Source organism: Sphingomonas bacterium, assembly GCF_903642285.1.
Taxonomy (GTDB): Bacteria; Pseudomonadota; Alphaproteobacteria; order Sphingomonadales; family Sphingomonadaceae; genus Sphingomonas.
The window spans coordinates 1-161,667 of the sequence record NZ_CAHJWJ010000004.1 but is presented as its reverse complement, the minus strand read 5'-3'; the positions used below and the strand labels follow the sequence as shown (position 1 = coordinate 161,667).

Annotated in this window: 142 protein-coding genes, 1 tRNA gene, 2 pseudogenes and 1 riboswitch; of the genes and pseudogenes, 87 read left to right on the top strand and 58 right to left on the bottom strand. The window is 66.3% G+C overall.

What is annotated here, in order from left to right; translation table 11 throughout:
• The 7 genes from groL to HUU99_RS03705 form a co-directional block, all read left to right on the top strand.
• The coding region (groL, locus tag HUU99_RS03735) for a chaperonin GroEL (RefSeq protein WP_174285227.1) at positions 1-1,191 on the top strand (1,191 nt) is incomplete at its 5' end.
• 241 nt (positions 1,192-1,432) lie between these two features.
• Complete coding sequence (locus HUU99_RS03730; protein WP_174285226.1) at positions 1,433-2,137, top strand: SIMPL domain-containing protein; 705 nt, start codon at positions 1,433-1,435, stop codon at positions 2,135-2,137.
• Positions 2,138-2,288: 151 nt separating this feature from the next.
• Entirely contained in the window at positions 2,289-2,867 is a 579-nt protein-coding gene (locus tag HUU99_RS03725) for a DUF2589 domain-containing protein (RefSeq protein ID WP_174285225.1), read from the top strand.
• Between the two features lie 16 nt (positions 2,868-2,883).
• Positions 2,884-3,669 carry a DUF2589 domain-containing protein gene (locus tag HUU99_RS03720; protein ID WP_217430754.1) on the top strand — a complete coding sequence of 262 codons (786 nt, stop codon included), beginning with the start codon at positions 2,884-2,886 and terminating at the stop codon, positions 3,667-3,669.
• A 16-nt stretch (positions 3,670-3,685) separates the two neighbouring features.
• A complete protein-coding gene (locus HUU99_RS03715) occupies positions 3,686-3,958 on the top strand; it encodes a hypothetical protein (protein ID WP_217430753.1) in 273 nt (90 codons plus the stop codon).
• Positions 3,946-4,302: a hypothetical protein gene (locus HUU99_RS03710; RefSeq protein WP_174285224.1), complete on the top strand. Its 357-nt coding sequence runs from the start codon at positions 3,946-3,948 to the stop codon at positions 4,300-4,302. The genes HUU99_RS03715 and HUU99_RS03710 overlap by 13 nt, the downstream gene beginning before the upstream one ends.
• On the top strand, positions 4,299-5,408 hold the full coding sequence (locus HUU99_RS03705; protein WP_174285223.1) for a peptidase M12: 1,110 nt from the start codon (positions 4,299-4,301) through the stop codon (positions 5,406-5,408). Before HUU99_RS03710 ends, HUU99_RS03705 begins: the two co-directional genes overlap by 4 nt.
• Here the strand turns inward: HUU99_RS03705 and HUU99_RS03700 are convergent.
• The gene (locus tag HUU99_RS03700) at positions 5,405-6,457 is read right to left on the bottom strand and encodes a mannose-1-phosphate guanylyltransferase/mannose-6-phosphate isomerase (protein ID WP_174285222.1); all 1,053 of its coding nucleotides are present in this window, start codon (positions 6,455-6,457) and stop codon (positions 5,405-5,407) included. The two genes, HUU99_RS03705 and HUU99_RS03700, sit on opposite strands and share 4 nt — an antisense overlap.
• A gap of 194 nt (positions 6,458-6,651) precedes the next feature.
• Between HUU99_RS03700 and HUU99_RS03695 the strand changes: the two genes are divergently transcribed.
• The 5 genes from HUU99_RS03695 to HUU99_RS03675 are packed head-to-tail and all read left to right on the top strand — an operon-like array spanning position 6,652 to position 14,271.
• A complete protein-coding gene (locus HUU99_RS03695) occupies positions 6,652-8,040 on the top strand; it encodes a TIGR03013 family XrtA/PEP-CTERM system glycosyltransferase (protein ID WP_174285221.1) in 1,389 nt (462 codons plus the stop codon).
• Positions 8,037-10,094: an XrtA/PEP-CTERM system histidine kinase PrsK gene (gene prsK, locus HUU99_RS03690; RefSeq protein ID WP_254602901.1), complete on the top strand. Its 2,058-nt coding sequence runs from the start codon at positions 8,037-8,039 to the stop codon at positions 10,092-10,094. Before HUU99_RS03695 ends, prsK begins: the two co-directional genes overlap by 4 nt.
• On the top strand, positions 10,091-11,455 hold the full coding sequence (gene prsR, locus HUU99_RS03685; protein ID WP_174285220.1) for a PEP-CTERM-box response regulator transcription factor: 1,365 nt from the start codon (positions 10,091-10,093) through the stop codon (positions 11,453-11,455). The genes prsK and prsR overlap by 4 nt, the downstream gene beginning before the upstream one ends.
• A complete protein-coding gene (locus HUU99_RS03680; RefSeq protein WP_174285219.1) occupies positions 11,448-13,436 on the top strand; it encodes a tetratricopeptide repeat protein in 1,989 nt (662 codons plus the stop codon). Before prsR ends, HUU99_RS03680 begins: the two co-directional genes overlap by 8 nt.
• Positions 13,437-13,467: 31 nt before the next feature.
• Entirely contained in the window at positions 13,468-14,271 is an 804-nt protein-coding gene (locus HUU99_RS03675; protein ID WP_174285218.1) for a DUF815 domain-containing protein, read from the top strand.
• Between the two features lie 117 nt (positions 14,272-14,388).
• On the opposite strand, the gene HUU99_RS03670 is transcribed toward HUU99_RS03675, so the two are convergent.
• The 6 genes from HUU99_RS03670 to HUU99_RS03645 all read right to left on the bottom strand — a co-directional run bounded on the left by HUU99_RS03670 (position 14,389) and on the right by HUU99_RS03645 (position 22,039).
• Positions 14,389-15,183, bottom strand: coding sequence for an ABC transporter permease (locus HUU99_RS03670; RefSeq protein WP_174285217.1), 795 nt, complete (start codon positions 15,181-15,183; stop codon positions 14,389-14,391).
• On the bottom strand, positions 15,180-15,980 hold the full coding sequence (locus HUU99_RS03665; RefSeq protein WP_254602900.1) for a GIY-YIG nuclease family protein: 801 nt from the start codon (positions 15,978-15,980) through the stop codon (positions 15,180-15,182). The genes HUU99_RS03670 and HUU99_RS03665 overlap by 4 nt, the downstream gene beginning before the upstream one ends.
• 98 nt (positions 15,981-16,078) lie before the next feature.
• The gene (locus tag HUU99_RS03660; RefSeq protein WP_174285215.1) at positions 16,079-17,014 is read right to left on the bottom strand and encodes an ABC transporter ATP-binding protein; all 936 of its coding nucleotides are present in this window, start codon (positions 17,012-17,014) and stop codon (positions 16,079-16,081) included.
• 3 nt (positions 17,015-17,017) lie between these two features.
• A complete protein-coding gene (locus HUU99_RS03655) occupies positions 17,018-17,740 on the bottom strand; it encodes a DsbA family protein (protein WP_174285214.1) in 723 nt (240 codons plus the stop codon).
• A complete protein-coding gene (locus HUU99_RS03650) occupies positions 17,737-19,080 on the bottom strand; it encodes a M48 family metalloprotease (RefSeq protein ID WP_174285213.1) in 1,344 nt (447 codons plus the stop codon). The genes HUU99_RS03655 and HUU99_RS03650 overlap by 4 nt, the downstream gene beginning before the upstream one ends.
• 259 nt (positions 19,081-19,339) lie before the next feature.
• Positions 19,340-22,039 (bottom strand): Rne/Rng family ribonuclease, encoded by a 2,700-nt coding sequence (locus tag HUU99_RS03645; RefSeq protein ID WP_174285242.1) that lies wholly within the window; start codon positions 22,037-22,039, stop codon positions 19,340-19,342.
• 479 nt (positions 22,040-22,518) lie between these two features.
• On the opposite strand from HUU99_RS03645, the gene HUU99_RS03640 reads away from it, so the two are divergent.
• The 5 genes from HUU99_RS03640 to HUU99_RS03620 all read left to right on the top strand — a co-directional run bounded on the left by HUU99_RS03640 (position 22,519) and on the right by HUU99_RS03620 (position 28,702).
• On the top strand, positions 22,519-23,769 hold the full coding sequence (locus HUU99_RS03640) for an N-acetylmuramoyl-L-alanine amidase family protein (protein WP_174285212.1): 1,251 nt from the start codon (positions 22,519-22,521) through the stop codon (positions 23,767-23,769).
• Positions 23,770-23,916: 147 nt separating this feature from the next.
• Positions 23,917-26,400: a penicillin-binding protein 1A gene (locus HUU99_RS03635; RefSeq protein WP_174285211.1), complete on the top strand. Its 2,484-nt coding sequence runs from the start codon at positions 23,917-23,919 to the stop codon at positions 26,398-26,400.
• Between the two features lie 167 nt (positions 26,401-26,567).
• Positions 26,568-27,695, top strand: a complete 1,128-nt coding sequence (prfB, locus tag HUU99_RS03630) for a peptide chain release factor 2 (protein ID WP_174285210.1) — start codon at positions 26,568-26,570, stop codon at positions 27,693-27,695.
• A 9-nt stretch (positions 27,696-27,704) separates the two neighbouring features.
• Complete coding sequence (locus tag HUU99_RS03625) at positions 27,705-28,430, top strand: class I SAM-dependent methyltransferase (protein WP_174285209.1); 726 nt, start codon at positions 27,705-27,707, stop codon at positions 28,428-28,430.
• Positions 28,431-28,558: 128 nt separating this feature from the next.
• The gene (locus HUU99_RS03620; protein WP_174285208.1) at positions 28,559-28,702 is read left to right on the top strand and encodes a lmo0937 family membrane protein; all 144 of its coding nucleotides are present in this window, start codon (positions 28,559-28,561) and stop codon (positions 28,700-28,702) included.
• 82 nt (positions 28,703-28,784) lie between these two features.
• Here HUU99_RS03620 and HUU99_RS03615 read toward each other — a convergent pair whose 3' ends face one another.
• Positions 28,785-29,381, bottom strand: a complete 597-nt coding sequence (locus HUU99_RS03615; RefSeq protein WP_174285207.1) for a L,D-transpeptidase family protein — start codon at positions 29,379-29,381, stop codon at positions 28,785-28,787.
• Between the two features lie 198 nt (positions 29,382-29,579).
• Between HUU99_RS03615 and HUU99_RS03610 the strand changes: the two genes are divergently transcribed.
• Complete coding sequence (locus tag HUU99_RS03610; RefSeq protein ID WP_174285206.1) at positions 29,580-30,281, top strand: murein L,D-transpeptidase catalytic domain family protein; 702 nt, start codon at positions 29,580-29,582, stop codon at positions 30,279-30,281.
• On the opposite strand, the gene HUU99_RS03605 is transcribed toward HUU99_RS03610, so the two are convergent.
• The 4 genes from HUU99_RS03605 to HUU99_RS03590 form a co-directional block, all read right to left on the bottom strand.
• Positions 30,227-31,351, bottom strand: coding sequence for a glycosyltransferase family 2 protein (locus tag HUU99_RS03605; protein ID WP_174285205.1), 1,125 nt, complete (start codon positions 31,349-31,351; stop codon positions 30,227-30,229). The two genes, HUU99_RS03610 and HUU99_RS03605, sit on opposite strands and share 55 nt — an antisense overlap.
• Positions 31,348-33,858: a DegT/DnrJ/EryC1/StrS family aminotransferase gene (locus tag HUU99_RS03600; RefSeq protein ID WP_174285241.1), complete on the bottom strand. Its 2,511-nt coding sequence runs from the start codon at positions 33,856-33,858 to the stop codon at positions 31,348-31,350. The genes HUU99_RS03605 and HUU99_RS03600 overlap by 4 nt, the downstream gene beginning before the upstream one ends.
• Positions 33,859-33,927: 69 nt before the next feature.
• Positions 33,928-34,638 carry a phosphatase PAP2 family protein gene (locus HUU99_RS15465; RefSeq protein WP_254602899.1) on the bottom strand — a complete coding sequence of 237 codons (711 nt, stop codon included), beginning with the start codon at positions 34,636-34,638 and terminating at the stop codon, positions 33,928-33,930.
• Positions 34,638-37,046, bottom strand: coding sequence for a TonB-dependent receptor (locus HUU99_RS03590; protein ID WP_254602898.1), 2,409 nt, complete (start codon positions 37,044-37,046; stop codon positions 34,638-34,640). The genes HUU99_RS15465 and HUU99_RS03590 overlap by 1 nt, the downstream gene beginning before the upstream one ends.
• 292 nt (positions 37,047-37,338) lie before the next feature.
• Between HUU99_RS03590 and HUU99_RS03585 the strand changes: the two genes are divergently transcribed.
• The 6 genes and pseudogenes from HUU99_RS03585 to HUU99_RS03560 all read left to right on the top strand — a co-directional run.
• Positions 37,339-38,679: a TolC family protein gene (locus tag HUU99_RS03585; RefSeq protein WP_174285204.1), complete on the top strand. Its 1,341-nt coding sequence runs from the start codon at positions 37,339-37,341 to the stop codon at positions 38,677-38,679.
• Positions 38,676-39,701, top strand: a complete 1,026-nt coding sequence (locus HUU99_RS03580; protein WP_174285203.1) for an efflux RND transporter periplasmic adaptor subunit — start codon at positions 38,676-38,678, stop codon at positions 39,699-39,701. The genes HUU99_RS03585 and HUU99_RS03580 overlap by 4 nt, the downstream gene beginning before the upstream one ends.
• The gene (locus HUU99_RS03575; protein ID WP_174285202.1) at positions 39,698-42,766 is read left to right on the top strand and encodes an efflux RND transporter permease subunit; all 3,069 of its coding nucleotides are present in this window, start codon (positions 39,698-39,700) and stop codon (positions 42,764-42,766) included. The genes HUU99_RS03580 and HUU99_RS03575 overlap by 4 nt, the downstream gene beginning before the upstream one ends.
• 186 nt (positions 42,767-42,952) lie before the next feature.
• Positions 42,953-43,972, top strand: a complete 1,020-nt coding sequence (locus HUU99_RS03570; protein WP_174285201.1) for a YncE family protein — start codon at positions 42,953-42,955, stop codon at positions 43,970-43,972.
• Positions 43,973-44,073: 101 nt separating this feature from the next.
• Positions 44,074-44,301, top strand: a pseudogene (locus HUU99_RS03565) (helix-turn-helix domain-containing protein); the annotation flags it as partial.
• Positions 44,302-44,390: 89 nt separating this feature from the next.
• Positions 44,391-44,630 (top strand): annotated as a pseudogene (locus HUU99_RS03560) (DUF2891 family protein); the annotation flags it as partial.
• A 66-nt stretch (positions 44,631-44,696) separates the two neighbouring features.
• Here HUU99_RS03560 and HUU99_RS03555 read toward each other — a convergent pair.
• The gene (locus tag HUU99_RS03555) at positions 44,697-45,809 is read right to left on the bottom strand and encodes an S-(hydroxymethyl)glutathione dehydrogenase/class III alcohol dehydrogenase (RefSeq protein ID WP_174285200.1); all 1,113 of its coding nucleotides are present in this window, start codon (positions 45,807-45,809) and stop codon (positions 44,697-44,699) included.
• Between the two features lie 200 nt (positions 45,810-46,009).
• On the opposite strand from HUU99_RS03555, the gene HUU99_RS03550 reads away from it, so the two are divergent.
• Positions 46,010-46,384 (top strand): YnfA family protein, encoded by a 375-nt coding sequence (locus tag HUU99_RS03550; protein WP_174285199.1) that lies wholly within the window; start codon positions 46,010-46,012, stop codon positions 46,382-46,384.
• Positions 46,385-46,455: 71 nt separating this feature from the next.
• Here the strand turns inward: HUU99_RS03550 and HUU99_RS03545 are convergent, their stop codons facing one another.
• Positions 46,456-48,195 carry an outer membrane beta-barrel protein gene (locus HUU99_RS03545; protein WP_217430751.1) on the bottom strand — a complete coding sequence of 580 codons (1,740 nt, stop codon included), beginning with the start codon at positions 48,193-48,195 and terminating at the stop codon, positions 46,456-46,458.
• Between the two features lie 402 nt (positions 48,196-48,597).
• Here HUU99_RS03545 and HUU99_RS03540 point away from each other — a divergent pair, with 402 nt between their 5' ends.
• Positions 48,598-51,051 carry a TonB-dependent receptor gene (locus HUU99_RS03540; RefSeq protein ID WP_174285198.1) on the top strand — a complete coding sequence of 818 codons (2,454 nt, stop codon included), beginning with the start codon at positions 48,598-48,600 and terminating at the stop codon, positions 51,049-51,051.
• Positions 51,052-51,175: 124 nt separating this feature from the next.
• Here HUU99_RS03540 and HUU99_RS03535 read toward each other — a convergent pair whose 3' ends face one another.
• The 5 genes from HUU99_RS03535 to HUU99_RS03515 all read right to left on the bottom strand — a co-directional run bounded on the left by HUU99_RS03535 (position 51,176) and on the right by HUU99_RS03515 (position 56,532).
• Positions 51,176-51,913: a response regulator gene (locus HUU99_RS03535; RefSeq protein WP_174285197.1), complete on the bottom strand. Its 738-nt coding sequence runs from the start codon at positions 51,911-51,913 to the stop codon at positions 51,176-51,178.
• Between the two features lie 74 nt (positions 51,914-51,987).
• Positions 51,988-52,572, bottom strand: coding sequence for a potassium-transporting ATPase subunit KdpC (kdpC, locus tag HUU99_RS03530; RefSeq protein WP_174285196.1), 585 nt, complete (start codon positions 52,570-52,572; stop codon positions 51,988-51,990).
• A gap of 10 nt (positions 52,573-52,582) precedes the next feature.
• The gene (gene kdpB / locus HUU99_RS03525; RefSeq protein ID WP_174285195.1) at positions 52,583-54,613 is read right to left on the bottom strand and encodes a potassium-transporting ATPase subunit KdpB; all 2,031 of its coding nucleotides are present in this window, start codon (positions 54,611-54,613) and stop codon (positions 52,583-52,585) included.
• Between the two features lie 13 nt (positions 54,614-54,626).
• On the bottom strand, positions 54,627-56,330 hold the full coding sequence (kdpA, locus tag HUU99_RS03520) for a potassium-transporting ATPase subunit KdpA (RefSeq protein WP_174285194.1): 1,704 nt from the start codon (positions 56,328-56,330) through the stop codon (positions 54,627-54,629).
• A 112-nt stretch (positions 56,331-56,442) separates the two neighbouring features.
• Complete coding sequence (locus HUU99_RS03515; RefSeq protein WP_174285193.1) at positions 56,443-56,532, bottom strand: potassium-transporting ATPase subunit F; 90 nt, start codon at positions 56,530-56,532, stop codon at positions 56,443-56,445.
• 568 nt (positions 56,533-57,100) lie between these two features.
• Here HUU99_RS03515 and HUU99_RS03510 point away from each other — a divergent pair.
• Positions 57,101-58,393 (top strand): family 1 glycosylhydrolase, encoded by a 1,293-nt coding sequence (locus HUU99_RS03510; protein WP_174285192.1) that lies wholly within the window; start codon positions 57,101-57,103, stop codon positions 58,391-58,393.
• Between the two features lie 21 nt (positions 58,394-58,414).
• Here the strand turns inward: HUU99_RS03510 and HUU99_RS03505 are convergent, their stop codons facing one another.
• A complete protein-coding gene (locus HUU99_RS03505; RefSeq protein WP_217430749.1) occupies positions 58,415-59,104 on the bottom strand; it encodes an HAD family hydrolase in 690 nt (229 codons plus the stop codon).
• 257 nt (positions 59,105-59,361) lie between these two features.
• On the bottom strand, positions 59,362-62,337 hold the full coding sequence (locus HUU99_RS03500; RefSeq protein WP_254602897.1) for a TonB-dependent receptor plug domain-containing protein: 2,976 nt from the start codon (positions 62,335-62,337) through the stop codon (positions 59,362-59,364).
• 227 nt (positions 62,338-62,564) lie between these two features.
• Between HUU99_RS03500 and HUU99_RS03495 the strand changes: the two genes are divergently transcribed.
• From HUU99_RS03495 to HUU99_RS03485, 3 genes are read left to right on the top strand one after another with little or no spacing between them, the layout of a single operon-like run.
• A complete protein-coding gene (locus tag HUU99_RS03495) occupies positions 62,565-63,809 on the top strand; it encodes an extracellular solute-binding protein (protein ID WP_254602896.1) in 1,245 nt (414 codons plus the stop codon).
• A complete protein-coding gene (locus tag HUU99_RS03490; protein WP_174285190.1) occupies positions 63,806-64,687 on the top strand; it encodes a carbohydrate ABC transporter permease in 882 nt (293 codons plus the stop codon). Before HUU99_RS03495 ends, HUU99_RS03490 begins: the two co-directional genes overlap by 4 nt.
• Positions 64,678-65,520 carry a carbohydrate ABC transporter permease gene (locus HUU99_RS03485; RefSeq protein ID WP_174285189.1) on the top strand — a complete coding sequence of 281 codons (843 nt, stop codon included), beginning with the start codon at positions 64,678-64,680 and terminating at the stop codon, positions 65,518-65,520. The genes HUU99_RS03490 and HUU99_RS03485 overlap by 10 nt, the downstream gene beginning before the upstream one ends.
• On the opposite strand, the gene HUU99_RS03480 is transcribed toward HUU99_RS03485, so the two are convergent.
• On the bottom strand, positions 65,510-66,601 hold the full coding sequence (locus HUU99_RS03480; protein ID WP_174285188.1) for an ABC transporter ATP-binding protein: 1,092 nt from the start codon (positions 66,599-66,601) through the stop codon (positions 65,510-65,512). The two genes, HUU99_RS03485 and HUU99_RS03480, sit on opposite strands and share 11 nt — an antisense overlap.
• Positions 66,602-66,759: 158 nt before the next feature.
• On the opposite strand from HUU99_RS03480, the gene HUU99_RS03475 reads away from it, so the two are divergent.
• The 7 genes from HUU99_RS03475 to HUU99_RS03445 all read left to right on the top strand — a co-directional run bounded on the left by HUU99_RS03475 (position 66,760) and on the right by HUU99_RS03445 (position 75,343).
• Complete coding sequence (locus HUU99_RS03475; protein ID WP_375380064.1) at positions 66,760-67,896, top strand: aldose epimerase family protein; 1,137 nt, start codon at positions 66,760-66,762, stop codon at positions 67,894-67,896.
• Between the two features lie 76 nt (positions 67,897-67,972).
• Positions 67,973-68,971: an SDR family oxidoreductase gene (locus HUU99_RS03470; RefSeq protein WP_174285186.1), complete on the top strand. Its 999-nt coding sequence runs from the start codon at positions 67,973-67,975 to the stop codon at positions 68,969-68,971.
• A gap of 169 nt (positions 68,972-69,140) precedes the next feature.
• A complete protein-coding gene (locus HUU99_RS03465; protein WP_302479968.1) occupies positions 69,141-70,652 on the top strand; it encodes an ATPase domain-containing protein in 1,512 nt (503 codons plus the stop codon).
• Between the two features lies 1 nt (position 70,653).
• Positions 70,654-72,633, top strand: a complete 1,980-nt coding sequence (locus tag HUU99_RS03460; protein ID WP_174285184.1) for a PAS domain-containing hybrid sensor histidine kinase/response regulator — start codon at positions 70,654-70,656, stop codon at positions 72,631-72,633.
• 139 nt (positions 72,634-72,772) lie between these two features.
• Positions 72,773-73,396, top strand: coding sequence for a LuxR C-terminal-related transcriptional regulator (locus tag HUU99_RS03455; RefSeq protein ID WP_174285183.1), 624 nt, complete (start codon positions 72,773-72,775; stop codon positions 73,394-73,396).
• Between the two features lie 254 nt (positions 73,397-73,650).
• Positions 73,651-74,409: a bacteriorhodopsin gene (locus tag HUU99_RS03450; protein ID WP_174285182.1), complete on the top strand. Its 759-nt coding sequence runs from the start codon at positions 73,651-73,653 to the stop codon at positions 74,407-74,409.
• Between the two features lie 4 nt (positions 74,410-74,413).
• On the top strand, positions 74,414-75,343 hold the full coding sequence (locus HUU99_RS03445) for a Brp/Blh family beta-carotene 15,15'-dioxygenase (RefSeq protein WP_174285181.1): 930 nt from the start codon (positions 74,414-74,416) through the stop codon (positions 75,341-75,343).
• A gap of 14 nt (positions 75,344-75,357) precedes the next feature.
• Here the strand turns inward: HUU99_RS03445 and HUU99_RS03440 are convergent, their stop codons facing one another.
• The 4 genes from HUU99_RS03440 to HUU99_RS03425 form a co-directional block, all read right to left on the bottom strand.
• Positions 75,358-76,404: an SPL family radical SAM protein gene (locus HUU99_RS03440; protein WP_174285180.1), complete on the bottom strand. Its 1,047-nt coding sequence runs from the start codon at positions 76,402-76,404 to the stop codon at positions 75,358-75,360.
• A gap of 12 nt (positions 76,405-76,416) precedes the next feature.
• Positions 76,417-77,916 (bottom strand): S10 family peptidase, encoded by a 1,500-nt coding sequence (locus HUU99_RS03435; RefSeq protein ID WP_174285179.1) that lies wholly within the window; start codon positions 77,914-77,916, stop codon positions 76,417-76,419.
• A complete protein-coding gene (locus HUU99_RS03430) occupies positions 77,916-79,745 on the bottom strand; it encodes a DUF885 domain-containing protein (RefSeq protein WP_174285178.1) in 1,830 nt (609 codons plus the stop codon). The genes HUU99_RS03435 and HUU99_RS03430 overlap by 1 nt, the downstream gene beginning before the upstream one ends.
• An 81-nt stretch (positions 79,746-79,826) precedes the next feature.
• Entirely contained in the window at positions 79,827-80,669 is an 843-nt protein-coding gene (locus tag HUU99_RS03425) for a formate/nitrite transporter family protein (RefSeq protein WP_254602895.1), read from the bottom strand.
• Positions 80,670-80,824: 155 nt separating this feature from the next.
• Here HUU99_RS03425 and HUU99_RS03420 point away from each other — a divergent pair, with 155 nt between their 5' ends.
• From HUU99_RS03420 to ada, 6 genes are all read left to right on the top strand, one after another.
• On the top strand, positions 80,825-81,739 hold the full coding sequence (locus tag HUU99_RS03420) for an ATP-grasp domain-containing protein (protein ID WP_254602894.1): 915 nt from the start codon (positions 80,825-80,827) through the stop codon (positions 81,737-81,739).
• Positions 81,739-82,755 carry an LLM class flavin-dependent oxidoreductase gene (locus tag HUU99_RS03415; RefSeq protein ID WP_174285175.1) on the top strand — a complete coding sequence of 339 codons (1,017 nt, stop codon included), beginning with the start codon at positions 81,739-81,741 and terminating at the stop codon, positions 82,753-82,755. Before HUU99_RS03420 ends, HUU99_RS03415 begins: the two co-directional genes overlap by 1 nt.
• Positions 82,752-83,486, top strand: coding sequence for a methionine ABC transporter ATP-binding protein (locus tag HUU99_RS03410; RefSeq protein WP_174285174.1), 735 nt, complete (start codon positions 82,752-82,754; stop codon positions 83,484-83,486). Before HUU99_RS03415 ends, HUU99_RS03410 begins: the two co-directional genes overlap by 4 nt.
• Positions 83,483-84,148: a methionine ABC transporter permease gene (locus tag HUU99_RS03405; RefSeq protein WP_254602893.1), complete on the top strand. Its 666-nt coding sequence runs from the start codon at positions 83,483-83,485 to the stop codon at positions 84,146-84,148. Before HUU99_RS03410 ends, HUU99_RS03405 begins: the two co-directional genes overlap by 4 nt.
• Positions 84,149-84,157: 9 nt before the next feature.
• Entirely contained in the window at positions 84,158-84,946 is a 789-nt protein-coding gene (locus tag HUU99_RS03400; RefSeq protein WP_174285173.1) for a MetQ/NlpA family ABC transporter substrate-binding protein, read from the top strand.
• Positions 84,947-85,036: 90 nt separating this feature from the next.
• The gene (gene ada, locus HUU99_RS03395) at positions 85,037-86,095 is read left to right on the top strand and encodes a bifunctional DNA-binding transcriptional regulator/O6-methylguanine-DNA methyltransferase Ada (protein ID WP_254602892.1); all 1,059 of its coding nucleotides are present in this window, start codon (positions 85,037-85,039) and stop codon (positions 86,093-86,095) included.
• A gap of 5 nt (positions 86,096-86,100) precedes the next feature.
• Here ada and HUU99_RS03390 read toward each other — a convergent pair whose 3' ends face one another.
• A complete protein-coding gene (locus tag HUU99_RS03390) occupies positions 86,101-86,499 on the bottom strand; it encodes a hypothetical protein (RefSeq protein WP_174285172.1) in 399 nt (132 codons plus the stop codon).
• Between the two features lie 327 nt (positions 86,500-86,826).
• Between HUU99_RS03390 and HUU99_RS03385 the strand changes: the two genes are divergently transcribed.
• Positions 86,827-87,558, top strand: a complete 732-nt coding sequence (locus HUU99_RS03385; RefSeq protein WP_174285171.1) for an RBBP9/YdeN family alpha/beta hydrolase — start codon at positions 86,827-86,829, stop codon at positions 87,556-87,558.
• 13 nt (positions 87,559-87,571) lie between these two features.
• On the opposite strand, the gene HUU99_RS03380 is transcribed toward HUU99_RS03385, so the two are convergent.
• From HUU99_RS03380 to HUU99_RS03365, 4 genes are read right to left on the bottom strand one after another with little or no spacing between them, the layout of a single operon-like run.
• The gene (locus HUU99_RS03380) at positions 87,572-88,606 is read right to left on the bottom strand and encodes a sulfate/molybdate ABC transporter ATP-binding protein (protein ID WP_174285170.1); all 1,035 of its coding nucleotides are present in this window, start codon (positions 88,604-88,606) and stop codon (positions 87,572-87,574) included.
• A complete protein-coding gene (cysW, locus tag HUU99_RS03375) occupies positions 88,603-89,430 on the bottom strand; it encodes a sulfate ABC transporter permease subunit CysW (RefSeq protein ID WP_174285169.1) in 828 nt (275 codons plus the stop codon). The genes HUU99_RS03380 and cysW overlap by 4 nt, the downstream gene beginning before the upstream one ends.
• Positions 89,427-90,290, bottom strand: coding sequence for a sulfate ABC transporter permease subunit CysT (gene cysT / locus HUU99_RS03370; RefSeq protein WP_174285168.1), 864 nt, complete (start codon positions 90,288-90,290; stop codon positions 89,427-89,429). The genes cysW and cysT overlap by 4 nt, the downstream gene beginning before the upstream one ends.
• Before the next feature lie 20 nt (positions 90,291-90,310).
• A complete protein-coding gene (locus tag HUU99_RS03365) occupies positions 90,311-91,369 on the bottom strand; it encodes a sulfate ABC transporter substrate-binding protein (RefSeq protein ID WP_254602891.1) in 1,059 nt (352 codons plus the stop codon).
• 205 nt (positions 91,370-91,574) lie between these two features.
• On the opposite strand from HUU99_RS03365, the gene HUU99_RS03360 reads away from it, so the two are divergent.
• The 4 genes from HUU99_RS03360 to HUU99_RS03345 all read left to right on the top strand — a co-directional run bounded on the left by HUU99_RS03360 (position 91,575) and on the right by HUU99_RS03345 (position 97,050).
• On the top strand, positions 91,575-92,060 hold the full coding sequence (locus tag HUU99_RS03360; protein WP_174285167.1) for a hypothetical protein: 486 nt from the start codon (positions 91,575-91,577) through the stop codon (positions 92,058-92,060).
• Between the two features lie 80 nt (positions 92,061-92,140).
• Complete coding sequence (locus tag HUU99_RS03355; RefSeq protein WP_174285166.1) at positions 92,141-94,186, top strand: alpha/beta hydrolase family protein; 2,046 nt, start codon at positions 92,141-92,143, stop codon at positions 94,184-94,186.
• 106 nt (positions 94,187-94,292) lie between these two features.
• Positions 94,293-95,792, top strand: a complete 1,500-nt coding sequence (locus HUU99_RS03350) for a DUF1800 domain-containing protein (protein ID WP_174285165.1) — start codon at positions 94,293-94,295, stop codon at positions 95,790-95,792.
• A gap of 34 nt (positions 95,793-95,826) precedes the next feature.
• Positions 95,827-97,050 carry a DUF1501 domain-containing protein gene (locus HUU99_RS03345; protein WP_174285164.1) on the top strand — a complete coding sequence of 408 codons (1,224 nt, stop codon included), beginning with the start codon at positions 95,827-95,829 and terminating at the stop codon, positions 97,048-97,050.
• A 9-nt stretch (positions 97,051-97,059) separates the two neighbouring features.
• Here HUU99_RS03345 and HUU99_RS03340 read toward each other — a convergent pair whose 3' ends face one another.
• Together HUU99_RS03340 and HUU99_RS03335 are read right to left on the bottom strand one after the other, a co-directional pair.
• Complete coding sequence (locus HUU99_RS03340; RefSeq protein WP_174285163.1) at positions 97,060-97,209, bottom strand: hypothetical protein; 150 nt, start codon at positions 97,207-97,209, stop codon at positions 97,060-97,062.
• A gap of 242 nt (positions 97,210-97,451) precedes the next feature.
• The gene (locus HUU99_RS03335) at positions 97,452-98,219 is read right to left on the bottom strand and encodes a hypothetical protein (RefSeq protein WP_174285162.1); all 768 of its coding nucleotides are present in this window, start codon (positions 98,217-98,219) and stop codon (positions 97,452-97,454) included.
• 156 nt (positions 98,220-98,375) lie between these two features.
• Here HUU99_RS03335 and HUU99_RS03330 point away from each other — a divergent pair, with 156 nt between their 5' ends.
• From HUU99_RS03330 to HUU99_RS03310, 5 genes are read left to right on the top strand one after another with little or no spacing between them, the layout of a single operon-like run.
• A complete protein-coding gene (locus HUU99_RS03330; protein ID WP_174285161.1) occupies positions 98,376-98,840 on the top strand; it encodes a dihydrofolate reductase in 465 nt (154 codons plus the stop codon).
• Positions 98,841-98,879: 39 nt separating this feature from the next.
• Entirely contained in the window at positions 98,880-99,815 is a 936-nt protein-coding gene (locus tag HUU99_RS03325; protein WP_174285160.1) for a bifunctional riboflavin kinase/FAD synthetase, read from the top strand.
• Entirely contained in the window at positions 99,812-102,973 is a 3,162-nt protein-coding gene (locus tag HUU99_RS03320; RefSeq protein WP_174285159.1) for an isoleucine--tRNA ligase, read from the top strand. Before HUU99_RS03325 ends, HUU99_RS03320 begins: the two co-directional genes overlap by 4 nt.
• Positions 102,966-103,472, top strand: a complete 507-nt coding sequence (gene lspA, locus HUU99_RS03315) for a signal peptidase II (RefSeq protein WP_174285158.1) — start codon at positions 102,966-102,968, stop codon at positions 103,470-103,472. The genes HUU99_RS03320 and lspA overlap by 8 nt, the downstream gene beginning before the upstream one ends.
• The gene (locus HUU99_RS03310; protein ID WP_174285157.1) at positions 103,465-103,884 is read left to right on the top strand and encodes a DUF3035 domain-containing protein; all 420 of its coding nucleotides are present in this window, start codon (positions 103,465-103,467) and stop codon (positions 103,882-103,884) included. Before lspA ends, HUU99_RS03310 begins: the two co-directional genes overlap by 8 nt.
• A gap of 30 nt (positions 103,885-103,914) precedes the next feature.
• On the opposite strand, the gene HUU99_RS03305 is transcribed toward HUU99_RS03310, so the two are convergent.
• The 4 genes from HUU99_RS03305 to HUU99_RS03290 form a co-directional block, all read right to left on the bottom strand.
• Positions 103,915-104,691 carry a TorF family putative porin gene (locus tag HUU99_RS03305; protein WP_174285156.1) on the bottom strand — a complete coding sequence of 259 codons (777 nt, stop codon included), beginning with the start codon at positions 104,689-104,691 and terminating at the stop codon, positions 103,915-103,917.
• 1 nt (position 104,692) lies between these two features.
• The gene (metC, locus tag HUU99_RS03300; RefSeq protein WP_174285155.1) at positions 104,693-105,895 is read right to left on the bottom strand and encodes a cystathionine beta-lyase; all 1,203 of its coding nucleotides are present in this window, start codon (positions 105,893-105,895) and stop codon (positions 104,693-104,695) included.
• A gap of 75 nt (positions 105,896-105,970) precedes the next feature.
• On the bottom strand, positions 105,971-106,798 hold the full coding sequence (locus HUU99_RS03295; protein ID WP_174285154.1) for a sulfurtransferase: 828 nt from the start codon (positions 106,796-106,798) through the stop codon (positions 105,971-105,973).
• 264 nt (positions 106,799-107,062) lie between these two features.
• Complete coding sequence (locus tag HUU99_RS03290; RefSeq protein ID WP_174285153.1) at positions 107,063-108,607, bottom strand: cryptochrome/photolyase family protein; 1,545 nt, start codon at positions 108,605-108,607, stop codon at positions 107,063-107,065.
• 19 nt (positions 108,608-108,626) lie between these two features.
• Between HUU99_RS03290 and queF the strand changes: the two genes are divergently transcribed.
• From queF to HUU99_RS03275, 3 genes are all read left to right on the top strand, one after another.
• Positions 108,627-109,073 carry a preQ(1) synthase gene (gene queF / locus HUU99_RS03285; RefSeq protein WP_174285152.1) on the top strand — a complete coding sequence of 149 codons (447 nt, stop codon included), beginning with the start codon at positions 108,627-108,629 and terminating at the stop codon, positions 109,071-109,073.
• Between the two features lie 134 nt (positions 109,074-109,207).
• A complete protein-coding gene (locus HUU99_RS03280) occupies positions 109,208-111,466 on the top strand; it encodes a glycosyltransferase family 4 protein (RefSeq protein WP_254602890.1) in 2,259 nt (752 codons plus the stop codon).
• Positions 111,467-111,515: 49 nt separating this feature from the next.
• Complete coding sequence (locus HUU99_RS03275) at positions 111,516-112,796, top strand: glycoside hydrolase family 130 protein (RefSeq protein ID WP_174285150.1); 1,281 nt, start codon at positions 111,516-111,518, stop codon at positions 112,794-112,796.
• 36 nt (positions 112,797-112,832) lie between these two features.
• Here HUU99_RS03275 and HUU99_RS03270 read toward each other — a convergent pair whose 3' ends face one another.
• The 4 genes from HUU99_RS03270 to HUU99_RS03255 form a co-directional block, all read right to left on the bottom strand.
• Positions 112,833-113,225, bottom strand: a complete 393-nt coding sequence (locus tag HUU99_RS03270; RefSeq protein WP_174285149.1) for a hypothetical protein — start codon at positions 113,223-113,225, stop codon at positions 112,833-112,835.
• Positions 113,226-113,251: 26 nt separating this feature from the next.
• Positions 113,252-115,204, bottom strand: a complete 1,953-nt coding sequence (locus tag HUU99_RS03265) for an OPT family oligopeptide transporter (protein ID WP_174285148.1) — start codon at positions 115,202-115,204, stop codon at positions 113,252-113,254.
• Positions 115,205-115,259: 55 nt separating this feature from the next.
• Entirely contained in the window at positions 115,260-115,799 is a 540-nt protein-coding gene (locus HUU99_RS03260; protein ID WP_174285147.1) for an SgcJ/EcaC family oxidoreductase, read from the bottom strand.
• 83 nt (positions 115,800-115,882) lie between these two features.
• Entirely contained in the window at positions 115,883-116,674 is a 792-nt protein-coding gene (locus tag HUU99_RS03255) for a helix-turn-helix domain-containing protein (RefSeq protein ID WP_174285146.1), read from the bottom strand.
• 605 nt (positions 116,675-117,279) lie between these two features.
• On the opposite strand from HUU99_RS03255, the gene HUU99_RS03250 reads away from it, so the two are divergent.
• From HUU99_RS03250 to phaR, 3 genes are all read left to right on the top strand, one after another.
• Positions 117,280-118,875, top strand: coding sequence for an MFS transporter (locus HUU99_RS03250; RefSeq protein ID WP_174285145.1), 1,596 nt, complete (start codon positions 117,280-117,282; stop codon positions 118,873-118,875).
• Between the two features lie 4 nt (positions 118,876-118,879).
• Entirely contained in the window at positions 118,880-119,917 is a 1,038-nt protein-coding gene (gene alr, locus HUU99_RS03245) for an alanine racemase (protein WP_174285144.1), read from the top strand.
• An 88-nt stretch (positions 119,918-120,005) separates the two neighbouring features.
• Entirely contained in the window at positions 120,006-120,563 is a 558-nt protein-coding gene (phaR, locus tag HUU99_RS03240; RefSeq protein ID WP_174285143.1) for a polyhydroxyalkanoate synthesis repressor PhaR, read from the top strand.
• A gap of 16 nt (positions 120,564-120,579) precedes the next feature.
• Here the strand turns inward: phaR and HUU99_RS03235 are convergent, their stop codons facing one another.
• Positions 120,580-122,154, bottom strand: a complete 1,575-nt coding sequence (locus HUU99_RS03235) for a DUF6311 domain-containing protein (protein ID WP_174285142.1) — start codon at positions 122,152-122,154, stop codon at positions 120,580-120,582.
• Positions 122,155-122,213: 59 nt separating this feature from the next.
• Positions 122,214-123,749 carry a CpaF family protein gene (locus HUU99_RS03230; protein ID WP_174285141.1) on the bottom strand — a complete coding sequence of 512 codons (1,536 nt, stop codon included), beginning with the start codon at positions 123,747-123,749 and terminating at the stop codon, positions 122,214-122,216.
• Positions 123,750-123,959: 210 nt separating this feature from the next.
• Between HUU99_RS03230 and HUU99_RS03225 the strand changes: the two genes are divergently transcribed.
• From HUU99_RS03225 to HUU99_RS03195, 7 genes are all read left to right on the top strand, one after another.
• The gene (locus tag HUU99_RS03225; protein ID WP_174285140.1) at positions 123,960-124,520 is read left to right on the top strand and encodes a F0F1 ATP synthase subunit delta; all 561 of its coding nucleotides are present in this window, start codon (positions 123,960-123,962) and stop codon (positions 124,518-124,520) included.
• Positions 124,521-124,551: 31 nt separating this feature from the next.
• Positions 124,552-126,081 (top strand): F0F1 ATP synthase subunit alpha, encoded by a 1,530-nt coding sequence (gene atpA, locus HUU99_RS03220; protein WP_174285139.1) that lies wholly within the window; start codon positions 124,552-124,554, stop codon positions 126,079-126,081.
• A 115-nt stretch (positions 126,082-126,196) separates the two neighbouring features.
• Positions 126,197-127,087 carry a F0F1 ATP synthase subunit gamma gene (locus HUU99_RS03215; RefSeq protein ID WP_174285138.1) on the top strand — a complete coding sequence of 297 codons (891 nt, stop codon included), beginning with the start codon at positions 126,197-126,199 and terminating at the stop codon, positions 127,085-127,087.
• A 95-nt stretch (positions 127,088-127,182) separates the two neighbouring features.
• Positions 127,183-127,425 (top strand): DUF2442 domain-containing protein, encoded by a 243-nt coding sequence (locus HUU99_RS03210; RefSeq protein ID WP_174285137.1) that lies wholly within the window; start codon positions 127,183-127,185, stop codon positions 127,423-127,425.
• Between the two features lie 309 nt (positions 127,426-127,734).
• Entirely contained in the window at positions 127,735-129,216 is a 1,482-nt protein-coding gene (atpD, locus tag HUU99_RS03205; RefSeq protein ID WP_254602889.1) for a F0F1 ATP synthase subunit beta, read from the top strand.
• Positions 129,213-129,764, top strand: a complete 552-nt coding sequence (locus HUU99_RS03200; RefSeq protein WP_174285136.1) for a hypothetical protein — start codon at positions 129,213-129,215, stop codon at positions 129,762-129,764. The genes atpD and HUU99_RS03200 overlap by 4 nt, the downstream gene beginning before the upstream one ends.
• A gap of 8 nt (positions 129,765-129,772) precedes the next feature.
• Positions 129,773-130,027, top strand: a complete 255-nt coding sequence (locus HUU99_RS03195; RefSeq protein ID WP_174285135.1) for an ATP synthase F1 subunit epsilon — start codon at positions 129,773-129,775, stop codon at positions 130,025-130,027.
• Positions 130,028-130,059: 32 nt separating this feature from the next.
• On the opposite strand, the gene HUU99_RS03190 is transcribed toward HUU99_RS03195, so the two are convergent.
• Positions 130,060-131,619, bottom strand: a complete 1,560-nt coding sequence (locus HUU99_RS03190; protein ID WP_174285134.1) for a hypothetical protein — start codon at positions 131,617-131,619, stop codon at positions 130,060-130,062.
• Between the two features lie 53 nt (positions 131,620-131,672).
• The gene (locus HUU99_RS03185; RefSeq protein WP_174285133.1) at positions 131,673-133,841 is read right to left on the bottom strand and encodes a primosomal protein N'; all 2,169 of its coding nucleotides are present in this window, start codon (positions 133,839-133,841) and stop codon (positions 131,673-131,675) included.
• A gap of 180 nt (positions 133,842-134,021) precedes the next feature.
• Here HUU99_RS03185 and HUU99_RS03180 point away from each other — a divergent pair, with 180 nt between their 5' ends.
• Both HUU99_RS03180 and HUU99_RS03175 read left to right on the top strand, forming a co-directional pair.
• Positions 134,022-134,927: a tyrosine recombinase XerC gene (locus tag HUU99_RS03180; RefSeq protein ID WP_174285132.1), complete on the top strand. Its 906-nt coding sequence runs from the start codon at positions 134,022-134,024 to the stop codon at positions 134,925-134,927.
• Positions 134,928-135,269: 342 nt separating this feature from the next.
• Positions 135,270-135,737 (top strand): hypothetical protein, encoded by a 468-nt coding sequence (locus HUU99_RS03175; protein ID WP_174285131.1) that lies wholly within the window; start codon positions 135,270-135,272, stop codon positions 135,735-135,737.
• A gap of 65 nt (positions 135,738-135,802) precedes the next feature.
• Here the strand turns inward: HUU99_RS03175 and rdgB are convergent, their stop codons facing one another.
• Together rdgB and rph are read right to left on the bottom strand one after the other, a co-directional pair.
• A complete protein-coding gene (gene rdgB / locus HUU99_RS03170; protein ID WP_174285130.1) occupies positions 135,803-136,438 on the bottom strand; it encodes an RdgB/HAM1 family non-canonical purine NTP pyrophosphatase in 636 nt (211 codons plus the stop codon).
• Positions 136,435-137,148, bottom strand: coding sequence for a ribonuclease PH (rph, locus tag HUU99_RS03165; RefSeq protein WP_174285129.1), 714 nt, complete (start codon positions 137,146-137,148; stop codon positions 136,435-136,437). The genes rdgB and rph overlap by 4 nt, the downstream gene beginning before the upstream one ends.
• Between rph and HUU99_RS03160 the strand changes: the two genes are divergently transcribed.
• Genes HUU99_RS03160 through grpE form a run of 3 tightly spaced genes read left to right on the top strand, consistent with a single transcriptional unit; the run spans position 137,108 to position 139,359 of the window.
• On the top strand, positions 137,108-137,731 hold the full coding sequence (locus HUU99_RS03160) for a hypothetical protein (RefSeq protein ID WP_217430756.1): 624 nt from the start codon (positions 137,108-137,110) through the stop codon (positions 137,729-137,731). The two genes, rph and HUU99_RS03160, sit on opposite strands and share 41 nt — an antisense overlap.
• A gap of 31 nt (positions 137,732-137,762) precedes the next feature.
• Entirely contained in the window at positions 137,763-138,806 is a 1,044-nt protein-coding gene (hrcA, locus tag HUU99_RS03155; protein ID WP_174285127.1) for a heat-inducible transcriptional repressor HrcA, read from the top strand.
• A 25-nt stretch (positions 138,807-138,831) separates the two neighbouring features.
• Entirely contained in the window at positions 138,832-139,359 is a 528-nt protein-coding gene (gene grpE, locus HUU99_RS03150) for a nucleotide exchange factor GrpE (protein WP_174285126.1), read from the top strand.
• A 1-nt stretch (position 139,360) separates the two neighbouring features.
• On the opposite strand, the gene HUU99_RS03145 is transcribed toward grpE, so the two are convergent.
• Both HUU99_RS03145 and HUU99_RS03140 read right to left on the bottom strand, forming a co-directional pair.
• Entirely contained in the window at positions 139,361-139,612 is a 252-nt protein-coding gene (locus HUU99_RS03145; protein ID WP_174285125.1) for a BrnA antitoxin family protein, read from the bottom strand.
• Positions 139,563-139,847 carry a BrnT family toxin gene (locus HUU99_RS03140; protein WP_174285124.1) on the bottom strand — a complete coding sequence of 95 codons (285 nt, stop codon included), beginning with the start codon at positions 139,845-139,847 and terminating at the stop codon, positions 139,563-139,565. Before HUU99_RS03140 ends, HUU99_RS03145 begins: the two co-directional genes overlap by 50 nt.
• Positions 139,848-139,925: 78 nt before the next feature.
• Here HUU99_RS03140 and HUU99_RS03135 point away from each other — a divergent pair, with 78 nt between their 5' ends.
• Positions 139,926-141,152 (top strand): threonine synthase, encoded by a 1,227-nt coding sequence (locus tag HUU99_RS03135; RefSeq protein WP_174285123.1) that lies wholly within the window; start codon positions 139,926-139,928, stop codon positions 141,150-141,152.
• A 129-nt stretch (positions 141,153-141,281) separates the two neighbouring features.
• On the opposite strand, the gene HUU99_RS03130 is transcribed toward HUU99_RS03135, so the two are convergent.
• From HUU99_RS03130 to cobU, 3 genes are read right to left on the bottom strand one after another with little or no spacing between them, the layout of a single operon-like run.
• Positions 141,282-141,752: a vgr related protein gene (locus tag HUU99_RS03130; RefSeq protein ID WP_174285122.1), complete on the bottom strand. Its 471-nt coding sequence runs from the start codon at positions 141,750-141,752 to the stop codon at positions 141,282-141,284.
• Positions 141,749-142,381, bottom strand: a complete 633-nt coding sequence (bluB, locus tag HUU99_RS03125; protein WP_174285230.1) for a 5,6-dimethylbenzimidazole synthase — start codon at positions 142,379-142,381, stop codon at positions 141,749-141,751. Before bluB ends, HUU99_RS03130 begins: the two co-directional genes overlap by 4 nt.
• 2 nt (positions 142,382-142,383) lie before the next feature.
• Positions 142,384-142,887, bottom strand: a complete 504-nt coding sequence (gene cobU, locus HUU99_RS03120) for a bifunctional adenosylcobinamide kinase/adenosylcobinamide-phosphate guanylyltransferase (protein WP_174285121.1) — start codon at positions 142,885-142,887, stop codon at positions 142,384-142,386.
• Positions 142,888-142,912: 25 nt separating this feature from the next.
• Positions 142,913-143,118: riboswitch (cobalamin riboswitch) on the top strand.
• A 135-nt stretch (positions 143,119-143,253) separates the two neighbouring features.
• Here cobU and HUU99_RS03115 point away from each other — a divergent pair.
• From HUU99_RS03115 to HUU99_RS03080, 8 genes are read left to right on the top strand one after another with little or no spacing between them, the layout of a single operon-like run.
• Positions 143,254-145,212: a TonB-dependent receptor plug domain-containing protein gene (locus HUU99_RS03115; RefSeq protein WP_174285120.1), complete on the top strand. Its 1,959-nt coding sequence runs from the start codon at positions 143,254-143,256 to the stop codon at positions 145,210-145,212.
• Positions 145,213-145,259: 47 nt separating this feature from the next.
• Positions 145,260-145,886 carry a cob(I)yrinic acid a,c-diamide adenosyltransferase gene (cobO, locus tag HUU99_RS03110; RefSeq protein WP_174285119.1) on the top strand — a complete coding sequence of 209 codons (627 nt, stop codon included), beginning with the start codon at positions 145,260-145,262 and terminating at the stop codon, positions 145,884-145,886.
• Positions 145,883-146,707 (top strand): ABC transporter substrate-binding protein, encoded by an 825-nt coding sequence (locus tag HUU99_RS03105; protein ID WP_254602888.1) that lies wholly within the window; start codon positions 145,883-145,885, stop codon positions 146,705-146,707. The genes cobO and HUU99_RS03105 overlap by 4 nt, the downstream gene beginning before the upstream one ends.
• On the top strand, positions 146,704-147,666 hold the full coding sequence (locus tag HUU99_RS03100; protein ID WP_174285118.1) for a FecCD family ABC transporter permease: 963 nt from the start codon (positions 146,704-146,706) through the stop codon (positions 147,664-147,666). Before HUU99_RS03105 ends, HUU99_RS03100 begins: the two co-directional genes overlap by 4 nt.
• The gene (locus HUU99_RS03095; protein ID WP_174285117.1) at positions 147,663-148,436 is read left to right on the top strand and encodes an ABC transporter ATP-binding protein; all 774 of its coding nucleotides are present in this window, start codon (positions 147,663-147,665) and stop codon (positions 148,434-148,436) included. Before HUU99_RS03100 ends, HUU99_RS03095 begins: the two co-directional genes overlap by 4 nt.
• Before the next feature lie 16 nt (positions 148,437-148,452).
• A complete protein-coding gene (gene cobT, locus HUU99_RS03090) occupies positions 148,453-149,460 on the top strand; it encodes a nicotinate-nucleotide--dimethylbenzimidazole phosphoribosyltransferase (protein ID WP_174285116.1) in 1,008 nt (335 codons plus the stop codon).
• Position 149,461: 1 nt separating this feature from the next.
• Positions 149,462-150,226, top strand: coding sequence for an adenosylcobinamide-GDP ribazoletransferase (locus HUU99_RS03085; RefSeq protein WP_254602887.1), 765 nt, complete (start codon positions 149,462-149,464; stop codon positions 150,224-150,226).
• Positions 150,223-150,774 (top strand): histidine phosphatase family protein, encoded by a 552-nt coding sequence (locus HUU99_RS03080; protein WP_174285114.1) that lies wholly within the window; start codon positions 150,223-150,225, stop codon positions 150,772-150,774. Before HUU99_RS03085 ends, HUU99_RS03080 begins: the two co-directional genes overlap by 4 nt.
• Here the strand turns inward: HUU99_RS03080 and recN are convergent.
• Both recN and HUU99_RS03070 read right to left on the bottom strand, forming a co-directional pair.
• Positions 150,771-152,429 (bottom strand): DNA repair protein RecN, encoded by a 1,659-nt coding sequence (recN, locus tag HUU99_RS03075; RefSeq protein ID WP_174285113.1) that lies wholly within the window; start codon positions 152,427-152,429, stop codon positions 150,771-150,773. The two genes, HUU99_RS03080 and recN, sit on opposite strands and share 4 nt — an antisense overlap.
• A 163-nt stretch (positions 152,430-152,592) precedes the next feature.
• Positions 152,593-153,627 carry an outer membrane protein assembly factor BamD gene (locus HUU99_RS03070; protein ID WP_174285112.1) on the bottom strand — a complete coding sequence of 345 codons (1,035 nt, stop codon included), beginning with the start codon at positions 153,625-153,627 and terminating at the stop codon, positions 152,593-152,595.
• 116 nt (positions 153,628-153,743) lie between these two features.
• On the opposite strand from HUU99_RS03070, the gene HUU99_RS03065 reads away from it, so the two are divergent.
• Both HUU99_RS03065 and HUU99_RS03060 read left to right on the top strand, forming a co-directional pair.
• Positions 153,744-154,568, top strand: coding sequence for a class I mannose-6-phosphate isomerase (locus HUU99_RS03065; RefSeq protein WP_174285111.1), 825 nt, complete (start codon positions 153,744-153,746; stop codon positions 154,566-154,568).
• A 58-nt stretch (positions 154,569-154,626) separates the two neighbouring features.
• Positions 154,627-155,796, top strand: a complete 1,170-nt coding sequence (locus HUU99_RS03060; protein ID WP_174285110.1) for a glycosyltransferase — start codon at positions 154,627-154,629, stop codon at positions 155,794-155,796.
• On the opposite strand, the gene HUU99_RS03055 is transcribed toward HUU99_RS03060, so the two are convergent.
• The 4 genes from HUU99_RS03055 to yajC are packed head-to-tail and all read right to left on the bottom strand — an operon-like array spanning position 155,778 to position 159,062.
• Positions 155,778-156,143, bottom strand: a complete 366-nt coding sequence (locus HUU99_RS03055) for an MTH938/NDUFAF3 family protein (protein ID WP_174285228.1) — start codon at positions 156,141-156,143, stop codon at positions 155,778-155,780. The two genes, HUU99_RS03060 and HUU99_RS03055, sit on opposite strands and share 19 nt — an antisense overlap.
• A gap of 21 nt (positions 156,144-156,164) precedes the next feature.
• Positions 156,165-157,136, bottom strand: a complete 972-nt coding sequence (secF, locus tag HUU99_RS03050; protein ID WP_174285109.1) for a protein translocase subunit SecF — start codon at positions 157,134-157,136, stop codon at positions 156,165-156,167.
• Complete coding sequence (gene secD / locus HUU99_RS03045; protein WP_174285108.1) at positions 157,133-158,719, bottom strand: protein translocase subunit SecD; 1,587 nt, start codon at positions 158,717-158,719, stop codon at positions 157,133-157,135. The genes secF and secD overlap by 4 nt, the downstream gene beginning before the upstream one ends.
• A gap of 4 nt (positions 158,720-158,723) precedes the next feature.
• Complete coding sequence (gene yajC / locus HUU99_RS03040; protein ID WP_174285107.1) at positions 158,724-159,062, bottom strand: preprotein translocase subunit YajC; 339 nt, start codon at positions 159,060-159,062, stop codon at positions 158,724-158,726.
• Positions 159,063-159,202: 140 nt separating this feature from the next.
• On the opposite strand from yajC, the gene HUU99_RS03035 reads away from it, so the two are divergent.
• The 5 genes from HUU99_RS03035 to HUU99_RS03015 all read left to right on the top strand — a co-directional run.
• A complete protein-coding gene (locus HUU99_RS03035; RefSeq protein ID WP_174285106.1) occupies positions 159,203-159,511 on the top strand; it encodes a putative quinol monooxygenase in 309 nt (102 codons plus the stop codon).
• Between the two features lie 166 nt (positions 159,512-159,677).
• Positions 159,678-159,754, top strand: a tRNA-Pro gene (locus tag HUU99_RS03030).
• Between the two features lie 140 nt (positions 159,755-159,894).
• On the top strand, positions 159,895-160,485 hold the full coding sequence (locus tag HUU99_RS03025) for a DUF6338 family protein (protein WP_174285105.1): 591 nt from the start codon (positions 159,895-159,897) through the stop codon (positions 160,483-160,485).
• A 12-nt stretch (positions 160,486-160,497) separates the two neighbouring features.
• Entirely contained in the window at positions 160,498-160,680 is a 183-nt protein-coding gene (locus tag HUU99_RS03020; RefSeq protein WP_174285104.1) for a hypothetical protein, read from the top strand.
• Between the two features lie 289 nt (positions 160,681-160,969).
• Positions 160,970-161,667, top strand: a 698-nt coding sequence (locus HUU99_RS03015) for a 1-deoxy-D-xylulose-5-phosphate synthase N-terminal domain-containing protein (protein ID WP_254602886.1), incomplete at its 3' end; no start/stop codon positions are given.

Below are 161,667 nucleotides of genomic sequence, written 5' to 3'. Positions count from 1 at the left end.
AACGGCGACACCGTCGTCGGCGAGAAGATCGCCGAAGCGATGGAGAAGGTCGGCAAGGAAGGCGTGATCACCGTCGAGGAAGCGAAGGGTCTCGAATTCGAGCTCGACGTCGTCGAGGGCATGCAGTTCGACCGCGGCTATCTGTCGCCATACTTCATCACCAACCCGGAGAAGATGACGGTCGAACTGAACGATCCGTACATCCTGATCCATGAGAAGAAGCTGTCGAACCTGCAGGCGATGCTCCCGATCCTGGAAGCCGTCGTCCAGTCGGGCCGTCCGCTGCTCATCATCGCCGAGGACATCGAGGGCGAGGCTCTGGCCACGCTCGTGGTGAACAAGCTGCGCGGCGGCCTGAAGGTCGCGGCGGTCAAGGCACCGGGCTTCGGCGATCGCCGCAAGGCGATGCTGGAAGACATCGCGATCCTGACCAAGGGCGAGATGATCTCGGAAGATCTCGGCATCAAGCTGGAGACGGTGACGCTCGGCATGCTCGGCACCGCCAAGCGCGTCCAGATCGACAAGGACAACACCACCATCGTCGATGGTGCGGGCGACCATGACGCGATCAAGGGTCGTACCGAAGCGATCCGCCAGCAGATCGAGAACACGTCGAGCGATTACGACAAGGAGAAGCTCCAGGAGCGTCTCGCGAAGCTCGCCGGCGGTGTCGCGGTCATCAAGGTCGGTGGTTCGACCGAGGTCGAGGTCAAGGAGCGCAAGGACCGCGTCGACGACGCGCTGCACGCCACGCGCGCAGCCGTCGAAGAAGGCATCGTCCCCGGTGGCGGCACCGCGTTGCTGTACGCAACCAAGTGCCTCGAGGGCATGAAGGGCGCGAACGACGACCAGACCCGCGGTATCGATATCGTCCGCAAGGCGCTGTACGCGCCGGTCCGCCAGATCGCGCAGAATGCGGGGCATGACGGTGCGGTGATCTCGGGCAAGTTGCTGGAAGGCAACGACCCGTCGATGGGCTTCAACGCGCAGACCGACGTGTACGAGAACCTGGTGACCGCCGGCGTGATCGATCCGACCAAGGTCGTGCGTACGGCACTGCAGGACGCGGCATCTGTCGCTGGCCTGCTCATCACGACCGAAGCGGCCGTGAGCGAGATGCCCGACGACAAGCCCGCCATGCCGATGGGCGGCGGCGGCGGTATGGGCGGCATGGGCGGCATGGACTTCTGATTTCGGACGGGGCGAGCAATGCTCGCCCCGACACGAAATCAGAACGGCCGGCGAGCCGGCGGTCAAGCCGCCGGTCTCGTCCGACGAAGAGTACCCGCTTCGTCCTGCTCGGACCACCCAGCCAACTCCCGCGAAGGGGCCGGCGAATTATTTTCGCCGGCCCCTTTTGCGTGTCCCCAACTCAAGCTAATACTCAACTCGTCGATAATACAGCACGTTTCGTCGACGAATGGAGGCAGTCATGGCAGGCAATATGGCGCTGCGGGTGGTTCCCGCGGCGTTGGTGGCACTCGGCCTCGTAGCCGGCGGCTGGGCGATGGGCAACGGGCTGGTCCGAGCGAAGGCGGCGGGTCGCGAAGTGACGGTCCGCGGGCTGGCGGAACGCGACGTCGTCGCCGATCTGGCGACGTGGACGCTCGACTATTCGGCGACCGGCGGCGACCTGACGACGGTGCAGGCGCAGATCGACCACGACACGCAGGCGATCCAGGCCCTGCTGACCGCCAACGGCTTTACCGCGGACGAGGCGTCGGTCGCCGGCACGACGGTGAACCAGTTCCGCAACAACCAGGGCGTGCTGACCATCACGATCCGCCAGAAGCTGCAACTGCGCACGACCAAGGTCATGCAGGCCCGGCGCACCTTCGCGCAGCAGACCGCGCTGGTCCGCCAGGGCGTCGCGCTGCAGGACAGCAGCGGCATCGTCTACAGCTTTACCAAGCTGAACGCGTTGAAGCCCGCGATGATCGGCGAGGCGACCCGCGACGCCCGCGCTGGCGCGCAGCAGTTCGCGCATGATTCAGGTGCCGGCGTCGGCGCGATCCGCCATGCGACGCAGGGCTATTTCACGGTCGGTGCCCGCGACGGCGAGGGGGAAGGATCCGGACAGGCGTCGCCGTTCCAGAAGGTCCGGGTGGTCACCACGGTGGATTTCCTGCTCGACTGACCGACCGACGATACCGCCACAGGGGATGAATCAGGCATAGCAGCGGGGCCGATCGCCGCCGAAATGGTGGCGTCGGTTATATCCGGCGACGACGAAACGACGCACGATACACTTCGACCGGACCGTTCCGGCAGGGGGATACGCGCGCACCGTGGCAGACAATGTCGGCCTTCACGACCTGATCGGGTCGCTCGCGGCGTCGATCGTCGATGCGCAGGGCGTGGTCGAACGGCATTTCATCGCGCTGGTCGGCCGCTATTTCGCCGATGACGGCCGCGCCCACAGTTTGCATCTGCAATTGCCCGACACGTCGACCGGTGCCGCGCAGGGCAGCTTCGTCCACATGGCGGTGCCGCTGCTGTCGCTCGTCGAAAGCAGCATGCTGGCGATCAAGGAAATGCAGATCGACCTGGAGGTCGAACTGGGCGGCATCAGCGATATCGCATCGGGCACGCCGGACGCACCGCTCGGTGCGCCGATCGACCTGCCGGGGATGCTCGGCGACGACAGCCAGCCGAGTGCCGGACCCGTCGGCCCCGCCGGGCCGGTCGCGGCGCACGATATCGGGTCTGCGGGATCCGGCGCGCCGCCGGCCAAGTCGCTGACCGTCGGCATCGGATCGCGAAGCGACAGCGGCGGTCCGATGGCGAAGCTGAGCATCAAGGTCGAGGCGCGTGCGCCGACCGAAGGGATGCTGCGGCTCATCACGCAATTGAACAAGGTCGTCTGACAAGAGGAGAATTCGAATGCCGATCAATATGGGTGACCAGTTCCGCGGATTGCCGATGGGCGATCTCATCGGCGGCCCGCTGATGGCGGCCTGCGACGCGCAGGTCCGGCTGGCCAACGCCACCGCGCAATTCATCCAGGTGGTGGGCTTCGTGCCGAAGGCGAACGCGCAGCCGCAGCCGGACGGATCGATCGCGCCGGCCGACCTTCAGGTGCGCACGGTCGATTTCCAGTTCGAACGGCCGCAGGACGGTGCCACGGCGGTCAACGGGATCATGCCGACGGAGACCGTGTCGCTGACCGTCCCGCTGCTCGCGATCGTGAAGGTGCCCGCGCTCGCCATCGACACGGTCGACATCACCTTCGACATGGAGGTGAAGAACAGCGAGTCGGAGAAATCGTCCGAGGACAAGGAGGGCAAATTCTCCGCCGACGCCAGCGTCAATTACGGCATCTTCAGCCTGAAGGTCCATGTCGAGGGTTCGGTCGCGACGCATAAGGAAAATACCCGCTCGACCGATCAGAGCGCGAAATACCATGTCGAGGTGCATGCCGCGGACAAGGGCATGCCCGAAGGGCTGGCCCGCGTCCTCGACATCATGAACACCGCGATCGCGCCCAAATCGATCGTCGCCAAGGCTGCACCCGACGCGCCCGACGCGCAGCATGATCTGGCGAGCGGCCCCGCCGCGGCGCACGGTCTGGTCGCGGAGCACGCGACCGTCGACAGCACCGCGCATAAGGACGGGGGAACCACCCACACGCTGGTGACGAACGACAAGGGCAAGCTGGTGGAAGTCTGATCGGAGCGATCGAACGATGCTCGCCAACACCCGTATGTTCGACCTGACCGATGTCGGCTATGTCAAACGCATCACGCTCGGCAGTCGCCATCCGGAGAATTTCGAGACGGACGACCAGCTGGATGCGGCGAACGACCTGCTCAACCGCTGTCTCGGCGACTATCCGCGCGGGCGGTTGATCGGGATCGAAAAGTCGTTCCGGTTGCTCGGCTACGGCGAGAATATCGTCGTGCTGCAATGGACCTGCTACCATGTCGGCTTCCCGTGGAAACCGACATGGCTCGAATGATCGCGATGCGCGACCTCGCACAGGCTTTGGCGCATGCGGGTAGGACACCCGTTCGCGACGGCGCTACCGTCGCGTCGATCGAACTCGAGATCGCGGCGCTGGCGGCGGCGACGCCGAACGGCGACGCGTTCTGGGCGATGCGTCTGCGCTATCCTGATCCGCCGCGCCTCCTTTCGTCGCGCCTCGCCCTGTTCGCGCGCTGGCGCCGCGCGCGCCGTCGACGTGCCGGCGTCGGTGTCGCGCACGTCCTGCTGCGCTGGACGCCCGCCCGTCTCGACGCGCTCCTCGACGGCCGGCCAGTGGCATTTTTCGAACTAACCCCGTCAGGAGCATCGCCGCGATGAGCACGCCGCCCACCACCCATCATGACGCACATTCCACGGCGGGCCACGAACCGCTGATAGCATGTTCGCCCCGGCACCTGCCCGACGATCTGCTGATCGCTTCCGGACGCGTTGCGCGGCGGGAAAATCCGCGCAACCACCCGATCGCGATCAACCGGCTGAAGACGCTGGACCCCAGTTTCCAGATCACCGCCGAACATATCGCGGTGCTGGCCACGAAATTCTGGCGCACCAAAGGGTTGCGGCTGACGGTCGGTTTCATCGACACGCCGGACAAGGGGCTCCCCGAACGGATCCTCGGCCATATGAATGCGTGGAGCGATACCGCCGACGTCACCTTCGTCCTCTACACCGCGGACGAACAGGCACGGCAAAGGGCGGCGGGAACCGACACCGGCGAAGCGCAGGTCCGGATCGCGCTGAAGAAAGGCGACGGGCATTGGTCCTATCTCGGCACCGACATCCTGCTGGCGCAGCCCGGGCAACCGACCATGAATCTCGACGGTTTTTCGATGACGACGGCGGAGTCGGAATTCTTCCGTGTCGTCCGGCACGAGACCGGCCATACGCTTGGCTGCCCGCACGAACATATGCGCAAGGACCTGATCGACGATATCGATCCGGCCAAGGCGATCCCGTTCTACGAACAGTCGCAGGGTTGGACGAGGGACCAGGTCGTCCAGCAGATCCTGACACCGATCAGCGAAGGGTCGCTATGGGGCACCGGTGCGGCCGATGGGCATTCGATCATGTGCTATCAGATCCCGGGCAGCTTGACGCTCAGCGGCAATCCCATTCCGGGCGGCACCGATATCGACGCCAGCGACCGGGCATTTATCGCGCTGGTCTATCCCAAGGGTGCAGGCAACGTCGCGAATCCGCCGGCTACCACCGCGGTCACGGCGGTGACGGCGGCGCACGATACCACCGCCGCACCGGAGCGGGCGTCGGCACCGGTCGATCCGATCGCGAACGCCGACGCGGCACATCGAAGCCAGCACCGCGATTGCGTGGAGGTCGAACTGAAGGGGGGCGTTCGTCTCAACGTCCAGCCGGGAGCCACCGGCGATCAGATCAAACGAGTCGTCGATGCGCTTGGGGTCTAGCTTCTCTTCATCGCGGCGATCAGCTTCTTGACTTCCTGGCTGCGACCGCGCGGCAGGATCAGGACATCGTTGCCGCTGGCGACCACGATCAGGTCGGACACGCCGACCATCGCGATCCGGATACCGTCGCTGCGAGCCAGACAATCCCTGGTGTCGATCGCCAGGATATTGCCGCGATGGGCGTTGCCGTCCGCGTCGGTCTCGCTGATCGCGTGCAGCGCGTCCCAGCTGCCGACGTCGTTCCAGCCCATCGCGACGGGGACGACGGCGACGCGGTCGGCCTTTTCCATCACCGCATAATCGATAGAATCGTCGGGCGATGCGGCGAACGCGTCCGCATCCGGGTGGATGCGGATCCCGTCATGCGTGGCGGCGGCCATCGCCCTTCGCGTCGCATCCAGCATTAGCGGGGCGTGCGTCGCCAACGCGGTCAGATAGACGTCCGCGCGGAACAGGAAGATACCGCCGTTCCAGGCATGCCCGCCCTCGGCGACCATCGTCGCTGCGACATCGGCGGGCGGTTTCTCGATAAAGCATTCGACCCGGTGGACGCCGTCCGCCAGCGTTTCGCCGATCTTGATATAGCCATATCCCGTTTCGGGCGCGTCGGGTTCGATGCCGAACGTCACCAGCCATCCCTGCTCGACCAGCGGCAGCGCAGCGTGGATCGCGGCGTGGAACGCATCGATATCGGCGATGACGTGATCCGACGGCATGACGAGCAGCGGCGACGTGGCATCGTGTACCGCCAGCGCGGCCAGCGCGATCGCGGGCGCGGTATTGCGGCCGGACGGCTCCAGGATGATCGCTTGCGTCCGCGTGCCGCCGTCGCGCAGCTGTTCCTCGACCAGATCGGCATGGCGTGCATTGGCGACGACGATCGCGGGCGCGAACCGCTCGCCGACCGCGCGGCCGGCGGTCAGTTGCAGCATCGTCTCGTCCGCGGTCAGCGCCAGCATCTGCTTGGGCATTTCCGGCCGCGACATCGGCCACAGCCGCGTCCCCGATCCACCGGAGAGAATGACCGGGATGATGGTCGAAGCAGGCATCGGACTGGGCATCGTTCCTCCCCAAGGGTTCAAACCCATGTCGGCGCGGTTTACGCGGGCCCGCACGAAGCGCAAGGAGAACGCGTCGATCCGCTTCGTTCAACCTTTCTTCGCTATTTCCTGCGACATGCCGCTGACGTGTCGGATATCCTTACACCGCGCGGTGGCAGGCGACGATCGGGAACGCGACGATCATGTTCAGGATGTTCAAGCATTACATACCGCATGCGGTCCTGTTGCTCGGGATCGTCGACGCGCTGTTGCTGTTCGCTTCAGCCGAGATTGGCTGGGTCGTGCGTGCGCACCAGATCGATATGACCGTGGGACCGATTACCACGCGATTGCCCCAGCTTCTCATTTTCGTTTTCACCTTGCAGATCGCGCTCGTCGCGGTCGGCGCGTACGGTGCCGCGTCCTTCCTCTCGTTGCGCTTTGCGGCGGCCCGGCTGGCGGTCGCGATTTCGCTGGGGGTAATCCTTCAGGCCTTGCTGTTCTTCCTGGTGCCGAGCTTGATGTTCTGGCGGTCGAACCTGTTCTATTCGATGATCCTCGCGAGCATCCTGCTGGTCGTGGTACGCGCGCTTCTGGGACGGACATTGGGCGGCGAGACGTTCAAACGGCGTGTCGTGATCCTGGGTGCCGGCCAGCGTGCCGCGCGGATCCTGGAACTTGCGGATCAGCCCGGCGTAAACTTCATCGCGGCCGGTTTCGTGGCGATGGGCGAGGCGTCGCCCACCGTCGCATCGGCCATCCACCGCGACGCAATCCCCAATCTGGCAGCCTATGTCGTCGAACGGCGCGCCACCGAGATCGTTCTCGCTCTGGAGGAGCGGCGCAATGCGCTGCCCGTCAAGGATCTGCTGCGAGTCAAGACCACCGGCGTGACGGTCACGGAAATCTCGAGCTTTCTGGAGCGTGAGACGGGGCGTATCGATCTGAACAGCGTCAATCCGTCCTGGCTGATCTTTTCCGACGGTTTCGCGTCGAGCCGGATGCTGTCCAGCGCGTTCAAGCGCGCGTTCGACATCATCGCCAGCCTGTCGTTGCTGGTTTTCACCCTGCCGATCGTCGTTTTCACCGCCATCGCTATCAAGCTGGAATCGCGCGGGCCCGCGCTTTACCGGCAACGTCGCATCGGGCTGTACAATCAGCCGTTCGATATCGTGAAGCTGCGATCGATGCGGCAGGATGCCGAGGTCGCGGGGCAGGCGGTATGGGCGGCGGAACGCGATCCGCGCATCACCCGCATCGGCCGCTTCATCCGCAAGGTGCGGATCGACGAACTGCCGCAAACCTGGGCCGTGCTGAAGGGGGAGATGAGCTTCGTCGGGCCGCGCCCCGAACGCCCCCAATTCGTCGATGAGCTGGAACGGCACCTGCCTTATTATGCCGAACGCCATATGGTGAAGCCGGGCATCACCGGCTGGGCACAGATCAATTATCCCTACGGCGCGTCGATCGAGGATTCGCGGCACAAGCTGGAATACGACCTGTATTACGCGAAGAATTATTCGCCCTTCCTCGATTTGCTGATCCTGCTCCAGACGTTGCGTGTGGTGCTCTGGCCGACAGGCGCGCGATGACGATGGCGACGGATGGTCCGCTGGTCCTGTGGAGCTATGCTCTGACGGCGTTGCTGTTCGGCGCGCTTGCGCTCGATGAAGCCAGACGTCCCACCGGCGGCTGGACGGGGCGCATGTTCGTCGCAGCCTTGGTGCTCACCGTCCTTTGGGCATTGGCGATCGCCGGCATCGGCGACCGCGACGTCAGCGCCGGGGTCGCCGAGGCGCTCCGCAATATCGGCTGGCTGATCTTCATGTTCCTCCTGGTCCGTAGAGACCGCTCCGGCAATGCCGCGCTGGCGAGCGTTTATGTGGTCGTCATCGCCCTTGCCGGACTTGGCGGAATATGTGCGATGGTCGAGGCGGTGCCGCTTGGCCGCCAGACGCTGCTTGCGATCGATGCCGCGCGGTTGGTGTTCCGGATGATGACCGCTGTCAGTGCGCTGGTCCTCGTCCAGCATCTACAACAGGGTGCCCGATCCGCCGGGCGGCTGCATGCGCGGCTCGTGGCGTTGGCGCTGGCGGTCATGTGGGGCGCGGATCTGCTGCTCAACCTCGCCGCCTGGGCCAGTGGGGGCTGGCCAGCGTCGTTGGTCGTGACGCGCGGCGCGGCGATGGTTGGGGCCGCGCTGGCATTGTGGATCGCGTCTCGACACCGCGGCGACGGCGCGCTCGGTCTGTCGCGAACGATCGCCATCCGGTCGCTCGCCGCGGTCGCGGTCATCGTCTATGCCGGCAGCACGGTGCTGCTGACGATGTTGGCCGACTATCTTGCGGGGGGCTACGCCCGCGCGTCGCAGGCGGCGATCGTGGTCGGCGCTACCGCCGCCTTGCTCGCGTTGTTCTCGACGCCGTGGGTGCGCGCGTGGACGCGGGTAAAGGTCGCCAAGCATCTCTTTCGTCATCGCTACGATTACCGGGTCGAATGGCAGCGTTTCGCCGATACGCTTGGCCGGCAGGGCGAAGGAGCCGCGCCGCTCGACGCGCGGATCGTAAAGGCGATCGCCGACATCGTTCACGCGCCGGCCGGGCTGATGCTCGTGCCGGACGGTGCCGGGCTCGGCTGCGGCGCGGGCTGGCATTGGTCCGGCGATCCGGACGGCGGCGCGGGCGAGGCGCTGGTGCGGCATCTTGTCACAACCCAGCGGATCGTCGAGTTCGGCCCGATCCGCGCGGGCGATGCGCCGAAGGAGGATGCCGACGCGATCCCCGAATGGATGATCGCGGTGCCCGGTGCCTGGGCGCTGGTTCCGCTGATCCACGGCGAGACATTGGTCGCGGCGATCCTGCTCGTTGAGCCGCCGGTCGGCCGCGCGCTGGATTGGGAGGATTTCGACTTGCTTCGTGTCGCCGGGCGACAAGCCGCAAGCTATCTGGCGGAGGAGCGCGCGCATCTGGCGTTGGCCGATGCCAGGCGGTTCGACGAATTCAACCGGCGTTTCGCCTTCATCATGCATGACATCAAGAACCTGGCGAGCCAGTTGACGCTGGTGGCGCGCAACGTGGAACGGCATGCGAACAATCCCGATTTTCGCGCCGACATGGTCGCGACGCTGAACGAATCGGCGGAGCGGATGACGATGCTGCTCGCGCGACTGTCGCAGCATAGCGGGCAGCGTGCCGAACCGCTCCAGCCGGTGGACCTCAACGCGCTGCTGGTCCGCATCGCCAACACCAGGCGGATGCAACATCCGATTGCGCTCGCGCTTGGCGTCGTGCCGCCGGCGTCGGCGCAGGCGGGCAAGCTGGAGCAGGTCATCGGCCATCTGGTTCAGAACGCGATCGAGGCGAGCATCCCCGACGCCGCGGTGACGCTCGCGACGGGAATGTCGGCCGATCGTATCGCGATCGAGGTGGCGGATCGCGGTTGCGGGATGTCGCCGGCCTTCATACGCGACCAGCTGTTTCGGCCCTTTGTCTCGTCCAAACCCGGCGGTTTCGGGATCGGCGCGTTCGAGGCGCGGCAGCTCGTTCACGCGATGGGCGGCACGATCGCGGTAACCAGCCGTGAAGGCGAGGGGACCCGCTTCACGATCCTGCTTCCCGTCGCCGCGGCGTTGGAGCAGGCGGCGTGACCGACAAACCCGTATCGCTGCCCACGCTCCTGATCGTCGAGGACGATCCCGGTCTCCAGCGGCAATTGCGCTGGGCGTACGAAGGGTATGACGTCCTGACCGCCGCAACGCGCAGCGAGGCCATCGACGCGATGCGCGCGCACTGCCCTGCCGTCGTCACGCTCGATCTCGGACTTCCCCCCGATCCCGACGGCACGACCGAGGGGTTTCTGGCGCTCGGCGAAATCCTGCGGTTCGCGCCCGAGACCAAGGTGATCGTCGCCTCCGGCCACGGCGCGCGCGACAGCGCGCGGACCGCGATCGCCGACGGGGCGTGGGATTTCTATCAGAAGCCGATCGATATCGATGCGCTGGGGCTGATCGTCGCGCGGGCCTTTCACGTCCACGCGCTGGAGGCGGAGAACCGCCGGCTTGCCGCGCGCAGCGAGGGCGAGGCGCGGTTCGGGGGGCTGCTGTACGCCTCGCCGGAAATGGCGAAGGTCGTCCACACGCTGGAGCGGGTCGCGCCTGCGGACGTATCGGTGATGCTGCTGGGGGCAAGCGGGACGGGGAAGGAATTGCTGGCGCGCGGGCTTCACGACGCATCGCCGCGCCGGCGCGGATCGTTCGTCGCGATCAATTGCGCCGCGATCCCCGATACGCTGCTCGAGGCGGAGCTGTTCGGGTATGAAAAGGGCGCGTTCACCGGTGCGGTGAAGACGACCGAAGGCAAGATCGAACAAGCCGCGGGCGGTACGTTGTTCCTCGACGAGATCGGCGACGTGCCGCTCGCGCTTCAGGTCAAGCTGTTGCGGTTCCTGCAGGAACGCACGATCGAGCGGATCGGCGGCCGCCGTGCGATCGCGGTCGATACCAGGATCGTCTGCGCCACGCACCGCGACGTCGATCTGATGGTCGCGGACGGCAGCTTTCGTGAAGACCTGTATTATCGGCTTGCCGAAATTATCGTGAAAATCCCGACGCTTGCGGAGCGCAGCGGCGATGCGGCATTGCTCGCGCGCCATTTCGTCGGCCGCTATGCTCGAACGATGAACGCCGCGATTACCGGATTGTCGAGCGACGCGCGTGCCGCGATCGACGGCTGGGGCTGGCCCGGCAATGTCCGCGAACTGGAAAATCGGATCAAGCGGGCGGTCATCATGGCGGATGGCAAGCGCGTGACCGCCGCCGATCTCGATCTGAACCGCCCGATCGACGGCGTCGAGCCGACGTTGCGCGCCGCCCGCGAAGATGCCGACCGGCGTGCGATCCACCGCGCGATGGCACGGTCCGACGGCAATATCTCGGGCGCGTCGCGGTTGCTCGGGATCAGCCGACCCACGCTGTACGACCTCCTGAAGAGCTACGATCTCCATGGCTGACGTGACCTATCCCCTGTATCGCCCCCGGCGCCGCCGGTTCCGCATCCGGATCGGGAACCGGCCGCGGTTGATCGCGATCTGCGCGCTGTGTCTCGCCCTGGTCGCGGGAACGATCGCATTGCTGCATCGTCAACCGGCACCCGATCCCGCGCGTTCGCTGGCGAATGCGAAGCAGACGCTGGCCGCCGGCAATTACAGTGCCGCGCGCAACAACGCCTTGACCGCGTCCAGGAGCACGCCGCAGCGCGCCGATGCCGAGGCGGTCCTCGCCCGTGCCTATCTCGAACTCGGCGATGGCGGCGCGGCGGAGGCCGCGTTGATCCGTGCGCGCGACGCCGGGATGTCCGCCGACCGGCTCCATCCCCTGCAGGCGCACGCGCGCCTGCTCCAGGGCGATCCCGACGGCGCGCTGGCGGAGGCGGCGAAGGCGGCATCGCCCGACGCCGACTATGCGATGCGGGTCCGCGCGTTGGCGCTGGCGGCGAAGGGCAATGTCTTCGGCGCGCAGGCCCTGTTGCAAGGCGTTCTCGAACAGGCTCCGCGCGACGCGGCGGCGTGGACGACGCTCGGGCGTATCCGCTTCGATGCGGGTGATATCGGGGGTGCCGCGGATGCCGCCACGCACGCCGCCACGCTCGCACCCGGGGAGCCCGCGGCGCTGGTGCTGGAGGGCGAGGTGGTGCGAAGCCGCTACGGGCTCGCTGCCGCATTGCCCTGGTTCGACGCCGCGCTGAAACGCGACGCCTATTATCCCCCGGCGCTGATCGACCAGGCGGCGACGTTCGGCGATCTCGGCCGGAACACCGACATGCTCGCGTCCGCCCGCGCCTTGATGGCGGCACGCCCCGGCGACCGCTACGCATTGTATTTCCAGGCGGTGCTGGCGGCGCGTGCGGGGCGGCTCGATCTGTCGCGCAGCCTGTTGTCGCTGACCGGCGACCGGGCCGACTTCCTGCCGGGCGCGATCCTGCTCGGCGGCGCGATCGATTATGCGCAGGGCAAGGACGAACAGGCGATCGGCAAGTGGCGGCGGTTGCAGCAGATGCAGCCGCTGAACATCGGCATCCGGCGATTGCTGGCGTCCGCCTTGCTTCGTTCCGGCGATGCCGCGGGTGCGCGCGAGATGCTGCGTCCGATCGTCCTGCGCGGCGATGCCGACGCCTATTCGCTGCGTCTGGCCGCACGCGCGTTCGAGGCGGGCGGCGACCGGGCCGCGGCGGCGCTCTATCTCGACCGTGCGTCGGCGGGCGGCAGCGGCGCCGCGCCGATCTTCGCGAGCGCCGACGAGATCGGCACGCTGCAGGCCGGTGCCGCGCAGGCACCGGGCGATCCGACCTACGCGATCGGCATCATGCGCGGCTTGATCGACCGGGGCGATACCGCCGGTGCGATCGCCAACGCGCGGTCGCTCGTGGCGGCCAGCCCCGGTGCGCCGGCGGCGCAACTGGCGCTTGGCGATGCACTGGTCGCGGCCGGTCGTTACGCCGACGCGGTCGCCCCCTATGCACGTGCCGCCGACCTGTCGTTCGACGAACCGACGATGCTTCGGCTGGTGGACGCCGATGGCCGCGCCGGGCATGCCGGCAACGCCGCGGCGACGCTTGCGCTGTACCTTGCGCAGAATCCGCAAAGCGTCACCGCGCGGCGGTTGCTCGGGCATCTGCAAGTCGTCGGCGGGCAGTTCGATGCGGCGATCGAAACGCTGGAAACCGTGCGCGGTACGGTCGGCCAACGCGATGTCGCGTTGCTTGCCGATCTCGCCGTCGCCTATGCCGGCGCGGGCGACGGCGATGTCGCCCGCCGCTATGCCGCGACCGCTTATGCACTGGCACCGATGAGCGCGGGTGTCGCGGATGCCTATGCGGTGGCGCTCGTCGCGGCCGGCGATACCGACGGTGCGCGGCAGCTGATCGCGAAGGCGACCGCGCTTGCCCCCAAGGATCCGGCGGTCGCCGCGCACCGCCGCCAGATCGGGGGCTGACGGCGCGGCGGGCGCGGGGTAGGGCGCAGGCGTGACCGATCCCCTCGACCGCATCGCCGCCGCACTCGAACGGCTGTCGCCGCCGCTGCCGGCCCCCGCCGATCCGCTGGCGCATCCGGCCTATGTCTGGCTCGACGGCACGCTGATCGCGGCGCGTGCGTTTGCGCCGTTGCCGCTGGCGATGCTGTACGGGATCGATCGGCAGAAGACGGCATTGCTCGCCAATCTGCGCCGGCACGCCGCGGGTCATGCCGCGCAGGACGCATTGCTATGGGGCGCGCGGGGCACGGGCAAGTCGGCGCTGGTGAAAAGCGCGGTCGCCGCGGTCCAGGCGGAGGATGACGATATCGCGCTGGTCGAGACGACCGCGCTCGATCGTCTGCCGGTCCTGTTCGCGACGCTGGCAGCGGTGCCGCGGGCCTTCGTGCTGTTCGTCGACGATCTCGGCTTCGACAATGCCGGCGATGCGCGGATGCTTCGATCGATGCTGGAGGGAGGCGCTGAACCGCGTCCGGCGAACATCCGGTTGCTCGTGACCGCCAATCGCCGCCATCTCCAGCCCCGCGACATCGCCGAACAGGAAAGCGCGATCAATCCGCGCGATGCGGTCGACGATCACCTCGCGCTCGCCGACCGGTTCGGGCTGAGCCTCGGTTTCCACGCGCTCGACCAGGACGGCTATCTGGCGATCGTCGCCGGCTATGCGGCGGCGCACGGACTGGCGTTCGACCCTGCCGATGCGATCGAATGGGCGACCAGGCGGGGCAGCCGCTCGGGGCGGGTGGCGTGGCAATATGTCGTCGAGCTGGCGGGCCGGGCGGGGCGGTCGCTCTGATTTCCTCTCCCCGGCGAAGGCCGGGGCCCAATGGCCAAGGCCGTGGTAAAGGCGCGTGTCGCTCTTCAATAATCGTCTCGCATTTGGGCCCCGGCCTTCGGCGGGGAGGGGGCCTGGCTAGTTCTTCAGCCGCCACCCGGTCCTGAAGATCACCGCGATCACGCCCAGGCACAGCAGCAGGAAGAACGCCGTCACCCCCAGGCTGATCCCGACCGACACGTCGCCCTTGCCGAAGAAGCTCCAGCGGAATCCGGAGACCAGATACACGACCGGGTTGAACAGGCTGACCGTCCGCCAGGGCTGGGGCAGCATGTCGATCGAATAGAACGCACCGCCGAGGAACGTCAGCGGCGTGATGAGCAGCGCCGGCACGATCGTCAGCTGCTCGAACCCGTTCGCCCATATCCCGATGATGAACCCGAATAGGCTGAACGCGACCGCGGTCAGCAGCAGGAACAGGGTCATCGCGCCCGGATGCAGGATGGCGAGCGGCACGAACAGTCCAGCGGTCGCCAGGATGATGAGCCCGAGCGCCACCGACTTGGTCGCCGCCGCGCCGACATAGCCGATGACGAGTTCGATCGGCGATACGGGGGCGGAGAGCAGTTCGTAGATCGTGCCGGTGAATTTGGGGAAGTAGATGCCGATCGACGCGTTCGATATGCTCTGCGTCAGCAGCGACAGCATGATGAGCCCGGGAACGATGAAGCTGCCATAGCCGACCCCGCCCACCGTCTGCATCCGGCTGCCGATCGCGCCGCCGAAGACGACGAAATACAGCGACGTCGTGATGACGGGGGTGACGAGGCTCTGCCACAACGTCCGAAGCGCGCGCGCCATTTCGAACCGGTAGATCGCCCAGATACCGTGGGTGTTGATGGTTGGGGCGCGAGAGGCTGAAGCGGTCGTCATGCGTTTGCTTCCCGGTCGAGCTGAAGGGCTTCCCAATCGCGGTATGTCAGGCCACTCGGCTCGGTACGCCACGCCACCTGACCATTGGCCGAACGCCCGTATACAATTGCGGCGGCCGCGCTGGGGCTGCTAAACGCATAGTTCTGGGTGAAGACGTTGTGGTCGCCTTGTGGAACCAAGATCACTGCGCGCACCAATTCGGCAAAGAGCGAGGCGCAGTAATGCGTTTCTAACCCGGCCCAACTCTCCCGCGCCAATGAGCCCGCTTCGACAATGAACTCGCCATTCACCAACACCGCGGTGGCCCGAATTGCGCGCTTTCGATAATCCAGCGTGAACCGTGGCGCTTCCGATTCAACGGCGACGACGGCCGCGGTCGGAACAGGCGGTCGGGCGCGCTGGATGAACAGGTCCACGCGTACCGCAGGCAGGACCACCATCAGATTGTCGAGGAACGCTTCCATCTTCGCGATGTCGGCTTCGCTCAGCGAAGGCACCGTGGGCGTCGTGCCATTGTCCAGCGGCACGCGGCCCGTCAAACGAGCCTCTGCGATCAGTCGCGCTTCGAGATAGCGAACATGCGCCTTGTTCAGCTTGTTGGCCGCGGCCGTGACCAGGACCGCGGTCGTCCACCATTGCTTGCGAACGTCATGCGCCTTCAGGCGCTCGGCGATGTCCTCGCCCTCGCCGATATACGCGCGGGGTTCGCCCTCTTGTTCGCCGATCAGGATATAGACACCCGCATGGCGCGCCTCCGTTCGCATCAACGCCGCGGCGATCTGCGTCCGCGGCGTCATCAGGACATGGCCGGTCCAGTTGAACAGTTCGGCGGTAACCATCCCGTCCGGCTTTCCGTCGACGTAATAGAGTTCGAGCGATCGCCCTGTCGCACTAGTCATGCGGCATCCCTGCTTTGGACAAGATCGACGAAGATATCTTCCAAACTCGACCGCGACGTCTCCAGATCGGTGAAGCCGATTCCTAGGTCGCCGAGCGTGCGGAGCAGCGACGGGATGCCGGTATGTTCGGCGCGGGCGTCGAAGACGTAACGCAGCCGCCGCCCCTCGTCCTGCAGCGACAGATCCCAATTGGCGAGCGCGGCGGGGATCGTCGCCATCGGCTCCGCGAGCGCGAGGTCGAGTTCGCGCTTGCCGAGCTTCGCCATCAGCGCCGCCTTGTCGTCGACCAGCAGCAGCTTCCCCTTCGCGATCACGCCGACGCGGTCGGCCATCGCCTCGGCCTCCTCGATATAATGCGTCGTCAGGATGATCGTCGTACCGCGTTCCCGCAGGCGGTGGACCAGCTTCCACATGTCGCGGCGAAGCGCCACGTCGACACCCGCGGTGGGTTCGTCGAGGAACAGGATATCGGGTTCGTGCGCCAGCGCCTTGGCGATCAGCACCCGCCGCTTCATCCCGCCGGACAATTGCATGATCTTCGACTTGCGCTTGTCCCACAGCGACAGGTCGCGCAGCACCTGCTCGATATACGCGCTGTGGCCCGATTTGCCGAACAGCCGGCGGCTGAAGGTGACGGTCGCGATCACCGTCTCGAACGCGTCGGTCGACAGTTCCTGCGGGACCAGCCCGATCATCCCCCGCGCCGCCTTGTAATCGGTTAGCGCATCGTGGCCGTCGACCGTGATGCTGCCCGTCGACGGCGTCACGATCCCGCAGATGATGCTGATGAGCGTCGTCTTGCCCGCGCCGTTGGGGCCCAGCAGCGCGAAGATCTCGCCGCGGCGGATATCGAGATCGACCGAATGCAGCGCGGTCGTGCCGCCGGCATAGGTCTTGGAAACGCCGGCGACGGACAGGATCGTGTCGGCCATGATCTATGCTCCGCGCTTGCGCGCGTCGGCGATCGCGGCCTGCAGGTCGGCGAGCGGCTGCGCGCCCGTCAGCAAGCGGTTGCCGATCACGAAGCTGGGCGTGCCGGTCAGCCCGAGCGCGCGTTGCGTGGCGAGGTTCGCGCGCACCGTGTCGACGACCGCGGGCGACTGTGCGTCGCGGTTCAGCGTGGCGGGATCGAGCCCCGCCTTGCGCGCCGATGCGGCGATCGTCGCGTCGGTCACGGGGCCGGCGGCGTAGAGCGCGTCGTGGAACGGCTTGAACCGCCCGGCGCGCGCGGCGGCGATGCTCATCTGCGCGGCGACCCCGCTCGATGGTGCCAGGATCGGCAGATCGCGGAACACCACGCGGACATTCGGGTCGCTCGCCACCAGCTGGTCGATGATCGGCAGGCTGGCGCGGCAATACCCGCAATTATAGTCGTAATATTCGACGACGGTGACGTCGCCCTTCGCATTGCCGGCCCAGGCGTCGCCGACCGGCGCGGTGATCGCCGCGCGATTCGCGGCGATCGCGGCGGCGGTGTCGCGGTCCTGCAGCCGGTGCATCGCGTCGGACACGATCTCGGGATGCGTCAGGACGTAATTATGGACGATGCGTTCAATCCGGACCTGCTCGGCACCGCCCGGTGCCGCGAACCGGTCATAGCCCCAGACGCCGACACCGCCGGCGACCGCGGCGACCGCGGGAAGGATCCAGTTCCTCATTTGCGATGCTTCTTGTCGCGCAGTTCGTCCTGCGACGTCATCGCGATGTCCTGCGCGCGGATCCAGTCGCTGGTATTGGGCGGGATATTGGCCATCGCATAGCGCGCGCTCTGCACCGCTGTCCGGGTATCGCCGCGCATGCTCGCCTGTTCCGCGGTCGCCAGCGCGGCGCGTGCGGTGTCGCCGCTCGCCTCATACGCCGAACCGAGCTGGAACCAGCCGAACGGATTGTCGTCGTCCCGCCCGACCGCGGCCTTCAGCACGCGGATCGCCTCGGGATAATTCGCCTTGTTGTCGGTCGCGACCAGCGCGTGACCATAGGTCGTCGCGATCAGCGGATTGCCGTCCGATCGCTCGGTCGCATCGCGCAGCACCGGGATCGCCGCGACCGGATCGCCCGCCTCCAGCAGGATCTGGCCGCGGATTTCGAGGAAATACGGGTCGTGCGGCTCGGCGCGGATCAGCGCCACCGTCTCGGCATCGGCTTTGTCGGGGTAGCCGCCCTTGTGATAGGCGTAAGCCCGCGCATAATGCGCATAGATGCTTTGGTCGGTCGGCGGATAATCGTGGAGCGTCCGGTCTGCGGGGGCGACATAGCCTTCCAGCTTGGCCTTCACCCGCTTGAAACGCTCCTCCAGCACGGCGTCGGGTTTGTTGTTCCAGGCAGGCGACGCCTGCAGATCGGCGGACAGCGTCTGGATCCGCTCGCCCGACAGCGGATGCGTCTGCATGAACGGGTCTATATTCTGCAGGCCATAGGCATATTCCTCGTTCTGCAGCTTCTTGAAGAAACTCAGCATCCCACGGCCGGAGATGTTGGCTTCGCGCAGGAATTTTGCGCCGGTCGCATCCGCGGTCGCTTCCGTCGTGCGGCTGAACGCGAGATATTTGCCGAGCGCGGCCTGCTGCCCGGCGGCCATGACCCCCGCGCCCGCTTCGCCCGCGCCGGCGGCAATGGCGGCGAGCCCGACGACCATGCTGAGGATCTGGATGCCTAGCGCCGGCTTCGCCCCGGCATCCGCCAGGATCACATGACCGTCCGCGACATGGCCGAGCTCGTGCGCGATCACGCCCTGGACCTGGTTGGCGTTGTCCGCGACCTGGAGCAGGCCCGAATTGACGTAGATGGTCTGCCCGCCCGCGGTGAAGGCGTTGATCGAATCGTCCTGGATCAGCACGACCTTCACGGTGCGCGGCGAAAGGCCGGCGGCGGTGACGAGCGGGGTCGCCATCTGCGCGAACATCGCCTCGGTCTCCGCATCGCGCAGGATCGACTGCGCGGCGGCGGGCTGCGCACAGACGAGCAGCGATGCGGCGGCGATGGCGAGAAGGCGCTTCATGCCGCCGCTACGATCGATTCGCGCGGCCGACGGGCCCTTTTGCGGCGCGGAAGTGGACGAACCACACGCTACGTCCCGCCCGGAAACGCCCCCCGCGATAAATCCGGCGGTCCGCGGGTCGCGATGTGCTCGGAGGTCGATCATCGACATGATGCCGGCCCTGGCATGGAAACGCCAACATTGCGAGCCGCGGTGGCGCTTCGGCATTGCGCTGCGGCTCGAATCCGGCCCGACGCAGGACGCCGGGCCGGGCGTTCGATCACGCGCCGAAGGTGCGCTGCCACCAGCCGCCGCGACGCGGTTCGCCGTCGCCATTCCCATGCTCGACGTCGTTCGCCGCCGGTGCGGTGTCCGGGGCCGAGGCGGCAGAGGCTTCTTCCATAGCCGGTGCCTCGACGACGGGTGCCTCGACGACGGGCTCCGCCGCCGCCTTGCGCGGGCGACCGCGACGCTTCGGCGCTTCGGCGGCCACGGCTTCCGCCTCGACGGCCGCTACGGGTTCGGGTGCGGCTTCCGCTTCGACCGGTGCAGCCTTGCGGCGGCCGCGGCGCGGCTTGGCCGGGGCATCGGCGTCCGGCTCGGCAGGAGCTTCGACCGGGGCCGCGTCCGCAGCGACGGATGCCTCGGGCGCGGCGCTCCGGGCGCGTGGCCGTCGGCGCGTCTTGGGTATGTCGGGTTTTGCCTCGGCCGCAGCCGCGGCGATGTCGAGCGGCGATGTCACCGGACCCGAATCGCCCGCGTCCGCCGGCTCCTCGAGCGGTAATGCGGTCTCGACACCCTCGTCCTCGCCCGCCGCCGGAACATTGGTCTCCGCCCCGCCGCTGCGACGACCGCCGCGCCGACCCCGCCGACCGCGCCGACGACGGCCTTCGCCTTCCTGCGGATCGGTCTGGTCGCGTGCCGGCACCCCGCCTGCGTATTCCTCGGTTCCCTCCACGGCACCGGGCTCGTCCGCGCCGGCCGTCTCGTCGGCAGCCGTTTCGTCGCCGGTCATCTCGTCCGTCGAGTCACCGGCCTCGCCGCCCTCGTCGGGACGATTGCGGTTGCGGCGGCCACGGCGGCGGCGGCGGCGCTTCTGGCCATCGCCATCCCCGCTCTCGCGGTCGGCGCGCGGCTGGCGCGGCGCGCGATCGTTGGAGCGCTCCTCCGCCTCGTCGTCCACGACCTCCTCTTCCTCGTCGAGCTCGATCTCCTCGGGGATGTCGTCATCGACGTCTTCGATCGGCGCTTCGAAGCGCGGCGCGTGGCTCGGCGGCGGGCCGCTGGCCTCGACCGACATGTGCGCGCCCTCTTCCTCGCGATCGGGAAGGATCTCGACATGGACGCCGTAGCGATCCTCGATCTCGGCGATGTCCGCGCGCTTGCGGTTGAGCACGTAGATCGCCGCCTCCTGGCTCGCGCGCAGCGTCAGCAGCGAACCGCGACCGCGCGCGGCCTCGTCCTCGATCAGGCGAAGCGCGGACAGGCCGGCGGAGGAGGCGGTGCGGACCAGGCCGGTACCCTCGCAATGCGGGCAGGCGCGGGTCGACGCTTCCAGCACACCGGTGCGAAGCCGCTGGCGGCTCATTTCCATGAGGCCGAAGCTGGAGATGCGGCCGACCTGGATACGCGCGCGATCGTTCTTCAGCGCCTCCTTCATGCACTTCTCGACTTTGCGGACATTGGAATTGTTGTCCATGTCGATGAAGTCGATGACGACGAGGCCGGCCATGTCGCGAAGCCGCAGCTGGCGCGCGATCTCCTGCGCGGCTTCGAGATTGGTCGCGGTCGCGGTCTGTTCGATCGAATGTTCGCGGGTCGACCTCCCCGAGTTGATGTCGATCGACACCAGGGCTTCGGTCGGATTGATGACCAGATAGCCGCCCGATTTCAGCTGGACGACGGGGTGGTACATCGCCGCCAATTGTTCCTCGACATGCGCGCGCTGGAACAGCGGGACCGCGTCGGAATAATGCTTCACCTTGCGCGCGTGGCTCGGCATCAGGAGCTTCATGAACTCCTTCGCCTGGCGATAGCCTTCCTCGCCCTCGACCACGACCTCGTCGATCTCGCGGTTGTAGATGTCGCGGATCGCGCGCTTGATGAGATCGCTGTCGCCGTAGATCAGCGCCGGTGCGGAGGAGGACAGCGTCGTCTCGCGGATGCCGTCCCACAGGCGCGCGAGGTAATCGAAGTCGCGCTTGATCTCGACCTTGGTGCGCTGCAGCCCGGCGGTGCGGACGATGCATCCCATCGACGAAGGCAGCGCCAGATCGGCCATGATGGTCTTCAGCCGCTTGCGATCGCCGGCATTGCTGATCTTGCGGCTGATCCCGCCGCCATGCGACGTGTTGGGCATCAGCACGCAGTAGCGGCCGGCGAGCGACAGATACGACGTCAGCGCCGCACCCTTGTTGCCGCGTTCTTCCTTGACGACCTGTACCAGCAGGACCTGGCGGCGACGGATGACGTCCTGGATCTTGTAGCGACGGCGCAGATTCATCCGGCGCTGGCGAAGCGCCTCGACCTGATCGTCCTGGCCGCTGGACCGCGACTTGGGGCGATCGCCCTCTTCATAGTCGGCTTCATCCGCGACGTCCGGATCGCGGCCGCCGTCATCCTCGAAATGCTCATCGTCGTCTTCGGACTCGTCGGCATCGTCGTCCGCGTCATGTTCGGCGCGAAGCGCGGCCTCTTCGGCGGCGTGTTCGGCCTCTTCGCGCAGCAGCGCGTCGCGGTCTTCCTTGGGGATCTGGTAATAATCCGGATGGATCTCCGAAAACGCCAGGAAACCGTGGCGGTTGCCGCCATAATCGACGAACGCCGCCTGCAGGGACGGTTCGACCCGGGTGACCTTGGCTAGATAGATATTGCCCTTGAGCTGCTTGCGCTCGGCACTTTCGAAATCAAATTCCTCGATCCGATTCCCGTTGACGACCGCCACCCGGGTTTCCTCCCGGTGGCGTGCGTCGATCAGCATACGCATGGTCATTATATGGTCTCCACGCGCGCGCCGGGCCTGATAGCTGCCGTCGCGCGCCATAATAAATGGCGGGGCGGCGCGTGGCGCCGGGTCCGCCGGTGAACGAATGTGCCTCTGCTCGAAGACCAGCCGGGACGAACCTGTCCTGCGGCACCCGCACGCCATTCGAACCGCCGGCAAGGGCCGGTCGGTCGGGCGAACGAGGGGAATGCGTCATGCGAGCGTCAACCTAATAGGCAGGACCCGAACGGGGTGCCGATGGCCGGCGCTATCCTGTCGAACGAAGTCTGTCGAACGAATGCACCGGTGCAGAACACGCGTAGCATCGCGACCGCGGCTTCGCAACCGGCGCGCCCTTGCCGCCTTGCCGGCAAAATATTGCCGAACGCCGTATTAACCGCGCCCGGCAACCGTGTATTGCGATGCCGATCCCTAGACCGACCGTTCGATAACGGTCGACGATCAAAGGGGTTCACATGGCTTTTCGCTGGACCGGACGAGGTGCGCCGCGGCATGGCCGGCGCGTGTTGACGATCCTTGCCTTGTTGCTGGGCGGCCTGTTCGGCATGCCGGCCTTCGCCGCGACGATCGATCGGATAGCGATCGAGGCGGGGCGCGTGGTCGTGCATTTCGACGACCGGGTCGCGAACGCCTCCAGCACCGTCCTGGACGGACCGCAGCGAATCGCGATCGACGTCGTCGGCGTGACCCCGGGGCGCGCGGTGCGCCCGTCGGGCCTGGTGACCGCGGTGCGCGAGGCGCGGCACGGCGACGGCACGCGGATCACGCTCGACCTCGCCGAGCCGGCGGTGGTGTCCGACGGCGGCTTCGACGGCGATGGCCGCGAACTGACGCTGGCGCTGCAGCCGGTCGACGAAGCGCGCTTCGCCGCGGCGAGCATCGCCGGTCCGCTCGATTTCTTCCCGTTCAACTGGGGTAGCCGCGCGTCGTCGCGCTACAAGGTGTCGATCCCCGTACCGCCGCCGGCCAAGGCGCTGCCGTTGCCGCGCGTGGCGGGCGACGATTCGCGGCCGCTGGTCGTCATCGATCCGGGACATGGCGGGGTCGATCCCGGCGCGATCGGCCCGTCGGGTATCCGCGAAAAGGACGTGACCCTGCGAGTCGCCAGGGCGATCCGCGACGAACTGCTGGCGAGCGGGCGGGTGCGCGTGGCGCTGACCCGCGACGACGACCGGTATCTCGTGCTTCGCGAACGCTTCGGTATCGCGCGGCGGCTGCATGCGAACCTGTTCATCTCGATCCACTGCGACAGCGTCGGGCGGGGGCCGGGCGCGGACATTGCGACGGGCGCGTCGGCCTATACCTTGTCCGAGGTCGCATCCGACAAGGAGGCCGCACGGCTGGCGGCGCGCGAGAACAAGGCGGACATCATCTCCGGCGTGAATCTCGGCGATGCGCCTGCGGACGTATCGTCGATCCTGATCGACCTGACGCAGCGCGAGACGATGAATTCCTCCGCCGATTTCGCCCGGCTGCTTGGCCGCGAGGCCAAGCCGCTGATGCCGCTCAAGGCCAATTTCCACCGCATGGCGTCGCTGATGGTGCTGAAGGCCCCCGACATGCCGTCGATCCTGTTCGAGACGGGTTATATCTCGAACCCCGGGGATGCCGCGTTCCTCGACAGCGCGGACGGCCGCCACCGCATCGCGCAAAGCGTGTCGAACGCGGTCGAGGTGCATTTCGCGCGGCGGATGGCGTCGCGGTAGACCCTTTCCGGCGTCTGCACGCGCCGTCGAGACCAGGTGCGCCCATCCGTCGCCCCGGCCTTGAGCCGGGGTGACGAAGACAGCAGCGGACCGGATCGCATCCCCCTTTCCCCCTCGCCGGAACATGCTAGACGCGCAGGCCAGTCCATGGCGTCCGATGCTCTCCTTTCCCTGAAATTCCGCGCCCGCGGTGCCTGGTCGCGCTGGTGGGTGAAGCTGCTGGTCGTCGCGGCCTTGCTCGTCGCGATCGCCTATGCGTTGCTGTGGCTGATCGTCATCCGCCAATTGCCCTCGGTCGACGGTCTGCGCGCATACGAACCGCCGCTGCCGACCAACGTCCGCGGCAATGACGGCGCGCCGATCCACAGCTATGCGCGCGAACGCCGCGTCGAATTGTCCTATGCCGAATATCCCCCCCTGATGGTCGGCGCGTTCCTGTCCGCGGAGGACAAGAATTTCTTCGAACATCACGGCGTCGATTATGGCGGCGTCGCGCGCGCCGCCTATCAGGGGATCGCGCACGGTGCCACGCCGCGCGGCACGTCGACGATCACGCAGCAGGTCGCGAAGAACCTGCTGGTCGGCAACGAGGCGAGCTATTCGCGCAAGCTGAAGGAGGCGATCCTTGCCTACAAGATCGAGAACGCGCTGACCAAACAGCAGATCCTCGAACTGTATCTCAATCAGATCGCGCTCGGCCGCAATGCGTTCGGGGTCGAGGCGGCGAGCCATGCCTATTTCGACAAGGAACTGCCCGAACTCGACCTCGCGCAATATGCCTATCTGGCGATCCTGCCAAAGGGCCCGGCGAATTACGATCCGTTCCGCCATACCGACCGCGCGTTGGAGCGGCGGCATTATGTGCTGGCGGAAATGCTGAAGAACGGCTTCATCAATCGGTCCCAATATGCAGCGGCGGACGCCGAGCCGATCGGCGCTGTGCTGCGCCAGACGCCCAAGTTCGAGGCGGTGAGCGGCTATTTCATCGAAGAGGTCCGCCGCCAGTTGATCGACACGTTCGGCGAAACCGCGAACGACGGGCCGTTCAGCGTGTACTCCGGCGGGCTGTGGGTGCGCACCTCGCTCGATACGCGATTGCAGGACCTGGCGGCGCAGTCGCTCAGGGACGGGCTGATCCGCTATGATCGCGGGCGCGGGTGGAACGGGCCGATCCGGCATGTCGACATCGACGGCGAGAATTGGCGGCAGGCGCTGCTGAACACCAATATCGCGCTCGATTACCAGGACTGGCGCGCCGGGATCGTGATCGCGCGCGAGGGCGGCGCGGCGAAGATCGGTTTCGCCGACGGGCAGTCCGGCACGATGGACGCCAGCGCAGCCTCGATGCCCGTCCGCGGCAAGGGTGGCACCGCCTATGCCGCACTGAAGCCCGGCGACATCATCGCCGTCGCGCCCGAGGGTGGCAGCGCCACGCGCTTCGCGCTCCGCGCGATACCGAAAGTGTCCGGCGGGTTCGTCGCGGAGGAACAGTCGACCGGGCGGGTGCTGGCGATGCAGGGCGGTTTCGACGCGCGGATCCAGGCGTTCAATCGCGCCGAGCAGGCCGAACGCCAGACGGGGTCGGCGATCAAGCCGATCGTCTATTCCGCCGCGCTCGACAATGGAATGTCGCCCGCGACGATCCTGATGGATGCGCCGTTCTGCGTGTATCAGGGCGCGCGACTGGGGCAGAAATGCTTCAAGAATTTCGGCAACGAGGGCAGTTCGGGGCCGCACACGATGCGCTGGGGCATCGAACAGTCGCGCAACCTGATGACCGTCCACGCCGCCGCGGCGATCGGCATGCCCAAGGTCGTCGACCGGATCAAGGCGATGGGCGTCGGCAGTTTCCCGCCCTATCTGTCCTATGCGCTCGGTGCCGGTGAGACGACGGTCGGTCGCATGGTCAACGCGTTCGCGATGCTGGCCAATCAGGGCCGGGGCAACGCGCCGACGCTGATCGATTTCGTCCAGGACCGTCACGGCAAGGTGATCCTGCCCGAGAATTGGCGCGGCTGCGACGGGTGCAACGCGCCCGACTGGAACGGCAAGGCGATGCCGCGGCCGCCGTCCCGCCTGAAACAGGTCATCGATCCGATGACCGCGTTCCAGATGGTCCACATCACCGAAGGCGTGATCCAGCGCGGCACCGCGGTGACGCTGCACGAGCTGGGCCGGCCGATGTTCGGCAAGACGGGGACCAACAACGGCCCCACCGACGTCTGGTTCATCGGCGGCACCCCGCAGTTCATCGGCGGGCTCTATATCGGCTATGACAGCCCGAAGCCGCTCGGCGGTTCGGCGCAGGGCGGGACAATCGCCGCGCCGATCTTCAAGCAATGGGCCGCCAAGGCCTATGAGGGCATGGAGAAGCTGCCGTTCCGTGCGCCCGCCGGCATCCGCATGGTCCGGATCGACCGCGCCAGCGGCAAGCCGGTGTTCGGCACCTGGCCCGACATGAGCGATCCCAAGCCGGCGGTGATCTGGGAAGCGTTCAAGCCCGAAAGCGAACCGCGCCGCGCCGCGCGTCGTGCCGGGCCTGCTTCGGCGACGACGGGCGGCCCCGCCGCCGCGCGCGCCGATACGCCGCGCGACAGCGATTTCTTGCAAAAGCAGGGCGGCATTTATTAGAGGCGCACTCCAAGTTTCCGTTCGTGCTGAGCTTGTCGAAGCACATGTCCCAAAACATGCCCTTCGACAGTCTCGGGCGAACGGCGGAGCCGGAAGCAAATCGCTCCGGGCTAACTATATATGAATGCGGGCGGTTACGATCCTCCCGCGGAACCGGAGAAAACACCATGCGCGCCGAAGCGCAGGCCCATGTCGAGACGATCAACGAGGCGCTGGCGCTGCTGCGCCGCTTCCTCGATTGGGATCGTGCGCTCCGTCGCCTCGACGAACTGAACGCGCGGGTCGAGGATCAGGCCTTGTGGTCCGATCCAAAGGCCGCGCAGGCGGTGATGCGCGAACGCCGCCGGCTGGACGAGGCGATCGCGGCGACGCGCGCCATCGAAAGCGAACTCAGCGACAATGTCGAGCTGATCGAGATGGCCGAGGCCGAGGGCGATACCGCGATGGAGGCGGACGGCGTCCAGGCGCTCGCCGATCTCGCCGCACGCGCGGACCGCGACAAGGTCAAGGCATTGCTGGCGGGCGAGGCGGACGGCAACGATACCTATGTCGAGGTGAATGCCGGTGCCGGCGGGACCGAGAGCCAGGATTGGGCCGGGATGCTCAGCCGGATGTATTCGCGCTGGGGGGAACGCCACGGGCTGAAGGTCGAACTGATCGACCAGCATTCGGGCGAGCAGGCGGGGATCAAATCCGCGACATTGCTGCTGAAGGGTGAGAACGCCTACGGCTATGCCAAGACCGAAAGCGGCGTCCACCGCCTGGTCCGGATCAGCCCGTATGACAGCGCGGCGCGGCGGCATACGTCGTTCGCCAGCGTGTGGGTCTATCCCGTCGTCGACGACAATATCGAGGTCGAGTATAACGAGAGCGACCTGCGCATCGACACCTACCGTGCGAGCGGAGCGGGCGGTCAGCACATCAACACGACCGACAGCGCGGTGCGGATAACGCACGTTCCCACGGGCATCGTGGTGCAGTGCCAGAACCAGCGATCGCAGCACAAGAACAAGGCGGAGGCGTATAATCAGCTCCGCGCCCGGCTGTACGAGCGCGAACTCGCGATCCGCGAGGCGGCGGCAAATGCCGAGAATGCGGGCAAGACCGATATCGGCTGGGGTCACCAGATCCGTTCGTACGTGCTGCAGCCGTATCAGATGGTGAAGGACCTGCGCACCGGCGTAACCTCGACCAGTCCGTCCGACGTGCTCGACGGCGACCTCGACGCGTTCATGGCGGCGGCGCTGTCGCAACGCGTGACCGGCGAAGTCGCCGAGGTGGAGGACGTGGAGTAGGTGAGCAGGATGTCGCTTTTTACCCCCTCTCCCCTTGTGTTGGTCGTCGCTCTCTTCCTTGCCGCCTGCGACGGATCGTCCGCGCTCATCAGGCACGATCCCAAGCCGCCAGGTCCGTTCCCCGCCGCCGATCGCCCGGTCGCGCACATCGTCTCCGCGCGCTGGTCGACCGAGCAGGACCGCGACCGCGTCAACGAGGCGGGCGACGTGATGGCCAAGAGCGGGATCAAACCCGGCATGACCGTCGCCGATATCGGCGCGGGCGAGGGCTATTACACCATCCGCCTCGCCGCGCGCGTCGGCAAGGACGGTCGCGTGCTGGCGGAGGACATCTTCGCGAACGTCCGCGACGCGCTGGCGGACCGGGTCGCGCGCGAGCGGCTGGACAATGTCAGCGTTCGGCTGGGGTCGCCCGCGGACCCGCGGCTGCCACCCGCCAGTTTCGACCGGGTCGTGATGGTTCATATGTATCACGAGATCGAACGGCCCTATGAATTCCTGTGGCGGATGCGGCCTTCGCTGAAGCCCGACGGGTTGATCGTGGTGGTCGACGCGAATCGCCCGACGCAGGATCACGGCACGCCCCCCGCGCTCCTGAAATGCGAATTCGCCGCGGTAGGCTATCTGGAGGTCGCGGTGAGCGACATGCCGTCCGCGGGCGGCTATCTCGCCGAATTCCGCGCCACCGGACCGCGCCCCGAACCCGCCGCGATCAAGCCCTGCCGGCTGGGTTGACCCGTAGTGGAAAGATATTAACCTACGTTGCGGAGACCTTGCGGGAACGCTTTGCTTCGCCTCTTGTTGTTCGTGCGAAGCCGGGCGGGTTTGCTGCAAGGCTCGGGGTCAAAAGGGAAGGTCACTCGATGCTTTGGACGATCGCAATCATTCTGCTGGTGCTGTGGGCACTTGGTTTCTCGCTGCATATCGCGGGTGGCCTGATCCACATCCTGATCGTCGTCGCGGTCATCGTGGTCCTGTTCCAGCTCATCACCGGCCGGCGCGCCTGACGGGACGATAGTCTCCGCTCGCGTCGATCCGGCGCGGACGAAAACCCCGGCGGTCGATCCGCCGGGGTTTTTCGTCATATGGTCAATGTGCGCCGCTCAGACTTGCGGCGTTCGCTGCTTGGGTCTCGGCGTCCGTCGAGGATGCGAATACCGGCTGGGGCGGGTTGCGGCTGTCGACCGCGTCGTTCGTCACGACCACGGTCGTTCCCACATCGGTGATCGCGAACAATTTTTTGGCGAACGCCATCGGCACGCGGATGCAGCCATGCGACGCGGGGAAGCCGGGATTGTTGCCCGCATGGATCGCCACCCCGTCCCAGGTCAGCCGCTGCATGAACGGCATGCGCGCCGCATTGTACAGGTTGGACCGGTGATCCACGTCCTTCTGCAGGATCGTGTAACTGCCCGTCGGCGTGTCCTTCCCGTCCCGGCCCGACGAGATCGCCGAGGCGGCGACCAATCGCTGGCCGCGATAGACGAAGGCCTGTTGCGTGCCCAGGCTGACGACGATGCTGACGGCTTCGCTGCTGCCGGTGTCGTTCCACACGAACTGATTGGCGGACAATGCCGCGGCGGCGGTCTCGACCGCGTCCGCGCTGCCGGTCGCGGCCGATGCCTGTATCGGCCCGGCCGCGAACGCCATCGAAGCGATTCCGAGCGCGATTGAAAAGTGCCGCATTGACCTTCCCTTCCGGATGGATCGATTCGTTTCCTGCCAAACGCGCGACCGGCAATTGCGTGCCATCCGCGACGAAGCGTTCGCCGAACGCGGCGAAACCCGGGAACGAGGTCGCAAGCGACGGATAACGCGGCAGAAAGTTCAGCACTCCTGCGCTATACGCGGTGTGGGGGATCAATCGGGCTTTCGGGAATTTCGATGATCGATCATGATTCGGTACGGTCGCGGCGTGCCTTGCTGCGGGGCGGTCTGTCGTTGACGGGCGCGTTGATGGTATCGGGACCGCTTTCGGCTGCCCACCGGATCACCGCACGCGATCTCCGTCCCCTGTCGCAACCGCCGATCCCCAATGCGGGGGTGATGCAACCGGTGGTGACCACATCGCCGCGGGTCGTCCGCCCCGATGTGTTCCGCCATGCGCTCGCCGCGCTCGATCGGCACGGCGACGCGGTCCAGCACCGCGACCGGATCGCGATCGCCGATTTCGCCGCGTCGTCGGCGCAGGCCCGGTTCCATCTCGTCGATCTGCAAAACGGGCACAGCACCTCGTTCCTGGTCGCGCATGGCAGCGGATCGGATCCGACGCATACCGGTTTCCTGAAGCGTTTCTCGAACGATCCCGGCTCGAACGCGTCGTCGGAAGGCAGCTTCCTGACCGCGGATTATTATGTCGGCAAACATGGCCGGTCGCAGCGGCTGATCGGGCTCGATCCGACCAACAGCAACGCGCTGTCGCGTGCCATCGTCGTGCATTCGGCCTGGTATTCGAACCCCGACATGCTCCGTACCCACGGGATGCTCGGTCGAAGCCAGGGATGTTTCGCGGTCGGCGAGGGCGACCTGGATCAGGTGTTCGCGCGGCTCGGGGCCGGGCGGATGATTTTTTCCACGAAAGCCTGACCGCGGCGACCGCCGCCGACCATCGCCGACCACATCAGCGCATCGATGCCCGCATAGCCCAGACCCAGATGGTCGGGCCGGACCGCCAGTACCTCGTGCAGGCGGACGCTCCCCGTCCGCAGCGCGGCGCGCCCGATGCCGGCCCAGCGGCGCGCGGTCTCCCAGCGGATCAGCCGCAGGTCCGTCGCGTCGCAGGGGTGCGACGCCAGGAACGCCGTCTGCAGCGTCGCGATCCCGTTGCCGAGCATCCACAAGGTCGCGCGGTCGGGGACGGGCTGCTTGCCCATATTGTGCCGGACCAGCAGCGCTGCGATCGTGTCCGCACGGTCGCCCAGGATCGGGCGGTGAACGTCCGCCAGCGCGGTGGTGGCGCTGGCGTGCATCAGCGTCGCATAGCGTTTCGACATCCCGCCGGGATGCTGGCGATACGCGAGCAGCACATCGTCGATCCGCGCGAGGCCGCCGGCCTGCTGGATGCGGTGATACAGGTTGAAGTCCTCGGCGCAGGACAGATCGGGCCGGGTGAAGGGGGACAGCGCGCGCGCCGCGTCGCCGCGCATCATCACCGACGACCAGACGAGCGGATTTTCGATCCACGACAACCAGGTGACGAGCGCCGGCGTGGTGATCGGCGCATAGGTGGGCGGACGCAGCGTATCCCCGTACAGATTGTCGGCATTGGCCCCGACCAGCACGATTTGCGGGTGCGCGTCCAGATAGGCGACCTGTCGCGCCAGCCGGTCGGGCCGACAGAGATCGTCCTGATCGAGCCCCGCGATAAACCGGCCGCGCGCTTCGGCGACCGCGCGGTTGCGCGCGTTGACCGGTCCGCCGTTTTCGGGGAGCGCGATCAGGCGGATTCGCGCATCGGGCCAGGCGGCGACGATGTCGCGGGTATCGTCGGTCGATCGATCGTCGACGACCAGCAATTCGAAATCGCCGAAGCTCTGCGCCGATACGCTCGCCAGCGTCGGCGGCAGCAACGCCGCGCCGTTATACGCCGCCATGACGATGCTGACCGCGGGATCGGCGGTGGGATCGGCGGCGGGACGGGCGGCGGGCGCGGTCATGCGGCGGCCCGCGCCTTTTGGCCGAGGATCTGCTCGATGATCATCGATCCGACATCGTTCTGCCACAGCCACAGCCCGTTGGCCTGACCGCTGAAGCTCGCCTCGCCGCCCAGGCTGCCCCAGGGGACGAACCCGGCGGCCAGACCGATGCCGTACAATCCCGGGATCGCCGTGCCGTCGGCGGCGCGCACGCGGCAATGCGGGTCGACCATCGCACCGCCCGCCGTGGCGGCGAGCGCGATCGGCGTGCCGTCCTCGCCATGCACCGGCAGCGCGTGGGGGCGATAACCGAGCGCGGCGATGACCAGATCGGCATCGCGGATCACCGCGCGTGACGCCGCATCCTCGTCGCCCGTGATCCGGTGAAGCGTGACTCGCGGATCGGGCGTGCGGCCATCGACGCCGAGCATCCGCAGGACCAGGTCGCGCGCCTCCAGCCGGAAACCGCCCAGCCGGTAGACGAAACCCGAGACGGGGCAGACATCGTCCGGTCCGAAATCGGTGAACCCTTCCGCCAGTGCCGCCTCGGCGGAAGGGTAGAAGGGTCGCAGTGGGCGGCGATGCAGCAACGTGACCGCGTTCGCACCAAGCGGCAGTGGAGGGTTGCCCTTCAAAAGCAGCGCGATCGTGGTCAATGCGCTCGTCGATCCGCCGACGACGGCGATGCGCGGCGCGCGGCACGTCGAGACGAGATCGGCGACACGCGCGAACCCGCCGACCGAAAGGACTTCGTCGGATTGCAACAACCGGCCATTCGCCAGGTCGATCAGGGGTGCGCCACCGACCTGCTGCGCCGCCAGCCGGTCGATCGGCTGGTGACCACCGGTGGCGATGACGACGTTGCGCGCCAATTGGTCGATCTCAAGCCCGTCGGCCGCCCGTTTCAGCCGGACATTCCACAGTCCGTCACCGCGGCGTTCGGCGCGCAAGGCCACATGACCCGTCAGCACGCTGCCGCCGGCATCGCGGACGATCCCGGTCAGCGCCGCGCCGGTGGCGCGAAGGAACGGCCCGATCTCGACCAGCGGCACGCCGATCGCCCCGCCCGGCCCGCCGGGCGGCACCCCGCAATGCGCCGCTACCGCGCGCGCCGCGGGATGGTCGGCGAGTGCGGCGATGTCGGGATGCGGATTACCCTCGACCGCGGTCAGAAAGGTCTGCGCGGTGGAATCGGAGGTGATCGCGAACTGACCAAGCCGACCGCCGCCGATCGCATCGTCGCGGTCGACCACCACCAGGCCGGCGCGCGCCAGATCGGCCAGCCGGCCGTTCTTCGCCGCCGCGGTCAGCAGCGCGGTGCCCGCCGGGCCGCCGCCGACGACGACGAGTCCGGCGATCCTTGGTGCAGCGACGCTCGCCGGGCGGCGCGTTTGTACGGCCCGGATCGCGCGATGAAGCGCGGACGTGATTCGCGCGACATCGTCGATCGACATCGCATCGGTGATCGGCAGCGACAGCATGCGGCCTGCGACATCGTCCGCGACCGGGGTCGGCTCGATCAGCGCGGTGCGGCAGAACCAGGGCTGCTGACCGAGATGCGGGCTGAAATAGCGGCCCGACCCGATGCCAGCGCCGGCCAACGCGGCGTCGACGGCATCACGGCGGTCGGCGATATCGCCCGGCAACAGCACCGGCATGAACTGCGTCGCCCGACGTCGCCCGGCGACGTGTTGCAAGGTCAGATCGCCGAGTTGCGCGCGGTACGTCGCCTCCAGCAGCGCGCGGTGCGCCGCGGTCGCGTCCAGTCCGTCCAGCTTCGCGCGTGCCAGGACCGCGATGACCTCGGGCAGTTTCGCATTGATGCCGGGCAGTGTCGCGCTGCGCCCGCTTTCGAATCCGAAATTCGTCATCGCGCGCAGCCGTGCGATCCGTGCCGCGTCGGCGCAGTGGATCAGGCCACCCTCGGCGACCGCGAAGGTCTTGGTCGCATGCATCGAATGGACGACCGCGAATGGCGCGTCGGTGCCGAACGCGGTGCCGTCGTCGGCGATCGTGCCGAGCGACGCCGCGGCGTCCACGACGATCCCGACGCCGTAATCGCGGGCGTAGCGGCGATATCGATCGATATCGATGGCGTTGCCGAACGTCGCATAGGGGATGACGACGCCGATCCGCGCACCGTAATGACGAAGCAGCCGTTCCTCCTCCGCCGCGGCCGCGCTCCAGTCGTCCGGATCGACATCGCAGATCAGCGGCGTCAGTCCGGTCCACGCCGCGGCCTGTGCGGTCGCCGCGAAGGTCAGCGCGGGCATCAGCGCGAGCGTCCCGGGTCTGGCGTCGAACCCGGTCGCTTCGCGGATCGCGATCATCAGCCCGAGCGTCGCGTTGGCGACCGCCAGGCATGCGCCGCGACCGCCGAACAATCGCGCCGTGATCGCCGCTTCGAACCCGCGGACCTCGGGCCCGCCATTGCTGTAGATGCCGGACGCCTCGATCCGCTTGAGCGCGGCGACATGATCGCTCAGTCGCGGCGGATTGGGTGCGATCAGGGGCAGCGGCTTTGGCATCGACATTCCATATTCGGCGCGGATCGTCGCCTTATGGAATGGTTCCTCCTAAGATGCGGTTACGCCGCTTTATCGCACCCCCGCCGCCGCCAGTTCCGTCTGCGCCGCCGCGAATTGCGCCGCGAAAGCGGGCTTCGCCATCAGCCGCTCGGCAACCGTGATGCCAAGCGCCTCGCCGGCGGTCACGTCGCTTCGCCAATGCTGTTCGCACACGATCCGGCTCTGACCGTACCGCGCGGCGCGCGCCATGATCGGCTGGGCCTTGGCGGGAACCAGCTTTGCGAGCGTCGCACCCATCGAGAACGCCATCGTCGTGTGGCCGCTCGGATAGCTCGACAGCGGTTCGTCGCTGCGTTCGCAGGTCTTCAGATCGGCGTCGATGATCCAGGGGCGGGGACGCTTGAATTCGTCCTTGCCGCGATTGGCCGCGTCCTTCTCGGCGGTGCGCACGATCGCCATCAGCCTCGTCGTCTGCGGCAGCTTCGCCAGATCGAACCCGGGGCCGATCGCCTCGGTGAAGATGCTGGCGTTCTTGGTCTCGCTATCCGACTTGGCCGCCGTCACATCGGTGGCGGTACGGGCGCGCTCGACGGCGAGGAGTTCGGCGAGTTCGGCCTTCGCCTGGACGCTGTCCGCAACGGGCGGCGGCGGCAGGAATGTCGCCGGGTCCAGATCGGCCGCGGTCAGCATCGACGCCTCCTTGGGCACCTTCGCCGTGCTCTTGGCGGTCGCGGCGAAGGCGAGCAGCCCGGTCGCGGCGATCATGATCGTTATGCGCATCAGAACACCACCGTGATATCGCCGGTGAATTGCCGGCCGGTCTGGAACATATACTGGTCGTACGGGAAGACGCTGTTCACCCCGCTCGTCCCCGTGGCGGCCTTGCCCTGGCTGATACTGGTCACGCGGGTCGAGTCGAGCAGATTATAGATCTCCAGCCCGAACCGGATGTGTCGCCGGAACTCGTAGCTCGTCGCCAGGATCGCCGTGTTGTAGCCGTTCGATTGATAGGTCGGGCTATTGTAGCTGTCATAGGTGCCGGCCGGAACGGTCCCCACCGGCGTGATGAAATACTGGTGACCCACCCATTTGTCGATCAACGAGAAGCGGATCGGGCCGTTCTTGTAGAGGACTCCGCCCGCAGCGGTCCATTCGGGTGCCTTGGCGACCTGCTGCTGCGGCTGTCCGGGATTGTCGGTCTTCGCATAGTTGCGCGACCCGTTGGCGAACAGCGCGAAGCCGCGGGGCAACGCGTAGGTGATCTCGCCTTCGAGCCCCTTGTACGTCACCGCCCCCGAGTTGATGTAGATGACGCCGACGCCCGGCGTCGGCGAGGTGAAGGAGTTGAACTTGTTCGTGAAATCGATCTTGTAGCCGTCGAAGTCGAGGCTGAGGTTCTGGCCGTGATAGACGACACCCGCCTGGTAATTGGTCGAACGTTCCGGCGCGACGGTCGATAGCGTCGGGTTGGCGACATACAGCACGGTGAGCGGCGGCGCGAGGAAGCCCTTTGCAAACTCGGCATAGGCGGAAAATTTCGGCGTGATCGCATAGTTGATCTGCGCGAACGGCAGGTCGGCCGCATACGTGTTCTGCTGCGTCTGCGCGTACCGCGTCGTCTGATTGTACAGCGCGTCGATCTTGCGTTCGAAATCGACATGCTTGTAGCCCGGCGTGATCGTCAGTCCTTCGATCGGCCGCAGTTCGAGTTCGACGAATTCCTCGGTATGGTTCGTGTGGCTCTTCTGGTCGAACTTGATGTTCGCCGGTGTGACCGCGCCTGTCAGGGGGTTCGTGACGGCTTTCTCGACATAGTTGGGCGACAGGTCGATCAGGTTCACATCGCGCTGCTGGCGATAGGTGTTCGAGAATTCGAGCCATGCGCCCGCCGTCAGCGTGCCGAAGCCGAAATCGAGCCGCGTCTTGGCGATATCGCCGAACACCCGGTATTTGTTCGTCTTGGTGTACCCCGGAACGCCCCCGAGCACCGCCTTGCCGCCCTGCGTCGGCGTCGTGACGTTCGCCGCAGTCACGGCGGCGGCGATCTGCGCAGCCGTGGTCGCGGTCGGCGTCGCCGTGCCGTAGATGGTGACGTCGTTGCCGCTCAGCGTCTCGTTGTCGTAGCTATAGGTATAGGCACGATTCTCGAACGTCGAGTGCGGCGCAAGATCGGCTTCGAACTTGACGATCTCGAAGTCGGTGGTCTTGTGGGTGTAGTTGTACTTATAGTAATCCTGCGTATTCGGATCGTTGTTCAGGCTGAAGTATTTGCCGTAGAGCGCCGTCTGCCCCAGTGTCACGCCGTCATTGTCCGGCTGGTTGAAGCTGTTCTCATTATACGTGCCGAGCAGCGTCAGCCGCGCATGCGGGCCGACCGGGATGACGATCTTTCCGAACACGTTGTTCGAATAGAAGGGGCTGTAGGTCCGCGCGCCGTCCGATCCGATATGCTGCGCGCTGAACACCATTTCGGTGCCGCCCAGCTTGTCGATCGCGCCCGTCTGCGCGACGCCGCGCAGGAGATACGTGTTGTAGGTGCCGTAGGTGCCCTTCAGCTCCACCCCCGGGTTCTCGCGGGTTTCACGACTGAAGAGATTGATGTTGCCGCCGAACGTCGCCTGGCCGAGCTGGCTGGCGTTCCCGGGACCGCGATCGACGACGAGCGTCTCGATCGTGTTCGACGGGAAGAAGGTGTTCGAATGATGCGTCGGATCGTTGGTGTCGCCGAACGGCACGCCGTCATAGGTGACGTTGTATTCGCCGTCCTGGAAGCCCCGGATCTGCGCCTTCGATTCCGAAAGGCCGACGCCGTTCGCGGCACCCGTGTTCGACACGCTCGGGCTGATGAGCGCGATCTGGTTGAAGTCCGCGGACGCCGGCAGCGAATCCTCGATGAAGGACCGGCTGATGATCGACTGCGGCTGCTTTTCCTGCAGCGACGCGGTGACGGGCGCGATCTCGTTGGCGCGGGTCGCGGTCACGACGATGTCCGAACCTTCGGCGATGCCCGTCGTCTGCGTCTGCGGGTCCCCGCTGGCGGCCGCCGGGAGGGGCGGGGCGGCATCCTTCGCAGCTACCGGCTTGTCGAGCGCCGAAGCGAGCGCCGGATCGGCGAGCGCACACAGCGCCAGGACGCTGGCACCCATGGCAAGGCCACGAGCATGCGCCCGGATATGACACGTCTTCATCTTCGCTTCCCCCACGCCAATCCTGCTGGCGAAGCGCTACGGCCGCAGCGTGACAGTTCTGTTGCGATTCCGCGTCGGAACAAAGATTGACGATTTGTAAACGACGACCGGATCGGACGATCGATACCAGGCGATGTAAGGCCGTAGGCTTAGTAGCCGATACCCGTTGCCTGCGCGGGGCGGGGCATATCGTGACGCTCGCGGCGAACGGCCGCGACGTGTTGGCTCAGGCGATGGACGACGGCTATGACGCGATCGTGGTCGATCGGATGTTGCCGGCTGGGGGGACGTGATGCGCGGTTTGGCTTTGCTACCGGCGGTCGCACTCCTGTCGGGATGCGCGACCTACCGCGCGTCGCCGCTCGGATCGGCGGACGCGGTGCTTGCGCCGTCCGATCCCGCGATCGTTTCCGTCGATGCGGCGCGGATCGACCGGCCGTATCTGACCGCGCAACCGATCGACCTTTCGCAGCCGCTGACCCCAAATGCGCTGGCGGTGTTGGCGGTTCTGGAGAACCCCGACCTGAAGGCGCTACGGATGAAGGGCGGGGTGACGAGCGCGCAGGCCTTCGCCGCGCGGCTGATCCCCGATCCGACCGCGGCCGGGACGTTCGACAAGCGCATCTCGGGACCCGATCCGCTCAATGGCTTCGGCGGTCAGATCGGGTTCGACCTCGGCCAGCTCAGGCTCGCGCGTGCGACGCGTGCGGCGGGGAAGGCGAGCAAGCGGCAGGTGCGGCTGGATTACGCCTGGGCGGAATGGCAGGCGGCGGGACAGGCGCGGTTGCTGGGCGTTCGTATCCTCGCGCTGACACAGCAGGCCGGCATCGCGCGGTTCAGTGCGGCGGCGGCGGAGCGGCTGTTCCAGGCGGTAGGCCGGGCGGCGGGGCGGGGCGACCTGGCGGCGGGCGATCTGGACGCGCGGCGGCAGGCGGCACTCGACAGCGCCGACAAGGCGCGGGCGGCGGAACGCGACCTGACGGCCGCACGCGGCGAACTGAGCAAGCTGCTTGGGTTGCCGCCGGAAACGATGCTGATCCTCGCCCCCGCCGGTCCGGCGCCGGTCCCGCCCGCCGCATCCGTGCTGACCGCGCAGGCGATCGACCGCAGGCTCGATCTCCAGGCGTTGCGTCAGGGCTATGCGGCGTCGGAGGCGGACCTGCACAAACAAGTGCTCGACCAGTTCCCGAACCTGTCGCTGCAGCTGGCGGGGGCGCGCGATACGGCGGGCAATTACACCACGGGGCCGACCGTCGGCTTCGCGCTGCCGCTGTGGAACCGTAACCGCGGCGGGATCGCCGTCGCCACCGCGACCCGCGCGCAACTGAAGGCCGAATATGACGCGCGACTGTTCCAGACGCGCGCGGATATCGGCACCGCGGTCGCGGCGTTGACGGTCGTCCGGCGGCAGCGCGGGGCGCTGGTCGATCAATTGCCGACGCTCCGGCAATATGCGGACGCCACGAAGCGCGCCGCCGATCGCGGTGATCTGGCACCCGCGACCGCCGACGCGGCGGCGCAGGCGATCCGCGACCGGCAATTGACGCTGTCGCAACTGGATCAGCAGATCGCCGAACAGACGATCGCCCTCGAACTGCTGTCGGGTGGCCCCAGCGAAGGATGGACACGATGAAGCCGTTCGCCCTGATTGCGCTCCCGTTAATGCTGGCGGGTTGTGGCAGCGCGGAAACCCCCGACGCCGCGGAGAAAGCCAAGCCGACCGCAATGGTGCGCGTGGCGAGCGCGGTAACCGGCGCGCGGAGCGATTCGGTGGTGGCTTACGGGACCACCGAAGCCGGTCCGTCCGCGGACCATGCGATCGTCGCGCCGGCAGAGGCGATCGTCGCCCGCGTCGCGGCACCGACCGGAACCGCGGTCGCCGCCGGTCAGGCGATCGTCGTGCTGCGCCCCAGCCCGGGCTCGCGCACCGCCCTCGCCAGGGCGGCGAGCGACGTCCAGGTCGCGGACGCCGCCTATGCCCGCGCGCTGCGGCTGCGCAGCGACGGGCTGATCGCGAATGCCGATGTCGAGACCGCTAAGGCCGCGGCGGCGACGGCGCACTCTACTCAGACCAATCTCGGTCTGTCCGGCAACGGCACGACGCTGCGTGCGCCGGTGGCGGGTACGGTGGCCGGGCTGACCGCCAACCCGGGGGATCAGCTCGCGGCTGGCGCGGTGATCGCGTCGATCGTCGGGCGCGGCGATCTGCGCGCGCGCATCGGCGTCGATCCCGCGGTGGCGCTTCGCATCCGGCCCGGCATGGCGATCGCGATCCAGGCCATGAATGGCGGTGCGTCGGTGACGGTACCGGTCGTTGGCGTCGATCCGCAAGTCGATGCGACCACCCGGCTGGCATCGGTGTTCGTGCGCGTTCCGCCTGCCGCGGGGCTGTCCGCGGGGCAGCCGGTGCGTGCCACGCTGAGCATCGGGGCGACGACGACCGGCATCGCGGTCCCCTATGCGGCGTTGCTCGACGATGGTGGCCGGACCTATGTCTTCGTCGTGCGCGGCGGGGTGGCGTCGCGCGTCGCGGTCGTCACCGGCAATGGCGGCGGCGACACGGTGCAGATCCTGAAGGGGATCAACCCCGGCGACCGGGTCGTGATCGAAGGCGGCACCGCGCTCGACGACGGGATGAAGGTCCGGGTGCAGTGAAGGAGGCGCTGATCCGGCACCAGCGATCGATCTGCCTCGCGGTCATTCTGGTGACCCTCGCGGGGCTGGTCGCGGCGACGCGGCTGCCGGTCAGCCTGTTCCCGCATATCGACTATCCGCGCGTCGTCGTCTCGATCGATGCGGGCGAGCGCGATCCGGAGCAGATGGCGGCGCAGATCACCCGCCCGGCGGAGATCGCGCTTCGCGGCATCCCCGGCGTCACCCAAATCCGGTCGACGACCAGCCGCGGTTCGGCGGAGGTGCAGCTCGGGTTCGACTGGGGCGAGGACATGGTCGCCGCCACGCTCGCGACGCAGGCCGCGCTTGCGGCCCTCACCCCCGACCTGCCGCCGGGGATCCGGTTCGGCGTGCGGCGATCGGATCCGACGATCTTCCCGGTGTTCGGGCTGTCGTTGACGTCCACCAAGCGAAGCGGCGTCGAACTGGCGCAGATCGCGCAAACCACCCTGCGGCCGGTATTGTCCTCCGTAAACGGTGTCGCCGGGGTCGACATATTGGGCGGTGCGGCACCCGAGATCGCAGTAACGATCGATCCCGCGAGGATGCAGGCGCTGGGCATCGCGGTCACCGACGTCAACACCGCGCTCGCCAGCGCCAACACCGTCGCCGCGGTCGGCCGGATCGAGGATCGCCACCGGCTGTACCTCGCGCTGGTCGAGAACCGGGTGACGACCGAAGCCGATATCGCAGCGATCCCGGTCAAGGCGGCGGCGACGGCAGGGGCGGGCGTCGTGACGCTTGGCCAGATCGCGACCGTCCGGCGCGGTGCGGCCCCCGCCTGGACGCGGGTGACCGCGAACGGGCAGAATGCGGTGCTGGTCAACATCCGCCAGACGCCGACCGCGGACGCGGTCGGGCTGGTCCGGTCGGTCGGCGATGCGCTGAAGGCCGTGGCGCTGCCGGCGGACGTGAAGGTGAGCCCGTTCTACGACCAATCCGAGCTGGTAACCGGCGCGGCGACATCGGTGCGCGATTCGATCCTGCTCGGCGCGGTGCTGGCGGGGCTGGTGCTGTTCCTGTTCCTTCGCAGTTGGCGGCTGATGGCGATTACTGCGGTACTGCTGCCCGCGGTGCTGGCGGCGACGTGCCTCGCGCTCATGGTGCTCGAGATGAGCTTCAACATGATGACGCTCGGCGGCATGGCGGCGGCGGTCGGGCTGGTGGTCGACGATGCGGTCGTGATGCTGGAGCATCTGATGCGTCGCCTGCAGGAGGCGGATCGCGAAGACCGGCCACGGCCGTCGATGCTGGCGGCGGCACGCGAGATGGCGAAACCGCTGTACGGATCGACCGCGGCGACGATCGTCGTGTTCCTGCCGCTGGCGTTCATCACCGGGGTCACCGGCGGCTTCTTCAAGGCGCTTGCGGTCACGATGGTCGCGGCGCTGACCGTGTCGTTGCTCTATGCGCGGTTCGTGCTGCCCGTAATTGCCGAACGCTGGCTGACGAACAAGGACGCGGAAGCCTCCGAGAAGGGCGACCGGGTCACCGCCGCGCTGGAGCGCCGCTACGCGAGGGCGGCGACATGGGCGTTCGCGCGGCCCGGGCCGGTCGCCGCGATCGGTGCCGCGATCCTCGTCGCGCTTGGCGGGATCGCGTGGACGCATCTGCAATCCGGCTTCATGCCGGCGATGGACGAGGGCGGGTTCATTCTGGATTACAAGGCGAAACCCGGCGCGGCGTTGACCGACACCGATCGGCTGCTCCGCCAGGTCGAGGCGATCGTGCAGGCGACGCCCGAGGTGACCAGCTATTCCAGGCGGACCGGGCTGCAACTGGGCGGCGGGCTGAGCGAGGCGGACGAGGGCGACTTCTTCATCCGGTTGAAGACCGGATCGCGCCGCCCGATCGACGAGGTGATGGCGCAGATTCGCCAGAAGGTACAATCGCAGGTTCCCGGCCTGGAGATCGAGACCGCGCAGTTGATGGAGGATCTGATCGGCGATCTGACCGCGGTGCCGCAGCCGATCGAGGTCAAATTGTTCGGCGACGATCCCGCGCTGATCGAGGCGTCGACCGCGAAGGTCGTGGAGGCGATCGGCAAGGTGCCGGGTGTGGTCGAGGTCGCGAGCGGACTGCGCGTCGCGGGCGATGCGATCACGATCCATGTCGACCGCGCCGCCGCGGCGATGGCGGGGCTCGATCCCGATATTATCGCCAGGCAGGTCGACGCCGAGGTCGGCGGCGTGGTCGCGACGTCGGTGCTCGCGGGCGAGCGCTCGATCGACGTCCGGGTCCGCGTGCCGCAGGACTTGCGCACCCGGGCGAGCGAACTCGCCGCGCTGACCGTTCGCGCCGCCGATGGTCGTGCCGTGCCGCTGCGCGCGGTTGCCACGGTCGGCATCGCGGCCGGCCAGCGCCAGATCACGCGCGAGGGGCTGGCCCCGTTCATCGCGGCCACCGGGCGGCTGGAGGGCACCGATCTCGGCACCGCGATGACCGGGGTGCGCGCCGCGGTCGCCGGGCTTCGCCTGCCGCCCGCGGTCCGCGTGGAATATGGCGGGCTGTATCAGCAGCAGACCCGGTCGTTCCACGATCTGGCGACGGTGTTCGTCGCGGCGCTGCTGCTGTCCGCGCTGCTGCTGACCCTGCTCTACGAACGCTGGGCCTATACCGCGGCGGTCGTCGCGACGGTGCTGCTGTCGATCGCGGCGGTGTTCGTCGGGCTGTGGATCACGGGCACCGAACTCGACATCTCCGCGCTGATGGGCCTGACGATGGTCGTCGGCATGCTGACCGAGCTTGCGATCTTCTACCTCGCCGAACTGCCCGACGGCACCGTCATCGACGCGTCCGCCCTGCTGGAGGCCGGCAGCAAGCGGCTGCGCCCGATCGTCATGTCCGCGATGATCGCGATCCTGACGCTCGCCCCGCTCGCGCTCGGCATCGGTCGCGGGTCGGGACTGCAGAAGCCGCTCGCGACCGCGATCATCTTCGGGCTTGCGATCGGTGCGCCGCTGGTGCTGACGCTGTTGCCGATGCTGGTGCTGGCGTTCGGCGGCGGGTCTCGCGCACGATCCCAGCGGGTGGCCGGGGCGCCATAGCGAGGCGGGATCGTCCGGTCGTACAGCCCCTTCGTTCCTGCGGGAGGTCTGCCCGGCACCGGTCGGCCACGAAACACCCGCCGATAATGGGCGGCCACAAGATCGGTTCCGCGCAATCCTGCGGTGCCGCGGCTGTTGTTCCGCCGCCGGTCGCGGTATCGTCGGGCGATATACGAGGACCATCTGATGACCCGTCTGCTTGCGTACGCCCTGCTGGCCGCCACCGCCGCCGCCCTGATCGGCGCGACGCCATCGCGGACGGCGCGTTATTCGGTGGCCGGTTCGATCGCGGGCCCCGATGGCGGCTGGGACTATGCCAGCGTCGACGCGACGACGGGCCAGGTCTATGTCGCGCGCAGCACCGGCGTCACCGTGATCGATCCTGCGCATCCTGCGGCCGTGCGATCGATCGGCACCGTCGTGCGCGGCCATTCGGTCGTCCCGATGCCCGACCGGAACCTGCTGCTCGTGACGAGCGGCGGCGACGACACCGTGCGGCTGATCGACCCTGCCGACGGGCGCGAGGTCGCCCGCATCCCGGTCGATCACAGTCCGGACGCGGCGTTCTACGATGTGGTTCATCACCGTGCTGCGGTGATGAATGCGAAGTCGGGAACCGTGTCGGTCATCGACGTCCCGACGCGCAAGGTCGTGCGGACGATCGCGCTGAAGCCGGGCCTCGAATTCGGCCAGGCGGGTCCCGGCGATACGCTGTTCGTCAACAACGAGGATGCGAACGAGATCGAGACCGCGAACCTGGCGACGGGTGCGGTCGGCCCCGCGATCGCGCTCCCGGGCTGCGAGGGGCCGTCGGGCCTCGCCTATGACGCGCGCCGCCACTGGCTGATTAGCGCGTGCGCGAACGCGAAGGCGGCCGTCATCGACGCGGACACGCGGCGTGAGGTGGCGTTGCTGGACATCGGCCAGGGCGCGGATGCGGTGATCCTGGATGCCCGCGCGCGGCTCGCCTTCATTCCGTGCGGCAGGAGCGGTTCGCTGACGATGATCGCGCTGGCGTCCGCGGTTCCGACGGTGGTCGCGACGATCCCGACCGAACCGGGCGCGCGGACCGGTGCCGTCGATCCGCGCACCGGCACGCTCTACCTGCCGACCGCACGCTTCTCGCCACCGCTGACGACCGGCGGTCGTCGCCCCGTGGCACAGACCGGCAGCTTCCACGTGCTGGTGGTGAAAGCCGGCGGCTGATACGCGCCGGTTGTTGCGGTCGGCCTGCGATTTCTGAACGGCTGGATGTTTGATCCCGGCTTTGATGGTGCACTATTCACCGTCGGCTGGAAGGAAGCGCTATGGGCCAGGTAATTTACGGGGTGCCGCAACGACTGAGGCAGTCCGCCGAGCGATACAGCATGGTCAAGCGAGCTTGAGGGTGCTGGCCAAGCGCCACGGCATCAACCAGAAGACCGTCGCCAAATGGAAGCGGCGAACCTCGACCGCCGATCTGCCGACCGGACCCAAGGTCGCCAGGTCGACCGTCCTGTCGATCGAGGAAGAGGCGGCGAACGTGGCTCGAAGAGCCAAACCGCTTCACATCAAATCTTTCCAATTCAAAAGTCGGCAGAGCCTGACTGCGGAGCATCGCGCTGCTTTACGGGATGGGATTTCGATGACCCTCGACGAAGCGACGGCGCGACGATTCGTGTCCCTGACGCTAGCGCATCTGGACAGGCGCTGGCCGTTCAAGCTTGATCTGATCCTGACCGGCCCTCAGGATCTGGTCGCGCCCGACGAACTGCACCCGATTTTCCATGGCAGTTTCGACTGGCACAGCTGCGTTCATGGCTGGTGGCAGGTCATGCGCCTCGCGCGGCGTTTCCCCGACATGCCGGAGGCCGCCGTGATCCGCTAACGCGTTCCTCGCTTTACCGAAAGCTGTGGTCGATTGATGATCGTACCGCCAAAACGGTCTCCATCAGAACACCACGACGCTGCGGATGCTCTCGCCGGCATGCATCAGGTCGAAGCCCTTGTTGATATCTTCGAGCGGCAGGACGTGCGTGATCATCGGGTCGATCTCGATTTTGCCGTTCATGTACCAGTCGACGATCTTCGGAACGTCGGTCCGCCCCTTGGCCCCGCCGAACGCCGTCCCGCGCCAGTTGCGGCCCGTGACGAGCTGGAACGGTCGCGTTGCGATCTCCTTGCCGGCCTCGGCGACCCCGATGACGATCGACGTACCCCAACCGCGGTGGCACGCTTCCAGGGCCGTACGCATCACCTCGGTGTTGCCCGTGCAGTCGAAGGTGAAGTCCGCGCCGCCGTCGGTCAGCGCCAGGATGGCCGCGACCATATCGTCGCGCGATTTGCCGCGCGCATCGATAAAGTCGGTCAGTCCGAAGCGGCGACCCCATTCCTCGCGGTCCGGATTGATGTCGACGCCGATGATCCTGTTCGCGCCGGCCATGCGCGCGCCTTGCAACACGTTGAGCCCGATCCCGCCCAAACCGAAAACCACGATATTGTCGCCGACCTGCACCTTCGCCGTGTTGACCACCGCGCCCACACCGGTCGTCACCCCGCAGCCGACATAGCACGTGCTGTTGAACGGCGCGTCCTCGCGGATCTTGGCGACGGCGATTTCGGGTAGCACGGTGAAGTTCGAAAAGGTCGAGCAGCCCATGTAATGGAAGATCGGCCGGCCGTCGTAGCGGAAGCGCGTCGTGCCGTCGGGCATCAGCCCCTTGCCCTGCGTGGCGCGGATCGCGGTGCACAGGTTGGTCTTGCCGCTGAGGCACGACTTACATTGACGGCATTCGGGGGTGTAGAGCGGGATGACGTGATCGCCGACCGCGACGCTGGTCACCCCAGTTCCGACTTCGCGCACGATCCCGGCACCTTCATGCCCCAGCACGCTGGGAAACAGGCCTTCGGAGTCGAATCCGTCGAGCGTGTACGCATCGGTGTGGCAAATGCCCGTCGCCATGATCTCGACCAGCACCTCGCCGGCCTTTGGCCCTTCAAGATCGAGTTCGACGATTTCGAGCGGCCGCTTGGCTTCGAACGCGACGGCGGCACGGGTTTTCATATCGGGTCAATCCTCCTGAGCGGCACGCATAGCATGCTACGGGCAGGCGGCATCTGCGAATTGGGGCCTGACGTCCAGGGGCGATTCGCGATAGTATCCGACCGACGGTATCGATCCGCCGTCGCCCAAGTGGCCGCACGGCCGCGTCCGGTGAGGCGTCGTCGACATCCGGCGCAAGGGTCGTGGAGCGCGACAAACATATGACGGTGCTCATCTACATCGGCGCGGCGCTCGCCGAGATTGCGGGGTGCTTCTCTTTCTGGGCCTGGGCGCGGTTGGGTCGGTCCGTCTTCTGGCTGGCACCCGGCTGCGCGGCACTCGGGACGTTCGCCTATCTGCTCGCATTGGTCGATACGACGCAGGCCGGCCGCGCATATGCCGCCTATGGCGGCGTATATATCGTCGCCGCCCTGTGCTGGATGTGGATCGTCGAAGGCACCCGCCCGGACAGAGGGGACCTGATCGGCGCGCTGCTCTGCCTGGTAGGCGCTGGCGTCATCCTGCTGTCGCCGCACCGGGCTGCCGGGACGGCTCTCAGGCCGACGCAGCGCGAACACGCTCCAAACGCGAAATAACGACATCGATCTGTTCCAGGCCAAAGACCAGCCCGCGCAATCCAGGGCGCGGGCTGGTGCATCGGGGGTCGTCAGAAGTGCACGATCACGTCGCCCGACAGAACGACCGAGTCTTGCTTGTTGGGCGCGATCCCGCGATTGGAGTTGCCGTTGAACGCCGCCGCATCGAACGAGCGATAATAGGCGACCTCGGGCCGCAGTTCGATCTGCGGCGACAGCCAGCGCTGCCATCCGACCGCCCCGGCTGCATAGCGCGTCTTGATGCCGGTGCGCTGGCCCTCTTCGTCGTCGAGATACTCGCCGCGCACGGTGAAGTTGTTGAGCGCGTTGGGCGAATAGTTGAGGTAGACCAGCCCCGACTGCGCATAGATGTCGCACTTCAGCGCAGTGGCATTATTGCATTGCGCGAGGCCCGGAGCATTGAACGGCGTGTACTGAGGGCTGAACGGGGTGCCGCCGTTCGCATAGGCGGTCTGTACCACCGGGTTCAATGCGTTGGGCACATCGCGTTCGACGATATTATACGTCTCCATCGAGATATGCCATTTGTCGCTGAACTTGTGGTAGACGGTCAGGCCGCGCCATTGGAGGTTGTTATAGCCCCACCGCCCGCTGTTGATACCGTTGACGCAGCCATAGACAGCCGTACCGGCATCCGACGTCTGATAGCGGATGCAACCCGAGAACGAGGGTTGATTGCCCGGATCCTTGGCGAAGCGGGTGCCCGGATATAGCGGGTTGGGAAACGGGTTGGCGATCGTCTTGCCGGCATTCCACAGCGCGGTTTCCGTGCCGTCGGTGATGCCCGCCTGCAGGAACAGGTTCTTGCTGACCGCGAGCGTCGCGAGGATGCCGGTGTTCGTGAAATTGTCGAACGTGTAGGTCATCGAATGCGTGTACATGTAGTTGTTGGGTGCCAGCTGCGCCTCGATGTCCGGTATCGAGATGAAGCGGCCGGCGCGGATCAGCAGCCCGTGCGCGATCTTGGGAATATAGAGTTCGACATATTCCATCGGCAGATCGAGGCCGTAGTCGTTGTTACGCGTGGTCAGCTGGCCGCTGAGCAGGCCGTAGGAGATGGTGTAGCGGTAATCGACGCCGTAGATCGCCGACACGCGGAAACCCCAGTCGACATGGTCGGTCTGCACCGTGTCGGGGACGCGCTCGACATACATCACCGCTTGGTCGAGCTGGATGCGGCGTGGCTCGTAGTTATAGCCGCCGGGCGCGTTGCCACCGCGCACGGAGTTCGATCCGTAATTGCCGCCGACATCGACCCAGCCATAGGCCTGGATATGCGCATTCGACAGCGCATGGCCGAGGCCGCCCGGCGCGAGCGCGGTCATCAGCGGGCTGTCGACCGCATTGGGCCGGGTGACACCCAGGCTGGTCGCGCCGCCGTAGGGCCATTCCGTGAACGGCATCGGCGGCGCCGTTACCGGTGCCGGCGACCAGCCGTCCTGGCGCGACGACGGGGCGTTCGGATCGGCGGGGGCAGAGCCGTGGCCCATTTCGAGTTTGTAGTAACCGAACAGGCGGTGGAAGAAACCGCCGCCAAGGTTGTCGGTCGTGTAGGTGTCCGGCGCTGGCGCAGGCGTCCCGCCGGTCTGATCCGACGCGGATAGCGTGGCGCCACCCCCGACGTCGGTCCGGGGCGTTCCGGATACCGGTGCGATGGTCGCCGGCGGTTGCGGCCCATCGTTCTGGGGCAGCGTAGCGCCATAGGCGTGGCCCACAGCACCGAACGGCGCGGTAACCAGGGCGATCGATGCGACCGACAATTTGGCTTTATACCGTACGTTAGTATTCATGATCTTCTCTGTTGTTCCCCGATAGCGAACGCACCCGACGACTATTGTCGACAGGTGCGTTCCGGCGGCATTTACGGAACACCGCGTTGGTTAGCAACGTCATTCACCGCGCTTACCCATAGCATTCGCATATGTTTTCGTCGTTGGCACGGACGCGTTGCCTTTTAACTATAATGCCGGGGAAAAACAAACGCGATACTTATGCCAGTAGTCGGCTTCCGGCATTGAAATACTATTTCGCTCCGAACTAATATTATGCTTCGGCAAGGGCGGAATACCGTCGCCGATCCAGCTGCGATCAAAGGCCAGCCGCCCGACCGATGCGTCGGTGCGCCATGGAGACGATCGCGTGGCGAGGGGCTGGGCCGCTACCAACGACATCCTTCAAGGGGAAGTACCGTTATGACGCCGGTCGTGAAATATACGCTCTCGCTGCTGGCCAGCACCGCATTGTCTGTCGGGGCTGTGCAAGCGCAAAGCGTCTCGCCGACGGTGGCCGGGTCGGCAGCACCCGATCCGCAGTCCGCCGCCGCCAGCCCGGCGGGTGCTGCGCCGGTGAGCAGCCAGGGCGCGGACATCGTCGTCACCGCCCAGCGCCGCTCGTCGACCGTCCAGTCGACGCCGATCAGCATCACCGCCGTGGGCGGTGCCGAGCTTGCCGCGCGCGGCATCGCCAGCTTCGCGAGCCTCGCGCAATCGGCACCCGGCGTGTCGCTCAAGAGCGAAGGGCCGACCCAGACCGAGATCGAGTTGCGCGGCATGACATCGAGCGGCGGCAACTCGCCGACCGTCGGCTTCTACCTCGACGACATTCCGCTGACCGCGCCCTCCGCCGCACAGAACGGCAAGGTGGTGATCGACCCGACGCTCTACGACCTCAACCGCATCGAGATCCTGCGCGGGCCGCAGGGCACGCTCTACGGCTCGGGATCGATGGGTGGCACGGTGCGACTGATCGCCAACCAGCCCGATGCGACCAGGATCGAGGGCAGCGCGCAGGCCACTTTGTCGGGTACCGAGGGCGGTGGCTTCAACCATGCCGAGAACGCGATGCTCAACCTGCCGCTGGTCGAGGACCGGCTGGCGCTGCGGATCGTCGGTTCGGAGAATTACACCAGCGGCTGGATCGACCGGATCGTCGCTGGCGCCGGCAACAGCTATCCGATAGGCAGCGTGGACGGATCGACCCGCGGCAACGTCGCAGGCGCGGCCGTGATCAAGGACTATCACGGTTCCAACGCGTCGCAGACCTATGGCTTCCGCGCGACGCTGTTATGGAAGCCGACCGACGCGTTGTCGATCACGCCGATGATACTCTACCAGCACAGCAGGCAGGACGGCGTCAGCGCCTATGACAGCGATCCCGGCACCCTGGCGCATTATCAGCCGTTCGACGTCGCCGAGCCGCTGACCGACCGGATCATCATCCTGGGCCTGACCGTCAACTACGCCTTCGACTCGTTCGACATCACGTCGAGCAGCGCCTATTGGAACCGCCGCTCGACCCAGGTCGAGGACGGCAGCGAGGATTTCAACAACCCCAATACCGGCGCGACCTATGCGTCGAACAACGGCCTGCCCAATCCCGGCTATTACGGGCCGAACGGCAGCGGCATCGTCTCCGGCACCGAGAACGACCCGTCGCGCCAGTTCAGCCAGGAGCTGCGCATCGCCTCGAAGGGCAACCATCGGCTGAGCTGGGTCGGCGGGCTGTTCTACAGCGACTATCACATGACGTGGAACTTCGACGGGCGCACGTCGAACCCTTCCGCCTATCTCGACCTTGGCACTTTCAATCGTGCGACGACGACCAGCTGGTTCCTCGCCTATTCGCCGACCCATCTGAAGCAATATGCCGCCTTCGCCGAAGGCACGTTCGCGATCACGCCGACGCTCAAGTTCAGCGCCGGCGCACGCTATTACAAGTTCGACTATCATTTCACCTCGTCGATCACCGGCTGGGGATCGGGGCTTGGTGCGGCGACGCCGTCGCTGTCGGGGCTCATTACGCACAACGAGCAGGGCGTCAGCCCGAAGTTCAACCTGTCGTTCACGCCGAACTCCGACCTGACGCTCTACGCCACCGCCGCGCGCGGTTTCCGCCCGGGTGGCGGCAACGCCCAATATCCCGTCACCGGGCCTTACTGGAGCGCGGTCTACGCGCCGTACAACTTCACCGGCAACAAATGGCCGACCAGCTACGACGCCGATTCGGTGTGGAGCTATGAGGTCGGTGAGAAGCTGCGCCTCTTCGACCGTCGCCTGACGATCAACGGCAGCGTCTATTACGAAGACTGGGACCATATCCAGCTGCTCGCCTTGCCGGGCGACTGGCAGCTCAACATCAACGGCAACAAGGCGAAGATCTACGGTGGAGAGATCGAGACGCGCGGCGTGCTCGGCGCAGGATTCGAGCTCAAGGTGTCCGCGAGCTATACCCATGCGCGCGTCGACTCGGGTCCGCACTGGCAGATCGTCCCCGCCGATCGGCTGTCGGACGTGGCACCCGTCACCGCGAATGCGATCCTGAGCTATTCGCACGACATCGGCGGCGGCCTGTCCTTCACCGCAAGCGGGGAGAACGGCTATACCGGCCAACGCTACTCGCTCGCCTTCCCCTACGGCTATTCGCTCAATGGCCGCTACATCCTGTTGCCCGATTACGATCTCACCAACCTGCGCGTCGGGCTGCGCTCGGAGAAGGGATGGAGCGCAGCGCTGTTCGTCAACAACGTGTTCAACAAGCACGCCCAGCTGGAAAGCCTGTTCCAGGAGACGCTGCCCGCCGCCTCGTTCAACCGGATCGTAACCAACCAGCCGCTGACCGGCGGTGTCGACCTCAGCTTCCACTTCTGATCGGATCGTCGTTTCGGGGGGGTAGGGACGGCCGCGCGACGATAAGGTCGTGCGGCCGTCGTTTACGGGTTGCGATGTCTCGGGTGGGTTGGGGGGCGGTATCCGAACCGGCGCTACCGCTCGATCAATGCGGACGCGCGGCCGGCACCGTCACACCATCGGGGTTCGACGGCTCGTCGGCGATGAAGCGGTAGCCAACACCCAGGACGTTTACGACCAGACGTGGTCGTGCGGGATCGTCCTCTATCTTGGCCCGCAGATTGCGGATGACGACACGCAGATATTCCACATGATGCTCGTACTCCGCGGACCATACGGTACTGAGCAAGTGCTGGTGGGTGATGACCCGTCCCGGGAAACGGGTCAGTTCGGCGACGATGGCGAATTCCTTCGGCGTGAGATGCACCTCCTCGCCGTTCTTCACGACCATGCGACCGAGCAGATCGATCGTGACGTTGCCGGAGACTATCGTAGCGGTGCCGCCTTCCTTCGTGATGCGGTTGCGGATCGCCGCGCGAAGACGGGCAAGCAGTTCCTCCGTATCGAAGGGCTTGGTCAGATAATCCGTCGCGCCGAGGTCCAGAGCCGCGACTTTTTCGGTCGTCGCTGCCCTTGCGGACACGACGAGGACGGCGGCGCGCGATATTTTTCCGAGGATCGGGATCAATTCGATGCCGTTGCGATCGGGCAGTCCCAGGTCGAGCAGGATCGCCGACGGATCCGCGTCGGCGATGGAAGCCAGCGCCTCGCGTGCGTCGAACGCTTCCGCGACCGCATAGCCGGCGCGCTCCAGCGTGATCCGTAAAAGCCGGCGAATGGATGGCTCGTCGTCCACGACCAGCACTTTCGCGCGGGTTGTCATCAGTCGTATCCTTCATCGTCTTCCGCCGGCAAGGACTGCAGGACATGACGGCCGGCGCGCGCGCCCGCGCTATGTCACCGGCCGGGTCTGGTTCCATCGAGCCGGCGGTTCAGCAAAAGCACGTTCACGTGAGGATCGCCCGCAAACGGCAGCAGCGGGGTTTCGATCGAGCGCTCGACGAGCGAGCGTACCGCCGCGACGGGCAGGTGGCGCGCCGTCGCCACGCGCGGCACCTGGAACAGGGCGGCGGCAGGCGAGATGTCGGGATCGAGACCCGACGCCGATGCCGTCACCAGATCCGCGGGCACCGGACCGGTCAGCCCTTGAGAGCGCCGAAGCGCGATGTCGCCCTTGATCCTGTCCGCGAGCACCTTCGACGTCGGACCCAGGTTCAAACCCGACGAAGCACTCGCGTCATAGCCTTTGCCGGCCGCGGACGGACGTGAGTTGAAATAGCGCGCCGTCGTGAACGACTGGCCGATCAGCGTCGATCCGGTGACGACGCCGCGGTCGACGATCAGGCTGCCGTTCGCCTGGACCGGGAAAGCGACCTTGCCGATCCCCATCACGGCGAGCGGATACACGCCGCAGAGCAGAAGCACGAAGAACAATGTCATTACCAAAGCCGGTCGCAGCCCCGACAGGATGTCCGAACCCATTTTGCGTTCCTTATGCCAGACCGAGCGCGGATACGCCGAGGTCGATGATCTTGATGCCGATGAAGGGGGCCACCAGGCCGCCGAACCCGTAGATGCCCAGGTTACGCGCCAACAGCGGGCCGGCACCGATCGGCCGGTATTTCACCCCCCTGAGCGCGAGCGGCACGAGCAACGGGATGATGACCGCGTTGAAGATAATCGCCGACAGGATCGCGCCGGTCGGGGTGGACAGACGCATGACGTTCAGCAGCCCGAGCCCGGGATACAGCACGATGAACATCGCGGGCAGGATCGCGAAATATTTGGCGACGTCGTTGGCGATCGAGAAGGTCGTCAGCGCCCCACGCGTCATCAGCAGCTGCTTGCCGAGACCGACGATCTCGATCAGCTTGGTCGGATCGCTGTCGAGATCGACCATGTTGCCCGCCTCCCGCGCGGCCTGGGTACCGGTGTTCATCGCGACGCCGACATCCGCCTGGGCGAGCGCGGGGGCATCGTTCGTACCGTCGCCGCACATCGCGACGAGCCGCCCGCCGACCTGTTCCTTGCGGATATAGGCCAGCTTGTCCTCGGGGGTCGCCTGCGCCAGGAAATCGTCGACCCCGGCCTCGGCGGCGATCGCGGCGGCGGTCAGCGGGTTGTCGCCGGTGATCATGACGGTACGGATACCCATCCGCCGCAATTCGCCGAACCGCTCGCGGACGCCGGCCTTGACGACGTCCTTAAGCGCGATCGCGCCGAGGATGCGGCCGTTGCTGGCGACGGCGAGCGGAGTCATGCCGGCGCGGGCGATCTCGTCCGTCGCGCGGCGCAGTTCGGTCGCGGCCGCAGTGTCGCCCGACCCCGGATGCGCGCGAAAGACCGAGTCGACCGCACCTTTTTCGATCAGCAGTTCGCCGACCTTGACGCCCGATATGCGGGTCTGGGCGGTGAAGGGGATGATCTCCGCGCCATCGGGCAGCACCGACGTCGCAACCGAATATCGATCGCGCGCAAGGAGCACGATCGAGCGCCCTTCGGGGGTTTCGTCCGCCAGACTGGCGAGTAACGCAGCCTCCGCCAGCTCCGATACCGGAACGCCCCCGACCGGGCGGAATTCGCTCGCCTGGCGGTCGCCGATCGTGATCGTGCCGGTCTTGTCGAGCAGGAGCACGTCGATGTCGCCCGCGGCCTCGACCGCACGGCCGGATTTCGCGAGCACGTTGAAGCGGACCAGTCGGTCCATGCCGGCGATACCGATCGCGGAGAGCAGCGCCGCGATCGTCGTCGGGATGAGCGTGATGAGCAACGCCGACAGGATGACCACCGGCACGACGCCGCCGGCGTAATGCGCGAACATGGGGATCGTGCCGACGGCGATCAGGAAGATGATCGTGAGGCCGACCAGCAGGATCGTCAGCGCGATCTCGTTGGGAGTCTTCTGCCGCTCCGCACCTTCCACCAATGCGATCATCCGGTCGAGAAAACCCTGGCCCGGCCCGGCGGTGACCCGGACCTTCAGCCAGTCGGACACGACGCGCGTGCCGGCGGTCACCGCCGATCGATCGCCGCCGCCCTCGCGGATCACGGGGGCGCTTTCGCCCGTTATCGCGGCTTCGTTCACCGAGGCGATGCCCTCGACGACCTCCCCGTCCGCCGGGATGAGGTCGCCATTCTCGACCAGGACGATGTCGCCGACGCCAAGCATCGCCGCGGGTACCTCTTCGGTGCCTGCGCCCGCGATCCGCTTGCCGGTCAATTCACCCTTGGTCGCGCGCAGCGATGCGGCCTGCGCCTTGCCACGCCCTTCCGCGAGCGCCTCGGCGAAATTTCCGAACAGCACGGTCAGCCATAGCCAGAAAACGAGCTGTCCCTTGAAAGCGATCGTGCCACCGCCGATGCCCGTTGCCAGCATTACCGTAACGAGCAGCGCGACGATCGCGGTGACGAACATGACCGGGTTGCGCACCAGCGCGCGGGGGTCGAGCTTGCGAAAGGAAGCGGCGATCGCTGGGCCGAGAAGGTCGGCGGTGAACAGCGATGGCGATGCGGCGCGAGCCATGATGATGCGCTCCTTAGAACCGCTGGCCGTGGATCATCGCGACATGTTCGGCGATTGGTCCAAGAGCGAGCGAAGGCAGGAAAGTCAGACCGCCGAGAATCAGGATGATGCCGATCAGGAGCGCAATCCACAGCGGACCCGACGTCGGAAACGATCCCGACGAGGCCGGAACGACTCGCTTGGCGGCGAGACTGCCGGCGATCGCCAGCATCGGCACGATCACGAAGAAGCGGCCGAGCCACATCGCCACGCCCAACAGCCCATCGTAGAACGGCGTGTTCGCGGTCAGGCCGGCAAACGCGCTGCCGTTGTTCCCGACCGCCGAGGTAAAGGCGTATAGGATCTCCGAATACCCATGCGGTCCCTGGTTGGCGATCCCGGCAAGGCCGTCCTTGCTGACCACGGCGATGCCGGTGCACCCGAGGATGATCAACGGCAGGACGGCGATGGCCAGAACCGCGAGCTTCACCTCCCGGCCTTCGATCTTCTTGCCGACATATTCCGGCGTTCGTCCGACCATCAGCCCGGCGATGAACACGCCGAGGATGACATAGAGCAGCATGCCGTACAGCCCGGAGCCGACGCCGCCGAAGATGATCTCACCCAGCTGGATGTTGAACAGCGGGATCATGCCGCCGAGCGCGGTGAAGCTGTCGTGCATCGCGTTGACCGCGCCGCACGAGGCATCGGTGGTGACGACCGCGAAAAGGCTGGAAGCGGCGATGCCGAACCGGACTTCCTTGCCCTCCATATTGCCGCCAGCGATCCCGATCGCATGGTGGATCGGGTTCCCTGTGCCTTCGGCGGCATAGGTCGCCGCGGTTCCGGCGAGGAACAGCACGAGCATCGCGGCGAAGATCGCCCATCCCTGCCTGGTGTTGCCGACCGCCTTGCCGAAACACCATGTCAGGCCCGCGCCGATCGAGAAGATCGACAGCATCTGCAGCAGGTTGATCAGCGCGTTGGGGTTCTCGTACGGATGCGCCGAATTCGCGTTGAAGATACCGCCGCCATTGGTGCCGACCATCTTGATCGCTTCCTGGCTCGCGACCGGGCCCAGGATGATCGTCTGCTTCGCGCCTTCGAGCGTCGTCGCGACGACCGAACCGTCGAAGGTCTGCGGAACGCCCGAAGCCATGAGGACGACGGCGTACAGGATGCAACCCGGCAACAGCAGATACAGGGTGACGCGGGTCACATCGGCCCAGAAGTTACCGAGCTCGCCCGCTTCCTTGCGTGCGAAGCCGCGAATGAAGGCGAAAGCGAGCGCGATGCCGGTCGCCGCGGACGTGAAATTGTGCAGCGTCAATCCGACCATCTGGCTGAACTGCGACATCGTCGACTCGCCGCTGTAGCTTTGCCAGTTGGTATTGGTCGCAAAGCTGATCGCGGTGTTCCATGCCAGATGGTCGGGAACGCCCGGCAGGCCGAGCGGATTGAGCGGCAGGAAATTCTGCAGGCGCAGGATGGCGTATGTCAGCAGCAGCCCGGCGACGTTGAACAGCAGCATGTGGATGCCGTAGCGACGCCAATTCTGTTCGACGTCCGGCTTGACGCCGGAGACGGCGTAGACGGCGCGCTCGACCGGACTGAGCGCGAAATGAAGGAACGTCCGTCGCCCCTCCATAACGGCAAACAGACCCGTGCCCACCGGTTTGACCATCGCTATGACCAGCGCGGTAAATACGAGGATGAGCAACCAGCCCTGGATGGTCATAGTGGTGATCCGAAAAGAGGCGGCCAAACCGAACGACGGCGGTCGAATGCGCAAGGTCGGCTGCGCCGGCGGTCCCGACCGGCGGCGTCGGCATGGCGCGTGTGCGATCCCATCAGAACCGCTCCGGGTGCACGAGCACCGCGACGAGATAGGCAAGAAGGACGATCGCGGTCGCTCCGCCGAGCCAGAGATCGATGGTCATCGACGGCTCCTTCAAACGTTGCTGCAGAGACGGAAATACGCGACCGTCAAAAGAAACAATCCGCCAAGTGCAGATAGCCAGAGTAGATCCTGCATTACGTCCTCCGGTTGGGATATTCAGGCGATGAGATGCGTCGCTGTTCGACCATCATCGATAGAAACCATGCCGACGCGTCGGCCATGGGAGGACGACGAACGAAAAGATCGCTTCGTCGGGCCGACGAAGCGATCATCGCGTCCGCCTTTCGCCGACGGCGGCGGCGCCCCATGCCATCGTCGCTCCGCCTGATTCTCAAGTTTGTCCATGCCGCGAGGCTAGACCGATCGGCGTGGAGTTTCGAGACGGCAAACGCGCCGTTTGCATATGTTTTCTATAGTTTTGTGTGCGCGAGCACCGGGCTATGCGCCGTCCCTTCGGGGCAACCGACGGGCTGCGCTGCGACGCCTTGACGGAACGGCCCACGTCAAAAACCGCCAGGGCCGCAACATTTGGCTGGACTTGTCCACGCGCGCGCTTTTCTGTCGGCCGATCGCATGCCTGCCCAAGGAGACACGTCATCGCCACCTTCATGTTCGCGACCGGGATCGAGAACAGCGTACCGACCATCAACGGCGGACGCACGCGCGTCGACGAGATGGAGAGCTGCGGCCACTATCGACGCTGGCGGGAGGACTTCGCGCTCGTCGAGGAGATCGGCATCGGCTATCTCCGCTTCGGGCCGCCGATCCACAAGACGTGGCTTGCCGAGCACAAATACGACTGGGAATTCGCCGACCAGGCCTTTGCCGAACTGAAGCGACGCAACATCGCGCCGATCGTCGATCTGTGTCATTTCGGCGTGCCCGACTGGATCGGGAATTTTCAGAACCCCGATTTTCCAGCGCTGTTTCGCGGTTATGCGCTGGCCTTCGCCCGCCGCTTCCCCTGGGTGCAACTCTACACCCCGGTCAACGAGATGTATATCTGCGCCACCTTTTCGGCCCGTTACGGCTGGTGGAACGAGCAGCTGAGCAGCGAACTGGGGTTCGTCACCGCCCTGAAACACCTGGTCAAGGCCAATGTGCTGGCGATGGAGGCGATCCTCACGGTCCGCCCGGATGCGATCTTCATTCAAAGCGAGTCGTCCGAATATTTCCATGCAGAAAGCCCGGCAGCGATCCGGGCGGCAGAACTGATGAATTCGCAGCGTTTCCTCTCGCTCGATCTGAATTACGGCCGCCGTGTCGATTCGGAGATGTACGAATATCTGCTGGATAACGGCATGACCAAGGAAGAATATCACTTCTTCCTCGACAACCAACTCAAACAGCACTGCATCATGGGCAACGATTATTACGTCACTAACGAGCACCGGGTCGCACCCGACGGATCGACGCGGGCGTCCGGCGAGATCTTCGGCTACAGCGAGATCACGCGGCAATATCATGGCCGCTACCAGCTGCCCGTCATGCATACCGAAACCAATCTGACCCAGGGCCCGCTCGGCACCGAGGCGGTGGACTGGCTATGGAAGGAGTGGGCGAACGTGTTGCGCGTGCGCAACGACGGCGTGCCGGTTGTCGGGTTCACATGGTATTCGCTGACCGACCAGATCGACTGGGACAGCGCGCTCCGCGAAACCAATGGCAACGTCAATACGCTGGGTCTCTATGATCTCGATCGCAATATCAGGCCGGTCGGCCGGGCCTATAAGGACCTGATCCTGCAATGGCGCGACGTGCTGCCGACCCAGAGCATGTGCCTGACCGTCCCCGTGGTCATGCCGGACGAAACCGACGGCGTCCACGCGGTACGGCAGCGCGCGCGGGCACGACGGATGATCAAGCATGTCGGCAGCGTTGCCGCGGTGCCCGACAGCTAAGATCGGCACCTTTACGATGCTTCACGGACACTTCGGACGGACGGGCTGCGGGCCGAGCGGAGACGTGTCGTAACCCGCCAGCAGTGCGGCGGGATCGTCGTAGATCGCCACGGCACCCGCCCTTTGCAGGACATCGTCCGCAAATCCGCCCGTCCGGACCGCTATGGCCGCGATGCCGCATTTGCCGGCGGCTTCGATGTCGTAGGGCGTGTCACCAACGACCATGACCTCGTCCGGCTGGAGCCCCGGTAATTTGGCGAGTGCGGTCGCGAAGATATCGGGGGCCGGCTTGGTCCGCTCGACATCGTCGCTGCTGGTCGTGGCAGCGACGAGATCCCGGGCGTCGAGCAGAACCAGATAATGGTCGAGTTCGCCGGCCGACGCGGACGATGCCAGAACGATCTTCTGCCCATGATCGTACACATGCTTCAGCAGCCTATGAGCATCGGCGAAGGGTTTCGCCTCGCCGAGATATCTGTCCTTGAAGATCGTGCCATGCGCTTCGCCGAGGCGTTCCCGTTCCGCCTCGTCGAGGTCGGGTATCAGTGCGGGGACGAGCATGTCCGTCCCTTTCCCGATCTGATCATGGAGCACGTCTCGCTCGAAGCTTGCACCGATGCCGGCGAAGGCTTCTTCCCAGGCGAGGACATGCAGATCGTTGCTGTCGATCAGCGTACCGTCGATGTCGAAGAGAACTGCCTTGATGTGCATGGTCATTCCTTGCTTGCGCGCGCCAAGTCCGTAGCAATGCTGCGATCGAGCTACACGGTTTCGTTACCGGCTTCGACGATATGCAGGCCCGGCAGCCCGGTTCAGTTCGCCGCTTTCAGTCTGGCAATCATCCCTTCGGCGCGTTGACGCCCGGCATCCCAACGCTCGCGCACGGTCGATCCCGTGGCCGGGAGCGCGACGACCATCGTCCGTGCCCCGACCGACGCCGGGCGCAGGGCAGGGCGATAAGGCCCGGCCTACTTCGGACCGTTCAACCGGACTTTCACCCCGGTGTAGAAATATCGACCGAGTGGCGATACCGGGTTGTTGGTGCCGTAGCTTGCCGGATCGGGCTTCTGGTCGGTCAGGTTGGTGACGCCGCCATAAAAGGCAAAGCCGCCAGGCAATTGATATTGTGCCTGCAAGTCGTGCTGCCACAGCGCGTCGTTGCGGATATAGCGCCCGGCGGCGATATCCGGGCTGGCGGCAAGCGTGTTACGGTCGAACGCCAATGTCGCGTCGAACCATCGCAGATTGTAGTTGAGCGTGAACCCCCCGAGCGTCCAGCTCGGCGAGAAATTCGCATTCCATTGCGGCCGGCCCGACTGATCGAGATTATTCGTAACCGGCGCGCCGATGATGCCGGTGAACTCCAGCCGGTTGACATAACCACCGACCAGTTTGAGATCGAACGTCCCCGCCTTCGCGCTGTCCAGCAGATAGTCGAGATTGACGTCGAGGCCCGCGGTGCGGAAACTGGCGACGTTCTGCGGGCTGACGGTGTAGCCGACGATCGAGCCGGTTTTGAACCCGAGCGCCGCCAGGTTTGGATTGGCGGCGAGATAGGCCGCGCTGGCGCGGGTGATCGCGGCGCAGAACGGGTTCGCGGTCGTCTGCTGATCGACGCAGAGATTGGCGAGATCGGACGGCGTCACCTGGTTGATCGCGTCCTTGAGCCGGATGTCATACCAGTCGAACGACGCCGTGAAACCACGCAGGAAATGCGGCCGGAGCACGATGCCTGCGGTCCAGGTGCGCGCGGTTTCCGCCTTCAGGTTCGCGTTGCCCGACTGGACGCCGTTGACGAACGCGCCGGTCTGCAAGCCCGGGTTGGAGCTTGCGCCGACCGCGCCCAGCGTCGCGGCGCAGTTGGCGGCGCGATATTGCGTGCCGTTACCGATCTGTGCCGGGGTACAAGGATCGGTAAAGAAATTGGAACTGCTGAAGCGCGGCTGGAACAGCTCGCCGATATTGGGCGCGCGTACTGCGTTGCCGTAGGAGCCACGAAAGGTGATGTCGCGCACCGGCGCATAGACGCCGTTGAACTGCCAGGTCTCGGTATCCCCGACGGTGGAATAATGCGAGTACCGGCCCGCCGCGCCGAACGAGAGCGTCTTCGCGAAGCGGGTGTCCTTGAGCACGGGCACGTTCAATTCGCCGAATGCTTCCTCGACGTCGAACCGGCCGCTACTCGGTAACACTAATGACGGCTCGTCATATTCGTAGAAACGGGCGTTCACCAGATTGGCGCTTGGATCGAAGCGGCTCGTCTCTTTGCGATACTCGCCACCGAACGAGAACTGAACCGGCCCGCCCGGCAGTTCGAAGAACTGGCCGAAGTCGCCCGATATGGACGCGCTCGCGACCTGCTGCGTAATACCGGCGTTGCTCACGTCGTTGACCTGGAAATAGCCGAGCTGCTGCGGCGTCGCCGGTCCGGGGCCGAACAGGCTGATCGGTATGCAGCCACTGGTCGGGTTGGTCAGCGTGACCCGGCACACGATCTGTCCGCTGGGGCTGAGCACCGCGTCGATCGCCTGCGTGTAGCGATCGGCGAGACGATCGCCGACTCGCGTGATCCGTACGTCGGTGCGGCCATATTCATAATAGGCGTCGTAGGTTGCGTGATCCGAAATCCGACCCGATACGTCGATGACGCCGCGATAGGTGCGGCGCCGGTCGGATTCTTCCTGACGCCCATAATCGATATCGTCGCGGTTGACGTACAGCGTGTCCGCGCCCGCCAGCAGTGCGGCCCGGCGAACTGCGTCGGGCACGAACGGGTTGGTGACCGCGACCGCCTGCCCATAGGTCTGCAAATACGAGCCGCTGCTGGTGGCGCGATTCTCCACGAACTTGCCTTCCAGCGACAGTTTGAAGGCGTCCGAAAAGTCGTAATGCGTCAGGAGGTTGACATCGTGCCGCTCGGTCTTCGGGAGAAGGTCGCCCTGGTAGAAGCCCGCCACGGGCGTGTTGACGCCGCCAATCCCGTAATAAGGCGCGGACGAGAGAGGCGTGCCGTTGTCGTACGGACGGCCGAGCCCGTCGAAGCTCGGGGCGGCGTCGCCGCCGACGAAGACCGCGCCCAGCGGCGATTCCTGGGTGTAGCGAAGGCCGCGAACCAGGACGTTCTGGTAAGAGCCTGCCGCGCCCGCCTGATAATTCGGGTTGGGTACCAGAAACTGGCGGTTGGCGAATTGCAGGAACTTGCGGTCGTCGTTCGCGACCGGATCATCGGAATTATACTCGTATGCCAGCGTCAGATTGCCATGACCGTCGGCGAAATTGCGTCCGGCGGTGACCGACACGAAATGATTGGCGGCGTCGCCATATTGCGAGACGCCCATCTGCGCGCGGGCGCTCAGGCCGTCGAAATCGCGCTTGAGAATGAAGTTCACCACGCCGGTCACGCCGTCCGCGCCATAGACGGCGGATACCGCGCCGGTCAGCACGTCCACGCGCTCGATCAGGTCGGTGGGGATGCTGTTCACATCGACGGCGGCGGTATTGACCTCCCCCGCCACATGACGGCGGCCGTCCACCAGCACGAGCGTGCGGTTCGTGCCGAGATTGCGCAGATTGAGTTCGTTCAATCCCGCGATCCCGAACTGCCCGCTGGACACGCCGTTGCCGCCCGCGGTCTGCGTCGTATCGCGCGAGCCGGTCAGCGCCGGTACGCGCAGCAGGAAGTTCGTGATGTTCGTGTTGCCCGACTGCTCGATCGCCGCTGCATTAAACGATATGATCGGATTGGGCGCGGCGAGTTCGGGGCGGGCGATCCGCGAGCCGGTCACGACGATGTCGTCCCCCTGGCTTTCGGGCGGCGACGGCGAAGCGACGACAGGCTGCGGATCGGCGGCCTTGTCCTGCGCGGTCTGCGCATGTGCCGTTCCCGCCGCAAGCAGCAACGCCGCGCCGGTCGACAGATAACGGCGATAAGCAGCAACAGACAATCGGATTCCCCCCTTTATGCAGATCGGCGACCCCAATGATATCGCTCTATCTTGTCGGTTACCGATCCGTGACGCACTTAGCAGCGCAACCTTTTGTCGCGAGACCGTTTTCCGGCGCGGATGATTTGGATCATCGGCTGTGCCATTTTTGCCCTTTGGCCCACGCCGTGGCGCGATTACCGTGCCGGTATGGGGACGGGTGCAAGATCTTGTAGACGATCATCGTCGTGATCTCGCGGCGCGACGCATTGGGCATTGGGGCAGGCGCGGCCGTTGCGGCGTGCGGCCAGCGCGATGAGGGCGGGATAACGTGGTGGGCGTTGGGCGCGGTCGGCGAGAACGCGCCGCTGCTCCTGCCGCCCTTTCAACGCGTGACGGGTATCCGGGTGGATTCGCAGGCCGTGCCCTGGACGGGCGCGCACGAAAAGCTGCTGTCGGGTTTTGCGGGCGACTCGCTGCCCGACGTGATGATGCTCAACAGCGACTGGTTGCCCGAACTGGCACTTGTCGGTGCGTTGGCGGCGCTGCCGACCGGGACGGCGCTGCTTGCCGACCGGTTTGCCGGCGCGCGGGCGCTGGTCGACGTCGACGGTCGTGCGGTCGCGGTGCCGTGGACGGCAGACAGCTGGGTGCAATTCTATCGGCGCGACCTGATCGCCGAAGTCGGCTATCCGGCACCGCCGCTCGATTGGCCGGAATGGAGGCGGATGGCGCATTCGATCAAACGGCGGCACCCGGGCCGATATGTGACGCTGCATCTGCTCGACTGGCCCGAACCGTTGTTCAATTTCGCGGCGCAGCAGAGCGTGCCGATGCTGCGCGACGTGCAGACGCGCGGTAACTTCTCGTCGCCCGGGTTTCGCGCCGCACTGGCGTTTTACAGGTCGATTTTCGATGACGGGTTCGCGCCGATCGTCACTGGGGCGGAGGTTGGCGATACCTATCTGTCGCTTCGCCGCGGCTGGTTTGCGATCATGCCGTCGAATGCGGTGACGATCGGCGATTTGCGACTCCGCGCAAATTTCCTGCCGCCGGACAACTGGAGCGTCGCAAGGACGCCGGGCCCGAGCGGCCCGGGCGCGGCCATGGCGCGTGGAACCTGCCTCGCGGTCAGCCATATCGCCCGCGACCCGGCGCGGGCGTGGCAACTGGTCGAATATCTGTGCCGGGCGACGACGCAGTGCGGTCTCTACCGCATTACCGGCGATCTGCCGACCCGCCCCAGCGCCTGGACGGTCCCCGGGCTGCGGGACGATGGCGTCTCGCAGACATTCGCCCGCCAGATCGCCCACAGCGTCCCCGCGCCGGCGGTGCCCGAATGGGAACGAATCGTCACCGAGGTGCAGTTGGTCGCCGAACACATGGTCCGGGGCGACTACAGCGTGGAGGCTGCCACCATCGAAATGGACAAGCGGGTCGACCGCATCCTTGAAAAGCGCCGCTGGCTGCTCGATCGCGGCAAAGCGGCGTGAGCAGGCAGACGCGCGCGGGGATTGCGTTCACTCTGCCGATCTTCGTCGGTACGCTGCTCGTGCTGGTCGTGCCGACGATCGGCGCATTGCTGCTGAGCGTCACCGATTTCGACATCTATGCGCTGGCCGATCTGCACGATCTGCGGTTCGTCGGTGTCGGCAATTACGTCGAACTTGCCCGTACCCCGTTATTCTGGCGTGCCGTCGGCAACACTGCGCTGATGGCGGCGATCGGCGTGCCGGCGGCGATCGGTACGTCGCTGGTGGTCGCGTTGCTTGTCAACGGGGCGACGCTGCGATGGAAGCCGGTGTGGCGGCTGTTGCTGTTCGCACCCTATGTCACCACACTGGTCGCGACCGCACTCGTGTGGCGCTACGTTCTCGACGCGCGCACCGGGTTGCTCAATTATGCGCTGTCGCTGATCGGGATCCCCCCGGTCGATTGGCTCGGCGACCCGCGTACGAGCATTCCGGCGACGCTGATCTTCATCGTGTGGAAGGCGTTCGGCTATAACATGCTGGTCTTCATCGCCGCGCTGGCGACGGTGCCGCAGGATTTGTACGAGGCGGCGCGGCTCGATGGTGCCGGCACATGGGCGCGGTTCCGTCACGTGACCCTGCCGGCGATCGGCCCGGCGCTGCTGCTCGCTGCCGTGCTGAGCGTCGCCAATTTCCTGCAGATCTTCACCGAACCCTATGTCATGACGCATGGTGGCCCTGCGCAAAGCACCGTCACGGTGATGTATTTCATGTTCGACCAGGGCTTTACCTGGTGGAACCTCGGCATGGCATCCGCGGTCGCGGTCCTGTTGTTCCTGGCCATCCTGCTGCTGACCGGCCTCCAGGCGCGTCTCGGGAAGCGTTACGAATGGCTCTGAACGTATATGGGATCGGGCGGACTATGCTCGTCGCCGTGCTCGCGCTGGCGACCGCGATGCCGCTGGTCTGGATGGTCAACGTCTCGCTGATGCCGGCGGGTACCGCGACCAGCTTCCCGCCGCCCTTCTGGCCCGCCCATCCGACGCTCGCGAATTACCGCGAGCTGCTGCTCGCGCATCCCGGCGGCGCGACCAGCTACCACATCGTGCCTGCCATCGTGAACAGCGTCGCGCTGGCGGCACTGGCCACGCTGCTCGGCGTCGGGCTGACCGTGCCGGCGGGCTATGCCTTTGCGAAGCTGCGCTTCTGGGGACGCGCGCGGCTGTTGCAGGCGATGCTTGCGCTGGTGGTGGTGCCGGCGCAGGTCGCGATGCTGCCGCTGTTCCTGATGCTGGAATCGGTAGGGCTGGTGAACACCTATGCGGGCGTCCTGGCACCCTGGCTGGCGGGGGTGTACGGTGTGTTGTTCGTACGACAGGCGACGCTCGCGCTGCCCGATGAGATGCTGGACGCCGCGCGGATCGACGGGGCGAGCGAGTGGCAGATCTTCACGCGCGTGGTGCTGCCGCTGCTCCGTCCCGTCGTAGTGACGCTGTCGCTCTTCACCTTCCTGCAGAGCTGGAGCGATTTCCTGTGGCCGCTGATCGTCATCACCGATCAGTCGCTATACACGCTGCCCGTCGCGCTGGCGGCGATCGGCCGGGAACATGTCCGCGACACCGAATTGATGATGGCGGGCGCGGTCATCACGACCATGCCGGTCCTGCTGCTGTTCCTCGCACTGCAGCGATATTATTTCAGCGGCGTGCTGAGCGGCAGTATCAAGGGCTGACGCGCGGATACGCCGTACCGTCCGCGGCGAACAGATGCGCGTCCGCCGGCGCGACGGAGAAGCGGACATCCGCGCCGAGCGTGAATTGCTGGTCGCCCGGCAACTGCGCGACGACGCTGCCGGTCGCGCCTGCCTCGCCGAGATGGGCGAAGGACAGGGGGCCAAGCCGCTCGAACAGCTCGACCGGTCCGCTGAACGGCCCTTCCCCGTCCGGGCGCAGGTGCTCGGGGCGGATGCCGAGCGTCGCCGTCGCCCCGATCTCGTCCGCCGGCACACGGGCCGCGACCTGGCACGACGCACCGTCGGGCAAGGTGACGGTCGTGCCCCGCCCGTCGACCCGTTCGATCCGTACCGGCAGCAGGTTGATTGCCGGCGAGCCGATCGCCTCCGCGACACGGATCGTCGCCGGCGCACCGTAGAGGTCGAGCGGCGCGCCGACCTGCTCGATACGGCCGTTCGCCATCACGACGATCCGGTTGGCCAGCGTCATCGCCTCGATCTGGTCGTGCGTCACATAGATCATCGTCGCGCCTAGCCGCTGGTGCAGCCGCGCGATCTCATGCCGCATCCGGACACGCAGGCCGGTATCGAGGTTCGACAGAGGTTCGTCGAGCAGCAGGACCGCCGGGTCGCGTATGATCGCGCGGCCGATCGACACCCGTTGCCGTTGTCCGCCCGACAGCGCACGCGGCCGCCGGTCGAGCAGCGTGTCGAGTTCCAGCAGCCCCGCGACATCGGCGACGCGGCGTGCGATCTCGCGGCGATCCAGTTTGGCCATCCGCAACGGAAAGCCGATGTTCTGCGCGACGGTCAGATGCGGGTAGAGCGCGTAGGACTGGAACACCATCGCGATCCCGCGATCGGCGGGCTCCAGCGCGGTGACGTCGCGTCCGCCGATGAGCACCTGCCCCGCGCTCGGCGCTTCCAGGCCTGCGATCAGGCGAAGCAATGTCGACTTGCCGCACCCCGACGGCCCGACGATCACGACCAGTTCGCCTTCCGCGATCGACAATTCGGTCGGCTGGAGCGCCTCTGCCGTACCGAAGCGTTTCGACAATTGGCGAATGGCGACGCTGCTCACCGCTCCGTCGGTATATCAATCGCGATTTCGGTCAATGAATCTCGGACACCGTGGCCAGATCTGCGTCGGACGCCAAATCTGCACTGGAAGCGGCTTGCCTGGTACCAGGGGGCGGCGCTTCGCGTCGGGAACGCTTGCATGGGCGGGAGGAAGGAATGATGACGGTGGCACCGATCCTGGGGAGCATTTCGGTCATGGTAACGGAAACCGCGCACGCAGCGGATGCGAGACGGGCGAGCTTCGGCACGCTGCCCGACGGCCGGACGGTCGATGCGGTGACGTTGACCAACAGCAACGGCGTGTCGGCGACGGTGATTTCCTACGGTGCCGCGCTGCAATCAGTGATCCTGCCCGATCGCTACGGCACGTCGGCCGATATCGTGCTCGGCTACCCGTCGATCGACAAATATCTCGCCAAGCCGCAGTATTTCGGCGGGACGGTCGGGCGTTTCTCCAACCGGATCGCGCGCGGACGCTTCACGCTCGACGGTCGGACGTATCGGACGCCCGTCAATGACGGGGTCAATGCGCTGCACGGCGGCACCACCGGCTTCGACAAGGTGTTTTGGCAGGTGACCGATGTCCATGGCGGGCCGACGGCGGCGGTGGCGCTTCGCTATGTCAGCAGCGACGGTGAGATGGGGTATCCCGGTACGCTGACGGTCGACGCGACCTATTCGCTCGACGATGCCGATCATCTGACGATCGACTACCGCGCGACCACCGACAAGGCGACGATCGTCAACATCAGCAACCACACCTATTGGAACCTGTCTGGCGAGGGGTCGGCGAACGGCGCGATGGGCACGCGCGTCGCGATCCCGGCCGATACCTATCTGCCGACCGACAAGGGCGCGATCCCGACCGGCGAGCGAAAGCCCGTCGCCGGCACCGTGTTCGACTTCCGCGAACCCCGTGCGATCGGCGAGCGCGTGCGCGACGCGCACGATCCGCAGATCGTCTACGCGCGTGGCTACGACCATAATTGGATCATCGGTACGCATGTGACGGCCGACCAGCATCTGATGGCCAGCGTCGACGATCCCGCATCGGGCCGCGGGTTCGAACTCTGGTCCAACCAGCCGGGGCTGCAATTCTATTCGGGCAACTTCCTCGACGGGACCAGCGCAGGTAAGGCGGAGCGCACCTACCGCGAAGGCGATGCGTTCGTGATGGAGCCGCAGATCTTTCCCGACACGCCCAACCAGCCCGCCTTCGGCTCCGCACGACTGGCACCGGACGAGACGTATCGCAATACGATGACATACCGGCTGACCACCGGTGGTACTCGGTGATTCAGCCGGACGGATCGCGCCGATCCCTATGTCGGACCGAACGCGCCGCACCATCATCGAATCGGGGGTCGGAACAATGACGATACGTTTGAAGCCGATTGCCGAGCAAGTGATCGTGATCACCGGCGCGTCCAGCGGGATAGGGCGCGCGACCGCGCGTCTGGCGGCACGGCGCGGCGCGGCGGTGGTTGTCGCGGCGCGCGGGTGCGACGCGCTCGACACGCTCGTAGCCGAGATCGTCGCGGACGGCGGCCGCGCCTCGGCCTGTGCGACCGACATGACCGATGCCGCCGCGGCGGAGCGGCTCGCGGCGCATGCGATTGACACCTATGGCGGCATCGACATCTGGGTGAACAACGCCGGTGTCGCGATCGCGGGCAAGCTGGAGGATCTGAGCGAGGCGGACGCGCGGCGCGTCTTCGAAATCAATTTCTGGGGCATGGTGCATGGCTGCAAGGCGGCGCTTCCCCGTCTGAAGGACGGCGGCGGCGTCCTCGTCAACATCGGCAGCGTGACGTCCGATGTTTCCGCCCCGTTCATGGGACTGTATTCGACGACGAAGCAGGCGATCAAGGCCTATACCGACGCGCTCCGGATCGAGCTGATGATGGACCGCGCGCCCGTCGCCGTCACGTTGGTGAAGCCCGCGCCGATCGCGACGCCGATACTCGAACATCAGCGCAACCGGATGGATCGGCAGGCGACCATGCCGCCGCCCTTCTACCGGCCGGAGGATGTCGCCAAGACGATCCTGTCGGCGGCCGAACATCCCGAACGCGACCTGTATGTCGGTGGTGCCGTCCGCCTGGGCAGCGCTCTGGCGCGCGCCTTTCCCAACATGGCGGATGCCGCTTCCGCGATATTGGGGCCGCGGCTGTTCAAGACCGGGAAGCCGCGCGACGATCGACCGGACAATCTCGACGCCCCCAGCCGACCGACCGGGGCCCGCGGCGATACGCATGGTCGCTGGTCGCGTCCAAGTCTCTACACCGCGCTGATGGTCGGACCGATACGCCGCTTCCCGTCGGCCGGCACGATCGCGCGCAGGGTGCTGCTCGGTATTCGCAGCCGTTGACGCCATGGCCGTAAACTTCGCCGACGCCATGGACGATCGCAGACCGGCCATAACCCGGACGGGTCGCGATAAACGAATGATTGCGTGGGGTTTCCCACATAGATCAAACATTCTAACATTCGCCGAATGTCCGGGCGCTGCCGCCTCCGGTGAAGCGCGGGATACGAGATTGCCACGACCAGATGACACGCCCCGGTTGGCCTCGACGGGTATTTGCGGACTCGACGACATCCTGAACGGCGGACTGACTTCCGACCGCATGTATCTGGTGGAGGGAACCCCCGGCACGGGCAAGACGACGCTGGGATTGGGTTTCCTGCTGGCGGGGGCCGCGGTCGGGGAGGCGGGGCTGTATATCACGCTGGCCGAGACCGAGGTGGAATTGCTTGCTGTCGCCAGGACGCATGGCTGGTCGCTGGACGCGCTGAACCTGTTCGAGATGGTGCCGGTCGACGGGTTCGGCGCGGAGCAGGAGCAAACCCTGCTCCACCCGAGCGAAGTCGAATTGGGCGAGACGATCCGTTCCATCATAGCGAAGGTGGAGGAAGTGCGTCCGAACCGGGTCGTTCTCGACAGCCTGTCGGAACTGCGGCTGCTCGCACAGAGCCCGATCCGGTACCGGCGCCAGATCCTGGCGCTCAAGCATTTCTTCGCGACCCGGCAATGCACCGTGCTGTTTCTCGACGACAAGAGCGGTTCCGGCACCGACCTGCAGCTGCACAGCATCGCGCATGGCGTCATATCCCTCGAACAGACGCTATCGGGGTTCGGCGCGCAGCGTCGCCGCATGCACGTAGTGAAGATGCGCGGGGTCCGGTACCGCGGCGGCTATCATGATTTCGAGATCGAGCGCGGTGGCTTGCGCGTCTATCCCCGTCTCGTGGCGTCGCAATATCGGGCACGCGAATCCGGGGTCGCGGTATCGACCGGATCGGGCCAGCTGGACGCGCTGATGGGGGGTGGCCTCGTTCCCGGTACCGCGACGCTCCTTACCGGGCCGGCCGGCGTCGGCAAGACGACCGCGGCGGTGCAGTGCATGGTCGCGGCGATAGAACGGGGCGACAGGGCGGCCTATTTTCTGTTCGACGAGCGCCTGCCGACGCTGATGATCCGAAGCGCGGCGCTCGGCATGGATTTGCAGCCGCATATCGACAGCGGTCTGCTCGAACTCCGCGCGATCGATCCGGCCGAGATGTCGCCCGGCGAATTCGCCGCGCTGATCCGCGATTCGGTCAACGAGCGAGGGGCGAAGGTCGTCGTCATCGACAGTCTGAACGCCTATCTCCATTCGATGCCCAACGAACAGTTCCTCGTCTTGCAGATGCACGAACTGCTGACCTATCTGGGGCAACAGGGCGTGGTCAGCCTGCTCATTCTCGGTCTTCACGGCGTGATGGGCGATATCCGGTCCGACGTGGATCTGAGCTATCTGTCCGACACCGTTATCCAGCTGCGATATTTCGAGGCGCAGGGCGAGGTCCGCCAGGCCATCTCCGTCATCAAGACGCGGACCGCACGTCACGAACGGGCGATCCGCGAGTTCCAGATCAGCAACAAGGGGCTGTTGGTCGGCGAGCCGCTTCGACAGTTCCAGGGCGTCCTGACGGGCATACCGACGTTCTCAGGCGAGACCAAGACTTTGATGGCGACCCAGATCGGCCGTTCGGGGCTGCGGGATTAGCGTGCCCGACCGGGTCCTGATCCTCGCGCCACGCGGGCGGGACGCGGCAATCGCTGCCGAGTTGCTCGGTCGCAACGGGGTGGCTTCGGTCGTTTGCGATGACCAGACCGCGCTGGTCGCGCAATTGGACGCGGGTGCCGGCGCGGTCATGCTGACGGAGGAGGCGCTGACGGTCGGCGATCAGGACAAGCTGGTCGCCTGGGTCGCCGCTCAGCCATCATGGTCGGACATTCCGTTCGTGGTCCTGGCCAATGGGGCCAAGACGCCGCGGTCGCCGGTCGCGGGCGAGCGGCTGGCGGGGCTCGGCAACGTGGTCCTGCTGGAACGCCCGCTGCATTCCGAGGCGATGATTGGTGCGGTGCGGTCCGCGCTCAGCGCCCGGGCGCGTCAGTACGAACTGCGGGACGCCGCCGATACGCTGGAGCAGGCGGTCGTCGATCGTACCCGCGAACTCGAGGCCGCCCGCGAAAGCCTGCAGATCGCGCTGGACGCCGCGGACATGGGCAGCTGGGACATCGACCTGAAATCCGGCGATGTGCGCCGGACACCGCGGCACGACGAGATCTTCGGATATACCGAGCCGTTGTCGCACTGGTCGGTCGACATCTTCCTCGATCATGTCGATCCTGCGGAACGCGCGGATATCGCCGCGTCGTTCGACGCTGCGTTGACCGACGGGTCGCTCGACATCGAATGCGGCATCGTTGCGGCGGATGGCAACCGGCGCTGGATCACCGCCAAGGGCCGGGTCCGGTATGACGGCGACGGCAACGCGGTCCGCATGACCGGCGTCGTGTCGGACGTCACCGATCGCAAGGAGGCGGACGCGCAGCTGGCTCAGGCGCACAAGATGGACGCGATCGGCCAGCTGACCGGGGGCGTCGCGCATGATTTCAACAATCTGCTGACCCCGATCGTCGGCAGCCTCGACCTGGTCCGGCGGCGGCACAGGGACGATGAGCGGACACAGAAGATGATCGGCGGCGCGTTGCAGGCCGCCGAGCGCGCCACCATCCTGACGCAACGGCTACTGTCCTTCGCCCGCCGCCAGGCGCTGCAGCCGCGGGCGGTCGATATCGGGGCGCTGATCGACGGGATCGTCGATTTGATCCGGCGATCGCTCGGTCCCCTGATCGCGGTGACGCTCGACGTGCCGCGGCACCTTTCCCCGGCACGGGTCGATCCGAACCAGCTGGAACTGGCACTGCTCAACCTTGCGATCAACGCGCGCGACGCGATGCCGGGCGGCGGCAGCCTGACGCTGTCCGCGGCGGACGTCGTCCTGGACGTCCGCAACACGGTGGGTGTGCAGGCGGGGCGATATGTCCGCCTCGTCGCGGCGGATACCGGGGTCGGCATGGACCGGGAAACGCTGGCGCGCGCGACCGAGCCCTTCTTCTCGACCAAGGGGGTCGGCAAGGGGACCGGGCTCGGCTTGTCGATGATCCACGGCCTCGCCGCGCAATCCGGCGGCACGTTGCACCTGTCGAGCGAGCCGGGGGCCGGTACGCAGGTCGAGCTTTGGCTGCCGGCGACCCAGGACATTCCCGACAAAATAGGCGAACCGCGCGCCGAGCCCGTGACCGCGCGGCGTGCAGCGTCGGTACTGCTCGTCGATGATGACGATCTGGTCCGATGCGCCACGGCGGATATGCTGCGTGATGTCGGCTATACGGTTCTGGAGATGCGTTCGGCGTCGCAGGTGCTCGCGATGGTTCGCTCGGGGATGGACGCGGATATCCTGGTAACCGATTATCTGATGCCCGGCATGACTGGGGGACAGCTGATCAACGAGCTTCGCGAATCGGGCGTGCGGATACCGGTACTGCTCATCACCGGCTATGCCGCCGCCGGCAAGGATGTGCCGACGGACGTGCCGCGGCTCGCCAAACCATTCCGACAAGTGGACCTTGCGGCGCGCGTCGACGAACTTCTGCGATGCACCGAACCGGGCAAGGTGAAGTTGAAGGCGATCAAATAAGCCGGATACCAATGACGGCATTACCATGGTCGCGGCTTCCCCCCGATAATATGTATTTGACGCGACGTACCGCGATTTGAGCGTGATAGAATGTTCGTCCTCGGCTAGGGTAGGAACGATCGGACGGGGGACTACTGATATGGGGGCGAAAGGCAGCCTGATCCCGCCCGGAAATCGTCACATCCGCCTCGTGACCGACAGCCCGATCCCATCGGTGATCAGCGATCCCCGCCTGCCGGACAATCCGATCGTCGCCTGCAATGCGGCGTTCTGCGCGCTGACCGGCTATGCGGCCGACGAAGTGGTGGGCCGGAACTGCCGTTTTCTCTCGGGCCCGGCGACCGAGCCGTGGCTGAGCGAGGAAATCCGGCGCGGGGTACGCGAACATCGGTCGGTGCTCGTCGAAATTCTCAATTACAAACGCAACGGGCAACCGTTTCGGAACGCCGTCGTCGTGGCCCCGATCTACGACGAGGAGGGCGCATTGCTCTATTTCCTCGGATCGCAGGTCGAAATCGATGCCGGTTCGGCGGCACCGTCGAGCATGCGGCGTATCCGCGCCGCGGAGATGGTGAAGGCATTGTCGCCGCGGCAGGGGCAGGTGCTCGCGCTGGTGGCGAACGGCCTGCTCAACAAGCAGATCGCCGCCGAACTCGACCTGGCCGAGAAGACGGTCAAGATGCACCGCGCGATCCTGATGAACCGCCTCGGCGTGCACACAACCGCCGACCTGATCCGCTTCGCGGTCGAAGCCGGGCTCTGAACGCTGCGACCGGCGATACGGGCTAAGGACTGTATAGGCGGGCCAATCACCTCGGCCTAACGCTTGCGCCGTCGTCACAACGGCAGAGCCTTTCGCCCAACAGCCATTCGGCGCGAGGTTCGGTCCCCCCCTCGACCCATCGGCGCTGTTGTGACGACTCTGGGGGTCGATAGACCGGCGTTGCTTCTCGTCGAACGGCCGCCCGCAACATCCTGCCCAGCGCGTCCGTGCTGCGCATCGCGACGGAGATATCGATGGATACCCTCTCACCCTTTCAATTCTCGTTGGTCTACAACGCGTTATCGTTCACCCTCGCGACGATGGCCGCGGCGACGGCATTCTTCTGGCTAAGCCGTTCGCAAGTCGCGCCGGCCTATCGCATCGCGCTGACCATATCGGGGCTGGTGACCGGCATCGCCGCCTATCATTATTACCGTATCTTCGATAGCTGGAACGCGGCCTATGTCTTCAAGAACGGCGTCGTGACCGCGACCGGTTTCGCCTTCAACGACGCGTATCGCTATGTCGACTGGCTGCTGACCGTGCCGCTGCTGCTCGTCGAGCTGGTGCTGGTGATGCGGCTGTCGCGCGAGGAGACGACGTCGAAGCTGGCTCGGCTCGCTCCGGCGGCGGCGTTGATGATCATACTCGGCTATCCGGGGGAGATCGCGACCGACATCCCGACGCGCGCCTTTTGGGGTACGCTATCGGCGATCCCGTTCATCTACATCGTCTGGGAGTTGTTCAGCGGACTTGGCGAATCGATCAAGCAGCAGCCGGCGGGCGCGCAGGGACTGGTGCGCAACGCGCGCCTGCTGACCTTCGCGTCCTGGGGCTTCTACCCGATCGTCTACATGGCGCCCTATGCCGGGCTGACCGGCGGGACCGCCACGACGACGATCCAGCTGGGCTATACGGTCGCCGATATCGTATCGAAGGCCGGCCTCGGTATCCTCATCTTCCTGATCTCGCTCCGCAAATCGGAAGCCGAAGGGTTCACGGCGCACGCCTGACCCGATGGCGGTATACGTACGAGTGCAGGCGCTTCCCGGTCGCCACGCCCCCGACGGGCAGGGCGACCGGGTTCCCGCATCCTATTGGATCGCGGCGGCGGGGCTGACCCTTGCCGTCGTGTCGCATCTGCCGCTCGGACGACCGGCAGCGATCGCGGTGGCGACGATCGTGTTCATCGGCGGCGGCCTGCCGCACGGCGCCTACGATATCGCGCTGCTACGCCGCGCGGCCGCTCTCGATCGCCGACGCCTCTCGCTCGTCGTCGCCGGCTATGCGGCGATCGTCGGCGCGATGGCACTGATGTGGACGACCATGCCGCTATTCGCGCTGATCCTGTTCCTGGTCGTGGCCAGCATCCATTTCGGCGAGGATTGGGGGATGATCGAGGAGCCGTTGCTTCGGGTCGCGGCCGGGGCGGCGATCATCGCCGCGCCGACGATCGGCCATCCCGGGGCGGTGACCAGGTTGTTCGTCGCGATGAGCGACGATCGCGCGGGCGTCCTCGTACGCGTCGTGATCGCGATCGCGCCGGTCGCGCTACTGATCACGGCCGTCGGCATCGCCGTCGCATGGCGGAGCGGCAGCCGCAATTGGGCGACCGCGATGGCGTCGTGTCTGTTGCTGCTGGTCGCCGCGCCACCCGTCGCGGGGTTCGCATTGTTTTTCGTATTCCTGCATTCGCCGCGCCATCTGGCCGCCACGCGGATCGTCCTGCGCGACATGACGCTCCTGCGATGGCTGGCGACCGGGGGCGCGTTGTCGGCGACCGCCTTGTTCGGCTGGTGGATGCTGCAGCGAATGACGATCGCCCCGGTCGGTGACATCACCGCGGGTGCGTTCCAGCTGCTGGCGTCGGTCGCGGTCCCGCATCTGCTGCTGTCGCGGTGGCTGGATCGTCGGCTGGAGCGGACCCGATCGGCCGTGTCGGGGTAGAGGCCCGATACGGCTCACGTCCAATAGAGGATGCGGGCAAGCGGCAATGCCGCGGCGATTTCGGCCTCGAACACCGAACGCAATCGTTTCATCGTCGGCGCATCATACACGGTCTTTTCGGTGCCGAACTTCGTGCGTTTGATCGTCCGGTTCGTGGTCGTCATGTCCAGCGCGGAGCCGGGATACCAGGTGTCGAGCACCGCCTTCGACCCAGGATTGAACCGGTGGGTGATGAGTTCGATCGTCAGGTCGACCACGTCGGCGAACAGCGTCGCGACATCCGCGATCAGCCCGCGATACGCCTGCTCCCACCCGTCGGCCGCGATGATCGGTGCGATCGTCAGGCCGACCGGATAGCCCGCGTCGGCCATCTGTTTCAGGGCCGCGAGCCGCGCCGCGACGGGTGCGGTGCCGCCCTCGAACCGTGCATAGGTGCTTGGATTGATCGACGCACGCATGCGGGTATGTCCGCCATGGTCCAGCGCCAGCAACGGCCCGACGTCGGCGAATTTGGTCGTGAAGCGTAACTGGGCCCCCTCGGTCCGGCCGAACCAGGCGATCGTCCGCGCCAATGACCCGGTCAGATGTTCGATCGCGAGCGGATCGGTATAGCAGGACGCCTCGAACGTCGTGCCCTCGTGCGACCGCGCCGCGGACCGCGAGGTGATCGTACCGTTGCCGATATAAGCGGGTATAGCGCCGAAGATTTCGTCGAGATTGGCGTAGACCCGCGTGATCGGCGGCCCTTTCAACGACCCCGCGAGATAGCAATAGCCGCAATGCGCGGGGCACCCCGCCGCCAGGTCGACGCGCCAGTCCGCACTCGGCGCGATGGGTTCGAGCTTGCGCTTCGACGGTGGGGCTACGACGATCGCCAGCGTCGCCTTCGCATCGGCATAGGCGCGGCGTTCGTCGACCTGCCGGTCCATGACGATACGGTCGGTCTTCAATTCGACGACGGCGATGCCGAGTCGTTCGGCGCGTTCGAGCATCTGCAGGCCGTGCGCCCAGTCCCTGGCGGACGGCGTCACCAGCACGCGACGGGGAAGCCAGGGACGCATATTCGGGTTCGCTTATCCGGATCGCCCATAAAGCGCACGGGCATCGCGCTTGAACGCCGCACCGCTGTCCGGACGGCTGTAGAACATATGACCGCCGGGATAGATCCGCAGCTTGATCCGCTCGGCCATGCCGAAGCTCGGCATCTGGTCGACGATCAAACGGGACGCGAAGAACGGGCAGGACAGATCGTCCCAGCCATGCGCGATCATGACCGCCATGTGCGGATCGGCGGCAATGGCCTTGCGCAGGTCCTGGACGGGGGTGTCGTCGGGCTTGCCGCGATCCCAGGCCTTGTTCACCTCGTACGACAGCGCGTGATAGCCGGCGTCGGTCTTCCACCCGACCACGCGCGTCACGAAATCGACCATCGCGCTGGTCGTCGGCGCGATCAGCGCGTCTAGGATCGGATCGTTGGACTGGCGCATCGCCGACCAGGGAAACGGATCGAACGCGGTCACGTTGGAATCATAGACGCTGCCGATCGTCCCGTCGGCACGGTGGACCTCGCGCAGGAAGGTGCCCGAATCGACGCGCCCGCCCATCCGCTGGACGAGCGAGGGATCGAGACCGGTCAGCGCGGTCACGTGGCCGACGATCCGAGTCACCGCCCGGGCATCGGAACGCCCGCGCAGCAGGTCGCTCGCGAACTCGCCGCGCGTATAGGCTTCGACATCGTTCATCGCGGCGTCGGTCAGCCGGCCTTCGCGCTCCAGATGCGCCGCCGCCATCGACGGCAGGTCGATCATCCACGGCAGCGGCGACAGCGCGGTCGCGCCGTCGCCCGAGGCGGGGTCGAGATAGGGCGAGACCATGATGAGACCGGTTACGCCGACTCCGACCTGCGACTGCAATTCGTATGCGATCCGCGGCGCGCGGTAGCCGCCATAGCTTTCGCCCATGACGTATTTGGGCGAGCGCAGCCGACCCGCCTTGACCAGCCAGTCGAACACGATCTTCGACAGATATTTGATGTCGGGATCGTTCGCGTAGAACGCCTTCTTGGTCGCAGCCTCGTCGACCAGGCTGCGGCTGAAGCCGGTACCGATCGGATCGATGAAGACGAGATCGGTGAAATCGAGCCAGCTATTGGGATTGTCGCTCGCGACCGGGCTGTCCGACGGCGCGTTGCCCTGCGTCGCGAACGATATGCGCTTCGGACCCACGGCCCCCATGTTAAGATAGACCGAAGACGCACCCGGTCCGCCGTTGAATGCGAAGGTCACCGGGCGATCGGCACCGCCGCCCACGGCGACATAGGTCGTGTAGACGACCTGCCCGATCTCCTTGCCCTTCTCGTCGCGAACCGACAGCTTCCCGACCGTCGCGTCGTATGCGATCGGCCGTCCGCCGATCACCGCCGACTGCCGCACCGTCTTGTCGGCGGGCAGCGGCGGGAATTTCATCTCGTCGTCGACCTTCTTCTCGGTCGTCGTGACTTGCTTGTCCTGCGCGGCGATCGGTGCCGCCGCCAGAAAGGCGAGGGCGATGCCTGTGGCGATGATCCGCAGCATCACTTCGCGGGCCCACCGCCGGCGGCGACCCAGGCATCGATCTTGCGTTCGAGGACGGGCATCGGCAGCGACCCGGTGTCGAGCACCTGCGCATGAAAATCGCGCGGGTCGAACCGGGTGCCGAGCGCCGCCTTCGCCTTCGCCTTGGTCCGCGCGATCGTCAGCTGGCCGATCTTGTAGGCCAGTGCCTGGCCGGGGATCGCGATATAGCGTTCGACCTCCGCGGTCGCATCGGTCCGCGCCATCGGCGAATTCGCGAGCATGTAATCGATCGCGCGGTCACGGCTCCAGCCTTGCGCATGGATACCGCTATCGACGACCAACCGCATCGCACGCAGCATTTCGTCGTTCAGGCCGCCCATCCGTTGATAGGGATCGGTCTCCATCCCCAGGTCCTTCCACAGACCCTCCGAATACAGTGCCCAGCCTTCGACATAGGCTGTGTTGCCGCCGAACCGCATGAAGGCGGGCAGGGCCGTATTTTCCTGCGCCAGGCTGATTTGGAAATGATGCCCGGGTACACCTTCATGGAGGAACAGCGTCTCCATCTCCCAGGTGTAACGCGACGGCAGATCGTAGGTGTTGTAATAGAATATGCCGCGGCGCGATCCGTCGGGGGTGCCGCCCTGGTAGGAGCCGCCGGCTTCCGTCTTCTCCTTGAAGGCCGGGACCGCACGGATCTCGAGATCGTTCTTGGGCGTCAGCGAGAATTGTTCGGGGATGCGCGCATAGACGCGCTTCTGGATCGCGTAATAGCCGTTCTTCAGGTCTTCCGCGCTCTTCGGCTGGAAGCGAGGGTCGGCGCGCAGGAAGGTAAAGAATTCGGCCAATGTTCCCTTGAAGCCGACCGCCTGTTTCTGCGTCTCCATCTCTCGCGTGATGCGTGCGACTTCGCTCAGGCCCAGTCGGTGCACCTCGTCGGCCGACAACGGCAGCGTCGTGTTCTGTTCGATCAGATAGGCGTAGAGCTTCGCGCCGCCGGGCATCGCCGACAGGCCGACCGTATCGCGCGCGACGGGCAGATATTCTCTGGCCAGGAAATCGCGCGTGCGTTGTTCCGCAGGGATGACGACGTCGCGGATCTGCGCGGCATAGGCCGCACGCAGCCGAGTCTGGTCGGCGGCGGCGATGGCGGCGGGGAAGGTCTTTACCGGGCCGTAGAAGGTCGATCCCTCGACGCCTTCCTTGATCAGATTGTCGAACTGCCCGATCATGTTGTTTACGACCAGCCGGGGCTGGACGATGCCGTCCGTCATGCCTTGCCGGAACCGCCCGATCGCCCGGTCGAGCACCCGTGCATATTCCGCGTTGCGCTTCAGGTTGTTCTCGTAATCCGCCAGCGTCTTGAACGGCGCGGCGCCCTGACCGGACGCGAAATCGGGATAGAAGGTCTGGAAGCCCTGGAAATGATCGATCGGCAGGTCGCGCTGGATCTTCAACAGGTCGGGCGCATAGCCCCGGAGCCCGATCGCGGTGCTGTTCTCGAACACGTCGTAGGCGATCTGGTCGACGCGGCTTAGTTTCGTCCGGTCTATCGCGTGCAGCGCGGCCAGATCGGCCTCGGCGGCGGCGCGCTCGGCGGCGGTATATTCGTCGGTCAGATAATCGCCCAGCCGATCGGCGTAGCGCAGATCGCCGCGGAAAATCCCCTGGATCGGATTGCGCTTCAGGCTCGCCTCGTCGCTGTCGTAGAACAATTGCTTCAGCCGCGCGTCCGATGCGCTGTCGCCCGGCATTGCGCTCGGCCGCGGCAGGGCCTGCGCAAAGGCCGCTTCGGCGGTGACGGTCGATAACAGCAGGGCGGTCAGCAGCTTGAGCGACAAGGGCATATCCTCGGACGATGAGCCCCGATGGTAGAGCGCGCTCATCTTCGTCGCAAGCGACCAGCCGACGCGGTCGTCCGACCCTCGTTACTTGGCGATTTCGGGCCGCACCTGTCCGTGCGCAAGCACGGCGAACAGGCCGGTGCCGCCGATGACATTGCCGGCAAGCGCCGGCAGGATGTACCCGAAGACCGCAGCCGTGAAGCTCGTCCGCCCCGAAAGCGCGAGCAGCCATGCCTCGCCCGATCCGGCGACGACGTGGCTGAACCCCCCGATCGCGATGGCGTAGGTGATGAGGACCACGATCCAGAATTCGCCGCCGCGCGCATTGGGCAGGATCCAGGCGATCGTCGCGATCAGGAACCCGGCGGGCATCCCGAGCAGCAGGACGTCGCCCGGCGCGTGCGCGGTCGCGGTCGTCGATATCGTCAGCGCAGCGTCAAGCTGCGGCGCGGACAGAATGATCCGGTACGCCATCAGCAACGCGACGAGGAATGTTCCCGCCAGGTTCGCCCACAGCACCGCCGCCCACAAACGAAGCATGCGGCCGAAATTGCGAAGCGTCGGGTGGGTGGCGAGCGGCAGCACCGCCGTCACCGTGCTTTCGGTGAACAATTGCAGGTTGCCGAGGATCACCAGTACGAAACCGACGGTGTAGCCGAAGCCGACGACGAGTTCCTTCCAGGGTGCCTCGGGCAGCCGCATCGCGATCGACGCCTCGGCCAGGATCGACGCGCTGATCGCGACTCCGGCGGCGAAGGCGGAGAATGCCAGCGACAATAGCGGTCGGCCGAGCTCCGCGTCCCCCTGAAGTCGGATGACCTCGTGGACGACCTTCGCCGATCCCGCCTTGCGCTGCGCGACGGCATCGATTTCATTGTCCGAGAGCCCGGATAAGGGCTGGTCTTCGGGATTCGCTTCGTCGGTCACCCGGTGTCCCCTTGTAACTATCGGACGAAACGCTGAAGGCGCGCGGATGGGGCCGCGCCTGACGGTCGTGCCGGACCGCAATCGTTGCTTCGGTGCGGTAAAGCTTAGCTGGGCTCGCGTGCCGGGTCCGACCATGGAAGGAGCCGGCATCGCACATGGGGAACGAATTGAACGACCTGGCCATCCTGTACGAGCACCCCTTATGGTTCGCGCCATTGTTCGCGGCGCTTGCGCGGCGGGGGGTCGGCTATGCGCCGCTGAGACCGGGCGGCGATTTCGACCCGGCGGATGACGGGCGTCCGGCGCGTGTCGTGTTCAACCGGATCGCGATGTCGAGTTTCCTGCGCAGTGACGAACATCCGATCTTCTACGCGCAGGCGCTGCTCGACCATTGGCGGCGGGCGGGGGCGCGGATCATCAACGGCCCGGACGTGCTCGCGATCGACGCGTCCAAGGCGCGGCAATTGTCGCTGATCGCCTCGCTCGGGCTCGCGATCCCGGCGACGCGGGTCGTCCACCGTGCCGCCGATGTCGAGGCGGCGGCCGCGACGATCGGATTTCCGCTGGTGGTGAAGGCCAATATCGGCGGGTCGGGCGCGGGGATCACACGGTTCGATAACATGGCGGAGCTTCGCTACGGGGTCTCCGCGAACGAACTGCCGACCAGCGTCGACGGCGTGCTGCTGGTGCAGGATTACGTCCCCGTCCGCGCCGGTGCGATCACGCGGATCGAGACGCTGGACCGCGCCTATCTCTACGCGATCGAGGTGTCGGGCGGCGGTGCGTTCGACCTGTGCCCCGCCGATGCTTGCGTGGAAGGGTCCGCGATCAGCATGACCGCGGTCCGTCCCGATCCGGCGCTGATCGACGCGGCCGAACGGATCGCGCGGGCGACGAACCTGGATGTCGGCGGCGTGGAGGTGATGATCGACGACCGTGACGGCGTGGCGCGCTTCTACGACATCAACGCGCTGTCGAACTTCGTGGCGAAGCCGCTGGATGTACTCGGTTGGGACCCGCACGACCGGCTGGTGGATTATCTGATCGCGACGATCGCGGAGGCAGGCTGATGCGGTACGGATATTGGACGCCGGTCTTCGGCGGCTGGCTGCGCAACGTGCCCGACGAGGGCATGGCGGCGAGCTGGGACTATACCAGGCGGCTGACGCGGGATGCCGAGCGTTGGGGCTACGACCTGACGCTGATCGCCGAGCTGAACCTGAACGATATCAAGGGCATCGAACAGCCCGCGCTCGATGCCTGGTCGACCGCGGCGGCGCTGGCGGCGGTCACCGAAACGGTCGAGCTGATGGTCGCGGTGCGGCCGAACTTCCACCACCCCGCGCTGTTCGCGAAGGCGGCGGCGAATATCGATCGTATTTCGGGCGGGCGGCTGGCGCTGAACGTCGTGTCGTCCTGGTGGGCGGACGAGGCCAGGCAATATGGCCTGCAATTCGATCAGCATGACGATCGTTACGCACGGACGGCGGAATGGCTGACCGTGGTCGACGGGCTCTGGAGCGAGGAACGCTTCACGTTCTCGGGCAAATACTATGCCACGGACGCCGCGATCTGCGCGCCCAAGCCTGCGAATCGACCGACGGTCTACGCCGGTGGCGAGAGCGAGAAGGCGAAGGCGATGATCGCCGCACAGTGCGACGCGTACGTGATGCACGGCGATCCGGCTTCCGCGATCGCACCCAAGATCGCCGACATGGCCGCGCGGCGCGACGCCGCGGGTGGCGCGCCGATGCAGTACGGCATGGCCGCCTATGCGATCGTCCGCGACAGCGAGGCGGAGGCGAAGCGCGAGCTGGAGCGGATCACCAATGTCACCGACCTGCCCGCGGGCTATGCCAATTTCGACCAGTGGCTGTCGGGCACGCAGCTGGAACGCGAATTTAAGATCCAGGAATATTCGGTATCGAACCGCGGTCTGCGCCCCAATCTGGTCGGTACGCCCGAGCAGTTGCGTGAACGGATCGCAGAATATGAAGCCGTAGGGCTCGACCTGCTGCTGCTGCAGATGAGTCCGCAGGCCGAGGAGATGGAGCGGTTCGCCCGACAAGTGATGGGCACCGCATGATCCGGCTGGTGGATGTCGGCAAGCGCTTCGCAGGGACGGGCACGGCGGCATTGGATGGCGTGTCGCTGGAGATCGCGGCAGGTGAGGTCTTCGGCGTGATCGGTCAATCGGGCGCGGGCAAATCGACGCTGATCCGGCTGATCAACGCGCTCGAACGGCCATCGTCGGGCCGCGTCGAGGTCGACGGCGTCGACGTCGCGTCGCTGTCCGCCACCAACCTGCGCGCGCTGCGCCGGCGGATCGGCATGATCTTTCAGAATTTCGGGCTGCTGTCGTCGCGTACCGCGGCGGGCAATGTGTCGTTCCCGCTCGAGCTGATCGGCATGCCCGGCGAAGAACGCGCGGCGAAGGTGGCGGCGCTGCTGGCGCGCGTCGGACTGACCGATCACGCTACGAAATATCCGGCGCAATTGTCGGGTGGCCAGAAGCAGCGGGTCGGCATCGCCCGCGCGCTGGCGACCGATCCGCGGATCCTGCTGTGCGACGAGGCGACGAGCGCGCTCGATCCCGAAACGACGCGAAGCGTGCTGGCGCTGTTGCGGGACCTGAATCGCGAACGCGGGCTGACGATCGTTCTCATCACGCATGAAATGGCGGTCGTCCGCGCGATCTGCGACCGGGTCACTGTGCTGGACGCGGGTGTCGTGGTCGAGACGGGCACCGTCGCCGATGTGTTCGCCGGTGGCGCGCATCCCGCGACTCGGCGCATGCTGGCGGCGCTCGCGGCGTGACCGGCCGGTTCGCGAATATCGAATGGCCCGACATCGCCCAGGCCTGTCTCGATACGCTCACGATGCTGGCCGGATCGCTCGCGCTGACGATCCTGTTCGGGTTGCCGCTCGGGGTGTTGCTGTTCCTGACCGGCAGCGGGCAGGTGGGGTCGAACCGGGCGGTGAACGCGGTGCTGGGGACGATCGTCAATATCCTGCGGTCGATCCCGTTCATCATCCTGCTGATCGTCATGATCCCCGTAACCATGGCGCTGGTCGGCACGTCGCTCGGCGTCGCCGGCGCGATCCCGCCATTGGTCGTCGGGGCCGCGCCCTTCTACGCGCGGCTGGTCGAAGCGTCGCTGCGCGAGGTGGATCGCACCGTCATCGAGGCGACGCGCGCGATGGGCGCGACGACGTGGCGGATCGTGACGGGTGCGTTGATCCCCGAAGCGATGCCGGGGCTCATCGCCGGGGCGACCGTCACCGCGGTGGCTTTGGTATCGTTCACCGCGATGGCGGGCGTGGTCGGTGCCGGGGGGCTGGGCGACCTGGCGATCCGTTTCGGCTATCAGCGGTTCCAGACCGATGTGATGGTGGTGACTGTGGTGCTGCTCGTGCTGCTGGTCCAGGCCATCCAGTTCGTGGGCGACCGGCTCGCCCGTCATTTCACCCGACGCTAGGATATCTCGATGAAACGGCTTCTGCTCTCCGCGATCCTGCTGACGCTTGCCGCCTGCGGGGGCGCATCGAAGGACGATGCCAGTACGCTGACCATCGCCGCGACCGCGGTGCCGCATGCGGAGATATTGGAATCGGTGAAACCCGTCCTCGCGAAGGAAGGCGTCGACCTGAAGATCCGCGTCTTCAACGATTACGTGCAACCCAATCTGCAGGTCGATCAGCGCCAGATCGACGTGAATTATTTCGAGACCAAGCCGTATCTGGACGAGTTCAACCGGTCGCGCGGCACGCATCTCGTCGCGTATGCGGGTATCCATGTCGAACCTCTGGGTGCCTATTCGCACAAATGGAAGCGGATCGCGGATTTGCCGCACGGCGCGGTCGTCGCCATTCCTAACGAACCAAGCAATGGCGGCCGCGCGTTGCTGCTGCTGCAAAAGGCGGGGCTGGTCCGACTGCGCCATCCGAACGATCCGCTCGCGACGCTGCACGATATCGTCGCCAATCCGAGGGCGCTACAGTTCAAGGAGCTGGAGGGCGCGACCTTGCCGCGAACGTTGGACGAGGTCGATCTCGCGCTGATCAACACCAATTACGCGCTGGACGCCCGGCTCAACCCGCTGCGCGACGCGCTGATCATCGAGGACGCGCATTCGCCCTATGTGAACTTCGTCGTCGGCCGTCCCGGCGGCGAAAAGGACCCGCGCGTCGTGAAACTGGTCGCCGCGCTGCGCAGCCCCGCCACCCGCCGGTTCATCGAGGACCATTACAAGGGCGCGGTGCTGCCGGCGTTCTGATCGTTCGGATACGACAGCAAGAGCCGGAGTGTGGCCCCATCGCGCGTCGGCCATGAACGGGATACTTGAGAAGCCGATGAAGGACTGGCCGTGACCGCAACCGCTAACGACACCCAATCGGACCCACGCTGGGAACGCGTGCTCGCCCGCGACCCGAATGCCGACGGCATATTCTGGTATTCGGTCGCGACCACCGGCGTCTATTGCCGGCCGTCCTGCCCCTCGCGCGCGGCGAACCCCGGCAATGTCGCGTTGCACGATACGCTCGCCGAGGCGCAGGCGACGGGCTTCCGGGCGTGCAAGCGCTGCCGACCCGACGACTCCTCGTCGGCTACGACCGCTACCATCGCCGCCGCCTGTCGCCTCATCGAGGCGCGGGAGGACATGCCCTCGCTGACCGAGATGGCGACCGCGGTCGGCCTCAGCCCGACCTATTTCCATCGCTTGTTCAAGCGCACGACAGGACTGACCCCGAAGGGCTATGCCGCCGCTCGCCGGGCGGAACGGGTCCGCGGCGCGCTCGCAAAGGACGGCAGCATCACCGCCGCGATGTACGACGCGGGGTATAACAGCAGTGGGCGATTCTACGCGCAGGCCGCGGGCACGCTCGGCATGACGCCGAAGCGGTACAAGGCCGGCGGCACCGACGAGGTGCTCCGCTTCGCGATCGGCCAATCGTCGCTGGGCGCGATCCTGGTCGCGTCCAGCGAGACGGGAGTCGCCGCGATCCTGATCGGCGATGATCCGGGGGTGCTGGCCGAGGATCTGCAGGACCGGTTTCCGCGCGCGACCCTGGTGGGCGACGATGCGGCGTACGAACGGCTGGTTGCCCGGGTGGTCGGCTTGATGGAGGCTCCCGGTCTGGCGATCGACCTGCCGCTCGACATCCGCGGCACCGCTTTCCAGCAGCGCGTCTGGCAGGCGCTGCGCGACATCCCCGCGGGCCGCACGATGACCTATGCCGAACTTGCGGTGCATATCGGTTCGCCGGCCTCGGTGCGCGCCGTGGCGGGGGCGTGCGCGGCGAACGACATCGCCGTCGCCATACCATGCCACCGCGTCGTTCGCACCGATGGCACGCTGTCGGGATATGCCTGGGGCGTCGAGCGCAAGCGAACGCTGATCGCGCGCGAGGCCAGGTCAGCCTAATCGGTCTAGCGATCGGTGTCGGACGCGCCGATCGCTCGCACACGCGCCAAGGCCTTGCCCGGCCCGGGCGTCGCGAGCGCGCGAGTGATCGCTTCGTCGAAATCGCCGTTTTCGACCGCCAGCCTCTGCCGGTCGAGAAAGGACTTGAAATCGTCCGGCGCGATATCGTTCACCTCTCGGCCGTCGAGTCGGATCGTCTCACCGTTCAGCCGCAGCTCGAAGGACAGACCTTCGCCGTCGACCTTGGCGAGGCCGTCCGACCCCTCGGCGGGGAAATTGGACCGGCCCGGTTCCGCCCCCTCGATCGCCGCGATCAGTTCGGCGCGCGCTGCGGTCAGATCGTGCCCGACCCCGCCATCGGCATCGTCGGGGGTAGCGGCTGCAATCAGATCGTCTGCGGGCATGTCATCCTCCATCTCTGCATGGCTAACGCCCCGGTGTCGGAAAAGTGGCGTAGGTGACGGCGAAATCATCCGCGTTGCCTGTGCATGGAGTAAGTCCCGCCGGTCGCGAGTCGGCGGCCATTTCACCGCGTTCGCCGCAGCTCGCCGCCGCCTGTCGGCAAGCGAATCGATCATTGTTTCCGCGTGCCGCGCCGACTGTTCGTCCCGGCGCATCGCCATTGTATACCAATACAGTAGGATATACTTTTGAACTTGGGGAATGTGATGCCAGCGTCGCTGTCTCTCGGCGTCGGTGGGTCATGATCCTCGAACGACAGGAGAGGCGCGATGGGTTCTTTTGCACCGCACGAAGCCGTTCGACCGACGATCCTCACCGTGCCGGGCTTGGGTGGGTCGGGCCCATCGCATTGGCAGACCCTGTGGGAGGCATCGCTGCCCGGCGTGGTGCGGGCCGATCTGGGCATGTGGAACACGCCGCATCGCAACAGCTGGGTGACGAAGCTGGACGAGGCGATCCGACAGGCGGGTGCGCCGGTCATCCTGGTCGCGCACAGCCTGGGGTGTCTGGCGGTGGCGTGGTGGGCGCAGCTCAGTCCGCAACCCTATGGCTGGCCCGTCGCCGGGGCGCTGCTGGTCGCGCCGGCGGATGTCGACCGCGCAGGTGCCCCCGGCGAATTGACCGCGCTCGCGCCGAGCCCGCGGACGCCGCTGCCGTTTCCGTCGTTGCTGGCCGCCAGCACCGACGATCCCTGGATCACGCGCGACCGTGCGCATAGCCTGGCGGCGGAGTGGGGCAGTCATTTCGTCGATATCGGCAATGCCGGCCATATCAACGCCGCCAGCGGGATCGGGCTGTGGCCGGAGGGTCTAGAATTGCTCGACCGCGTCGTCGCCGCGGCGGGTGATGGCGCGGGGCGGGCACCGGGGGTGGGCGATGCGCGCGCGATCCTGGCGCGGCGCGCTGAGCAGCCGCGGTTTGCGGGGGCGAAGGCGATCGGCCCGTGGCGTTCGGACCGGGCTTCGGCACTCTCGATGGATTGGCATGGTCGGGTAGAATAAGCGCGTCGGCCGGCTACCGCGGATAGAGAAACGCCCGGGTCGGCTGGATGCCGATCCGCTGCCCTTGTCGAAGACCATCGCCGTTCGGCATGTCGATCTCGACTCGCCGATCCTGGCCCGCCACCTCACCCTCGATGCGAACGCCACCGCCGCGTTGGCGGATGCTGGCGATCGTGATCGGGATCGCATCCGCGTCGTTCGACAACGCGACATCGTGCGGCCGAAAGCAGAGATCGGCCGCACCGTCCGCGGGTACCGGTCCCGGCAGCGACAGCGTCCGGTCTCCCAAAATCGCCCGGCCGCCGGCGATGTCCAACGAAATGCAGTTCGCCTCGCCGACGAAATCGAAGACGAACGCGCTGGCGGGGCGGGCGTAGATGTCCGCGGGCCGATCGATCTGTTCGATCCGACCCATGCGCATCACGACCACCCGGTCCGCGAGTTCGAGCGCTTCGTCCTGATCGTGCGTGACGAAGACCGAAGTCAGCCCCATGCGCTCGTGCAGTTCGCGCAGCCAGCGACGCAGGTCCTTGCGGACCTTCGCGTCCAGCGCGCCGAACGGCTCGTCGAGCAGCAACAGCCGTGGATCGACCGCGAGCGCGCGCGCGAGCGCCACCCGCTGCCGCTGCCCGCCGGACAGTTGCGAGGGATAGCGCGTGCCGAGTTCACCCAGCTGGACCAGGTCGAGCAGTTCCCGTGCTCGCGCGGCGATCGCAGTCCGGCTCGGCCGGTCGCGCCGCCGCCGCACGGTCAAACCAAATGCGACATTGTCCGCCACCGTCATATGCTGGAACAGCGCATAATGCTGGAATACGAAGCCGATCCGGCGATCCGCGACCGCCTTTCGGGTCACGTCCTCGCCATCGAAATGCACGCTGCCGGTATCGGGAAATTCCAGCCCGGCCATGATCCGAAGCAGCGTCGTCTTGCCCGACCCCGACGGGCCGAGCAGCGCGAGAAACTCGCCCGGCTGCGCCGCCAGATCGATCTGCCGAAGCGCGTCGACCGTGCCGAACGCCTTTCCGACGGCTTTGAGGGCGATGCTCATAAATGCCCCCGTCCGCCGATATCGTAACGCCATTCGAGCACGCTCTTCACGACGAGCGTGACGAGCGCCAACAGCGCGAGCAGCGACGCGACCGCGAACGCGGCGGCGAAGCTGTATTCATTGTACAGCACCTCTACCTGCAACGGCATCGTGTTGGTTTCGCCGCGGATATGCCCGGACACGACCGATACCGCGCCGAATTCGCCCATCGCCCGCGCATTGCAAAGCAGCACGCCGTACAGCAGCCCCCAGCGGATGTTGGGCAAGGTCACGCGCCAGAACATCTGCCACCCGCCCGCGCCGAGCGACAGCGCCGCCTCCTCCTCACCGCGGCCCTGTTCGGCCATCAGCGGGATGAGTTCGCGTGCGACGAAGGGAAAGGTCACGAAGATCGTCGCCAGCACGATGCCGGGTACAGCGAACACGATCCGGACATCGTGGCTGACCAGCCACCCGCCGAACCAGCCCTGCGCACCGAAGATCAGCACGTACACGAGCCCAGCGACGACCGGCGATACGGAGAAGGGCAGGTCGATCAGGCTGATGACGAATGCCTTGCCGAGAAAGTCGAACTTCGTCAGCGACCAGGCCGCGGCAAGACCGAACGCGACGTTCACCGGCACGCTGATCGCGGCCACGAGAAGGGTCAGCCAGATCGCCGAGCGGGCATCGGCGTCGGCGATCGCAGCGACATAGGCGTCGAACCCCTTCGCCAGCGCCTGGACGAAGACGAGGATGAGCGGCAGCAGGAGGATGAGCGCGAGATAGGCGAGCGCGATGCCGATCAAGACCGGCCGCGCACGCCGGGGCCGCGACAGGGTCATGTCGCGCTCCGCCGCCGCATCCAGACCTGCAGCCCGTTGATGACCAGCAGCATCGCGAAGGATGCCGCCAGCATGATCGTCGCGATGGCGGTGGCAGCCGCATAATTATATTGTTCGAGTTCGCTGACGATCATCAACGGTGCGATTTCGGACACATAGGGCATGTTGCCGGCGATGAAGATCACCGATCCATATTCGCCGATGCCGCGCGCGAAGGCGAGTGCGAACCCGGTGAGCAACGCCGGCAGGATCGACGGTAGGATCACCCGGCGAAACGTCTGGAACGCGCTCGCGCCAAGCGTCGCGGCGGCTTCCTCGACGTCCTTCGCGAGGTCGGCCAGCACCGGCTCCACCGATCGAACGACGAAGGGCAGGCCGATGAACAGCAACGCGACGACCACACCCACGGGCTTGAACGCGATCTGGATGCCGAGCGGCACCAGCAGCCGCCCGATCCAGCCATTGGGGGCATAGAGCGCGGTCAGCGCGATTCCCGCCACAGCGGTCGGCAAGGCGAAGGGCAGATCGACCAGCGCGCTGACCACGCGGCGCGCAGGGAAGCGGTAGCGGACCAGGACCCAGGCGACGAGCAGACCGAAGGCGGTATTCACGCCTGCCGCCAGGAACGCCGCACCGAAGCTCAGCCGGTACGCCGCCACCGCCCGCGCGGAAAAACCGACCGCGACGAACGCGCCCCAGCTGAGCCCCGCTGCGCGCACGAACAATGCCGACAGCGGGATCAGGACGATGAGACACAGCCACACCATGCTGAACCCGAAGGTCAGGCCGAATCCCGGCAACAGGGCGCGTCGCCGCCGGGTCGGCAAGTGCCAGCGTCGCGGCAATGTCGTGACTGGCATCCGCGCGTCCTGGTTAGAGATTAATGCTTCAGCCCCGCATAGATTTTGTCGAACACGCCGTCATCCGCGAAATAGCGTGCCTGCGCCGCCTTCCAGCCGCCGAAATCCTTGATCGTGACGAGATCGAGTTTCGGGAAGACCTTCGCATATTTCGCCGCGACCTGCGGATCGCGCGGGCGGTAGTAGTTTTTCGCGATCAGTTCCTGACCCTGCGGCGTGTACAGGAAATTCAGATAGGCATTGGCGACGGCGGTCGTGCCGTGCTTCGTCGCATTGCCGGCAACCAGCGCGACCGAGGGTTCGGCCAGGATCGATATCGACGGGATGACGACGTCGAACTTGCCCCCGCCCGTTTCCTTCTGCGCGAGAAACGCCTCGTTCTCCCATGCCAGCAGCACATCGCCGATTCCGCGTTCGACGAAGGTCGTCGTCGCCCCGCGCGAGCCTGAATCGAGCACCGGCACATTCGCGATCAGTTTCGTGACATAGGCCTGCGCGGCAGTCTCCGATCCGCCTGCCTTGCGACCGTAAGCCCAGGCCGCGAGGAAGTTCCAGCGCGCGCCGCCGCTGGTCTTCGGATTGGCGGTGATGACCTGCACCCCCGGCTTCGTCAGATCGCCCCAGTCGTGGATCCCCTTGGGGTTGCCCTTGCGCACCAGCAGCACGACCGTCGAGGTGTAGGGCGCGCTGTCGTCGGGGAGCGCGGTCTGCCAGTTCTTCGGGATCAGCGTCGTCTTGTCCGCGATCGCATCGACGTCATAGGCGAGCGCCAGCGTGACGACATCCGCCGCCAGCCCGTCGATCACCGCGCGCGATTGCTTGCCGGAACCGCCGTGGCTCAGCTTGATCGACACGTCCTGGCCATGATCCGCCTTCCACTTCGCGGCGAAGGCGGCGTCGACGTCCTTGTAGAGTTCGCGCGTCGGGTCGTAGCTGACGTTGAGCAGTTCGACCGGGCCCGTCGTCTTCTGCGCGGTCGAATTCTGCGACGCGCTGCCCCCCGGCGAGCATGCGGCCACCATCATCGCAGTCAATGCCGCTATCGATCGCGCCGGCCGCGCTTGAGTCCCGTTCGCCATTCGTGCCTCCCTTGGTCGATCGTCGGCGAACCTATCGGCATTCGGGCAAGCGGCAACCAAGATCGGCGCGCGGTCCGCCGCAGTTTTTCTACTTGCGCTTCGGCCGAAACAAAAGACGCGGCGGAGGTTGCATTTTGCCGGGCCGGAGCCGAGCATCCTCCGATCGGGGCGGGCCGGTCATGGTCGCCATCCAAGAGGAGTAGCAATGATCGTCGGATATACCAGAACGCTTGTTTCGTTGCGCGCGACGGCATTGGGATCGATCCTGGCGGCGGTGGCGATCGCCTCGCCGATAAGTCAGGCGGCGGGGCAGTCCACCGGCCAGATCGTCTCGCAGCCCGCGCGCGACGTCGGCATCGCCAAGACGACGATCCCGCCGCTGCTCGTGAAAGTCAGCCAAGATCCCTACACCACCGATGGCACGAGCAGTTGCGCGCAGATTTCGTCGGCGATCGCCGCGCTGAACGGCGTCATCGGTCCCGATTTCTCGTCGTCCCCGGCAAGGAACAAGAAAAACATGGCGAAGATCGGCGGGTCGGCGGTAGTGAATTCGCTGATCCCCTTCCGTGGGATCGTCCGTGCGGTCAGCGGAGCGAGTGCGGCGGAACAACGCCAGAATGCTGCGATCGATGCCGGCATTGCGCGTCGGGGGTTCCTGCACGGGCTGCAGATCGCGCGCAGATGCCGCTGACCGCGCGACCTGCCTGACCCGCCGTCCGAGGGGCGCGAACCTCACCCTGTCGCCCGTGCTGCCCAATCCGAAAGTACGCCATGATCCGTTCCGTGCTGCTGCTTGCGCTCCTGTCCGCCACCGCCGCCACCGCGCAAGTGGTACCCGAGGTGGTGGGGCCGTCGCGCGTCTTCACCCCGCGCGATGTCTTCTCGCTGGCGCAGGCGACCGATCCGCAAATCAGCCCGGACGGCAAGCGGATCGCCTATACCCGCGCATCGGGCGACATCATGATCGATGCCGATCGCCGCGAGATCTGGCTGATCGACGTGGCGAGCGGCCGGCAGACCCCGCTTGGCGTCGCGGGCAGCTCGCGCCCGCGCTGGTCGCCGGACGGCACGCGGCTGGCCTTCACCGCGCATGCCGATGGACAGAAACCGCAAATCTACGTTCGCTGGATGGAAACGGGGACGAGCGCCGCGATCACCGCGCTGCCCGAAAGCCCGGCGGACATCGCCTGGTCGCCCGACGGGCGGATGATCGGCTTCACCATGTTCGTTCCTGGCGACGGCAGCAAGCTCGGCGCGTCGATCGCGAAGCCCGACGGCGCGAAATGGGCGGAGCCGCTGAAGATCATCGGCCAGGTCCATTACCGCGCGGACGGGGCGGGGTATCTGCGGCCCGGCTACAATCACGTCTTTGCGGTCTCCGCGGACGGCGGCGCGGCGCGGCAGCTGACGTTCGGCGCGTATGACGACGGCCGCAATGTGGACTGGACCGCGGACGGGCGGCACCTGCTGATCGCGACCAACCACGGCAAGGACCCGGAGCGCGACCCGCTGAATTCGGACGTCTTCACGGTCGATGCCGATACCGGCGCGCTGCACCAGCTGACGACCCGTGCGGGGCCGGACGAACAGCCGGTGGCGTCGCCCGACGGGCGGCTGATCGCGTATGTCGGGTTCGACGACAAGCTGCTGGGATACCAGAACCACGTCCTGTCGGTGATGAATGCGGACGGCAGCGGCACGCGCGTGCTGACCGCCGGGCTGGACCGCGATGTCGGCGATCCGATCTGGTCGGGCGACGGGCGATCGATCATGGTCAAATATACCGACCACGGCGTGACCAAGGTCGCGCGGGCCGGCCTGGACGGCAGCATCTCCACCGTCGCGTCGGGGCTGGCGGACGGCGAACTCGACCGGCCCTATTCCAGCGGCGAGTTCACCGTGTCGAAGGGCGGCATTGTGGCGTTCACGATCGGCGACGCGACGCATCCCGGCGATATCGCGGTCGTCGGGCGAGGCGGGGCGGTGCGCCGGCTGACCGATCTCAACCGCGAATTGTTCGCCGGCAAGACGCTCGGCACCGTCGCGCCGATGCCGGTTACGTCTTCGGCGGGCAAGCTGCCGATCGATGCGTGGATGGTGACGCCGCCCGTTTTCGATCCGACGCGCCGATACCCGATGATCCTAGAAATCCATGGCGGTCCGTTCGCCAGCTATGGCCCGATCTGGTCGACCGACGATCAGCTCTACGCCGCCGCCGGCTATGTCGTCGTCTACGCCAATCCGCGCGGATCGACCTCCTATGGCGAGGACTTTGCGGATCGTATCCATCACAATTATCCCAGCGAGGATTATGACGACCTGATGAGCGTCGTCGATGCCGCGATCGCGGGCGGGCATGTCGATCCGAATGCGCTGTTCGTGACCGGCGGGTCGGGCGGCGGCCTGCTCACCGCCTGGATCGTAGGGAAGACCGACCGGTTCAAGGCTGCGGTGTCGCAGAAGCCGGTCATCAACTGGGCCAGCGAGGTGCTGACCACCGACGACTATACCGCGATGGCGCGTTACTGGTTCGGCAAGATGCCATGGGAGGATCCCGAGCAATATTGGCGCCGTTCGCCGCTCAGCCTCGTCGGCAACGTGAAGACCCCGACCGCGGTGATGGTCGGCGAGGAGGATCACCGCACTCCGCCGAGTGAGTCGGAGCAATTCTACGCCGCGCTACAGCTACGGTCGGTCCCGACCGTCCTGATCCGCGTGCCGAGCGCGAGCCATGGCGGGCTGGCCGATCGGCCGTCGCAGCTGGTGGGGGAGAATGCGGCGATCCTGGCGTGGTTCGATCGCTATCGAGGAAAGTAACTGCGCCTCTCAGAAGAGCGGCAATGACCTTCCGACCAAAACCGCGCTAAAGCAACCGTTCATCCGATACGGTTCAAGGGTGTCTTCTCGACAGACAGGAAAAGCCATGTTCCGAGTCGTTGCCCTTTGCGTGATGGCGCTGGCCATCGCCGGTCCCGCGACCGCCGCACGCCCCGATCCCGCCGCGCGGCTGGCCTGGGCGAACCGGCTGACCTGGGGGATGATCCCCGATTTGCCCTCCGGCGATCAGCCCGGTTCGGATCGCTGGCTCGCCGCGCAATTGGCGATGACGGACGTGACGCTTCCCCCGGCGGCGGCGCAGCAGGTGGCCGCATTGCGCATCAGCCGGGAACCGCTCGCCGCGCTGGTCGTCGAGGAGGATGCAGCCAACCGCGCCGCCAATACACTGACCGATCCGGTGCAGAAGAAGGCGGCGCGCGACTCGTACCAGCAATCTATGAACGCGCTGGCGGACGAGGCACGCACGCGATCGATCCTGCGCGACCTTTATGCACCGGACCAGCTACGTGAACAGATGACGTGGTTCTGGTTCAACCATTTCAACGTCCAGGCGGGCAAGCGCGACGTGCGGGCGATGGTCGGCGATTACGAGGATACGATCCATGCCCATGCGCTCGGCCGGTTCCGCGACCTGCTGTCGGCGACGCTGCACCATCCGGCGATGCTGCGCTATCTCGACAACGACCAGAACGCCGCGGGGCGAATCAACGAGAATTACGCGCGCGAGATCATGGAGCTGCATTCGATGGGCGTCGGGTCCGGCTACAGCCAGGCCGACGTGCAGGAGCTGGCGCGGATCCTGACCGGGGTCGGGATAAACCTGAAGCCGGATGCGCCGAAGCTGAAACCGGCGTGGCAGCCGCTGTACGTCCGCGCCGGCCTGTTCGAGTTCAATCCGGCGCGGCACGATTTCGGCGACAAGCACTTCCTCGGCCACACGATCAAGGGGTCGGGGCTCGGCGAGGTCGACCAGGCGCTGGACCTGATCGCGCGCTCTCCCGCGACCGCGCATCATGTGTCCGAGCAACTCGCGACCTATTTCATGGGCGACGCACCGCCCGCCGTAACCATCGACCGGATGGCGGCGACGTTCCAGCGCAGCGACGGCGACATCGCGGCAGTGGTGCGGACTATGGTACGATCCCCCGAATTCGCCGCTTCGCTCGGCCGTACCTTCAAGGATCCGGTGCATTACGCCGTGTCCGCGGTGCGGCTGGCCTATGGCGACCGCGTGATCCTGAATGCGCAGCCGGTGATCGGCTGGATGAATCGGATGGGCGAAGGGCTGTATAACCACGAGACGCCCGACGGCTATTCGATGGCCTCCGCCGCCTGGTCGGGCCCGGGGCAGCTTGCGACCCGGTTCGACATCGCGCGCCAGATCGGCGGCGGCGCGTCGGGGCTGTTCCGGCCGGTCGGCGCGACCGCGGACCAGCCGGCCTTTCCCCAGCTGCAGAACGCCCTATATTATGAAGGATTGTCGGCAAGCCTGACGCCGACCACGAAGCAGACGTTGACCCAGGCGACTTCGCCGCAGGAATGGAACGCCCTGTTCCTCTCCTCCCCCGATTTCATGCGCCGATAACGACGAACCGGTAATCGCAAAGGAGCATCGTTCCATGCATATACCCCATTTTCATCGCCGCGATCTGCTGGTCGGAGCAGCCGCCCTGGCACCGATGGTCGTCGCCGGGCGCGCCTTCGCGGCACCTCAGGCGGGCAGCAAGCTGCTCGTCGTGTTCCTGCGCGGCGCATATGATGCCGCCAACATCGTCGCCCCGACGGGCAGCGATTTCTATCATCAGGCGCGTCCGACGATCGCGCTCGGCAAGCCCGATCCGGCCGATCCGAAGGCCCCGCTGCCGCTCGATGCGGACTGGAGCCTGCACCCTGCGCTGAAGGACAGCATCTATCCGCTGTGGCAAAAGGGCCAGGTCGCGTTCGTGCCGTTCGCCGGCACCGACGACATGAGCCGCAGCCATTTCGAGACGCAGGACACGATCGAACTGGGTCAGCCGGTCGGCGGCCACCGCGACTACGGATCGGGGTTCATGGCGCGGCTGGCGGGTGTGCTCGGGCGCGACGATCGGCCGATCGCATTTACCGACCAGCTGCCGCTGTGCTTTCGCGGCGGCACCGATCCGATCCCCAACCTGGCGATGGCGAATGTCGGCAAGCCGATCGACGCGCGCCAGGCCAAACTGATCGAGACGATGTATGCCGGTCAGCATATCGGGACGAGCGACCTCGGCCGGTCGGTGACCGAAGGCTTCGCGGTGCGCGACACCGTGTTCCACACGCTCGACGAGGAGATGAAGGCGGCGAGCCGCGGCGCGGTCAGCGCGCGCGGTTTCGAATTGTCGGCGCAGCGGATCGGCGTGCTGATGCGCCAGCAGTTCAACCTGGCGTTCGTCGATGTCGGCGGGTGGGACACGCATGTGAACCAGGGGAATGCGACGGGCTATCTGTCCGACCGGATCGGCGAACTCGGCCGCGGATTGGCGGGCTTCGCCGACTCGATCGGACCCGATGCCTGGCGAACGACGACCGTGGTCGTCGTGTCCGAATTCGGCCGCACCTTCCGCGAGAATGGCGACAAGGGCACGGATCATGGTCATGGCAGCGTCTATTGGGTGATGGGCGGCGGCGTGTCGGGAGGTCGGATCGCAGGCGCGCAGTCCGCGATCACCGCGGCGACGCTTAACCAGGGCCGCGACTTGCCGGTGCTGACCGATTATCGCGGGCTGGTCGGCGGATTGGTGAAGCGTCAGTTCGCACTCGGCCCGACGCAGCTGACGGCGCTGTTCCCGCGTGCCGATCCGATCGATCTTCGTCTGCTCTGACGCCGACGATCAGGCGGCGAAGAGCGATCCCGAAAAACTGTCCGCGCAGCTTTGCGCGAACGCATGGCTTGCTTGACCGAGCTTGATGACGCCCGCGCTGTCATCGAACACCACGTCGCCGACCACCAGCAGAACCAGGATGAGCGCCAACGCTTTCATGCGCCCACCATAGCGGCCAGACGTTAACGAAAGATATCGGCGCCCTGCCTGTGCCGGAGACGTTTCACGTCAGTGATGGAACAGCAGATACAGCACCAGGATGACCGGGATCGGCACGCCTACCAGCCACAATATGCACCCCTTGCCCATCGTCGATTCCTCGTGATTGTCGGACCGACGTAACGATCATCCGAATGCGTCGGTTCCGGCGGTGCCCGCGCCCGGCGAAGACGCCGCGCCGGTCAGTGGATTTCCGTACCGCTTTCGGTCCAGGTGATCCGGATATTCACCCAACTGCCGACCAACCGCTTGCCGCCGATTCGCGGGGGACGGACGAGGAACTGCCACGCGGCCTCGCGCAGCGACCGTGCATAGCCCGACCCCAAAGGCGATTCGCCGATCGTCCGGCAATTGTCGACATGGTAGTTTTCGATGGTCCGGCACGCGATCTCGCCCCAGCCGACCGGCGGCGCATTCGCCGGCAGGTAATGAACCAATTCGGCATGCGACGGTTCGCGGTACCATTCGACGTTATAGTAACGCTGCCCGCCCGGGCCCGCGCCGGGGCCGTAAGCCGCGGCGCTGTCCTTGCCCGATCCCTCGTCCGATCCCTCGCTTTCGCTCGGTGCGTTGTGGATCTTGCCGACGTCGCTCGCCGCGAACAGCGATCGGTCGCCGAACAGCGACATGTCGACGGGCGGCGGCGGATTTTTCGCGGGCGGCGGCGGGGTGGGCGTGGTCACGTGCGCGACGCGGCCGCTGGTCGCCTGCTTCACCTTGGTCACTGCCTTGGCCTGCGTCTTGGGTTTTTCCCGGTTGTCCGCATCGGGGATCATCTGGAAGGAGACCGGATTGCGGACCTCCGGTTTCTTGGGTTCCAGATAGGGCGTGAGCCGCAGCAGGAAGAAGAAGATGAGCAGGTGCGCCGCGATCGTGAGCGCGAGCGATGCCGCGCGTCGCCGCTTGGAGGCTCGATTCGGATCGAAAGGCTGGGCATACGCCGACGGCATCGGCGACGCCGCTACGACGGGCGCTGGTGCGCTGCAACAGAATCGAGGGCGATCGATACTCTTTGCGAACCAATTATGCCCCCCTACGATGTAACCCATGTATTATGATGTCGAAGCGATGACCGAACCGTCATTTTCGTTGCCGGTCGACGCCGCGTGATCACATTGATCCTTGCCCGTGCGGACAATGGCGTGATCGGGCATGACGGTGCGCTGCCCTGGCGGCTGCCCGCGGATCTGAAGCGGTTCAAGGCGCTGACGATGGGTCGGCCGATGGTGATGGGGCGCAAGACGTTCGACGGTTTCCCCGCGCCGTTGCCCGGGCGGCGGCACATCGTCCTGACGCGCGATCGGGACTGGGCGGCTGCAGGGGCGGAGCCGGTCGGGTCGGTCGCCGATGCAGTAGCGCTGGCGGGGGGTGACGCGACGGTGATCGGCGGCGCAGAGATCTACGCGCTGTTCCTGCCGCGCGCCGACCGGATCGAACTGACCGAAGTCCATGCCACGCCACGTGGCGATACCGTCGTGCCCGCCTTCACCGGCTGGCGGGAACTGGCGCGGGAGGATTGTCCGGCGGAGGGCGATCGGCCGGCCTATTCGTTCGTGACGCTGGAGCGGTAGGGCTTTTCCCCCGCGACCCCCCAACCTATAGCCGCCGCCATGATGCGGATCGACGGCGGAACCCCGGTGCCCGCCTCCCTTCGCGGCGGTGTCGTCGCGCTCGGCAATTTCGACGGGTTCCATTTGGGACACCAGGCGGTCGTCGGTCGCGCGGTGGGCGCGGCGCGCGCGGCAGGACGCCCCGCGATCGTCGCGACGTTCGATCCGCATCCGGTCCGCCATTTCCGCCCGGGCGCGCCGGCCTTCCGCCTGACCAGCCTCGACCAGCGCGAGCGGCTGTTCGCCGCGGCGGGCGCGGACGCGATGCTGGTGTTCCATTTCGACGCCGCGCTCGCCGCCTTGTCCGCGGAGGGCTTCATCGCCGAGCGACTGGCGCGCAATATCGGCGCGCGCGGTGTGGTGACGGGGGAGGACTTCACCTTCGGCCATGACAAGCGCGGCACGACAGCGATGCTTGCCCGCCTGGGCCCGGCGCACGGTATGACGGTGGAAACGGTCGCACCGGTCATGCTCGATGGTGCGATCGTGTCGTCGACTCACATCCGCGCCGCGCTGAAGGCGGGCGACCCGCGCACCGCCGCGCGCCTGCTGACCCGACCGTTCGTGATCGAGGGGGTGGTACAGCATGGCGACAAGCTGGGGCGGACGATCGGCTATCCCACCGCCAATATCGACATTGGGAAATATCTGCGTCCCGCTTACGGCATCTATGCGGTCGAGGGGCGGCTCGACGACGGTCGCGTGCTGAAGGGCGCGGCGAACCTGGGCATCCGCCCGAGCTTCGATCCGCCCAAGGAATTGCTGGAGCCGTATTTCTTCGATTTCGCGGAGGATCTGTACGGGCGGACGATCGAGGTCGCGCTGGTGGAATTCCTGCGGCCCGAGGCGAAGTTCGACGATCTCGACGCGCTGGTCGTGCAGATGGAGGCGGATTGCGCCCGGGCGCGCGCTATCCTAGGTCCCGCGCATCCATGACCGACGCCACCGACCCGCAACGCGACTACCGCGACACCGTCTTCCTGCCGAAGACCGACTTCCCGATGAAGGCCGGCCTCGCCCAGAAGGAACCCGCGATCCTCGCGCGGTGGGAGAAGATCGGCCTCTACGACCGCCTGCGCGAACGGCGCGCCGGGCGCGAGCGGTTCATCCTCCACGACGGCCCGCCCTATGCGAATGGCGACATCCATATGGGCCACGCGATGAACAAGGTCCTGAAGGACATCATCGTGCGCAGCCAATCGCTGCTCGGCAAGGATGCGCCCTACGTCCCTGGCTGGGACTGCCACGGCCTGCCGATCGAATGGAAGGTCGAGGAAGCGTACCGCGCCAGGAAGCTGAACAAGGACGACGTCCCCGTCGCCCAGTTCCGCGCCGAATGCCGTGCGTACGCGGAGAAATGGGTCGCGGTGCAGCGCGCGGAGTTCGAGCGGCTGGGGGTGATGGGCGATTGGGCCGATCCGTATCTGACGATGAAATACGACGCGGAGGCCGCGATCGTCGGCGAATTGCTGAAGTTCGCGGAGTCCGGCCAGCTGTACCGCGGGGCCAAGCCGGTGATGTGGTCGCCCGTCGAGAAGACCGCGCTTGCCGAGGCGGAGGTCGAATATGAGGACATCGTCTCGACGCAGATCGACGTGGCGTTCGAGATCGTCGAGGCACCCAACGCGCCGGAACTGGTCGGTGCGCATGCGGTGATCTGGACGACGACGCCTTGGACGATTCCGGTGAACCAGGCTTTGGCTTATGGGCCGGAGATTGCGTACGCGCTTTGCTACCAGGGTGGCGTCGATTTTCGCTATCTTGTCGCGGAAGAGCTTCTTCCCGAGTTCGAGCGGCGAACGGGCATCGTTGCCGGCGATGTTCCACTGCGGATCAAAGGCTCCCAGCTCGAAGGCGCAATGGTCCGCCACCCGATGTGGCGACTGGAAAATCCTCCCCGGGACGGGGAGGGGGACCATGCGCAGCATGGTGGAGGGGGTTGTCCACTTAGCGAACCGCGTGACGCCGCCCCCCCTCCGTCAGCCGCTGGCGCGGCTGCCACCTCCCCGTCCCGGGGAGGATTTTTTAGCCGACTTCGCCCCATGCTACCCGGCGATTTCGTCACCACCGACGCGGGCACCGGGCTCGTCCACATGGCACCCGATCACGGCGAGGACGATTTCGAACTCTGCAAGCAATATGGCATCGACCCCGTCTTCGCGGTCGACGGCGCGGGGATGTACCGGGCGGACTGGGCGTGGCTCGGCGGGCAGGGGAGCGTCATCAACAAGAAGTTCGTCGCCGCCGGAGCCGGAGGCGACATCAAGGAAGCCGGCCCGATCTGTGCGGATCTGCGCGCGGCGGGGGCGTTGCTGGCGGCGAGCGACGACTATGCGCACAGCTATCCGCATTCGTGGCGGTCGAAGGCGAAGGTTGTTTTCCGCGCCACGCCGCAATGGTTTATTCCGATGGACCGGAGCGCGACCAGCGACCTGCCGGGGGCAGGTCGCAGCGCGGAGGTCGGCTCGCGAAGCGAGGCGTCGGACACACAGTCCCTCTCCTTTCAGGAGAGGGAAGGAGCCGCGGAGCGGCGGGAGGGTGAGGACAGTCCTCTGGCCGACCTGTCCTCACCCCTCGCGGCTTCGCCGCTCACCCCTCTCCTGGAAGGAGAGGGGTCGTCGAACGGTGCCACCCTCCGCGAAGTCGCACTCGACGCCATCGCCGCCACGCGCTGGGTCCCTGCGCGCGCGGAGAACCGGATCACCGCGATGGTCGCCGGCCGGCCCGACTGGGTCATCAGCCGCCAGCGCGCCTGGGGCGTGCCGATCGCGCTCTATGTGAACCGCGCGACGGGCCAGTATCTGAATGACCCCGCGGTCAACGCGCGCATCGTCGCGGCGTTCGAGGAACGCGGCGCGGACGCGTGGTATGCCGACGACCACCAGGCGCTGCTCGGGCCGGACCATGCGCTCGCCGACTATGAACCCGTCAAGGACATCCTCGACGTCTGGTTCGATTCCGGCTGCACGCACGTCTTCACGGTCGAACAACGCTACGGCCCCGACGTCCGCGCGAACCTGTATGTCGAGGGGTCGGACCAGCATCGCGGCTGGTTCCAGTCGTCGCTGCTCGAATCCTGCGGCACCCGCGGGCGCGCACCGTACGACGCCGTCCTGACCCACGGCTTCGCGCTCGACGGGCAGGGGCGCAAGATGTCCAAGTCGCTCGGCAATGTCGTCGATCCGCTGAAGATCATCGGCGAGAGCGGCGCGGATATCCTGCGCATGTGGGTCGCGTCGACCGATTATTTCGACGATGTGAAGATCGGCAAGGAGGTCCTCGCCACCGCCTCCGACGCCTATCGCAAGCTGCGCAACACCTTCCGCTATCTGCTCGGCGCGCTCGACGGGTTCGAGGAGGCGGAGAAGGTCCCGGTCGCGGAGATGCCCGAGCTGGAGCGCTACATCCTCCACCGGCTGGCGATGCTCGATACCGAACTGCGCGAGGCGGTCGGCGGGTATGAGTTCAACCGCTACACCCGCCTGCTGACCGATTTCGCGCAGGACGATTTGTCGGCGTTCTTTTTCGATATCCGCAAGGACTCGCTGTATTGCGACGCGCCCGGCGACCCGAAGCGGCGGGCGTACCGGACGGTGCTCGACACCCTGTACCACGCGCTGGTCCGCTACGCCGCGCCGGTGCTGTGCTTTACCGCCGAAGAGGTCTGGCAGGCGCGCTTCCCGAGCGAGGACGGGTCGGTGCATTTCCTGGAATGGCCGGTGTTGCCGGAGGTGGAACGCGGCTCAATATTCGAGCGATGGACGCTCGTTCGCCAACTTCGTGAAGTGGTAACTTCTCAGATAGAGCCTCTCCGGCGGGCAAAAGAAGTGAAATCGAGCTTGGAAGCTGAGGTTGTGTGCCAGCCGCCGTATCAAGACGATCGTTTTCAGAGAGATGATATCGATCTCGCCGAGATATTCATTGTTGCCAAAGTTACTGTGGACCCAGCAAAGCAGGGATTCGGTGGTTCGGTGCCGATCACCGTCACTCGCACCGACTTCCACAAATGCGGCCGCTGCTGGCGACACCTCCCCGAAGTTACCGAGGACGGCACCCTGTGCGCCCGCTGCGAAAGCGTGGTCGCGCATGCGTAGCGCCAACGGTTTCGCCACCGCCGCCGCGGTGTTCGTTGCCGACCAGGCGATCAAGCTGATGGTTACCGGCCCGCTGCACATCGACATGCTCGGCGCCGTCCGCCACCTGACGCCGTTCTTCGCGCTGCGCTTCGTGCCCAATGTGGGCGTGTCGCTCGGGCTGCTGCCCGCGGACGGCAGCGTCACGCGCTGGGCACTCGTCGCCATGACCGGCGCGATCGCGCTCGGCGTCGCGGTGTGGATGACGCGCGAGACCAGTCGGCAGGACCGGGTCGCGCTTGGCTTCGTGCTGGGCGGCGCGTTCGGCAATATCGTCGACCGGGTGCGGCTGGGCTATGTCATCGACTATGCCGATCTGCATATCGGCGAATGGCGTCCCTTTTTGGTCTTCAATGTCGCGGACGCGGCGATTACGGTAGGGGTGCTGGTGCTGCTCGTCCGTGCGCTGCTGGTGCGTGAGAAGCCGAAGCCTGTTTCTGTGGAGAATTCCAATGCGTAATCTGGTGCCGATCGCCGCGGGGCTTGGCGTGGTCGTCCTGCTTTCGGGCTGCATGCATAACAAGGGCTATAACCGGCAGCGTCCCGACGAATTCGCGGTCGCGCGCCAGGCACCGCTGGTGATCCCGCCCGATTTCGCGCTGGTCCCGCCGGCACCCGGTGCGATCCGGCCGCAGGATCAGGGCATCGGCCAGACGCAGACGCTCGACGCGCTGTTCGGCGGTACCGCCCCGCGCAGCGCCGCGGAAAGCGCGACGATCGATGCGGCCGGTGGCGATTCGAGCGATCCGGGCGTGCGGTCCGGTGTCGGCGATCCGAAGACGAACGTCATCGACAAGGGCGCGACGACCCGCGACATCGTCGCCGCGCCGCAGGGCGATGGGCAGGACGCGAAGGCATCCACGCCGAGGTGAGCCAGGCGGCGACCCGCGTTGCCGTCCGTCCTAGAAGCTGAACCCGACATAGCCGAGCATCGTCGATCCGCGGCCCAGCCTGCGGGCATAGCCGCCCTGCTCGGTGACGTCGGTGTCGACATAGGTCATGCCGACCTTGATCGGACCGCCGACGGCTTCCGCGTTGACCGACCAGTCCCAATAACGATCGTCGGCCGGATCGGGATTGACCATTCCGAGCGCGCCCTGCGTATGGCCGACATGACCCTTCAGCGTCACCGGCGTACGCGGCACCCCGATCGACGCTTCGCCATAGAGATAGAGATTGTCGTTCCGCCTTGGTGTGGCATCGAGCCCCGGCTGACCGCCCCAGGCGTAGTTGCCGCCGACCTTCGCCGATACCGGGCCGAGGGTGTAGCGAAGCGAGGCATAGGGTTCGAAATAATCGGTCTTCACGCCCTTGATGCCGCCCGGATAGGCATAATAGAGCAAGCCGGCATCGACACCGATCGCGCTGAACGTCCGGGTATAGCCGCCATACAGGTCGATCTCGGTATCGCCATGGCCACGCAGCAAGGGGGTCTTGTCGCTGCCGTCGATGTTCGACACCCAGGTACCGGCGTAGAAACCCGTCCGTGACGCGACGGTGACCGTGCTTTGCACCGCGGGGTCGCCATCGGTTCGCGTCAGACCGCGGAAGCGGTAGTCGGAGGTCAGGGTCGCGCCGCCCGTCAGCGTGATCTCCGGCGGGGGCGCGGTCTGATCCTGCGCCAGTGCAGGCGTCGCGCCGACGATCGCGAGGCCGATCAGGCCGATGACGATGCGCATCCTATCGCCGCGCGCCGCGGGCCGCGCGGAATGCGGATAGCCCGGCATCGAGATCGGCGATCAGGTCGGCGGGATCCTCCAGCCCGATCTGCAACCGGACGAGCGGCCCGGCGAAGCGGCGGGGCCGGCGACCGGCCGGCGGGTCGGCGGGGATGGCCAGGCTTTCGAAGCCGCCCCAGCTGAAACCGATCCCGAAATGCGTCAGCGCGTCGATCAACGCAGCGCGCGCCGCATCGTCGCCGCCATCGAGCACGATGGAGAACAGACCCGACGATCCCTTGAAATCGCGGACGAAGAATTCGTGGCCGGGACAGTCGGGCAGGGCAGGGTGAAGCACCGCGGCGACACCGTCCTGTTCCTTCAGCCAGCGCGCGATCGTCAGCGCGCTCGACTGATGCTGCGCCAGGCGAACCGCCATCGTCCTGAGGCCGCGGCTGCCGAGCCAGCAATCGTCGGGGCTGGCGACCTGGCCCAGTTGGTGGCTGGTATCGCGAAGCGCTGCGAACTGGCCGGGGCCGGCGGTGACCGAACCGAGCATCACGTCCGAATGGCCGACGACATATTTGGTGCACGCCATCATCGTCAGGTCGATGCCATGTTCGATCGCGGGAAAGAACAGGGGCGTCGCCCAAGTATTGTCGAGGATCGTCGTCACCCCACGTGCCTTCGCCGCGGCGACGATGGCGGGAATGTCCTGAACCTCGAAGGTCAGACTGCCGGGGCTTTCGAGCAGGATCGCGCGCGTCCGGTCGCCGATCAGGTCGGCGATGCCGGCACCGATCATCGGATCATAATAGCGCGTCGCGATGCCGAAGCGTTTCAACAGCTTGTCGGCGATCCCGCGCGTCGGATCATACGCACTGTCGACCAGCAGAAGCTCGTCGCCCTGCGACAGCACCGACAGCAACGCGGCGGCGAGCGCGGCGACGCCGGAGGGGTAGAGGAACGTCCCTTCCGCCCCCGGTTCCAGTCCGGTCAGCGCATCGGCCAGGCTCCACTGCGTCGGCGTGCCCCGCCTGCCGTAATACAGCCTGTGGTGGCTGTCGCCATGCCCGTTCCGGCGCAGGTCCTCGACCGAATCATAGAGGATCGTCGACGCACGCCATACCGGCGTGTTGACGATCCCCTGCGTCCATTCGGGCCGACGGCCGGCGGTGACGATGCGTGTCGAATCGCCCAGCGGCTTGTGAGAGTCGTCTGTCATGCCGCGACCATAATGTGGCGAGTGCATAGCTCAACCATCTACCGTTCCCCCGCGAACGCGGGAGAACGGTTCGGTTTACGCTGCGCCCGTCGCCTTCGGGGTGGAGGGATCTGCACCCCATTCGGACCAGCTGCCGTCATACACCGCGGCTTCGTTGCCGAGCAGATGCGCACCGAACGCCAGCACCGAGGCGGTGACGCCCGATCCGCAGGTCGTCACGATCGGCTTCGACACGTCGACCCCCGCATCCTCGAACGCGGCCTTCAGCGCGTCACCCTGCTTCCACGTGCCGTCGTCGTTGAACAGCGCGGTGAAATACAGGTTCTTCGACCCCGGAATATGACCGGGTTCGACCCCCGCCCGCGGATCGGCCTCCGTGCCGGTAAAGCGGCCCGGGCTGCGCGCGTCGACGACCTGTTCGGCCTGGCTGTCGAGGTTCGCCTTCATCTGGTCCAGCGTGCGGACGCCCTTGTCGTCCGCCCAGACGGTGAAATGCCGGTGGCGCAGCTGGCGTTTGCCGCCTTGCGTCTCGCGTCCCTCCGCCTGCCATTTGGCGAACCCGCCATCTAGGATCGCGACGTCGTGCGCGCCGAACGTCCGGAGCATGAACCAGGCGCGCGCCGATGTATGATGCGGCGAATGGTCGTACAGCACGATGCGGCTTCCGTCGCCGAGCCCGAGCGTCTGCATCCGGCTGGCGAATTTCTCCGCGCTGGGCAAAGTGTTCGGCAGGGGCGCGGCGGTGTCGGCCAGTTCCTTCAGATCCAGGAACACCGCGCCGGGGATATGCGCCGCCTCGTAATCGCCGGCGGCATCGCCCTCGATCATCGTCGCGTCGAGGATCCGCAGATCGTTCGTGCCAATCTGGCTCTCGAGCCACTCAGTCGTCACCAACGCGTCCATGCTCGTCTCCTTGTCGGATGCGTCCTAGGACGGATTGGCGGGGAGTGCGACCCTCTGGATATCCTGGGAAGCGGGAGCAGGTTGGTTCGCACGAAGGCGCCAAGGCGCGAAGCGCATGATAAAAGGTTGGTTCACGCGGAGATGCGGAGAAATTGAGATAGAAAAGGTGCGGGGCTGCGACGCTTCTTCATTCCACGCGATCCACCTCCGCGTCTCCGCGAAACATCTTCTTCGCGCCTTTGCGCCTTCGTGCGATCCAATCTTCTAATCGAGCGAAGCCAGATACCCCGCCGCCTGCGCCAAGGTGGCTTCCCGATCCGCGGGCCTCATCCGCGCCCAGTTGCGATACGGCATCGCCAGCCGGACGTTACGCCCCAGCCTGTCCTCGTTGCGGACGAGGAAATCCCAGTACAGCGCGTTGAACGGACAGGCATTCTCACCGACGCGCTTCTTCACGTCGTAGCGGCAATGCCGGCAATAATCGGACATCCGGTCGATATACGCGCCAGACGCCGCATAAGGTTTCGAACCGAGCAGCCCGCCGTCCGCGAACTGGCTCATGCCGAGCGTATTGGGTAGCTCCACCCATTCATACGCGTCGGCATAGACCTCCAGATACCATTCATGGACCTGTCTGGGATCGGCACCGATCAGCAGCGCGTAATTGCCCGTCACCATCAGCCGCTGGATGTGGTGCGCATAGGCGTGGGTCAGCGTCTGGCCGATCGCCTGTGCAAGGCAATGCATGTCCGTCTCGCCGGTCCAGTAGAAGCCGGGCAGATCGCGGGTGGCATTCAGGAAATTGCGATCGACGTAATCCGGCCCCTCGCGCCAATAGATGCCGCGCATATATTCGCGCCAGCCGATGATCTGCCGGACGAAGCCCTCGACCGCGTTGATCGGTGCCTTGCCTTCGTCGAACCGCGCCGCCGCCTGGCGACACAGTTCCAGCGGATCGAGCAGGCCCGCGTTGACGTACGGCGACAGGATCGAGTGCCACAGATACGGCTCGCCGGTCAGCATCGCGTCCTGATAGTCGCCGAACCGCGGCAGCGCATGATTGAGGAAATGCCGTTGCTGGCGCATCGCATCGGCTTGCGTCACCGCGAAATCGAAGCCGTCCAGCGTGCCCGGGTGATCGGCGAACCGGTCCGCGACCAGCGCCAGCACGTCTGTGGTGATCGCATCCGGCGGAAAGGCGATCGGGCGCGGCATCAGCAGATCGTTGTCGGCAGGCTTCCGGTTCTGCGCATCGAAATTCCATTCGCCGCCGACCGGATCGTCGCCGTCCATCAGCAGCCCGGTGCGGCGGCGCATGACCCGGTAGAAGAATTCCATCCGGAGCGATTTGCGATCGGTCGCCCATTCGTCGAAATCCGCATGGCTCGCGACGAAGCGGGTGTCGCCGCGGATATCGACGGGGATGCCGAACACGGTTTCCCAGCTGTCGAGCATCGCCGCGACGCGCCACTCGCCCGCTTCGGTCACGACGATTCGGTCGGGGGCGTAGCGGTCGACGGCGCGTGCGATCTCGCCGGTGAAGCTGCCGGCATTGTCGGGATCGTCCAGGGTGACGTAATCGACCGTCCAGCCTTCCGCGCGCAGCATCTGCGCATGATGGCGCATCGCGGAAAAGAGGAACGCGATCTTCTTCTTGTGATGGCGGACATAGGTGGTCTCGTCCGCGACCTCCATCATCAGGACGATGGTGGAGGCCGGATCGGCACCGGACAGCGATGCGATATCGCGTGACAGTTGATCGCCGAGGATCGGGACCAGCGTCCGTACCGTGCTTTGCTTCGCGACCATCCCGTCCTACATCCGCGCCATGACCCCGATGCATCTCGGCCAGACCAGCGCTCTGCCGGCTTCCCCGGAAGAAGCGGTGCTCGATTACGTTCCCAATCCGCGGCCCGGGCGGACCTATCTCGTCCGCTTCGCCGTGCCGGAATTCACGTCGCTATGTCCAGTGACGGGCCAGCCCGATTTTGCCCATCTGGTGATCGATTATATTCCGGACGCAACGATCGTTGAATCCAAATCGCTGAAGCTGTTCCTTGGCAGCTTTCGCAACCATGCCGGTTTCCACGAGGATTGCACGGTCGGCATCGGCGAGCGGCTGGTGGCGGAGATGATGCCGATATGGCTGCGAATCGGCGGCTATTGGTATCCGCGCGGCGGCATCCCGATCGACGTCTTCTGGCAGACCGGTGCACCGCCTGCCGACCTTTGGTTGCCCGATCAGGGTGTTGTCCCCTATCGTGGACGGGGCTGAAGCCCATCCGCATCGAAGCCCCTTGCTGCGTCGCAACATTAATGCAACCTTTCTGATCGGGTATCGTTCTGATCCCCGACGGAGTCGCTATGCGGCGCTGCGGTGAAGCGAAAGTAGGCGGGATGGAGTACGGATTGGCTGAAGCGGCGGACATCAACCACATTGCGCTGATCGGTAACTTCCTGCCGCGCAAATGCGGACTCGCGACCTTCACGACCGATATCTACACCGCGATGCGCGGCCGTTTCCCCGATCTTGCCGTCGACGTCTATGCGATGGACGATCATCCGGGTCGCTACGCCTATCCCCCCGAAGTCACCGCTGCGATCCCGCAGGACGATCTGTCGTCCTATATCGCAACCGCGCGGTCGATCGAGACCAGCGGGGCGGAGGCGATCTGGGTTCAGCATGAATATGGCATCTATGGCGGCCCCGCGGGCGAATATCTGCTCGCGTTGCTCGACAGAACGTCGCTGCCGGTCATCGTGACGCTGCACACGATCCTCGAGAAACCGAATGCGGACGAACGTCGCGTCATGGAAGGATTACTCCGCCGCGCGTCGCGGATCATCGTCATGGCAGACCGCGGCGCGGACATTCTGCAGCGCGTCTACGGGGCAAATCCGCGCCAATTGGTCATGATCCCGCACGGTGTTCCCGACCGCGATGTCGTCGAACCCGACACGCTGAAGTCGAAGTTCGGCTGGGAGGGGCACAAGGTCGTCCTGACGTTCGGGTTGCTCGCGCCGAACAAGGGCATCGAGACGATCATCGATGCGCTGCCCATGGTCATCGAACGTCACCCGAACCTGCTATATGCCGTGCTTGGCGCTACCCATCCCAATCTGGTGGCGCATGAGGGCGAGGCGTATCGCGACCGGCTGAAGGCATTGGCCGAACAGCGCGGAGTTGCGGCCAATATGCAGTTCATCGATGCGTTCGTCGATCACGACGACCTGATCGAGTATCTGCAGGCCGCCGATATCTACGCGACGCCCTATACCAACCCCGCGCAGATCACCTCGGGCACATTGTCCTATGCGATCGGTGTCGGCAAGGCGGTGGTCTCCACGCCCTATGCGCATGCGACGGAGATCCTGGCGGACGGCCACGGGGTCCTCGTCGACTTCCGCGATTCGGCAGCTTTCGCGCGGGAGATCGATCGGTTGCTGTCCAGCGACCGCGATCGCACCAGGCTGTCGGCGCGCGCCTATGCCCGCGGGCGGACGATGATCTGGCCGCGTCTCGCCGAAGCGGCGATCGCGCAGATACGGCAGGCGGTAGCGGCCAAGCCGTTGCGTCTGGCCAAGACGGTCGCGCCGCGTCCGCTGATCCCGGATATCGCCGCGGTCGAGCGGATGAGCGATTCGACCGGCATGTTGCAGCATTCGATCTATTCGATCCCCGACCGCCGTCACGGCTATTGCATCGACGACAATGCCCGCGCGCTGATGTTGATGAGCGCGATCGACGACCTCGATCCGATCCAGCGCGACAAGTGGACGACGATCTACGCGTCGTTCGTACAATATGCCTGGAACCCCGATGCGCGGCGGTTCCGCAACTTCATGAATTTCGATCGGACCTGGTGCGAGGATGTCGGGTCCGAGGATTCGAACGGGCGTACCTTGTGGGCGCTTGGCGTCACCGCACGCGATGCGCGGGATCGCAAGCATCGCGACTGGGCGACGGTGATGTTCGACCTGACCGCCAGCATGGCGTTCGAGCTCGGCAGCCCGCGCGCGCAGGGTTTCGCGATGCTCGGTGCCGCGGCGATGCTCGAGGCGCGGCCGCGCCACGTGCTGTCGCTGCAGATTATCGAGCGGTTCGCCGACGGGCTGATGGAGTTGCTTGCCGAGACGCGTCGCCCCGAATGGCAGTGGTTCGAGATCGTGCTGGCATATGATAACGCCCGTCTGCCTCAGGCGATGATCCGCGCGGGTCAGGCCTTGGAGCGTGAGGATCTGGTGCGGTGCGGCCTGTCGACGCTCGACTGGATCGTCGGCAAGCAGACATCCCCCGAAGGCCGTTTCCGTGCGGTGGGCACGGAGAGCTTCGGTCGTGCCTATGGCGATCCGCTGTTGTTCGACCAGCAGCCGCTGGAGGCGCAGGCGACGGTCGATGCGTGCGTCGCGGCCTATGATGCGACGGGCGACCAGCGCTGGGTCGACGAGGCGATGCGCGCCTATGGCTGGTTCCTGGGGCAGAACGACCTCGACATGCCGCTCGCGTCGTCGGACGATGGCGGGTGTTTCGACGGGCTGATGCCGACCGGATTGAACCGCAATCAGGGCGCGGAGTCGATTTTGGCGCTCCAACTGGCGGGCTGTGCGATTTCTGGGGTTTCAAAGCGCGGCGAAAGCGTGGCAGGGCCGTCGCGCGCCGTCGCCTAGCCTTGCTGGTGCCGGTCATGGACCGGCAGTAGCGAGACGATACGGCGCGATGGATTTGTTTACCCACAGCCTGAAGCTGCACGCTGACCCGTCGCGCGTGGTCGTCCGGCCCTTTCACATTGCCTGGGGTGCCAATACCCAAGCCCCGAGCCGCACCGAACGACTGGTCGGCGAAGTGCTGGACATGTCGCCCGTCGAGGCGTCGAACCAGCTCGAAGTCGTGCTGAAGGATTTCGAGGCGCGGCACTGGCAGACGCGCCGCGTCTTCATGACCCGGTACGATCAGATCGCGGACCAGCTCGGACTCGACGGTGCGGAGATCGGCGACGAAAAGCGTCAGCTGATCGGTGCGTATTTCTGCCACGAATACAGCTATGCCGCCGCCGCATTGATGAACCCGTCCGCGGTGCCGCATTTCGACCAGTCCGGCATGCCCGCAGGATCGCTCCGATTGCTGATGTCGATGCGCGCGGTCGGCGAAGGACACATCTCCTCCGTCGCCTTCCGCGAGGGCATCATCACCGATGGCTACGAACTGACACTCGCACCCGAACCGCCGTTCGCGACCGCGACCGATGCGACCGGCAGTGGCGAGGACAAGATGCCGGAAGGGCCGGTGACGGTCTATCGCCACCGCGACAGCACCTTGTCCGGCACTGTGATCTTCCCGATCACCGCCGCGCAGTCCAAGGGGCTGGAGGACATGCGCATCGTGCAGTTCCTCCACGACGACGGCGGTGTGGAATGGATCGGCACGTACACCGCCTATGACGGCGCGACGATCCGCTCCGAATTGATGCGGACGCGCGATTTCCGGGCGTTCGATCTCGTCCCGATGACGGGCACCGCCGCGCGGAACAAGGGCATGGCGCTGTTTCCGCGAAAGGTCGGCGGCCTGTATATGATGATCGGTCGGCAGGACGGCGAGAACCTGTTCCTGCTCAAGTCCGACGACCTGACGCACTGGGACGACGGTGCGCGCATCCTCGAACCGCGCTATCCGTGGGAACTCGTCCAGATCGGCAATTGCGGGCCACCGATCGAACTCGACGAGGGTTGGCTGCTGCTGACCCACGGCGTCGGCGCGATGCGCAAATATTCGATCGGCGCGGTGCTGCTGGACAAGGACGATCCGTCGAAGGTCATCGGGCGGACGGTGGAGCCGATCCTGTCCGCGAAGGATCAGGACCGCGAAGGGTATGTTCCCAACGTCGTCTATTCCTGCGGCGCGATCCGCCACGGGGATACGCTGTTCATCCCGTACGGGATCGCGGACAGCTCGATCGGATTCGCGTTCGTGTCGATCGGGGAACTTCTCAAAGCCATGTAGTAAAAGCTCGCGACACTAATTAGTAGGGCTGAATGCCTATCTAAAGCCGCTTTCTGTGCGATATGCCATTACCTGACCAAGGAGGAAATCGTATTGTTCAGCTTCTTGATCTTTATAAAACCGTTGTTGCGGCTTAATGACCTGTCCAAAATCCTCACTTACATGAGTATCAGCGAAGTAAAATGACTCTAATTCGGCTCTACAGAGTCCAAAGGCGGCTCGGGCAACGTCATTCGCTACTTCGTGCTGCTTTGAGAAGTTTTTTGCTGCTATACCCAGGCAATGCAACCAGGAAGTTCGCTTTGCTGTTCTATCATCGAAGCGGCCTTTGACGGCGGCGGCTTCGACGCGTTGCCGCGTATCTCGACAACCAATGTCACCAGCCGGGCAAGGTGTAGATTGAAGGGCGAGGCCTAATAGAAAAAGCATGCGTTCTCTTCCCTATCACTGTCAGCTTAACCCGCTACCGCCGCCCGCGTCCGCGAATACAGCCACCCGACCAACGCCAGAAACACGACCGTTCCTCCCACCAGAGCCCAGGTCCCGAACCCGTCGCCGACCAAGGCCAGCGGCGCGTCCGTCTCCGCCGCCGCGACGATGCCCGCAAAGGCGACCCCCCACAGGCTCTCGCCCACGATCATCCCCGTCGCGGTCAGCACGCCCAGCCGCTTGGCCTGCTCCGGATCGCGGCTCCGCTCGGCCCAGGCGTCGTACCGCCAGCCGATCACCGCACCCAGCACCACGGGCAGCGTGACGCTCATCGGCAGATAGATGCCGAGTCCGACCCCAAGCGGCGGCAAGCGCAGCAGCTTGGCGACGCCGAGCAGTTCGTCGACGATCACCACCCCGACCCCGACCAGCGCACCCCAGCCGATCATCGCCCAGTTGAGATCGCCGCCCAGCACCCCCTTGGCCAGCGCGGAGATCAGCGCCGCCTGCGGAGCCGCGAGCGCATTCGGCCCCGCACCGGGCATCCCCGCAAAGCCGAACGAGGTCATCATCAATTGCAGCACCGGCGGCACGACGAGGCTGCCGAAGACGACGCCGAACAGCAACGCCACCTGCTGCTTCCACGGGGTCGCGCCGACCAGTTGCCCGGTCTTCAGGTCCTGCAGATTGTCGTTCGAGATCGTCGCGACCCCGAATACCACACCCGTTACGATCAGCGCATAGGCGACCAGCGCCTGCGTCGTGCCCACCGGCGTCCCGCGGCCGAACAATCCGACCAGCATCAGCGACGCGGCGAGCACGGACAGGATGCCGATCCCCGACACCGGCGAATTGGACGCGCCGATCAGCGCCGCCATATAGCCGCACACCGCCGCGATCACGAGCCCCGCGACCAGCACGAACAGCAGCGCGCCAGCGATCAGCACCAGCGCCGACCCGGCGAGCGGCCCACCCGCGATCGTCGACCACAACAGCACCGCGATCGGCACGAGCACCAGCAGGCTGCCCCCCGCGACGATCCCGAACGGCAGGTCGCGCTCCTCCAGCGTCACCGCCTCCATCCGGCCGCGGGTCCGCGACGCCGCGAACGAGGATCGGATCCCTCCGATGACGGGTCCCGCGATCTTCACCAAAGTCCACACCGCCGCGACGCCGATGACGCCCGCGCCCAGGAAGCGGACGTCGTGCTTGAAACTCGCCCCGACCCAATCCGCGATCGGCCCGGCCGATGCGGCGTGGGCGGTCAGGATCGGGAGCGCGATCCAGAAGCCGATGACGATCCCGAAGAACATCGCCATGCCGACCGACAGCCCGACCAGATGCCCGACCCCGAGGAGCGCGAAGGACAGGCCGCCCGAGATCTCGGTCGCGCCGCCGCCGACGCGAAAGAACTGCGTCGCCTCCGCCACGGCGAGCCGCGTCTGCGTCAGGATTGCGAAGCCGGCGGATACGAGGCTGTTGACGACGATGACGCGCAGCCCGCGCGCGCTTTCCGCCTCGCCCTCCCGGCTGCCCGCGCCGATCTTCAGCACTTCGGCGGCGGCATGACCCTCGGGATAGGGCAGGTCGGTATCGACGACGAGCGCGCGGCGCAGCGGCACGGAGAACATCACGCCGAGGAACCCGCCCGTCATCGTGATCCCCGCGGTCGCGACGAACGGAAAGCCGTGCCACCAACCGACCATCACGAGCCCCGGCAGCACGAAGATGATCGCCGCCAGCGTCCCCGCCGCCGACGCGACCGTCTGGACGATGTTGTTCTCCAGGATCGTCGCGCCGGGCAGGTAGCGCAGGATCGCCATCGAGATCACCGCCGCCGGGATCGACGTCGCGAAGGTCAACCCGACCTTCAGCCCCAGATAGACGTTCGCCGCGGTGAACAGCAACGTGATGATCCCGCCGAGCACGATCGCACGGAAGGTGAGTTCGCGGGTAGAGGCCGGGGCGGATGTCTGCATCGGCGAAGTGTGGCACGAACGCGCCGCCCCGCCAACGCGGGAAACGAGGGACCGATCAGCCGGGCGGGCGCGAGGGATCGTGTGCTGCGGCATGCGCGTCGACATTGGTGTTGTGGCCATGCGCGATCCACCACCGGCCGCCCTGCCGGATGAAGACCAGCGTCATGATGCTGCCCGTCGTCGGATAGGTGCCGCCGCCCGGCGTCGGCCCCATCCCCTCCAGCCGCGTGTGGTCGACGACCAGGATCACGCCGGGCGCGACGCCGCGCATCTCGACCGGGCCGGGGATCATGCTGCTATGCGCGAACATCGGCATCTTGTGGAACGCGGTATGCGCGCGCAGCACCGCCTCGCGGCCGTGCCAGTGCATGCCGACGACGTTGATCCAGTCGACATCGGGCGCCATGTCCGCGACGAAGGCCGTCATGTCGTGCGCGTCCCAGGCCGCGGTCTGCGAATCGAGGATCGCCTGGATCGCCGTATGGTCGGCGGGGGCGACATCGTCGGCGAGCGCGGCGGCGTGGACGGGGGCGAGCGTGGCGGTCTGGGACATGATCGATACTCCGAGAAGGGCGAAGGGCAGGAAGCGGCGCATGGGTTTCTCCGTGACGCCGCCTCGCTACCGCCGCTCCGGACACCGCCGATAGTAAGGATCGGCCATCGACGGACCGACCGCGCTCAGATCGGGAAATCGGTGGGCGTCGATCCCGCCAGTGCGCGGAAATCCTTGTCGAGATGGGCCTGGTCGAACCAGCCCAGATCATGCGCGATGTCGGTCCAGGATCGGTCGGGCGTCGCGCGATGGGCGGTCAGCGCGGCGTCGAGCCGGACGATCCGCGCATAGAGCTTGGGGGCCATTCCCACTTCCGCATCGAACAAACGGCGGAGCTGGCGGGGCGAGAGACCCGCCGCGATCGACAGGTCCGCCACGGTCGCCGTGCCACGGCCGCGCTCGATCGCCGCGACGATCCGGCTCGCGATCGACGGGGTTGCGGTCGGCCGATGCAGTTGGCGATAGGCCAGCAGGACGTCGTCGCAGATCGCGGTGCGAGCGGCGTGATCGGGCGCGGTGGCCAGCCGGTCGTGGAGCGGGCGGATCAACGCGGCACCCAGCAGGTCCTCGGCGACCATCGCCGTGTCGATCGCGTGCCGCATCGGAATGCCGAACAGCGCGTGCAGCCCCGTCGGCGTGAACTGCACGGTGAAGACCTCGACGATGCCCGACAGCAGCAAGTCGACCCGGCGGAACGTCTGTGGTCCGACGACGACCGCGGTCGGCGCGCGTTCGCGTGTCCCCGTCGACACGATCTCGACGAGATGCGGCGCGGCGAAATAGAATTCGAGGATCACTTGTGTCCGCGCGGGTAGCGCGATGCGGACCAGTTCGCCACCCAGCCGTGCGCGACGCGATACGTAATGGCGCACATAGGGGGCCAGCCGGTCGTCGGGACGGGATTTCGCTATATCCATGCCGACGCCTCCGCGGGTCCGCATGGATCATGGCGCAAGCGCGGGGCGGGGGGAAGGTAGGCGATGCGGTGGCGATGGGTATTCCGGCTGCACTCCACGCCCCTCCCGGCGAAGGCCGGGGCCCATGAGCGAGACGGCCGTGACGACGCGATGCAAGTCGCCACCTCAACCTCGGCTATCGGGCCCCGGCCTTCGCCAGGGAGGGGAGACGGGGGATGGGGAGTTTGCCCATCCGCTTCCCGTTCTCCCGCGAAAGCGAGTGCGGGGTTGCGCATGCTCCGCACGCGCGAGGATCGTCCGGGGGACGATCCGACCCCGCACACCCAGGGTTCCACGGGACATCCCTTGCGGCTCCCGGACCCCCGCTTTCGCGGGGGAGCGGGTGGCAATGTTGGACTTTCCATGCCACCGCCGGACCATGCCGCCGCCGCGCACGCCCGCATGCCCCGCTCCCCCGACCGTCGAATCGCTGCGAGAGACGATTCCAGCCCCGACGTGGCGTCCACTTCGTCCACTCCAACGACCCATCATATCATGACCGGCCGCCGCGACTCGGTTGCCGCACCGCCCCGCCGCGCTACTAAAGGCGCAGGGAGAGGCGCCAAATGACGCAGGCAATCGCGGACCATCAGCCGACGCGCGGGGAAATCCGGCTCGTTATCGCGGCGTCGTCGCTCGGCACCGTGTTCGAATGGTACGACTTCTTCATCTACGGCACGCTTGCCGCGTCGGGCATCATCGGGCGCACCTTCTTCCCGGCGGGGAACGAGATGGTGCAGACGCTGCTCGCCTGGGCGGGGTTCGCGGTCGGGTTCGGATTCCGGCCGCTCGGCGCGGTGCTGTTCGGCTATCTCGGCGATCGGATGGGGCGCAAATATACCTTCCTGGTGACCATCACGCTGATGGGCATCGCGACTGCCGGGGTCGGGCTGGTACCGTCCGCGGCGACCATCGGGCTTGCCGCACCCGCGATCGTGCTGCTGCTGCGGATCGCGCAGGGGCTGGCGCTGGGCGGCGAATATGGCGGGGCGGCGGTCTATGTCGCGGAACATTCGCCGCGCGGGAAGGCGGGCTTCTACACCAGCTTCATCCAGGCCGGCGTCGTCGGTGGCTTCATCCTCAGCATCGTCGTCGTTCTGTTGACCAAGGCGGTGGTCGCGCCGCCGGTCTGGGACGGCTGGGCGTGGCGGCTGCCGTTCCTGTTCTCGCTCGTACTCCTCGCGGTGTCGCTGTGGATGCGGCTGAAGCTGTCGGAAAGCCCGGTGTTCGCGGCCATGCGCGCGGCCGGGGAGCGCGCGGTCAATCCATTGGTCGAAAGCTTCACCTATCCCGGCAATATCAAGCGGATGCTGGTTGCGTTGTTCGGAATCGCAGCGGGGCTGACGGTCATCTGGTACACCGCGATGTTCACCGTCCTGTCGTTCCTGCAGGGGCCGATGCGCGTCGACGAGACTACCGCGCAGCTGATCGTCGGCGCAGGCGCGCTGGTCGGGCTGGTGTGGTTCGTCGCGTTCGGGAAATGGTCGGACAGGGTCGGGCGCAAAACGCCGATCGTCATCGGCTATGCGCTGACATTTATATTGCTGTTCCCGATCTTCTGGACGATCGGCGCGGCGGCGAACCCCGGCCTGTCGCGCGCGGCGCAGCACGCGCCGGTGGTGGTGTCGGGGCCGGCCTGCGCGTACAGCCCGTTCGCGAAGGAACAGGCGGACGATTGCGGCCGGGTGCTCGACTATCTGTCGAAGAAGGGCGTCGCCTATGCCAAACAGCGCACCCCCGTCACCGTCGTGACGATCGGCGGCGAGCCGATCGCGGATCACGGCCCCGCCGGGCTCGACGCGGCGCTGACGCATGCCGGGTATGATCTGGCGAAGGTGAAGCCGTCGCCGGGCAACATCGCGCTGATCCTGGTGGCGATCCTGGCGTTGGGGGCGCTGTCGGGGATCACCTACGGCCCGGTCGCGGCGTTGCTGTCCGAGATGTTCCCGCCCGCCATCCGCTACAGCTCGCTGTCGATCCCCTATCATATCGGAACCGGCTATTTCGGCGGATTCTTGCCGTTCATCAGCCAGTATATCGTCGCGAAGACGGGCGATCCGTTCGCCGGGCTCTGGTACACCATGGCGGTCGTGGCGATGGCGTTGGTGGTGACGGTCGTCTGGCTGGACGAGCGCGCGCTGGTGTCGGCGGCAAAGGCGTGACGGTTTGACGGCGTCATCGCCGCCGCTGCGGTTGCTGCTGGACGGGGAGGCGCTGGCCGATAATTGGCGCGCCCTCGACCGGCTGAGCGGTAGCGCCGTCTGCGGCGCTGCGGTGAAGGCGGACGGCTACGGGCTTGGTGCAGCCGGCGTGGCGACGCGGCTGGCGGCGGCGGGGTGCCGCGACTTCTTCGTCGCGACATGGGCGGAGGCGGCAGCACTTGCGCCGCTGGGGCTGAACGTCTCGGTTCTGCACGGGGTACGCGACGAGGACATGGGGATCGCGCGGGAAGGCATCGCGCGTCCGGTGCTCAATACCCCAATCCAGGTCGAACGGTGGAAGGCGGCGGGCGGCGGGGCCTGCGACGTGATGGTCGACACCGGCATGAACCGGCTCGGGGTGTCAACGACGGCTTTGGCGGCCGGGCTGCTGGACGGTCTGGCGATCGAGACGCTGATGAGCCATCTGGCCTGTGCGGACGAGGATGCGGGCATGAACGCGCGCCAGCAGGCCGGTTTCGCCGCGCTGGCCGGCGCGACGAACGCGCGGCGGATGAGTCTGGCCAATTCCGCGGGCATCGTCTTGGGGCCGGCCTATACGTTCGACCTGACGCGGCCGGGGCTTGCCCTGTACGGAGGAACGCCGCGCGGGGAATATGAAGCGATCGTCCGCCCGGTCGCGACTCCCCAGGCGCAAGTGCTCCAGCGTCGGCGCGTGCCGACGGGGGACACGATCGGATACAATGCCACCTGGACCGCGCCCGCGGATACCGAGGTCGCGATCCTCAATATCGGTTACGCCGATGGCTATTTCCGGGGTTTCTCCGATCGCGGCTTCGCACGGTGGGGCGATGCGGCATTGCCGGTGCTCGGCCGGGTATCGATGGACCTGCTCGCGATAGGTGTCGACGACGCGGCGGGAATCGGCGAAGGCGACTGGCTGACGATCGACCTGACGCTCGCCGACGCGGCGAGCGTCAGCGGGATGTCGCAATATGAACTGCTCACCTCGCTGGGCGGTCGCTATGCGCGCCGCTGGATATGATGCCCTCATATTGCGCAGCATGCCGGCCAGCATTGTTGCGGTGCAGTAGGAAAGGCGATACGCCGACTGCTTCAGTGCGGGGGCAGACATGAAGAAACCCATCGGCGACGGTCCGGTCATCGTCAAGAAATACGCCAATCGCCGCCTCTACAATACCGAGACGTCGTCCTACATCACGCTGGACCACCTCGCCGCGATGACGCGGGAGGGCCGCGACTTCAAGGTCATCGACGCGAAATCCGAAGACGACATCACGCACAACGTCCTGACGCAGATCATCATGGAGGAGGAAAGCCGCGGCGAGACGATGCTGCCCGTCAGTTTCCTGCGCCAGCTGATATCGATGTACGGCGATTCGATGCAGGCGATGGTGCCGGGCTATCTGGAGGCGTCGATGGACAGCTTCCGCCGCAACCAAGCGCAGTTCAAGACCGCGGTCGAGGGGGCGTTCGCCAATTCCCCGTTCGCCGAGATCGCCAAGCGCAACATGGCGATGTTCGAAGCCGCGGCGAACGCGTTCAAGCCGGGCGCGGCGGGCAATGCTGCGCCGGCGGGATCTGCCCCCCCGGGTGGCAAGGACGCCGAGATCGCATCGCTGCGTGCCGAACTGGAACGGTTGCAAGAAAAGGTCGAACGGTTGCGGTGAACGCTCGCGACGACGGTCAGCGCGTCGGAAATGGTGCGACGAGGTCGACCCCGTCGAGCGTCAGCCTGCGAGATCGTGCAGCGGCCGGCATCGGCGCACCCGCCGGCACGACGTACAACCGCCCGGGTACCAGTTCACCCCGTGCGAAGGTGGCGGCTTCGGTTTCGAGACGGCGCGTGGTGGTGCGGCTCGTTCGCGCGGCATAGACGTTGGCGACGGGTCGCCCGGCATCGGTTGCACGCCATGCGACTTCCTGAAAGACGTCGAGGTCGTGCGTCACGTCGCCGGGCATGAACGCGATGGATCGTGACAGACCGATCAAACGATTCCAGCGTGGATCGAGGGTGCGGGCGTAAAGCTGGTGCCGGTCGGCCTCGCGGCTTTGGGCACGGATCGCGTCGGCCATGCCGGCCAGATCGATGACCTGAACCGCGACGACCGCGATCAGGACGAGTGCTGCGCGTTCGGCCGAGAGACGGAACACGGACAGCACTGCCATAAACACCAGGACATAGCCGACGGGCCAGAACAGGCGACCCGACGCGCGTACCGGGTCGAGCAACGCCAGTGCCAAAGGCGGCAGATGCATATGCGCCACGGCAAGGATCGTGAGCACGACCAGCGCCGGAACCAGCCCGCGCAGGCGCTGCCCTACCGCGCGCTCGCCTTCGCGGGCCGGCCGATAGACAGCGACGACGACGGCCAACGCCGTGAGCAGCAGACCACCGGCACCCAGATACTGGAACCCTTCGAAGCCCCTGCCCGGACTTTTTTCGTGAGCGGGCAACAGGTTCGAGAAATTGCCGATGCCCGGGTTCCACAACGCGTCGAGCGGCATAGAGAAGGCACCGAAATTGCCGGCCGGTATCTGATCGCCGATGCCGAGCCACCAGGCTAGCGCGGCGACGAGGCTCAAAATGGCCACGGCCTGTCCCAGCGTAGCGAGGCGCGTTTGCCGTGATCCCCCGGTGAAGCGCATCAGCATCGCCGAAGCCCAGATCGCGCCGACCATGATCAGCAGATAGCTGTGGATCAGCGCGGTCACCGCAATCAGCGGTGCCCACCAGGCCAGCCTCCGACTGCGGTCCGCATCGAGAAACAGACAGAGCGCCGCCAATATCGTCCAATGCGCCATCAGGTTGACATGGACGAACCGGTTGGCGAGCGTCGGTGGAAACGCCAGCAACATGACCCCGGCCCATAATGCCACGCGGCCCGGTGCATGGCGGCGAAGCAGCAGCCATGCGAAAAAGGCCTGCAGTATCAGGCTGAGGAGGACGAACGGGCCGACAAGCTGGGCGTCGTCGGGTAACAGCGTCGCAAATGGCTTCGCTGCCAATGTGACCAACGGGTTGCTGTCCGTGTAGAGTATCGGCACCCCTTCGGGGGCGTTGACCAATATGGTCTTGAGCGAGCCGCCGGCGGACCGGTCGTGCCAATAGGCATGCGCCCCGAGCGCGTTTTCGCCATTGTCGCTGCCCCGGATCAGCCATCCGGCATTGCCGACCTGCAAGGTCGTGGGGTGGAAGAACGCCAGGAATAGACCGAGTGGCAACAGCACGAGAAGGAGGGGAGTCGTGATGCGTCGCATCGCCTAACCCTAAGCGAAGGTGCCGGAAGAAGCGTTAACGGCGCGCGTTCGCCTGGGCGCTACAGACAGGCTTCGAGATAGGCCGAATCGAACCCGTATTGCCGTGCCTTGTCGAGCGTGTAGGGGCGCAGGCCCATCGAGCGGTATTCGCCGATGATCTTTCCGTCCGCGCTTTCATCGAGATATTCGAACTTGAACAGTTCCTGCGTGACGATGACGGGACCTTCCATGCCGATCACCTCGGTCACGTTCGTCACGCGCCGGCTGCCGTCGCGAAGGCGCTTGACCTGGATGATCAGTTCGACGGAGTCGGCGATCTGGCGGCTGATCGCTTCCTTGGGCACCTTGATGTCCGACATCATCACCATGTTTTCCATACGCGCCAAGGCCTCGCGCGGCGAGTTGGCGTGGAGCGTGCACATCGATCCGTCATGACCCGTGTTCATCGCGGCGAGCATGTCGAAACACTCGCTGCCGCGGATTTCGCCGAGGATGATCCGGTCCGGGCGCATACGCAGCGCGTTCTTGACGAGGTCGCGGATGCTCACCTCGCCTTGGCCCTCCAGATTGGCAGGCCGCGTCTCCAGCGGCAGCCAGTGCGGCTGCTGCAGGCGAAGTTCGGCCGCGTCCTCGATCGTCAGCACGCGCTCGCCGGGGTCGATCATCTTCGACAGGGCGTTGAGCATCGTCGTCTTGCCCGAGCCCGTACCGCCCGAGATCACGACGTTGAACCGGCTGGCGCCCGCGATCTTCAGCGCGGTCGCCATCTTGGGGCTCATGCTGCCGAAGCCCGCCATCATGTCGATGGTGATCGGCTTGGCGGAGAATTTACGAATCGAGATCGCGGTGCCGCGCAGCGACAGCGGCGGCACGATCACGTTGACGCGCGAGCCGTCCTTCAGGCGGGCATCGGCGAGCGGCGAGGTCTGGTCGACGCGGCGGCCGACCGAATTGACGATGCGTTGCGCGATCTGGAACAGATGTTCCTCGTCGCGGAACTGGATCTGTGCCAGTTCCAGCTTGCCCTTGCGCTCGACATAGGTCTGCTCGGGCCCGTTCACCATGATGTCGGTGATGTTGGGATCGGCGAGCAGTTCCTCGAGTGGCCCGAGACCCAGCAATTCGTCGACCAGCACCTTTTCCAGCGCGAATTGTTCGCGCCGGTTGAGTGTTAGTTTAAGTTCTGCGAGCACCTCGCCGATGATCGGACGGAATTCCTCGGCGAGTTCGTCCTTGCCGAGCGTCGCCGCGGCTTCGGGGTCGACCCGTTCGAGCAGGCGCGGCAGCACCTGTTCCTTGATCTTGTGGATCGAGCTTTCGAAACCTTCGACGCGGCTGCTGCCCGAATCGGCGGACGCATTCTGGCGATCGGCCAGGCGCTGCATCGCGTCCATCGGCAGGCCGGGCATCGTGCCGGGGCCGACGCCTTCGCTCTCCCCGGGTATCGGCAGCGAATCGAGCGGCGGAAATTGCGATCCGCCTTCGGTATCGGCGCGCGGCGCTATGCCGCCGCCTTGCATCGGACGCGCCACACCGAACGCCGGCCGGGCGGGGGTCGATCCCGTAGTACCAGGCCGTCGGCCGAACGCGCTCATGCCTCACCTCTTGTCGTCGTCAACGGGGTTAGGGGGCAAGGATTTACATTTGCCTAACCACGGCCGGAGCGCCGCGCGCTTGGATATCCCCCGCCTTGCATCCCCCGGCACCCGATGCTAACCGCCCGGCAACCCATCGGCAGGCGCGGTTCCGCGTCCCCGTCGCCATGGGGCGATATCCGTTGATCCAGGGACGAGGATGCTAATCGCGTGGAGCTATCCGGCGGTATTCAGGCGAGTTTGAGCGGGCGCTATGCGTTCGCTTTGTTCGAGCTTGCGCAAGAGTCTAAGGCGATCGAGGCCGTCGAGGCGAGCCTGGCGGCGGTGCGTGATGCGCTGACGCAGTCGGACGACTTCCGGATGCTGACGACCAGTCCGCTGGTCGCGCGCGAATCCGCGGTGAAGGCGGTGCAGGCGGTCGCGGACGAGATCGGCATCGACGGCACGACGAAGAATTTCCTGTGCGTCCTCGCGGAGAACCACCGGCTGGCACAGCTGCCCGCGATCATCCGTGCATTCCGTGCGTTGGCGGCGCAGCACCGCGGCGAGACGACCGCCGAAGTGGCGTCCGCGCATCCGCTGTCGGACGATCAGGTCGACGCACTGAAGCAGCAGCTTCGCACGCGCGTCGGTCGCGACGTCAATGTCGACCTGACGGTCGATCCCGAACTCCTCGGCGGGCTGGTCGTCCGCATCGGTTCGCAGCGCATCGATTCGTCGATCCGCACCCGTCTGAATGCGCTTGCGCACGTAATGAAAGTCGGCGGCTGACGCCGCCCCGGAAAGGCTGAAGGCAATACCCATGGACATCCGCGCCGCAGAAATCTCGAAGGTCATCCGCGACCAGATCGCCAATTTCGGCACCGAAGCCGAAATCAGCGAAACCGGCCAGGTGCTGAGCGTCGGCGACGGCATCGCTCGCATCTACGGGCTGGACAACGTCCAGGCGGGCGAGATGGTCGAATTCTCGAACGGCGTGCAGGGCATGGCGCTGAACCTGGAGGCCGACAATGTCGGCGTCGTGATCTTCGGGTCGGATTCGGAGATCAAGGAAGGCGACGTCGTCAAGCGCACCGGCACGATCGTCGACGTGCCGATCGGCAAGGCGCTGCTCGGCCGCGTGGTCGACGGCCTCGGCAACCCGATCGACGGCAAGGGTCCGATCGAGACGACCGAGCGCAGCCGCGTCGAGGTCAAGGCCCCCGGCATCATTCCGCGGACCTCGGTCAGCGAGCCGATGCAGTCGGGCCTGAAGGCGATCGACGCGCTCGTGCCGGTCGGCCGCGGCCAGCGCGAACTCATCATCGGCGATCGCCAGACCGGCAAATCCGCGGTCGCGATCGACGCGTTCATCAATCAAAAGGGCGTCAACGCCGGTACGGACGAGAAGAAGAAGCTGTACTGCGTCTATGTCGCGGTCGGCCAGAAGCGCTCGACGGTGGCCCAGCTTGTCCGCACGCTGACCGAACAGGGCGCGATGGACTATTCGATCGTCGTCGCCGCGACCGCATCGGACCCCGCGCCGCTCCAGTTCCTCGCGCCCTATACCGGCACTGCGATGGGGGAATATTTTCGCGACAACGGCATGCATGCGCTGATCGTGTTCGACGATCTGTCGAAGCAGGCGGTGGCGTATCGCCAGATGTCGCTGCTGCTGCGCCGCCCGCCGGGCCGCGAGGCGTATCCGGGCGACGTGTTCTATCTCCATTCGCGCCTGCTGGAGCGGGCCGCCAAGATGTCGGACGCGAACGGCGGCGGGTCGCTGACCGCGCTGCCGATCATCGAGACGCAGGCGGGCGACGTGTCGGCCTATATCCCGACGAACGTGATCTCGATCACCGACGGCCAGATCTTCCTCGAAACCGACCTGTTCTTCGCGGGCATCCGTCCGGCGATCAATGTCGGCTTGTCGGTATCGCGCGTGGGCTCCGCCGCGCAGACCAAGGCGATGAAGAAGGTCTCGGGCTCTATCAAGCTGGAACTGGCGCAATACCGCGAGATGGCGGCGTTCGCGCAGTTCGGCTCCGACCTCGACGCCTCGACGCAGCGCCTGCTGGCACGTGGCGCGCGGCTGACCGAACTGCTGAAGCAGAAGCAGTTCTCGCCGATGCCGTTCGAGGAACAGACCGCGTCGATCTTCGCAGGCACGCAAGGGTATATCGACACCGTGCCGGTGAGCGACGTGACCCGGTACGAGGAGCAAATGCTCGCCGACCTGCGTGCGAACCATGCCGATGTGCTGACGATGATCCGCGACACGCGCGATCTGGGCGACGAGGCGAAGGGTAAGCTGAAGAGTGCGCTCGACGCGTTCGCGAAGACGTTTGCGTAACGGCTGACATAAACGCACCGTCACCCCGGGCTTGTGCCGGGGTCCAGGGCCAAGCACGGATCGCTTGGGGCTCTGGATCCCGGCACGAGCCCGGGATGACGGACGAAGGAAGACTATGGCATCCCTGAAGGCCCTCAAGATCCGCATCGGCTCGGTGAAGTCGACGCAGAAGATCACCAAGGCGATGAAGATGGTCGCCGCCGCCAAGCTGCGCCGTGCACAGGAGGCGGCGGAGGCCGGTCGTCCCTATGCCGAGCGGCTGGAGGGCGTGATGGCCAGCCTGGCGTCGAAGGTGACGGTCAGCGAATCGTCGCCGAAGCTGCTGGCGGGCACCGGCAAGGACCAGGTCCAGATGCTGGTCGTCGTCACGTCCGAGCGTGGCCTGGCGGGCGCGTTCAACACCAACATCGTCCGCGCCGCGCGCAAGAAGGCCGAAGAGCTTGAGGCGGCGGGCAAGACGGTGCGCTTCTACGTCGCTGGCAAGAAGGGCCGCGTGATCCGTCGCTTCTATCCGGACCAGATCGCCGGGGATTTCGACATTTCGACCATGAAGGTGGCGAGCTTCGACCAGGCGCGCGCGATGGCCGACGACCTGATCCGCCGGTTCGAGGCGGGCGAGTTCGACGTAGTGCATCTGTTCTACGCCAAATTCGTCTCCGCGCTGGTGCAGGAGCCGACCGCGCGCCAGATCATCCCCGTGAAAGTGGAAGCGAGTGCGTCGCACGCCTCCACTTCCTCCACTTCCGCAGCCGCCGCGGTGGAATATGAGCCCGACGAGGAGTCGATCCTCGCCGACCTGCTGCCGCGCAACATCGCGATCCAGATCTTCCGCGCGCTGCTGGAAAACGCCGCGTCCGAACAGGGCAGCCGGATGAACGCGATGGAAAATGCGACCAAGAATGCGGGCGACATGATCAACCGCCTCTCTATCCAGTACAACCGCACCCGCCAGGCCGCGATCACGACGGAACTGGTGGAGATCATTTCCGGGGCGGAGGCGTTGTGAGCCTAGCCAGTTCGTTCAGGCCTGACCCGTATGCGACTGACCAAGAATGGGCGGCGGCAGGCGTTCCTTTGCCTGGCCGCGGTTCGGATTACTGCGTGGCGGCCGTGAAGGCAGTCGATGATTGTACGTTGCACGTCAGTCATCGTGATGGCGTGCAAGGCTTTGTTCGCTTCGAGCCATCGGCATTTCAAGGCGTTTTCGGACCACTGGGCAATCCTGCCTTTTTCAGACAAGCTTATGTAGAGCATGGTGCCGTTGCTTGGTCCGACGATATCGATCTGGCACCGGACAATATGCACCGCCATCTGTTCGCATTCGGCGAATGGGTCTTGCAATGACAAAACGAACAACGTCGCTTTCGATCGTTGCTTGCTGTCTGGTGACGCCTGCGGCGATTGCAAGCACACCCACGTCGTCCGAAATGCGTAACGCGTTGGTTGCCAGTTGCGCTGGGCTGGTCTCAGCGCCAATCACCTCCGTACAATGTACGGATTTGGGGCTGACGAGCCGACCGAGGCCGTTTGCCGCTATAGTGTTCGTCTCAAGGGCAGGACCGTCCACGACAAGACCTATTTCGCCGTCGATGCTAAGGGATGGCATCTAATCGACACGCCGGGATACTGCCCGGCCATAAGCAGGAAGTGACCATGGCAACCGCCGCTGAAGATATCCGCCCGACCACGACGGGCCCGCAGACCAATAATACCGGCACGATCTCGCAGATCATCGGCGCGGTCGTCGACGTGCATTTTCCCGACAACCTGCCGTCGATCCTGTCGGCGCTGGAGACGGACAATAACGGCAACCGTCTCGTTCTAGAGGTCGCGCAGCATCTGGGTGAGAACACCGTCCGCACGATCGCGATGGATGCGACCGAGGGGCTGACCCGTGGCCAGAACGTCCGCGACACCGGATCGCAGATCCGCGTGCCGGTCGGCCCCGCGACGCTCGGTCGCATCCTGAACGTCATCGGCGAGCCGATCGACGAGCGTGGCCCGGTCAACACCGACATGACTTCGCCGATCCACGCGGCTGCGCCGCTGTTCGTCGACCAGTCGACGGAAAGCGCGATCCTGGTCACCGGCATCAAGGTCATCGACCTGCTTGCGCCCTACGCGCGCGGCGGCAAGATCGGGCTGTTCGGCGGCGCGGGTGTCGGCAAGACCGTGCTGATCCAGGAACTCATCAACAATATCGCCAAGGGCCATGGCGGCGTGTCGGTGTTCGCCGGCGTGGGCGAGCGCACGCGCGAGGGCAACGATCTCTATCACGAATTCCTCGACGCGGGCGTCATCGCCAAGGACGCCGAGGGGAATGCGATCTCGGAAGGGTCGAAGGTCGCCCTGGTGTTCGGCCAGATGAACGAGCCGCCGGGTGCCCGCGCGCGCGTCGCGCTGTCGGGGCTGACGATCGCGGAATATTTCCGCGACGTCGAAGGGCAGGACGTGCTGTTCTTCGTCGACAACATCTTCCGCTTCACCCAGGCGGGCGCGGAAGTGTCGGCGCTGCTCGGCCGCATCCCCTCGGCGGTGGGCTACCAGCCTACGCTGTCCACCGACATGGGCGCGTTGCAGGAACGCATCACCTCGACCAACAAGGGGTCGATCACCTCGGTGCAGGCCGTGTACGTTCCGGCGGACGATCTGACCGATCCCGCGCCGGCGACGTCATTCGCGCATCTGGATGCGACGACGACGCTCAACCGCGCAATCTCCGAACTCGGCATCTATCCCGCGGTCGATCCGCTCGATTCGACCAGCCGCGTGCTGGAACCGCGCGTTGTGGGCCAGGAGCATTACGATACCGCCCGCGCGGTCCAGTCGCTGCTCCAGCGGTACAAGTCGCTGCAGGACATCATCGCGATTCTCGGCATGGACGAATTGTCCGAAGAGGATAAGCTGACCGTGCAGCGCGCGCGGAAAATCCAGCGCTTCCTGTCCCAGCCCTTCCACGTCGCCGAGGTCTTCACCGGCATCAGCGGCAAGTTCGTGCAGATCGAGGACACGATCAAGTCGTTCAAGGCGGTCGTCGACGGCGAGTACGACCATCTGCCGGAAGCGGCGTTCTACATGGTCGGCGGGATCGACGAAGCGGTCGCCAAGGCCGAGAAGATGGCGCAGGAGTCGTGATCTTCATTGCTGCCTTGTTGAGTTTGGTCACATCAACAGGGCCGGCACCGGCGAAGTCGGCTGCCGAGGCGATGGCGCACGCGGTTCCTTTGGGGTGTTTGCTTCACGTTAGCGGCGCGTCGCCTATTATTCAGTCCCGGCAGAAAGAACTGGCTGCTGCCGGACTGGAATATTTCGGGACGCCGCCGGCCGATATTGCCCAAGCTGTCGCCCGCGGAATGCCCGCAACGTGGGGCAAACCGCAATTTGCGAAGGTCATGTGGGCAGGTGGCGCGGCGTGGGTGGTCGGATTTGAGAAAGGCCAATGCTTTATCGATGCATCGAGCGATGATGGTCCCGCATTGCTGAAGGCGTTGCATGACCAGTTTGAAACGCCAGGCGTGCCATGGCGAAAGCTACCTCCGGCTGCCGCTCCCGAGCGTTATGCGATGGCCGTCCAACCTCCAGGCAAACCGGCAATCGCAATTGTCGCTAATTTGGTCGGAATGGATTTGGCCCCGGGCGGTCGGCGGGAAATAGTGAACTTTGAATCTACTCCCAACAAATAGGTAAGATAATGCCACTTCACTTCGAACTGGTAACCCCCGAGCGCCTCGTGCGCTCGGAAGCGGTCCATATGGTCACCGTACCGGGCACCGAAGGCGATTTCGGGGTACTGGAGGGCCACGCCCCCATCATGTCGACGGTTCGCGACGGTGCGCTATTGATATTCCGGTCGGAGAAATCGGAGCCGGAAATGATAACGATCCGCGGCGGTTTTGCCGAGATCGACGACCGCGGCCTTACCGTACTGGCGGAGCATGCTGACTGACGGCATCCTGCGCGTTCTGCCTTGCGGGGAGATCAGCCTTTCTTGTCCTTGTCTTCGGGCTTCTTATCCATTTCCATGAGTGCGGCTTTGCTGCCGTCCTTGTCCAGGACCGCTAGGATTTTCTGCGCACGGTCGGCCTGGCCGGGCTCGTCAAGGTTATAGGCCACGGGGCCCAATGCGACCTTCGCCTGGGCGGCCTTGTCCTGCACCAGCAGCACGCGCGCCGCCTTGATTCGTACCGATGCGTCGTAGGGCGCGAGCGCATAAGCATAGAGCATCGCACCCTCGGCATTCTTCGTCGGCGTCTGACCGGCGGCGGCATAGCTTTCGTAGAAATCGATGAGCGGCTGCGGTGCCTCCGAATCGATCTTGTTCGCCGCGAGAAACCATTGGCGGATCGCGGACCATTTGGCCGGATCGACGATCTTATTCTTCTTTGCCGCCGCGGCTTGCGCCATGCCCCGGTAGACGAGCGCGTGGATCGACTTGGGGTCTGTCGCGAGCGCCCGATCAGTAGCCGCCTCGGTGCGCACGTAACATGCCGCGTCTGATGTCGGATCGGTCGAACAGACGTCGAACTCGGCTTCCGCCACCTCGTTCTCTACGAACGCGTCGTCCGGATAGGATGCCGCGACCCGGCGCGCGATTGCCGCAACGCCCGGTGCAGCTTTGGATGTTACGCCGCGCTTCGACAGGATAAAGGCCGGCATGATTGCCGCCTCCGCCGCTGAGAGCGGCTGAACGCTGACCTTGCCGATTGTCAGGTCCTTCGCCGGGATCAGCGCGGATGGCAGGACGGACTGCTTGCCATAGGCGTTCAGCTTGAAATCCAGCGCATTCGGGTTGCCGAGGAGCGCGTTGGCCTCCCTGGGGGATTTGCCCGAATTGATCGCCGTCACATAGGCGGCGAATTGCCCGAGCCGATCCTTGTTGAAGATCAGATAGTCGGCGAGCAGCCATCCGCGGCTATATAGCGCATCCCGCTGTTCGCCGCTGAGATGGCCCGGATTGGGCAGCAGCAACTGCGTGGCTGGCAACAAATTCATATTCCCGACGGTGTAGCCGCGATAGGTCGGAGTCGCGCCGAAGATGACGTCGCCGTTCCGTATGATCGCGGTGGCATGCAATTCGGCAAAGCCCTCGACGAACCATGGCGGGAACGCGGCGTCCGACCATGCGTCGTTGGTCAGCATCCAGTGGTGCGTATATTCGTGGAACAGGATGGCCTGCGACGTGAAGCCGTGATCCGCCCCGTCGCCCGAACTGCGTGGCGTGAAAGCGACCGAGTCGCCAGCGCGGGGCTGGTAGAAGCCGGCAACGTCCGCCCGGCCCGCCAGCTTCTGGATCGCCGCGATGTCGCTGACGACGAACACGGTGACACGCGCGCTGTCGCCACGCTTGTCCTCGGGTGCGACGTGCCAGACGCGCATCGCCTTGTCGAATTTCTCGAGCTTGACCGTGAAGGCCTCGACATGCCCCGGTGTGTCGTCGGAATAGACGATGAAATGCCGCGACGTCGCGCGCTGCCAGGAAGCACTGGCGGATGTGGACAGCAATAACGCGGCCGCCGCGGCAGTTATCTTACGAACCATGAATATTCTTCCTCATACCAAAGGCTAGCCAGCGACGATCGTGCGTTCAACCATCATAGGAAACTATAGGGGTCCACATCCACCGTCACCCGCACCTTTGCCGACCATGCAAGCCCAGCCAGCCAATCGCGGATGATGTCCTGCACGTCCAGCGCCCGCCGGGCATGGACGAGCAGGCGGAAGCGGTGGCGGCCGCGTAGCATCGCCAGCGGGGCGGGGGCAGGGCCGTAGACCTGCATGCCGTCCACGGTCGGCGCAGCGCGTGCGACCGCGCGCGCGGTTTCCTGTGCTGCGGCCTGGTCTTCGGATGACACGATAATCGCGGCATAGCGACCGAACGGGGGCGCGCTGGCATCGCGTCGTGCCTCGGTTTCCGCGGCGTAGAAGGCGTCCGCATCGCCGGTGATCAGCGCCTGCATCACCCGGGCGGTGGGGCTGTGCGTCTGGATCAGGACGTGACCGGGCTTGTCCCCGCGACCGGCCCTTCCCGAGACCTGACGAATCTGCTGGAAGGTACGCTCTGCCGCGCGGAGATCGCCGCCCTCCAGGCCCAGGTCGGCATCGACGACGCCGACCAGCGTGAGGTTGGGAAAATGATAGCCCTTCGTCACCAACTGGGTGCCGACGACGATGTCGATCGCCCCCGCCTCCATCCGCCCGACGAACTCGGCCGCGCGAGCCGGGGACCAGATCGTGTCCGATGTCACGACCGTGGTCCGGGCGGCGGGGAAAAGCGCGGCGACCTCGTCCGCGATCCGCTCCACGCCCGGGCCGCAGGCGACCAGCGTATCCTCGTTCCGACATTCGGGACAAAGCCGCGGGACCGGCTCGACATGGCCGCAATGATGGCAGGTGAGCCGCCCTGTCAGCCGGTGTTCGACCATCCAGGCGGTGCAGTTCGGGCATTGGAAACGGTGGCCGCAGGTCCGGCACAAGGTCAGCGGGGCATAGCCCCGGCGGTTGAGGAACAGCAGCGACTGTTCGCCGCGCGCCAGCGTCTCCGCCATCGCCTTCACCAGCCGCGCGGAAAGCCACCGGCCGCGTTCGGGCGGTTCGCGGATCAGGTCGATCGCGGCGATCGACGGCATTTCCGCCGCGCCGTAGCGGCCGGGCAGTTTGACCTCCGCATAGCGGCCGAGTGCGACCTGCTGGCGCGTTTCGATCGCCGGCGTCGCGGACGCGAGGATGACCGGGCAATGTTCGAACATCCCGCGCATCACCGCGACGTCGCGGGCGTGATAATGGACGCCTTCCTCCTGCTTGAAGCTCGTTTCGTGCGCTTCGTCCACGACGATCAGGCCGAGCCGCCTGTAGGGCAGGAACAGCGCCGATCGCGCGCCGACGGTCACCAGCGCCTCCCCGCCGGCGATCGCCCGCCAGGCGCGGCGGCGCTGGGTGGAGCGAAGCCCCGAATGCCAGGCGACGGGTTCGCAGCCGAACCGGTCGTGGAAACGCTTCAGAAACGGTTCGGTCAGTGCGATCTCGGGCAGCAGGACCAAAGTCTGTCGACCCGCCCGGATCGCCGCCGCGACCGCTTCGAAATACACCTCGGTCTTGCCCGATCCCGTGACGCCGTCGAGCAATGTCGGGGCGAAGCGGTGCGCGGTGACGGCGTCGGCAAGCGCGGTCGCGGCGGCGGTCTGGTCCGCGCTCAGGATCGGTGGCGCATGATCGGGGTCGGGCAACGGGAAGGGGCTGTCGATGTCGACCGATACCGCCTCGATCGCGCCGGCTTTGACGAGGCCGCGAATCACGCCGTCCGATACGTCGGCGATCCCGGCGAGTTCGCGGATCAGCCCCTGTCGATCGGCGATCCGCTCCAGCGCCTGCGTTCGCTGCGGGGTCAGGCGCGGCGGTGGCGCATTCGTCGCACGATATTCGGTCGCGGTGCGCGACCCTTCCAGGGCGGACGTGGAGGCGAGCGCCATCCGGACCACGGCGGCGGGCGCGGCGAGATAATAAGCGGCGGTCCATTCGATCAACCGGCGCAAGGGCGCACCCAGCGGTGGCGCATCCGCAACGCCGAGCAGCGGGCGCAATCGGTTGTCGCCGACTTCGGAGTCGGCGGGCAGATGCTCGGCCTCCCACACCACCCCAAGCAATTGTCTGGGGCCGAGCGGTGCGACGACGATCGAACCGGGTTCGACCTGCATGCCGGCGGGAACGCGGTAATCGAGCGGGCCGAGCGCCGAATTGAGGACGAGAACGCGCACGCGGGACATTGCATGTATATGGGGCCCGGCGCGCACCGCGTGAACCCGGTTCGACGATCGTGACGACGTCATGCCGCCCGGTAACGCGCCGGCCCACTGCGATCGGCGACCCGCGGATATGACCGTGTACAGCCGGTCGCAGTCGATTTTCCTTCCCCCACGGCGTCCCCGGCGGCAGGATCGCGTGCGATGACCGAGCCGCCCATTACGCTTGCCGCAGCCTGGGCGCTGCATCTGCAGAACGATCGCCGTCGATCGGTCCATACCGTGCGCGCCTATGCCGCGACCGCCGCGCGGCTCGTCGCGTTCCTGAACGATCACTGGGGGCAACCGATCGACCGCAGCGTGCTGGCGCGGGTGACGACGATCGATCTGCGGTCGTTCCTCGCGAAACGGCGCGGCGACGGGCTGGGCAATGCCGCCGCTGCGCGCGAATTGTCCGCGGTGCGTGGCTTTCTCGCCTGGGCCAATCCCGCGGCCTCGGCCCCACGCACGCGCGGCCCGCGCGTCAAGAAGGGGGTGCCGCGTCCGATAGCGCCTGCCGATGTCATCGCGCTGGCGACCGACGTAGCCGACGACGCGGCCGAACCGTGGATCGGCGCGCGCGACTGGGCGATCCTGATGCTGCTATATGGTGCCGGCCTGCGCATCGGGGAGGCGGTGGCGCTGCCCGCCGGCATCCTGCCGCTCGGTGCGACGCTGGCGGTGACGGGCAAGCGCGCGAAGACCCGGATCGTGCCGTTATTGCCGCAGGTCCGCGATGCGATCGACGCCTATGCCGCGGTCTCGCCCTGGCCGGGCGCGCGCGACGCGCCGTTGTTCCGCGGTGCGAAGGGCGGCCCGCTGTCGGCGGGTGTGGTGCGCAAGTCCGTGCAGGCGGCGCGGGGACGGCTGGGTCTTGGCGATCGGACGACCCCGCACGCGCTGCGCCACAGCTTCGCGACCCATCTGCTCGGCCGCGGTGCGGACCTGCGGGCGCTGCAGGAACTGCTCGGTCATGCGAGCCTGTCGTCGACCCAGGTCTATACGGGGGTCGATGCCGCGCATCTGCTGGACGTCTACCGGAACGCGCACCCGCGGGCGCGATACCCGTGATCGGCGCGTCCGATTTGCCGAGTCGGGGGATCGGAAGTGGACGAACCACACGCCACGTCAGCGCCGGAAACACTTCCCGCATTATGCCGGGCAGGCGCGTTGCGGCGGCAAGGAGGCGGAGAGCGGGCATGGTGACGAGCAAAGCGAAATGTCGCCGTGTAGGACAGCGGTTTTTGCGACCGTATTTGCGGGCAGGCGAGCGGTCGCGCAAGTTGCCACTGACATGGAGAAAAGTCTACAATCAGACTGTCCGCCTCGTTCGCGATGCGCAGGGATAGTATCGACCCTGATTGCTTAGGTACAAATCGGATGTGCAAAGTCGAACGGGGAAGCAGGCAAATTATGCTGAACAGAATGATAAAGGTAATATCGCTGACTTTCCTGCTTTGGACACTCCCCTCGGTGGGATCGGCGGAAAAGGAAAATGATCCGATCCTGGCGTCTCACAAAAAAGATATGAGTGCCGTTGCGTCCCATCAAGCTGACGGGACTGTCAAAATCAGCGTAACGGTGGGGCGAAAATATCCCACTATTGCCCCGACGGTGGTATTGTACAAGGCGGCTATCGAGGCGGAGCGGGCCGGATTTTCGCGTTTTGCAATCATTCGTCAGAAGTTCTGGTCATATTACACTTATGGACAAAAGATCGACTCAAATGCCGTTGTCTATGTAAGGTTCGTCAAACCTGGTGAATCGATCAATTCACCAACCCCAGTCATCTATGTCGAAACAAATATGGCGATTGCCGGATTGCGGAAGATATTTGGCGAACCGGATCCATCCGATGACCCGAACGATAAAGCGAAATAGCTGATCATCCTGTCTTGACGTGAGGTGCAAGTTGGTCACCACGAATGTCGACACCCTTCCACTTTTCAAAACACCGCCGCGACCAGCTGCGCGAACGCGTCCGCGCGGTGGCTGATCGCGTGCTTCTCCTCGGGGTCCAGTTCCGCGTACGTCTCGCTCCGGCCGTGGGGCACGAACACCGGATCATAGCCGAAGCCCACCGTCCCGCGCGGCGGCCAGGTGAGCGATCCTTCCGCGCGACCTTCGAACCATTCGACATGACCGTCGGGCCAGGCGAGCGCGAGGACGCAGACGAAATGCGCGTCGCGCGCCGTGCCGGGACCCTTCGCCTGCAAGGCATCCTCCACCTTGCGCATGGCGAGAGCCCAGTCGCGGCCGCTCGGCGCCTCCGCCCAGTCCGCGGTGTAGACGCCCGGATCGCCGTTCAGCGCATCGACGCACAATCCGCTGTCGTCCGCCAGCGAAGGGAGGCCCGACAGGTCGGCGGCAGAGCGCGCCTTCAGCTCGGCATTGGCGAAGAAGGTCGTGCCCGTCTCGACCGGTTCGGGCAGGTCCAGATCGGCGGCGGAAACGGGTTCGACGCCGTAGGGGGCGAGGAGCGCGGTCAGTTCGCGGACCTTGCCCTTGTTGTGGCTGGCGATCACCAGCCGGCCCGGGGCGAGCTTGCGGATCGCCTGCCGGGCATCGCCGCCCCCGCTCACGCGACCGCTGCCCCCTGTGCGGCGAAGATGTCCATGCAGCCGATCCGGGCGAGCCGGAGCAGGCGGAGCAGCGCTTCTTCGTCATAGGTCGCATGCTCGGCGGTCGCCTGCGCCTCGGCGATGTTGCCGTTTTCCAGCAGGACGAAATTGCCGTCCGCATCCGCGTTCGAATCCTCGTCATAGTCGAGGTCCAGCACCGGCGTGCCCTGATAGATGCCGCACGATATCGCGGCGACCTTCTGCTTGATCGGATCGGTCGACAGCTTGCCGCCTTTCAGCAACCCGTCGACCGCGAGCCGCAGCGCGACCCAGGCACCCGAGATCGAGGCGGTACGCGTTCCGCCATCGGCCTGGATCACGTCGCAATCGAGCGTGATCTGCCGCTCGCCGAGCGCCTGCATATCGACCACGGCACGCAGCGACCGTCCGATCAGCCGCTGGATCTCCTGCGTCCGCCCCGACTGCTTCCCCTTCGCCGCCTCGCGATTGCCGCGGGTGTGCGTAGCACGAGGCAGCATGCCGTATTCCGCGGTCACCCAACCCTGGCCCTTGCCGCGCAGGAACGGCGGCACACGCTCCTCGATGCTCGCGGTCACGAGGACCTTGGTATCGCCGAAGCCGATGAGCACCGATCCCTCGGCATGGCGGGTGAAGCGCGGTTCGATGCTGATGGCACGCATCTGGTCGGGCGAGCGGCCGCTGGGGCGCATTGAAGAGTCTCCTGTGATTGGCCGTGGCTCTAGACGCGACAGTCAGAATTCGCCAGTCTCCCAGCGTCGGGGAGGCGTGCAGATGCGCAAGCGAGATATATGCGTCGGATCGATGCTGCTCTTAGCTGGCGCAGCGGCCTTTGCGACGGCGAGCGTAAAGCCGAACGAAACGATCACCTACGATTTTCATCCAGGCGGTCTTTGCCCGAGCTACTCGTTCAGAGGTTGTACGCCGTTCACCCTGACGCTCGACACGAGTGACCAGGGCACCGTTCTGATCACAAATGAAAGCGGTCGGAAAGAGTCGACTTTTCAAGCGACCGCCGATCAGGCTCGCGCTTTTCGCAGGCGCCTCAAACCTTACCGCCGGCATGACGATGTGCGCTTAGCCGACGGCTCTATTTGTCGGTCAAGCGTGTCCGACGGAGACACGATCGATATTCGCTGGAGTTCCAACGCCTATCGTCCAGCGCACTTCGTTCTTAACGGAGGATGTCTGTTTCCCGGCCACGCCCGGATATTTGCTGCCCTTGCCTCCGCTCCTGCCCTTCTTCCGATCGTGGATCGGATAGGGCCGCATTGAGCCGCGGCATCATCGGGCCTAGATCGTATCCATGGCCCCACCCCCCGTCGCCGAACTGACCGAACGCGCGCGCGATATCTTTCGCGTGGTGGTGGACAGCTATGTGGCCAACGGATCGCCGGTGGGGTCGAAGACGATCGCGCAATTGTCCGGCCTCAGCCTTTCGCCGGCATCGATCCGCGGGGTGATGCAGCAACTGGAGGAGGCGGGGCTGATCGCTTCGCCGCATACCAGCGCGGGTCGGTTGCCGACCGACCGCGGGCTGCGGCTGTTCGTCGACGGGATGATGCAGGCGCTGGAGCCGTCCGCGCAGGAACGGGCGGCGATCGAATCGCGTGCGGGTGGCGGCGGTCCGGTCGAGGAGGCGCTGGCGGCGACGACCGCGGCGCTGTCCGGGCTGTCCGCCTGCGCGGGGCTGGTCATGGTGCCCAAGCGCGAGGTGAAGTTGCGCTCGATCGGGTTCGTGCCGCTGTCGGCGGATCAGGCGATGGCGGTGCTGGTGAGCGAGGACGGGTCGGTCGAGAACCGGGTCATCGCGCTCCCGGGCGGCATGACCTCGTCCGCGCTGGTCGAGGCCGGCAACTACATGTCCGCGACGCTCGGCGGGCTGACGCTGGCGGAAGCGCGGTTGCGGGTCGATCGCGAACTGGCCGACGGGCATGCGGCGCTGGACGGCGCGGCGCGGACGCTGGTCGAGCGCGGACTTGCGGTGTGGAGCGAGGACGGTGCGCGGCGACCGGTGCTGATCGTGCGCGGGCAGGGGCGGCTGATCGATGCCGCCGCCGCGGCCGATCTGGAACGGGTGCGCGACTTGCTCGACGATCTCGACGGCAAGCAGGAGATCGCGGCATTGCTCGATTCGGCGCGCGCCGGGGATGCGACGCGGATCTTCATCGGCGCGGAAAACGAAATGTTCGCGCTGTCGGGATCGTCGGTCATCGCCCGACCGTTTCGCGGGGCGGGCGGACGCGTGGTCGGCGTGGTCGGGGTGATCGGCCCCACGCGGTTGAACTATGCGCGCGTCGTGCCCATGGTGGATTTCACCGCAGCGACGCTCGCCCGGCTGATGGGCTGAGCGTCCGAAACTTACAGGGATTTGCATGACCGAAAACGACGAGAACCTGCGCGAAGAAACCGCAGATACCGCGCCAGAAGTGGCCGAGCACGACCGCGTCGGCGAGCTGGAGAACCAGCTCGCCGAGGCGAAGCAGAACGTCCTGTACGCGCAGGCCGAAGTGCAGAATGTCCGCCGCCGCGCGGAGAAGGAGACGCAGGACGCACGCGCCTATGCCACCACCGGTTTCGCGCGCGACATATTGTCGGTCGCGGACAACCTGGAGCGTGCATTGTCGGCGATCCCGACGGACTTGCGCGAGGACGCGAAGTTCAAGGGGCTCGTCGCCGGGTTGGACGCGACGGGTCGCGAGCTGACCTCGATCTTTCAGCGCAACGGGATCACGCGGATCACGGCGCTCGGCGAGACGCTTGATCCCAACAAGCACCAGGCGATGCTGGAGGTGCCCAGCGACGCCGCGCCGGGGACGATCGTGCAGGAAATGCAAGGCGGGTACATGATCAAGGATCGCCTGCTGCGGCCCGCGATGGTCGGAGTGGCGAAGGCGGGGTGACCTAAACGCTTGCCGCTTTCAGGATCGCGTTGATCCGGGCCTGCCAGCCCGGGCCCGTGCCACGGAATTTGGCGAGCACGTCCTGATCGAGCCGCAACGTCACTTGCTGCTTGGTCGGGGCTAGCTGAAGACCCCGGACACGACGGTCGCGCTCGATCAGCGCCTGCCGCAGCGCCGCTTCGGTGACGTCGCCATCCTCGGGGTCATCCGGATCGGCCGGAATAGCGATGATATCCTCTAATTTCCGTCTCATTGCTTTTCCTCACGGAAATAAACCGTATCGTCGTTCCACGTCGGACAAAAACCGCCGTCCACAACCTGTTGCCGACGAGTCCGATCGCCTTGTCACGCCGTTCTCCGTCGTCGAAGCGAATGGTCGGAACGACAACCGATCCGGGATCGTCAAAGACCCGTTCGCCGAACCCCAGCGACACCCCGTGCTTCTCACGATTGATCGCATCCTTGGCGGGATCAAACGCGATGTCCATGTCATATCGTAGCTACGATCAGTGGTCTATGCAAGTACCGGCTCGACGCGAAAGACGGCGTGCCGCTATGATGTCGTGATGAACCCCAACCTCACCGCCGATCGCCCGACCTTCGTCACGCACCTCGAATGCTCGCTGACCGGCGAACGGTACGAGGCGGACCGGCTCCACGGGCTGTCGCGGGCGGGCAGGCCGTTGCTGGTGCGCTACGATCTGGACGCGGTGCGCGCCAACCTGCCCAAGGGCATGCTGGCCGCGCGGCCGACCGATCTGTGGCGCTGGCGCGAGCTGTTGCCGGTGCGCGATACCGCCAATATCGTCAGCCTGGGCGAGATCGAGACGCCGCTGATCCCGATCCCCAAAAGCGCCGGATCGCCGAACGTGCTCGTCAAGGACGAAGGGCGGTTGCCGACCGGCAGCTTCAAGGCGCGCGGGCTCGTCATGGCGGTGGCGATGGCCAAGGAGCTGGGCGTCACGCGGATCGCGATGCCGACCAACGGCAATGCGGGTGCGGCGCTGGCCGCCTATGCGACTCGGGTCGGGATCGAGACGATCGTGCTGTGCCCCGACGACACGCCCGAGATCAACGTGCGCGAGATCGCCGCGCAGGGTGCGCGGGTGTGGCGGGTCGACGGGTTGATCGACGATTGCGGCGCGATCGTCGGGAAGGGCGCGGCGGAAGGGCGCTGGTTCGACTTCTCGACGCTGAAGGAGCCGTACCGGATCGAGGGCAAGAAGACGATGGGGCTCGAACTGGCCGCGCAGTTCGGCTGGAAACTGCCCGATGCGATCTTCTATCCGACCGGCGGCGGCACCGGGCTGATCGGGATGTGGAAGGCGTTCGCCGAGCTGGAGGCGCTTGGCTGGATCGGGTCCGAGCGGCCGCGGATGTATGCGGTGCAGGCGAGCGGCTGCGCGCCGATCGTCCGCGCGTTCGAGGAGGGCGTCGAACATGCCGACCGCTGGGAGGACGCCTCGACCGTTGCGGCGGGCATCCGCGTGCCGAAGGCGGTCGGCGATTTCCTGATCCTGCGCGCGGTGCGCCAATCGGGCGGGAAGGCGCTCGGGGTCGGCGATCCGGCGATCCTGCGCGCGGTCGATGACTGCGCGCGCAAGGACGGGCTGCTATTGTGTCCGGAGGGCGGCGCGACGCTGGCGGCGTACCGGGAGGCGCTGCGGACGGGCGAAGTGGACGAGGACGAGCGCGTGGTCCTGTTCAACTGCGCGACGGGGCTGAAATACCCGATGCCGCCGGCGGACAATGCGCTCGACAAGGACGGGCCGATCGATTTCGGGGCGTTGTGAACGCATCACCTCGGCAAAACCATGTCACCCCGGCGAAGGCCGGGGTCCAGTTGCGAAGGTTGTAAAGGAGAGGACGTCGCTCTCCAACTTCTTCGTCGCAACTGGGCCCCGGCCTTCGCGGGGGTGGGATTAGCCGAAGACTGCCAGTAGTCCCTCATACCGTGCCAAGTCCGGTGCCCCTACGACCGCCACCCCCTCGCGCAGCAAAAACGCGTGCCGGACGATCTCCGCCTGCTGCTCGATCCCGTAACCCGTCAGCGGCATGCCCGGACGGAAGCTGTAGGTGTAGCGGCAAAAGGGATGGCGGCGCAGCGGCAGGAACAGGCCGCGTTGGTGTTGCCAGACATGGCAGAGTTCGTGGACGAACAGCCCCTGCAGGCCGTGCCCCTCCTCGCGGCTGAAATCCTCGCTCCAGCCGGCGCTTTGCGGGTGGAGATGGATGTGCCCGGTCGGTGCCATCACAATGTCGCGCGGTTGGAAGGGCCACCAGCGTCGACGGCGGATTTCGACGCGGTCGAGGTCGATCGCCTCGCGGTAGATCGACCCGGCCAGCGAGCGTTCGCCCCCGGTCAGCCCTCGCGCGCCGCCCGGCGGGGTCATCGCTGCACGATCGCGGGCGGGCGGCGATGGTCCCAGCCTTCGCGCTCCAGCTCCGGCGTGTCGGCGTCCATCGCGGGATAGCCGAGGCACAGATAGCCGACCAGCCGCCAATCCCGTGACACGTCGAGCGCGGCACGCACGCGGTCGGGGTCGAGAATCGATACCCAGCCGAGCCCGAGCCCCGCGGCGCAGGCGGCGAGCCATAGCGTATGGATCGCCATGACCGCGGAATAGCCGATCGTCTCGGGCATGGTCAGCCGGCCGAGGCCGTGCCCCTGCACCGGATCGGGATCGACGAACACCGCGATCTGGCACGGTGCCTCATGGAGCGCGGCGAGTTTCAGCCGTGCGTAGTTGGCGGCGCGGTCCTCCGATTGCGCCGCCAGCGCGTCGGCGTTGCAGCGCAGGAATTCCGCCTGAATCGCGGCGCGCGCAGGCGGCGCATCGACGAGCACGAAGCGCCAGGGCTGACTAAGACCGACCGACGGCGCACGATTGGCGGTGTCGAGCAACGAGTCGAGCGCCCCCTCGGGCAGCGCGCGGGGCAGGAAATGGCGAACGTCGCGCCGCCAGCGAAACAGCCGGTCGAGATCGTCGCGAAACCCCGGGTCGAAGCTGGGCGCGAGCATCGTCATTTCAGCCGCAGCGACAACCCTGCGGCGACGAACTCGACCCGGTCGACCGCCGCGGCGACCTGCTGGTTCAGCCGCCCCGCCGCGTCGCGGAACGCACGCCCGAGCGGCGTGTCGGGGACGATCCCGAGCCCGACCTCGTTGCTGACGAGGAACAGCGGATGTTGCGCAGCACGGATCGCAGCAAGCAGCGTCGCGGTCGCGGCGTCGATATCCGACCGGCCGAGCATCAGGTTCGACAGCCACAGCGTCAGGCAATCGACCAGCATGATCGCGGGCGCGGCCTCCGCAATCGCATCCGCCAGCGCGATCGGTGTCTCCACCGTTCGCCAGCGCGGTCCGCGGTCGCCTTGGTGGCGCGCGATCCGTTCCGCCATCTCGGCGTCGCCCGCGGTCGCGGTCGCAATATGGACCAGTGGTCCCGGCAGCGCCTCCGCCGCCGCCTGCGCCAGCCGGCTCTTGCCCGACCGGGCACCGCCGAGGAACAGGGTCGTCGTTGCCATCTTGCCCCCATCGCCGATGCGGCTTAAAGGCGCAACCGCGACAGGTTTCCAGAGATGGAATGAAAAGGGAACCCGGAAGCCCCGGCCGAAAGGCCGGTGTAATCCGGGGCTGTGCCCGCAACTGTAACCGGCGAGCCTCGCCCATTCGCGCCACTGAACCTTCGGGTTCGGGAAGGCAGGACGAGGTGTCGACCCGGAAGCCAGGAGACCTGCCTGTCGCTGTTTGTCCTTCGCGCGGACGGGGTGTTCCGGGCGATCGAGGTTCTTCCTCGCGTGACGACGTGCCTTGGGGCCGTGTGCGACGGGGGGATGATCCTTCCGGCGCTTGCGTCGCGCATGTCCCCGTCCATCGTGAAGGGGATATCCGTGAAGACCATTTGCCTGATCCTGCTGCCGCTGCTGTCCTGCACCGCACCGGCGCTTGCCCAATCCGCCCAGTCCACCGCCGGTCTCGAACAGGCCGCCCAGGCGGGCATCGACATCGTGGTCACCGCCAACCGTACCGTGACACCGGTCGATCATGTCGGCCAGTCGGTGACGGTGCTCGACACTGCGACCATCGAGACGCGCCAGGCGACGACGGTATCCGATCTGTTGCTGCAGACCCCTGGCGTCACCGTCGCGCGCAACGGCGGGGTCGGCACTGTCACATCGCTCAGCATCCGCGGTGCCGAGACCGACCAGACGGTGGCGCTGATCGACGGGGTGAAGCTCAACGATCCGGCGTCACCGGGGGGCGGGTTCAATTTCGGAACGCTGCTGATCGGCAACATCGCGCGGATCGAGGTGCTGCGCGGCGCACAGTCGGTGCTGTGGGGCAACCAAGCGATCGGCGGCGTCGTCAATATCATCACCCGCCAGCCGAGCGACCATCTGGAGATCAACGCGCGCGCCGAGGGCGGCTGGCACGATACCGGCCAGGGCTTCGCCAACATCTCCGACAAGATCGGTCCGGTATCGGCGAGCTTCGGGGCGGGCTATTACCGGACCGACGGCAACTCCGCGTATTTCGCGGGCAAGGAGCGCGACGGCTACCGCGATTTCGGCGCGAACGGCAGCGTGAACATCGCGCTGGCGAAGGATCTGTCGGTCGACCTGCGCGGCTTCTATTCGAACGGGCGCACCGACTTCGACGGTTTCCCGCCGCCGAACTACGTCTTCGGCGATACGCGCCAATATGAACTGGCGAAGCAGATCGTGGGCTATGCGGGGCTGAATGCGGGGCTGTTCGACGGGCATTTCCGCAATCGCTTCGGTTACGCGCACACCGACACGAAACGGCGGGACTTCGATCCCGACAGCAGCCCGACCGAGACGTTCGACGCCAATGGCAGCGCCGACCGCCTGGAATATCAGGGGAATGTCGATCTCGGATCGGTGCTGCAATCGACCTTCGGTGCCGAACGCGAAGTGACGAGGCTCCGTACCGCGAGCTATGGTTTTGCCGATGTCTACACCGGCAACACCCCGGGCCGGTCGCGGACGTTCAGCGTCTATGGTCAGCTGGTCGCGACGCCGATGACCGGACTGAGCCTGACCGGTGGGGTGCGGCATGACAGCATCACCCAGAGTGGCCCCAACGCGTCCGGCGACGCGACGACCTTCTCGGGCAGCGGCGTCTATTCGCCCAATGGCGGATCGACGGTGTTCCGTGGCAGCTATTCCGAAGGCTTTAAGGCACCGACATTGTTCCAGCTGCAAAGCGAGTACGGCAACGCGCTGTTGGCACCCGAACGCTCGCATGGCTGGGACGCAGGGGTGACGCAGCACGCGCTGGAGGGCGCGGTCGAGGCGAGCGCGACGTGGTTCCATCGGAATTCGGACAACCTCATCAATTTCGTCTCCTGCACCGCGCCGCTGACCGGCATCTGCGTCAACCGGCGGTTCGGTACCTACGACAATGTCGCAAAGGCATTGTCGCAGGGGCTGGAGGTCGCGCTGACGGTCAAGCCGACCCCGGCGTTCACGCTGGTCGGCAGCTATACCTATCTGGACGCGGAGAACCGTACGCCGGGGACCGGTTTCGGCAAGCGTCTGGCGCTGCGGCCGAGCCAGAGCGTGACGGTCAACGCCGATTATCGCTGGTCGTTCGGGCTGGAGACGGGCGCGACCGTCAGCGATATCGGCGACAGCTACAACAATGCGTCGAACAGCCAGCGGTTGAAGGGCTATGTGCTCGCGGGCGTGCGCGCCTCGTTTCCCGTCACGCGCAACATCGCGGTCTATGGCCGCGTCGATAATCTGTTCAACGAAATCTACCAGACGATCTACCAATATGGCGTGCCGGGCCGGGCGGCCTATGGCGGCGTCCGGCTCCGCTATTGATTATCCCCGCCGCCCGTCCCTCCGCCGCATTGCCGGAAGTATCGCCGATGACCGAGGTTCCACCCGTCGAGACACCGGAGGACCATGCCCGCCACAATGCGCGGATGAAACGGCTGTCCGCCGCGCGCGAGAAGATGATGGCGCGGCGGACGCTGGAGCGTGGGCTGCTGATCGTCCATACCGGCAACGGCAAGGGCAAGTCGTCGAGCGCGTTCGGGATGGCGATCCGCAGCATCGGCTGGGGCATGAATGTCGCGATCCTGCAATATGTGAAGGGCAAATGGGAGACGGGGGAGCGCAATTTCTTCGAAGCGAACCCCGATCTTGCGATCTTCGAGGTGATGGGCGAGGGCTTCACCTGGGACACGCAGGACCGCGCGCGCGATATCGCGGCGGCGCGCGCGGCGTGGGAGCGGTCGAAGGACATGATCCTCGATCCCGCCTATGATTTCGTGATTCTCGACGAACTCAACATCGTGCTTCGCGACGATACGCTGCCGGTCGCGGAGATCGTCATGTTCATGAAGGACCGCCCGCTCACCAAGCATGTCTGCATCACAGGCCGCGATGCGAAGCCCGAGCTGCTCGCGATCGCCGATCTCGTGACCGACTTCACCGAAGTGCGGCATCCGTTCCACGCGGGCTTCATGGCGCAGAAGGGGGTCGAATATTGATCCGACCGCGCTCACTTGCACGAGCCGCTGCCCTGCTGCCGATCGCCGCGCTGATGGGGTCAGCGCCGCCGCGTGAACCGCGGATCGTGTCGATCAACCCGTGCATCGATGCGGTACTGATGCACGTCGCCGATCCGTCGCAGATCGCGGGCATCAGCCATTATTCGCAGGACCCGCGCGCGACGTCGATCGGCCTCGCGCTCGCGAACCGCTTCAAGGCGACGTCGGGCACGGCGGAAGAGGTCGTGGCGCTCGCCCCCGACATCGTGTTGTCGAGCGCCCATGTGTCGCCCGCGACGACGATGGCGCTCGATCGGATGCATATCCGGCTGGTGCAATATCCGGTGCCGTCGACCGTGACGGAAAGCGAGGCGCAGGTGCGCGATATCGCCGCACTTGTCGGGCACCCGACGCGGGGCCAGACCCTGGCCGCGGCGATCGACGCGGCGGCACGGCCGGTCGCGGGTGCGCGTATACCGGCGTTGATCTGGCAGGCCGGGGGGTTGGTGCCCGGATCGGGAACGCTTGCCGACGACCTGATGACGCGCGCGGGGTTCCGCAACATGAGCGCGGCGTACGGGCTGAAGCAATGGGACGTGCTGCCGCTGGAATATCTCGTCGCCCGCCCGCCGCACGTGCTCCTGTCGGTCGGCGCGGCGGAAACGGGAACCGATCGGATGACCAGCCACCCGGCGATGGCGCGGCTGGCGAAGCGGATCGTCGTCGCGCCCTATCAGAGCCGGTTGCTGAGCTGCGGCGGCCCGACGATCGTCGCCGCGATGACGCGGTTGCGGACGGTCCGCAGCGAGGTGACGCGGTGACGCGGCTGACGATCGGCCTGCTGGTCCTGATCCTGTTTGCCGCCACGCTGTCGGTGGCGGCGGGGAAAGTGTGGGTCCCGCTCGACGCCTGGACCGCGGCCGACCCGCGGTCGATCATCATCGTCGAACTCCGTTTGCCGCGGACGGTGCTGGCGCTGGCGATCGGCGCGGCGCTCGGGCTGTCGGGGGCGGTAATGCAGGGGTATCTGCGCAATCCGCTCGCCGATCCGGGATTGTTCGGCGTGTCGTCCGGCGCGGCGCTGGGCGCGGTGCTGTCGTTGTTCTTCGGCTATGCGGCGCAGGCGTGGCTGTTGCCCGCCTTCGCGCTGACCGGCGCGGGGGTGACGATGGCGTTGCTGGCGATGATCGCCGGGCGATCGGGCAGCCTGGTGCTGTTCACCCTCGCCGGGCTGATCCTGACGAGCATCGCCGGATCGATGACCGCGCTCGCGATCAGCCTCGCGCCGACGCCGTTCGTCGCATCGGAGATCGTGACCTGGCTGATGGGCGCGCTGACCGATCGAAGCTGGAACGACGTGCAGGTCGCGGTGCCGCTGATCGCGATCGGTTCGGCGATCCTGGCGACGACGGCGTGTTCGCTCGACGCGCTGACGCTCGGCGAGGCGGCGGCGCGGTCGATCGGCATCGATCCGCGACGGTTGCAGTTGGCGGTGATCGCCGGCACCGCGCTGACCGTCGGTGCGGCGGTGGCGGCGGCGGGGGTGATCGGGTTCGTCGGGCTGATCGTCCCGCATCTGGTCCGACCGTTCGTCGGGAGCCGACCCTCGGCGATCCTGCTGCCGTCCGCGCTCGGCGGCGCGTTGCTGGTGACGCTGGCGGACAGCCTGGTGCGGATCGCACCCACCGTCAGCGAGCTTCGGCTCGGGATCGCGATGTCGTTGCTGGGCGGCCCGTTCTTCCTGGTTCTGCTGGTCCGCATGCGCCGGGGGCTGGCATGAGTATTCTCGCCACGTCGGCGCTCGGCCTGACGCTCGGCGGCGCGCGCGTGCTCGACGCGGTGTCGTTGCGGTTCGAACGGGGCCGGGTGACCGCATTGCTCGGCGCGAACGGGGCCGGCAAGAGCAGCCTGCTCGCCTGTCTCGCGGCGCTTCGCATACCCGATCGCGGGACCGCGACGCTGGACGGGGTCGATGTCGCGGCGCTCGACCGGCGCGATCGGGGGCGGCGGATCGGGCTGCTGCCGCAGGCGGGCGACGTGCATTGGAACGTGGACGTGCGAACGCTGGTCGGACTCGGCCGCTTGCCGCACCGCGGACGCTGGGGGGAGACGGCGGCGGATCGCGGCGCGATCGAGCGGGCGATGGCGGCGACCGATGTCGCGGGGCTGGCCATGCGCGGCGTCGAGCATCTGTCGGGGGGCGAACGCGGCCGGGTGCTGCTCGCGCGCGTGCTGGCGGGGGAGCCGGACTGGCTTCTGGCGGACGAACCGCTCGCCAGTCTCGACCCGGCGCACCAGATCGATGTTGCGGCGATGCTGCGCAGCGTGGCGGCGGCGGGGCGCGGGGTCGTGCTGGTCGTGCACGATCTCGGGCTGGCCGCGCGCTTGGCCGACGACGTCGTGTTGCTGAAGAACGGGCGGGTGGTCGCGGCGGGACCGGCGGACGACGTGCTCACCGCGCCGCTGATCGGCGAGACGTACGGCATCGCGGTCGAGATCGGGCGGACGCCCGGCGGCGCGCGCTATATCCTGCCGACCGGGGTGCGGTAAGTCCGCAGGAGGGACCATGACCGAAGACGATATCCGCGCGCATCTGGATGCGCTGGCGAAGCCACGGGGCAGCATGGGGCGGCTGGAGGACATCGCGGTCGCGCTGGCGATGACGCAGCGTCGGATCGATCCGTCGACCCGGCCGCGGCGGCTGGTGCTGTTCGCGGGCGATCATGGTTGCGTGGCGGACGGCGTGTCCGCCTGGCCGTCCGCGGTGACGGAGATGATGGTCGCGGCGATCCTGGCGGGCAGGGCGACGAGCAGCGCACTCGCCGCGGCGCAGGATTGTCCGCTCCGGCTCGTCGATGTCGGGATGGCCGGACCGCGGGTCGATTCACCGCCCGCCTTTTTTCGCGACGCACGGGTGGCGGACGGCACCGACAGCCTCGCGCACCGGCCGGCGATGACGCCCGCACAGTTCGACGCCGCCTGGCGCGTCGGCGTCGAGGAGGCCGAACGCGCGGTCGGCGAGGGAGCACGGGTGCTGATCGCCGGCGAGATGGGGATCGGCAACACGACGCCTGCCGCTTGTCTGACCGCGCTGCTCGCGGGGATCGAACCGGACGCGGCGGTCGGGCGTGGGGCCGGGGCGGACGATTCGGTCATGGCGGCGAAGCGGCCGATCGTCCGCGCGGCGGTGGACCGCGCGCGGACGATGGGCGACCGCGACGGCATCGCGAGCGTGTGCGGTCATGAGATCGCGGCGATGGCTGGCTTCTATGCGGCGGCGGCGGCGGCGGGGGTCACCTTGCTGATCGACGGCTATGTCGCGACCGCGGCGGCGCTGGTGGCCGAGCGACTGGCACCGGGCACGGCCCGCGCGATGATCGCGGGGCATCGGTCGGCCGAGCCGGGTCATGGTGCCGCGCTGGCGGAACTCGCGCTCGTGCCGATCCTCGACTGGGGGATGCGGCTGGGCGAAGGCAGCGGTGCGCTGGTCGCGCTGCCGTTGCTCGATTCTGCGGCGGCGTTGCTGACCGGTGTCGCGCGGCTCGAGTCGATCGGCGCGGTGCGTGAGGACTGACATGCCCTTCTGGGCCCCCCCGCTGCTCGCGGTGCAGTTCCTGACCCGCGTGCCGGTCCCGTGGCTCGATCGGCTGACCGCCGACCAGACGCGCGAAGGGCTGGTCCGCGCCACGGGCTGGCTGCCGCTCGTCGGGGCGGGAATCGGGTTGGTCACCGCGCTGGTCTTCGCCGGGGCGCGGATGCTCTGGCCACCGCTCATCGCGGCGATCGTCGCGATCGGGGTCGAGGCCTGGTGGACCGGGGCGTTCCACGAAGATGCGGTCGCGGATTTCTGCGACGGCTTCGGCGGCAGCGGACGCAGCGCGGAGGATATCCGCCGGATCATGAAGGACAGCCGGATCGGCAGCTATGGCGCGCTCGGCCTCGGGCTTGCGGTCGCGCTCCGCATAGCCACGACCGCCGCGCTGCCGCCGATGCTCGCGACCGCCGCGATGGTCGGCGCGGCGGCGTTCGGGCGGTGCTGCGCGGTGTTGCTGATGACGATGGCACCCCCCGCGCCGTTCGAAGGCGGCCTGGCAAAGGATATCGGCGGAACGCGGCGGGGTACGCCGTGGACGGCGTTCGGCCTGACCATTCCCGGTCTTTTCGCGATCACCTACATGCGGCCGCCGGCCGTCGTAGTGGCGATGGTCGTGGCCGCGGTCCTGCTGTCGTGGCTGGCACGCGCGCTCAAACGGCGGATCGGCGGCAGTACCGGCGATTGCCTGGGGTTCGCCGCCTATGCAGGCCAATTGGTCATGCTCCTGGCGGTAACGGCGGGGTGAGCGGTCGCGTCCTGCTGCTGCGGCATCCGCCGGTGGCGGGCACTTGGGCCGGGCGCTGCTACGGGCGATCGGATATGGGGCTCGGCCGGGCGGGAGCGGCGATGGCGCGCGCGATCGTCGCCGATATCGCCGGGCGGGGCGTCACCGCGGTGGTGCATTCCGACATGCGGCGCACGCGTCCTCTGGCCGCGGCGATCGCGCGGACCGCCGGCTGTCCGGCGATCGCCGACCCCCGCTGGCGCGAGCGCGACTTCGGTGGCTGGGAGGGGCGGCGCTGGCATTCGATCTGGCGCGAGACGGGGGACGCGATGGACCGGATGATGACCGATCCCGCCGGCTTTCGCCCGGGCGGTGGCGAGACCGGTGCCGATATCGCGACGCGCGCCGCCGCCGCATGGCATGACTTGCCGCGTGGGGGCGTGACGGTCGTCGTCGCGCATGGCGGGTCGATCGCTGCGGCTCGTGCCTGGCTCGCCGGCGATCCGCTCGAACGGATGGTCGCGCACATCCCCGCATGCGGCGCGATCGTCGAAGTCGCTCGCGACTAGGCCGCCTCGAGCAGCCGATCCGCCTGCGCGCGCGCTTCGTCGGTGATCGTCGCCCCCGACAGCATCCGTGCGATCTCCTCGCGGCGTTCTCCCTCGTCGAGCATCCGCACGCCGGTCCGCGTAACAAGACCGTCGTGGCGCTTGGCGATCAGCAAATGCGCCCCCCCCCGCGCCGCGACTTGCGGGCTGTGGGTGACGACCAGCAATTGCGTGCCCATCGCCAGTCGGGCGAGCCGCTCGCCGATTGCGGACGCGACCGCGCCGCCGACGCCGCGATCGATCTCGTCGAAGATCATCGTCGCCGCGCCACCTTTCTCCGCCAGTGCAACCTTGAGCGCCAGGATGAAACGCGACAATTCGCCCCCGCTCGCGATCTTCATCAGCGGGGCGAACGGCGCGCCGGGGTTAGTCGCGATCAGAAACTCGACCCGGTCCTTGCCCGCGCCGGACCACCCCTCCGCGGCCAGTGGCGCGACCGCGGTCCGGAAGCGCGCGGCGTCCAGCTTGAGCGGCGCGAGTTCGCCGGCGACCGCGGTATCGAGCCGCGCTGCGGCGGCCTGGCGCTCTGCGGTCACGGCGGCGGCGGCGGTATCGTATTCGGCGCGCGCGGCCTTCACCTCCGCCTCGATCGACGCGATGCCGTCCTCGCCTGCGTCCAGCCGTTCGAGCCGCATGCGCAGGTCGGTCGCCAGCACGGCGAGGTCGTCGGGCGGCACCCGGTGCTTGCGTGCCATCGCGCGGAGTTCGAACAGCCGCGCCTCGTCATCCTCGAGCGCGCGCGGATCGTGCACCAGCGCGCCGCGCGCCTCGCGCAATTTGTCCTCGACCAGGTCGCCCTCGATCACCGCGCGGTCCAATGCCGCCAGCGCGTCGGCCAGCGCGTCATGCTCACCGGCGACTCGCTCGATCACGCGCGCCGCCTGCCGCAGCCGCGCAAGCGCGCCGTCCGATCCGTCGAGGAACGCGGCGATCGCCTCCAGTTCGCCGGACACCTTTTCCGCGCGCTGCATCGCCCGGCGGGTATCAGCCAGCGTCGCCTCCTCGCCGGGAACGGGGGCCAGCGCGGTCAGTTCGCCGACCGCATGTTCCAGCCATTCGCGGTCGCGCGCCGCGCTATCGATCTCCGCCCGCGCCGCCGCGAGCGTCGCGTTCGCCGCGTGAAGCGCGCGCCAGGCGGCGGCGATCGGCGCGGTGTCGACCCGCCCGAACATGTCGAGCAGCGCGCGGTGCCCGGACGGGGCGAGCAGACCGCGATCGTCGTGCTGACCGTGGATCTCGACCAGGTGTGGTGCGATCTCGCGCAGCAGGGCGGCGGAGGCGGGCTGGTTGTTGACGAAACCGCGGCTGCCCCCATCGGCCTTGACCAGACGGCGGACGATCAGCGGTTCGCCCGCCTCGATCTCGATCCCGTTCTCCTCCAGCATCGCGGCCAGCGTGCCGTCCGGCGGGTCGAAGATCGCGGTGACCGCTGCCTGCGCCGCTCCGTGACGGACGAGCCCGCTGTCGCCCCGCGCGCCAAGCGCCAGTCCGAGCGCATCGAGCAGGATCGACTTGCCGGCACCGGTTTCGCCGGTGAGCACGCCGAGGCCGTCGTGGAAATCGAGATCGAGCGCCTCGATCAGCACCACGTCGCGGATGGAAAGCGCGGTCAGCATCGTTGCTCTCCTTAACGGATAGCGCAGCGAAGTTGACCCCTTTTCGTTCCGCTGTTCGCAAGCACGCCGTTTTCCGTTCTCCTGCGAAAGCAGGAGCCTGGGATCACAGGTGTTTCGCGCGTCACCCCGGACTCCTGCATTCGCAGGAGAACCGAGAGAAGCATCATGTTCCCGGCGTCGTTCCCGGCGTCGTTCCCGGCGCGGGCGCGCCCGGCGTCGCGGTGCCGGTGGTGCCCGACGGGCTCGATCCGCCGGTGGTAGCGGGGGTCGAGGGGGCGGGCGCGGCGGTGCTGTTGGGCCCTCCACCGGCGGGGGGCACCTTGGGCGTCGGCGCAACGGTGTTGACCGAGCCGAACGACACCGATCCGGGCGTACCCTGCGCGACGATCGGCTGACCCGCCGGGATCGGCGCGACGCGGGTGAAGGGATGGTCCTTCACCAGCTTGAAGGCATGGCCGTACCAGTCGGTGCCCGGATAGTTATGGCCGAGGACCGCGGCGGCCTTCTCCGCTTCGATCGGCACGCCGAGCCGCATATAGGTCTCCGTCAACCGCATCAGCGCCTCGGGCACATGGGTCGTCGTCTGATAGTCGTCCACCACGGTCCGGAAACGCAGCGTTGCCGCGAGCCACTGGCCGCGGGTTTCGTAGAAGCGGCCGACTTCCATCTCCTTGCCCGCGAGATGGTCTTGCACCAGGTCGATCTTCAGCCGCGCATCCTCGGCATAGCGCGTCGTCGGATAGCGGCGGACCAGCTCGCCCAGCGCATCGAGCGCCTGGCGCGTGATCTTCTGGTCGCGGGTCACGTCGCGGATCTGTTCGTAATAGCCGAGCGCGATCAGGTAATAGGCATAGGGCGCGTCGCGATTGCCGGGATGGACCGACAGGAAACGCTGCGCCGACTGGATCGATTCGGTATAGCTGCTGTCGAGATAATAGCTGTACGCGCTCATCAACTGCGCACGGCGTGCCCAGATCGAATAGGGATGCTGACGCTCCACCTCGTCGAACAGCACGGCCGCGGCCTTGTACTGCCCCGTATCCAGCCGCTTCTTCGCCGCGGTATACAACGTGCCCACGTCGCGCGCGACATAGGGCGTATCGCCCTTTGCACGGCTGTTGCGGGCGCACCCGGCGATTGGGAACGCCAGGGCGGCGACGAGCGCGAGGGACAGCGCGCGGGACTTGGGGGTACGCATCGCCGCAGTCCTTAGCGCACCCGCCCCTCCGCGAACAATAGCTTTACGCCCGACGGATCGTGGGGCCATGATCGCGCGTTCGCGCTGGCGATCCCATCCCGAAAGGACGTTTCGCCATGCCCGCCACGCTGCTCCAGACCCACCGTGTCGAGAAGCCATGGGGGCGGCACGACCTGTTTCCGGGGTTCGAGAACCCCAGGCCGGACGATGCGCCGATCGGCGAGGTCTGGTTCCAGGAGCCGGGTGATACGAAGCCCGATCTGCTGATCAAATATCTGTTTCCCGGCGAGAAATTGTCGGTGCAGGTCCACCCCGACGACGACCAGGCGCATGAACGCGGCCTGCCGCGCGGCAAGGACGAATGCTGGACGATCCTGCAGGCCGACCCCGATGCCGTGATCGCGGTGGGTACGAAGGTGTCGATGTCGCGCGATACGCTGCGTGCGGATGCGCTCGACGGATCGATCGAGGACGATCTCGATTGGAAGCCGGTGAAGGCGGGCGATTTCATGTACTGCGCGAGCGGGACGATCCATGCGATCGGCGGCGGGCTGACCTGTATCGAGGTGCAGCAGAATTCGGAAACGACCTATCGGCTGTACGATTATGGCAGCGACCGCGAATTGCACCTGAAAGACGGGATCGCGGTCGCGAACCCGGTGCCGTATGCCCCGATCGTCTCCCCCGGACAGGTCGCGCCGGATCGCACGATCCTGGTCGAGGGGCCGAAATTCGTCCTGGAACGCTGGTCGGGCGGCGACCACCAGGTCTCACTACCCGAAGGCACCACCGCCTGGATCGTGCCGATCAAGGGCGAGGGATCGGTTGCGGACGTAACCGTCAAGGCGGGCGAATGCGCGACGATGACGGGTAGCGAGACGGTGCGGACGAGCGAGGATGCGGACGTGCTGGTCGCATATCCGGGGACGACGCGGCTGTAACTTAAATCCTCCCCGGCACGAGGAGGAATTTACGTTTACCCGCTAGGCTTCCCGGGACATGCTCCGCGTCGTAACCCTCTCGACCCTCTTCCCGGACGTCTCGCGCCCCAATTTCGGCGTGTTCGTGGAGCGGCAGACGCTGAGCCTCGCCGCGCGGGACGATGTCGCGCTGACCGTCGTCGCACCGATCGGGTTGCCGCCGGGCCCGGCGATCGGGCGATACGCGCCGCTCGCCGCACTGCCGTTGGTCGAGGACTGGAAGGGCGTCACCGTCCACCGCCCGCGCTTCACGGTTTGGCCGTTCACCGACGGGCGGTTTCATGCACGTGCGGTCGAGAAAGCGGTGGCGCGGGTGCTCGATTCCGTCGCCGGTAGGTTCGACGTGATCGACGCCTCGTTCTTCTTTCCCGATGGACCGGCCGCGGTCGCGCTCGGTCGTCGTTACGGCGTGCCGGTATCGATCAAGGCGCGGGGTGCCGACATCCATCACTGGGGCACGACATCCAGGACCGGCGCGCAAGTGGCGGCGGCGGGGAGAGCGGCGGTGGGTCTGCTGGCCGTGTCGCAGGCGATGAAGGCGGACATGGTCGCGCTCGGGATGCCCGCGGATCGGATCCGCGTGCATCGCACGGGTGTCGATCTCGACCGATTCGCACCTGCCGACCGGACTTTGGGCAAACGCGCGCTCGGGATGACCGGGCCGCTGGTCGTCGCGGTCGGCGCGCTGATCCCGCGCAAGGGGCACGACATCGTCATCGAAGCGGTCGCGCGGTTGCCGGGCGTTTCACTGCGAATCGCGGGCGAAGGGCCGGAGCGTACCCGACTGCAGGGCCTGATCGACCATGTCGGCGTGAGCGATCGCGTCCGGCTGCTCGGCGCGGTGCCGCATGCCGATCTGCCGGCGCTGTTCGCCGCCGCCGATGCGATGGCGCTCGCGTCGTCGTCCGAAGGGTTGGCGAACGTCTGGGTCGAATCGCTTGCCTGCGGCACACCCATCGTCATCACCGACGCGGGCGGCGCGCGTGAGGTGGTGACGGGCGACGACTCGGGGCGGGTCGTGGCGCGGACCCCGGATGCTTTCGCCGACGCGATCGTCGCGTTGCTCGCCGATCCGCCAGCGGCGGAAACCGTTCGGCGATATGCTATGGGATTTACGTGGCAGGCGAATACCGATGCGCTGCATGCGCACCTGACCGGACTGGTCGCACGCTATTCGGCCAGAGGATAAAGCGCCGCGGCGATCGCCCGTCGTTCGGCACGCAGGACGCCCCAGGCGCGCGCGGCGGCACGGCTGTCCATGGCCTCGACACCGATCTCCTGCGCCTCGAGCGCCCGGATCAGCGCGACCGGCGGCCGGACCAGGTTCGCCCCGGTGCCGATCAGGATGAACTCGGGCCGCATCGCGACCAGCGCCGCAAGCGCATCGATATCCAGCGTCTCGATCGACGGCGGCGACCACAGGTCGGCCCGCGCCGGGGTCAGCAGCAGGGCGGAGTAATAGCCGTCATCGACCCGGAACCCCTGCGGGCCGATCGACGAGACGAGCGGACCGTCCGCACCGCTCGCCCGGTCCATCCTCACGCGGCCATCCCCATGTCAGCGCACGTCGCGCTTCGGCCCGACCCGCTCGGCATTGTCGAGCGTCCCCGGCCGTGCGCGCGTCGGTTCCGCGCGCAGACCGAGCGTGATGAGCAGCGACGACGAAACGTAGATCGACGAATAGGTCCCGACGAAGATACCCAGGATCATCGCCGCGGTGAACCCGCGCAACACATGTCCGCCGAGCAGCAGGAGCGCGAACAGCGCGAGCAGGATCGTCGCCGACGTCATCACCGTCCGCGGCAGCGTTTCGTTGACCGACAGGTTGATGATCTCGCGCATGTCCATCTTGCGATAGCGGCGCATGTTCTCGCGGATCCGGTCGTCGATCACGATCTTGTCGTTGATCGAATAGCCGATGATCGTCAGTATCGCCGCGATGATGTTCAGGTCGAATTCGAACCGGGTCAGCGCGAAGAAGCCGAGCGTCATCAGCAGATCGTGGACGATCGCGACGACGGTCGACACGCCGAACTGCCATTCGAATCGCAGCATCGCGAACAGCCCGATGCCGAGCACCGCCAGCGCGACGGCCAGCATTCCGCTCCGCACCAATTCGCCCGACACCTTGCCCGACACGGTGGAATAGCGCGTGAAGGTGGCACCCGGGAACGCCTTGGCCAGCGTCGCCTCGACCGTCTTCACGACGGCGTTGGTCGCACCTTCGTCGGCACTTTGCTGCACCGGCAGGCGGATCGAGACGATCGTCGCATCGGCATATTGCTGCAGCGCGGCCTCACCGTAGTTCAGCCGGTCGATGGTGGTGCGGACGCGGTCGAGATCGGGGGCGGAGGCGAACTTCTCCTCGATCATCAGGCCGCCCTTGAAATCGACGCCGAAGTTCAGGCCGCGCGCGACGACGAGCCCGACCGCAACGATCGACAGCAGCAGCGTCAGCCCGAACGCCCATTTGCGTAAGGACACGAAGTCGATGTTCGTGTTGTCGGGGACGAGCTTGAGCAGTTTCATATGTTCATCGTCTTCGGCTTGTTGCGGCGGATCCACATCGCGACCAGCATGCGCGTGAACGTCACCGCGGTGAAGACCGATGTCGCGATGCCGATCAAGAGCACGACCGCGAATCCCTTCACCGGCCCGGAGCCGAGGACGAACATGATGACCGCCGATATGCCATGCGTCATGTTCGCTTCGAAGATCGTCCGGCTGGCTTCCTTATAGCCGAGTTCGACGGACTGCACGATGCTACGCCCGCGCCGCCGTTCCTCTCGAATGCGTTCGTTGATGAGAACGTTCGCGTCGACCGCAGTGCCGATCGTCAGCACGAAACCCGCGATCCCCGGTAACGTCAGCGTGCCATTGATGAGCGCGAGCACGCCCAGGATGACGAAGACGTTGATGACGACCGCGAGGTTCGCATAGAAACCGAACCGGCCATAGGTCATGAACATGAACACGACCACCAACGCGACCGCGACCGCGGAGGCGAGAACGCCCGCCCGGATCGAATCGTCGCCGAGTTCGGCGCGCACCGTCGACTCTTCGATGACCTTGAGCCCGATCGCCAGCTTGCCCGAGCGGAGCGCGATGGCCATCTCGTTCGCGCTCTGCACGGTATAGTTACCGGTGATGACCGCGCTGCCGCCCAGGATCGCGGTCTCGATGGTGGGGGCCGAGATCACCTTGTTGTCGATGATGATGGCGAACGGCTTGCCGACATTCTCCTGCGTCACCCGTGCGAAACGGCTGCCGCCCTGGCTGTTGAACGTGATCGTGATGTTGGGCGCGTTGGACTGTTGATCGAAGCTCTGCCGCGCGTCGGACAGCTGGTCGCCGGTGATGATCGCTGAACGCTTTACCGCGATGAAACCTCCCTGCTGCAACGGCAGGATCTGGCTGCCCAGCGGGGCGATGCCCTTCGCGACGTCGACCGGATTCGCGGTCTGATCGACCAGCTTGAATTCCAGCTTCGCGGTCTTGCCGAGCAGGTCCTTCAGCGCCTGCGGGTTCTGTAACCCCGGCACCTGCACGACGATGCGGTTGTCGCCCTGCTGGACGATGGTCGGCTCGCGCGTGCCCAGTTCGTCGATGCGGCGGCGCACGACCTCGGTCGCGTCCTGCATCGCGATCTGGATCGCCTGCGTCAGCCCGGCCTGGGTCGGGGTCAGCACGAAGCGGCTGGTATCGACGACGCCGATGTCCCATTGCCGCTGCCCGGTCATCCCGGCACCGCCGCCGGTGATCGTCAGCAGCCGCTCGCGCGCCGCATCGACCTGGCTCGGATCGCGCAGCATGAAGCTGAGTTGGCCGTTGCGCACCGAGATGTCGCCGATCTGGATCGACGGCGTGCCGCGACGCATCTCGGTCGCGACCTGGTCGCGCATCGTCTCGATGCGGGTGTTCGCCAGATCGGCGGTGTCCGCCTCGAGCAGCAGATAGCTGCCGCCCGCGAGGTCGAGCCCCTTGTTGATCCGCGGATGCACCGGCCAGCGGTCGGTCACGTGTTCGGGCAGGAAACTCGGGATCGCGAGCGCGCACAGCACCGCCAGTAGGCCGATGATCGACGCGATCTTCCAGCGCGGGAAATCGAGCATGGAGTCAGTCGTTCGCGGGCTTGGCCGACGCGGGCGTCAGGACCTCGGCCAGCGTCGCCTTCACCACGCGGATGCGGACGTTGGGTGCGATCTCGACCTCGACATGCGAATCCTCGACGCGCGTCACCTTGCCGACGATGCCGCCCGCGGTCACGACATTATCGTTCTTCTTCACCGCCGCCACCGCGGTCTGCAGCATCCGCACGCGCTTTTGCTGCGGGCGGATCATCAGGAAATAGAAGACGATGAAGACGAGGACGAGCGGCAGGAAGCTGACGATCGACGCGAGACCGCCCGGCGCGGCACCGGCGGCGGCCTGGGCATAGGCTGGGGAAATGAGCATGGGATCCCGACATGTTGGTGCGGCAGGCGGACTGTGCCCGCTCGAAAGATGCGCCGCCCGCTATCACCGGACGCCCGCTCGCGCAACCGACCGGACCGCGCTATGCGGGCCCGCAAGGGTACGCGAAAAGGAGAGCGAGGATGATCCTGGTGATGGGCCATATCCGCATGAAGGCGGGCGAAGCGGCCAGGGCGAGGGACGTGATGGTCAAGCACATGGCCGATGTCGGGGCGGAGGATGGCTGCGAACATTACAGCTTCGCGTTCGACGCCGCCGAACCCGACACGATCCGGATCAGCGAACGCTGGGCCTCGCCCGAGGCGCTCGCCGCGCATGGCGATCAGCCGCATCAAAAGGCATTCGGCCGATCCTTGCGCGACTATGCCGTGGAGGATGTGAGCGTGAAGGCCTGGGACGGCCAATTCTGGCGCACGCTGATCGGGGATTGATCTCCGTCATGCCGGCCGCGTCCCGGCATCCAGAGCCGCGAGCGACATCGCCTGTAACGCTGGATGCCGGGACGAGCCCGGGATGACGATCGGAAGCGAATATCTTGCATCGCCCGGCCACGGCGCGTAGGGCGCGCGGCTCGGGTGTCCGGCGGACACCCTCGGTCGGGGCGTAGCGCAGCCTGGTAGCGCATCACACTGGGGGTGTGGGGGTCGCAGGTTCGAATCCTGTCGCCCCGACCAAGAATTTCAATGAGTTGGCGACAGCTATCCCGCCCGGCGCGGCTTGCGGGTAGCATATGGATAGCAGTTCGCGCGATCGATCGCTTCGCACGGCCAAGGAATGATTGTCCGCCGGGTCTGCATTCTGATAAACGGAATCGATGAGCGAGTTCCCAAGCGCGACCGAAACGATAAGGCTGGTGAGCCTTTTAGCGCCCGGCTTAATTATTGCAGCTATTCGAACTCGCGCAATTACCGGATCGATGCCAGACCTCAAAGATCGTCTGATTGCATACGCAGTAATTTCAACGGCGTATTTCGCCGTCGTTCATCCATTGTTCAATGTAACCAATGGTATTTCGATATCGGTTTGGGTGGCCGACTTACTACAAAACTTTATAATACCGATCGTAGTAGGCGTTTGCAGCGCATTCGTCCACCAGTGGGAATGGTCCTACAAAATAGCTAACAAAGTCGGTTTGAAGCTTGCTCACCATCTTCCAACAGCGTGGGATTATCTGTTCGACAGCCTCGTTGAAGAAACGTTGGTTTTGATATCGCTTAACGATGGCTCACAAGTTGCGGGGAAAATGACACGAAACTCTTTTGCTTCCTCAAGCGCCGATGAACGAGACTTGTTCATTCAGGAAGTTTGGGAAGTTCCAGATAACGGCGATCCTTGGCACCCTTTGATTCCGGCACGGGGCATCCTAATTTGTGGGAAAGATATTCGTTTCATCGAAGTTTATTAGGAGCCGATCGACATGACCGAGAAAAAGGATAATCCCCCTCCCGCGCGCCCACTGAACGAAGGCTACGTGCCTGTTGAAAAAGGTTGGAAACCCACAGTTCAAGGCGGTTATAAGCCTACGGTATCGCAGGTCGTTGCGACACCGCCTTCGGGCGGAAGCGGCGTCAAACCACCGTCATCGCCGCCTAAAAAATAAAAATGAAATAGCCGCGCGGTTCGGTGCCAACCGCGCGACTAGATCAACACCGTCGCAAGCGGGGAAGGCCCGCCGCGCCAATCAAGCCCTATGGGTATAGGTCGCGGACGCCGACGATCGTTTTGGACACGAAATCGGCGGGCATGTCGGGATCGACCGCCCCGGCGCGAGGGACGCGCGGGAGGCGATGGCGAAGCGCTTGGCGCGTGCCGTCCAACGCCCTCGCACGACGTTACCGATTTGCGACGGGCGAAAGCTGGGCTAGTTGCGGCCGCAAGGAGCCCGCGTAATGAGTGATCGACCCCCGACCCCTTTGCTCGACCGGATCGCGATCCCCGCCGATCTTCGCGGGCTGCCGCAGTCCGACCTGCGGCAATTGGCGGACGAGTTGCGGCTGGAGACGATCTCGGCGGTCGGGACGACGGGGGGGCATCTGGGCTCGGGGTTGGGCGTGGTCGAGCTGACGACGGCGATCCATTACGTGTTCGACACGCCGCGGGACCGGCTGGTGTGGGACGTCGGCCACCAATGCTATCCGCACAAGATCCTGACCGGCAGGCGGGACCGGATCCGCACGCTCAGGCAGGGCGGCGGGTTGTCGGGGTTCACCAGGCGCAGCGAGAGCGAGTACGACCCGTTCGGGGCGGCGCATTCGTCGACCTCGATCTCGGCGGCGCTGGGGTTCGCGGTGGCGAACAAGCTGAGCGGTGCGTCGGGGAAGGCGATCGCGGTGATCGGCGACGGCGCGATGTCGGCCGGCATGGCCTATGAGGCGATGAACAATGCGCAGGCCGCCGGCAATCGGCTGGTGGTGATCCTGAACGACAACGACATGTCGATCGCGCCGCCGGTGGGGGGCTTGTCGGCCTATCTCAGCCGCATGGTGTCGAGCCGCGAGTTCCTTGGCTTGCGCGAGCTGTTGAAGAAGGTGGCGCGCGCGCTGCCGCGGCCGCTGCACGAGGCGGCGAAGAAGACCGACACCTATGC

What these genes read in the sequence shown, in the direction of transcription:
- HUU99_RS03730 (WP_174285226.1), top strand. Translation starts at nt 1,433, where the DNA reads ATGGCAGGCAATATGGCGCTGCGGGTGGTTCCCGCGGCGTTGGTGGCA.
- HUU99_RS03720 (WP_217430754.1), top strand. Translation starts at nt 2,884, where the DNA reads ATGCCGATCAATATGGGTGACCAGTTCCGCGGATTGCCGATGGGCGAT.
- HUU99_RS03715 (WP_217430753.1), top strand. Translation starts at nt 3,686, where the DNA reads ATGCTCGCCAACACCCGTATGTTCGACCTGACCGATGTCGGCTATGTC.
- HUU99_RS03710 (WP_174285224.1), top strand. Translation starts at nt 3,946, where the DNA reads ATGGCTCGAATGATCGCGATGCGCGACCTCGCACAGGCTTTGGCGCAT.
- HUU99_RS03705 (WP_174285223.1), top strand. Translation starts at nt 4,299, where the DNA reads ATGAGCACGCCGCCCACCACCCATCATGACGCACATTCCACGGCGGGC.
- HUU99_RS03700 (WP_174285222.1), bottom strand. Translation starts at nt 6,457, where the DNA reads ATGCCTGCTTCGACCATCATCCCGGTCATTCTCTCCGGTGGATCGGGG.
- HUU99_RS03695 (WP_174285221.1), top strand. Translation starts at nt 6,652, where the DNA reads ATGTTCAGGATGTTCAAGCATTACATACCGCATGCGGTCCTGTTGCTC.
- prsK (WP_254602901.1), top strand. Translation starts at nt 8,037, where the DNA reads ATGACGATGGCGACGGATGGTCCGCTGGTCCTGTGGAGCTATGCTCTG.
- HUU99_RS03680 (WP_174285219.1), top strand. Translation starts at nt 11,448, where the DNA reads ATGGCTGACGTGACCTATCCCCTGTATCGCCCCCGGCGCCGCCGGTTC.
- HUU99_RS03670 (WP_174285217.1), bottom strand. Translation starts at nt 15,183, where the DNA reads ATGACGACCGCTTCAGCCTCTCGCGCCCCAACCATCAACACCCACGGT.
- HUU99_RS03665 (WP_254602900.1), bottom strand. Translation starts at nt 15,980, where the DNA reads ATGACGCCGCGGACGCAGATCGCCGCGGCGTTGATGCGAACGGAGGCG.
- HUU99_RS03660 (WP_174285215.1), bottom strand. Translation starts at nt 17,014, where the DNA reads ATGGCCGACACGATCCTGTCCGTCGCCGGCGTTTCCAAGACCTATGCC.
- HUU99_RS03655 (WP_174285214.1), bottom strand. Translation starts at nt 17,740, where the DNA reads ATGAGGAACTGGATCCTTCCCGCGGTCGCCGCGGTCGCCGGCGGTGTC.
- HUU99_RS03650 (WP_174285213.1), bottom strand. Translation starts at nt 19,080, where the DNA reads ATGAAGCGCCTTCTCGCCATCGCCGCCGCATCGCTGCTCGTCTGTGCG.
- HUU99_RS03645 (WP_174285242.1), bottom strand. Translation starts at nt 22,039, where the DNA reads ATGCTGATCGACGCACGCCACCGGGAGGAAACCCGGGTGGCGGTCGTC.
- HUU99_RS03640 (WP_174285212.1), top strand. Translation starts at nt 22,519, where the DNA reads ATGGCTTTTCGCTGGACCGGACGAGGTGCGCCGCGGCATGGCCGGCGC.
- HUU99_RS03635 (WP_174285211.1), top strand. Translation starts at nt 23,917, where the DNA reads ATGGCGTCCGATGCTCTCCTTTCCCTGAAATTCCGCGCCCGCGGTGCC.
- prfB (WP_174285210.1), top strand. Translation starts at nt 26,568, where the DNA reads ATGCGCGCCGAAGCGCAGGCCCATGTCGAGACGATCAACGAGGCGCTG.
- HUU99_RS03625 (WP_174285209.1), top strand. Translation starts at nt 27,705, where the DNA reads ATGTCGCTTTTTACCCCCTCTCCCCTTGTGTTGGTCGTCGCTCTCTTC.
- HUU99_RS03620 (WP_174285208.1), top strand. Translation starts at nt 28,559, where the DNA reads ATGCTTTGGACGATCGCAATCATTCTGCTGGTGCTGTGGGCACTTGGT.
- HUU99_RS03615 (WP_174285207.1), bottom strand. Translation starts at nt 29,381, where the DNA reads ATGCGGCACTTTTCAATCGCGCTCGGAATCGCTTCGATGGCGTTCGCG.
- HUU99_RS03610 (WP_174285206.1), top strand. Translation starts at nt 29,580, where the DNA reads ATGATCGATCATGATTCGGTACGGTCGCGGCGTGCCTTGCTGCGGGGC.
- HUU99_RS03605 (WP_174285205.1), bottom strand. Translation starts at nt 31,351, where the DNA reads ATGACCGCGCCCGCCGCCCGTCCCGCCGCCGATCCCACCGCCGATCCC.
- HUU99_RS03600 (WP_174285241.1), bottom strand. Translation starts at nt 33,858, where the DNA reads ATGCCAAAGCCGCTGCCCCTGATCGCACCCAATCCGCCGCGACTGAGC.
- HUU99_RS15465 (WP_254602899.1), bottom strand. Translation starts at nt 34,638, where the DNA reads ATGCGCATAACGATCATGATCGCCGCGACCGGGCTGCTCGCCTTCGCC.
- HUU99_RS03590 (WP_254602898.1), bottom strand. Translation starts at nt 37,046, where the DNA reads ATGAAGACGTGTCATATCCGGGCGCATGCTCGTGGCCTTGCCATGGGT.
- HUU99_RS03585 (WP_174285204.1), top strand. Translation starts at nt 37,339, where the DNA reads ATGCGCGGTTTGGCTTTGCTACCGGCGGTCGCACTCCTGTCGGGATGC.
- HUU99_RS03580 (WP_174285203.1), top strand. Translation starts at nt 38,676, where the DNA reads ATGAAGCCGTTCGCCCTGATTGCGCTCCCGTTAATGCTGGCGGGTTGT.
- HUU99_RS03570 (WP_174285201.1), top strand. Translation starts at nt 42,953, where the DNA reads ATGACCCGTCTGCTTGCGTACGCCCTGCTGGCCGCCACCGCCGCCGCC.
- HUU99_RS03555 (WP_174285200.1), bottom strand. Translation starts at nt 45,809, where the DNA reads ATGAAAACCCGTGCCGCCGTCGCGTTCGAAGCCAAGCGGCCGCTCGAA.
- HUU99_RS03550 (WP_174285199.1), top strand. Translation starts at nt 46,010, where the DNA reads ATGACGGTGCTCATCTACATCGGCGCGGCGCTCGCCGAGATTGCGGGG.
- HUU99_RS03545 (WP_217430751.1), bottom strand. Translation starts at nt 48,195, where the DNA reads ATGAATACTAACGTACGGTATAAAGCCAAATTGTCGGTCGCATCGATC.
- HUU99_RS03540 (WP_174285198.1), top strand. Translation starts at nt 48,598, where the DNA reads ATGACGCCGGTCGTGAAATATACGCTCTCGCTGCTGGCCAGCACCGCA.
- HUU99_RS03535 (WP_174285197.1), bottom strand. Translation starts at nt 51,913, where the DNA reads ATGACAACCCGCGCGAAAGTGCTGGTCGTGGACGACGAGCCATCCATT.
- kdpC (WP_174285196.1), bottom strand. Translation starts at nt 52,572, where the DNA reads ATGGGTTCGGACATCCTGTCGGGGCTGCGACCGGCTTTGGTAATGACA.
- kdpB (WP_174285195.1), bottom strand. Translation starts at nt 54,613, where the DNA reads ATGGCTCGCGCCGCATCGCCATCGCTGTTCACCGCCGACCTTCTCGGC.
- kdpA (WP_174285194.1), bottom strand. Translation starts at nt 56,330, where the DNA reads ATGACCATCCAGGGCTGGTTGCTCATCCTCGTATTTACCGCGCTGGTC.
- HUU99_RS03515 (WP_174285193.1), bottom strand. Translation starts at nt 56,532, where the DNA reads ATGACCATCGATCTCTGGCTCGGCGGAGCGACCGCGATCGTCCTTCTT.
- HUU99_RS03510 (WP_174285192.1), top strand. Translation starts at nt 57,101, where the DNA reads ATGTTCGCGACCGGGATCGAGAACAGCGTACCGACCATCAACGGCGGA.
- HUU99_RS03505 (WP_217430749.1), bottom strand. Translation starts at nt 59,104, where the DNA reads ATGCACATCAAGGCAGTTCTCTTCGACATCGACGGTACGCTGATCGAC.
- HUU99_RS03485 (WP_174285189.1), top strand. Translation starts at nt 64,678, where the DNA reads ATGGCTCTGAACGTATATGGGATCGGGCGGACTATGCTCGTCGCCGTG.
- HUU99_RS03475 (WP_375380064.1), top strand. Translation starts at nt 66,760, where the DNA reads ATGACGGTGGCACCGATCCTGGGGAGCATTTCGGTCATGGTAACGGAA.
- HUU99_RS03470 (WP_174285186.1), top strand. Translation starts at nt 67,973, where the DNA reads ATGACGATACGTTTGAAGCCGATTGCCGAGCAAGTGATCGTGATCACC.
- HUU99_RS03455 (WP_174285183.1), top strand. Translation starts at nt 72,773, where the DNA reads ATGGGGGCGAAAGGCAGCCTGATCCCGCCCGGAAATCGTCACATCCGC.
- HUU99_RS03450 (WP_174285182.1), top strand. Translation starts at nt 73,651, where the DNA reads ATGGATACCCTCTCACCCTTTCAATTCTCGTTGGTCTACAACGCGTTA.
- HUU99_RS03445 (WP_174285181.1), top strand. Translation starts at nt 74,414, where the DNA reads ATGGCGGTATACGTACGAGTGCAGGCGCTTCCCGGTCGCCACGCCCCC.
- HUU99_RS03440 (WP_174285180.1), bottom strand. Translation starts at nt 76,404, where the DNA reads ATGCGTCCCTGGCTTCCCCGTCGCGTGCTGGTGACGCCGTCCGCCAGG.
- HUU99_RS03435 (WP_174285179.1), bottom strand. Translation starts at nt 77,916, where the DNA reads ATGCTGCGGATCATCGCCACAGGCATCGCCCTCGCCTTTCTGGCGGCG.
- HUU99_RS03430 (WP_174285178.1), bottom strand. Translation starts at nt 79,745, where the DNA reads ATGCCCTTGTCGCTCAAGCTGCTGACCGCCCTGCTGTTATCGACCGTC.
- HUU99_RS03420 (WP_254602894.1), top strand. Translation starts at nt 80,825, where the DNA reads ATGGGGAACGAATTGAACGACCTGGCCATCCTGTACGAGCACCCCTTA.
- HUU99_RS03415 (WP_174285175.1), top strand. Translation starts at nt 81,739, where the DNA reads ATGCGGTACGGATATTGGACGCCGGTCTTCGGCGGCTGGCTGCGCAAC.
- HUU99_RS03410 (WP_174285174.1), top strand. Translation starts at nt 82,752, where the DNA reads ATGATCCGGCTGGTGGATGTCGGCAAGCGCTTCGCAGGGACGGGCACG.
- HUU99_RS03400 (WP_174285173.1), top strand. Translation starts at nt 84,158, where the DNA reads ATGAAACGGCTTCTGCTCTCCGCGATCCTGCTGACGCTTGCCGCCTGC.
- HUU99_RS03390 (WP_174285172.1), bottom strand. Translation starts at nt 86,499, where the DNA reads ATGCCCGCAGACGATCTGATTGCAGCCGCTACCCCCGACGATGCCGAT.
- HUU99_RS03385 (WP_174285171.1), top strand. Translation starts at nt 86,827, where the DNA reads ATGGGTTCTTTTGCACCGCACGAAGCCGTTCGACCGACGATCCTCACC.
- HUU99_RS03380 (WP_174285170.1), bottom strand. Translation starts at nt 88,606, where the DNA reads ATGAGCATCGCCCTCAAAGCCGTCGGAAAGGCGTTCGGCACGGTCGAC.
- cysW (WP_174285169.1), bottom strand. Translation starts at nt 89,430, where the DNA reads ATGACCCTGTCGCGGCCCCGGCGTGCGCGGCCGGTCTTGATCGGCATC.
- cysT (WP_174285168.1), bottom strand. Translation starts at nt 90,290, where the DNA reads ATGCCAGTCACGACATTGCCGCGACGCTGGCACTTGCCGACCCGGCGG.
- HUU99_RS03365 (WP_254602891.1), bottom strand. Translation starts at nt 91,369, where the DNA reads ATGGCGAACGGGACTCAAGCGCGGCCGGCGCGATCGATAGCGGCATTG.
- HUU99_RS03360 (WP_174285167.1), top strand. Translation starts at nt 91,575, where the DNA reads ATGATCGTCGGATATACCAGAACGCTTGTTTCGTTGCGCGCGACGGCA.
- HUU99_RS03355 (WP_174285166.1), top strand. Translation starts at nt 92,141, where the DNA reads ATGATCCGTTCCGTGCTGCTGCTTGCGCTCCTGTCCGCCACCGCCGCC.
- HUU99_RS03350 (WP_174285165.1), top strand. Translation starts at nt 94,293, where the DNA reads ATGTTCCGAGTCGTTGCCCTTTGCGTGATGGCGCTGGCCATCGCCGGT.
- HUU99_RS03345 (WP_174285164.1), top strand. Translation starts at nt 95,827, where the DNA reads ATGCATATACCCCATTTTCATCGCCGCGATCTGCTGGTCGGAGCAGCC.
- HUU99_RS03340 (WP_174285163.1), bottom strand. Translation starts at nt 97,209, where the DNA reads ATGAAAGCGTTGGCGCTCATCCTGGTTCTGCTGGTGGTCGGCGACGTG.
- HUU99_RS03335 (WP_174285162.1), bottom strand. Translation starts at nt 98,219, where the DNA reads ATGCCGTCGGCGTATGCCCAGCCTTTCGATCCGAATCGAGCCTCCAAG.
- HUU99_RS03325 (WP_174285160.1), top strand. Translation starts at nt 98,880, where the DNA reads ATGATGCGGATCGACGGCGGAACCCCGGTGCCCGCCTCCCTTCGCGGC.
- HUU99_RS03320 (WP_174285159.1), top strand. Translation starts at nt 99,812, where the DNA reads ATGACCGACGCCACCGACCCGCAACGCGACTACCGCGACACCGTCTTC.
- lspA (WP_174285158.1), top strand. Translation starts at nt 102,966, where the DNA reads ATGCGTAGCGCCAACGGTTTCGCCACCGCCGCCGCGGTGTTCGTTGCC.
- HUU99_RS03310 (WP_174285157.1), top strand. Translation starts at nt 103,465, where the DNA reads ATGCGTAATCTGGTGCCGATCGCCGCGGGGCTTGGCGTGGTCGTCCTG.
- HUU99_RS03305 (WP_174285156.1), bottom strand. Translation starts at nt 104,691, where the DNA reads ATGCGCATCGTCATCGGCCTGATCGGCCTCGCGATCGTCGGCGCGACG.
- metC (WP_174285155.1), bottom strand. Translation starts at nt 105,895, where the DNA reads ATGACAGACGACTCTCACAAGCCGCTGGGCGATTCGACACGCATCGTC.
- HUU99_RS03295 (WP_174285154.1), bottom strand. Translation starts at nt 106,798, where the DNA reads ATGGACGCGTTGGTGACGACTGAGTGGCTCGAGAGCCAGATTGGCACG.
- HUU99_RS03290 (WP_174285153.1), bottom strand. Translation starts at nt 108,607, where the DNA reads ATGGTCGCGAAGCAAAGCACGGTACGGACGCTGGTCCCGATCCTCGGC.
- queF (WP_174285152.1), top strand. Translation starts at nt 108,627, where the DNA reads ATGACCCCGATGCATCTCGGCCAGACCAGCGCTCTGCCGGCTTCCCCG.
- HUU99_RS03275 (WP_174285150.1), top strand. Translation starts at nt 111,516, where the DNA reads ATGGATTTGTTTACCCACAGCCTGAAGCTGCACGCTGACCCGTCGCGC.
- HUU99_RS03270 (WP_174285149.1), bottom strand. Translation starts at nt 113,225, where the DNA reads ATGCTTTTTCTATTAGGCCTCGCCCTTCAATCTACACCTTGCCCGGCT.
- HUU99_RS03265 (WP_174285148.1), bottom strand. Translation starts at nt 115,204, where the DNA reads ATGCAGACATCCGCCCCGGCCTCTACCCGCGAACTCACCTTCCGTGCG.
- HUU99_RS03260 (WP_174285147.1), bottom strand. Translation starts at nt 115,799, where the DNA reads ATGCGCCGCTTCCTGCCCTTCGCCCTTCTCGGAGTATCGATCATGTCC.
- HUU99_RS03255 (WP_174285146.1), bottom strand. Translation starts at nt 116,674, where the DNA reads ATGGATATAGCGAAATCCCGTCCCGACGACCGGCTGGCCCCCTATGTG.
- HUU99_RS03250 (WP_174285145.1), top strand. Translation starts at nt 117,280, where the DNA reads ATGACGCAGGCAATCGCGGACCATCAGCCGACGCGCGGGGAAATCCGG.
- phaR (WP_174285143.1), top strand. Translation starts at nt 120,006, where the DNA reads ATGAAGAAACCCATCGGCGACGGTCCGGTCATCGTCAAGAAATACGCC.
- HUU99_RS03235 (WP_174285142.1), bottom strand. Translation starts at nt 122,154, where the DNA reads ATGCGACGCATCACGACTCCCCTCCTTCTCGTGCTGTTGCCACTCGGT.
- HUU99_RS03230 (WP_174285141.1), bottom strand. Translation starts at nt 123,749, where the DNA reads ATGAGCGCGTTCGGCCGACGGCCTGGTACTACGGGATCGACCCCCGCC.
- atpA (WP_174285139.1), top strand. Translation starts at nt 124,552, where the DNA reads ATGGACATCCGCGCCGCAGAAATCTCGAAGGTCATCCGCGACCAGATC.
- HUU99_RS03215 (WP_174285138.1), top strand. Translation starts at nt 126,197, where the DNA reads ATGGCATCCCTGAAGGCCCTCAAGATCCGCATCGGCTCGGTGAAGTCG.
- atpD (WP_254602889.1), top strand. Translation starts at nt 127,735, where the DNA reads ATGGCAACCGCCGCTGAAGATATCCGCCCGACCACGACGGGCCCGCAG.
- HUU99_RS03195 (WP_174285135.1), top strand. Translation starts at nt 129,773, where the DNA reads ATGCCACTTCACTTCGAACTGGTAACCCCCGAGCGCCTCGTGCGCTCG.
- HUU99_RS03190 (WP_174285134.1), bottom strand. Translation starts at nt 131,619, where the DNA reads ATGGTTCGTAAGATAACTGCCGCGGCGGCCGCGTTATTGCTGTCCACA.
- HUU99_RS03185 (WP_174285133.1), bottom strand. Translation starts at nt 133,841, where the DNA reads ATGTCCCGCGTGCGCGTTCTCGTCCTCAATTCGGCGCTCGGCCCGCTC.
- HUU99_RS03180 (WP_174285132.1), top strand. Translation starts at nt 134,022, where the DNA reads ATGACCGAGCCGCCCATTACGCTTGCCGCAGCCTGGGCGCTGCATCTG.
- HUU99_RS03175 (WP_174285131.1), top strand. Translation starts at nt 135,270, where the DNA reads ATGCTGAACAGAATGATAAAGGTAATATCGCTGACTTTCCTGCTTTGG.
- HUU99_RS03160 (WP_217430756.1), top strand. Translation starts at nt 137,108, where the DNA reads ATGGCACGCATCTGGTCGGGCGAGCGGCCGCTGGGGCGCATTGAAGAG.
- rph (WP_174285129.1), bottom strand. Translation starts at nt 137,148, where the DNA reads ATGCGCCCCAGCGGCCGCTCGCCCGACCAGATGCGTGCCATCAGCATC.
- hrcA (WP_174285127.1), top strand. Translation starts at nt 137,763, where the DNA reads ATGGCCCCACCCCCCGTCGCCGAACTGACCGAACGCGCGCGCGATATC.
- grpE (WP_174285126.1), top strand. Translation starts at nt 138,832, where the DNA reads ATGACCGAAAACGACGAGAACCTGCGCGAAGAAACCGCAGATACCGCG.
- HUU99_RS03145 (WP_174285125.1), bottom strand. Translation starts at nt 139,612, where the DNA reads ATGAGACGGAAATTAGAGGATATCATCGCTATTCCGGCCGATCCGGAT.
- HUU99_RS03140 (WP_174285124.1), bottom strand. Translation starts at nt 139,847, where the DNA reads ATGGACATCGCGTTTGATCCCGCCAAGGATGCGATCAATCGTGAGAAG.
- HUU99_RS03135 (WP_174285123.1), top strand. Translation starts at nt 139,926, where the DNA reads ATGAACCCCAACCTCACCGCCGATCGCCCGACCTTCGTCACGCACCTC.
- HUU99_RS03130 (WP_174285122.1), bottom strand. Translation starts at nt 141,752, where the DNA reads ATGACCCCGCCGGGCGGCGCGCGAGGGCTGACCGGGGGCGAACGCTCG.
- bluB (WP_174285230.1), bottom strand. Translation starts at nt 142,381, where the DNA reads ATGCTCGCGCCCAGCTTCGACCCGGGGTTTCGCGACGATCTCGACCGG.
- cobU (WP_174285121.1), bottom strand. Translation starts at nt 142,887, where the DNA reads ATGGCAACGACGACCCTGTTCCTCGGCGGTGCCCGGTCGGGCAAGAGC.
- cobO (WP_174285119.1), top strand. Translation starts at nt 145,260, where the DNA reads ATGACCGAGGTTCCACCCGTCGAGACACCGGAGGACCATGCCCGCCAC.
- HUU99_RS03095 (WP_174285117.1), top strand. Translation starts at nt 147,663, where the DNA reads ATGAGTATTCTCGCCACGTCGGCGCTCGGCCTGACGCTCGGCGGCGCG.
- cobT (WP_174285116.1), top strand. Translation starts at nt 148,453, where the DNA reads ATGACCGAAGACGATATCCGCGCGCATCTGGATGCGCTGGCGAAGCCA.
- HUU99_RS03085 (WP_254602887.1), top strand. Translation starts at nt 149,462, where the DNA reads ATGCCCTTCTGGGCCCCCCCGCTGCTCGCGGTGCAGTTCCTGACCCGC.
- recN (WP_174285113.1), bottom strand. Translation starts at nt 152,429, where the DNA reads ATGCTGACCGCGCTTTCCATCCGCGACGTGGTGCTGATCGAGGCGCTC.
- HUU99_RS03070 (WP_174285112.1), bottom strand. Translation starts at nt 153,627, where the DNA reads ATGCGTACCCCCAAGTCCCGCGCGCTGTCCCTCGCGCTCGTCGCCGCC.
- HUU99_RS03065 (WP_174285111.1), top strand. Translation starts at nt 153,744, where the DNA reads ATGCCCGCCACGCTGCTCCAGACCCACCGTGTCGAGAAGCCATGGGGG.
- HUU99_RS03060 (WP_174285110.1), top strand. Translation starts at nt 154,627, where the DNA reads ATGCTCCGCGTCGTAACCCTCTCGACCCTCTTCCCGGACGTCTCGCGC.
- HUU99_RS03055 (WP_174285228.1), bottom strand. Translation starts at nt 156,143, where the DNA reads ATGGACCGGGCGAGCGGTGCGGACGGTCCGCTCGTCTCGTCGATCGGC.
- secF (WP_174285109.1), bottom strand. Translation starts at nt 157,136, where the DNA reads ATGAAACTGCTCAAGCTCGTCCCCGACAACACGAACATCGACTTCGTG.
- secD (WP_174285108.1), bottom strand. Translation starts at nt 158,719, where the DNA reads ATGCTCGATTTCCCGCGCTGGAAGATCGCGTCGATCATCGGCCTACTG.
- yajC (WP_174285107.1), bottom strand. Translation starts at nt 159,062, where the DNA reads ATGCTCATTTCCCCAGCCTATGCCCAGGCCGCCGCCGGTGCCGCGCCG.
- HUU99_RS03035 (WP_174285106.1), top strand. Translation starts at nt 159,203, where the DNA reads ATGATCCTGGTGATGGGCCATATCCGCATGAAGGCGGGCGAAGCGGCC.
- HUU99_RS03025 (WP_174285105.1), top strand. Translation starts at nt 159,895, where the DNA reads ATGAGCGAGTTCCCAAGCGCGACCGAAACGATAAGGCTGGTGAGCCTT.
- HUU99_RS03020 (WP_174285104.1), top strand. Translation starts at nt 160,498, where the DNA reads ATGACCGAGAAAAAGGATAATCCCCCTCCCGCGCGCCCACTGAACGAA.